At 70.3% G+C, this 228729-nt stretch carries 209 protein-coding genes, 2 tRNA genes and 1 pseudogene (2 of these 212 running past the window's edge); 69 read left to right on the top strand and 143 right to left on the bottom strand.

What is annotated here, in order from left to right; translation table 11 throughout:
- The 4 genes in view from coaD to ACFQW8_RS13920 are tightly spaced (at most 34 nt apart) and all read right to left on the bottom strand, a layout consistent with a single transcriptional unit that may run on beyond the window.
- Positions 1 to 261, bottom strand: the 5' portion of a protein-coding gene (coaD, locus tag ACFQW8_RS13935) for a pantetheine-phosphate adenylyltransferase (protein WP_380088262.1). 243 nt of this gene lie to the left of the window's left edge; only the first 261 of its 504 coding nucleotides appear in the window; its start codon is at positions 259 to 261; its stop codon lies beyond the left edge, outside the window.
- Between the two features lie 34 nt (positions 262 to 295).
- Positions 296 to 1522, bottom strand: coding sequence for a 16S rRNA (guanine(966)-N(2))-methyltransferase RsmD (rsmD, locus tag ACFQW8_RS13930; RefSeq protein ID WP_380088260.1), 1227 nt, complete (start codon positions 1520 to 1522; stop codon positions 296 to 298).
- Positions 1523 to 1529: 7 nt separating this feature from the next.
- On the bottom strand, positions 1530 to 3737 hold the full coding sequence (locus ACFQW8_RS13925; RefSeq protein ID WP_380088259.1) for an ATP-dependent DNA helicase RecG: 2208 nt from the start codon (positions 3735 to 3737) through the stop codon (positions 1530 to 1532).
- A 4-nt stretch (positions 3738 to 3741) separates the two neighbouring features.
- A complete protein-coding gene (locus ACFQW8_RS13920; protein ID WP_380088258.1) occupies positions 3742 to 5454 on the bottom strand; it encodes a DAK2 domain-containing protein in 1713 nt (570 codons plus the stop codon).
- A 165-nt stretch (positions 5455 to 5619) separates the two neighbouring features.
- Between ACFQW8_RS13920 and rpmB the strand changes: the two genes are divergently transcribed.
- A complete protein-coding gene (gene rpmB / locus ACFQW8_RS13915) occupies positions 5620 to 5814 on the top strand; it encodes a 50S ribosomal protein L28 (protein WP_009778186.1) in 195 nt (64 codons plus the stop codon).
- A gap of 83 nt (positions 5815 to 5897) precedes the next feature.
- Here rpmB and thiL read toward each other — a convergent pair whose 3' ends face one another.
- The gene (thiL, locus tag ACFQW8_RS13910; RefSeq protein WP_380088257.1) at positions 5898 to 6938 is read right to left on the bottom strand and encodes a thiamine-phosphate kinase; all 1041 of its coding nucleotides are present in this window, start codon (positions 6936 to 6938) and stop codon (positions 5898 to 5900) included.
- Between the two features lie 149 nt (positions 6939 to 7087).
- Here thiL and ACFQW8_RS13905 point away from each other — a divergent pair, with 149 nt between their 5' ends.
- Positions 7088 to 7321, top strand: coding sequence for an Lrp/AsnC ligand binding domain-containing protein (locus ACFQW8_RS13905; RefSeq protein ID WP_009778184.1), 234 nt, complete (start codon positions 7088 to 7090; stop codon positions 7319 to 7321).
- A gap of 32 nt (positions 7322 to 7353) precedes the next feature.
- Entirely contained in the window at positions 7354 to 7779 is a 426-nt protein-coding gene (locus ACFQW8_RS13900; RefSeq protein WP_380088256.1) for a DUF3515 family protein, read from the top strand.
- Here ACFQW8_RS13900 and ACFQW8_RS13895 read toward each other — a convergent pair whose 3' ends face one another.
- On the bottom strand, positions 7780 to 8955 hold the full coding sequence (locus tag ACFQW8_RS13895; protein WP_380088255.1) for a D-alanine--D-alanine ligase family protein: 1176 nt from the start codon (positions 8953 to 8955) through the stop codon (positions 7780 to 7782).
- Between the two features lie 51 nt (positions 8956 to 9006).
- Between ACFQW8_RS13895 and ACFQW8_RS13890 the strand changes: the two genes are divergently transcribed.
- Positions 9007 to 10083: a trans-sulfuration enzyme family protein gene (locus ACFQW8_RS13890; RefSeq protein ID WP_380088254.1), complete on the top strand. Its 1077-nt coding sequence runs from the start codon at positions 9007 to 9009 to the stop codon at positions 10081 to 10083.
- Here ACFQW8_RS13890 and ACFQW8_RS13885 read toward each other — a convergent pair.
- Together ACFQW8_RS13885 and ACFQW8_RS13880 are read right to left on the bottom strand one after the other, a co-directional pair.
- Positions 10080 to 11078, bottom strand: a complete 999-nt coding sequence (locus ACFQW8_RS13885; protein ID WP_380088253.1) for an NAD(P)H-dependent glycerol-3-phosphate dehydrogenase — start codon at positions 11076 to 11078, stop codon at positions 10080 to 10082. The genes ACFQW8_RS13890 and ACFQW8_RS13885 overlap by 4 nt on opposite strands.
- The gene (locus ACFQW8_RS13880) at positions 11075 to 11914 is read right to left on the bottom strand and encodes a lysophospholipid acyltransferase family protein (RefSeq protein WP_380088251.1); all 840 of its coding nucleotides are present in this window, start codon (positions 11912 to 11914) and stop codon (positions 11075 to 11077) included. The genes ACFQW8_RS13885 and ACFQW8_RS13880 overlap by 4 nt, the downstream gene beginning before the upstream one ends.
- Positions 11915 to 12028: 114 nt before the next feature.
- Here ACFQW8_RS13880 and cofC point away from each other — a divergent pair, with 114 nt between their 5' ends.
- The gene (cofC, locus tag ACFQW8_RS13875) at positions 12029 to 12652 is read left to right on the top strand and encodes a 2-phospho-L-lactate guanylyltransferase (protein ID WP_380088249.1); all 624 of its coding nucleotides are present in this window, start codon (positions 12029 to 12031) and stop codon (positions 12650 to 12652) included.
- Between the two features lie 9 nt (positions 12653 to 12661).
- Entirely contained in the window at positions 12662 to 12871 is a 210-nt protein-coding gene (locus ACFQW8_RS13870) for a hypothetical protein (RefSeq protein ID WP_380088247.1), read from the top strand.
- A gap of 98 nt (positions 12872 to 12969) precedes the next feature.
- Here ACFQW8_RS13870 and ACFQW8_RS13865 read toward each other — a convergent pair whose 3' ends face one another.
- From ACFQW8_RS13865 to leuC, 3 genes are all read right to left on the bottom strand, one after another.
- Entirely contained in the window at positions 12970 to 13659 is a 690-nt protein-coding gene (locus ACFQW8_RS13865) for an HU family DNA-binding protein (protein WP_380088246.1), read from the bottom strand.
- A 389-nt stretch (positions 13660 to 14048) separates the two neighbouring features.
- Positions 14049 to 14636 (bottom strand): 3-isopropylmalate dehydratase small subunit, encoded by a 588-nt coding sequence (gene leuD / locus ACFQW8_RS13860; protein WP_380088245.1) that lies wholly within the window; start codon positions 14634 to 14636, stop codon positions 14049 to 14051.
- Position 14637: 1 nt separating this feature from the next.
- Positions 14638 to 16071 (bottom strand): 3-isopropylmalate dehydratase large subunit, encoded by a 1434-nt coding sequence (gene leuC, locus ACFQW8_RS13855; protein ID WP_380088243.1) that lies wholly within the window; start codon positions 16069 to 16071, stop codon positions 14638 to 14640.
- A gap of 132 nt (positions 16072 to 16203) precedes the next feature.
- Here leuC and ACFQW8_RS13850 point away from each other — a divergent pair, with 132 nt between their 5' ends.
- Positions 16204 to 16947: an IclR family transcriptional regulator gene (locus ACFQW8_RS13850; protein WP_009778172.1), complete on the top strand. Its 744-nt coding sequence runs from the start codon at positions 16204 to 16206 to the stop codon at positions 16945 to 16947.
- Positions 16948 to 17108: 161 nt separating this feature from the next.
- On the opposite strand, the gene ACFQW8_RS13845 is transcribed toward ACFQW8_RS13850, so the two are convergent.
- From ACFQW8_RS13845 to ACFQW8_RS13810, 8 genes are all read right to left on the bottom strand, one after another.
- Positions 17109 to 17184, bottom strand: a tRNA-Glu gene (locus ACFQW8_RS13845).
- 100 nt (positions 17185 to 17284) lie between these two features.
- A tRNA-Gln gene (locus ACFQW8_RS13840) sits at positions 17285 to 17356 on the bottom strand.
- A gap of 140 nt (positions 17357 to 17496) precedes the next feature.
- Positions 17497 to 19029 (bottom strand): glutamate--tRNA ligase, encoded by a 1533-nt coding sequence (gene gltX, locus ACFQW8_RS13835; RefSeq protein WP_380088241.1) that lies wholly within the window; start codon positions 19027 to 19029, stop codon positions 17497 to 17499.
- A 12-nt stretch (positions 19030 to 19041) separates the two neighbouring features.
- Positions 19042 to 20307, bottom strand: coding sequence for an RNA polymerase sigma factor (locus ACFQW8_RS13830; protein WP_380088239.1), 1266 nt, complete (start codon positions 20305 to 20307; stop codon positions 19042 to 19044).
- Between the two features lie 10 nt (positions 20308 to 20317).
- Entirely contained in the window at positions 20318 to 20668 is a 351-nt protein-coding gene (locus tag ACFQW8_RS13825; RefSeq protein ID WP_380088237.1) for a YciI family protein, read from the bottom strand.
- A 110-nt stretch (positions 20669 to 20778) separates the two neighbouring features.
- Positions 20779 to 21000, bottom strand: a complete 222-nt coding sequence (locus ACFQW8_RS13820; protein WP_380088235.1) for a hypothetical protein — start codon at positions 20998 to 21000, stop codon at positions 20779 to 20781.
- A 36-nt stretch (positions 21001 to 21036) separates the two neighbouring features.
- Positions 21037 to 21810: a fumarylacetoacetate hydrolase family protein gene (locus tag ACFQW8_RS13815; protein WP_380088233.1), complete on the bottom strand. Its 774-nt coding sequence runs from the start codon at positions 21808 to 21810 to the stop codon at positions 21037 to 21039.
- A 33-nt stretch (positions 21811 to 21843) separates the two neighbouring features.
- Positions 21844 to 22740 (bottom strand): SGNH/GDSL hydrolase family protein, encoded by an 897-nt coding sequence (locus ACFQW8_RS13810; RefSeq protein ID WP_380088231.1) that lies wholly within the window; start codon positions 22738 to 22740, stop codon positions 21844 to 21846.
- A gap of 58 nt (positions 22741 to 22798) precedes the next feature.
- On the opposite strand from ACFQW8_RS13810, the gene ACFQW8_RS13805 reads away from it, so the two are divergent.
- Positions 22799 to 23707, top strand: coding sequence for a 3-methyladenine DNA glycosylase (locus ACFQW8_RS13805; RefSeq protein WP_380088229.1), 909 nt, complete (start codon positions 22799 to 22801; stop codon positions 23705 to 23707).
- Between the two features lie 13 nt (positions 23708 to 23720).
- Here ACFQW8_RS13805 and arfB read toward each other — a convergent pair whose 3' ends face one another.
- The 3 genes from arfB to cimA all read right to left on the bottom strand — a co-directional run bounded on the left by arfB (position 23721) and on the right by cimA (position 26424).
- The gene (gene arfB / locus ACFQW8_RS13800) at positions 23721 to 24131 is read right to left on the bottom strand and encodes an alternative ribosome rescue aminoacyl-tRNA hydrolase ArfB (protein WP_380088227.1); all 411 of its coding nucleotides are present in this window, start codon (positions 24129 to 24131) and stop codon (positions 23721 to 23723) included.
- 41 nt (positions 24132 to 24172) lie between these two features.
- Positions 24173 to 24703: a GNAT family N-acetyltransferase gene (locus ACFQW8_RS13795; RefSeq protein ID WP_380088225.1), complete on the bottom strand. Its 531-nt coding sequence runs from the start codon at positions 24701 to 24703 to the stop codon at positions 24173 to 24175.
- Positions 24704 to 24795: 92 nt separating this feature from the next.
- The gene (cimA, locus tag ACFQW8_RS13790; RefSeq protein WP_380088224.1) at positions 24796 to 26424 is read right to left on the bottom strand and encodes a citramalate synthase; all 1629 of its coding nucleotides are present in this window, start codon (positions 26422 to 26424) and stop codon (positions 24796 to 24798) included.
- 364 nt (positions 26425 to 26788) lie between these two features.
- Here cimA and ACFQW8_RS13785 point away from each other — a divergent pair, with 364 nt between their 5' ends.
- Complete coding sequence (locus ACFQW8_RS13785) at positions 26789 to 27253, top strand: YdeI/OmpD-associated family protein (protein WP_380088222.1); 465 nt, start codon at positions 26789 to 26791, stop codon at positions 27251 to 27253.
- A gap of 3 nt (positions 27254 to 27256) precedes the next feature.
- Here the strand turns inward: ACFQW8_RS13785 and ACFQW8_RS13780 are convergent, their stop codons facing one another.
- The gene (locus tag ACFQW8_RS13780; RefSeq protein WP_380088220.1) at positions 27257 to 28546 is read right to left on the bottom strand and encodes a DUF2786 domain-containing protein; all 1290 of its coding nucleotides are present in this window, start codon (positions 28544 to 28546) and stop codon (positions 27257 to 27259) included.
- A 165-nt stretch (positions 28547 to 28711) separates the two neighbouring features.
- On the opposite strand from ACFQW8_RS13780, the gene ACFQW8_RS13775 reads away from it, so the two are divergent.
- Positions 28712 to 28984, top strand: coding sequence for a hypothetical protein (locus tag ACFQW8_RS13775; protein WP_380088219.1), 273 nt, complete (start codon positions 28712 to 28714; stop codon positions 28982 to 28984).
- Positions 28971 to 29549, top strand: a complete 579-nt coding sequence (locus ACFQW8_RS13770; protein ID WP_380088217.1) for a hypothetical protein — start codon at positions 28971 to 28973, stop codon at positions 29547 to 29549. The genes ACFQW8_RS13775 and ACFQW8_RS13770 overlap by 14 nt, the downstream gene beginning before the upstream one ends.
- Here ACFQW8_RS13770 and ACFQW8_RS13765 read toward each other — a convergent pair.
- The 12 genes from ACFQW8_RS13765 to serA all read right to left on the bottom strand — a co-directional run bounded on the left by ACFQW8_RS13765 (position 29516) and on the right by serA (position 43093).
- Positions 29516 to 30241 (bottom strand): SAM-dependent methyltransferase, encoded by a 726-nt coding sequence (locus ACFQW8_RS13765; protein WP_380088215.1) that lies wholly within the window; start codon positions 30239 to 30241, stop codon positions 29516 to 29518. The two genes, ACFQW8_RS13770 and ACFQW8_RS13765, sit on opposite strands and share 34 nt — an antisense overlap.
- 82 nt (positions 30242 to 30323) lie before the next feature.
- Entirely contained in the window at positions 30324 to 31433 is a 1110-nt protein-coding gene (locus ACFQW8_RS13760; protein ID WP_380088214.1) for an MBL fold metallo-hydrolase, read from the bottom strand.
- Positions 31434 to 31444: 11 nt separating this feature from the next.
- Positions 31445 to 32173, bottom strand: coding sequence for a gamma-glutamyl-gamma-aminobutyrate hydrolase family protein (locus ACFQW8_RS13755; protein WP_380088212.1), 729 nt, complete (start codon positions 32171 to 32173; stop codon positions 31445 to 31447).
- Between the two features lie 6 nt (positions 32174 to 32179).
- A complete protein-coding gene (locus ACFQW8_RS13750; RefSeq protein ID WP_380088210.1) occupies positions 32180 to 32947 on the bottom strand; it encodes a 3-oxoacyl-ACP reductase in 768 nt (255 codons plus the stop codon).
- A 16-nt stretch (positions 32948 to 32963) separates the two neighbouring features.
- Entirely contained in the window at positions 32964 to 34337 is a 1374-nt protein-coding gene (locus ACFQW8_RS13745; RefSeq protein ID WP_380088208.1) for an aldehyde dehydrogenase family protein, read from the bottom strand.
- Positions 34338 to 34410: 73 nt separating this feature from the next.
- Complete coding sequence (locus tag ACFQW8_RS13740) at positions 34411 to 35796, bottom strand: glutamine synthetase family protein (RefSeq protein WP_380088207.1); 1386 nt, start codon at positions 35794 to 35796, stop codon at positions 34411 to 34413.
- Between the two features lie 22 nt (positions 35797 to 35818).
- A complete protein-coding gene (locus ACFQW8_RS13735) occupies positions 35819 to 36532 on the bottom strand; it encodes a FadR/GntR family transcriptional regulator (protein WP_380088205.1) in 714 nt (237 codons plus the stop codon).
- Positions 36533 to 36626: 94 nt separating this feature from the next.
- Entirely contained in the window at positions 36627 to 38159 is a 1533-nt protein-coding gene (locus ACFQW8_RS13730; RefSeq protein ID WP_380088204.1) for an amino acid permease, read from the bottom strand.
- A 107-nt stretch (positions 38160 to 38266) separates the two neighbouring features.
- Complete coding sequence (locus ACFQW8_RS13725; RefSeq protein ID WP_380088203.1) at positions 38267 to 39364, bottom strand: branched-chain amino acid aminotransferase; 1098 nt, start codon at positions 39362 to 39364, stop codon at positions 38267 to 38269.
- A gap of 51 nt (positions 39365 to 39415) precedes the next feature.
- Entirely contained in the window at positions 39416 to 40495 is a 1080-nt protein-coding gene (locus ACFQW8_RS13720) for a 3-isopropylmalate dehydrogenase (protein ID WP_380088202.1), read from the bottom strand.
- Positions 40496 to 41057: 562 nt separating this feature from the next.
- Complete coding sequence (locus ACFQW8_RS13715) at positions 41058 to 41384, bottom strand: HU family DNA-binding protein (RefSeq protein WP_449274535.1); 327 nt, start codon at positions 41382 to 41384, stop codon at positions 41058 to 41060.
- Between the two features lie 122 nt (positions 41385 to 41506).
- Entirely contained in the window at positions 41507 to 43093 is a 1587-nt protein-coding gene (gene serA, locus ACFQW8_RS13710) for a phosphoglycerate dehydrogenase (RefSeq protein WP_380088201.1), read from the bottom strand.
- A gap of 131 nt (positions 43094 to 43224) precedes the next feature.
- Between serA and ACFQW8_RS13705 the strand changes: the two genes are divergently transcribed.
- Entirely contained in the window at positions 43225 to 44007 is a 783-nt protein-coding gene (locus ACFQW8_RS13705; RefSeq protein ID WP_380088199.1) for an SDR family oxidoreductase, read from the top strand.
- 39 nt (positions 44008 to 44046) lie between these two features.
- Here the strand turns inward: ACFQW8_RS13705 and ACFQW8_RS13700 are convergent, their stop codons facing one another.
- The 6 genes and pseudogenes from ACFQW8_RS13700 to ACFQW8_RS13675 all read right to left on the bottom strand — a co-directional run bounded on the left by ACFQW8_RS13700 (position 44047) and on the right by ACFQW8_RS13675 (position 50735).
- Complete coding sequence (locus tag ACFQW8_RS13700) at positions 44047 to 44523, bottom strand: DedA family protein (protein WP_380088197.1); 477 nt, start codon at positions 44521 to 44523, stop codon at positions 44047 to 44049.
- Positions 44524 to 44628: 105 nt separating this feature from the next.
- Positions 44629 to 45681 (bottom strand): annotated as a pseudogene (ilvC, locus tag ACFQW8_RS13695) (ketol-acid reductoisomerase); the annotation flags it as partial.
- A gap of 27 nt (positions 45682 to 45708) precedes the next feature.
- Positions 45709 to 46221: an acetolactate synthase small subunit gene (gene ilvN, locus ACFQW8_RS13690; protein WP_380088195.1), complete on the bottom strand. Its 513-nt coding sequence runs from the start codon at positions 46219 to 46221 to the stop codon at positions 45709 to 45711.
- Positions 46221 to 48131: an acetolactate synthase large subunit gene (locus ACFQW8_RS13685; protein WP_380088193.1), complete on the bottom strand. Its 1911-nt coding sequence runs from the start codon at positions 48129 to 48131 to the stop codon at positions 46221 to 46223. The genes ilvN and ACFQW8_RS13685 overlap by 1 nt, the downstream gene beginning before the upstream one ends.
- A 274-nt stretch (positions 48132 to 48405) precedes the next feature.
- A complete protein-coding gene (locus ACFQW8_RS13680; RefSeq protein WP_380088192.1) occupies positions 48406 to 49032 on the bottom strand; it encodes a hypothetical protein in 627 nt (208 codons plus the stop codon).
- Entirely contained in the window at positions 49029 to 50735 is a 1707-nt protein-coding gene (locus ACFQW8_RS13675; RefSeq protein ID WP_380088190.1) for a PHP domain-containing protein, read from the bottom strand. Before ACFQW8_RS13675 ends, ACFQW8_RS13680 begins: the two co-directional genes overlap by 4 nt.
- Before the next feature lie 227 nt (positions 50736 to 50962).
- Between ACFQW8_RS13675 and ACFQW8_RS13670 the strand changes: the two genes are divergently transcribed.
- A complete protein-coding gene (locus ACFQW8_RS13670) occupies positions 50963 to 51910 on the top strand; it encodes a family 43 glycosylhydrolase (protein WP_380088188.1) in 948 nt (315 codons plus the stop codon).
- Between the two features lie 91 nt (positions 51911 to 52001).
- On the opposite strand, the gene ilvD is transcribed toward ACFQW8_RS13670, so the two are convergent.
- Complete coding sequence (ilvD, locus tag ACFQW8_RS13665; RefSeq protein WP_380088187.1) at positions 52002 to 53705, bottom strand: dihydroxy-acid dehydratase; 1704 nt, start codon at positions 53703 to 53705, stop codon at positions 52002 to 52004.
- Positions 53702 to 55795 (bottom strand): MMPL family transporter, encoded by a 2094-nt coding sequence (locus tag ACFQW8_RS13660; protein ID WP_380088185.1) that lies wholly within the window; start codon positions 55793 to 55795, stop codon positions 53702 to 53704. Before ACFQW8_RS13660 ends, ilvD begins: the two co-directional genes overlap by 4 nt.
- A gap of 129 nt (positions 55796 to 55924) precedes the next feature.
- On the opposite strand from ACFQW8_RS13660, the gene ACFQW8_RS13655 reads away from it, so the two are divergent.
- Positions 55925 to 56368: a MarR family winged helix-turn-helix transcriptional regulator gene (locus ACFQW8_RS13655; RefSeq protein WP_380088183.1), complete on the top strand. Its 444-nt coding sequence runs from the start codon at positions 55925 to 55927 to the stop codon at positions 56366 to 56368.
- A gap of 60 nt (positions 56369 to 56428) precedes the next feature.
- Here the strand turns inward: ACFQW8_RS13655 and ACFQW8_RS13650 are convergent, their stop codons facing one another.
- Positions 56429 to 56980, bottom strand: coding sequence for a SixA phosphatase family protein (locus ACFQW8_RS13650; protein ID WP_380088181.1), 552 nt, complete (start codon positions 56978 to 56980; stop codon positions 56429 to 56431).
- 31 nt (positions 56981 to 57011) lie between these two features.
- Complete coding sequence (locus ACFQW8_RS13645) at positions 57012 to 57941, bottom strand: 2-hydroxyacid dehydrogenase (RefSeq protein ID WP_380088180.1); 930 nt, start codon at positions 57939 to 57941, stop codon at positions 57012 to 57014.
- 111 nt (positions 57942 to 58052) lie between these two features.
- On the opposite strand from ACFQW8_RS13645, the gene ACFQW8_RS13640 reads away from it, so the two are divergent.
- The gene (locus ACFQW8_RS13640) at positions 58053 to 59231 is read left to right on the top strand and encodes a PQQ-dependent sugar dehydrogenase (protein ID WP_380088178.1); all 1179 of its coding nucleotides are present in this window, start codon (positions 58053 to 58055) and stop codon (positions 59229 to 59231) included.
- A gap of 107 nt (positions 59232 to 59338) precedes the next feature.
- A complete protein-coding gene (locus ACFQW8_RS13635; RefSeq protein WP_380088176.1) occupies positions 59339 to 59950 on the top strand; it encodes a DUF937 domain-containing protein in 612 nt (203 codons plus the stop codon).
- 140 nt (positions 59951 to 60090) lie between these two features.
- Here ACFQW8_RS13635 and gatB read toward each other — a convergent pair whose 3' ends face one another.
- The 7 genes from gatB to ACFQW8_RS13600 all read right to left on the bottom strand — a co-directional run bounded on the left by gatB (position 60091) and on the right by ACFQW8_RS13600 (position 67133).
- Complete coding sequence (gene gatB / locus ACFQW8_RS13630) at positions 60091 to 61623, bottom strand: Asp-tRNA(Asn)/Glu-tRNA(Gln) amidotransferase subunit GatB (RefSeq protein WP_380088174.1); 1533 nt, start codon at positions 61621 to 61623, stop codon at positions 60091 to 60093.
- Between the two features lie 4 nt (positions 61624 to 61627).
- Positions 61628 to 63151 carry an Asp-tRNA(Asn)/Glu-tRNA(Gln) amidotransferase subunit GatA gene (gene gatA, locus ACFQW8_RS13625; RefSeq protein ID WP_380088172.1) on the bottom strand — a complete coding sequence of 508 codons (1524 nt, stop codon included), beginning with the start codon at positions 63149 to 63151 and terminating at the stop codon, positions 61628 to 61630.
- Between the two features lie 87 nt (positions 63152 to 63238).
- The gene (gene gatC, locus ACFQW8_RS13620) at positions 63239 to 63535 is read right to left on the bottom strand and encodes an Asp-tRNA(Asn)/Glu-tRNA(Gln) amidotransferase subunit GatC (protein ID WP_380088170.1); all 297 of its coding nucleotides are present in this window, start codon (positions 63533 to 63535) and stop codon (positions 63239 to 63241) included.
- Positions 63536 to 63664: 129 nt separating this feature from the next.
- Entirely contained in the window at positions 63665 to 64060 is a 396-nt protein-coding gene (locus ACFQW8_RS13615; RefSeq protein ID WP_353950742.1) for a universal stress protein, read from the bottom strand.
- A 1-nt stretch (position 64061) separates the two neighbouring features.
- Entirely contained in the window at positions 64062 to 65615 is a 1554-nt protein-coding gene (locus ACFQW8_RS13610) for a tripartite tricarboxylate transporter permease (RefSeq protein ID WP_380088167.1), read from the bottom strand.
- Between the two features lies 1 nt (position 65616).
- On the bottom strand, positions 65617 to 66120 hold the full coding sequence (locus ACFQW8_RS13605; protein WP_380088165.1) for a tripartite tricarboxylate transporter TctB family protein: 504 nt from the start codon (positions 66118 to 66120) through the stop codon (positions 65617 to 65619).
- Entirely contained in the window at positions 66120 to 67133 is a 1014-nt protein-coding gene (locus ACFQW8_RS13600) for a Bug family tripartite tricarboxylate transporter substrate binding protein (protein ID WP_380088163.1), read from the bottom strand. The genes ACFQW8_RS13605 and ACFQW8_RS13600 overlap by 1 nt, the downstream gene beginning before the upstream one ends.
- Positions 67134 to 67280: 147 nt before the next feature.
- Between ACFQW8_RS13600 and ACFQW8_RS13595 the strand changes: the two genes are divergently transcribed.
- Together ACFQW8_RS13595 and ACFQW8_RS13590 are read left to right on the top strand one after the other, a co-directional pair.
- Entirely contained in the window at positions 67281 to 68948 is a 1668-nt protein-coding gene (locus tag ACFQW8_RS13595) for a sensor histidine kinase (protein WP_380088161.1), read from the top strand.
- A gap of 3 nt (positions 68949 to 68951) precedes the next feature.
- Positions 68952 to 69662, top strand: a complete 711-nt coding sequence (locus ACFQW8_RS13590; protein WP_380088159.1) for a response regulator — start codon at positions 68952 to 68954, stop codon at positions 69660 to 69662.
- Here the strand turns inward: ACFQW8_RS13590 and ACFQW8_RS13585 are convergent.
- Genes ACFQW8_RS13585 through ACFQW8_RS13565 form a run of 5 tightly spaced genes read right to left on the bottom strand, consistent with a single transcriptional unit; the run spans position 69644 to position 73938 of the window.
- Positions 69644 to 71041 (bottom strand): aldehyde dehydrogenase family protein, encoded by a 1398-nt coding sequence (locus ACFQW8_RS13585; protein ID WP_380088158.1) that lies wholly within the window; start codon positions 71039 to 71041, stop codon positions 69644 to 69646. The two genes, ACFQW8_RS13590 and ACFQW8_RS13585, sit on opposite strands and share 19 nt — an antisense overlap.
- Positions 71038 to 71478: a cupin domain-containing protein gene (locus ACFQW8_RS13580; RefSeq protein WP_380088157.1), complete on the bottom strand. Its 441-nt coding sequence runs from the start codon at positions 71476 to 71478 to the stop codon at positions 71038 to 71040. The genes ACFQW8_RS13585 and ACFQW8_RS13580 overlap by 4 nt, the downstream gene beginning before the upstream one ends.
- Positions 71475 to 72542: an isocitrate/isopropylmalate dehydrogenase family protein gene (locus ACFQW8_RS13575; protein ID WP_380088156.1), complete on the bottom strand. Its 1068-nt coding sequence runs from the start codon at positions 72540 to 72542 to the stop codon at positions 71475 to 71477. The genes ACFQW8_RS13580 and ACFQW8_RS13575 overlap by 4 nt, the downstream gene beginning before the upstream one ends.
- Entirely contained in the window at positions 72539 to 72871 is a 333-nt protein-coding gene (locus tag ACFQW8_RS13570; RefSeq protein ID WP_380088154.1) for a putative quinol monooxygenase, read from the bottom strand. Before ACFQW8_RS13570 ends, ACFQW8_RS13575 begins: the two co-directional genes overlap by 4 nt.
- Entirely contained in the window at positions 72868 to 73938 is a 1071-nt protein-coding gene (locus tag ACFQW8_RS13565) for an Ldh family oxidoreductase (RefSeq protein WP_380088153.1), read from the bottom strand. The genes ACFQW8_RS13570 and ACFQW8_RS13565 overlap by 4 nt, the downstream gene beginning before the upstream one ends.
- 64 nt (positions 73939 to 74002) lie before the next feature.
- Between ACFQW8_RS13565 and ACFQW8_RS13560 the strand changes: the two genes are divergently transcribed.
- Complete coding sequence (locus ACFQW8_RS13560; protein WP_380088151.1) at positions 74003 to 74668, top strand: GntR family transcriptional regulator; 666 nt, start codon at positions 74003 to 74005, stop codon at positions 74666 to 74668.
- On the opposite strand, the gene ACFQW8_RS13555 is transcribed toward ACFQW8_RS13560, so the two are convergent.
- Entirely contained in the window at positions 74662 to 75375 is a 714-nt protein-coding gene (locus tag ACFQW8_RS13555; protein ID WP_380088150.1) for a transporter substrate-binding domain-containing protein, read from the bottom strand. The genes ACFQW8_RS13560 and ACFQW8_RS13555 overlap by 7 nt on opposite strands.
- 98 nt (positions 75376 to 75473) lie before the next feature.
- Here ACFQW8_RS13555 and ACFQW8_RS13550 point away from each other — a divergent pair, with 98 nt between their 5' ends.
- Complete coding sequence (locus ACFQW8_RS13550) at positions 75474 to 75914, top strand: hypothetical protein (protein WP_380088148.1); 441 nt, start codon at positions 75474 to 75476, stop codon at positions 75912 to 75914.
- Positions 75911 to 76315, top strand: coding sequence for a hypothetical protein (locus ACFQW8_RS13545; RefSeq protein WP_380088146.1), 405 nt, complete (start codon positions 75911 to 75913; stop codon positions 76313 to 76315). The genes ACFQW8_RS13550 and ACFQW8_RS13545 overlap by 4 nt, the downstream gene beginning before the upstream one ends.
- A 62-nt stretch (positions 76316 to 76377) precedes the next feature.
- Here ACFQW8_RS13545 and ACFQW8_RS13540 read toward each other — a convergent pair whose 3' ends face one another.
- Positions 76378 to 76746 (bottom strand): hypothetical protein, encoded by a 369-nt coding sequence (locus ACFQW8_RS13540; RefSeq protein ID WP_380088144.1) that lies wholly within the window; start codon positions 76744 to 76746, stop codon positions 76378 to 76380.
- A 113-nt stretch (positions 76747 to 76859) separates the two neighbouring features.
- Here ACFQW8_RS13540 and ACFQW8_RS13535 point away from each other — a divergent pair, with 113 nt between their 5' ends.
- Entirely contained in the window at positions 76860 to 77165 is a 306-nt protein-coding gene (locus ACFQW8_RS13535) for a hypothetical protein (RefSeq protein WP_380088142.1), read from the top strand.
- Entirely contained in the window at positions 77162 to 78184 is a 1023-nt protein-coding gene (locus tag ACFQW8_RS13530; protein ID WP_380088140.1) for a hypothetical protein, read from the top strand. Before ACFQW8_RS13535 ends, ACFQW8_RS13530 begins: the two co-directional genes overlap by 4 nt.
- A gap of 48 nt (positions 78185 to 78232) precedes the next feature.
- Here ACFQW8_RS13530 and ACFQW8_RS13525 read toward each other — a convergent pair whose 3' ends face one another.
- Genes ACFQW8_RS13525 through ACFQW8_RS13505 form a run of 5 tightly spaced genes read right to left on the bottom strand, consistent with a single transcriptional unit; the run spans position 78233 to position 84255 of the window.
- Positions 78233 to 78415, bottom strand: coding sequence for a hypothetical protein (locus tag ACFQW8_RS13525; RefSeq protein WP_380088138.1), 183 nt, complete (start codon positions 78413 to 78415; stop codon positions 78233 to 78235).
- A complete protein-coding gene (ligA, locus tag ACFQW8_RS13520) occupies positions 78412 to 80529 on the bottom strand; it encodes an NAD-dependent DNA ligase LigA (RefSeq protein WP_380088674.1) in 2118 nt (705 codons plus the stop codon). Before ligA ends, ACFQW8_RS13525 begins: the two co-directional genes overlap by 4 nt.
- A gap of 54 nt (positions 80530 to 80583) precedes the next feature.
- Positions 80584 to 81048 carry a mycothiol transferase gene (locus ACFQW8_RS13515; protein WP_380088672.1) on the bottom strand — a complete coding sequence of 155 codons (465 nt, stop codon included), beginning with the start codon at positions 81046 to 81048 and terminating at the stop codon, positions 80584 to 80586.
- The gene (locus tag ACFQW8_RS13510; protein WP_380088136.1) at positions 81048 to 82385 is read right to left on the bottom strand and encodes a nucleotide disphospho-sugar-binding domain-containing protein; all 1338 of its coding nucleotides are present in this window, start codon (positions 82383 to 82385) and stop codon (positions 81048 to 81050) included. Before ACFQW8_RS13510 ends, ACFQW8_RS13515 begins: the two co-directional genes overlap by 1 nt.
- Positions 82360 to 84255, bottom strand: coding sequence for a glycosyltransferase (locus ACFQW8_RS13505; RefSeq protein WP_380088135.1), 1896 nt, complete (start codon positions 84253 to 84255; stop codon positions 82360 to 82362). The genes ACFQW8_RS13510 and ACFQW8_RS13505 overlap by 26 nt, the downstream gene beginning before the upstream one ends.
- Positions 84256 to 84452: 197 nt before the next feature.
- Between ACFQW8_RS13505 and ACFQW8_RS13500 the strand changes: the two genes are divergently transcribed.
- Complete coding sequence (locus tag ACFQW8_RS13500; RefSeq protein WP_380088133.1) at positions 84453 to 85964, top strand: long-chain-fatty-acid--CoA ligase; 1512 nt, start codon at positions 84453 to 84455, stop codon at positions 85962 to 85964.
- A 105-nt stretch (positions 85965 to 86069) separates the two neighbouring features.
- On the opposite strand, the gene ACFQW8_RS13495 is transcribed toward ACFQW8_RS13500, so the two are convergent.
- The 3 genes from ACFQW8_RS13495 to ACFQW8_RS13485 are packed head-to-tail and all read right to left on the bottom strand — an operon-like array spanning position 86070 to position 88716.
- The gene (locus ACFQW8_RS13495) at positions 86070 to 87077 is read right to left on the bottom strand and encodes a DMT family transporter (RefSeq protein WP_380088131.1); all 1008 of its coding nucleotides are present in this window, start codon (positions 87075 to 87077) and stop codon (positions 86070 to 86072) included.
- Positions 87077 to 88078, bottom strand: coding sequence for a methionine synthase (locus ACFQW8_RS13490; RefSeq protein ID WP_380088129.1), 1002 nt, complete (start codon positions 88076 to 88078; stop codon positions 87077 to 87079). The genes ACFQW8_RS13495 and ACFQW8_RS13490 overlap by 1 nt, the downstream gene beginning before the upstream one ends.
- Positions 88075 to 88716 (bottom strand): pyridoxamine 5'-phosphate oxidase family protein, encoded by a 642-nt coding sequence (locus ACFQW8_RS13485; protein ID WP_380088128.1) that lies wholly within the window; start codon positions 88714 to 88716, stop codon positions 88075 to 88077. The genes ACFQW8_RS13490 and ACFQW8_RS13485 overlap by 4 nt, the downstream gene beginning before the upstream one ends.
- 77 nt (positions 88717 to 88793) lie before the next feature.
- On the opposite strand from ACFQW8_RS13485, the gene pdxR reads away from it, so the two are divergent.
- Positions 88794 to 90227: a MocR-like pyridoxine biosynthesis transcription factor PdxR gene (pdxR, locus tag ACFQW8_RS13480; protein WP_380088126.1), complete on the top strand. Its 1434-nt coding sequence runs from the start codon at positions 88794 to 88796 to the stop codon at positions 90225 to 90227.
- A gap of 96 nt (positions 90228 to 90323) precedes the next feature.
- Here the strand turns inward: pdxR and mnmA are convergent, their stop codons facing one another.
- Positions 90324 to 91439: a tRNA 2-thiouridine(34) synthase MnmA gene (gene mnmA, locus ACFQW8_RS13475; protein ID WP_380088125.1), complete on the bottom strand. Its 1116-nt coding sequence runs from the start codon at positions 91437 to 91439 to the stop codon at positions 90324 to 90326.
- Entirely contained in the window at positions 91439 to 92599 is a 1161-nt protein-coding gene (locus ACFQW8_RS13470) for a cysteine desulfurase family protein (protein WP_380088670.1), read from the bottom strand. Before ACFQW8_RS13470 ends, mnmA begins: the two co-directional genes overlap by 1 nt.
- 116 nt (positions 92600 to 92715) lie before the next feature.
- Here ACFQW8_RS13470 and ACFQW8_RS13465 point away from each other — a divergent pair, with 116 nt between their 5' ends.
- Positions 92716 to 93129: a group II truncated hemoglobin gene (locus ACFQW8_RS13465; protein ID WP_380088668.1), complete on the top strand. Its 414-nt coding sequence runs from the start codon at positions 92716 to 92718 to the stop codon at positions 93127 to 93129.
- Between the two features lie 110 nt (positions 93130 to 93239).
- On the opposite strand, the gene ACFQW8_RS13460 is transcribed toward ACFQW8_RS13465, so the two are convergent.
- Both ACFQW8_RS13460 and ACFQW8_RS13455 read right to left on the bottom strand, forming a co-directional pair.
- Positions 93240 to 94196 carry an electron transfer flavoprotein subunit alpha/FixB family protein gene (locus tag ACFQW8_RS13460; RefSeq protein ID WP_380088124.1) on the bottom strand — a complete coding sequence of 319 codons (957 nt, stop codon included), beginning with the start codon at positions 94194 to 94196 and terminating at the stop codon, positions 93240 to 93242.
- A gap of 13 nt (positions 94197 to 94209) precedes the next feature.
- Positions 94210 to 95001: an electron transfer flavoprotein subunit beta/FixA family protein gene (locus ACFQW8_RS13455; RefSeq protein ID WP_380088122.1), complete on the bottom strand. Its 792-nt coding sequence runs from the start codon at positions 94999 to 95001 to the stop codon at positions 94210 to 94212.
- A 220-nt stretch (positions 95002 to 95221) separates the two neighbouring features.
- Here ACFQW8_RS13455 and ACFQW8_RS13450 point away from each other — a divergent pair, with 220 nt between their 5' ends.
- Complete coding sequence (locus tag ACFQW8_RS13450; RefSeq protein WP_380088121.1) at positions 95222 to 95824, top strand: HAD family hydrolase; 603 nt, start codon at positions 95222 to 95224, stop codon at positions 95822 to 95824.
- Here ACFQW8_RS13450 and ACFQW8_RS13445 read toward each other — a convergent pair whose 3' ends face one another.
- Positions 95825 to 96619: an enoyl-CoA hydratase/isomerase family protein gene (locus ACFQW8_RS13445; protein ID WP_380088119.1), complete on the bottom strand. Its 795-nt coding sequence runs from the start codon at positions 96617 to 96619 to the stop codon at positions 95825 to 95827.
- A gap of 1 nt (position 96620) precedes the next feature.
- Positions 96621 to 97154, bottom strand: a complete 534-nt coding sequence (locus ACFQW8_RS13440) for a T3SS (YopN, CesT) and YbjN peptide-binding chaperone 1 (protein WP_380088117.1) — start codon at positions 97152 to 97154, stop codon at positions 96621 to 96623.
- Positions 97155 to 97242: 88 nt separating this feature from the next.
- Between ACFQW8_RS13440 and glgX the strand changes: the two genes are divergently transcribed.
- The 3 genes from glgX to ACFQW8_RS13425 all read left to right on the top strand — a co-directional run bounded on the left by glgX (position 97243) and on the right by ACFQW8_RS13425 (position 104228).
- The gene (gene glgX, locus ACFQW8_RS13435) at positions 97243 to 99408 is read left to right on the top strand and encodes a glycogen debranching protein GlgX (protein ID WP_380088115.1); all 2166 of its coding nucleotides are present in this window, start codon (positions 97243 to 97245) and stop codon (positions 99406 to 99408) included.
- Between the two features lie 77 nt (positions 99409 to 99485).
- Entirely contained in the window at positions 99486 to 103724 is a 4239-nt protein-coding gene (locus ACFQW8_RS13430; protein WP_380088113.1) for an FtsK/SpoIIIE domain-containing protein, read from the top strand.
- A gap of 255 nt (positions 103725 to 103979) precedes the next feature.
- Positions 103980 to 104228 carry a WhiB family transcriptional regulator gene (locus ACFQW8_RS13425; RefSeq protein ID WP_035905910.1) on the top strand — a complete coding sequence of 83 codons (249 nt, stop codon included), beginning with the start codon at positions 103980 to 103982 and terminating at the stop codon, positions 104226 to 104228.
- Between the two features lie 197 nt (positions 104229 to 104425).
- Here the strand turns inward: ACFQW8_RS13425 and ACFQW8_RS13420 are convergent, their stop codons facing one another.
- The 3 genes from ACFQW8_RS13420 to ACFQW8_RS13410 all read right to left on the bottom strand — a co-directional run bounded on the left by ACFQW8_RS13420 (position 104426) and on the right by ACFQW8_RS13410 (position 111562).
- Positions 104426 to 104992, bottom strand: a complete 567-nt coding sequence (locus ACFQW8_RS13420) for an AAA family ATPase (protein WP_380088111.1) — start codon at positions 104990 to 104992, stop codon at positions 104426 to 104428.
- A gap of 137 nt (positions 104993 to 105129) precedes the next feature.
- On the bottom strand, positions 105130 to 106614 hold the full coding sequence (locus ACFQW8_RS13415) for a sensor histidine kinase (protein ID WP_380088109.1): 1485 nt from the start codon (positions 106612 to 106614) through the stop codon (positions 105130 to 105132).
- A gap of 25 nt (positions 106615 to 106639) precedes the next feature.
- Entirely contained in the window at positions 106640 to 111562 is a 4923-nt protein-coding gene (locus ACFQW8_RS13410; protein WP_380088108.1) for an NAD-glutamate dehydrogenase, read from the bottom strand.
- Positions 111563 to 111705: 143 nt separating this feature from the next.
- On the opposite strand from ACFQW8_RS13410, the gene ACFQW8_RS13405 reads away from it, so the two are divergent.
- From ACFQW8_RS13405 to ACFQW8_RS13395, 3 genes are read left to right on the top strand one after another with little or no spacing between them, the layout of a single operon-like run.
- Entirely contained in the window at positions 111706 to 111999 is a 294-nt protein-coding gene (locus tag ACFQW8_RS13405; RefSeq protein WP_380088107.1) for a hypothetical protein, read from the top strand.
- 8 nt (positions 112000 to 112007) lie between these two features.
- Positions 112008 to 112520: a hypothetical protein gene (locus ACFQW8_RS13400; RefSeq protein ID WP_380088105.1), complete on the top strand. Its 513-nt coding sequence runs from the start codon at positions 112008 to 112010 to the stop codon at positions 112518 to 112520.
- 47 nt (positions 112521 to 112567) lie between these two features.
- Complete coding sequence (locus ACFQW8_RS13395; RefSeq protein WP_380088103.1) at positions 112568 to 113056, top strand: DUF2505 domain-containing protein; 489 nt, start codon at positions 112568 to 112570, stop codon at positions 113054 to 113056.
- 3 nt (positions 113057 to 113059) lie between these two features.
- On the opposite strand, the gene pruA is transcribed toward ACFQW8_RS13395, so the two are convergent.
- The 5 genes from pruA to ACFQW8_RS13370 form a co-directional block, all read right to left on the bottom strand.
- A complete protein-coding gene (gene pruA, locus ACFQW8_RS13390) occupies positions 113060 to 114688 on the bottom strand; it encodes an L-glutamate gamma-semialdehyde dehydrogenase (RefSeq protein WP_380088102.1) in 1629 nt (542 codons plus the stop codon).
- A gap of 148 nt (positions 114689 to 114836) precedes the next feature.
- Positions 114837 to 115253, bottom strand: a complete 417-nt coding sequence (locus ACFQW8_RS13385) for a DUF6912 family protein (protein ID WP_380088100.1) — start codon at positions 115251 to 115253, stop codon at positions 114837 to 114839.
- Positions 115254 to 115264: 11 nt separating this feature from the next.
- Positions 115265 to 116695, bottom strand: a complete 1431-nt coding sequence (locus ACFQW8_RS13380) for a WS/DGAT/MGAT family O-acyltransferase (protein ID WP_380088098.1) — start codon at positions 116693 to 116695, stop codon at positions 115265 to 115267.
- 43 nt (positions 116696 to 116738) lie between these two features.
- The gene (locus ACFQW8_RS13375) at positions 116739 to 118214 is read right to left on the bottom strand and encodes an AAA family ATPase (protein ID WP_380088096.1); all 1476 of its coding nucleotides are present in this window, start codon (positions 118212 to 118214) and stop codon (positions 116739 to 116741) included.
- Positions 118211 to 118891 carry a hypothetical protein gene (locus ACFQW8_RS13370; protein ID WP_380088095.1) on the bottom strand — a complete coding sequence of 227 codons (681 nt, stop codon included), beginning with the start codon at positions 118889 to 118891 and terminating at the stop codon, positions 118211 to 118213. The genes ACFQW8_RS13375 and ACFQW8_RS13370 overlap by 4 nt, the downstream gene beginning before the upstream one ends.
- Before the next feature lie 220 nt (positions 118892 to 119111).
- Here ACFQW8_RS13370 and ACFQW8_RS13365 point away from each other — a divergent pair, with 220 nt between their 5' ends.
- A complete protein-coding gene (locus tag ACFQW8_RS13365; RefSeq protein WP_380088094.1) occupies positions 119112 to 119324 on the top strand; it encodes a helix-turn-helix domain-containing protein in 213 nt (70 codons plus the stop codon).
- Between the two features lie 10 nt (positions 119325 to 119334).
- On the opposite strand, the gene ACFQW8_RS13360 is transcribed toward ACFQW8_RS13365, so the two are convergent.
- Entirely contained in the window at positions 119335 to 119877 is a 543-nt protein-coding gene (locus ACFQW8_RS13360) for a hypothetical protein (RefSeq protein ID WP_380088093.1), read from the bottom strand.
- A gap of 72 nt (positions 119878 to 119949) precedes the next feature.
- On the opposite strand from ACFQW8_RS13360, the gene ACFQW8_RS13355 reads away from it, so the two are divergent.
- The gene (locus tag ACFQW8_RS13355; RefSeq protein WP_380088092.1) at positions 119950 to 120786 is read left to right on the top strand and encodes a LysM peptidoglycan-binding domain-containing protein; all 837 of its coding nucleotides are present in this window, start codon (positions 119950 to 119952) and stop codon (positions 120784 to 120786) included.
- A gap of 78 nt (positions 120787 to 120864) precedes the next feature.
- Entirely contained in the window at positions 120865 to 121320 is a 456-nt protein-coding gene (locus ACFQW8_RS13350; RefSeq protein WP_380088091.1) for an Rv3235 family protein, read from the top strand.
- Positions 121321 to 121322: 2 nt separating this feature from the next.
- Here the strand turns inward: ACFQW8_RS13350 and secA are convergent, their stop codons facing one another.
- On the bottom strand, positions 121323 to 124208 hold the full coding sequence (secA, locus tag ACFQW8_RS13345; RefSeq protein ID WP_380088089.1) for a preprotein translocase subunit SecA: 2886 nt from the start codon (positions 124206 to 124208) through the stop codon (positions 121323 to 121325).
- 181 nt (positions 124209 to 124389) lie between these two features.
- Between secA and ACFQW8_RS13340 the strand changes: the two genes are divergently transcribed.
- Positions 124390 to 125502, top strand: coding sequence for a GNAT family N-acetyltransferase (locus tag ACFQW8_RS13340; RefSeq protein ID WP_380088088.1), 1113 nt, complete (start codon positions 124390 to 124392; stop codon positions 125500 to 125502).
- Positions 125503 to 125563: 61 nt separating this feature from the next.
- On the opposite strand, the gene ACFQW8_RS13335 is transcribed toward ACFQW8_RS13340, so the two are convergent.
- The 9 genes from ACFQW8_RS13335 to ACFQW8_RS13295 all read right to left on the bottom strand — a co-directional run bounded on the left by ACFQW8_RS13335 (position 125564) and on the right by ACFQW8_RS13295 (position 141458).
- Positions 125564 to 132517, bottom strand: a complete 6954-nt coding sequence (locus ACFQW8_RS13335; protein WP_380088086.1) for an OmpL47-type beta-barrel domain-containing protein — start codon at positions 132515 to 132517, stop codon at positions 125564 to 125566.
- 169 nt (positions 132518 to 132686) lie between these two features.
- Entirely contained in the window at positions 132687 to 133886 is a 1200-nt protein-coding gene (locus tag ACFQW8_RS13330; RefSeq protein ID WP_380088085.1) for a winged helix-turn-helix domain-containing protein, read from the bottom strand.
- Between the two features lie 52 nt (positions 133887 to 133938).
- On the bottom strand, positions 133939 to 134658 hold the full coding sequence (locus ACFQW8_RS13325) for a response regulator (protein ID WP_380088083.1): 720 nt from the start codon (positions 134656 to 134658) through the stop codon (positions 133939 to 133941).
- An 80-nt stretch (positions 134659 to 134738) separates the two neighbouring features.
- A complete protein-coding gene (gene hpf, locus ACFQW8_RS13320) occupies positions 134739 to 135431 on the bottom strand; it encodes a ribosome hibernation-promoting factor, HPF/YfiA family (RefSeq protein WP_380088082.1) in 693 nt (230 codons plus the stop codon).
- A gap of 105 nt (positions 135432 to 135536) precedes the next feature.
- Complete coding sequence (locus ACFQW8_RS13315) at positions 135537 to 136289, bottom strand: ComF family protein (RefSeq protein WP_380088081.1); 753 nt, start codon at positions 136287 to 136289, stop codon at positions 135537 to 135539.
- 90 nt (positions 136290 to 136379) lie between these two features.
- On the bottom strand, positions 136380 to 138185 hold the full coding sequence (locus ACFQW8_RS13310; RefSeq protein ID WP_380088079.1) for a GerMN domain-containing protein: 1806 nt from the start codon (positions 138183 to 138185) through the stop codon (positions 136380 to 136382).
- Positions 138182 to 139861 (bottom strand): MtrAB system histidine kinase MtrB, encoded by a 1680-nt coding sequence (gene mtrB, locus ACFQW8_RS13305; RefSeq protein ID WP_380088078.1) that lies wholly within the window; start codon positions 139859 to 139861, stop codon positions 138182 to 138184. The genes ACFQW8_RS13310 and mtrB overlap by 4 nt, the downstream gene beginning before the upstream one ends.
- 2 nt (positions 139862 to 139863) lie before the next feature.
- Positions 139864 to 140541 carry an MtrAB system response regulator MtrA gene (gene mtrA, locus ACFQW8_RS13300; protein ID WP_380088076.1) on the bottom strand — a complete coding sequence of 226 codons (678 nt, stop codon included), beginning with the start codon at positions 140539 to 140541 and terminating at the stop codon, positions 139864 to 139866.
- A 212-nt stretch (positions 140542 to 140753) separates the two neighbouring features.
- The gene (locus tag ACFQW8_RS13295; RefSeq protein WP_380088075.1) at positions 140754 to 141458 is read right to left on the bottom strand and encodes a spermidine synthase; all 705 of its coding nucleotides are present in this window, start codon (positions 141456 to 141458) and stop codon (positions 140754 to 140756) included.
- Positions 141459 to 141597: 139 nt separating this feature from the next.
- On the opposite strand from ACFQW8_RS13295, the gene ACFQW8_RS13290 reads away from it, so the two are divergent.
- Positions 141598 to 143448: a glycoside hydrolase family 3 protein gene (locus ACFQW8_RS13290; protein ID WP_380088074.1), complete on the top strand. Its 1851-nt coding sequence runs from the start codon at positions 141598 to 141600 to the stop codon at positions 143446 to 143448.
- A gap of 121 nt (positions 143449 to 143569) precedes the next feature.
- Here the strand turns inward: ACFQW8_RS13290 and ACFQW8_RS13285 are convergent, their stop codons facing one another.
- The 9 genes from ACFQW8_RS13285 to ACFQW8_RS13245 form a co-directional block, all read right to left on the bottom strand.
- Positions 143570 to 144475 carry a type II secretion system F family protein gene (locus tag ACFQW8_RS13285; protein ID WP_380088073.1) on the bottom strand — a complete coding sequence of 302 codons (906 nt, stop codon included), beginning with the start codon at positions 144473 to 144475 and terminating at the stop codon, positions 143570 to 143572.
- Between the two features lie 3 nt (positions 144476 to 144478).
- Positions 144479 to 146326, bottom strand: a complete 1848-nt coding sequence (locus ACFQW8_RS13280) for a type II secretion system F family protein (RefSeq protein ID WP_380088072.1) — start codon at positions 146324 to 146326, stop codon at positions 144479 to 144481.
- Positions 146327 to 146448: 122 nt separating this feature from the next.
- Positions 146449 to 147810 (bottom strand): CpaF family protein, encoded by a 1362-nt coding sequence (locus tag ACFQW8_RS13275; RefSeq protein ID WP_380088071.1) that lies wholly within the window; start codon positions 147808 to 147810, stop codon positions 146449 to 146451.
- Positions 147807 to 148973 carry an AAA family ATPase gene (locus ACFQW8_RS13270; RefSeq protein WP_380088068.1) on the bottom strand — a complete coding sequence of 389 codons (1167 nt, stop codon included), beginning with the start codon at positions 148971 to 148973 and terminating at the stop codon, positions 147807 to 147809. Before ACFQW8_RS13270 ends, ACFQW8_RS13275 begins: the two co-directional genes overlap by 4 nt.
- Entirely contained in the window at positions 148970 to 149803 is an 834-nt protein-coding gene (locus tag ACFQW8_RS13265) for an RcpC/CpaB family pilus assembly protein (protein ID WP_380088067.1), read from the bottom strand. Before ACFQW8_RS13265 ends, ACFQW8_RS13270 begins: the two co-directional genes overlap by 4 nt.
- Before the next feature lie 33 nt (positions 149804 to 149836).
- Positions 149837 to 151096 (bottom strand): pilus assembly protein TadG-related protein, encoded by a 1260-nt coding sequence (locus tag ACFQW8_RS13260; protein WP_380088066.1) that lies wholly within the window; start codon positions 151094 to 151096, stop codon positions 149837 to 149839.
- A complete protein-coding gene (locus ACFQW8_RS13255) occupies positions 151093 to 151509 on the bottom strand; it encodes a TadE/TadG family type IV pilus assembly protein (protein WP_380088065.1) in 417 nt (138 codons plus the stop codon). The genes ACFQW8_RS13260 and ACFQW8_RS13255 overlap by 4 nt, the downstream gene beginning before the upstream one ends.
- A 98-nt stretch (positions 151510 to 151607) precedes the next feature.
- On the bottom strand, positions 151608 to 151778 hold the full coding sequence (locus tag ACFQW8_RS13250; RefSeq protein ID WP_380088064.1) for a Flp family type IVb pilin: 171 nt from the start codon (positions 151776 to 151778) through the stop codon (positions 151608 to 151610).
- Positions 151779 to 151804: 26 nt separating this feature from the next.
- The gene (locus tag ACFQW8_RS13245) at positions 151805 to 151972 is read right to left on the bottom strand and encodes a Flp family type IVb pilin (RefSeq protein WP_380088063.1); all 168 of its coding nucleotides are present in this window, start codon (positions 151970 to 151972) and stop codon (positions 151805 to 151807) included.
- A gap of 401 nt (positions 151973 to 152373) precedes the next feature.
- Here ACFQW8_RS13245 and ACFQW8_RS13240 point away from each other — a divergent pair, with 401 nt between their 5' ends.
- Both ACFQW8_RS13240 and ACFQW8_RS13235 read left to right on the top strand, forming a co-directional pair.
- Positions 152374 to 152994: a methyltransferase family protein gene (locus ACFQW8_RS13240; RefSeq protein ID WP_380088062.1), complete on the top strand. Its 621-nt coding sequence runs from the start codon at positions 152374 to 152376 to the stop codon at positions 152992 to 152994.
- A gap of 68 nt (positions 152995 to 153062) precedes the next feature.
- The gene (locus tag ACFQW8_RS13235) at positions 153063 to 154460 is read left to right on the top strand and encodes a hypothetical protein (RefSeq protein ID WP_380088061.1); all 1398 of its coding nucleotides are present in this window, start codon (positions 153063 to 153065) and stop codon (positions 154458 to 154460) included.
- 114 nt (positions 154461 to 154574) lie between these two features.
- Here ACFQW8_RS13235 and ahcY read toward each other — a convergent pair whose 3' ends face one another.
- A complete protein-coding gene (ahcY, locus tag ACFQW8_RS13230) occupies positions 154575 to 156026 on the bottom strand; it encodes an adenosylhomocysteinase (protein ID WP_380088060.1) in 1452 nt (483 codons plus the stop codon).
- Between the two features lie 169 nt (positions 156027 to 156195).
- Between ahcY and ACFQW8_RS13225 the strand changes: the two genes are divergently transcribed.
- The 3 genes from ACFQW8_RS13225 to ACFQW8_RS13215 all read left to right on the top strand — a co-directional run bounded on the left by ACFQW8_RS13225 (position 156196) and on the right by ACFQW8_RS13215 (position 158151).
- Positions 156196 to 156489, top strand: a complete 294-nt coding sequence (locus ACFQW8_RS13225) for a hypothetical protein (RefSeq protein ID WP_380088058.1) — start codon at positions 156196 to 156198, stop codon at positions 156487 to 156489.
- A 67-nt stretch (positions 156490 to 156556) separates the two neighbouring features.
- The gene (locus ACFQW8_RS13220; protein WP_380088056.1) at positions 156557 to 157576 is read left to right on the top strand and encodes a DUF808 domain-containing protein; all 1020 of its coding nucleotides are present in this window, start codon (positions 156557 to 156559) and stop codon (positions 157574 to 157576) included.
- A 5-nt stretch (positions 157577 to 157581) separates the two neighbouring features.
- A complete protein-coding gene (locus ACFQW8_RS13215) occupies positions 157582 to 158151 on the top strand; it encodes a YbaK/EbsC family protein (protein WP_380088054.1) in 570 nt (189 codons plus the stop codon).
- Here ACFQW8_RS13215 and ACFQW8_RS13210 read toward each other — a convergent pair.
- From ACFQW8_RS13210 to ACFQW8_RS13190, 5 genes are all read right to left on the bottom strand, one after another.
- Positions 158142 to 159539, bottom strand: coding sequence for a DUF1731 domain-containing protein (locus ACFQW8_RS13210; protein WP_380088052.1), 1398 nt, complete (start codon positions 159537 to 159539; stop codon positions 158142 to 158144). The two genes, ACFQW8_RS13215 and ACFQW8_RS13210, sit on opposite strands and share 10 nt — an antisense overlap.
- An 8-nt stretch (positions 159540 to 159547) precedes the next feature.
- Positions 159548 to 160249, bottom strand: coding sequence for a TetR/AcrR family transcriptional regulator (locus ACFQW8_RS13205; RefSeq protein WP_380088051.1), 702 nt, complete (start codon positions 160247 to 160249; stop codon positions 159548 to 159550).
- A gap of 70 nt (positions 160250 to 160319) precedes the next feature.
- Positions 160320 to 161498, bottom strand: a complete 1179-nt coding sequence (locus ACFQW8_RS13200; RefSeq protein WP_380088049.1) for an SIS domain-containing protein — start codon at positions 161496 to 161498, stop codon at positions 160320 to 160322.
- 19 nt (positions 161499 to 161517) lie between these two features.
- On the bottom strand, positions 161518 to 161703 hold the full coding sequence (locus ACFQW8_RS13195) for a Trm112 family protein (protein ID WP_380088047.1): 186 nt from the start codon (positions 161701 to 161703) through the stop codon (positions 161518 to 161520).
- The gene (locus ACFQW8_RS13190; RefSeq protein ID WP_380088045.1) at positions 161703 to 163166 is read right to left on the bottom strand and encodes a phosphomannomutase/phosphoglucomutase; all 1464 of its coding nucleotides are present in this window, start codon (positions 163164 to 163166) and stop codon (positions 161703 to 161705) included. The genes ACFQW8_RS13195 and ACFQW8_RS13190 overlap by 1 nt, the downstream gene beginning before the upstream one ends.
- Before the next feature lie 34 nt (positions 163167 to 163200).
- Between ACFQW8_RS13190 and ACFQW8_RS13185 the strand changes: the two genes are divergently transcribed.
- Positions 163201 to 165579 (top strand): ATP-binding cassette domain-containing protein, encoded by a 2379-nt coding sequence (locus tag ACFQW8_RS13185; RefSeq protein WP_380088043.1) that lies wholly within the window; start codon positions 163201 to 163203, stop codon positions 165577 to 165579.
- 32 nt (positions 165580 to 165611) lie between these two features.
- Here the strand turns inward: ACFQW8_RS13185 and ACFQW8_RS13180 are convergent, their stop codons facing one another.
- Positions 165612 to 165989, bottom strand: a complete 378-nt coding sequence (locus ACFQW8_RS13180; protein ID WP_380088041.1) for a DUF3499 domain-containing protein — start codon at positions 165987 to 165989, stop codon at positions 165612 to 165614.
- A gap of 123 nt (positions 165990 to 166112) precedes the next feature.
- Here ACFQW8_RS13180 and ACFQW8_RS13175 point away from each other — a divergent pair, with 123 nt between their 5' ends.
- A complete protein-coding gene (locus ACFQW8_RS13175) occupies positions 166113 to 166475 on the top strand; it encodes a metallopeptidase family protein (protein ID WP_380088039.1) in 363 nt (120 codons plus the stop codon).
- A 21-nt stretch (positions 166476 to 166496) separates the two neighbouring features.
- Here the strand turns inward: ACFQW8_RS13175 and ACFQW8_RS13170 are convergent, their stop codons facing one another.
- From ACFQW8_RS13170 to ACFQW8_RS13160, 3 genes are read right to left on the bottom strand one after another with little or no spacing between them, the layout of a single operon-like run.
- Positions 166497 to 167957, bottom strand: coding sequence for a DUF5719 family protein (locus ACFQW8_RS13170; protein ID WP_380088038.1), 1461 nt, complete (start codon positions 167955 to 167957; stop codon positions 166497 to 166499).
- Positions 167954 to 170989, bottom strand: coding sequence for a glycosyltransferase (locus ACFQW8_RS13165; protein ID WP_380088036.1), 3036 nt, complete (start codon positions 170987 to 170989; stop codon positions 167954 to 167956). The genes ACFQW8_RS13170 and ACFQW8_RS13165 overlap by 4 nt, the downstream gene beginning before the upstream one ends.
- A gap of 40 nt (positions 170990 to 171029) precedes the next feature.
- On the bottom strand, positions 171030 to 171293 hold the full coding sequence (locus tag ACFQW8_RS13160; RefSeq protein ID WP_380088034.1) for a WhiB family transcriptional regulator: 264 nt from the start codon (positions 171291 to 171293) through the stop codon (positions 171030 to 171032).
- A gap of 203 nt (positions 171294 to 171496) precedes the next feature.
- On the opposite strand from ACFQW8_RS13160, the gene cofD reads away from it, so the two are divergent.
- The 4 genes from cofD to ACFQW8_RS13140 all read left to right on the top strand — a co-directional run bounded on the left by cofD (position 171497) and on the right by ACFQW8_RS13140 (position 175945).
- The gene (gene cofD / locus ACFQW8_RS13155) at positions 171497 to 172465 is read left to right on the top strand and encodes a 2-phospho-L-lactate transferase (RefSeq protein ID WP_380088032.1); all 969 of its coding nucleotides are present in this window, start codon (positions 171497 to 171499) and stop codon (positions 172463 to 172465) included.
- Positions 172466 to 172469: 4 nt separating this feature from the next.
- Complete coding sequence (locus tag ACFQW8_RS13150; protein ID WP_380088029.1) at positions 172470 to 173594, top strand: coenzyme F420-0:L-glutamate ligase; 1125 nt, start codon at positions 172470 to 172472, stop codon at positions 173592 to 173594.
- 59 nt (positions 173595 to 173653) lie between these two features.
- Positions 173654 to 174286, top strand: coding sequence for a hypothetical protein (locus ACFQW8_RS13145; RefSeq protein WP_380088027.1), 633 nt, complete (start codon positions 173654 to 173656; stop codon positions 174284 to 174286).
- A 75-nt stretch (positions 174287 to 174361) separates the two neighbouring features.
- A complete protein-coding gene (locus tag ACFQW8_RS13140) occupies positions 174362 to 175945 on the top strand; it encodes a vWA domain-containing protein (protein ID WP_380088026.1) in 1584 nt (527 codons plus the stop codon).
- Between the two features lie 154 nt (positions 175946 to 176099).
- On the opposite strand, the gene ACFQW8_RS13135 is transcribed toward ACFQW8_RS13140, so the two are convergent.
- From ACFQW8_RS13135 to ACFQW8_RS13115, 5 genes are read right to left on the bottom strand one after another with little or no spacing between them, the layout of a single operon-like run.
- Positions 176100 to 177032 carry a DNA-3-methyladenine glycosylase family protein gene (locus tag ACFQW8_RS13135; RefSeq protein WP_380088024.1) on the bottom strand — a complete coding sequence of 311 codons (933 nt, stop codon included), beginning with the start codon at positions 177030 to 177032 and terminating at the stop codon, positions 176100 to 176102.
- Positions 177029 to 177856: a class I SAM-dependent methyltransferase gene (locus ACFQW8_RS13130; RefSeq protein WP_380088023.1), complete on the bottom strand. Its 828-nt coding sequence runs from the start codon at positions 177854 to 177856 to the stop codon at positions 177029 to 177031. Before ACFQW8_RS13130 ends, ACFQW8_RS13135 begins: the two co-directional genes overlap by 4 nt.
- Positions 177853 to 178785 carry a lysylphosphatidylglycerol synthase domain-containing protein gene (locus ACFQW8_RS13125; protein WP_380088021.1) on the bottom strand — a complete coding sequence of 311 codons (933 nt, stop codon included), beginning with the start codon at positions 178783 to 178785 and terminating at the stop codon, positions 177853 to 177855. Before ACFQW8_RS13125 ends, ACFQW8_RS13130 begins: the two co-directional genes overlap by 4 nt.
- Before the next feature lie 12 nt (positions 178786 to 178797).
- On the bottom strand, positions 178798 to 180729 hold the full coding sequence (locus tag ACFQW8_RS13120) for a glycosyltransferase family 4 protein (RefSeq protein ID WP_380088019.1): 1932 nt from the start codon (positions 180727 to 180729) through the stop codon (positions 178798 to 178800).
- On the bottom strand, positions 180722 to 181825 hold the full coding sequence (locus ACFQW8_RS13115; protein WP_380088018.1) for a glycosyltransferase family 2 protein: 1104 nt from the start codon (positions 181823 to 181825) through the stop codon (positions 180722 to 180724). Before ACFQW8_RS13115 ends, ACFQW8_RS13120 begins: the two co-directional genes overlap by 8 nt.
- Positions 181826 to 181959: 134 nt before the next feature.
- Here ACFQW8_RS13115 and ACFQW8_RS13110 point away from each other — a divergent pair, with 134 nt between their 5' ends.
- The 3 genes from ACFQW8_RS13110 (at position 181960) to ACFQW8_RS13100 (ending at position 183898) form a co-directional block, all read left to right on the top strand.
- Positions 181960 to 182595, top strand: a complete 636-nt coding sequence (locus tag ACFQW8_RS13110) for a trimeric intracellular cation channel family protein (protein ID WP_380088016.1) — start codon at positions 181960 to 181962, stop codon at positions 182593 to 182595.
- Positions 182596 to 182939: 344 nt separating this feature from the next.
- Complete coding sequence (locus tag ACFQW8_RS13105; protein ID WP_380088014.1) at positions 182940 to 183410, top strand: hypothetical protein; 471 nt, start codon at positions 182940 to 182942, stop codon at positions 183408 to 183410.
- Positions 183411 to 183526: 116 nt separating this feature from the next.
- Positions 183527 to 183898 (top strand): hypothetical protein, encoded by a 372-nt coding sequence (locus ACFQW8_RS13100; protein WP_380088012.1) that lies wholly within the window; start codon positions 183527 to 183529, stop codon positions 183896 to 183898.
- Positions 183899 to 183974: 76 nt separating this feature from the next.
- Here the strand turns inward: ACFQW8_RS13100 and ACFQW8_RS13095 are convergent, their stop codons facing one another.
- Positions 183975 to 184388 (bottom strand): nitroreductase/quinone reductase family protein, encoded by a 414-nt coding sequence (locus ACFQW8_RS13095; protein WP_380088010.1) that lies wholly within the window; start codon positions 184386 to 184388, stop codon positions 183975 to 183977.
- 386 nt (positions 184389 to 184774) lie between these two features.
- The gene (locus ACFQW8_RS13090; RefSeq protein WP_380088008.1) at positions 184775 to 185965 is read right to left on the bottom strand and encodes a RimK family alpha-L-glutamate ligase; all 1191 of its coding nucleotides are present in this window, start codon (positions 185963 to 185965) and stop codon (positions 184775 to 184777) included.
- Between ACFQW8_RS13090 and ACFQW8_RS13085 the strand changes: the two genes are divergently transcribed.
- The 4 genes from ACFQW8_RS13085 to ACFQW8_RS13070 are packed head-to-tail and all read left to right on the top strand — an operon-like array spanning position 185964 to position 189119.
- On the top strand, positions 185964 to 186467 hold the full coding sequence (locus ACFQW8_RS13085) for an ATP-dependent zinc protease family protein (RefSeq protein ID WP_449274534.1): 504 nt from the start codon (positions 185964 to 185966) through the stop codon (positions 186465 to 186467). The two genes, ACFQW8_RS13090 and ACFQW8_RS13085, sit on opposite strands and share 2 nt — an antisense overlap.
- Positions 186467 to 187516, top strand: coding sequence for a succinylglutamate desuccinylase/aspartoacylase family protein (locus ACFQW8_RS13080; RefSeq protein WP_380088005.1), 1050 nt, complete (start codon positions 186467 to 186469; stop codon positions 187514 to 187516). Before ACFQW8_RS13085 ends, ACFQW8_RS13080 begins: the two co-directional genes overlap by 1 nt.
- Position 187517: 1 nt before the next feature.
- Positions 187518 to 188276: an alpha/beta hydrolase family protein gene (locus ACFQW8_RS13075; RefSeq protein WP_380088003.1), complete on the top strand. Its 759-nt coding sequence runs from the start codon at positions 187518 to 187520 to the stop codon at positions 188274 to 188276.
- 54 nt (positions 188277 to 188330) lie between these two features.
- Positions 188331 to 189119 (top strand): inositol monophosphatase family protein, encoded by a 789-nt coding sequence (locus ACFQW8_RS13070; protein ID WP_380088001.1) that lies wholly within the window; start codon positions 188331 to 188333, stop codon positions 189117 to 189119.
- Between the two features lie 31 nt (positions 189120 to 189150).
- Here the strand turns inward: ACFQW8_RS13070 and ACFQW8_RS13065 are convergent, their stop codons facing one another.
- Positions 189151 to 191244, bottom strand: coding sequence for a hypothetical protein (locus tag ACFQW8_RS13065; RefSeq protein WP_380088000.1), 2094 nt, complete (start codon positions 191242 to 191244; stop codon positions 189151 to 189153).
- 67 nt (positions 191245 to 191311) lie between these two features.
- Positions 191312 to 192289, bottom strand: a complete 978-nt coding sequence (locus ACFQW8_RS13060; protein ID WP_380087999.1) for a pirin family protein — start codon at positions 192287 to 192289, stop codon at positions 191312 to 191314.
- 111 nt (positions 192290 to 192400) lie between these two features.
- Between ACFQW8_RS13060 and ACFQW8_RS13055 the strand changes: the two genes are divergently transcribed.
- Positions 192401 to 193129 carry a TIGR03089 family protein gene (locus tag ACFQW8_RS13055; protein WP_380087997.1) on the top strand — a complete coding sequence of 243 codons (729 nt, stop codon included), beginning with the start codon at positions 192401 to 192403 and terminating at the stop codon, positions 193127 to 193129.
- Between the two features lie 12 nt (positions 193130 to 193141).
- Here the strand turns inward: ACFQW8_RS13055 and ACFQW8_RS13050 are convergent, their stop codons facing one another.
- On the bottom strand, positions 193142 to 194995 hold the full coding sequence (locus ACFQW8_RS13050; protein WP_380087995.1) for a peptidoglycan-binding domain-containing protein: 1854 nt from the start codon (positions 194993 to 194995) through the stop codon (positions 193142 to 193144).
- Positions 194996 to 195290: 295 nt separating this feature from the next.
- On the opposite strand from ACFQW8_RS13050, the gene ACFQW8_RS13045 reads away from it, so the two are divergent.
- Positions 195291 to 196070 carry a CoA transferase subunit A gene (locus ACFQW8_RS13045; RefSeq protein ID WP_380087993.1) on the top strand — a complete coding sequence of 260 codons (780 nt, stop codon included), beginning with the start codon at positions 195291 to 195293 and terminating at the stop codon, positions 196068 to 196070.
- A 2-nt stretch (positions 196071 to 196072) separates the two neighbouring features.
- A complete protein-coding gene (locus ACFQW8_RS13040; protein ID WP_380087991.1) occupies positions 196073 to 196705 on the top strand; it encodes a 3-oxoacid CoA-transferase subunit B in 633 nt (210 codons plus the stop codon).
- Here the strand turns inward: ACFQW8_RS13040 and ACFQW8_RS13035 are convergent, their stop codons facing one another.
- Positions 196706 to 198976, bottom strand: coding sequence for a hypothetical protein (locus tag ACFQW8_RS13035; protein WP_380087990.1), 2271 nt, complete (start codon positions 198974 to 198976; stop codon positions 196706 to 196708).
- Positions 198977 to 199091: 115 nt separating this feature from the next.
- On the opposite strand from ACFQW8_RS13035, the gene ACFQW8_RS13030 reads away from it, so the two are divergent.
- Both ACFQW8_RS13030 and ACFQW8_RS13025 read left to right on the top strand, forming a co-directional pair.
- Entirely contained in the window at positions 199092 to 199772 is a 681-nt protein-coding gene (locus ACFQW8_RS13030; RefSeq protein ID WP_380087988.1) for a class I SAM-dependent methyltransferase, read from the top strand.
- A gap of 2 nt (positions 199773 to 199774) precedes the next feature.
- Positions 199775 to 200539: a glycosyltransferase family 2 protein gene (locus ACFQW8_RS13025; RefSeq protein ID WP_380087986.1), complete on the top strand. Its 765-nt coding sequence runs from the start codon at positions 199775 to 199777 to the stop codon at positions 200537 to 200539.
- A gap of 33 nt (positions 200540 to 200572) precedes the next feature.
- On the opposite strand, the gene ACFQW8_RS13020 is transcribed toward ACFQW8_RS13025, so the two are convergent.
- From ACFQW8_RS13020 to ACFQW8_RS13005, 4 genes are all read right to left on the bottom strand, one after another.
- Positions 200573 to 201079, bottom strand: coding sequence for a GtrA family protein (locus ACFQW8_RS13020; RefSeq protein ID WP_380087984.1), 507 nt, complete (start codon positions 201077 to 201079; stop codon positions 200573 to 200575).
- A 45-nt stretch (positions 201080 to 201124) separates the two neighbouring features.
- Entirely contained in the window at positions 201125 to 203134 is a 2010-nt protein-coding gene (locus ACFQW8_RS13015; protein WP_380087982.1) for an N-acetylmuramoyl-L-alanine amidase, read from the bottom strand.
- A gap of 117 nt (positions 203135 to 203251) precedes the next feature.
- Positions 203252 to 204274 (bottom strand): hypothetical protein, encoded by a 1023-nt coding sequence (locus tag ACFQW8_RS13010; RefSeq protein WP_380087980.1) that lies wholly within the window; start codon positions 204272 to 204274, stop codon positions 203252 to 203254.
- A 14-nt stretch (positions 204275 to 204288) separates the two neighbouring features.
- Positions 204289 to 205116, bottom strand: coding sequence for a glycosyltransferase family 2 protein (locus tag ACFQW8_RS13005; protein WP_380087977.1), 828 nt, complete (start codon positions 205114 to 205116; stop codon positions 204289 to 204291).
- A gap of 189 nt (positions 205117 to 205305) precedes the next feature.
- Between ACFQW8_RS13005 and ACFQW8_RS13000 the strand changes: the two genes are divergently transcribed.
- On the top strand, positions 205306 to 207174 hold the full coding sequence (locus tag ACFQW8_RS13000; protein WP_380087976.1) for a hypothetical protein: 1869 nt from the start codon (positions 205306 to 205308) through the stop codon (positions 207172 to 207174).
- 12 nt (positions 207175 to 207186) lie between these two features.
- On the opposite strand, the gene ACFQW8_RS12995 is transcribed toward ACFQW8_RS13000, so the two are convergent.
- From ACFQW8_RS12995 to ACFQW8_RS12980, 4 genes are read right to left on the bottom strand one after another with little or no spacing between them, the layout of a single operon-like run.
- Positions 207187 to 207615: a hypothetical protein gene (locus ACFQW8_RS12995; RefSeq protein WP_380087975.1), complete on the bottom strand. Its 429-nt coding sequence runs from the start codon at positions 207613 to 207615 to the stop codon at positions 207187 to 207189.
- A 4-nt stretch (positions 207616 to 207619) separates the two neighbouring features.
- Positions 207620 to 208369 (bottom strand): SDR family NAD(P)-dependent oxidoreductase, encoded by a 750-nt coding sequence (locus ACFQW8_RS12990; RefSeq protein WP_380087972.1) that lies wholly within the window; start codon positions 208367 to 208369, stop codon positions 207620 to 207622.
- Positions 208362 to 209582: an AMP-binding protein gene (locus tag ACFQW8_RS12985; protein ID WP_380087969.1), complete on the bottom strand. Its 1221-nt coding sequence runs from the start codon at positions 209580 to 209582 to the stop codon at positions 208362 to 208364. Before ACFQW8_RS12985 ends, ACFQW8_RS12990 begins: the two co-directional genes overlap by 8 nt.
- Positions 209579 to 209830, bottom strand: coding sequence for a phosphopantetheine-binding protein (locus ACFQW8_RS12980; RefSeq protein ID WP_380087967.1), 252 nt, complete (start codon positions 209828 to 209830; stop codon positions 209579 to 209581). The genes ACFQW8_RS12985 and ACFQW8_RS12980 overlap by 4 nt, the downstream gene beginning before the upstream one ends.
- A 100-nt stretch (positions 209831 to 209930) precedes the next feature.
- On the opposite strand from ACFQW8_RS12980, the gene pseH reads away from it, so the two are divergent.
- Both pseH and pseI read left to right on the top strand, forming a co-directional pair.
- Positions 209931 to 210422, top strand: a complete 492-nt coding sequence (gene pseH / locus ACFQW8_RS12975) for a UDP-4-amino-4,6-dideoxy-N-acetyl-beta-L-altrosamine N-acetyltransferase (protein WP_380087966.1) — start codon at positions 209931 to 209933, stop codon at positions 210420 to 210422.
- Positions 210423 to 210451: 29 nt separating this feature from the next.
- A complete protein-coding gene (pseI, locus tag ACFQW8_RS12970; RefSeq protein ID WP_380087963.1) occupies positions 210452 to 211552 on the top strand; it encodes a pseudaminic acid synthase in 1101 nt (366 codons plus the stop codon).
- 84 nt (positions 211553 to 211636) lie between these two features.
- Here the strand turns inward: pseI and ACFQW8_RS12965 are convergent, their stop codons facing one another.
- From ACFQW8_RS12965 to pseB, 3 genes are read right to left on the bottom strand one after another with little or no spacing between them, the layout of a single operon-like run.
- Positions 211637 to 212824: a hypothetical protein gene (locus ACFQW8_RS12965; protein WP_380087961.1), complete on the bottom strand. Its 1188-nt coding sequence runs from the start codon at positions 212822 to 212824 to the stop codon at positions 211637 to 211639.
- A gap of 1 nt (position 212825) precedes the next feature.
- On the bottom strand, positions 212826 to 213953 hold the full coding sequence (locus ACFQW8_RS12960) for a DegT/DnrJ/EryC1/StrS family aminotransferase (protein WP_380087959.1): 1128 nt from the start codon (positions 213951 to 213953) through the stop codon (positions 212826 to 212828).
- A gap of 3 nt (positions 213954 to 213956) precedes the next feature.
- Positions 213957 to 214934 carry a UDP-N-acetylglucosamine 4,6-dehydratase (inverting) gene (pseB, locus tag ACFQW8_RS12955; protein ID WP_449274539.1) on the bottom strand — a complete coding sequence of 326 codons (978 nt, stop codon included), beginning with the start codon at positions 214932 to 214934 and terminating at the stop codon, positions 213957 to 213959.
- A 212-nt stretch (positions 214935 to 215146) separates the two neighbouring features.
- Between pseB and ACFQW8_RS12950 the strand changes: the two genes are divergently transcribed.
- Positions 215147 to 216187, top strand: a complete 1041-nt coding sequence (locus tag ACFQW8_RS12950; RefSeq protein ID WP_380087955.1) for a PseG/SpsG family protein — start codon at positions 215147 to 215149, stop codon at positions 216185 to 216187.
- 26 nt (positions 216188 to 216213) lie between these two features.
- Positions 216214 to 217605, top strand: coding sequence for a cytidylyltransferase domain-containing protein (locus ACFQW8_RS12945; RefSeq protein ID WP_380087953.1), 1392 nt, complete (start codon positions 216214 to 216216; stop codon positions 217603 to 217605).
- Positions 217606 to 217609: 4 nt separating this feature from the next.
- Here the strand turns inward: ACFQW8_RS12945 and ACFQW8_RS12940 are convergent, their stop codons facing one another.
- From ACFQW8_RS12940 to ACFQW8_RS12930, 3 genes are all read right to left on the bottom strand, one after another.
- On the bottom strand, positions 217610 to 218359 hold the full coding sequence (locus ACFQW8_RS12940; protein ID WP_380087951.1) for an ABC transporter ATP-binding protein: 750 nt from the start codon (positions 218357 to 218359) through the stop codon (positions 217610 to 217612).
- The gene (locus tag ACFQW8_RS12935; protein WP_380087949.1) at positions 218359 to 219156 is read right to left on the bottom strand and encodes an ABC transporter permease; all 798 of its coding nucleotides are present in this window, start codon (positions 219154 to 219156) and stop codon (positions 218359 to 218361) included. Before ACFQW8_RS12935 ends, ACFQW8_RS12940 begins: the two co-directional genes overlap by 1 nt.
- A 70-nt stretch (positions 219157 to 219226) precedes the next feature.
- Entirely contained in the window at positions 219227 to 220261 is a 1035-nt protein-coding gene (locus tag ACFQW8_RS12930) for a glycosyltransferase family 2 protein (RefSeq protein WP_380087947.1), read from the bottom strand.
- Between the two features lie 96 nt (positions 220262 to 220357).
- Here ACFQW8_RS12930 and ACFQW8_RS12925 point away from each other — a divergent pair, with 96 nt between their 5' ends.
- Complete coding sequence (locus tag ACFQW8_RS12925; protein WP_380087945.1) at positions 220358 to 221656, top strand: LCP family protein; 1299 nt, start codon at positions 220358 to 220360, stop codon at positions 221654 to 221656.
- Between the two features lie 21 nt (positions 221657 to 221677).
- Here ACFQW8_RS12925 and ACFQW8_RS12920 read toward each other — a convergent pair whose 3' ends face one another.
- Both ACFQW8_RS12920 and ACFQW8_RS12915 read right to left on the bottom strand, forming a co-directional pair.
- The gene (locus ACFQW8_RS12920) at positions 221678 to 222841 is read right to left on the bottom strand and encodes an acyl-CoA dehydrogenase family protein (protein WP_380087943.1); all 1164 of its coding nucleotides are present in this window, start codon (positions 222839 to 222841) and stop codon (positions 221678 to 221680) included.
- Between the two features lie 60 nt (positions 222842 to 222901).
- On the bottom strand, positions 222902 to 223918 hold the full coding sequence (locus tag ACFQW8_RS12915; protein ID WP_380087941.1) for an LLM class F420-dependent oxidoreductase: 1017 nt from the start codon (positions 223916 to 223918) through the stop codon (positions 222902 to 222904).
- Here ACFQW8_RS12915 and ACFQW8_RS12910 point away from each other — a divergent pair.
- Positions 223917 to 224435, top strand: coding sequence for a CoA-binding protein (locus ACFQW8_RS12910; RefSeq protein WP_380087939.1), 519 nt, complete (start codon positions 223917 to 223919; stop codon positions 224433 to 224435). The two genes, ACFQW8_RS12915 and ACFQW8_RS12910, sit on opposite strands and share 2 nt — an antisense overlap.
- A 2-nt stretch (positions 224436 to 224437) precedes the next feature.
- Here ACFQW8_RS12910 and purE read toward each other — a convergent pair whose 3' ends face one another.
- On the bottom strand, positions 224438 to 224989 hold the full coding sequence (gene purE, locus ACFQW8_RS12905) for a 5-(carboxyamino)imidazole ribonucleotide mutase (protein WP_380087937.1): 552 nt from the start codon (positions 224987 to 224989) through the stop codon (positions 224438 to 224440).
- Positions 224986 to 226158, bottom strand: a complete 1173-nt coding sequence (locus tag ACFQW8_RS12900) for a 5-(carboxyamino)imidazole ribonucleotide synthase (RefSeq protein ID WP_380087936.1) — start codon at positions 226156 to 226158, stop codon at positions 224986 to 224988. The genes purE and ACFQW8_RS12900 overlap by 4 nt, the downstream gene beginning before the upstream one ends.
- Before the next feature lie 96 nt (positions 226159 to 226254).
- On the opposite strand from ACFQW8_RS12900, the gene ACFQW8_RS12895 reads away from it, so the two are divergent.
- Complete coding sequence (locus tag ACFQW8_RS12895) at positions 226255 to 226773, top strand: GtrA family protein (RefSeq protein ID WP_380087935.1); 519 nt, start codon at positions 226255 to 226257, stop codon at positions 226771 to 226773.
- Positions 226774 to 226812: 39 nt separating this feature from the next.
- Here the strand turns inward: ACFQW8_RS12895 and ACFQW8_RS12890 are convergent, their stop codons facing one another.
- The 3 genes in view from ACFQW8_RS12890 to ACFQW8_RS12880 are tightly spaced (at most 28 nt apart) and all read right to left on the bottom strand, a layout consistent with a single transcriptional unit that may run on beyond the window.
- Entirely contained in the window at positions 226813 to 227832 is a 1020-nt protein-coding gene (locus tag ACFQW8_RS12890; protein ID WP_380087933.1) for a sensor histidine kinase, read from the bottom strand.
- A 6-nt stretch (positions 227833 to 227838) separates the two neighbouring features.
- Positions 227839 to 228516 (bottom strand): response regulator transcription factor, encoded by a 678-nt coding sequence (locus ACFQW8_RS12885; protein ID WP_380087932.1) that lies wholly within the window; start codon positions 228514 to 228516, stop codon positions 227839 to 227841.
- Positions 228517 to 228544: 28 nt separating this feature from the next.
- Positions 228545 to 228729, bottom strand: the 3' portion of a protein-coding gene (locus ACFQW8_RS12880; RefSeq protein ID WP_380087931.1) for an adenylate/guanylate cyclase domain-containing protein. Its footprint extends 874 nt past the window's final position; 185 of the gene's 1059 nt are visible here — the last part of the coding sequence; the start codon falls outside the window, past its right edge; its stop codon occupies positions 228545 to 228547.

The following is a 228729-nucleotide window of genomic DNA, read 5'->3' as shown; positions in this document are numbered from 1 at the left end:
GTCTCGGCAGACGTCGACGAGAAGGCGACCCGCGAATGCCTCGATCCTCACGCGCGCGGCAACCGCCTCCGGGAGGGCGCGCTCGATGAAGCCGATGCGCTCGTCGATGCCGAAGGTCCCGCTCTTCGACGGGTTGTGCAGCACTGCGACGACGACCTCGTCATAGAGCGCGGCGGCGCGCAAGAGCACGTCGACGTGTCCGAGGGTGATGGGGTCATAGGACCCCGGGCACACGGCTCGCCTGATCTGCTGGTCGCTCACCTGCGCCACCCTACGGTTCCTGGCCGGGACGACCTCAGTCCTTGGCCTTCTCCTTGGAGGCCTCCTCGACCTTCGTCGCCTCCTCCTTGGCCTCGTCCTTGATCTTGTCGGCCTCGTCCCGAGCCTCGGGAGCGGCGATCACGCCTTCCTTCTCGGCGCGGTGCAACAGGGCCTGCACCTGCTCGAGGCTGGCGCAGCCCTGGTCCAGCAGCTCGTTGCGGCGGGTCGCCCAGGCGAGACCGAGCTCCTCGCGGACACTCTCCGCGACCTCTTCACGCGCCGGGTTGAGGATCGTCTGCTCCTCCTCGTTGGCGTGGTGGTTCACCACGGTCGCCAGCTCTTCCAGCGCTGTGTCGTACTTCTCCGTGTCGGTGCCCTTGGCCTCCAGGAAGGCGATGAGGGCCTCGTGGATCTCGGCGTGCTCCTCCTCGCCGTGCTCCTGCTCGTCTGCCGTGATCGCGCGCTTCTTGCGCAGGCTCGGATAGACCTTCTCCTCCTCGGCTTCACCGTGCGCGACGAGGATCTCGGCGAGCGCCTCGCGAGCCGAGCCGCGGTCGGCGTCGTTGCGACGGCACTCCCGGATCAGATCCTCGAAGAGGCGGTGGTCGGCGAGGATGAGGTCGAGGACGTCACCACTGGTCGGACGGGGGATCTCGTAGTCGCTCATGCCAGCATCCTCGCTGACGGGAAGCCCGTTCGTGTCGCTAACGACCCTGCGGATGGCGAACCAGATGACCGTCTCGCCGTACTTCTTGAGCCGCTCCGGCTCGAGACCCTCGGGCCAGGTGGGCTCGCTCGACCGCTTCGACCGTTCCACGACCACGAGCGCTCCGTCGGCCAGCCAGCCGCGTGTCACCAAGGTCGCGAGGTCGGTGGCGAGCGCCTCCTCGGGGAGGTCGTACGGCGGGTCGAGGAAGACGAGGTCGAGCTCGCGCGGAGCTCCCGCGAGCGATGAGGACACGGTCATCGGGAGGACCGTCGCGCGCAGCCCCAGCCCGGTGGCGTTGGCACGGATGACCGATGCCGCGGTCCGGTCGGACTCGACCAGGGTCACCTCGGCAGCCCCACGGCTGGCGGACTCCAGACCCAGGGCTCCGGACCCGGCATACAGGTCCATGACGCGCGCGCCCGAGAGCGCGTCGCGCGCCTCGAGGGAGGAGAAGAGCGCCTCGCGGACCCGGTCGCTCGTGGGGCGGGTGCCGCGACCGGGAGGAGTCTTGAGCGAACGTCCGCCGGCCGTGCCGGCGATGAGTCTGGTCACGGGTGCCTCACCCTCGTTCCAGGTATGCCGCTTGCTCGGCATCGACACGGGCGTGGACGAGCTCGGCCAGCCGGGGGTGGGTCGACAGGTCGGGATCGTCGGCGACGACCTCGAAGGCATCCTCGCGGGCGGACACGATGAGCTCCTCGTCCTCTAGGACGTGGAGGAACTGCAGCTGGGTGCGCCTGCCGTGCTGGGAGGAGCCCAGGATGTCGCCCTCGCGCCGTTGCCGAAGGTCGATGCGGGCCAGCTCGAAGCCGTCCGTCGTCCCGGCGACCGCCTCGAGCCGCTCGTGGGGGGCGTCGCCCTCACCCGAGTGCACCAGCAGGCAGAGACCGGGCAGTCCGCCACGACCGACGCGACCGCGGAGCTGGTGCAGCTGCGAGACCCCGAAGCGGTCCGCGTCCATGACGACCATGACGCTCGCGTTGGGGACGTCGACACCGACCTCGATGACCGTCGTCGAGACGAGGACGTCGATGTCGCCCGAGGCGAAGTCACGCATGATCGCGTCCTTGTCCTCTGCGGGCAACCGCCCGTGGAGGATCTCGATGCGCAGTCCCTCGAGCACCGGGTTGGCCGCGAGGTCGGCGTGCACGCGGTGCACCGAGGCGAGGGGTCGAGGAGGCGGGGCGTCCTCCCCGTTGCCGTCCTCTCCGTCTCCCTCCCCGTCCGGGTCGCTGGAGGCGGCCTCCGGCGCGAAGATCTCGGCGTCCTCGTCCGGCTCGTCGTCGTCGCCGATGCGGGGACAGACGACGTAGGCCTGTCGTCCCTGGGCGACCTCTTCGGCGATGCGCTGCCACGTCCGCTGGAGCCAGCCCGGCTTGGCCTCGGGCACGACATGGGTCGTGATGGGGGCCCGCCCGGCGGGCAGCTCGCTCAGGGTCGAGGTCTCCATGTCGCCGAAGACCGTCATCGCGACGGTGCGCGGGATGGGCGTGGCCGTCATGACGAGGACGTGGGGTGGCTGAGCGGCCTTGCCCCGCAGCGCATCTCGCTGCTCGACGCCGAAGCGGTGCTGCTCGTCGACAACGACGAGCGCGAGGTCCTGGAAGCTGACGTGCTCCTGGATGAGGGCGTGCGTGCCGATGACGATCCCTGCGTCGCCGCTCGCGATGTCGAGCATCGCCTTGCGGCGCGACTGGGTCGACATGCTCCCGGTGAGGAGCGTGACCCGCGTCCCGACCTCGCTGCCACCCAGCATCCCGCCCTCGGCGAGGTCGCCGAGCATGGCGGTGATCGATCGATGGTGCTGCGAGGCGAGGACCTCGGTGGGGGCGAGGAGCGCGGCCTGGCCGCCGGAGTCGACAGCGGCCAGCATGGCGCGGACGGCGATGACCGTCTTGCCCGAGCCGACCTCACCCTGGAGGAGTCGGTGCATGGGGACGTCCCGGGCCATCTCGGCGGCGAGGGTCCGGCCCACCTCGACCTGCCCCGCCGTGAGGGTGAAGGGCAACCGGTCGTCGAAGGAGTCGAGGAGGCCACCGGGGCGGGGCACTCGGGCGAGCGTCGACTCCTGCGCCTGCCGCGCCCGCCGCTGCGCAAGGGCGACCTGGAGGACGAGGGCCTCCTCGTAGGACATGCGCCTGCGTGCCGCGTCGACCTCGGCCTGTGAGTCCGGTGTGTGGATCCCGCGCAGGGCTGACGTCCTGTCCACGAGGTCACGACGGTCGAGGATCTCTTCGGGGATGGCCTCGGGGCTCTCGTCGAGGAGGTCGAGGACCATGCGCACGCACTCGGTCACGGTCCACGTGTGGAGGTTGCCGACGGACTTGTAGATCGGGATGAGGCCCCGTCGCTCTCCCCGGTCGAAGTCGCTGAGCAGCGAGTAGCCGGGGTGGGCCAGCTGGAGGCGGTTGTTGAACGAGGACACCTTGCCCGCGAACAGCGCCCGCGTGCCGGGGACAAGCTTGCCCTCGTGCCCATGGGCCGAGAAGAAGGTGATCTCGAGGTCCTTGGAGCCGTCGGTGATGACGGCCTGGAGCATGCGTCCGCGACGGGCCTTCATCGAGCGCGTGGTCGCCGACTTCACCTCTGCCACAGCGACGATGTAGGAGCCGGGGCGGGCGGCTGCGAGATTGCTCTCGGGCGACTGGTAGCGCCGGGGCCAGTAGGCGAGGAGGTCGCGCACGGTCTCGATCTCGCGCGAGTCCTTGAACTTCTTCGCCTCCCGCTTGTCCAGCACCTTGGTGAGCGGAGTCGACTCGTCGTACACCGGGCTACTCCACCCCCACGAGCAGCGGGTAGACCTGCTGACCGCCGTCGATGCGGACCACCTCGACCTCGGCGTGCTCCTTGGCCAGGCGCTCCTCCACGGCGTCGATGAAGGCCGGGTCGGCGTCCGCGCCCGACACCAGGGTGACGAGCTCGCCACCACCCGAGAGCAGCCGGTCGAGCACCTCGCCGGCCGTGTCCGCGAGGTTGTCGCCGATGAGCGCGACGTCGCCGCTGACGATGCCGAGGATGTCGCCGACCGAGACGGAGCCGGCCCAGGTGAGCACCTCGCGGGAGGCGATCGAGACGGCCCCGTGTCGGGTGGCGACGGCCGCGCTGGTCATGGAGATGGCGTTCTCGCGCAGCCCCTTGTCGAAGTCCACGACGGCGAGGGCGGCGAGGCCCTGGACGGCCGTGCGCGCTGGGACGATCGCCGTGACGACGCCGTCGTCCGTGGCTGCCCGGCAGGCGACCTCGGCCGCCATGAGGGTGTCCCTGTCGTTGGGCAGCACGACGACCGAGGCGGCGCCCGAGCGCCGGATGGCCTCGAGCAGCTGTCCCGCCGAGGCACGCGCCCCGGGTGAGCTGGGCACGACGACGGCGCCGGCCTCGGCCAGGATCGTGGCCATGCCGGGTCCGGCGGCGCACGCGATGACCGCGAACTGCTGGGGCTCGCGAGCGGCGATCTGGGTGGCGAAGTGGGTGACCTTGATCCGGTGCGGCCGGCCGGCCAGGATCCCGGCCTCGAGGGCGGCACCGACGTCGTCGACGTGCACGTGGACGTTCCAGAGGTCGGGTCCGCCGACGACGAGCAGCGAGTCACCCAGGCCGTCGAGGGCGGTGCGCATCATCGCCACCCGGCCGGCATCACTGTCGTCGAGCAGGAACATGACCTCGAAGGCCGGACCACCGGCTGCGGCTGTGGGCGCGTCGAAGGCGAGGGAGGCCGGGTCGCCCCCGGCTGCACCACCGTGCGGTGCCGCAGACGGGTCGCCGCCCGCGACGGGATCGGCCGTCCACGACGCGCGCGGCACCAGGTCGTCGCTGGCGCGGTGGAGCCGGCCGGCATCGCTCCAGTCCCCCGTGAGCACACGGTGCAGGGCCTCGATCATGAGCAGGCAGCCGGCTCCACCCGCGTCGACGACGCCGGCCCGGGCGAGGACGGGGAGCTGCTCCGGGGTTCGGTTGAGAGCCATCTCGGCAGCGGCGGCGGCCGCCCCCGCGACGTCCACCGCCCCGAGCCCGGCTTCGGCCGCCTCGCGCGCCGCCTGGGCGGCCGCGTCGGCGACGCTGAGGATCGTGCCCTCCTGAGGGTGGGCGACGCTTGCCCGGGCGAGCTCGGCGCCGCGGGTCACGGCCCGGGCCAGCGCGCCACCGTCGACCTCCGTGAGCTCCTCCTCGATGACCACGGCGCACATGCCGGCGACCAGCTGGCTCACGATGACGCCGGAGTTGCCCCTCGCGGACATCAGGAGCGCGCGGGACAGGTCCCGGGCCTCGACCACGAGCGACGCCGTCCCCAGCACTCCTTGGCTCGAGTGGAGCCGCTTGAGCTCGTCGATGGCGGTGTCCATCGTGAGATAGAGGTTGGTGCCGGTGTCCCCGTCAGGGACGGGATAGACGTTGAGGGCGTCGATCTCGGTGCGTCGGGCGGCGAAGGCCGCACGGGTCAGCGCTCCCCAGAGACGGGCTCCATCGGCATCGAGAACGGGGGGCACGATGGCAGGCTATCGGGCGCCCCCGACGCGTTTTGGAGCCACACCCGAACTCGGCTACGCTTTGACGGTTCCGCGTGAGCCCCCTCCGGGGCGGGCACCGGAATCCACTGACCTGAGACGACTGATCTGTCGTCTTGTTCGACACCTGACTCAAGGAGACCACCCGTGGCTGCCAACTGCGATGTCTGCGGCAAGGGACCCGGCTTCGGCCACAGCATTTCGCACTCGCACCGCCGCACCAAGCGTCGCTGGAACCCCAACATCCAGCGCGTGAAGGCTCTTGTCGGTGACAAGGGTGTGACCCCGAAGCGTCTCAACGTCTGCACCTCCTGCCTCAAGGCCGGCAAGGTCAAGCGCTGACCCCCTAGTCGTATCCCGAGAGGGCGCCGTCCACCCGGACGGCGCCCTCTCGCATGCTCATCTGCCGTGCTCCGGTATGCCGCTCAGCCGGCGAAGTGATCCCAGCCGGTCACGCTCGGGACGGCTCCACCGACCGTGAGCCGCGGCCCCTCCGGTCCCGCCTGCGCGACCACGCCGATGACGGTCCAAGGGGCACGTGCATCGTCCGGGACGGAGCCTGGGGCGAAGGTCGCGAGCAACGAGTGCTCCTCCCCCCCGGACAGCACCTGACGCCAGCCGGCGTCACCGCCCAGGACCAGCTCGACCGGCCCCGTGAGGAAGTGCTCGCGCATCGCGGACTCGTCGAGGACCAGCTCCACGCCGCTCGCGGTGGCGATCCGTCCACCATCGCGGACGAGCCCGTCGGAGAGGTCGATCATCGACGTCGCGCCGGCCCCGGCGGCGACGGGGCCGGCCTCCCAGGGCGGGCGTGGCGAGCGGTGGAACCACATGAGCAGAGAGGTCGCCAGCTCCAGCGACCCGAGGTGCGCTCCGTCGGCCCCGTGCCCGATCGGGTCCGGGGTCCCCGACTCGTAGAGCGCGAGGCCGGCGCCGGACCAGCCGAGTGATCCCGACACCGCGACGACGTCGCCGGGTCGGGCGCCGGAGCGCAGCACCGGCGCCCGACCCTCGAGGTCGCCGAACGCCGTCACCGCCACGAGGACCGTCCCGGCGGGCGCCGAGGAGAGGTCACCGCCGACGACGGGCGCCGCCGCGTCCTCGGCGGCGTCCGCGATGCCTCGCGTGAGGTCGATGACCCAGTCGAGGTCGGTCTCGGGGTCGGCGGCCACGGACACGAGCAGCCCGGTCGGGACCGCGCCCATGGCGGCGACGTCGGCGACGTTCTGCGCGACGACCTTGACGCCGACGTCGTGCCCGCTGGACCAGTCGTCGCGCCAGTCCCTCCCCCGCACCATCGAGTCGGTGGTGACGACCACGGAGCCCCCGGTGGTGAGCACGGCGGCGTCGTCGCCCGGCGGCACGAGCACCCCCACACTGGCGAAGGGGCTCTCACCGAACATCGGGATGATCCGGGCGAGCAGCTCGGACTCGCTCACCGAACCGATCGTCGTGTGCACGCTCACCAACCCACCTCCTGACCACCCGAGACTTGCGGACGGTCCGCACGGTACCGTGCAGACCACCGTCGCCTCGGCGACGGTCGACCAAGACCCAGCAGGACTCAGACGGAGCCGGCGCACCGAGCCTCTCCCCGACAGTGAGGTGACACCCAGTGGTCCAGGCCTACATCCTGATTCAGACCGAAGTCGGTCGCGCAGCAGCCGTGGCGACCGCGATCGCGGCGATCCCGGGAGTGGCCCTCGCCGAGGACGTCACCGGCCCGTACGACTGCATCGCCCGGGTTGAGGCCGAGACGGTCGACGAGCTCGGCAAGCTCGTCATCGCCAAGATCCAGGAGGTCGAGGGCATCACCCGCACCCTCACCTGCACGGTGGTTCACGTCTGACGGTGCCATCACGGAGACGTTCGAGGACGGCGGTGGCGCTCGGCGCCACCGCCGTCCTCATGCTGTCCGGGTGTTCGTCTGCCGTCGAGATCGAGCCCGCTCCCCTGGCGGACGGTGAGGTATGCCGTGCGGTCGCCTCCGCGTGGCCGGCGGACGTGGGTGACCAGGCACGACGTGACGTGTCGGACGCGAGCGCCGGTGCGGCATACGGGGATCCAGCCATCATCGCCCGGTGCGGTGTCCCGCCGCTGGGACCGACCACGGACGACTGCATCGAGGTCGACGGCATGGGGTGGGTCGCCCAGCAGCTCAGCGACGGGACCCGGTTCACCACCTTCGGGCGGGACCCGGCGATCGAGGTGCTCATCCCGAGCGACTACGCACCGGAGCCGCTGCTCCTGCCGGCCTTCACGGCCGCCGCGGAGAGGCTTCCGAGGAACTCCTTGGCCTGCAGCTGATCAGCGCAGGCCGACGCGGCGCTCCATCGCGAGAGCGATGAGCTCGTCGATGAGCTCCGGATAGGCAAGCCCGGCAGCGGCCCACATCCGCGGATACATCGAGCTCGGCGTGAAGCCGGGCATCGTGTTGATCTCGTTGATGATGACGTCGCCGGTCTCGGTGAGGAAGAAGTCGCAGCGAGCCAGCCCTTCGCACCCCGCTGCCGTGAACGCCCTGACCGCCATCTCGGCGATCTGCTCGGCGACCTCGGGGGAGACGTCAGCCGGTGCCTCCAGCCGGATGTCGTCGGTCGCGAGGTACTTGGCCTCGAAGTCGTAGAAGGCGTGGTTCTGGACGACGATGCACTCCCCCATCGGGCTCGTGCGCGGCTCGTCGGTGCCGTGACCGTCGAGGACGCCGCACTCGATCTCCCGGCCCACGACGCCCTGCTCGACGACGACCTTGGGGTCGTGCTCACGAGCGGCCTCGACGGCGGCGCGCAGCCCCTCGGGTGAGTCGACCTTGCTGATCCCCATGCTCGACCCGGCGCGGGCCGGCTTGACGAAGACGGGGAAGGTGAGAGCCCCGACCGCGTCCAGCGCCGCCTCCGGGTCGCGCAGCCACTCTCGGTCGGTGATCACGGTGTAGGGGCCGACGGGCAGACCGGCCGCCGCGAAGACGACCTTCATCATGTGCTTGTCCATCATCACGGCGGAGGCCGTGACCCCGGACCCGACGTAGCGCACGTCGGCGAGGTCGAGCATCCCCTGGAGGGTGCCGTCCTCGCCGAAGGGGCCGTGGAGCAGCGGGAAGACGACGTCGACCTCGCTGAGCTCGCGCGGGGCCGCGCCGGGCTCGTGGACGATGAGGTGTCGAGCGGTCGCACCCGTGGGCACGAGCACGCTCGGGCCGCTCGCGTCGACCTCGGGGATGTGCGTCGCCGTCAGACGCAACGGCTCGGGGTCGTTGGGCGCCAGCACCCAGCTGCCGTCCTTGGCGATCCCGATCGGGATGACGTCGTAGCGCTCCGGGTCGAGCGCCGACATGACGCTCGCGGCCGTCGCGCAGGACACGGCGTGCTCGGAGGAACGCCCCCCGAAGACCAGCGCGACGCGCAGTCGGCGAGGCGCGTCAGGCGCACCAGCAGGGCTCGGGCTCTCGGACGGCGCCCCGGTCGGCGTGATCTCGGTGTTCATCGCCAGCGACCCTATCCCGGTGGGGTGGGCACACGGCATACGCTCGCCTGCGTGGATCCCGATGAGCTGAGCCCCGCCACCCGAGTCGTCTCGCTGGGACGCGTCCCGCGCGAGCCCGGCGCGCAGGTCGGCGCCCCCCTGACCCTGACCTCCACCTATCACGCGGACGGTGGCACGAGCTATGGGCGAGTGGGCAACCCGACGTGGACGGCCTTCGAGGAGGCGCTCGGGTCGCTCGAGGGCGGCGAGTCGCTCGTCTTCGCCTCGGGGATGGCCGCCGTGGCCGCGGCGCTCTCGCTGGTGCCCCACAGGGGACGCGTCGTCGTGCCGACAGCGGCCTACAACGGCACCCTCGTGACGCTCGCCGACCGCGCCGACGCAGGCGAGGTGGAGGTCACCCACGTCGACATCACCGACACCGGCGCGGTCGTCGCGGCGCTCGACGGCGCCCGGATGCTCTGGATCGAGTCACCCACCAACCCCCTCCTCGAGGTCGCCGAGGTGGCGGCCCTGTCCCGGGCGGCACGCGACCGGGATGTGCTCGTCGTCGTCGACAACACGTTCGCGACACCCCTGCTCCAGCAGCCGCTCGCGGCGGGAGCAGACGTCGTCGTGCACTCGGCGACGAAGTACCTGTCCGGTCACAGCGACCTCCTGCTCGGCGCGACCGTGACGGCTGCCACCGAGCGGGGTCGTGCCCTCCATGAACGCATCCGGCGCCACCGGCAGCTGCACGGCGCCATCGCCGGCCCGATGGAGACCTGGCTCGCGCTGCGCGGGCTGCGGACCCTCTCGGTGAGGCTCGAGCGGGCGTGCGCCAACGCTGCGGTCCTCGCCGAGCGACTCGCGCAGCACCCCGGTGTCGACCGGATGCGCTACCCCGGCTTCGGGGCGATGGTCGCCATCGATGTCTCGGGCGACGCAGAGGCTGCCGAGAGGGTTGCCGCGGCGACCCGGCTCTGGGTCCATGCCACGAGCCTCGGCGGGGTCGAGAGCCAGATCGAGCGTCGCCGACGCCAGCCGGGCGAGCCCGAGGTCGTGCCCGAGAACCTGCTGCGCCTCTCGGTGGGCATCGAGGACGTCGACGACCTGTGGCGGGACCTCGACGCGGCGCTGGGCGCGATCTAGGCGGTCTCGGCCTTGCGCGGTCGCGACAGCAGGGCCCCGACGACGTCCTGGGCCGACTTGCCCTCGGTGATCATCGCGTTGACCTGCTCGATGATCGGCACGTCGACGCCATGGTGGCGGGCGAGGTCGAGGATCGAGGTGCACGACTTCACACCCTCCGCCGTCTGGTTCGTCACCGCGACCACCTCGTCGACGGTCATGCCCTGACCGAGGCGGACGCCGAAGCTGTGGTTGCGCGACAGCGGCGACATGCAGGTCGCGATGAGGTCGCCCACGCCCGCCAGCCCCGCGAAGGTCACCGCCTCGCCACCCAGCGCCAACCCGAGGCGGGTGGTCTCGGCGAGGCCGCGGGTGATGATCGAGGACTTGGAGTTGTCGCCCATGCCGAGGCCCTCGGCCATCCCGACGGCGAGGGCGATGACGTTCTTGGTCGCACCGGCGATCTCGGTGCCGACGACGTCCGTGCCGGTGTATGGGCGGAAGTATGCCGCGGCGCACGCGTCCGCGACCCGCTGCGCCACCCGTTCGTCGGCCGCCGCGACGACGCTGGCCGCCGGTTGCTTCACGGCGATCTCCCGGGCGAGGTTGGGCCCCGAGACCACGACGATCCGACCGGGGTCGACACCGCCCGCGTCGGCGATCACCTCACTCATGCGCTTCGTCGTCCCGAGCTCCACCCCCTTCATCAACGAGACGATGGCCGCGTCACCAGGCAGGGTCGCACCCCAGACCTCGAGGTTGGCCCGCAGCGTCTGCGAGGGCACGGCGAGCACGACGATGTCAGCGCCAGCAGCAGCCTCCTGGGGGTCGTTCGTGGCCGAGACACGTTGCGACAGGCGAAGTTCGGGCAGGTACTCGTCGTTGCAGCCGGCGTTGATCGCGTCGACCACCTCGCCGCGGCGGCCCCACATCCTCACGTCGGTGCCGGCATCCGCGAGGACTGCCGCGAAGGCCGTCCCCCAGCTACCGGTTCCGAACACAGCTGCGGTGCTCACGCGTCGTCCTCCACTTCGTCGGGGTCGTCCGGGTCGTCGTCGGCCCATTGTGGGGGCTGTTCGCGTTCCCGCGGGCCGGAACGCTCGGTCGGGGTGGCTGCGCGAGGGCGTCCGGTGACCGTCAGCCCCTGCTCGCGAGGGTCGAACCGTGCGCCCGGAGCCGGCTCGGCGCGAAGGACTTCGAGCTCGCGGGTGAGGGCGGCCATGACGCGCTCGGTCGCCTCGGCGAGGACCTCGGCGGTCACGGGGAGGTCGTAGAGGTCGGACAGGTCAACCGGTGCGCCCGCCCGCACCTTCATCGTGTGTCGTGGCAGGACACTGGGGCTCCGCCCGTAGGGAGCGAGGATCTCCTGGGCTCCCCACTGCGCGACCGGGATGACCGGGCACCGGGTTGCGAGGGCGATCCTCGCCGCACCGGTCTTGCCGCGCATCGGCCACAGGTCTGGCTGCCTCGTGATCGTCCCTTCGGGATAGATGGCGATGCACTTCCCCTCGCGGACGGCGTCGACCGCCGCTCGGTAGGCGTCCGAGGCCTCCCCCGTCTCTCGGTAGACGGGGATCTGCTCGGCACCACGAACGATGGCTCCGATGACCGGGATCCGGAAGACCTCGACCTTGCCGAGGAAGTGCGGCACGACCCCGGCGTCGTTGAGGAAGTGGGCGAGGACGAAGGGGTCGAGGTGCGAGATGTGGTTCGACACCGCGACGAACCCGCGATCGCGCGGGAGGTTCTCGGCTCCCGACCAGTTCCGTCGGGTGAGCGACATGAGGAGTGGTCGAAGGACGCTGACCGCGAACCGGTATGCCGGTGGGGAGTGGCGTGGTCCGAACCTCATGCAGTCCTTTTCGTCTCGTCCACCGCGACGGGCCTGCGGCACGGGTCTGGGCACATCCTCGTCGGCGCCGGGGGCGATGTCGAGCAGGTTGGGGTCGCGTTGGAGGATCAGGACATGGAGTCGCCGCGTGAGACCGACTGGCACGTCGTCGTCCCCGTCAAGGGGGGGCTGACCGCGAAGTCCCGACTGCGTCGACAGGTCGACGACGAGGCGTTGGTCACCGCCATCATCCACGACACCCTCGACGTGGTCGCACGCGTCGTGACCCCGGCCCGGGTGGTGGTCGTGACGGCCGATCCCGGGGAGGCGGCCCACGCACGGTCAACAGGTCTGGTCGTCGTCAGCGACCCCGGTGGAGGGCTCAACGCCGCCTGCCGGGCCGGCTTCCGTAGCCTGCGCCGCCGCGGCATCGGGCCCGTCGCGATCCTCCTCGGCGACCACCCCGCCCTCACGGACGACGAGCTGTCGACCGCTCTCGCCGCGGGTGCCGACCTCGCAACCTTCTTCGTTCCCGATGCCGATGGTCTGGGCACGGCCCTCGTCGGCTCCACGGTGGCTGCCGAGCTCGATCTCGCCTTCGGACCGGGCAGCGCCGACCGGCACGCGTCCCTTGGTCACGTGCGCCTCGATCTCGACCTTCCCGGGCTGCGCCACGACGTGGATGACGAGGTCTCGCTGCGCCACGCAGCGGACCACCTCACGCTGGGCCCGCGCACACTGCGCGCGCTCGAGCGATAGCGTCAGGGCGTGCAGGCAAGCATCCACACCTTCGCCGAGGACGGCTCGGGCTCAGCGCTGCTCGACGACGGGCAGGTCGTGTCATGGGGCGCTGAGGTCTTCGGCCACACTGCCCTGCGCCACGTGCGGGTGGGCCAACGCGTCAGCGTCGAGGTCGAGGGCGCCGACGTGACCCGCCTGTGGATCGTGGGGATCGGCGAGGGCGAAGTCATCCGCTGAGCAGCACCTCCCGTGCCGCGACACCGGGCACGAGAGACAGGGCCGACGCCCGAGGCGCCGACCCTGTCCGAGTGCATGACGCGCGAACGCGCCAGCGGTCACTTCTTCCTGGCGGGCGCCTTCTTGGCCGGAGCCTTCTTGGCGGGCGCCTTCTTGGCCACGGTCTTCGTCGCGGTCTTCTTGGCAGCGCTCTTGGTGGCCGTGGTCTTCTTGGCCGGAGCAGCCTTGGTCGTCGCCTTCTTCGCAGCCGCCTTGGCCGGAGCGGCCTTGGTCGTGGCCTTCTTGGCCGGAGTGGCCTTGGTCGTCGTCTTCTTCGCAGCCGCCTTGGCCGGAGCGGCCTTGGTGGTGGCCGTGGTCCTCTTGGCCGGAGTGGCCTTGGTCGTCGTCTTCTTCGCGGCAGCCCTGGCAGGAGCGGCCTTGGTCGCGGCCTTCTTGGCGGGGGTCGCCTTGGCCACGACCGATGCCGTGCCGGCGCTGGCCCGCTGGGCGGCCGGGGACGCCTTGGGCAGTGCGGACGGCTTCTTCACGTACGTCTTGAAGGCAGCGCCTGCCCGGAAGCGCGGGGCCTTGGACTTCGGGATGCGGACGCTGGCACCGGAGTGCGGGTTGCGGCCGGTGCGTGCTGCACGCTCCACCCGGTCGAAGGTGCCGAAGCCGGTGATGCCGACCTTGCCACCCTTGGTGACCTCACGAACGATCGTGTCGAGGACCGCATCGAGGGCCTCCGTCGCTGCCTTGCGGCTGCCGAGACGCTTCTCGAGCTCCCGGACGAGTTCTCCCTTGTTCACTGTCTCTCCATCGAGTGTGCCGCCGGGACATCCCGACGAGGTGTGTGGCCAGGCGATCACCTGGCTGGTCACGACGTTAGGCCGCCCACCGCGTAGAGTCCATCACCTCTCGCACGCTTTCCGTTGTCGCACAATGCCTTTCGGGCCCAAGACCCGGAGCGACAGGTCCGGCTCGCCGACACAGCGGACGCTCGCCGCACTCATCAGGCTGGCGTGAGTTCCATTGCGGGACAACGACTTCAGGCTGGGTCGACGACCGTGAGCTCTGACTAGCCCGCGCTACCTCGTCGGGGTGGCAAGTCACACCAGTCACTTCAGCCACACGGTGGACGCGTCGGCCGAGGGTACGAACTGCCCACTCGCACACGGCGTGTCGCGTGGAGAATGCCTCAGATCGTGACCGGCTTCCACGCCGGGCGAGTGCGCTCGTATGCCGTGATGTCGCCTTCGTGCCGAAGCGTCAGCGAGATGTCGTCCAGACCCTCGAGCAGGCGCCAGCGGGTGTACTCGTCGACCTCGAAGGCCGCGACGAGCTCACCGGCAGTGATCGTGCGCGAGACGAGGTCGACGACGACCGCGGTCCCGGGCTCGTTCTCGAGGAGCTTCCAGAGCAGCTCGACGTCGTCCTGGCTGCACTGGGCCGTGAGGAGCCCGGCCTTGCCGCTGTTGCCGCGGAAGATGTCGGCGAAGCGCGAGGAGATGACGACGCGGAAGCCGTAGTTCATGAGCGCCCAGACCGCGTGTTCGCGCGAGCTGCCCGTCCCGAAGTCGGGACCGGCCACGAGAACCGAGCCCGCGGCATACGTCGGGTCGTTGAGGATGAAGGTCTCATCCTTGCGCCAGGCCGAGAACAGCCCGTCCTCGAAGCCGGACTTCGTCACGCGCTTGAGGTACTCGGCAGGGATGATCTGGTCGGTGTCGACGTTGCTGCGGCGCAGCGGGACGCCGGTGCCGGTGTGGGTGGTGAAGGCTTCCATGTCAGGCCTCCTGGGCGGCGGGGCCGGCCGGCGACGTCGCGAGCTGCTCGAGGTCGGACGGGCTGGAGAGGGTGCCCCGCACCGCGGTGGCCGCGGCGACGAGAGGGCTGACGAGGTGGGTGCGTCCGCCCTTGCCCTGGCGGCCCTCGAAGTTGCGGTTGGACGTCGACGCGCTGCGCTCCCCGGGCGCGAGCTTGTCGGGGTTCATGGCCAGACACATGGAGCAGCCGGGGAGGCGCCACTCGGCGCCTGCCTGCGTGAAGATGTCGTCAAGCCCTTCGGCCTCGGCCTGGAGACGCACCCTGGCCGAACCCGGGACGACGAGCATGCGCACACCGTCAGCCACCTGTCGCCCCTGCACGACCGACGCGGCGGCACGCAGGTCCTCGATGCGGCCGTTGGTGCACGAGCCGACGAACACCGTGTCGACGGCGATCCTGCGCAGCGGTGTGCCGGGCACGAGTCCCATGTACTCGAGGGCACGCTCGGCGGACTGCCGCTCCGTGTCGTCCATCATCGACGGGTCCGGGACGCTGTCACCGAGCGGCGCGCCCTGTCCTGGGTTGGTGCCCCAGGTGACGAAGGGGGTGAGAGAAGCGGCGTCGAGGATGACCTCGTTGTCGAACTCGGCGTCGTCGTCGGTCCGCAGCTGCCGCCAGCTCGCGACCGCAGCATCCCAGTCGGCGCCCGTCGGGGCGTGGTCGCGGCCCTCGAGGTAGGCGAACGTGGTCTCGTCCGGCGCGATCATGCCCGCTCGGGCACCGGCCTCGATCGACATGTTGCAGACGGTCATCCGCGCCTCCATGGACAGCGCCCGGACCGCGCTGCCGCGGAACTCGAGGACGTGGCCCTGGCCACCACCGGTGCCGATCTTGGCGATGACGGCGAGGACGATGTCCTTGGCGGTGACTCCGGGCTGGAGCTCACCCTCGACGGTGATCGCCATGGTCCGGAACGGCTTGAGCGGCAGGGTCTGCGTGGCGAGGACGTGCTCGACCTCGGAGGTGCCGATCCCGAAGGCCAGCGCGCCGAACGCGCCGTGCGTCGACGTGTGGCTGTCTCCGCACACGACGGTCATGCCGGGCTGGGTCAGGCCGAGCTGGGGGCCGACGACGTGGACGATGCCCTGCTCGACATCCCCCATGGGATAGAGCCGGATCCCGAACTCCTCGCAGTTGCTGCGGAGGGTCTGGACCTGGGTGAGGCTGATCGGGTCGGTGATGGGCCCGGGCGTCGTGGGGACGTTGTGGTCCTCGGTGGCGAGGGTGAGGTCGGGGCGACGCACGGGCCGCCCGGACAGGCGCAACCCGTCGAAGGCCTGCGGACTGGTGACCTCGTGCAGCAGGTGAAGGTCGATGTAGAGGAGGTCCGGTTCGCCCTCACCACGACGCACGACGTGCGCCTCCCACACCTTCTCTGCCAGGGTCTTCCCCACGGCCAACACCTCCACGAAAACGGGTCTGTGGCGCCGCCCCGCACAGGCCGGCGCCATCGCTCCCACCGAGATTGGCACGCCGTCCGCACCGTGGGACTTGCGTCTCACCGCTTGGGACGGCAGTATCAAGACATGGACAACACCAGCGGGGTGGGCGTTCTCGACAAGGCGGCCATCGTCTTGAGCGCACTCGAAGCAGGCCCCTCGACCCTCGCCCAGCTCGTCACCGCCACTGGGCTCGCGCGCCCGACGGCGCACCGGCTCGCGGTCGCCCTCGAGCACCACCGCCTCGTCGGCCGTGACATGCAGGGTCGCTTCGTGCTCGGCCCGCGGCTCGGCGAGCTCGCGGCCGCTGCCGGCGAGGACCGCCTCCTGGCCGCCGCCGGACCGGTGCTCGGCGCCCTGCGCGACCACACCAACGAGAGCGCGCAGCTGTTCCGTCGGCAGGGTGAGCACCGCATCTGCGTGTCGGCCGCCGAGCGCCCCGTGGGCCTGCGCGACTCGATCCCCATCGGCGCCAGCCTCACGATGCTTGCCGGGTCGGCAGCCCAGATCCTGCTCGCCTGGGAGGAGCCGGACCGGCTGCACCGCGGCCTGCAGGGGGCAGCCTTCAACGCGACCACCCTCTCCGGCGTGCGCCGCCGCGGTTGGGCCCAGAGCGTCGGCGAACGCGAGGCAGGAGTCGCCTCGGTCTCGGCCCCGGTGCGCTCCCCCTCCGGCCGAGTCATCGCCGCCGTCTCGATCTCGGGCCCGATCGAGCGCCTGTCCCGTCAGCCGGGTCGCCTCCACGCGGCGACCGTCATCGCCGGCGCGAACAAGCTGACCGAGGTGCTCGCCCGTCACGCGAAGACGGCGGAGGAGCAGCACTCCGCCTGAGCGCCGGGCTTCACCCGACTTCGTGGCACCTCACCCTGGTTGGCATCCGGGGTCGCGCGGCCCCATGGCGGGTCACCCGATGATGCGGCTGGGCGACGAGAGGCGTCGACCCGGCTGAACGCGGAAGTCCCCGTCACCTGGAGGTGACGGGGACTTCGTGCTGGTAGCCCCGACGGGATTCGAACCCGCGCTAACGCCGTGAGAGGGCGCCGTGCTAGGCCGCTACACAACGGGGCCCTAGCTGTGCTGCCGAGGCAAGCCCCGAACAGCGGGTGAAAGACTACCGCAAAGCGGTCGTTCCTTCGAATTGGCCCTTGCCACAGGGGCATTGGCCTTGCTGGGGTACCAGGACTCGAACCTAGAATGACGGTACCAGAAACCGTAGTGTTGCCGATTACACCATACCCCAAGGGGGTATCACCGTTGCTTTGGCCCGAGGACCTCACTCACCGGTGAACCGAGGAGTGATACTACCGGCCGCCTCCTCCACTCCCAAATCGGCTGGATCCCGCGAGGTCGTCCCCGACTGCAAGCTTCCTCGCGAGCTGGTCAGAGCGAGTCGCGCAGCGCCTGCAGACGGGTCAGGCTCGAGGACTTGCCGAGGATCTCCATCGACTCGAAGAGCGGCGGGCTGATCCGCGCACCCGAGACGGCCGTGCGCAAGGGACCGAACGCGAACTTCGGCTTGATGCCGAGACCCTCGACGATCGACTCACGGAGTGCGGCTTCGATCGCGGCAGCGTTCCAGCCGCTCTGCGTGCCCAGCACCCCGTCGCCGTGGTCGTCGATGTCACCCAGAGCGGCCAGGGCCGCGTCCAGCACCTGTGCGGCGTCGTCCTTGAGCTGCCCTCGGGCGTCCTCGGCGATCTCGAGAGCGTCGTCGGGGACGAAGAAGGGGCGGACGAGGGCAGACGCCTCGGTGAGGTGCGCGATGCGTGTCTGGATCAGCTCGGCCACTGCCTTGAGCCGGCCGAGCTCACCGAGCGACGGGTTGCCCGAGAGCACCTCGTCGCGCTCCAGGAACGGCAGGAGGCGGGACGTGAAGTCGCCCAGCTCGAGCTCACGGATGTGGACACCGTTGAGCCAGTCGAGCTTCTTGAGGTCGAAGATCGGCCCGACGGGGTTGACCTTCCTCCAGTCGAAGCCGTCGCTGAACTCGCTGAACGTGAAGACCTCACGCTCCGTGCCGTCCTCCTCGAGGATCGGCGGATAGGCCAGGAGGGCAAGGAAGTTCACGAGCGCCTCGGGGAGGTAGCCCTCCTCCCGGAACCACGTGAGACGGGCCGCGGGGTTCTTGCGCTTGGAGATCTTGGACTTGTCGGTGTTGCGCAGCAGGGGCATGTGCGCGAACTTCGGCGGCTCCAGTCCGAGCCACTGGTAGAGCAGCACGTGCTTGGGCGTGGAGCTGATCCACTCCTCCCCGCGCACGACGTGGGTGATGCCCATCTCGTGGTCGTCGACGACGACGGCGAGGTGGTAGGTCGGGAAGCCGTCGGCCTTGAGGATGACCTGGTCGTCGGGACGCGGCGCCGACACGGTGCCGCGGATGAGGTCGTCGAAGGTCAGCGGCGCGTCCTCCGGGATGAGCATCCGCACGACCGGGTCCTTCTCGCTGAAGCCGGGCAGCTCGGCGCGCTCCTCGCGGCTCTTGCCGAGGCACAGCCGGTCGTAGCCGGTGGGCTGCTTGGTCTTCTGCTGCACCTCGCGCATCTGCGTGAGCCGCTCCCCCGAGCAGTAGCAGTGGTAGGCCTTGCCGTCGGCGAGCAGCCGCTCGACGTAGGGCCTGTAGGTGTCGAGCCGCTCGCTCTGGCGGTAGGGCGCGAACGGACCGCCGACGTCGGGGCCCTCGTCCCAGGTCAGCCCCAGCCAGTGAAGCGTGTCGTAGACCTGCTGCTCGCTGTCGGCCTGGAAGCGTGCCCGGTCGGTGTCCTCGATGCGGAGGAGGAAGCGCCCACCCTGCTGCCGCGCGAAGGCGAGGTTGAACAGGGACATGTAGGCCGTGCCGACGTGGGGATCGCCCGTCGGTGACGGGGCGACACGGAGTCGGGGGCTGCTGGCTGCTGGGGTGGGCTGTTCGCTCATGATGCCCCGATTCTAGGGACTCCCCTGCGGCGCGCCCTCGAGGCGGTCGCGCCGCGAAGCCAGCCACGCACGTTCGGCGGGGTTCTCCGTGCTCGCGATGGCGGCGGCATACGCGCGGCCTGCGTCGTCCGTCCGTCCCAGGCGGCGCAGCAGGTCTGCACGCGTCGCGTGCCAGGGCGCGTATGCCGTGAGCTCCAGTCCGTCGACGACGGCCAGGGCGACCTGTGGTCCGTCGAGCTCCGCGACGGCAACGGCCCGGTTGAGCGCGACGATCGGTGAGGGGCGCACGTGCATGAGCTGGTCGTAGAGCGCGGCCACCTGGCCCCAGTCGGTGAGAGAGGCGTCGAGCGCGTCCGTGTGGACGGCCTGGATGGCGGCCTGGATCTGGTAGGCGCCGGGAGCGTTGCGGCGCAGGCAGTCGCGAACGAGCGCGTGCCCCTCGTCGATGAGGTCTGCGTCCCAGAGGGTGCGGTCCTGGTCGTCGAGCGTGACCAGACGTCCGTCGGCGGCGATGCGGGCCGGACGTCGTGCCTGGCTGAGCAACATGAGGGCGAGCAATCCGTCGACCTCGGGCGGCGACCCGATGCCCGCGGCGATCGAGCGGACCGCCCGGGTGAGTCGGATGGCCTCCTCGGCGAGGTCCTGGCGGTCGGCGTTGTCGGCGGTCGAGCTGAGGTAGCCCTCGTTGTAGACGAGGTAGAGGACCGCGAGCACCCCGTCGAGGCGCTCGACGAGGTCGTGCTCCTCGGGGAGGCGATAGGGGATGCGGGCCTTGGCGATCTTGGCCTTGGCCCGGGTGATGCGCTGGGCCATGGTCGTCTCGGGGACGAGGAAGGCGTTGGCGATCTCGGCGACGGTGAGGCCACCGAGCAGGCGCAGGGTGAGCGCGACGCGGGCCGGCTCGGCCAGCGCGGGGTGGCAGCACGTGAAGATGAGGCGGAGACGGTCGTCCGAGACCGGACCGGTCGGCTCGGGGAGCGTGTCGTCGGTGATCATGGCGGCCTCTGCGTACTTCTCGTCGCGGACCTTCTCGCGGCGCAGGTGATCCAGCGCCTTGCGGGCGGCCGTCGTCGTGAGCCACCCGGCCGGGTTGGGCGGCACTCCGTCGCGCGGCCACCGCTCGAGCGCGATGACGATGGCTTCACCGAGGGCGTCCTCGGCGAGGTCGATGTCGCCGAAGCGACGGATGAGTCCGGCGACGACCCGGCCGTACTCGGCGCGGACGACGTCGGCGACGGCGTCCGCACCGAGGGCGGCAGCAGGGTCGGGGGCGCTCACTCGCGGACGATCAGGCCTCGCCGGCGAAGGGGCGGACCTCGACGGCTCCCCCACAGGCGGCCGAACCCTCCTTCGCCCACTGCAGCGCCTCGTCGAGGTCGGCTGCCTCGATGACCCAGAAGCCGCCGAGGAACTCCTTGGCCTCGGAGTAGGGCCCGTCGGTGACGGTCGGGCGCTCGCCGGTGGCGTCCACGACGGTGGCCGTCGTGATCGGCTCGAGGCCGCCGGCGAAGACCCACTTGCCGGCGTCACGCACCTTCTGGTTGAACGTCTCGACGTCCGCGAACATCTTCTGCACGACCTCGTCCGGGGGCATCTCGTCGTCGACGGAGCCGGGGACGGAAAGCATGTACTGCGTCATGGTGGTTCTCCTCTGCGAAGCGACCGGCCGCCCTCACTGGCGCCCTGCGGTGTCGTTCATCCTCTCCACGAACGGGTCGTCATGGATACGACACCTCCGCCAAGACTTCTTCAGACGTCGTCGTGAGGCGTGCGCGCCATCCGTTCAGCGGCGTCCAACTGCTCCCTGAGATCGTCCACGATCTGCGAGCAGAAGGCTCCGAGGGCCACGACCACCCCGAGCGTGGCCATGGCCCACGCGAGCGCGTTGGTGGACTTGTTACCGAGGACCAGCGCCGCCAGCACCAGGCCGAACCCCCAGGACATCTGGACGCCGAACGGGAAGATCTTCATGCGCCGAGTCTGTCAGCGCGCGCGACGGGGCGCTCGTCAATCAGCGTCGACGAAGGGGTTGGCCAGGGTGCCGATCTGGTCGATCTCGATCTCGACGCGCTGACCCGCCACGACTTGGCCGACGCCCGCCGGCGTGCCCGTGAGGATGACGTCGCCCGGCAGGAGCGTGAACGCCTGCGAGGCATGGGCGATGAGCTCGGCCACTCCGTGGACCATGTCGGAGGTGGATCCGTCCTGGACGACGTCGCCATCAAGGGTCGTGCGGATCCGGCAGGCCGACGGGTCGAGGCTGGTCTCGATCCACGGCCCGAGCGGGCAGAACGTGTCGAGGCCCTTGGCCCGCGCCCACTGCCCGTCGCCGCGTTGGAGGTCGCGCGCGGTGACGTCGTTGGCGACGGTGTAGCCGAAGACGGTCGCGAGGGCCTGGTCGGCCGGCACGTCCTTGGTGACGCGGCCGATGACCACGGCCAGCTCCCCCTCGTAGCTCACCTCCTGGGTGAACCCGGGGATGACGACGGGGTCACCTGGGCCGACGACGGCGGTGTTGGGGATGAGGAACATCAGCGGCGTGGACGGAGCCTCGCCACCCATCTCCTTGGCGTGGTCGGCGTAGTTCCTGCCGATGCCGATGACCTTGCTGCGCGGGATGACGGGCGCGAGGAGGCGCACGTCGGCGACGAGGTGGGTGGCGCCGGTCAGCTCGATCTTCGTGTAGAGCGGGTCGCCCGTGATCTCGGCGATCTTCTCGCCGGCCCCGTCGACCAAGCCGTAGACCGGGTCCTCACCTGTCGTAAATCTCGCGATGCGCACGCGCTCACTCTAGTTCGGCGCCGCGGGCTCGCCTCACCCGAGGCGCGCGGCCACCGTCTCGGCGAGGACGGCATACCCGGCGTCGTTGGCATGGATGTCGTTCCTCGTGCACATCCAGGTCCAGGCACAGATCGTCGCGACGTTCGTCGGGATCATCCCGTATGCCGTGGCGACCGGAGTGCTGTCCGCGGACCTGAACGCGGTGGCCACGTCCGCGACGTCGGCTCCGACGGTCGCCGACGATCGAGCGACGGCGCCGTTGAGCAGCGTCTGCAGGAAGCCTGAGACTGCGGCGACCTGCTGGCCGGCCGGACCGGTGAGCCACGCGGCGAGGAAGGGGTTGTAGTAGTTGAGGACGATGATCTCGGTGTCTGGACCGGTGGCGGCGCGCAGCTGGCCGAGGGTCTCGGTGAGGTTGCGCTCCACGGTGGCGACAGCGGCCAGGGCACAGGCGACATCGATGCTCGGGCGCGCGCACGGGGTGACGTCGTTGGCGCCGATGTCGATCGTCACGAGGTCGACCTTGCCCTTGTGCGCCTTGAGGAACTCGACCCCCTCGGCGAGCTGGCTGCCCGCTTCATAGGCGCAGCGGTCGGTGCCCATGAGGGACGTGGTCGTCGCACCGGAGCACGAGATGTTGCGGAGCCTGGCCTTGGGTGCGGTGTCCTGCAACGCATCCAGCACTCCTCCGACGTAGCCACCTGCCCGGTCGTCACCCACGCCCGGCTGGTAGCCGGCAGCGAGCGAGTCGCCCAGGGCGAGGTACCAGCTCGTCGCCGTGTCCGCTCCCTGGCCGGGTCCGGCGATGGCCGCCGACGGCGCCACGAGGGCGAAGATCGAAGCAATGACAAGGGTGAGGACTCGACGCACGACATCAGCTCCAAGGAAGTCACGGACCGCGGCGCTGCGGACCTCGTCGGATCGTCGCACAGGGATCTGTCACTCGGGAGGAGGTCGGGCGAACTCGCTCGCCTACGCTGGTCCGGTCATGACTGCTGCCACCCCACCGTCAGAGGTCCCCACGCTCGTGGACCTCCGGACGTGGTCGGCACTCGAGACCGCGCACCAGGAACGGGTCGATGCCGCCACGGTGGGTCATCGCCTGCGCCGAAGTCTCGGCGTGCCCCACCCGATCGAGGACTTCCTCTTCAGCTACTACTCGACGAAGCCGGCCCAGCTGCGGCGCTGGCACCCCGGGGTGGGCGTGCGGCTCGAGGGAGCCGCGTTGCTGGATCGAGCATCGTGGAAGCACTATCGCGTCGTCGGGGACGCGGTGGAGGTCGACGTGGGGTCGTTCGTGGCCGCCCGCGGTCGCGCGGTCGACTTCATCCGTCGGCTCCTCTCCTCCACGGCCAGCCGTCCGGCCCGCCTGGGGTGCTTCGGCCTCCACGAGTGGGCGATGGTCTACCGCGCACGAGAGGGGGACGTGCGGCACGAGCAGGTGCCGTTGAGGCTCACCCAGGGCGAGACCGACGAGGTCGTCGAACGCCACCAGATCACCTGCAGCCACTTCGATGCGTTCCGCTTCTTCACTCCGGATGCCCTGTCCCGCAATGCCATCCAGCCCAGCCGCGAGTCCCAGGTGGAGCTCGAGCAACCGGGCTGTCTGCACGCCGGCATGGACGTGTACAAGTGGGCGACCAAGCTGACCCCCCTGGTGCCGAGCGACCTCACGATGGACTGCTTCGACCTCGCCATGGAGATCCGCCTGCTCGACATGCAGGCCTCGCCCTATGACCTCGCGGCCTACGACGTCGAGCCGGTGAGGATCGAGACGGCGGCTGGCAAGGCGGCATACGTGGGGCGTCAGCGGGCGTTCGCCGAGCGCTCCAACGTCCTTCGTGAGCGGCTGCTCACGGTCCTGGAACCCCTCGCCATCCCGGTCGACCAGGTCTGAGGGCCCCCGGGAGTCACTCCGGCGGGACGCGGCCGCGACCGGACTTCACGTTGCCACGACGCTTCTTGGCGTCGAGGCGGCGGCGTTGCGAGCCGCGCGTGGGTCGGGTGGGGCGACGTGCCGGCGGTGGAGGAGCCAGGGCATCGCGGAGCAGGTTCGCGAGTCGCTCCCGGGCGGCGGCGCGGTTGCGCAGCTGCGACCGGTACTCGGACGCGGCCACGACGAGTCGCCCCTGCACGAGGCTCGGCTGCAGCACCTCGAGGACGCGCTCGATCTGCGTCGGTGTGAGCGAGCTGGACGCGGCTGGGTCGAAGGTGAGCTCGACACGGCTGTCCGTCGTGTTGACGCCCTGACCACCGGGTCCGGACGACCGGCTGAACCTCTCGACGAGCTCGGCGCCGTCGATGACGAGCCCGCTCGGCATTCCCGGCCCCGATCGGACGACGAGGTCCCCCACTCCGGTGCTCACAACAGCGGCGCTGCCCGGACGGCAGTGAGCTCGGCCATGACCTCGTCGTCCACGGGCAGGTCGCTCTCCAGGAAGCCGAGCCCCGCGTACATCGCCTTTGCCGCGACGTTGTCGGGTCGGTAGGACAGGCGCACGGCGTTGGTGTCGGGCCGCCGCAGGAGCCAGCGGACGAGCGTCACCATGGCCGCTCGGCCCACGCCCCTCCCCTGCTCCTGCGCGTCGACGATCAGGCCACCGATCCAGGGCAGCTGGTCGTCGTCGTCCCACCCCCACATGACGTGACCGACGATCGCCCCGTCCGCGTCGACACCCAGCGACTGCCAGACCTCCTCACGCTCCGAGAGGAGGAGGTAGCGCGCTGCAGTCGCGGCCACGTGGTCGCGCTGGTCGTCACGCGGTGCCACGTCGGCGATGTCACGCCAGTTGGCATCGGTGACACCGACCAACGTGACCCGTCGACCAGCACCGTCATCGACGCCCTCGTCGACGACGTGCCCTGCGCCCAGTGCCTCAACGTCGCTCGTCACCACGCCATCATCGGCGCGAGGCAGCGGCGGTGTCGAGCACGTCTGCCTCGTCAGGAGCTGGACGCTCCTTGAGTGGTCGACCGCCGGCATCGTCAGCGAGCAGGCACGCCGGCCCGGAGCAGCCCGTAGGTCACGCTCTCGACGAGGGCCATCCAGCTCGCCTCGAGGATGTTGGGGGCGACGCCGATGGTCTCCCAGGTCGTCTCGCCGTCGCTCGTCTCGATGAGCACCCGCGTCACGGCATCGGTGCCATGGGCGGCGTCGAGGATGCGCACCCGGTAGTCGATGAGCTCGAGGTGCTCGATCTCTGGGTATGCCGTGGCAAGAGCGAGCCGCAGTGCGTGGTCGAGTGCGTTGACCGGACCGTTGCCCTCACCGGTGCGCAGCACCCGCTTGCCTCCCGCGGTGAGCTTGACGGTGGCCTCGGAGAGGGCGTCGCCCACGGTCTGGGAGTCGGTGATGACCCGCCACGACTCGATGTCGAAGAACGTCGGCAGGGCGCCCTCGACCTCACGCCGCAGCAGCAGCTCGAAGCTCGCGTCGGCGGCGTCGAAGGTGTAGCCGCGCATCTCGAGATCCTTGACCTTGGCGAGGACCCTCTTGACGAGAGCGCTGTCTGCCTCGTCCTCGGGGTCGAGCTCGAGCCCGAGCTCACGCGACTTGAGCTCGATCGAGGCACGACCGGCCATGTCGGAGATGAGCATCCGCATGTCGTTGCCGACGTGCTTGGGGTCGAGGTGCTGGTAGAGGTCGGGGTCGACCTTGATCGCGCTGGCGTGCAGTCCCGCCTTGTGCGCGAACGCGCTGGCGCCGGTGTAGGGCTGGCGCGAGTACGCGGGCACGTTGGTGATCTCGCTGATCGCGTGGCTGATCCGGGTGGACTCCTGGAGCAGGTGCGGGTCCATGACCTCACGCCCCTCCTTGAGCTGGAGGTTGGCGACGACCGTGACGAGGTTGGCGTTGCCGGTGCGCTCCCCGTAGCCGTTGATCGTGCCCTGGACGTGGGTCGCTCCGGCATCGACGGCCGCCATGGAGTTGGCGACGGCGCAGCCGGTGTCGTTGTGGCAGTGGATCCCGAGCCGGGCGGCGCCATCGGCGCCGGCCCTCCCCAGCTCACCGAGGCCCAGAGCGGCGGTGACGTCCTTGACGACGTCCCAGACCTGGCCGGGCAGCATGCCGCCGTTGGTGTCACACAGGGCCACCACTTCCGCGCCCGACTCGAGGGCCGCCTGCAGGGCCTCGATCGCGTAGGCACGGTCCACGGCATACCCGTCGAAGAAGTGCTCCGCGTCCAGGAAGACGCGCCGCCCCTCCCCACGCAGGAACGACACGGTGTCGCGGATCATCTCGAGGTTCTCGCCCGGCGTCGTGCGCAGCGCCCGTTCGACATGGCCGACGTGCGACTTCGCGACGAGGGTGACGACCGGCGCCTGGCTGTCGAGCAGGGCGCGCACGAGTGGGTCCGACGCCGCCTTGCCGCCGACTCGGCGCGTCGCACCGAAGGCGGCGAGCGTGGCGTTCTTGAAGGTGAGCTCGGTGGCGGCCCGGGCGAAGAACTCCGTGTCCTTGGGGTTCGCACCGGGCCAGCCACCTTCGATGAAGCCGACACCGAGGTCGTCGAGGTGCGACGCGATCGTGAGCTTGTCCGCCACGGACAGGTTGAGGCCCTCCTGCTGGGCACCATCACGCAGGGTGGTGTCGTAGACGTGCAGGTCACTCATGCGTGTCTCGCCTCGATCGTCTCTCGTGCGTCGGCTTCGTCAAACGTGTGTCCCAAGTGTCGCTGTCGACCTGCGCTGCTGCTCGAGCGGCCGGGGGTGTGGCGGCCGAGCCCTTTGTCCGGCCGACCTGGTGCACCGTCGTCGACCCAACAAAAAGACCCCCCGGGTAGGGAGGTCTGCGCGACGAACTTCTGCGTTCGTCGCGCTAGTCGATAATGACGGTGGCGGTGGCCACGGACTGGAGGGTCACGGGGAGAGACTGACACGAGCGACCAGCATCCGGGAAGGCCTGTCCACATCGCGGTCGCCCGAGCTTCTCTCCTGGTATGCCGTCCCCGGCCCTGCGTCGCTAGGCTCGTCTCCCATGGGAGAGACGTTGCACCTCACCGCCGTCCTCGAGTCGCACGGGGGCCCAGCGGGCGCATTCGAGCTCACCGACGAGCAGGTCGCGGCGCTCGGCGACGGCGCCAGGACCTTCCCGGTCATCGTGACGATCAACGGCACCGCGGTCCCGCTCCGGCTCGCACGCATGGGCGGCAAGAACCTCGTCGGCTTCAGCAAGGCGAGCCGGTCTGCTGCCGGGATCGAGATCGACGACGAGGTGACGTTCGACATCACCGCCGACCTCGCCCCGCGCACCGTCGAGGTGCCTGACGACCTGGCCGCGGCCCTCGCCGCCGACCCTGCCGTGGCGGAGGCCTTTGCTGCGATGGCCTTTTCGCACCGCAAGGAGTACGTCCGCTGGGTGAGCGAGGCCAAACGCGAGAACACGCGAGCCGACCGGATCGCCAAGGCCGTCGAGATGGTGCGCGAGGGCAGGACCCGCTGACCGTCAGCCGGTGCGCCGACGGCCCACGCTCTCGTGTGACGCCGTGCCGTCGAGTCGGGCGCGGTCGGCAGCGGCTCGACCGACGTGCCACCCCTCGGCATCGCGAACGGCCTGGGCTCTCCGGCGGGTGAGCGTGGGGAACCACTCGCTGACGGTGTGCTCGACCCTCTCGGTCCGCGCCGCCATGAGCGGGACGAGCTCCTGCCCTCTCGTACTGGCTTCCGTCACCGCCGACTCCATCTCGGCGGCCGCGACCAGGGCCAGGCGCTCCCCGATCCGGTGGGCGTAGGCCGTGAGGAAGGACGACCGGAAGGCCCTGGTCCTGCTGCGTCCGCGGTGGTCCGCGCGCGAGCCCTCGGCCATCATCGCGGTGTTGGCCTGGACGAGCAGGGAGGTGAAGAGCAGCTCGACGGCGCCGAGGTCGGACTCGAAGCCGACCACGGTGCCGAAGCCCAGTTCTCGCGTCCACACCATGCGGCACCGGTTGGCCGACGCGACCGCGGTGAGCAGGGTGGCCTTCGGACCGTCATAGGGCGTGTCGATCCCGATCCGCCGACCTTGTGGTCCGCCATCGACCGCGCCTCCCTCCTCGCTCTCGGCAACGAGTGCTGCGTCGATGCTGTGCCGAGCCATCAGCGCTTGCGCACCCGCCGTGAAGGTCTCGGCCTCTGCAGCGAAGCCCGTCGACTCGGCCTTGGCGAGGAGCAGGCGAACCCGCTCGAGGATCCGCGAGTCCACGTCGACCGGCTGACCAGAGGCGGACGCCTTGGCGGCGTCAGCCGCGGACGGACGGTACGCACCCGGCGCCGACGTGAGGCGCTCGATGGCCGGGACCCACTGGAGCAGGTGCATGGCCGTCAGTGCCCGCGCGATGAGGCTCAGCCAGTCGGCCCCACGCTGGCGGTGGGCGTCCAGCCATGTCTGCGGTCGCGGCCACCAGACACCGCCTCCGAGCGCGTGGAGCTGGGCCATGAAGACCGGGTCGACCGTCGCCGGGGCATAGCGGTCGAGCTCGTCGGACATCGCGTCGAGGACGAGTGCCTGTTCGTCGGTCGTGAGTCGCCGCACCGCCATCCGATGGAGGTCGGAGGGCTGCCACCCGCGCTGCCAGGCACCGGCCGTCGCATCGCGCAGACCCACGACGAGTGCGCTGACGACCGTGCGCGAACCCTGCGCCGTGGCGCACCGCTGCGCCAGCTCCACCGTGACGTCGTCGAAGGTGCGAGTGCGTTGGAGGTTCAGCGACCGGATGGCCAGGTCGACAAGTTCCGCCTCGGTCGTGGTGCTGCTCATGGACTCCCCCGCTGACGACGTGTGAGCGCCCAGCATGGCATCGGTGACCGACCCGCCAGGTACGCCGGAACGCGGCTGTGGACAACGGCATACGTCGGCCCTCAACTGTGGACGACGTGTCAACGCATCATTGACATCGCATGAGCGTCAACCTAAGGTTGACGCATGGCAAGGACACGGGGACTACGGACCACCAAGGCCACCGACCTGACGACCGGCACGCTCTGCGTGCTGCTGGGCTCGCTCACCGTGATGCTTTCGCGGGGACGGGACGGCTTCGACAAGGGCCTGTTCACCGGAGCCACCGTCGCGCTCATGCTCCTTGGCGCCTACCTCTTGTGCTCGGCCATCCGGGCCCGCCACGACGCCCCTCGCGAGGTCGAAGGTGAGAGCCACGGCGACGACGACCTCTGGTTGCCCAGCCGTGACAAGCACTGAGAGCGTCGGCGACCAGGGGCGCAGCACCGCCCTCGTCGACGCCATCGGTGCCGCCATCCTCGCGTCAGCGCCCGGCGACGACCCGCTCGTGCTGGTCCGCCAGGCGGCATCGGCCGACGTGACGGTCCGAGAGCTCCTCCAGCAGGCGGTCGGAGCCGCCCGTGCGAGTGGCCACAGCTGGGCCGCCATCGGGACCGAGCTCGGCATGAGCCGACAGGCGGTCCAGCAGCGCTTCGGGGGCAGCCCGGCCGGGGACCCGACCTCCGCGGAGCAGCGCTGGCTCGGCCCGGTCACCGCCTTCGACGAGATGGCCGAGCTCGAGATCGCCGGCCGGCGCGGATGGCGCACCGTCCGCGCCGGCATGCTGCGCCACCTCGTGGTCCACACCCCGACGCAGTGGGAGCACAAACGCGTCGTGTGGACCGGGTCGCTCAAGAGGTACGAGAAGGGCGGATGGGTCGTGGGGTGTCGCGCCCTGCCGTGGATCTACCTCGTGCGCGACACCGGCCTCCCCGCTGAAGGCACACCAGGTCAGGAGAGCGCAGGAACGCCGAGCGTGAGGTAGGCGAAGCCGAAGGCGTTGCGGTAGCCGTGCAGCCACCGCCTCCGGTGCTCATCGGCGCGAGATCGCACCGCAGCGTCGTCATGGTGGACGAGCCACTCCTCGAGGTCGGCGAGATAGCCGGACTCGAAGGCGAACAGCTCGTCCTCGTTGGCCGTCTCGATCCACAGAGGTCGCAGGCCCGCCTCGACCGCCACGTCGACGAGCCCGGCGACCGAGGGCAGAGCCACGAGGTCGTCCCACACGAGCTCGGGCTCGACCGGACCCCGCACCTCCCACGTGCCTTCTCCGAGGACGAGCCGACCGCCCGGACGCACCAGCTTCCTCAGCCCGACCAAAGCCTCTGCCGCCGTGTCGCCGAAGGCGTGGGACGAGCCGATGCAGATGACGACATCGGCCGGCTCGGTCAGCTGGTCACCCGGCCTGTTCTCGAACCTCACCCTGTCCGCGACCGCGAGCTCCACCGCCCGGCTCCGGGCCCGCTCGAGGTGGCGCTCCTCCGTGTCCACCCCGAGGGCACTCACCTCCGGACAGGCGGCGCCCACCCGGACGAGGAGCTCACCCCAACCGCAGCCGACGTCGAGGACCGTGGACGGTGCGGCGGCCGCCAGCCGCCCGACGAGGGCGTCGGCCCGCGCTTCGGACAGCGGTGCGTTGAAGGTCAGGTGCTCATAGAAACCGAGGGCGTCAGTCACCCGGCGAGTCAACCAGCGCCGCCCGCACCGCGCGACCGGGTTCCAGCAGAGGCGGACCCATGGCCCACGCTCCGGCCCGAGCTCAGGTGACCGAACGCCACCAGTAGCTCGGCTCGGCAGGCACGGCAGAGACGTCGAAGCGCTCGCCCGGCCTCGGAACGACGACCTTCACCCCACGCCGTTCGGCTTCGGCGAGAACCCGCTCGATGGGGTCGCCCCATGGGTGGAACGCGAGGTTGAACGTGCCCCAGTGCACCGGCACCATCACCCCGGCCTGCACGTCGAGGTGGGCCTCGACGCCATGCTCGGGCGTCATGTGGATCGTCGGCCAGCCGTCGTCATAGGCGCCCACCTGCACGAGCGAGACGTCGAAGGGCCCATAGCGCTCCCCGATCTGCGCGAAGCCCACGAAATAGCCGGTGTCGCCGGAGTAGAAGACCTTGCCGGTCCCACCCTCGATGACCCACGACGCCCAGAGCGTGCCGTCGCGGGACAGGCCACGACCGGAGAAGTGCTGCGCCGGGGTCGCGACGAGGCGCACACCCTCGACCTTGATCTCCTCGTGCCAGTCGAGCTCGTCGATGCGCTCCAGTGGCACGCCCCACCTCTCGAGGTGCGCGCCCACTCCGAGAGGCACGACGAACCGGGTCTGGGGACGCAGGGCCGCGAGCTCCTTGACCGACTCCATGTCGAGGTGGTCGTAGTGGTCGTGCGAGATGACGACGACGTCGACCGGCGGCAGGTCACGCAGCGCCACCGGCACCGGGTGCAGGCGGCGCGGACCGACCTGCTGCGAGGGCGAGCACCGGTCGCTCCAGACCGGGTCGAGGAGCAGGACGGCCCCGTCCACCTGAACGAGCGCGGTCGAGTGGCCCAGCCACGTGACGTGCGTCCCCTCGGCGAGCGGCCCGAGCGGCTCGCGCACGAGCGGCACGTCACCCACGGGGTGGCGCTCCTGGCGGCCGGCGACGAGCTCCTTGACGCTGCCGGCGAGCGAACGTGACGACGGCTCGAAGCGCAGCTGCTGGTTGTGGAACTTCCCGTTCGACCACTCGGGGGAGGACTGCATGCGCGCAGCGCGCGCACCCGTGGCCCGTCCGCCGATGGCCTCGGGGATGGGGCGACCCGCCTTGACGAGCCAGGCAGCGAGCCCGACACCTCCGGCGGCAACGGCAAGTCCAGGAACTCTCACGCCACCCAGTCTCACCCAGGTGGGACCCGATTGCCGCACGAGTTCACGAATGCGTCGAAGAGCCGCCCGTCCGAGCCCGCCTCGGGATGCCACTGGACAGCCACACGGAACGGGTATGCCGTGTCCTCCATCGCTTCCAGCGTCCCGTCCTCGTGCCAGGCCGCAGCCGCGTAGCCGGGGTGCGTGCGCACCGACTGGTGGTGGTAGGTCGGGACGTCGATGGTGTCGGTGCCGAGGATCGAGGCCAGGCGCGTGCCCTCGACCGCAGTCACGTGGTGCGAGGCGTAGACCCCGGGCGCGGGGTTGTGGGCCTCGTGACCCACGCGGTCCGGGACGTGCTGCTCGAGCTCCCCGCCGGCCGCCACGGCCATGACCTGCATCCCGCGGCAGATGCCCAGCAGCGGCTGGCGGGTCCGCGCGGTCACCCGGGCGACCGCGAGCTCGAACGTGTCCCGGTCCGGCCGAGGTGACTGCACCCGGGAGTGGGGCACGGCGGCATACCGGCTGGGTTCGACATCGGCGCCGCCGGCGATGATCACACCGTCAAGGCGCGCGAGCAGGCCTGCGACGAGGGCGTCGTCGGCATCCTCGCGCGGTGGGAGGATCACGGCGACGGCGCCGGCCCGTTGCAGGTGCTCGGCATAGGCGTGCGGCAGGACGGTGCTGTGCTGCCCCGCCCAGTCACCTCGGGTGACGGGTTCGACATAGCTCGTGACGCCGATGACCGGCCGGTCGGTCACGACGCCTCAGAGGGGTGTGACGTAGGCGCCGGAGATCCCGCCGTCGACGAGGAAGGTGCTGGCGGTGATGAAGCTCGACTCGTCCGAGGCGAGGAAGAGGACGGCGTTGGCCATCTCCTCCGGCTCACCGAAGCGACCCATCGGCACGTGGACGAGCCGGCGCGCGGCGCGCTCCTCGTCCGCGGCGAAGAGCTCGCGCAGGAGCGGGGTGTTGACCGGCCCCGGACACAGCGCGTTGACGCGCACGCCCTGGCGAGCGAACTGCACACCGAGCTCGCGCGACATCGAGAGGACTCCACCCTTGGAGGCGCTGTAGGAGATCTGCGACGTCGCCGCGCCCATGACCGCGACGAACGACGCCGTGTTGATGATCGAGCCCTTGCCCTGCTCCAGCATGTAGGGGATCGCCGCCTTGCAGCAGAGATAGACCGAGGTGAGGTTGACCTCCTGCACCCTGCGCCACGCGTCGAGGTCGGTGTCGAGGATGGAGTCGTCCTCGGGCGGGCTGATGCCAGCGTTGTTGAAGGCGATGTCGACGCTTCCGAAGCTCTCCTTCGCGGTGGCGAAGAGCGCGTCGACCTGGTCCTTGTCGGTGACGTCGCAGTGGACGTAGGCACCGCCGACCTCCTGCGCGATGCGCTCACCGTTCGTGTCGTCGAGGTCGCCGATGACGACCTTGGCGCCCTCCTCCGCAAAGCGGCGGACCGTCGCGAGCCCGATGCCGGAGCATCCCCCGGTGACGACGGCGACCAAGCCTTCGAGCCGATCTCCCATGTGTTGCTGGCCTTTCTCAGTTGTCCGTGCTGATGAAGACGTTCTTGACCTCGGTGAACGCGTCGAGGGCGTCCGGTCCGAGCTCGCGCCCGATGCCGCTCGCCTTGTAGCCGCCGAAGGGTGTCGAGTAGCGCACACTGCTGTGGCTGTTGACCGAGAGGTTGCCCGCCTCGACGGCGCGCGAGACCCGGATGGCGCGCCCGACGTCGCGGGTCCAGATCGAACCCGACAGCCCGTATGCCGTGTCGTTGGCGAGGCGGACCGCGTCGGCCTCGTCGTCGAAGGGCAGGACGGCCACCACGGGACCGAAGATCTCCTCCTGCCAGACCGGGTCCGTCGTGGAGCCGGGCAGCACGACTGTGGGCGGATACCAGTAGCCGGCGCCCTCCGGTGCGCTGCCACGGAAGGCGACGTCGACGTCCGCCTCGGAGTCCTCGACGAAGGCGCGCACCCGGTCGCGCTGACCAGCGCTGATGAGCGGACCCATCTGGGTGGTGTCGTCCCCCGGTGCGCCGACCCGCACATCCTTGATGCCGGCCTCGAAACGCTCCATGAAGTCGTCGAAGACGCTGCGCTGCACCAGAATTCGCGTCCTCGCGCAGCAGTCCTGGCCAGCGTTGTCGAGGAAGCTCATGGGAGCGGCAGCGGCTGCCGTGTCGAGGTCGGCGTCGTCGAAGATGATGTTGGCTGACTTGCCGCCGAGCTCGAGGGTGACGCGCTTGAGCTGGTCGGCGGCCTTGCGCATGATGCCCTGACCGACAGCGGTGGACCCGGTGAAGCACACCTTGCGTACGTCCGGGTGGGTGACGAACCGCTCCCCCACGACCGAGCCCTTGCCCGGCAGCACGGTGAAGACGCCTTCAGGCACCCCGGCCTCGAGAGCGAGCTCTCCGAGCCGGATGGCCGTGAGCGGCGTGAGCTCGGCCGGCTTGAGCACGACCGTGTTGCCGGCGGCGAGCGCCGGCGCGAAGCCCCAGCCGGCGATGGGCATCGGGAAGTTCCACGGGACGATGATCGACACGACCCCGAGGGGCTCCTTGAAGGTCAGGTCGATCCCCCCGGCCACGGGGATCTGCTGACCGAAGAGCCGCTCCGGCGCGGCGGAGTAGTAGGCGAGCACGTCGCGGACGTTGCCCGCCTCCCACCGCGCGTTGCCGATGGTGTGGCCGGCGTTCTCCACCTCGAGCAGCGCGAGCTCCTCGAGGTGCTCGTCGACGACCTCGCTGAACCGGCGCAGCAGCCGGCCCCGCTCGGCCGGGGCCATGGAACGCCAGGTCGGACCGACCTCGACGGCGCGGGCGACCGCCTCGTCGGTCTCCTCGACCCCCACGAGGTCGATGGTGCGCACCGACTCCTCGGTCGCCGGGTTGATCACGTCGTGCACGGTCATGTGGCGTTTGTCCTTTCCGGGGTCCTCGCGACGTATCGGAGCGAGGGAGGAGCGTAGAACTTCGTGGGGTGGTCTACAGCCTCTCGAAGCCTCGGATGCGTTCCCAGTCGGTCACTGCGGCGTCGAAGGCCTTGAGCTCGACGTCCGCAGCGTTGACGTAGTGGTCGACGATGTCGTCACCGAAGACCTCACGGGCGATGGCCGACTCTGCCAGCACGTCGCGCGCCTCGCGCAGGGTCCTCGGGACGGTGGGGACGTCGGACAGGTAGGCGTTGCCCTCGAACGCCGGCTCCAGCTCGAGCTCGTGCTCGATGCCGTAGAGCCCACCCGCGAGCATCGCGGCCACGGCGAGATAGGGGTTGACGTCGCCTCCGGGCACCCGGTTCTCCATTCGGAGCCCGCCCCCGTGGCCGACGACGCGCAGCGCGCAGGAGCGGTTGTCGCGGCCCCAGGCGATGGCTGTCGGCGCGAACGAACCTGCCGCGAAACGCTTGTAGGAGTTGATGTTCGGCGCATAGAAGTAGGTGAAGTCGCGCATCGTCGCCAGCACACCGGCGAGGAACTGGTCGTGGAGGACACCCTGACCACCCTCGCGGTCGTCGTCGGCGAAGACGACCTCACCGTCGAGTCCGCGCAGCGACAGGTGGATGTGGCACGAGTTGCCCTCCCGCTCGTCGTACTTCGCCATGAAGGTCAGCGACATCCCGTGCTTGGCCGCGAGCTCCTTGGCCGCCGTCTTGTAGATGACGTGGTTGTCGCACGTGCGGACCACCTCGTCGAAGAGGAAGCCGATCTCGTGCTGTCCGAAGTTGCACTCGCCCTTGGCACCCTCGACGGTGATGCCCGCGGCATACATCTCGTTGCGGATCTCGCGCAGGAGCGGCTCGACCGTCGTCCCACCGGTGATCGAGTAGTCGACGTTATAGCGGTTGGCCCCGGTGAGCCCGACGTAGCGCCGGTCCCACGCCGACGCGTAGGTGTCCTCGAAGACGATGAACTCGAGCTCGGTGCCGGCGATCGCCATCCAGCCCTTCTCCGCGGCCCGCTCGACCTGCGCCTTCAGGATGCCCCGTGGGGACTGCCGCACGGGTCCCGAGCCATCGAGCCAGGCGAGGTCGCACTGGATCGTCACGGAGTGCGGCTGACCGGGGGTGCGTCGCAGGGTGTCGAGGTCGAGGACGAACTCGAAGTCGCCGTAGCCCTTCTCCCACGACGACATCTCGTAGCCGTCGACGGTGTTCATGTCGACGTCCACGGCGAGGAGGTAGTTGCACCCCTCCGCTCCCCCTTCGAGGACGTGGTCGAGGAAGTATGCCGCGTGCAGCCGTTTGCCGGTCAGCCGACCTTGCATGTCGGTGAAGGCGACGATGACCGTGTCGATCGCACCGCTCGCGGACCCTTCCCGGAGGTCGTCGAGCGTGAGCTGCCTGGGACCACTGGCGTGGATCGATCCACTCATGCGTTCTCTCCTTGGTTCGGGCTCATCCGAGAAGTCCCCTCAGCAGGGCGGAGGTGGCGTCGCAGTGCTCCTCCATGGCAGCACGAGCAGCATCGGCGTCGCCGCCGAGGATGGCCTCGACGACCGCGTCGTGCTGCTCGCACGAATGGGTGATGTTGCGTGGCAGGACGGGGATGGCGCCCAGCATCTCACCCAGGGCCGCCTGCGCCCGGGTGACGGACTCGATGAGCATCGGCGAGCCCGAGAGCGTGGCGACCGCGAGGTGGAAGCGGCTGTCCGCGATCCGGTGGGCGCCCGCGTCGGGCGCCGCCCAGACGGCAGCGGCCGACTCGACCAGCCATGAGCGCTGGTCACCCGCAAGGGCTCGACGGGCCGCCAACCAGGCGGCACCCGGCTCGACGATGCGACGGAAGTCGAGCGCATCGGCCAGCGCCGCCCCACGCCGCACCGGCGTGGGTGGGGGCGAGCTCCCTGGCTCCGGGGTGACATAGGTGACCACCGTGCCGCCGCCGCGTCCGCGTCGAGTGGCGACCAGACCGCTCTCTCGCAGGGCGGCGATGGCATCGCGCAGGGTGTTGCGAGCGACCCCGAGCCGCTCGGCGAGCTCGCGCTCCGGAGGCAGCTGCTCGCCGTCGACGAACACTCCCAGGCGGATCGCCGTCGCGAGCTGCTCGACCGTGGTCTCGAAGACGTTGGCGCTCGCCGGACGCAGGACCGCCGCCGAGAGGCGGCCCACGTCGGGAAGGTGAGCCGTCACGGCACACCGCCGCCTCGTGTGCCTGTGGCCGACGTACTCGCCTGCGACGGGCACACAGGGCCGGGCCTCGTCGTCATCGGAAGATCTCGGCCGGCTCGACCGTGTCGTGCCCCTCCGGCACGTCGACCATGAAGTGGTTGCGCCCGCGGACGAACCACGACACCGTCGAGAAGACCAGGACGAAGAGCACCGCGATCGGCGCGTAGTTGAAGCTGGCGTCACCGAAGGTTCCCGGGGCGTAGGCCGGGAGCATGAAGAGCACGACGATGAACGCCACCCACACGATGGCGATCCAGCCGATCGGGGCCGACCACCGGCCGAGGTTCCAGCGGCCTTCGCGGAACGACGGGTTGGTCCGACGCAGGTAGACCGGGACGACGTAGGCGATGTAGAGGCCGATGACGGCGATCGAGGTGACCGCGAAGAAGGCCGTGAGGTTCTGGATCGCAGGCAGGGTGACGACGATGGCCAGCCCGACACAGAGCCAGATCGAGTTCGTTGGGGTGCCGGTGCGGGGGTTGACCTTCGCCCACAGTCGCGAGCCGGGGAGCGCGTTGTCGCGCGAGAAGGCGTATGTCATGCGCGAGTTCGCCGTCACCGAGGCCATGCCGCAGAAGAACTGCGCCACCGCGCAGATGAAGAGCAGGGCGATGCCGAGGTTCCGACCGGCCGCGTCGATGAAGACCTGGGCGACGGGCAGTCCCGTGTCGGAAGCGCGGGTCGCCGCGTAGTCCTGGATCGCCGCCGTGATCGAGATGAGCAGGATCCAGCCGGCGAGGAGCGAGACCCAGACCGACCTCACGATGCCCTTGGGTGCCTCGGTCGATGCGCTCTTGGTCTCCTCGGCGATGTGGGCGGAGGCGTCGTAGCCGGTGAAGGTGTACTGCGCCAGCAGCAGACCGATGAGGAAGACGTAGATGCCGCTGCTCCAGCCGGTCTCGTTGACGAAGCCGGTGAAGGTGAAGTCCATGCTCTGGTGCCGGTCAGGGACGAGCCACAGCACGGCGACGATGATCGCGACACCGGCGAGGTGCCACCAGGCGCTGACGTCGGAGAGCAGCTTGACGAGGTTGACGCCGAAGGTGTTGAGCAACCCGTGGAGCGAGATGATGATGACGAAGGCCACGAAGGTCGACACGAGTGTCACCTCCAGCCCGAAGACGAGGTTGAGCAGCGCCATCCACGTGATCGCCGCGCCGTAGTCGATGGCGGCCGTGACGGCGACCTCGCCGAGGAAGTTGAACCAGCCGACGTACCAGGCCCAGACCCGCTTGTTGCGGCGGGCGAGCTTGCCGGCCCAGTAGTAGAGACCGCCGGCCGTCGGGTAGACCGAGCAGATCTCGGCCATGGCGAGGGCCACGCAGAGCACCATCAGTCCCACGAGGGGCCAGCCGAGGTTGATCGCTGACGGCCCGCCCGCGTCCATCGCGAGGTAGAACGTCGTGACACACCCGGAGAGGATGCTGATGATCGAGAACGACACGGCGAAGTTGCTGAAGCCACTCATCCCGCGATGGAGCTCCTGCTTGTAGCCGAGCTCGGCCAACATCGCCTCGTCGTCGTGGTGCCCGGACGGGGGTGCGCTGCTACCTGCCTCTGTCGCCATGGGGGTCTCCATCAAAGGTCTGTTCCAGAACCCTTTGGCCCCGAAACTCGATGAAGGACAGGGAACACCCAGACGGCATACGCCGTCAATGGTTTGGCACTGAACCTTTAGGCGAGCCGGGTGAGCCAGCCGCGGGTGTCCTCGGCGCGGCCGTACTGGATGTCGAGAAGCCGGGAGCGGATCGCCCGCGTCACCTCGCCACCCTCGGGCCCGCCCACGGCCGGCGCCGTGCCACCCTGCCAGCGGAGCTCGCCGACGGGGGTGATGACGGCAGCGGTGCCGCAGGCGAAGATCTCGACGATGTCGCCGGAGGCCACGCCGTCCTTCCACTCCTGGATCGGCACGGTGCGCTCGACGGGTGTGAGGTCGAGGTCCTTGGCGAGCTCGAGGATCGAGCTGCGGGTGATGCCCTCGAGGATGGAGCCGGTCAGCTCCGGCGTGATGAGCTCACCGTCCTTGGTGAGGATGAACAGGTTCATCCCACCGAGCTCCTCGATGTTCTGCTGGGTGCCGGAGTCGAGGAAGACCGCCTGGTCGCAACCGTTCTCGATGCCCTCGAGCTGGCCGGCGAGCGAGGAGGCGTAGTTGCCACCGCACTTGGCGTTGCCCGTGCCTCCCGCACCCGCGCGGGCGTAGTCCTGCGAGATCCAGAGGGTGACCGGCTTGAGGCCGCCCGGGAAGTAGGGGCCGGCCGGGGAGGCAATGACCGAGTAGGTCACCTCGTTGGCCGGGCGCACTCCGAGGAAGGCCTCGGAGGCATACATGAACGGCCGCAGGTAGAGGCTGGCCTCGCTGCCGTCGGCCGGCGGCACCCATGCGGAGTCGACGGCGAGCAGCGCCTTGAGCGAGCCGATGAAGTCGGCCTCGGAGAGCTCGGGGAGGGCGAGACGACGGGCGCTGCGGGCCATGCGGGCGGCGTTGGCCTCGGGCCGGAACGTCCAGACCGACCCGTCCTCGTGGCGGTAGGCCTTCATGCCCTCGAAGATCTCCTGCGCGTAGTGCAGCACCGCCGCGCTCGGCATGATCTGGATCGGGCCGTACGGCACCACCCGACCGTCGTGCCACCCGCCGTCCTTGGTCCACGTCGCCGAGACCATGTGGTCGGTGAAGTGGACACCGAAGCCCGGATTGCCGTGGATCTCGGCGCGACGCTCGTCGCCCACCGGGTCCTGACGTCGCTCGAGGGTGAACGAGAGGTCGGTCATCGTGAGGTCCTTCCAGACAATGAGGACGGTGTTGCAGGGCCGAGGTTCAGCCTATGACAGGCGCGCGGCGACGGCGTCACCGATGGCGCTCGTCGTGCGTGCCTCGCGGCCTCGCGCAGCGAGATCCGCTGCGACCGCGGCCTCGACCCGCCCAGCCTCGTCGGTGCGGCCCAGGTGCTCGAGCAGCATCGCGACCGAGAGGATCGTCGCCGTCGGGTCGGCCTTGCCCTGGCCGGCGATGTCGGGCGCGGAGCCGTGGACCGGCTCGAACATGCTGGGTGCCGACCCCGTCGGGTTGATGTTGCCGCTCGCCGCGAGGCCGATGCCGCCGGCGATGGCGGCAGCGATGTCGGTGATGATGTCGCCGAAGAGGTTGTCGGTGACGATGACGTCGAAGCGGCCCGGGTCGTTGACCAGGAAGATCGTCGCCGCGTCGACGTGCTGGTAGGCGGTCTCGACGTCTGGGAACTCGGCGCCCACCTCGTCGACCGTGCGACGCCACAGGTGACCGGCGTGGGTGAGGACGTTGTGCTTGTGGACGAGCGTGAGGTGCCGGCGCGGGCGGGCCTGGGCGCGGGCGAACGCGGCGCGGACGACGCGCTCGACACCGAAGCGGGTGTTGACGCTCACCTCGGTCGCGATCTCGTGCGGGGTGCCGGTGCGCAGGGCCCCGCCGTTGCCCACGTAAGGCCCCTCGGTGCCCTCGCGCACGACGACGAAGTCGATGCCCTCGGGCGCGACGCGATCGACGGCAAGAGGGCTCTCGACGCCAGGGAAGAGCTTGGCCGGGCGGAGGTTGACGAAGTGGTCGAGGGCGAACCGCAGGGGAAGCAGGATCCCCCGCTCGAGGACGCCGCTCGGGACGCTCGGGTCACCGATGGCACCCAGCAGGATGACGTCGTGGCCGCGCAGCTCGTCGAGCACGCTGTCCGGCAGAGTCTCACCGGTCGCGTTCCAGCGCTTCGCGCCGAGGTCGTATGCCGTGCTGGTGACCTTGGCGCCCGTGCCGGCGGTGACGGCCTCGAGGATCTTGAGCCCCTCCGCGACCACCTCGGGTCCGATCCCGTCGCCGGCGATGACCGCGAGATCGATGTCCTGCGTGGCGGGGTCCCCTGCGCTGCTGTCCGTCATGCCCACACCCTAGGAAGTGGTCTCGCGATCCGGGATGGCTGGCTCACCATCCGGACCGGAGAAAAGAGATTCCCGCCTGAAGTGGGTTTCTCTCTCTTCGCTTGGTCGAGGCGGTCAAGCGAAGTGAGACGAACCCACTTCAGGCGGGAAAGTTGAGGCGGCTCAGGCGTCGGTGTGGTCCTGGTCGCGCAGGTCCATCGACTCCTGCAGCGCTCGCTGTGCCTGCTTGGCTTCTTCGCTCATGAGGTGTCCGTCCTTTGGTGCAGTGATCGTGGTGTGGGCCAGGTCGGTCGGCTCCAGCCCGTGGTGGGGGCGAACCGGTCAGCGGCGTCGCGGGGTCTCCGCGGCGAGGGAGCTGACTACCGGACCTCGCCGCGGCTGGCAATGAGAAGTCGTACCTGCCGCTGCATGTCGTCGAGGTTATGAGGACGTCCAACTATCCGGAAGGGCCTGCCCACTTCCTGAGACGGTGTCTCAGGTGGGCTCGGCTCCCCCCGGCGAAACGCACGTATGCCGTGCGCTCACCTCGGGTGAGCACACGGCATACGTGATGGAGCGGTGGTCAGCTCTTGGCGAGCTTGCGCTTGAGCTCGGCGGCCGGCTTGAACGCGGCAGCGGTGCTGGCAGCGATCTCGAGGGCCTCACCCGTCTGCGGGTTGCGACCGGTGCGCGCAGCGCGCTCACGCGTCTCGAAGATGCCGAAGCCGGGGAGCGACACCTTGTCACCGGCGACGAGCGCGTCGGTGATGGCGCCGAGGACTGCATCGATGGCGCGGTCGGCGTCAGCAGCGCTGACGTCGGTGCTCTCGGCAACCTTGTTCTTGAGATCCGTACGGTTCACAAACCCTCCTGGGTAAACGTGGTCATTGACGGGCAACGATAAGCACACGCCGGGTCGTTCTCTGGCATCGGCCAGATACGCGTATGCCGTGTCGTCACCTCTGGAGGTGACCTCACGGCATACGCGGGTCGAGTCAATGGCACTGTGCCACAGGCCTGTTCAGCCGGAAGTCACTCCACAAGGTCGACGACGCGGACGTCTGCCTCGACCTCGGAAGCGATGGCGCTCACGACGCCGGCGGGGACCTTGTTGTCGACCGTGAGGGCCACCAGGGCGGTGCCCGCCGCGTCGTCACGGGCGACCTGCATCCCGCCGATGTTGACGTCGGCCTCGCCGAGGAGCCGGCCGATGACACCGACGACACCCGGGCGGTCCTTGTAGGAGAAGAAGGCCATGTGGTCGCTGATCGCGACCTCGAGGTCGAAGCCGTTGATGCCCGTGACCTTCTGGACCATCTTGGGGCCGGTGAGGGTCCCGGCGACGGAGACCGTCGTGCCGTCGGCGAGGGTGCCGCGCAGGATCGTGACGTTGCGGAACTCCTCCGAGACGGCGTCGGTGAGCAGGCGCACCTCGCAGCCGCGCTCCTTGGCGAGCAGGGGCGCGTTGACGTAGGTCACGGCGTCCTCGGTGACGTCCGTGAAGACCCCCTTGAGGGCAGCCAGCTCCCAGACCGACACGTCGTGAGCGGTGATCTCACCACGCACGTCGACGTCGAGCTGGACCGGGACGGAGCCGGCGACACCGGTGAAGATGCGACCGAGCTTCTCGACGAGGTCGATCCCCGGGCGGACCTCCTCGGCGACGACTCCACCGGCGACGTTGACCGCGTCGGGGACGAGGTCACCGCTCAGCGCGAGGCGCACGGACCTGGCGACGGCGACGCCGGCCTTCTCCTGGGCCTCCTCGGTGGAGGCGCCGAGGTGGGGCGTGACGACGACGGACTCGAACTCGAAGAGGGGACTCTCGGTCGTCGGCTCGGTCGCGAAGACGTCGATGCCGGCGCCGGCGACCAGGCCGTCACGCAGCGCATCGGCGAGCGCCTGCTCGTCGACGATGCCACCGCGGGCGGCGTTGATGATGCGCACCGACGGCTTGACCTTGGCGAACGCCTCCTTGCCGAGCAGACCGAGGGTCTCGGGCGACTTGGGCAGGTGGACGGTGATGAAGTCGGACTCGGCCAGGAGCTCGTCGAGGGTGACGAGGCGAGCGCCCAGCTGGCCGGCCTTCTGTGCCGAGACGTAGGGGTCGTAGGCGAGGACCTCCATGCCGAAACCCTTGAGCCGCTCGGCGACGAGCTGACCGATGCGGCCGAAACCGACGACGCCGACCTTCTTGTCGAGGAGCTCGACGCCGCCGTACTTGCTGCGCTTCCACGCGCCCGCCTTGAGGGCCTGGTTGGCCGGCGCGATGTTGCGGGCGGTCGAGAGGAGGAGGCCGACGGCGAGCTCCGCGGCACTGGTGATGTTGGACGTGGGGGCGTTGACGACCATGACGCCGGCCTGGGTCGCGGCCGGGACGTCGACGTTGTCGAGGCCCACTCCGGCGCGCGCGATGACCTTGAGGTTCCTGGCGGCCGCGATGGCCTCGGCGTCCATCTTGGTGGCCGATCGGATGAGCACGGCGTCGACGTCCGCGAGGGCCGGAAGGAGCTGGGACCGGTCGGATCCGTCGATCTGGCGGATCTCGAAGTCGGGTCCGAGCGCGTCGATGGTGGCGGGGCTGAGTTCCTCGGCGATCAGGACGATCGGCTTGCTCACGGCAGTCCTTAGGGTTCACGGGATGGGGGTCCGCACGACGCTGTGCGCAGGGCCGAGTCTAGAGCTGCGTTCAGCATGTGGATGGTCACGCCCGGTATGTGACACGACACAGAGGGGAGCAGGATGGGCCCATGCGCATCGTCGTGACAGGCGGATCAGGTGACCTGGGTGGTCGCGTCGTCCGGCAGATCGAGGCCCGAGGCCATGAGGCAGTGCCGGCGAGTCGACGCACGGGCGTCGATCTGGCGACGGGTGTCGGGCTCGACGCCGTCCTGGCGGGTGCCGACGCCGTCATCCACTCTGCGTCCTCACAGACCAGACCCCAGGACGTCGACGTCGCCGGCGCGCGCAGGATCGGTGAGTCACTCCGGCGCCTCGGCTCCGGAGCACACGTCGTGTCGATCTCGATCGTCGGCTCCGACCGGGTCCCCTACCCGTACTACCGCGCGAAGGTCGACTCGGAACGCGCTCTGGAGGACGCCGCCCTTCCGGCGACGGTGCTGCGTGCCACGCAGTTCCACTCGCTGGCCGCCTTCCTCGCCACGGCCGGGCGGGTGGGTCCGCTGGCCTTCTCGGTCGGCGACATGCGCATTCAGCCGGTCGACATCGACTGGGTCGCGCAGCGCCTCACCGACTACGCCACGGGACCGGCACCCAGCGGCTACCGACGGGCGAGGGACATCGCCGGCCCCGCGGCATACTCCGCCGTCCAGTTGGCTGCGATCCTGGCGGCGCACGACGGGCGCAGGCCGCCACGGGTCGTGCGCATCCCACCGTTGCTGCCCGTGCTGCGTGGTTTCGCCGAGGGCGGGATCCTCCCCGGCCCGGATGCCGAGACCGGTGGGCGCTCCTTCAAGGACTGGCTCGACGACCAGCCGACACCGATGCCGCGCCGCTTCCACTCCCCCACGTGAGCACGGCCGGTCATGTCCGGCAGGCCCGGGGGCGCAGGGTCATGGTCTCGGATCGGAGCGGGACGACGCCACGCGAGTGAGCCAGGTGGTGGTTCCAGCGACGACCGCACCCACGGCCACGACCCCGAGCAGCCACCACCAGGCCCCGGCGGTGACTGCCTCCCAGAGTGCGACACCGACAGAGGTGTAGAGCGTGGCCCACAGCAGAGATCCGAGCAAGGTCGCAGGGACAAACCTCGACAGCGGCATGCGCAGGGCGCCGGCAGCGGCGTTGACGAGCGTCTGCACCCCGACGGTGAGGAAGCTCAGGACCACGACCGGTGCGCCCCACCGGTCGACGAACGACCCCGTGCGGATGACCGCTGGGCGGTCCAGGTGCCGCGCCATCCCGGTGCGGGCTCCCCCGGCCCGTAGCCCACGCCCGGCCCAGTAGGTCGCGTTCGACCGCAGCATCGCGATGACGAAGAACGCGCCGAACACCGCCCACACGGGCCAGCCGTCGACGAGGTCACTCACCCGCCCACCCTAGAGATGCCGTATCAGCCCGGAAGCGGAGCGTTCGGCCCGCAACGGTTCCGGGCCGAACACTCCGCTTCCATGATCAGGCGGAGAAGGGGTGGGTCAGCGGGCGGCGGAGCCCTCGACGTAGTCGCTGTCGGTGTCGGACTTCACCCAGGACATGAGCTTGCGCAGCTCCTTGCCCGTGGACTCGATCGGGTGCTGCGCACCCTTCTCCCGCAGCGCCTTGAACTCGGGGCCACCCTTGTCCTGGTCCTCGATGAAGCGCTGGGCGAACGCGCCGCTCTTGATGTCGGCGAGCACGGCCTGCATGTTCTCCTTGACCGACGGGTCGATGACGCGCGGGCCGGAGACGTAGTCGCCGTACTCCGCGGTGTCGGACACCGACCAGCGCTGCTTGGCGATGCCGCCCTCGACCATGAGGTCGACGATGAGCTTGAGCTCGTGCAGCACCTCGAAGTAGGCGATCTCGGGCTGGTATCCGGCCTCGGTCAGCGTCTCGAAGCCATACATGACGAGCTGCGACGCGCCACCACACAGGACCGCCTGCTCACCGAAGAGGTCGGTCTCGCACTCCTCCGTGAACGTCGTCCCGATGCCCCCGGCGCGCAGGCCACCGATGGCCTTGGCGTAGGACTTCGCGAGGTCCCAGGCCGTGCCGGACGCGTCCTGCTCGACGGCGAGGAGCACGGGGACACCGCGACCGTCGACGTACTCGCGACGCACGAGGTGACCGGGACCCTTGGGCGCGACCATGATGACGTCGGAGCCGGGCTCGGGCTGGATGTAGTCGAAGCGGATGTTGAAGCCGTGGCCGAAGAGGAGCGCTGCGCCCTCCTTGAGGTTGGGCTTGATGTGGTCGGCATAGACCGTGCGCTGCACCTGGTCGGGCGTGAGGATGACGACGAGGTCGGCATCCTTGACCGCGTCGGCGACGCTGGCGACCGGCAGACCCTCGGCCTCGGCCTTGGCGCGGCTCTTCGAGCCCTCGGCGAGCCCGACGCGCACGTCGACCCCGCTGTCGCGCAGGCTCAGCGCGTGGGCGTGGCCCTGGCTGCCGTAGCCGATGACAGCGACCTTGCGCCCCTGGATGATCGACAGGTCGGCGTCGTCGTCGTAGAACATTTCAGCCATGATTTCGCAGTTCTCCTTGTGGGTATGCCGGGTGCAACAGTTCGGTGTTCAGGCTCCGCGCAGCGCGCGGTCGGTGATCGAGCGGGGGCCGCGGCCGATGGCGACGATGCCGGACTGGACGAGCTCTCGCACACCGTAGGGCTCGAGGACCCCGAGCAGCGCGGTGAGCTTCTCACCGTGGCCGGTCGCCTCGATCGTCACGGACTCGGTGGCGACGTCGACGACCTTGGCCCGGAAGAGCTGGACCAGCTCGAGGACCTGGCTGCGCGTCGCTGCGTCGGCCCTGACCTTGATGAGCATCACCTGCCGCTGCACGGCGGAGCCCGCATCGAGCTCGACGACCTTGAGCACCTCGATGAGCTTGTTGAGCTGCTTGGTCACCTGCTCGAGCGGGAGCTCGTCGACGTCCACGACGACGGTGATGCGGGAGATGTCGTTGTGCTCGGTCTCGCCCACGGCCAGGGAGTGGATGTTGAAGCCGCGTCGGGCGAAGAGCCCGGCGATGCGCGCAAGGACACCGGGCTTGTTCTCGACGAGCACCGAGAGGGTGTGCTGGGACATCACTTCTCCTCACCTTCGGTCGGAGCGCCATCGTTCTCGGCAGACGCGGCGTCGTCGCCACTGTGGTCGGCGTCAAGGGACTGCGGAACCGCTTCGGACTCCTCGCGGTCCCACTGTGGCGCAGTGTCCTTCGCGACCTGGATCGCGTCGTTGCTCACGCCGGCCGGGACCATCGGCCACACCATCGCGTCGCGGTGGACGACGAAGTCGACGACGACGGGACGGTCGTTGATCGCCATGGCCTCACGGATCGTGGCGTCGACGTCCTCGGGCCGCTCGCACCGCAGACCGACGCAGCCGTAGGCGTCGGCGAGCTTGACGAAGTCGGGGATGCGTTGGCCGCCCGCCGAGGTGTGGAGGTCGGTGTTGGAGTAGCGCTTGTCGTAGAAGAGCGACTGCCACTGGCGCACCATGCCGAGACTGCTGTTGTTGATGACGGCGACCTTGATCGGGATGTCGTTGATGACGCAGGTCGCGAGCTCCTGGTTGGTCATCTGGAAGCAGCCGTCACCGTCGATGGCCCACACGGTGCGGTCGGGTTCACCGACCTGGGCACCCATGGCGGCGGGCACGGCATACCCCATCGTCCCGAGCCCACCGGAGTTGAGCCACGCCCGCGGTCGTTCGTACTGCACGAACTGTGCGGCCCACATCTGGTGCTGGCCCACTCCCGCGACGTAGACCGCCTCGGGACCGGCGATGGCGCTGAGCCGCTCGATGACGTACTGCGGGGCGAGGGTGCTGCCCTCGGGTTCGGTGTAGCCCAGCGGGAAGTCGCGCTTCCACCCCTGGGTGCGTTCGCGCCAGGCGGCGTAGTTCCCACCGCGACCTGCATCGATGTCGGCGTCGACCGCCCCGATGAGGTCGATGAGGACGTCCTTGCACGAGCCGACGATCGGGACGTCGGCCTGCCGGTTCTTGGAGATCTCGGCCGGGTCGATGTCGGCGTGGATGACCTTGGCCTCGGGGGCGAACGACGAGAGCTGGCCGGTGACCCGGTCGTCGAAGCGGGCGCCGAGGGTGATGAGCAGGTCGGACTTCTGCAGGGCCGTCACGGCAGCCACCGAGCCGTGCATCCCCGGCATGCCGAGGTGCAGCTCGTGGCTGTCGGGCAGGGCGCCGCGAGCCATGAGGGTCGTGACCACGGGGATCCGGGTCAGCTCGACGAACTGGCCGAGCTCGGCGCAGGCGTCGGCGCGCACGACACCACCACCGACATAGAGCACCGGACGCTCGGCTGCGGCGATGAGCTTGGCCGCCTCCCGGATCTGCTTCGCGTGCGGACGCGTCACGGGGTGGTATCCCGGCAGGTCGATCCGTGGTGGCCAGGTGAAGGTCGTCCTCGCCTGGAGGGCGTCCTTGCTGATGTCGACGAGGACCGGGCCCGGGCGACCGGTCAGGGCGATGTGGAACGCCTCGGCGAGCACACGAGGGATCTGGGAGGCGTCGGTGACGAGGTAGTTGTGCTTCGTGATCGGCATCGTGATGCCGCGGATGTCGGCTTCCTGGAACGCATCCGTGCCGATCGCCGCGCTCGCGACCTGGCCCGTGACGGCCACGATCGGGACGGAGTCCATGTGGGCGTCGGCGAGGGCGGTGACGAGGTTGGTCGCGCCCGGCCCGGACGTCGCCATGCAGACGCCGACCTTGCCGGTGGCCGACGCGTAGCCCTCGGCCGCGTGGCCCGCACCCTGCTCGTGGCGGACGAGGATGTGGCGCACCTTCACCGAGTCGAGCAGCGGGTCGTAGGCCGGGAGGATCGCTCCCCCGGGGATGCCGAAGACGGTGTCGACGTCGAGGGCCTCGAGAGCGAGTACGAGGCTCTGGGCTCCGGTCACCTCGAGGGGCGCCTTGGCTCGGGCCTGTTCGGCGAGCCGCGCCGGGGTGGGCGCTGCCTTGGTCTCGCTCACGTCGTCACCATCTCTTGAGTCGGAGTTGTCCTGCTGCTGGTCGTGCTGCTCGTCCTGCTGCGTGTGGCCACAAAAAAACCCTCCCGTCCCGCGTGCTGTGGGGACGATGGAGGGAGGCGCCTGGCCGGACCTGTCAGGAGGGGCCGGGCGCCGAGGGAAGTACGAGGAGGTGGGTCACGGGACGACTCTCCCGCGCCCTGTATGCCGTGTCAACGTGTGAGACAGCACATCCCACGATCCGGACCGTGTCGTCGGCGCCTCGCGCCGAGGTCGCTCACTTGTCCTGGCAGCAACGGGTGGGCGTGGGTGTCTCGAAAGGGACGTAGGACCCGTCGGCGGCGGCCTGGACGTGGATCACCCAGTCCCCCATGACCAGACGCGGCCGGACGAAGTCACGGGTCACCACGACCGCCGACGGGCAGGGCGGCTCGACACCCCCGATGACGACGACCGGCGCGACGAGCGACAGCTGCGCGATGGTGACCTCTCCCACGAGCTGTGACCGGCCGGCATACCGGACCGATCGTCCCTGCAGGCCCTCGCGCAGGGCGCGGCACGCGGCCCGGGCACCCTCGACGAGTGCTTCGGGGCCGGCGGTGCCCCCTCGCTCGGACCACACCCCGGGACCCCGCGCACCGTGCAGATGGTCAGCCGTGGCGAACGGCTGGGCCAGGGCCCTGACGAGCTCGCTCATCTGCACCTGCGACGTCACTGCCTGCTGGAGCGACACCGTCACCGCACCGCGCGTCCCGGTCGTCGTCGTGACGGCGTGTGTCGTGATGCGGACCCCATGACCCGCTCCCACCTCGTCGAGGCGGGTCGCGATGACGTCGACGACCGGCTCGAGGTCGAGCTCGTCGCCGATCCCGACATCGACCCCGACGAGGTGGGTGGCGCTCACGCGCGGGGCAGCACGAAGATCGGGTTGGTGTAGAACCAGAGGTCCTTCCACGGGTCGGCATCCCCGACGACGTCCATGGCCGGACCGGCCGGGTCGACGGCCGCACCGTGGTAGCCGGCTTGGGTTCGGTTGCCGTCCGAGCCGCGCAGTCGGACATAGAAGCCGGTCTCGTCGATCCGGCCGAGGGGGACGACGAGCTCGACGGTCTCGTCGTCCTTGACCTCCCAGGTCCGCACCACCGACGTGTGCGGCGTGTGGAAGACGTCCCGGTCCTCCGCGGGTCCGGTTACGCGCCCCTTGACGAGGTCGAGCTTCTTGAGCTGCGGCAGGAACTGCGCCCAGTTGGAGCGCTGTGCCGGCGTGATGCGAATGCGCAGCTCGGCAGCCTCCCCGCGACGGCCGGTGACAGCTCCACCGAGACCGACCTCGCGACCGCCGACGCGCACCGCGACATCGACCTCCTCGAGAAGTCGCCCGTGGTCGACCCACACGTTGCCCGCGCGCAGACCGGCCATGAGACCGGCATACGAGTCGTGCGTCACCCCGACATGGGTGCGGCTGTAGAAGCCGGGGAAGTAGTCGCCCGCCGAGAAGTTCGGTGCACCGGAGTACTCCGGGTCGTCGTAGCGGCCGTTGGCGTCGAAGCTGCTTCCGGCCCCGCGCACGGCGGTGTCGAGGTAGTTGCTGTGGCTGTCGGAGTTCGCCGTGATCCACCAGGGCTTGCCCTCGGCGAGCAGTGAGTCCCAGAGGCCGCCGACCGTGGCCGTGTAGAAGTCGAACCCGCCCCATGTCCGGTAGGACTCGAGTGGGTAGGGCAGGAACGACCGGCCGGCGCTGGGAGCGTTGCCGTAGTAGCCACGCGCGCTGCCGGGCCCCGGTGTCGTGGCCCTGAGTCCGGCGGCCTGGTGCCCGGGGGCGCCCTCCCAGCCGACCGCGATGCCCTTGGCTGCGTCACGCCACGCACGCACCTCGTGCGGGCTGTCGACGCCGTTGCGCGCCGGGTGGTTGGCCAGCATGAGCGCGTCCTGGACCTTGCGGTCCGAGATGGCGGACTTGAGGAACTGCAGTCCCTTGACCGCCTGGAGCTCGTTGGCCGGGGTGTTGCCGCTCGTGCCGTTGACCGACCCGTCGTATGCCGTCTCGAAGGCCTTGAGGACCGCCACCTCGTTCGCTCCGGGATGGACGAAGACGGTGCCGTGCTCAGCGGCCGGGATGTTCCACTCCAGACCTTGGAAGACGAGCATCTCGGGGTGCTGGTCGCGCGAGCGCCGGATGTCGGGGTTGACCTTGTCGACCCCGATCTTGGAGTGGGTAGTGCCGCCGTGGTCGGTGATGACGACCCAGTCGAGCCCGAAGGCGTCGGCGTGCTTGACCTGGTCCTCGACGGTGTAGAGGCCGTCGGAGGAGTACTGCGTGTGGATGTGGTGGTCGCCGGCGAGCCACGTGCGCGGCTTGCGGGAGCCCCGGTGCGCGGTGTCGGAGCCCTCGGCCGCCGCCGCCACGCCGGTTGCCGTGACGAGGCTGGTCGTCGCTGCGCCGGCCCCGAGCACACCGGCAGCACGCAGGAAGTTGCGCCGACCCAGATCCCCCTGCGGCAGGTCCGCGTCGGGGATCGAGAGATCGACGGCGGGACCGACAGCGCTCTCGTGCGTGTGACCGTGTCCGTGGTCGTGACCGTGCGTGTGGTCGTGCGTGTGGCTCATCGACAAGTCCTCTCGGGGGTGGCGTCTCGCCCCCACCCAACAGAGCCGGGGTGGCCACCAGCGAGGACTTCGAAGACGTTCCGGTGAACGTTGAGGGGCGGGGAGTGCTCCCCATGTCCAAACCCACCGGACGTCCCTACCTTTCATCTCATCGGCGCAGGGCCGACGGCGCCTCCGGCAAGGTGGCGCCTGCAGGGCGAGGAGCCCGTGACGGAGGGGACAAGAACATGAGGATTCGACAGCTGCTGGTCAGTGCGGCCACCGCCGTGGGCCTGATCGCAGTGACAGCAGGGTCGGCGAGCGCGTCAACCATCGCGAGCCCGCTGGGGGCGGCCGACCCGGGCTTCACCCGGATCGGCTCGAGCTACTACCTGGCAGCGACCGGCAGCGGCGAGACCGGCACCATGCCCGTCTTCCGGCGCAGCTCGCCGACCGGCGCCTACGCCAAGATCGGCAACATCAACGCCGCCCGATCGGGCTACTCGAAGTTCTGGGCACCGCACCTCGTCAAGCGCGGCAGCTACTACTTCGCCTTCTTCAGCGCGAGCTACAACGGCGCGAAGCCGTGCGTCTACTACGCCTCCTCGACGACCGTCGTGGGTGGGTACTCCGCCCCCCGCCTGCTCACCTGCGGCGGTGGCAGCGGTCGCGAGGCGATCGACGCCACGACCTACGTCACCACGGAGGGCAACACCTACCTGACCTGGCGCAGCGGCGTGCACCGCCTGGGCTTCCCGCGCGGCGACTACGACATCATCGCCCGCATGCTGGCCTTCGGCGGCAGCACCGTGAAGTTCGCGACCGGCTCCGCCAACAACAACCTGCTCCACCGGACCTCGGACGACGTCTACGAGGCGCCGAGCATCGTGCGTCGCGGTGGCAAGGTGTGGCTGTTCGTCTCACGCAACCGCTACGACACCAATGCCTACTACACGGCCGTCTACTCCGCCGACTCCATCCACGGCACCTTCACCTTCCGCAAGAACCTCATGAAGACCGGCCAGGGCTACGGCTACGGCCCCGGTGGGGCCGAGGTCGAGACGGCAGCCGACGGGTCGACCTGGATCGCGTACCACGTCTGGAAGGAGAGCAAGCCCTACCCGAGCACCCCGGGCAAGCGCATCCTCAGGACGGCCAAGCTGGACTGGGTGAACGGCCTCCCCGTCGTCCGCTAAGCGACCACGAACGGCCAGCGCGCGGCATACCGAAGAGCCTTTGGGTATGCCGCGCGCTTGCGTTCGTCGAGCCCCATCCGGACGCGTGGGCTCAGTCGCAGACGGCGCCGTTGCTCGCCGAGCCGACGAGCCTGCGGTACTTCGCGAGGACGCCGCGGGTGTACTTCGGCTCCGGGTGGGTGACTCCCTGCGCGCGCCGACGCTCGAGCTCGGCGTCGTCGACGAGGAGGTCGAGGGTGCCGCCGGCGACGTCGAGGCGGATGCCGTCACCGTCACGCACGAAGGCGATCGGGCCCTCGTCGACGGCCTCGGGTGCGACGTGTCCGACGCAGAGACCGGTGGTGCCACCGGAGAAGCGACCGTCGGTGAGCAGCAGGACGTCCTTGCCCAGACCGGCGCCCTTGATGGCCCCGGTGACGGCGAGCATCTCGCGCATGCCCGGGCCGCCCTTGGGACCCTCGTAGCGGATGACGACGACGTCCTTGGGCTTGAGCGAGCCCTGCTCGACGGCGTCCATGGCAGCGCGCTCGCCGTCGAAGACGCGGGCGGTGCCCTCGAAGACGGACTCGTCGAAGCCGGCCGACTTCACGACGGCGCCTTCGGGGGCCAGTGATCCGGTGAGGATCGTCAGGCCACCGGTCTTGTGGATCGGCTTGGTGAACTCGCGGATGACCCTGCCGTCGATGTGTGGTGGCTTGATCTCGTCGAGGTTCTCGGCGACCGTCCTGCCGGTCACGGTCAGGCAGTCGCCGTCGAGCAGGCCGGCCTCCAGCAGCGTCTTCATGACGACAGGAATGCCGCCGATGTGGTCGATGTCCTTCATGACGAAGGCGCCGAACGGCTTGACGTCGGCGAGGTGCGGGACCTGCTTGCCGATGCGCTGGAAGTCGCCAATCGTGAGGTCGACCTCGGCCTCGTGGGCCATGGCCAGCAGGTGCAGCACGGCGTTGGTCGAGCCACCGAAGGCCATGACCACGGCGATGGCGTTCTCGAAGGCGGGCTTGGTCATGATCTGGCGGGCGGTGATGCCGCGACGGAGGAGCTCGACGACCGCCTCGCCGGACCTGCGGGCGTGGACGTCGCGGCGGCGGTCCGTCGCTGGCGGAGCCGCCGACCCGGGGATCGACATGCCGATCGACTCGGCGACCGCGGCCATGGTGTTGGCGGTGTAGAAGCCGCCACAGGCACCCTCACCAGGACAGATCGCGCGCTCGATGGCGTCGACGTCCTCGAGCGACATGAGTCCGGCGTTGCACGCTCCGACGGCCTCGAAGGCGTCGATGATCGTGACCTCCTTCTCGGTGCCGTCCGAGAGCTTCGCGATCCCCGGAAGGATCGACCCGGCATACAGGAAGACCGAGGCGAGGTCGAGGCGCGCGGCAGCCATGAGCATGCCAGGCAGGGACTTGTCGCAACCTGCGAGGAGGACCGAGCCGTCGAGGCGCTCGGCGCTCATGACGGTCTCGACCGAGTCGGCGATGATCTCGCGCGACACGAGCGAGAAGTGCATGCCCTCGTGACCCATCGAGATGCCGTCCGACACCGAGATGGTGCCGAACTCGAGGGGGTAGCCGCCGGCCGCGTGGACGCCGTCCTTGACCGCCTTGGCGAGCCGATCGAGGGAGAGGTTGCAGGGGGTGATCTCGTTCCAGGAGCTCGCGACACCGATCTGCGGTTTGACCCAGTCGTCATCGCCCATGCCCACGGCGCGGAGCATCCCCCGGGCGGCGGTCTTCTCCAGACCGTCGGTGACGTCGCGACTGCGGGGCTTGATGTCGATGTCGGGCTTGCTCATGGGGCAACTCTAGGGTGAGGTCTACGACGTGGGACGCGGATCTCACTCCCCGACCCGGCCTGTTCGGACGGGCCGTCAGCCAGGCGACGCGGCCACCAGAACCGGTCGCCGAGGACGAGCGCGATGGCCGGGACGAGCACGGTGCGCACGACGAGGGTGTCGAGCAGCACGCCCACACAGATGACCACCCCGAGCTGGGCGAGCACGACGAGCGGGAGGACACCGAGGACCGCGAACACTGCGGCAAGCAGGATTCCGGCGCTGGTGATGACCCCACCCGTGGCCGAGAGTGCCCGCAACATGCCCTCGCGGGCGCCGTGACCACGCGCCTCCTCGGCCGCCCGGGTGACGAGAAAGATGTTGTAGTCCACGCCGAGCGCCACGAGGAAGACGAACGCCAGTAGGGGCACCCCGTCATCGAGGCGCTCGAAGCCAAGGACCTGGGTGAAGAGAACCCACGAGATCCCCAGGCTCGCCAGGTAGGTCGCGACGACGGTCGAGACGAGGATGACCGGCGCGACGACCGAGCGCAGGAGCAGGCCCAGCGCGACGAGGACGAGACCGAGGATGAGCGGGAAGATGAGCAGGCGGTCTCGGCTCGACGCCTCGGCGGTGTCGAGGGCCTCGGCCTCGGTTCCGCCGACGTGCGACCCGGGCGCGCCGTCGAGTGCCGCCCGGATGCCGGTCACTGCCTCTGCCGCCTCGTCCGAGCCCGGTGATGGCTCGAGAACCGCCTGGATCTCACTCACGCCTCCGGCGCTGGCGACGTCACGTGTTGATGAGACACCGTCGACCGCGGACACGGTCGCAGTCAGCTCGGCGGAGCTCGCGCCCCGGGAGACGATGACGACGGGGTCGGCGGAGCCCGCAGGGAAGGACTGCGACAGGCGCTCACCCGCCGCGATCGCCTCGGGCTTCTGGAGGAACTGGTCCGCCCCGTCGAGACCGGCCCGGATCTGGGTCAGCCCGGTCCCGGCCAGGGCCAGCAGCACGACGGTGACGGTCGCGAACAGGGCGGGGCGACGCGCGACCGAGTTCCCGATGCGACGCCAGAACGACCTCGAGTCGGCCAGGCTGGCCTGACCCTCTCGCGGCACCTTGGGCCAGAAGATCCATCGGCCGAACACGACGAGGGTCGCCGGCAGCACGACGAGCACGAAGGCCGCGGCGACGACGACGCCAACGGCACAGGCGAGACCCAGCCCTCGGGTGGTGGGGAAGGCCGACAGGAGCAGGGTGAGCAGACCGACGACGACGGTCGACGCGCTCGACAGCACGGCCTCGGCCGTGCGGGCGAGCGCCCGGGCCATCGCGTCGCGACGGTCCGCGTGGACCCGCAGCTCGTCGCGATATCGCGAGATGAGGAGCAGCGCGTAGTCCGTGCCCGCCCCGAAGACGAGCACGGAGAGGATGCCGATCGTCGACTCGTCCCACTGCACGTCGAACGTCGCCAACGTGTGCGTAGCCAGGACCGCCGCCAGCTGGTCGGCTGCGGCGACCACGGTGAGCGGCACGAGCCACAGCACCGGGCTGCGGTAGGTGATGATCAGGAGGATGGCGACCACGCCCGCGGTGGCCCCGAGGAGGCGGAAGTTCGCTCCGTCGAAGACTGCCGCGAGGTCGGCCTGGATCGCGGCGGGCCCGGTGACCTGCGCGAGCAGTCCGTCGGGCAGGCCGGCCTTGGCTGCAGCGCGCAGCTCGGTGACGACCTCGGCGGTCTGGGTCGCGTCGTTGGCCAGGACGGGGACGAAGACCGTTGCGGCAGTGCGATCCTGCGAGATGACGGGTGGTGCGCCGGAGGCCCCGGGCAGGGATCGCGCCCTCTCCTGCACGAGCGCGAGAGCATCCGGGGCGAGCGGTCGGTCGATGCTGAAGAGCACGACGGCTGCGGAGCCCTCGGCCTCCGGCAGGGTCGCGCTCAGGTCCGCCGCTGCCCGGCTGTCGGACCCGATCGGGAGGGCGGCGGTGGCCGTCGGCCCACGCTCGGCCTGCCCCAGCACGCCGATGACGGCCCCTGCGCCGACGAGGGCGACCAGCGCGAGCAGACCTGCGACCCACTTGCGGGTGATGAGGCGAGCGAGACCGGCCATGGTCACGGGCTCCTTGATAGTGTTGGTTGATGGGTGATTCACCAAGTTACTAAGTAGGTGAGTGATATTACGGAACCACAGCAAGGCGATGCAAGCCCAGACGGCACGGCTGAGGACCCGGCCACGACCGTGACGTCGTTCGTCCCGGGCTATCGACCCTCGGCGTCGCTCGACGCACTACAGGAGCTCGTCGACCTCGCTGCGCAGGTGCCTCACGACGTCGCTCGCAAGGCGGGACTCTCCGTGTCCGAGCTGCACTCACTGCGTCACCTCATGGCAGCGCCCATGGGACCGGTCGAGCTCGCCAAGGCCCTCGGCGTCACCTCCGCGGCCTCGTCCGGAGTGGTGGATCGTCTCGTCGCCCGGGGGCACGCGAAGCGCCTCCCCCATGGCCAGGACGGCCGACGCACCGAGGTGCGCGTCACGGACTCGGGCCGTCGTGAGGTCTTCGCCCTGTTGGCACCGATGTTCGCGAAGCTGGCCGAGGTCGACTCCTCACTCGACGACGACGAGCGAGTCGTGGTCGAGCGCTACCTGCGCGGGGCCATCGCGGCGATGCAGGCGGTCACCTGAGTCGTCCGGACGCTGACTGGGCGTGCCGCAAGCACCCCCGCAGAGCGGCTCGAGCGAGGCTCAGTGGCTGCCGGCGGGCGCGGTGCTTGCCGCACGGGCGACGTGGAAACGGTCGAGCCGCGCCACCCCGGCAGCGAGGTCGCTCCAGTGACCGGAGAAGCGCAGGATCGCCACGCCCGTCGTGGGGAATCCCTCGCTGAGCAGCTCGTGGGCCCGCTCGCTGCCCTCCCCGTCGGCCAGGAGCGAGGCCAGCATCGGGATCCCCGGCGCGTGACCGACCATCATGACGACGTTGGCGTCCGCGTCGGCCTCACGCACGACCTCGAGGAGCCGGTCGACGGAGGCGTTGTAGATGCGGTGCTCATGATGGATGTCGGCCTCTGAGCAGCCCGCGCTCCACACACCCTCACAGGTCTGCTGGGCGCGGGTGGCCGTCGAGCAGAGCACCTCGTCGACGCCGATGCCCTGTTCGTGGAGCCACCGTCCGGCTGCGGCAGCGTCGCGATGCCCGCGGGGGGTGAGCTCGCGCTCGTGGTCGGCGTCGTAGCCGCTCTGCTGCGCCTTGGCATGGCGCACGAGCACGAGCGTCCGGTCCTCAGCTGCAGCGGTCATGTCCTGATCTTGCCCCTGTCGGGCGGGGTTGTCAGGTCTTGACAACCGGTCGAACGAGGTGGCGGGGCGCCGCGCCTGCAGCCACCCCCGTCAGCTGCTCACGCAGGAGCTCGGCCATCCGCCCCAGCAGGTCGGTCGTGTTGCCTCCGGCGTGCGGAGTGATGAGCACCTGGGGCGCGGTCCACAGGGGGTGCCCGTCCGGCAGGGGTTCGGGGTCGGTGACGTCGAGGGCGATCCGCAGGCGTCCGGCGTGCCTCACCAACGCGTCGGTGTCGGCGACCGGTCCCCGGGCCACGTTGACGAGCAGCGAGCCGTCGGGCATGGCTGCGAGGAAGTCCTCGTCGACGAGGTGGTGGGTCGAGTCGTTGAGCGGGACGATGACCACCACGACGTCCTGGTCTGGCAGCAGTCGAGGCAGCTCGTCGATGCCGTGCACCGCGTCGACGAGGTCATCTCCTGCGCGGGCGCGGGAGGCAACAGCCGCGAGGGTCACGTCGAAAGCGTTGAAACGACGAGCGATTGCCGTCCCCACGGAGCCGTAGCCCACGACGAGCACGCGACGGCCCACCAGCGAGGGACGTTGTCCGAGCGGGGTCCATCGCGCGTCGTCGCCGGAACGCACGGCCTCGGGGAGGCCGCGCAACGAGGCGATGGTGAGGCCGAGGGCCAGCTCGGCGGTGGGCGCGTCATAGACACCTGCCGCGTTCGCGACGGCGATCGACTCGGGGACGACCTCGAGCACGCCGTCGTAGCCGGCCGACTGGAGCTGCACCAGACGGCAGTCCGGGAGGTCGACCACATGACCGAGAGCCCCGGCCGCCCCGAGGTAGGGGGCGATGACGACCTCGATCCGCGCGTCGGTGGCCGGCCCGGCGGCCGGGTCCCACAGGACCGGCTGCACACCGGGGATCTCGCCCACGGCGTCTCGCAGCAGCGGGTCCGGGAAGGAGACGACAACCATGCTCCGACCCTAGGCGACCTCAGATCCGGATGAGCTCGGTGACCGACCCTGCCTCGCGGCCTTTTCACGGACTAGGCCGCCTTTTCACAGACTTTGCGGCAACGATGGAGTATGCCGTCCGCTCGCCTCTGGAACCGACCTCTCGTCCTGGGTGCCGTCGTGGCACTCAGCCTGACCGGCTGCGCCGGCAGCGGTGACGACCCGGAGCCCTCGAGCACGAGCTCGTCGTCGCCGAGCTCGTCGGTGACAGCGACCCCGACGGCGTCCGGAACGGCAACCCCGGCTCCGTCCCCGAGCGACTCGTCGAGCAGGACCGTCCCGGCAGGGTCCCCCTCCGACGTGACGACCGGGCTCGACGTGCCGTGGTCGATCGCCTTCCTCCCCGACGGTGACGCACTCGTGACCCTGCGGGACCAGGCAGAGGTCCTGCGTGTCACACCGACAGGTCGACGGTCCAGCCTGGGAACCGTCGACGGCGTGGACGCCAGCGGTGAGGGCGGCCTGCTGGGCGTCGCGGTGTCCCCCCGGTTCGGGTCGGACCGCACGGTTCACCTCTATCTCACCGCCGACGAGGACAACCGGGTCGTCAGGACGACCCTCGGGGCGGACGGGTTCGGCCCCATGACAGCGGTGCTCACCGGCATACCCAAGGCAGGCAACCACAACGGTGGCCGCATCGCGTGGGGTCCGGACGGCTTCCTCTATGTCGCGACGGGTGATGCGGCGGAGAGTGGACGCTCCCAGGACCGCGACAACCTCGGCGGCAAGATCCTGCGGGTCACCGGCGACGGGAAGGCTGCACCCGGCAACCCGTTCGGCGGCAGCCCCGTCTGGACCCTCGGGCACCGCAACGTGCAGGGACTCGCGTGGGGCGAGGACGGGACGATGTTTGCCAGCGAGTTTGGCCAGAACGCCTGGGACGAGCTCAACGTCATCGTGCCGGGCCGCAACTACGGCTGGCCCGAGGTCGAGGGCATCGAGGACGGCGACGGGGACTTCACCGTGCCGATCGCTCAGTGGGAGACCTCGGACTCGTCGCCGAGCGGCATCACGGTCGGGGCAGACGGCGCGGTCTACATGGCGGCGCTGCGAGGTGAGTCCCTGTGGAAGATCGCCGTCGCCGGGAGCCGCCGGCAGGGCGAGCCGGTTCGCCTGTTCGAGGGCCGGTTCGGCCGGATCCGCGATGTCGTCAGTGCACCGGACGGGACCCTGTGGATGCTGACCAACAACACCTCGCGCGGCGACCCGCGTGACGGCGACGACCGCCTCGTGCGGGTGCCGATCGGCTGAACCCCTGCCCGTCCGGGGTGGAAACCCTTCTGGTACCGGACGGTGGGTACGTTGGGGCAAGCGGTGGACGACGACGCCCACCGGACCCGTGAGAGGTGGCACCCACGATGGCTGCAGTTGACGACATCCTCCAGAACCTGCCGATCGAGCAGCTGGCCCAACAGGTCGGCGCGGAGCCGCAGGAGGTCCAGCAGGCCGCGCAAGCCGCACTGCCAGCACTCCTCGGCGGGCTCCAGGCCAACGCCCAGGGTGGTGGAGGCGGTTCGATCGTCGAGGCGCTCGGCCAGCACACCGACGAGGTCGATCCGGGCCAGGTCGACCGGGCCGACGGCGAGAAGATCGCCTCCCACATCTTCGGACCCAACGAGGACCAGGTCTACTCCGCCCTCGGCGGCACCGGTGCCAGCAGCAGCCTGGTCAAGAAGCTCATCCCCATCCTCGCACCGATGGTTTTGTCCTACCTCGCCAAGAAGGTGCTCAAGGGAGGTGCCGGCACCGCCGGGGGCACCGCCGGGACGCCGACGGCACCAGCCGACGAGAGCGCACAGGGCGGGCCGGGCTCGCTCGACTCGATGCTCCAGGACGTGCTAGGCGGAGCGCTCGGCGGGACGACCCAGCACGTGCCACCCCCGCAGCAGCAGACACAGCAGTCGGACCAGTCACCCGGTGGCGGCATCCTCGACGTCCTTGGCGGTCTCCTCGGCGGCGGCCGCCGCTGAGGGCCCGGCCCACTGGCCGTTCGTGCGGCGACGGCTCGTCGCTCGACCCGACAAAGGCCCGCTCCACCCGATCTGGCAACTCGGGTGGAGCGGTCCTTTATCGGGTCACCCGATAATGCGGCGAGAGGAGGGGGGCGGGGTCAGGGGGCGAGCTTGGCGAGGATGATCTCGCGCGCCTTGCCGGCGTCGGCCTGGCCCTTCATCTCCTTCATGACCTGGCCGATGAGCGCACCGGCGGCCTGGACCTTGCCGTCACGAACCTTCTGTGCGACGTCGAGGTTGGCCTCGATGACCTTGTCGACGGCCACCTCAAGGACTGAGTCGTCAATAACGACTGCCTGCAAGCCGTTGGCATCAACGACTTCCTTCGGAGATCCCTCGCCGCCCAAGACGCGCGGGACAACCTTCTTAAGCCCATTGGAGTCGATGTACGTGTGGGCGAGCATGGTGTCGAGCTCCGCTACCCAAGCCGGGGTCATCAAGCCCTTGTCTGCAAGTTCAGGGACGGATATCCCTAGCTGCTTTGCATGACGAGCCACTTCCCCCAGCCAGACCTTTCGCGCCGTCTCTGGAGTCGAACCGGCAGCAACGGTCTCACCGATGAGGTCCACGAGACCCGCGTTGAGCACGTCGCGCATCTCGAGGTCGCTGAAGCCCCATTCGGACTGGAGCCGCTTGCGACGCTCCGCGGGGGGCTCGGGCAACGTGGCCCGGAGCTCCTCGACGGTCTCGCGGGACGGAGCGACCGGCACGAGGTCGGGCTCGGGGAAGTAGCGGTAGTCGTCGGCGTCGGACTTCACGCGACCGGAGGTCGTGACGCCGGTGTCCTCGTGCCAGTGACGGGTCTCCTGGAGGATGGTGCCGCCCTGCTGGAGAATCGCGCCGTGACGGCACATCTCGTAGCGGACCGCGCGCTCGACCGATCGCAGGGAGTTGACGTTCTTGGTCTCGGTGCGGGTGCCCAGGGTCGTCTCACCCTTGGGCATGAGTGAGAGGTTGACGTCGCAGCGCATCGAGCCCTGCTCCATCTTGACGTCGGAGACGTCGAGCGCCTTGAGCAGGTCGCGCAGGGTGGCGACGTAGGCCCGGGCGATCTCGCCGGCCCGCTCCCCCGCACCTCGCAGCGGCTTGGTGACGATCTCGATGAGCGGGATGCCGGCGCGGTTGTAGTCGACGAGCGAGTGCGTCGCGCCGTGGATGCGACCGGTCGAGCCGCCGACGTGCAGCGACTTGCCCGTGTCCTCCTCCATGTGCGCCCGCTCGATCTCCACCCGGTAGGTCGAACCATCATCGAGCGGCACGTCGAGGTAGCCCTCGAACGCGATGGGCTCGTCGTACTGCGACGTCTGGAAGTTCTTGGGCATGTCCGGGTAGAAGTAGTTCTTCCGGGCGAACCGGCACCACTGCGCGATCTCGCAGTTGAGGGCCAGGCCGATCCGGATCGCCGACTCGACCGCTTTCTCGTTGACGACCGGCAGGGCCCCGGGCAGGCCGAGGCAGACGGGGCAGACCTGGGTGTTGGGCTCGGCGCCGAACTCGGTCGCGCAGCCACAGAACATCTTGGTGTTGGTGCCCAGCTCGACGTGGACCTCGAGGCCCATGACGGGGTCGAACGACGCCATGACCTCGTCGAAGGAGATCGTCGCTTCGGTGTCGACATGAGTCGATGTCATGCGTTCACGCACCCTTCGTCGAGGTGGAGAGGTCGGGAGCCTTGTCCAACAGGGGACCGCCCCACGCGGCCAGGAGGCGCTGCTCGAGGGCTGCACCCACGGCATACAGGCGCTCGTCGGCAGCGGCCGGCGCGAGGATCTGGAAGCCGGCCGGCAGCCCGTCCTCGTCGGCGAGGCCGCTGGGCAGCGACATGCCGGGGACACCCGCGAGGTTGGCCGGGATGGTCGCGACGTCGTTGAGATACATGGCCATCGGGTCGTCGAGCTTGTCGCCGAACCTGAACGCCGTCGTCGGCGCGGTCGGGCTGACGAGCACGTCAGCGCTCTCGAAGGCCTTGGTGAAGTCGTCGGCGATGAGGCGGCGAACCTTCTGCGCCGAGCCGTAGTAGGCGTCGTAGTAGCCCGACGACAGCGCATAGGTGCCCAGGATGATGCGGCGCTTCACCTCGTCACCGAAGCCCGCATCGCGCGTCGCTGCCATGACCTGCTCGGCGCTCGGGTCGTCGACGCCCTCGGGCAGGACCCGCAGGCCGAAGCGCATGGCGTCGAACTTGGCGAGGTTCGAGGACGCCTCGCTGGGGAGGATGAGGTAGTAGGCCGCGAGCGCCGCCGTGAAGCTCGGGCACGAGACCTCGACGACCTCGGCGCCGGCGTCGACGAGGTGCTGGACCGACTCGTCGAAGCGCGCCTGCACTCCGGCCTGGAAGCCCTCACCCGTGAGCTCGCGGACGATGCCGATCTTCATGCCCTTGACGTCGGCGCGGCGAGCGGCCTCGACGACGCCCGGCACGGGTGCGTCGATCGAGGTGGAGTCCATGGGGTCGTGGCCCCCGATGACCTCGTGCAGCAGGGCCGCGTCGAGGACGGTGCGGGTGCAGGGCCCGGCCTGGTCGAGCGAGGACGCGAGCGCGACGAGGCCGTAGCGCGACACCCCGCCATAGGTCGGCTTGGTCCCGACGGTGCCGGTGACGGCGGCCGGCTGGCGGATCGAGCCACCCGTGTCGGTGCCGATCGCGAGCGGCGCCTGGAACGACGCGACCACCGCGCTCGAGCCACCACCGGAGCCACCGGGGATGCGGTCGAGGTCCCACGGGTTGCGCGTCGGACCGTAGGCCGAGTGCTCCGTCGACGAGCCCATCGCGAACTCGTCCATGTTGGTCTTGCCGAGGATCGGCATGCCGGCCTCGCGCAGCCGCCTCACGACGGTCGCGTCGTAGGGCGGGATCCAGCCCTCGAGGATCTTGCTGCCGCACGTCGTCGGCAGGCCCTTGGTCGCCATGACGTCCTTGACGGCGATCGGCACACCGGCGAGCCGGTGCAGCTCCTCGCCCCGGCCGCGTCGCTGGTCGATGTGGCGAGCACTCGCGAGGGCACTTTCCCGGGCGACGTGGAGATAGGCGTGGACGTCGCCGTCGACGGCGTCGGTGCGGGCCAGGAGAGCCTCGGTCACCTCGACCGACGACGTCTCACCGCTGGTGAGGAGGTCGGCGAGCTCGGCGGCGCTGGCGCGGGTCAGGTCGGTGGTCACATCGGTCCTTGCGGTCTTGGTGTGCGAGGTGCGGGAGAACTACGGCGGGGTATGCCGGGTGCTCACCACCCGGCATACGTGCGTCTTTCAGTCCTCGTCGAGGATGCGCGGCACGGAGAAGCGCTGCTGGTCGGCCTCCGGGGCTCCCGCCAGCACGGCGTCGGCACCGAGGCTCGGTCGGATCACGTCGGGGCGGGTGACGTTGACGATCGGCATCGGGTGGCTCATCGGCTCGACGCCGTCGATCGGGGACTGCTGCACGGTCGCCACCGACTCGAGGATGACGCCCAGCTCACCGACCATCTTGTCCAGCTCGGCGTCGGAGAGGTCGATGCGGGCGAGACCGGCGAGGTGGGCCACGTCATCGCGGGTGAGTTCAGCCATGGGCGCCAGTCTAGGTCTCCGCACCGCGTGCCGTGTCAGGGCTCCGACGGGCGCGGCCGCTGCTCCCCTGACGTGACGGAGCCGCCCACGGATCTCCCGCGGACGGCTCCGGCCTGTCGTGCGTGCGGCTCAACGAGGGGCCTTGACGGCGAGCACCGGGCACTCGGCGTCGAGCAGGACCTTCTGGGCCTGGCTCCCGAGGAGGAGCTTCCCGACCGGTGTGCGTCGCCGCACACCGATGACGATGAGCTCGGCGTTGGTCTCCTCGGCCAGGTCGACGAGGATCTCGGCAGGGTCCTTCTTGTGGACCGCGTGCGACACCTCGTAGTCCAGGCCGGACGCGTCGAGCTCGGCCCGCAGCGCCGTGAGCTGGTCGTCGTCGACGTAGCGGTTGTCGGCCGAGGCCGCACCGGTGCTGGCGTTGACGACGATCAGCCGGCTGTTGCGGCTCCGTGCCTCGACCACAGCGGCGTCGAGGGCGGCACGCCCTTCCTTGGTGGGTACGAACCCCACGATGACCGGCATGTCAGGCTCCTTCGTTGCTGTTGGCGGGTGCGCGGACGTCGTCGGCACCTGTGGTCGTGTCGTCGGGGGTGGTGCCGCGACCGCGGACCCTCGACCAGATCAGGGGGACGATGACGACGAGCAGGATGAGGGCGTAGACGACCTTCGAGAACGTCGTGTTGACCAGGCCCGACAGGTGGCCGTCGCTGATCTGCAGGGCGCGGCGCATGAAGACCTCGGCCCGCGGGGCGAGGATCAGGCCGACGATGAGCGGAACGACCGGGAGTCCGTAGCGGCGCATCGCAAACCCGAGTCCGCCGACGAGGAGCAGCAGCCAGAGGTCGAACGGCGAGCCGTTGGCCGCGTAGCCGCCGAGCGAGGCGAACATGAGGATGCCGGCATACAGGTAGGGCCTGGGGATGAGCAGGAGCTTGGCCCACAGGCCGGCCATCGGCAGGTTGAGCGCCAGAAGCATCGCGTTGCCGATGAGCAGGCTCGCGATGAGCGTCCACACGAGCGGACCCTGCTCGTCGAACAGGCGCGGGCCGACCTGGATGCCGTAGGTCTGGAAGGCGAGGATCATGACGGCCGCGGTCGCGGTCGTCGGGATCCCGAGGGTGAGCAGCGGGACGAGGCTGCCCGCCGCGGAGGCGTTGTTGGTCGCCTCGGGTCCGGCGACGCCCTCGATGGCACCGTGCCCGAACTCCTCGGGCTTCTTGGCCAGCCTGCGCTCGGTGACGTAGGACAGGAAGGTCGGGATCTCGGCGCCTCCGGCCGGGATCGCACCGAAGGGGAAGCCGATCGCCGTGCCGCGCAGCCAGGGCTTCCACGACCGGGAGAGGTCATCCTTGGTCATGAACCGGCCCTTGATGGGGGTGATCCTGGCAGGGGCCCGCCGCAGGTGCGCCGCGATCCACAGGGCCTCACCCATCGCGAACACGGCGACCGCCACGACGACGACGTCGATGCCGTCCGAGAGCTGGTCGATGCCGAAGGTCAGCCGCTGCTGTCCGGACGTCTGGTCGATGCCGACGAGGCCGATCCACACGCCGAGCCCGAGGCTGGCGAAACCACGGATCTTCGAGGCGCCGAGGACCGTGGTCACCGCGACGAACGCGAAGAGCATGACGGCGAGGTAGTCCGGGTCACCGAGCTGGATCGCGAACTTCACGACCTGGGGCGCGAGGAGCGCGAGGAGCAGCGTGGCGATGGTGCCGGCGACGAACGACCCGATGGCCGCGGTCGACAGGGCCGCCGCGCCGCGACCCGCCTTGGCCATCTTGTTGCCCTCGATGGCTGTCATCACCGAGGCGCTCTCGCCGGGTGTGTTGAGCAGGATCGAGGTCGTGGACCCGCCGTACATCCCGCCGTAGTAGAGCCCGGCGAACATGATGATCGCCTGCTCGACGGGGAGGGTGAAGGTGAGTGGCAGGAGCAGGGCGATGGCCATGGCCGGGCCGATGCCGGGCAGGACGCCGATGGCGGTGCCGAGGAGCACACCGAAGAAGGCGTAGAGGAGGTTCATGGGCGTCAGGGCCGCCGACATCCCCTCGAGCAGGGCGTTGATGCCGTCCATGTCAGAGGATCCCGTCCAGGAGGCCGGCCGGGAGCTTGACGTCCAGGCCGAGGAAGAAGCCGTACCAGGTGGTGAGCGAGAGTGCGACCGAGATGATCGCGAGCCTCACGTAGTGACGGTTGCCGAGGGCGTAGGCGGATCCGAAGAACAGGACGGCGCCGGTGATCGGCCAGCCGAGGCGGTCGATGAAGGCGGCGTTGAAGGCGAACGCCGCGGCGAGCAGGCCCACGGTCCTCCAGTCGGAGCCGTGGCTGAGGTCGACGTCCTCGCCCTCCTCCTGCTCCCCACGTCCACCGCGAGCGACGTCGACCGCGAGGAGCACGGCGCAGAGGATGAGCAGGCCGCCGACGAACATCGGGACGGTCCGCGCGGTCATGAAGCCGCGCGCGCCCCGCTCGATGAGGCCGAGGGCGTCGACGATCGCGACGATGCCCAGGGCCAGCAGGAGGAGGGACACCCCGTACTCGGAGCGCCCCTCCCCCCGCGACTGCACGTCGTCGCTCATCAGACGAGTCCCAGCTCCTTGAGCACACCGGCGACGCGGTCGCTCTCGGAGGTGAGGAAGGTCTTGAACTCGTCGCCCTCGATGAAGGCGTCGGTCCAGCCCTTGTCCGCCAGCGTCTTCTTCCACTCCTCCGTGCCGTGCAGGGCGGTCACGGCGGCGACGAGCTTCTGCTTGTCGGCGTCGGTGATGCCCGGAGCGGCGACCAGGCCACGCCAGTTGGTGAAGACCATGTCGACGCCCTGGTCCTTGAGCGGCTTGGCGTCCAGGCCCTCGACCGGCTTGTCGCTCGTCACGGCGAGGACGCGCACGTCACCGGACTCGGCCTGCTTGATGACCTCGCTGACGCCGGTGGCTGCGAAGCCGAGCTTCTTGCCGAGGACGGCCGTCATGAGCTCGCCACCGCCGTCGTAGGCGACGTAGTTGACCTTCTTGGCCTCGAGGCCCACGGTCTTGGCGAGGAGCATCGGGGTGAGGTGGTCGGGGCCACCGACGTTGGACGCGCCACCGACGGGGACGGCGCCCGGGTTGGCCTTCCAGGCGTTGATGAGGTCGTCGAGGGTCTTGTAGGGCGAGTCCTTCGCCACGACGATGGCCTCCGACTCCTCGATGAGCTTGGCGATGGGGGTCGTGTCGGTGAGCTTGGCCTCCGACTTGTTGCTGTAGGACGCGCCGACGACGCCGAGCCCCATCTGCATGAGGAGGTCGCCCTTGCCCTTCTCGTTGATGAGACGCGCGAGGCCGACGGTGCCGCCGGCACCGGCCTGGTTGAAGACCTCGACGGAGCCGCTGAGTCCGGCCGACTGGAGGTCGGCAGAGACCGCGCGGGCCGTCTGGTCGTAGCCCGAGCCGGGCGAGTTGGGGACCATGATGCGCAGGCCGGAGAGCTTCTCGGCGGTGGCGCTGCCACTGGAGCCGGAGGCGGGTTCGTCGGTCTTGCTCACGCCACAGGCGGTGAGGGCGAGGGCTGCGGCGGCGGTGACTGCGGCGCCGCGAACCAGAGAGGTCATTCGCACGGGGGACTCCTTTGTCGGGTGGGTGCGTCGATGACCACCGTTCCGCCTCCCGGCCCCGCTGTCACGGTTGCGGCCACAGACTCTGTTGAGTTCTTTGTGCTCACGGTCCCGGCACCTCTGCGAGGGACCGACCGGCACAATCAGGGGGTGGAGCAAGGAGTGGGCCAACGGGTGCGGACGCTGCTGCGTCGCATCTGGCCCCAGACCCTGGCCGGCCGCATGCTCGCCACCCAGCTGCTTATCGTGAGCATCGTGTTCGTCGGCGTGGGCGCCCTCTCCGTCGCCCAGCAGGGCGCCGGCGTCACCGACCGCGAGGTCCGCCGCGCTCGCCAGGTCGCCGAGCAGGTGACCCAGGAGCCCGGGGTCCGACAGGTGCTCGGGCCGCAGGGCGAGTCCTGGATGTCGCAGGCCCAGGCAGCGCTCGAGTCGGCGCGCACGCTCTCGGACTCCGAGGGCGTCTACCTCGCGCGCACGAGCGACGGCTCCGTCGTCGCGGCGGCCGCTGAGGACCCGCTGCGTCGCCTGCCCCGGACCGACGCCTTCGAGGGCAGCTCGTGGCTCGGCGGCGAGGGGGACGACGACGACCCCGAGACCATCATGGCGATGGCGCCGGTGATCGTCCCCGGAGAGTTCGAGCCGGTCGGTGTCGTCGCCGTGACGAGGCCCTCGCCCTCGGTCTGGGACGACCTCGCGACCATCACCCCGAACCTCCTGACCTACCTCGGCCTGGCCGGGTTCATCGGCGTCGTCGGCTCACTGCTCCTTGCCCGGCGGGTGAAGCGACAGACGCTGGGGCTCGAGCCACGGGAGATCGCGGGCCTCGTGGAGCAGCGCGAGGCGGTGCTGCACGGCATCAAGGAGGGACTTCTCGCCGTCGACCTCGCCGGACGGGTGACCCTCATCAACGACGAGGCCGCGAGCCTGCTGTCCATCCCCCAGGCAGGAGCCGTGGGGCACTCACTGTCCGAGCTGGGCGCCGACCGGCCGCTTCTCGGGCTGTTCCCGTCACGACGCGTCCGCAGTGGGCCCACGGTCACTGTCGCCGACGAGCCCGAGGTGCAGTCGGTCGACCGGGTCCTGCTCGCCCGGGGACGACTCGTCACCGCGAACGTCAGGCCCGTGCGCCAGCAGGGGCGGCTCGTGGGGCACGTCGCCACGCTCCGCGACCGCACCGAGCTCCTCGAGCTGCAGCGCGACCTCGACGTCACCCGGGCGACGACCGACTCGCTGCGAGCCCAGGCCCACGAGTTCAGCAACCGGATGCACGTCGTCGCCGGGCTGATCGCGCTCGAGGAGTACGCCGACGTGCAGGACTACATCCGGCACATCACCGCCGACGAGGCCGAGCTGACAGCACGCGTGGGGACTGCCGTCGAGGACCCTGCCGTCGCGGCGATGCTCATGGCCAAGAGCCGCCAGGCCGCGGAGCGCGGGATCACGCTGGACCTGGACGACGACACCCGGCTGGCCCGGCTCGACGGTGACCTGTCGACGGACCTCAACACCATCCTCGGGAACCTCGTCGACAACGCCCTCGATGCCGTCCCGGAGCTCAGCGGCCGCGTCCGCGTGGCACTCACGGGACCGGACGAGGGCTCGGTCCGACTCGTGGTGCGCGACAACGGTCCCGGCGTGCCCACGGGCGACATGGGCACCCTCTTCGTGCGTGGGTGGTCGACCAAGGACGCAGAGCCCGGGTCCTCGCGCGGCATCGGTCTGGCGCTCGTGCGTATGGTCTGCAGCAAACGAGGAGGAGAGGTGAGCGTGAGCAACGACGACGGTGCCGTCTTCACGGTCAGCCTCCCGACGGTCTGAGCCATGGCGACGATCGACTCCTCCCCCATCCGCACCGTCGTCGTCGACGACGACTTCATGGTCGCGCGCCTGCACTCGAGCACCGTGGCCCGACTCGAAGGGTTCGAGGTCGTCGGGGTCGCGAGCACCGGCGCGCAGGCCCTCGCGATGGTCAAGGACAAGCGGCCCGACCTCGTGCTCCTGGATGTCTACCTGCCCGACCTCACCGGGCTCGAGGTGCTGCGTCGGCTACGCGGCCTGGGCGCCGACTGCGACGTCATCGTCATCAGCGCAGCCCGTGACCTCGACTCACTGCGGCAGGCGATGCAGTCGGGGGTCTACCAGTACCTCGTCAAGCCGTTCGAGCTCGAGGAGCTGCGACGACGGCTCGACGAGTACGCCCTGCACCGCGCCCGGATCCGCGGTCAGGACCCGGACACCGCGGTGGAGCAGGACGAGGCCGACCGCCTCTTCCGCGCCGGGCCCGCCGGCCGGAGCCGCACCTCGCTCCCCAAGGGCATCAGCGCCGAGACGGTCCAGCTCGTGAGCCAGGCCCTCGCCGGCGCCGGCGACGAGGGCCTGTCCGCGACCGAGTGCGGAGAAGCCGTGGGCATCGCGCGGAGCAGCGCCCGCCGCTACCTCGAGCATCTCGTCGACACGGGGGCGGCCGCCGTCCGTCACCGCTACGGGTCGGCCGGTCGCCCGGAGCGTCGCTATCAGATCGCTGCCCAGTAGGTCCGCTGGTTCATGAAGGCATACATCCCCTCGGCCGACAGCTCGCGCCCGTAGCCCGACTGCTTCGTCCCGCCGAACGGCACGCGCACGTCGGATGCGACGACCGAGTTGATGAAGACCGCGCCCGTCGTGACGCGCGCGGCGAGCTCGACGGCCCGCTCGGTCGACGCGCTCCAGACCGAAAGACCCAGCCCGTATGCCGTGGCACCGGCCAGCCGTGCCGCGTCGTCGTCGTCCTTCGCCACCACGACCGCGGCCAGGGGACCGAACGTCTCCTCGTCGAAGGCGGGGACGCCCGGTCCGTCGACGGTGAGGACGGTCGGCTCGAAGAACCAGCCGTCACCCTCGATCGTCGAGCCACCGGCCACGAGCCGCGCCCCCGCAGCCACGGACTCGTCCACCTGCCGCTGGATGGCCGTGCGCAGGTCGTCGCGCGCCATCGGCCCGACGTCGACCGACTCGTCCGTCGGGTCGCCCACCTGCAGGGCCGAGACCCCCAGGAGGAACCGTTCGAGGAAGGCGTCGGCGACGTCGGCTGCGACGACGAACCGCTTCGCACACACGCAGGACTGGCCGGCGTTGTGGAACCGGGCACGCACGGCGGCGTCGGCCGCAGCTGCCACGTCGGCGTCCGACAGCACGACGAACGCGTCGGAGCCACCGAGCTCGAGGACGGAGGGCTTCACCGCACGACCCGCCGCCGCCCCGACCGCCGCGCCGGCGCGGTTGCTGCCGGTCAGGGTCACGCCGGCCACGCGCGGGTCGGCGATCAACCGCTGGCTCACCCCGGCGACCCGAGCCTCGTCGACGACGAGGACGCGCAGGACGCCCTGTGGCACACCGGCATCGAGCAGCAGCGACTCGATGGCGAGCGCCGATCCGGTGACGTTCGGCGAGTGCTTGAGCAGGACGGTGTTGCCCGCACCCACGGCGGGGAGCACGAAGCGCATGACCTGCCACAGGGGGAAGTTCCACGGCATGATCGCCAGGACGGGGCCGATGGGCTCGCGGGTCACCCACGCGTTCGCGGTGTCCCCCACGTCGACGGGCTTGGGTGCGAGCAGCCGTTGGAGGTTCTCGGCGTACCAGCGAGCCGTGCTCGCGGACTTGTCCACCTCACCGCGCGCCTCGCGCAGGGGCTTGCCCATCTCGGACGTGATCAGTGCGGCCACCGAGTCACGCTGCGCGTCGAGGGTGTCGGCGACCCGGGCCAGGAGGGCTGACCGGTCGGCGACCCCGACCGCAGCCCATGTCCGCCCTGCCTCGGTCACCTCGGTGAGGACGTCCTCGATCGCAGCGTCGTCCATGACGGGATACGACGCAAGCGCCTCCCCTGTGGCCGGGTTGACGGTCTCGATGACGGTCTCGTCAATGCTCACGGAGCGCTCAGCCCGCCTCGGTCGGCCTCCGAGAGGTGCTCGAAGGTCTCTCCGGTCGCAGTGATCGTCCGCGTCACGTCGCGGCCGCCATAGACCCAGTAGATCCGCATGACGCCCGTGCCGCGGTTGTAGAAACGGTGCGGCACACCCGCCGGCACCCACGTCGCCTCACCGGCGACGAGCTCGTGCTCCTGCCCGTCGATCTCGGCGACGGCCTCGCCTTCCAGGATGAGCACGGACTCCTCGACGTTGTGGCTGTGCAGCGGCAGGCCCGTCCCCTCCTGGAACTGCGTCTGCCCAGTCGTCACCCGGTTGGTCTCGCAGTTCCACCTGCCGACGTAGGGGATGGTGCGGACGCCGTTGCCACGGTCGAACGGCTCGACCTCGTCGGGTCGGATGAGCAGGTTCGGCAGGTCGGGTCGGGGGTGGTCGGTCATCGGTGGGACTCCAGCTTCGTGAGGAGGGCGGTGGTGAACTGGTCGGTGTCCAGGGTTCCGCGCAGGTCGCGGGTGCGGGTGGCGGGATCGCCGATGCACGCCCCCACGGCTGCGTCGACGGCGTCGGCAGCGCGGGAGAACCTCTCGGACGCGGTCCGCTCCGACCACCAGCGCAGCAGCATGGCGGTGGAGAGGATGAGCGACGTCGGGTTCGCGATCCCCTGACCGGCGATGTCCGGTGCCGAGCCGTGCTGGGCCTGGGCCACGGCCACTCCGTCGCCGACGTTGAGCGAGCCTCCGAGGCCGAGGCTTCCCGAGAGGGCACAGGCCAGGTCGGACAGGATGTCCCCGAACATGTTGGTCGTGACGACGACGTCGAACTCCTGGGGTGAGCGCACGAGGTGGGCGGTCGCTGCGTCGACGAGAAGCTCACGCAGCTCGATGCCCGGGTGTCGGGAAGCGACAGCGCGCACCTCATCGAGGAAGAGACCGTCGGACAGCCTGAGGACGTTCGCCTTGTGCACCGCCGTGACCTGCTGGCGTCGTCCGGCGGCCAGCCGGAATGCCTCCTCGGCGACGGCGTTGCAGGCCCGGCGCGAGACCTTGCGCACCGAGAGTGCGAGGTCGGGATCGGGCATGAGCTCGCCACTGCCGGCAAACATGTTGCGGTCGCTGTAGAAGCCCTCGGTGTTCTCCCGGACGATGACAAGGTCGAGCGGCTCGGGCAGCACGGTGAGGTCGGGGATGCTGCGGGCCGGTCGGATGTTCGAGTACAGCTGGTAGGTCGTCCGGATCGCCGCTGACGGGTTCCATCCGCCCTCGGCCCGTGAGGGATAGTCCAGGTGCGAGACGGGTCCCAGGATGGTGCCGTCGACCTCTCCCACGCGCTCGAGCACGTCCTGCGGCATCGTCTCGCCGACCGCCTCGTGCGCAGCCCAACCGATGTCCCGCCGCTCGATCTCGAGGTCGAGACCGAACGCGTCGTCGGCCGCGCCGAGCACGCGCTCGGTGGCTGCGGCGATCTCGGGTCCGATGGCGTCCCCCGGGAGCAGGAGAAGCCTCATGCCGACCCTCCGTGCTGCTTGTCGGTCTCGCGATGGGCGATCACCAGGTCGGTGATGGCGTTGACCTGGCTGCCAGGGACGACGGTGCGAGCCACCGCCTCGCGCCACCGTGCGAAGTGCGGTGCGGCACGGTGGGCCTCGAGCGCCGCCTCGTCCCGGTAGATCTCGTAGAAGACGAAGTGATGCGGGTCGTACCGGTCCTGGCAGACGTCGAACCGCAGGCAGCCGGGCTCGTCACCGAACGTCGAGGCCGCGTTGCTCGTGATGGCCTCCAGGAACTCCTCTCGACGATCCGGGACGACGTCCAGTCGGACGATGAGCGAGATCATGCGGTCTCCTTCGGTGTGCGGGTCTGCGGTAGTGCCACGCCCGTGACGTCGGCGAGCTTCGCGAGCTCGGCCCAGGTCTGGTCGGAGACGGGTATGCCGTCCGCTTCCGCGCGTCGTCGGTTGCGGTCCTCCAGCTCGCCCGGGGTGAGCACGCCGTCGGACCAGGCGGCCGGCTCGCTGGAGCGGACCTGGTCGGCCAGTGCCGACACCCGGGCGTCGTAGTCGTCGCGGTCGGCGAAGGCGTCGACGTCCAGGGTGATGAGCAGATGACCGGCGCCGCTGGCTCCCTCCGGGCGGTAGGGCCCGACGACATCGGCGCCGAACGCGCTGCCGGTGAGCACCCCGGCGAGCACGTCGAACATGAACGCCATGACATATCCCTTGGCCCCGCCGACCGGCAGGATCAGCCCCTCGATCGCCTCGCGCGGATCCGTGGTCGGTGTCCCGTCGGACGTTGCGCCCCACCCCGGCGGGATGGACACGCCCCGGTCGGCGGCGACATAGACCTTGCCGCGGGCCACCGCGGTGTTGGCCATGTCCATGACGAGGACGTCGCCGTCGGGGCCCGGAGCCGCGATCGACCACGGGTTGGTGCCGATGAGCTTCGCGCGACCGCCCCAGGGCGCCATGGCCGGCGAGGCGTTCGTCGCGAGCAGGGCGATGCAGCCGCGCTCCGCGGCATACCTCGTGAAGTAGGCGGCCGTCCCGAAGTGACCCGACCCCCGCACTGCGACGGCGCTGATGCCGTGCGTCCGGGCGCGCTCCACACCGAGCTCGACGGCGCGCTGCGTGACGACCTGCCCGAGGCCGTCATGGCCGTCGAGGACGACGACGCTGCCCGAGTCGCGCACCGTCTCGACCTCGGTGACGGCCCGCATCGCACCGCTCCTGATACGGGTGAGGTACCAGGGAAGCCGGATCGCCCCGTGCGACGGGTGCCCCCACAGCTCGGCGACGAGCAGGCTGTCGGCCAGGAGGTCGGCGTCGTCGGTCGGCACCCCGTGGGCCCGGGCCACGTCGGCCATGAACATGGCCAGGGGCTGCGCCTTGAGGGTGCGATCGGTCATGACAGCATCGTTGCATACTTGTACACAAGTAGACAACATGACCGTCCCGCGACAGGATGCACTCATGTCCACGAGCGTCAGCCCTCGTCGCCGCAGCGGCGCCCAGTTCGTCTACGAGGAGCTGCTCGCCCAGATCCAGGACATGCGGCTCGAGCCAGGACGACGCCTCAACGAGACCGAGCTCGCGAGCTCCCTCGGGGTGAGCCGCACTCCCCTGCGCGAGGCCCTGAGACTGCTGCTCGCCGAGGACCTCCTCGAGCAGCTCCCGACCGGTGGCATGGTCGTCCGTCGCCTCTCGACGCGCGACGCGGCGGAGCTGTATGCCGTCCGCGCCAGTCTCGAGGCCCTCGTCGCCGCTGCTGCGGCGCAGCGGGCCGGACCCGCTGACGTGGGCCGGCTCAACGCCCTGCTGGACCGCAACGAGGCCCTTGCCGGTCTCGCAGAGGGAGCCATGGAGTCGGGCCACGCCATCCACGTCGAGATCGAGCGGATCGCCGACCACGCCTGGGCCTCACGGGTGCTTGCGCAGATCGAGGGCCAGCTTGCGCGCTACCGCCGCTTCAGCAACTCCTCGCCCGACCGTCGCGCGGCAGCCCTCGCGGAGCACCGCGGGATCGTCGAGTCGATCGCAGCGGCCGACGCGACCACGGCCGGCCAGCGTGCCGAGCAGCACGTGCTCGCGGCCCGCGGGGCGACCGTGGCACAGCTCGAGGTCACTCTCGGTCAGTGAGCCCCGGCCGGGGCCGCGAGGGCGGGGTCGTGGCCGTGCCGTGCCAGGGCCTTCGCCACCCAGCCGGTCGCGATGAGCTCGTCGATGACCGAACGCACCCAGGAGATCGTCACGGCGTCGTGCCGGCGCGACACGGCAACGGCCTGCGGAATCTGCATGAACGCCCCCTCGAGCACGCGCAGTCCCGGGTTCGCCGCGACGTATGCCTCGATCGGTTGCGCGATCCCGGCCGCGACCTCCAGACCCTGCTCGGCGAACACCTCCACCCCGTCAGAGCCCCGCACCAGCTCGGCCGCGTCGAGCGACCGGGTGAGGTGGAGGTCGTAGGCCGACCCGAGCTTCACGCCGATGCGTATGCCGTCCCGGTCCACGTCGCCGGCCGAGCGGAGGGGAGAAGTCTCCCGGACGGCATACGCGCCCTCGATGAGGACGTAGGGCGCCGTGAAGGCGAGCTCCTCGGCGCGGATCGGGTCCACCGCGAGGAAGCAGACGTCAGCAGCTCCGTCACGGACCGCGTCGACCGACTTGCGCGCGGCGTCCCAGAGGACGAGCTCGACCGGCACGCCCAGGCGTTCACCGAGCTCGTGGGCGATGTCGATGGTGATGCCCGCCGGGGCGTCCGAGGATCCGTTGGTCAGGACCGCGTTGCCGAGGTTGATCGAGGCGCGCAGCACCCCGGTGGGCGCAAGGTCAGAGATGCTCGTCACGCCCCGATGCTCTCATCCGCCAGCGCTCGGCACAGGGCTCGCGCGACGCCCGGACGTCCCGACGGCGGCTCGCCATGCCCGTGGCTAGGCTGGCGCCCATGACATTCGAGGGGCAGCGTGGGGGCAGGGACGCCGACGACCGGCGGTATGACGAGCAGGTAGAAGCCGCCGCGCGGCGGGCCGAGACCAGCGCCGCGTGGAGCGCGCAGGTCATGAGCCTGACCGGGTCGGGATCCGCGCAGAACGGTCAGGTGCGGGCCACGGTCGACCTCGACGGTCTCGTCACCGGGCTCTCGGTCTCCGACGTCGTCGCGGCCAAGGGGGGACGAGTGGTCGAGCTCGCCGTGCAGAGCGCGGTCCATGCTGCGCAGGAGCACGTGGCCGAGCAGACCAAGGAGCTCACCACGGCGCAGTGGGGTGCGGACTCGCCGACGACCCACGCTGTGACCGGCGAGATCCGGGCCAACGTCAGGACGCCCGACCCCGATGAGCCCACGACGGGCACGCGGGGCACGACAAACCCGGGGGGTCGGTGGTGAGCGCGTTCGACGCCTTCGGTGGCGGGCTGAACGGTGACGTCCCCGCCCAGGGCGACCTCGACCGGGCTGTGGCCAGAGCCAGGGCCGCCTTCGCCTGGCGCGCGCACGTCGACACCCTGACGGCGCAGGGTCGTGCGGAGGGCGTGGTCGCAACGGTCTCCGGCAACGGCGCGCTGACCGACCTGCGCGTGCCGACGAGCGCCTGCTCCGAGGGTGGCGACGCCGTGACGGGGCGCATCCTCCAGGCCATCGCCGCCGCGCAGGCGGAGCTCGCGACGCTGATCAGGCAGAGCAGCCACGACGCCTTCGGTGAGGACTCCGACCAGGCCAAGCTGGTCAGCGACTCGCTGGGGACGAGGTTTCGGCCGGCTGAGGTCCTCGGCCCCGACGAGACTCGCTGAGCCAAGTCGAACGAGGCCGGTCGGACGAGGCGGGTCGGACGAGGCGGGTCGGACGAGGCCGGTCAGACCCAGACGCGGGCCACTCCGCGACCCCAGGCCCAGAGTGCCGCGACGCTGCCGACGGTCAGACCGACCGAGGTGAGGACCCACGCCCCCCAGCGCCACGCGAGGTCGCCCGCGGAGCCGCGTGAGGTCGCCCGGAAGACGCTCCACCAGCGGTTCGCGGCGAGCGGACCGTAGTTTCCCTGCTCGTCCGGGAGGAACGGGAGCCACAGGTCTCCCGCGGTCCGAGCCCGGAAGAACTCCGTGACGACCGGTCGCACGAGAACCCAGAAGACGAAGAAGAACATCGCGAAGATCGCGAGAGCCACCACGACGAGGAACAGACGAACGCCCCACACGAGGCCGGTCATGTCAGTCTCGCGAACCATGGCCCGACCCTAACGCGTCGTATGGGGAGTGCTCCCCATGGCGTCGCCGCGTCACGGCTCGTTAGCCTTGCGTCGGTTCAGACGTGCAGTGACTACGACGGGGGAGGCACAGGGTGACTCAGTACGACGTCCGCCCGGACGACATCGGGGGCCACAGCAAGAAGGTCGGGTCGTTCACGGATCGGCTCTCCACCGCGAGCAGTGCCGCGCAGACCACCCTCACCACGGACGCCTTCGGCATCATCAACCAGCCGCTCGCCCTGCTCGCGGTGGGCATCGCCGGGGTCGCCAAGACCACCGTCTCCAACCTGTCCATGGACATGGAGGAGACGATGATCGGCCTCAACAACACGGTGACCCAGTACACCTCCGACGACGACAACGCCAAGCAGAGCGTCGAGAACGTGGGCATGCAGTGAGCGACAACCCACTGGTCGTCCAACCGGGCGAGCGGTCCTGGCACTCGGGTGCCGGCCTGATCGACTCGGGCGCGAGCTACTGCGAGGCCATCCAGAGCAACAACTGGATCGACATGGCCCTCTCGAGCGTCGCCGTCGGGTTCGACGTCTATGCCACGATCTCCGACCCGCTCGGCAGCCTCTTCGCCGCAGGCATCGGCTGGATCATCGACCACCTCGACCCGATCAAGACCTGGTTCGACGAGCTCACCGGCAACCCGGAGGCCGTCAGCGCCTTCGCCGCCACCTGGCAGAACGTCTCGACTGAGGTCGGTTCGGTGCGTGACGACTTCCGGGAGGACGCCGACAGCCGGCTCGAGGGGATGACCGGTCCCAACGTCGAGGCCTACCGCCAGCACGTCACCAAGCAGGTGCAGAAGCTCGACCTCATGTCCAAGGGCGCGCGGGCGATGTCCTTCGGCTTCGACGGCTGTGCCGTCCTCGTCGGGTTCGTCCACGGCCTCATCCGCGACGCCCTGGCCCAGATCGCCGGCGCCATCTGCAGCTATGTCGCCGAGCTGGTCCTCACTCTCGGGGCGGCGACGCCCCTCGTGATCCACCAGGCCACCACCCGTGTCTCGGCTCTCTGTGCCGAGGTGCTGCCCAAGATCAAGGGCCTCAAGAACTCGGTGCGTGACCTCGACACCCTGATCAGCCAGCTCAAGGACATCCTCAACGACATCCCGCGCTTCCTGGGTGACCGCTACAGCGTCCCCAACCACCCGAACCTCAAGTGGCGCAACGTCCTTCACGACGACCTCCCCCACTTCCCGGGGACGAGCGTCAACGACTGGATCCGTGAGATCAACCTCAAGCCGCAGTACGCGCACATCCTGGCGAAGGACCCGAACCTGTGGTCCAAGGTGATCTCGGACGCGTTCCAGAACGGCACGCCCAACAACCTCAACGACGCCGCGAAGGCGATCCACGCCGCCGTCGACCGTCAGATGGAGTCCAGGGACCACGCCGGTCATCGGTGACCTCTGCGCCCGCGCGAGGGACCGCGTTCAGTCTCGTCGGTTTCGGTGTCAGTCGGCGAGGAGCAGCTGGACCAGCCTCACCGCGAGGGTGGCCGGCCAGTAGCCGAGGCCCACGAGGACGACTGTCCAGAAGAGCCATCGCCTAGCCAGACCTCGGCCCGTGCGCTGGTCCGGATGGGGCGCTCTGTGCGAGAGCGCGATCCCTCGCTCGGGATGCAGGCTTGCGATCATGCGTCGGGAGCGCTCTGCGCAGACCCGGACTCGAGCAGGGTGACGAAGCCGGCCTCGTCGAGGATGGTCAGTCCGAGCTCGCGCGCCTTGGCCTCCTTGGAGCCGGCGCCGGGTCCGACGACGACGTAGTCGGTCTTCTTGGAGACCGACCCCGACGCCTTGCCACCGCGCGCGAGGATGGCCTCCTTGGCCTCGTCGCGGCTGAAGCCCTCCATCGACCCGGTGACGACCACGGTGAGCCCCTCGAGAGTCTGCTCGACCGAGGCATCGCGCTCGTCCTCCATCCGCACGCCGTCGGCAGCCCACTGGTCGACGATGGCGACGTGCCACTCGTTGCCGTCGCGGTCGAACCAGTCACGCACCGACTCGGCGATGATGCCGCCGACACCCTCGACACCGGAGAGCTCGTCGACGCTGGCCGCGCGGATGGCGTCCATCGACCCGAAGTGCTGGGCCAGGGCCCTGGCCGCCGTCGGCCCCACGTGGCGGATCGACAGCCCGACGAGCACGCGCCACAGTGGCTTTGCCTTGGCGGACTCGAGGTTGGCGACGAGCTTGGCTCCGTTGGCCGACAGCACCCGGCCCCCGATGACCGACTCCGGCGGGTCGGTCTTCTTGGCCGCACGGGTGTAGAGCGGGACCTTGGCGATGTCGGCGTCGGTGAGACCGAACAGCGTGGACTCGTCGGTCAGCACCCCCGACTCGAGCAGCGCGACCGAGCCCTCCCACCCCAGCGCCTCGATGTCGAACGCACCACGACCTGCGAGCCCCGACAGCCGCTCGCGCAGCTGCGACGGGCAGGAGCGTGCGTTGGGGCAACGGATGTCCTTGTCTCCCTCCCTGGCCGCCGCGAGGGGCGTGTCGCAGGACGGGCACCGCGTCGGCATGACGAACGCCCGCTCGCTGCCGTCGCGCAGGTCGACGACGGGTCCGAGGATCTCGGGGATGACGTCACCGGCCTTGCGCAGGACGACCGTGTCGCCGATGAGGATGCCCTTGCGGACGACCTCGGTGGCGTTGTGCAGCGTGGCCCGCTCCACCGTCGAGCCGGCGACGACGACGGGCTCCATGACACCGAACGGCGTCACCCGGCCCGTGCGACCGACGTTGACCTGGATGTCGAGGAGGACGGTGTTGACCTCCTCGGGCGGGTACTTGTAGGCGATCGCCCACCGTGGCGCCCTGGACGTGGACCCGAGCTGTCGCTGCACCGAGATCTCGTCGACCTTGACGACGACACCGTCGATCTCGTGCTCGACGTCGTGGCGGTGCTCGCCCGTGGAGACGATGAACTCGTTGACCTCCTCGATGGTGTCGACGACGCGGTAGTGGCTCGAGACGGGCAGACCCCAGGCCTCCAACGCGGCATACGCCTCGCTCTGCGTCGTGAGCGCGAAGCCCTCGCGCTTGCCGAGGCCGTGGACGAGCATCCGCAGCTCCCGGCTGGCCGTGACGCGAGGGTCCTTCTGCCGCAACGACCCTGCCGCGGTGTTGCGCGGGTTGGCATAGGGCGGCTTGCCCGCCTCCACGAGCTGCGCGTTGAGCTCGCCGAACGCCTCGATCGGGAAGTAGACCTCCCCGCGCACCTCGACGAGGTCGGGCACCGGATGCTCCGTGGTCCCCTTGAGCCTGGTCGGTATGCCCTTCACCGTCCGCACGTTGAGCGTCACGTCCTCGCCGGTGCGGCCGTCGCCACGGGTCAGGGCGCGGACCAGCCTGCCCTTCTCGTAGAGGAGGTTGATCGCGAGCCCGTCGATCTTGAGCTCGCACAGGTAGTGGAAGCCGGCACCTGCGTCGCGCGTGACCCGGGCCGACCACTCGAGCATCTCGTCGGGCGAGAAGGCGTTGTCGAGGCTGAGCATGCGCTCGAGGTGGTCGACGGAGTCGAAGTCGGTCGAGAAGATCGCTCCACCGACGCTCTGGGTGGGGCTCTCCGGCGTGCGCAGCGACGGGTGCTCGTCCTCGAGCGCGTTGAGGCGCCTCATCAACGTGTCGTACTCACCGTCGCTGATGGTCGGCGTGTCCCTGACGTGGTAGGCGAACTGGTGGGCGGCCGCCTGCTCGGCGAGGTCGGTCCACTCGTGCCGGACCTCATCGGGGACCTCGACCACCATGTCGTTCTCGCTCACGGAGTCATCCTGCCGCACGGGACCGACACGCCGCCGGACTCATCCGGTCGCGTCGGCGCCGAGAAGGACGTCGCGGGTGACTTCGAGCTGACCGAGGTGCTGCGCGAGCTCCTCGTAGACGTGCGCGAGGACGGCTCCCTGGGTCGCGTATGCCGTCCGGTCCCGGTCCGCGGGCGGGTTCCGCGGCGCTGCGGCCGGCTCTGCGGCGTGTGCGTCCTCGTGCAACCGCGCACGTCCGAGGTCGAGCAGGGCCAGGGCCTCGTCGACGGTCCCCGTGGCCGTGAACTCCGCGTCCCGGTCCCGAGGCACGACGATCCCGCGGTTCACCGTGCGACCCCATCGGCCCATGACACCGACGACGTGCGCCACGAGGACGAAGGCGGAGTTGGACCCCTCGATGCCGGTGAGCGAGCTGTTGACGTGGACATCGCCCAGCTCACGCACGCACGCGGCATACCCGTCCAGGGCCCGGTCGCAGAAGGTGAGGTACTCGTCGATGCTCATCACGCACGGGAGTGTATGAGCACCGCCGCATCGTCGTCATCGGCGAGCAGTGCCGTCCGGGCACGCTGCGCGCCCGGAGTGCGGGTGAGGTCCCCGGACAGCCGGGCGAGAAGGGCTGCCGTGTCGGGGTCGGGTGAGAGCAGTCGCTCCGCTGAGGCTCGCAGCTCCGCGGGAGTGGCCGAGTTCGGGTCGAGCGCCTCGCCCAGCCCTGCCCTCTCGAGCGCTGCCGCGCCGGCGAACTGGTCGGTGGACATGGGCACGAGCAGGAGCGGGACGCCCGCGGTCAACGCCTCGGTGACGCTGTTGTTGCCTCCGTGCGACACGGCCAGGGCGGCGTGCCGGAGCAGCGTCGGCTGTGGGAGCTCCGCGCGGACCAGCCACGACGACGGGACCGGGCCCAGAGCGCCACGCGGCGTGGACCCGCCGGCCAGCGCGACGCGGACGTCCATGCCTCGCAGGGCTTCGGCGATGCGCCCCAGCACGTCGGAGCGCACCGACAGGAAGCTGCCGAGGCTGACATAGACGATCGGACGGTTGTCGCGTGCCAGCCAGGCGTCCACCTCCGCATCTGGCTCGTCGCTGCGGACAGCGGAACCGAGGAAGGCGTGCCGGCCCAGCAGCGCCGTCCGCTCGGGCGGGTGGAGCTCGCCGGGGTAGTTGAGGAGCAGGACGTCCCCCGTCTCGGCGAAGGCGTCGTCGCTCGCCGGAGCGGACGGGTCGAGGACGGCGAGCGCCGCGTTCCACTCCTGCGTGAACACGTTGCGCACTCCCTCGCACTGGCGCCGCAGGTCCACGAGGGAGGAGCGAGTCGGCTGGAGGCGCCGGGGCCAGGCCGGTGGGTACCCGTAGACCTCGTCGCCCACGGTCAGCGCGGACGGGTGGCCCAGGACGACGTCGGCGTGCCGCACCCCCGCGCCGATCAGGCCCAGGCGGGCGCTGAAGGCGAGGTGGTCGACGATGACGTGATCGGGTCGCACGCGCTCCACGAGGCGCTGCACCTCGCAGGCGACGCGCAGCGGCTCCCAGAGCAGGTCGGCCCCACGGGCCGATGCCTGGAACGCGAGCGTCGGGACCGCACCGAGGCGGGTGGCGTCGAAGAAGCCGCGCAGCGCGTCTTCCTCCCCGCGCGGCTGGTCCTCGGCACGGATGACACCGGGGTTGGACCCGCGACCGAGCTGCAGGTGCTCGCGCTCGAAGCCGAACCAGCGCACGATCTCGTCTGTCGCAGCGCCGGTGGCGACGACGACTCGCTCGCCGGCATCGGCCCAGGCCGTGGCCAGCGTGGCGAGGGGCAGCAGGTGGGAGGCGTAGTCAGGACTGATGACGAGCAGCGTCATGGGAGACCTCCGTATAGATCGCGGCGAGGGACGCAGCCATGGTGCCGACACCGAACTCCTGCGCCACCCGGGCCCGGACGTGGTCGGCGCGCGCTCCGGCGTCGGGTGCGTCGGCCAGATCGAGCGCGGAGACCACGGCGGCTGCCAGGGCTGTCGGTGAGGTGGTGTCGACGAGCAGGCCGGTCACCCCGTGCTCGACGTACGTCGCCGGCCCGCCCTCCCGAGGGGTGACGACGACGAGGCCCGAGGCCATCGCCTCGAGGATGGCGATGCCGAACTCTTCCTTGAGGCTGGCGGAGACGTAGATCCCACCCGGTGCACTGAGCCCGGGGCGCCCCAGCCGGATCGCCGACAGCCACGTGGCGACCACCCCGTTCGGACGGTGACCGGCCAGCAGCAGGCCCCGGTCCGCGGCGTCGGGGCGGGCGACCGACGCGCAGATGCGGGTCAGCTGTTCCGCCTCGTCGGCGTTCGGGTCGTCGAGGTCGCCGCCGACGACGAGCAGGTTGCAGCTGTCGCCGGACACGGGATCCGACGCCCACGCCTCCACCAGCGTGGCCATGCCCTTCACCCGGTGCAGCCGCCCGACGCTGATGACCAGGGGCAGGTGCCGACGCCTCGGTGGGAGGGTCGCGAGCAGCGTGTCCAGCTCGGCGAGAGCGTCCGCCGTGGCGACCGGGACGGCGACGCCACGGGTGGCGTCCGCCACCTCCTGGGCCGCACGTTCGAGTGGGGCGAGATCGATGCCCTCAGGGACCACCGTGAGCGATCGGTCACCCGCGTCCGGGTCGAGGTGCAGGAGCTCTCGCAGGTCGCGGTCCAGCCGTGGTCGCGGGAAGGCGACGAGGTGGGCCGCCTGGTCCGCGAGGTCGCGCAGGAGCCGCACCCTGAAGACGAGGTGCTCCGCCTGGTCCGCCGCTCCGAAGGTGGCCCGGGTGAGGGTGCCGGAGGCCTCACGCGCAGCGATGAGCGCGTGCGGGTCGGGAGCCAGGGTGAGCACCGTGGGGATGCCCAGCTCCCTCGCCACCTCGGACGCCGCCCACGACCCCACGTCCGCCATGCGCAGGTGGAGGACGTCGACCGGGGCCGCCGCGACGAGCGCTCGCCGGAGCCCGCGCCGGATGCCGACCCGCAGCGGCCACGTGTCGGCAGACGGCCGTGCCGGGCCCGGAAGGGGGACGCCGAGGTAGTGGTGGCCGGGGGCCGGGGACTGGTCGGGGCTCCGTTCCCCCTCGTGGTGGCTGCGCGAGAAGGTCAGCACTCGCGAGACCCCCGGCTCGGCGACGAGCGCATCCCCGAGGTGGACGAGCAGGGTCGCGATCCCGCCGGTGTCTCCCTTGCCCGCGTTGCGCAGGCTCCCGTCGACGTCGGCGTGGAGGAACAGCTGGGCGACCGTCAGGCCGTCACGGCCGGACTCGGAAGGACGCATCGGACGAGGCGGTGCCTCGTCGTCGGCCTCGGGCTCGACGACGCCCCAGGCCTCGAGGGTCGCCTCGGCGAGCATCCCGACGAAGCCGCCCTCCTCCATCGCTGCGTGCAACGGCGACACCGCCTCGGCAACCGGAGCGGACGTGCGCAGCGCCCACGCAGCGTGCTCCTTGAGGAAGGGCACCCGTGAGGTCAGCAGCGGCACCACGAGCGCCCGCACCATGGCCGGTCCCCCGGCAGCGGCGGCGTGCACCGCCGCGATCGCCGTGAGCTGGTCGGTGTCGTCGTCGATGGCAGCACGCAAGCTGCCTCTCGCCGCGTCGCCGTCCTCGCGCACGGACTCCACGAGGGGGTCGATGAACTCGATCGCCGCGAGGAGGGAGGGCGCGGTACGGACCGCGTCGAGCATCCCCACGTTCGGCGTGGCCAGGGTATCCGTCACCCTCGTATACTAGGCCACACCTTGCACAAACCTTCTACAAACACTCAGGTCTGTCTCGTCGACCGATCTCCCGGCCGGTCGGGTGGACGTCCCGACGGGGGCGTGAGCAGCACGGATGGGTCTCGTGCGTGCCGCCCCACGGGCCCGCTCCAGCAGACAGAATGGCGGCGACCCCGTCTCGGCAAAGGAGCCACACCATGGGTAGCGCAGACGCCAACCTCGCATCACCGCTCGTCCGCACGGCGAGGGAGATGCCGGAACGGCCGGCCCTGAAGATCAACGGGCAGGACATCAGCTACCAGCAGCTCCACGGCATGGCCGCCAAGCTCGCAGGAGCGTTGCGCGCCAACGGCATCGAGCCGGGTGACCGCGTCGCGCTGATCCTGCCCAACGTCCCGGCGTTCCCGGTGGCCTTCTTCGCCACGCTCCTCGCCGGCGGCGTCGTCGTCCCGATGAACCCGCTGCTCAAGTCGGGCGAGATCGACTTCTTCTTCACGAACTCCGGCGCCAAGATCGCCTTCGTGTGGCCGGACTTCGTCGACGAGGCCACCAAGGGGGCGGCGAGCTCGGGCACGAGAGTCATCGAGTGCGGACCGATGGGACCGGTCGACGGAGCGCTCGAGGGTGGAGAGGCCGTCGCCGAGCCGACGGAGCGCGAGGGCGACGACACGGCGATCATCCTCTACACCTCGGGCACGACCGGCCGCCCCAAGGGGGCCGAGCTCACCCACGACAACGTGAGCCTCAACGCGATGCGCTGCGCCGAGGTCATCCAGGAGCTCAACGAGAACGACGTGATCATGGGCTGCCTGCCCCTCTTCCACGTCTTCGGTCTCGTCGTCGGCCTCAACGCGGCGGTTCGCGTCGGGGCCTCCCTCGCGCTCATCCCCCGCTTCGACCCGGCTGCCGCGATCAAGGTCATCGGTGACGAGAGGGTCACCGTCATGCAGGGCGTGCCCACGATGTATGCCGCGATCCTCAACCACCCCGACGCCGACAGCCTCGACGCGTCGTCGCTGCGGACCTGCGCCTCGGGTGGGTCGGCGATGCCGCTCGAGGTGATGAAGGCGTTCGAGGAGAAGTTCGGCTGCGTCATCCTCGAGGGCTACGGCCTGTCCGAGACCTCTCCGGTGGCCTCGTTCAACCTGCCCGGACGCGAGCGCAAGCCCGGCACCATCGGCCTCGCCATCCCCGGCTGCGAGATGCGGGTCATCGACCTCGACGGCCAAGAGGTCGAGCACGGCGAGGTGGGCGAGATCGCCATCCGGGGCGACAACGTCATGAAGGGCTACTGGGACAACCCCGACGCGACGGCCGAGGCGATCCCCGACGGCTGGTTCCGCACCGGCGACCTGGCCACCCAGGACGACGAGGGCTACTTCACCATCGTCGACCGCAAGAAGGACATGATCCTGCGCGGTGGGATGAACGTCTACCCGCGCGAGGTCGAGGAGGTCATCTACCAGCACCCCGACGTCCTCGAGGTCGCCGTCGTCGCGGTCCCAGACGAGCTGCTCGGCGAGCAGGTCGGCGCCGGGGTGACGCTCCGCGAGGGGTCGAGCGCCACGGCGGAGGACATCATCGAGTTCACCAAGGAGCGCATCGCGGCCTACAAGTACCCGCGGCAGGTGTGGTTTCTCGACGAGCTGCCCAAGGGGCCGACGGGCAAGATCCTGCGGCGCGAGGTCAAGGCACCGACCACGGGCTGACGCCGGTCCCCGGTGCGCTGCTGCGCCAAGCCCGGTGTCGGGGATCCGGGGTCACCGTCAGCTGGATGGGCCCGGATCCCCGACACCCGGTCGCGGCAGGCACGCTCAGGTGCGGAGGGCCTCCGGCGCGGCCGCGGTCTCCTCGGCGGCGGGCGCCCGCTCCGGGGCGTTGATCACCCCGGCTGCGGCAAGGACGATGACGAACCCGGCCAGCTCCCAGATCCCGAGGGACTCCCCGAGCAGGGCGACCCCGAGGAGCACGGACACGACCGGGATGAGGTAGGTGATCGTCGAGCCCACGACGGCGCCCGCGGCGCGGACGACGTCGAACAGCAGGATGTATGCCGCGCCGGTCCCGACCGCGCCCAGGACCAGGACGCACACCAGGGGCAGCCACGCCCAGCCTCCCCCGGTGTGCCCGGCGTCGAGAGCTGAGGTCCCGAGCCGCGCCGTGTCGTAGGCCCACAGCGAGGACACGCCGACGTCCTGGGCGAGCCCCCAGACCACCGCGAGCGGAAGCATCACGACGGTCCCCATGAGCAGGGTCGCCGCCGGCTGGCTCAGCCCGCCCAGGTCGGCCCCGGCGAGGAAACGGCGGTTGTAGGTCCAACCGACGCCATAGCTGGCACCACCGGCGAGCGCCATCGCGAAGCCCACGAGGTCGGGGCGGGCATCGTTCCATGGCTGCATGATCGTGATGACCCCGAGGAACCCGACGAGGACGGCGGCGAGCTTGGGTCGGCTCGTGCGGGTCCCCGGCATCATGAGCATCGTCATGAGCACGGTGGCGATGGGCGTGGACGCGTTGCCGATGCCGGCCAGCGCCGAGCTGATCCTGGTCTCGGACAGGGCGAAGAGCGTGAACGGCAGCGCGCCGAGGAACACCCCGGTGACGACGAGGTGGGCCCAGGTGCGACGCTCGGTCGGCAGCGAGCCGCCGCGCCCCCAGAGCAGGACGAGGATGGTGGCGGTGCCGGCCACCAGGCGCAGGGTGGCGATCTGCACCGGGTGCAGCGACTCCAGCCCGATCTTCATGAGCAGGAAGCTGGACCCCCAGATCAGCGCCAGGGCGAGGTACTTCGCCTGCCAAGGGACCCTGGGTGCGGGTGACATCAGTCGTGCTCCTTCTCGGTCAGCTCACCGGCGACAGCGACCGCCACCCGTTGAACGTCCACGGCCCCCCGAGGTGTGAGTGACGGCAGACCACACGTCGGGGTCACCGTGACGTCCGCGAGCGATGCCAGCGGGAGTCCGACCCGGCCGAACCCCTCGACGACGTGCGCCACAGCCGTCCGGACCGCGTCAGCCGAAGAGGTGACGGCGCTCGTCGGCACCACACCGGCCCAGAGCCGGGTGCCGGCCTCGACGGCTGCCGCGACGGCCTCCCACCGCTGCGCCGAGGACTCGGTGAGATCGAGCGCCAGGGCGGTGACGCCGGTGGCGGCGAGGAGCTCCACCGGAGCGTCCGGGTGGCACGAGTGCAGGACGACGTCACCGTCGTGCGCGTCACGAACCTCCTGTATGCCGCGTGCCACCTCCACGCGGTCGACCGCACGGACGCGTCCGTAGCCCGACGCCGTCGGCAGCTCGCCGCGCAGGACCGACAGCACGGAGGGTTCGTCGAGCTGGACCGTGATGACTGCTCCGGGGACGAGCCGCTGCACGTCCGCGACGTGCTGGCGCACCCCCTCGGTGAGCGAGGCGACGAGGTCACGGCGGGCGCCCTCGTCGGTGACCGAGCGCTCCCCGCGGTTCAGCTCGATGGACGCGCCGAGCGTCCACGGTCCGGCGACCTGGATCTTGAGCGGCCCGGCATACCCGTCGTAGGCCTCGGCGAGCTCGTCGAGGTCCTGGCGCAGGAACGCGCGGGCGCGTGCGCTGTCCCGGCCGGGGCGGTCGGTGAACCGCCAACCGGAGGGCTGGAGGTCCACCGAGAGGTCCGCAAGCAGGGCGGCGGATCGCCCGATGAGGTCGGATCCCGGCCCACGAGAGGGCAGCTCGGGCAGGTAGGGCAGGCCGTGGCCATCAACATCGGCGAGGAGATCGCGGACCGTGACGACGGCCTCCCGCGACGACTCGCCGGGCCAGGAGCCGACTCCGGAGACGTGGGTCACGCGAGAACCCTCGCACTCGCGAAGTCACGCACCGACCGCGGGACCTCGGAGGTGGTGGAGGTCGGGGCCGCCACGGGCTCCAGCGCCACCGTGCGCAGCTCCACGACACCGTGCCACGCGTCGGTCTCCTCGCCCGGTGCGCTGGCCGTCCCGGTCCGGACCTTGGTCATGAAGCGCCCCTGTTCGATCGGCAGTGCCATGACCGAGGTCTTCGCCACCTCCTGACGCGTCATGGGCCGGACCTCGCCGGTCCGCCCCGGGATGAGTCGCTCCGAGACCGCGTCGAGGGCGGTCGTGCGGTCGCCGTCGCTGAGCGGGGTGAGGTTGCCGTAGACGACGGCGGAGCGGTAGTTCGCCGAGGAGTCGAACGTGGTGTGGCCGACGACGAGCGCGTCGACGGCGATGACGGCGAGTGCGGCCGGCGCGCCCGCGGCGACGTGGCGCAGGGCGCCGGCGCCGGTGGAGCCGTGCAGGAGGATGCGGTCGCCCTGACGCGCGAAGAGCATCGGCACGACCCACGGCTCGCCGTCGACGACGGTGCTGAGGGTGCCGGCGAGGACGTCGTCGAGGATCGCGTCGAGCGCGACCCGCTCGGTGCTGCCGCGTTCGCGGTGCCGGTGCAGGGTGAGGTGGGACATGACTCCATGCTCAGCCACAACTGGACCCCCCTCCAGAACCAGTATCGCCGGAAGCGCAGGACCAGTATTCTGGCAGGATGCCCCGGTCCGCCCGCACCACCAGCCTTCCTCTCCGGCTCGAGACGTCCGACCGGCCGCTGCGTCACCGGATCGCCGATGCGGTCGTCGCCGCGCTGCGCGAAGGGCGGCTGCGGCCGGGCGACCCACTCCCCTCGACTCGGGTGCTGGCAGCGGAGCTCGAGATCTCCCGGGGACCGGTGGTCGCGGCATACGACGAGCTCGCGGCGGCCGGCTTCATCGAGACCCGCCCCGGATCGGGTGCTGCCGTCGCGCCCCGTGCGGACCGGGCCGCCCGAGCCGGCGCCACCTCGTCGGTCGAGCCCATGGCGCCATGCCCGACCGACCCCGTCCCCACCACACCGTCGTGGCCGGTGCGTCGCGAGACGCGTTTCGACCTACGGCCGGGTCGCCCGGACGTGGGCTTCCTCGACCAGGCCGCATGGCGACGGGCCTGGCGACAGGCCGCGTCCCAGGCGCCCACGACCGACATCAGCCACGGCCCCCGCCACACCCGGCTGCGCGAGGTGCTCGCCGACCACATCCGGCGCAGCCGGGGCATCGCCGTCGCCGCCGACGACCTCCTCATCACGCCGGGAGTCAGCGCCACCCTCCAAGCCCTTCCCGCCGCCCTGGGCCTCGTCGGGCGCACCGTCGCCGTCGAGGACCCCGGATACGCCGAGGCGTGGACAGCCTTCTCCGACACCGGATCCCGCATCCGGCCGCTGCCGGTCGATGACGACGGTCTCGACCCGTCGATGCTCAGACGTGGTGACGCGGCCGTCTACGTCACCCCGTCGCACCAGTACCCGCTGGGTGCCCGCATGCCGGTCGCCCGGCGCACTGCCCTCCTCGAGTGGGCCAGGGCCTCGAACGGGCTCGTGCTCGAGGACGACTACGACGGCGAGTTCCGCTACGACGTCTCGCCGCTTCCGGCGCTGCGCTCGCTCGAGGGAGCCGACGACCACGTCCTCTACATCGGCACGGCCTCCAAGATCCTCGTGCCCACGCTGCGGGTGTCGTGGCTGGCACCACCGACGCACCTGCGCGAGGCCATCCGGGTCGAGCTGGAGCGGCGCAGCCTGTTCGTCAACGAGATGACCGGTGAGGCCGTCGCGGAGTTCATCGCCAACGGCTCGCTCGCAGCGCACCACGCGCGCGCTTCGCGGACGTATGCCGCTCGCCGTGCGCGACTCGTCGCCGCCCTGGCCCGGCAGCTGCCCGGTCACCGCCTGAGCGGGGTCGACGCCGGCCTGCACCTCGTCCTGCTCCTGCCGGACGACGTCGACGACCACGAGGTCTCGATGACGCTGCTGCACCACGGTGTGGCGGTCAACCCGCTCTCGGCCTACTGCGTGGAGTCGGTGCGCCGCGGACTCGTGATCGGGTATGCCGGCCTGCCGGAGTCCCAGGCCGACGCGGCGGTGCGTGCCCTGGCTCGCGGCCTCGCCTGACGGCCTCGAGACGACCACGTCCTCGCGAGCCGACCAGGAAGACCTGGTCGCCCCATCAAGAAATGGTCGTGCCGAGAACGGGGAGGAGGTCCGGGCTCACCTCGCGGCCTGGGCACGTGAGGTCGAGGCGATCGTGGCCGAGCCGACGACGCGGGTGCCCTCATAGAGCACGACCGACTGGCCTGGAGCGACCCCACGGATGCGCTCGTCGAGCCGCACGTGCACCACCTCCGGGTGGGCGGCGTCGACACGGGCCCACGCCGGCGCCTCGTCCCCGTGCGCTCTCACCTGGGCCCCCAACCGGACCTCACCGACCGGAGCGCCCCCGCACCAGCGAGCGTGGTCGGCCGTGATGAGGTCGACCCCCAGCAGGTCCTGGGTCCCGATGAGCACCCGGTTGGTCGGAGCGTCGACGCCCACGACATAGCGTGGCTCGGCGTCCAGCGAGGAGCGCTCCAGACCGAGCCCGCGACGCTGTCCGACGGTGAAACCGTAGGCACCACGATGGGCGCCCACCACCTCGCCGCTGGACGCGTCGACCAACTCGCCGGGCTGCTCCCCGAGCCGCTTGGTCAGCCAGCCCCGGGTGTCGCCGTCGGGGATGAAGCAGATGTCGTAGGAGTCCGGCTTCCTGGCGACCGAGAAGCCGCGAGCCGCCGCCTCCTCACGGATCTGCGGCTTGGCCGTGTCACCGAGCGGGAAGAAGGCGCGCGCCAGCTGCTCGTCGTCGAGCACTCCCAGGACGTAGGACTGATCCTTGGCAGGGTCGACCGCACGGTGGAGCTCGCGCCGCACGACGCCGTCCGCGCCCGGCCGCTCGACGATCTGCGCGTAGTGCCCCGTCGCCACGGCATCGAACCCCAGCGCCACCGCACGGTCCAGCAGCGCGGCGAACTTGATCGACTCGTTGCAGCGCAGGCACGGGTTGGGAGTGCGGCCCGCTTGGTACTCGGCCACGAAGTCGTCCATGACATCGCGCTGGAACCGCTCGGCCATGTCCCAGACGTAGAAGGGGATGCCTAGCCGGTCGGCGACGCGCCGGGCGTCGCCGGCGTCCTCGATGGTGCAGCAGCCACGCGCGGACTCTCGCAGCGTCGCAGCCGAACGCGACAGCGCGAGGTGCACACCGACCACCTCGTGCCCGGCGTCGAGCATCCGCGCGGCGGCTACGGCCGAGTCCACTCCCCCGCTCATCGCGGCGACGACGCGCATCAGGCCGCCCCGCTGGCACGACGGGCCCGCTCGACCACAGCCGGCAGCGCCGCGAGGAAGGCGTCGACGTCGGCGTCGGTCGACGTGTGCCCGAGCGAGAGGCGCAGCGCCCCGCGGGCCTCCGCCTCCGGGTAGCCCATGGCAAGCAGCACGTGGCTCGGCTGCGGCACACCGGCCTGGCACGCCGAGCCGGTCGAGCACTCCACCCCGGCAGCGTCGAGGAGGTAGAGCAGCGAGTCGCCCTCGCAGCCCGGGATGAGCAGGTGGGCGTTGCCGGGAAGCCGGTCGGTGGCATCACCCTCGGTCCAGCAGCCGCTCACGCTGATGCCGAGCCCGAGCCCGATCGCGCCGCCGATGAGGCGGTCCCGCAGCTCGGTGAGGCGCTTGGCCTCGACGTCACGTCCGGCGACCGCCTCGGTGAGGGCGACCGCGAACGCGCGTATGCCGGCCGCGTCGAGAGTGCCCGACCGCACCTGCCGCTCCTGGCCACCTCCATGGACGAGCGGCACGAGCCGGGCATCGCGCCGGGCCAGCAACGCCCCGACACCGACGGGTCCCCCGACCTTGTGGGCAGAGACGGTCATGAGGTCGGCGCCACTCGCGGCGAAGTCGACCGGGAGCTGCCCGACGGCCTGCACGGCGTCGGTGTGGAACGGCACGCCGGCCTCGCGCGCCACGGCGGCCAGCTCGGCCACGGGCTGCACCGTCCCCACCTCGTTGTTGGCCCACATGACGCTGGCGATCGCCACGTCGAGCGCATCGGTCGCTCCAGCAGGGGCCGTGAGGGCACCGCGCAGGTCATCGACCGAGATGTGCCCGCAGCGGTCCGGCTCCAGCCAGGTGACCTCTGCGTCGTGGCGCTTGACGAGGTGCTCCACCGGGTCGAGGACGGCGTGGTGCTCGATCCCGCCCACGACGAGCCGGCGCGCGCCGACGGACCGCAGGCGGGCGGCATACGTGCCCTTGATGGCCAGGTTGTCCGCCTCGGTGCCACCGGACGTGAAGACGACCTCCGACGGTCGAGCGCCGAGGGCACCGGCGATCTCCTCGCGCGACTCCTCGACGACGGCACGGGAGGCGCGACCGGAGGTGTGCAGCGACGACGGGTTGCCACCGCGCTCGCTCTGCTCGACCCACGCAGCGCGAGCCGACGCCCGCATGGGGGTCGTCGCCGCATGGTCCAGATAGGCGCTCACCAGCCGATTCTACGTTCGCCACGTGAGAGCCACCGCCGCAGGAGCGACGACCTCACTCGGGCGAGCGCGGTCACGCCGCTCTGCTGCGGCTCACCGAGGTGTTCTACGACCGGGTGCTCGCCGACCCGGTCCTCGAGACGGTGTTCCGGCACATGAGCCCCGACCACCGAGAGCACGTGGCGCGCTGGCTCGGTGAGGTCTTCGGTGGACCGCCGGACTACACCGACCACCTCGGCGGCTACCCCGCGATGCTGCGCCACCACGTCGGCCTGGGCATCACCGAGGAGCAACGTGCCCGGTGGGCCGGCCTCATCGCGGCGAGCGCCGACGAGGCCGGCCTGCCCGAGGACCCGGAGTTCCGGTCGGCCTTCATGGCCTACGTCGAGTGGGGAACCCGGATCGCGCTGGCCAACTCCGCTGCCGGTGCCGACCCTCCCGAGAACCTGCCGGCACCACGCTGGGGCTGGGGTGAGGCTCCGCCCTACCGCGGTTGACCTGAAGTGGCGGCGCTCGATCAGCCTCGGTCAAGAGCTCACCCCGCGAACCAGAGGTCCGCGGGGTGAGCTCGTGGCGCGGCTGATGCGCGCAGGAGGCGTGCGGTGCGTCAGGCCTTGGCCTTCTTGACGGCCTCGGTCGCCTGCGGCAGGACGGTGAACAGGTCACCGACGACACCGAAGTCCACGAGCTCGAAGATCGGCGCCTCCTCGTCCTTGTTGATCGCGATGATCGTCTTGGACGTCTGCATGCCGGCCCGGTGCTGGATCGCACCCGAGATGCCCGCGGCGACATAGAGCTGCGGCGAGACGGCCTTGCCGGTCTGGCCGACCTGGTTGCTGTGCGGGTACCAGCCGGCGTCGACGGCGGCGCGCGAGGCACCGACGGCAGCACCGAGGGAGTCGGCGAACTCCTCGACCGGACCGAAGTCGCCCGCGGTGCCGCGACCGCCGGAGACGACGATCTTGGCCTCGGTGAGCTCCGGGCGACCCGTCGACTCCTTGGGCTTGGACTCCGTGATCTTCGCGGCCTTGGCGGCGTCGGAGAGGGTGACCTCGACCTTCTCCAGGGTGCCCGCGGCCGGGGCCGGCTCGATGGCGACGGAGTTGGGCTTGACCGCGACGATGGCGGTGCCCTTGGTGATGGTCGACTTCACCGTGTAGGACCCGGCGAAGACCGACTGGGTCGTCTCGACGCCCTCGCCACCGGCGGTGACGTCGACGGCGTCGGTGATGACGCCCGACTCGGTGCGGATCGCGAGGCGGGCCGCGATCTCCTTGCCGGAGGCGTTGCTCGGGATGAGCACGGCGAGCGGAGAGGTCTTCTCGACGACCGCCGCGAGGATCTCGGCCTGGGGTGCGACGAGGTACTCGAGGGCGTCGGGGGCGTCGTAGACGTAGACCTTGGCGGCGCCGTACTTGGCGAGGGTGACCTGGGCGGTCTCGGCACCGGGGCCGATGTAGACGGCGGACGGCTCACCGAGACGGCGGGCGATGGTCAGCAGCTCGGCGGTCGCCTTGCGGATCTTGCCGCCGACGTGGTCGACGAGGACGAGAACTTCAGCCATGTCTGGTATCTCCTCAGAGGAACTTCTGGGCGGACAGGAACTCGGCGAGCTTGGTGCCACCGTCGCCCTCGTCGGTGACGAGCTGGCCCTGCTCACGCGGCGGGCGCTTGGCGAAGGAGGTCACCCTGGTCCACGCGGCGTCCAGGCCGACCTGACCGGCGTCGACCCCGAGGTCGGCGAGGGTCCACGTGTCGACCGGCTTCTTCTTGGCGGCCATGATCCCCTTGAAGGACGGGTAGCGAGGCTCGTTGATCTGGTCGGTGACCGACACCAGGGCCGGGAGCGTCGACTCGATCGTCTCGGACGCGGCGTCCCCGTCGCGACGGATCGTCAGCGACTGGCCGTCGACGGTCAGCTCCGAGGCGTAGGTGACCTGCGGCAGTCCGAGCCGCTCGGCGAGCATCGCGGGCACGACGCCCATGACGCCGTCCGTCGACGACATGCCCGTGAGGACGAGGTCGGGGTTGCCGCCCCCGGAGGCCTTCTTGATCGCCTCGGCCAGGATGAGCGATGTGGCAGCGGCGTCGGAGCCGTGGATCGCCTCGTCGCTGACGTGGACGCCCTTGTGGGCCCCCATCTGCAACGCCTTCTTGATCGCGTTGACGGCCTGCTCGGGTCCGACCGTGAGGACGGTGACCTCACCCTCACCGGACTCGGCGAGCTTGAGCGCCTCCTCGACGGCGTACTCGTCGAGCTCCGACAGGAGCCCCTCGACGCCGTCGCGGTCGGTGGTGCTGTCGGCCTCGTGGAAGGTGCGCTCGGACTGTGCGTCAGGCACGTACTTGACGCAGACGACGATGTTCATGCGTGCCTCGTCCTCATCTCTGGGTGACTCCGGGTGGGGTGAAACGTTCACGACCGAGCGTATGCCGCGTGCTCGCCCTCCGGAGAATCCCCCGGGCGTGATCGTGGGCACAGAAAAGGTTGCCGACCTCTCCGCCCCACTCCCGGCGACGGGTGAGAGACCATCGAAGGACCGCGCGTTGGACCGAGCGAGAGCTGCGACCACGAGGAGGGAGTGCCAGGTGTTCAAGGTGCTGCTGCTCGACCTCGACGGGGTGCTCCGGCTCTGGGACCCCGACTTCACCGGCGCGGTCGAGCAGGCCCACGGGCTCCCCGCCGGCACCCTGGCGGTGGCGGCGTTCGCCCCGGACCGGCTGCAACCGGCCCTCACCGGTGTCGTCGACGACCGCGCCTGGCGTGCATCGGTGGCCGACGCCATCGCCGTCGAGCACGGCGAGGCGGCCCATGCCGCGGTGCACGACTGGATGGCGCCGGCTGGCACGGTCGACCACGGCGTCCTCGAGATCGTGCGCCGCGCCCGCTCCGGGCTGCGGGTCGTGCTCTTCACCAACGCCACCAGCCGACTCGATGACGACCTCGTCCAGCTGGGTCTCGGGGACGAGGTCGACGCGGTGATGAGCAGCGCGGACATCGGGATGGCCAAGCCGGATCCGGACGTCTTCAGCCGGGTCGCCCTTGCGAACGGGATGATGTTCAGCGAGATCGCCTTCGTCGACCACTCGCCGGAGAACGTCGCGACCGCGGAGATCCTCGGGATTCGGTCACACCTCTACACCGGCGTCGACGGACTGCGGACCTTCGTCGACGGGCTCCTCAGTTCGTGATCAGGCGCCTTCGAAGGTCGCCTTGCCCGGTCCGTTCTCGATGAAGGACGCCATGCCGGTCGTGCGGTCCTTCGTGGCGAAGAGTGACGCGAAGAGCATCCGCTCGATCTCGAGCCCGCTCTGCAGGTCGGTCTCGAGGCCGGAGTCGATGGCCTCCTTCGCGGCACGGATCGCGTAGGCCGGCCCGCCGGCATACCGGCTCATCATCTCCTTGGCTGCGACCAGCACCGCCTCCGAACCGCGTTCACCCGGGTCGACGACCTCGTCCACGAGCCCGATCGCGAGCGCCTCGTCGGCGTCGACGAACCGGCCCGTGAAGATGAGGTCCTTGGCCCTGGCCGGGCCGACGAGGCGGGCCAGTCGCTGGCTGCCGCCGGCTCCGGGGATGAGTCCGAGGAGGACCTCGGGCTGACCGAGCTTGGCGCCCCTGGCCGCGATGCGGAAGTCGCAGGCCAGGGTCACCTCGCAGCCCCCACCGAGGGCGTAGCCGGTGATGGCAGCGACGGTGGGCTTGGGAATTCGCGCGAGGGCGCGGGTGAAGTCCTGGAACAGGTGCGAGTGGTCGACCATGTCGGTGTAGGACCAGTTCGCCATCTGCTTGATGTCGACTCCGGCAGCGAAGACCTTCTCGCCGCCGTAGACGATGACCCCGAAGACGTCCTTGCGCTCGGTCGCCTTGGCGGACGCGGCGATGATGCCGCGCTGCACCTCGGCGTCGAGGGCGTTCATCGGCGGCCGGTCGAGCCGGATGATGCCGATGCCGTCCTCGACCTCGAGGCGCACGACGTCGCTCATGTCAGCTGTCCTGGCCCGGCGCCGAGCCGTTGGCCTCGGGGCCGGGCTCATCGGAACCCTCGGGGGCATCGCCCGGGACCTCGCCCTGCGTCTGCCCGGGCTCGAGGCCGAGGGCCCGCTCGTGCCACAGCTGAACGCCCGAGAGGATGATCGAGGTGCTCACCTGGACGAGCGTGCCGACGTCCGCACCCTCGACGACGATGTGCTCGCTCGTCACGACGAGCGTGTTGTTGGCGACGCCGGTCTTGACGCAGTTGAGCGACAGGTTGACCTCGTTGCACGTGGCCATGACCTTGTCCCGGTCGGCCGCGACCTCCTCGGGCAGGGTCCACTGGCCGAAGATGCGCATGACGGGCAGCTCGCCCTCGGTGACGCGGACGAAGATCGTCTGCTCGTTGGCCTGGTAGGCGACGTCGCCGTCGGTGTCGAGGTTGGGCTGGGCGCCTGCGTCGACGAGCACGTCGAGGACTCGGCCACGGAGCGGGTGCTCGTTCGCCGGCGGCGGGAAGTTCGGGAGAGAAGTCGGATCGCTCATGAGTCCACCTTGTCATGTGTGGTGTGCGACGCGCGCGGGCGGCGCCTGCTCGCGCCCAGTCCCTCGGGGCGTCAATAGGCTGCACGCCATGACGCCACTGACGTCCGCCGCCACCGCCTCCTCGTTCCGGGTCCCCCGCGACCTGCCGCCCGCACCGGGCGTGACCCTCGTCGACGGCGGCATGGAGGTGAGCGTCTATGCCGGACACGCGGACTCGGTCGACCTGTGCCTCTTCGAGGTGGGCGACAGCGAGGGCCTGACCGAGCGTCGGGTGCCCCTGGTCGACCATGCCTTCGGCTGGTGGTTCGGCTTCGTCCCCGACGTGGGTGTCGGACAGCGTTACGGCTTCCGCGTCGGCGGCGCCTGGGACCCGGAGCAGGGCCTGCGCCACAACCCGGCCCAGCTGCTCATGGACCCCTATGCCCGCGCCATCGAGGGTGAGGTCCGTTGGGGGCCCAGCGTCTACGGTCACGTCGTCGACGACCACTCCTGGCGCGGCGACGGGTCCGCGCCCTCGGACTCGGACTCCGCCCCCGACATGCCCCGGTGCGTCGTCGTCGACGAGTCCTTCGACTGGGGTGATGACGCGCCACCAGCGGTGACACGCAGCGAGACCGTGATCTACGAGACGCACGTCCGCAACCTCACGATGCAGCTCCCGGGGGTGCCCGAGGACCTCCGAGGGACGTATGCCGGGATGGCCCACCCGGCGACGATCGACCACCTCACCGGGCTCGGGATCACCGCGGTCGAGCTGCTGCCCGTGCACTCCTTCGCCTCCGAGCCGGCCCTGGTGCAGAAGGGGCTGGCCAACCACTGGGGCTACAACACGCTGGGCTTCTTCGCTCCTCACGCTCCGTATGCGGCGGCCCCGGACCCGCAGGGAGCCGTCGACGAGTTCAAGGGGATGGTCAAGCTCCTCCATGCCGCCGGGCTCGAGGTGCTGCTCGACGTGGTCTACAACCACACGGCCGAGCAGGACGGCACCGGCGCCACCCTCTCGTTCCGCGGCCTCGACAACCGCGCCTACTACCGGCTCGACGAACGCGGTCGCGACATCGACGTCACCGGGACCGGCAACACGCTCGACCTGCGTCACCCGGTGATGTGCCGCCTGGCCCTGGACTCGTTGCGCTACTGGGTTCAGGAGTGCCACGTCGACGGCTTCCGGTTCGACCTGGCGGTCGCCCTCGGACGTGGGCGCACCGACGAGTTCGACCCCGACCACCCCTTCCTCGTCGGCCTGCGCACCGACCCGGTGCTGTCGCGCACCAAGCTCATCGTCGAGCCGTGGGACGTCGGGATGCACGGCTGGCGCACCGGCCAGTTCCCACCGCCGTTCTCGGAGTGGAACGACCGCTTCCGTGACTCGGTGCGTGACTTCTGGCTGGCCGACCACCGGCCCGCCGTTCCGGGTCAGGTGCCGCACGGCGTGCAGGACCTCGCGACCCGCCTCGCCGGGTCGCGAGACCTCTTCGGCACGCGGGACCGAGGACCGACCGCGTCGGTGAACTTCGTGACGGCTCACGACGGGTTCACCCTCGCCGACCTCACGGCATACGACGAGAAGCACAACGAGGACAACGGCGAGGACAACAACGACGGCTCCAACGGCAACCACTCGTGGAACCACGGGGTCGAGGGGCCGACCGACGACGAACAGGTGCAGACGCTGCGTCGGCGCTCGATGCGCAACCTCCTCGGGACCCTCCTGCTGTCCTCGGGCATCCCGATGATCAACGCCGGTGACGAGCTCGGTCGCAGCCAGAACGGCAACAACAACCCCTACAACCAGGACAACGCGACGACGTGGTTCGACTGGGACCTCGCGCCGTGGCAGGACGACCTCCTGGCGACCACCCGGCACCTCCTCGCCATCCGCAGCGAGCACCCGGCGCTGCGTCAGCGCACGTGGGCCGTCGGGCGCGAGGTGCACGAGGACGGCTCCATCGACCTCGCCTGGTATGCCGCCGACGGTGAGCCCATGCACGACTGGTCCTCCCCCGACAACAGGACGCTGCAGATGCTCGTCAACGGTGCCTGGCTCGGTCATGAGTCGGTCCTCGTCGTGCTCCACGGCGGGCAGCAGGAGCAGCAGGTGAGGCTGCCGACGGCGCCGGGACTCGCCCACTTCCGTCTCCTCTGGGACAGCCAGTGGGAGCGGCCGGAGGACGGTGCGCGGTCGACCGCGGGTGACGAGGTCACGCTCGCGCCGCTCAGCATGCGCGCGTATGCCGTGACCGACCCGACCTGAGTCGTCGGCCGGCGGCGTTCCGGCGCCCTGTGGACAACTCTCCGGCCGTTTCGGGCGATGTCCCTAGCGTTCGGGGTATGCCGTCCTCGATCGACCTCGACGTCACCGTGCGGTGGCCCAGGCGCCGCCAGAGCGGGATCGACGTCCGCATCTCGGCGCCCGACGGGTCGACCCTGGCCGACGTCCTGCCGCTGCTCAGCGACCTCCTCGACTGCACCCCGACCACGGTCTCGTGCGGCGGGATCGGCGTCGAGCCCACCGCGCGACTCGGAAGGCCACCCCTGGTCCACGGCGCCACGTTGGTCCTCGACGAGCCCGAGCGCGCTCCTGGTGGCGGGTCGGCGCCCATGGACCTCGCGGTCGTCGCCGGTCCCGATGCCGGTCGTCGTGTCCCTCTGAGCCCGGACGGGGTGCTCGTCGGGCGGTCCGCGGGCCTGGGCCTCCATCTCGCGGACGATCGACTCAGTCGCCGACATGCTCGCATCAGCCTGTCCGACAACGGTTTCCGGGTCACCGACCTGTCCTCCACCAACGGCACCCGATGCGGGGCCCTGATCCTTGACGACGGAGGCTCCGCCGACGTCGATGGTTCGGAGCTCATCGGCATCGGCAGCTCGTTGCTGCGTCTCGTGCGCGCCGGAGGCACCACGGCGTCGACGCTTCCACGCGGCGACGGACGCGTCCTCGTCAACCGCTCGCCCCGGACCCGCCCGCCCGAGCTCGCGATGACGATCACGGCACCTGCGGCGCCGATCCCGCCGCGTCGAGGGCGCATCCCCTGGGTCGCGGCCGTGCTGCCCGTCCCCTTCGCCGGGCTGCTCGCGGTCTTCTTCGGCCCACAGATGCTGGCGTTCGCCCTGCTGTCACCGCTCATGCTCGTCGGCAGCGTCGTCGGCGACCGGTGGGGAGGCCGGCGGGACCACGCCCGCGAGGTCGCCGCCCACGAGACCGAGCTGGCCGAGCGCCGCAGTGAGTTCGACGCCCTGCGGCGGCTCGAGCGCGAGCAGCGGTGGCGTGACCTGCCCGATGCGTCAACGGTGCTCGACATCGCGGTCGCTCCCCGCACCCGCCTCTGGGAACGACGACGTGGGGCGCCCGACTTCGGCCGGGTGCGGCTCGGTGTCGGCGAGCTCCCGACGAGGACCGGCTGGGCAACGGACAGCGGCAGCCCCGCTGAGCATCCCACGTTGGCGGACCTCCCGGTCGAGCTCGACCTCGACGAGGTGGGAGGACTCGGCATCGCCGGGCCGCCCGCCGAGGTCGAGGCGATGATCCGCCATGTCCTGGGTCAGGTCGCGGCCCTGCACTCACCTCGGGACCTCCGGATCCTCGTGTGCTCCGAGGACGGCACCGGCGACTGCTCGCTGTCGTGGACACGCTGGCTCCCGCACACCACGGCATACGGGGATCTGTCCACCTGCCTCGAGACGCTGCGAGAGCTCGTCGGTCGCCGAGAGGACGACCAGCAGGGCGAGCGCCGATGGCCGCGGGTGCTGCTCGTCCTCCCCCGGTGTGAGAGCGATCTCGCCATGGGCGAGCTGGTCGATCTCCTCGAGCGCGGTCGCGACCTTGGCGTGTGGTGCCTCGTGGGAGCACGCACCGCCGGAGCCCTGCCGTCGTCGTCGCGCGCGGTCGTCGGCATCGGTGCCAGCGGTGGCGCCGGCGCCGGTGGGCTCGCGGCGAGACTGGACGTCGACGGAGCCGAGCCGGTGGCCGCCTTCACCCCGGACCTCGTCGGATGGTGGTGGGGTGAGCGCCTTGCGCGCGCCCTCGCGCCGCTGGTGGACGCCGCCGGCGAGGGCGATGTCCTGCCCAGCTCGGTGGACCTGCTCGACGTGCTCCCGTGGCTCGACGGCGCTCCGACCCTCACCGCCACGGCACTGGCCGAGCACTGGGCCCTGGGTGACGGGCGGCCATCGGCCCGGGTGGGGCGGCTCGCGGGGAGCGAGTGGACGATCGACCTGGCCGCCGACGGCCCCCACGTGCTCGTCGGGGGGACGACCGGCTCCGGCAAGTCCGAGCTGCTCCGCACCCTGGTCACGTCCCTGGCACTGGAGTGCTCACCCGAGGACCTGACGTTCGTGCTCGTCGACTACAAGGGCGGATCCGCCTTCGGCGAGTGTGCCGACCTGCCGCACACGGTGGGTCTCGTGACCAACCTCGACGAGGGTCTCGCGCACCGCGCGCTCGTCAGCCTCGGCGCCGAGATCACCCGTCGCGAGGCGTTGCTCGCGGCCTCGGGTGCCCGCGACTTCGACGACCACCGACACCGGGCCGGGGACCTCCCGCGGCTCGTCATCGTCATCGACGAGTTCCGGCTGCTCGCGGACGAGCTGCCCGACTTCGTCGCCGGGGTGGTGTCGCTCGCCGCCGTCGGACGATCGCTCGGCGTCCACCTCGTCCTCGCCACGCAGCGTCCTGCGGGCGCCATCACGGCGGACATCCAGGCCAACGTCAACCTGCGGATCGCCATGCGCATGCGCGATGTCGCCGACTCCACCGATGTCGTCGGCGGACCGGACGCTGCCCACCTCAGCCCTCACCTGCCGGGGCGCGGCTTCGCCCGTGGCGGGGACGGCGAGCTCGTCGAGTTCCAGGCAGCTCGCGTCGGCAACGGCACGTCCACCCCGACCATCCGGGTGGGCGTGCTCAGTGCATCCGGTCTGCCGATCGGGCGGGACGTCACGTCGGTGGACCTTGGGGTCGCCACGTCGGCAGGTCGGGACCCCTCGGCGAGCACGCATGCTGAAGCGGGCAGCCCCGGCCTGGCGACTCTCGCGGCGACGGCACGACAGGCCGCGGCGCAGGCCGGGTCCTGCCGACCGCACCGCCCGTGGTTGCCGCCGCTGCCCGAGGTCCTCAGCCCTGAGGGCATGGGGGTGCGCGCGGTCGGGTTGCTGGACTCGCCTGCGCACCAACGTCAGGACGAGTTCGAGCATTCGGGCCAGCACGGCCACTGGCTCGTCGTCGGAGGGCCACGGTCGGGACGGACGGCGACCCTGCGGACGGTCCTCGCCTCCCACGTCGCACAGACCTTCAGCCCCACCCACGCCTATTTCATCGACACCAGCGGCGAGCTGGCCGACCTCGAGAGCGTTCCGCACGTCGGCGCCGTCGTGCGCGCCGACGACGTCTCGCGCGTGCGGCGGCTCGTGGACAGGCTGCGTTCAATGACGGACGGACCATCGACCCAGCACGGGGAGGTGCCCTCCGTGCTGTTGCTCGTCGACGGCTGGGAGCGGCTCGACTCCGACGAGACGCTCGCCATCGGTGGGCTGCGTGACGACCTGCAGGACCTCCTGCGCGCGGGTGGCAGCGCTCTGCGGGCGGTCGTCACCGGGGATCGGTCCGTCCTGTCGAGCCGGCTGGGCGCGGTGGTCTCGGAGACCTTCCTCCTGCCGTTCGCAGATCCTTCCGAGGCTGCGTATGCCGGTCTCTCGCGCCGGGATCTCCCGTCCAGTCGAGCACCGGGTCGAGGGCTGCGGCTTCGCGATCGGGTCGAGGTGCAGTTCGCGCTGCGAGATCCGCTGGTGGAGGCGGCCCCGCGTGACACGAGCGCGGCGCCACCCTTCGCGCTGCCGCAGCTCCCCGCCGTCGTCGATCACTCCCTCGTGCTGGCCGGACTGCTGGCTGGCTCCTCGAGCGACGAGAGCGGCGGGAGGGTCGGCGACGGTGGCAGGTGCAGCTCCGACCGCAGGTCGTCGGCGCTGCCCGTGGGGCTGTCCGCCGAGACCGGCGGGGTGGCCACCCTGGACCCTGACGTCCACGGTCGGAGGATCCTGGTGGCAGGGCATGGCCGGTCGGGTCGCTCCACCACGCTCGTGGCGATCGGCCGCTCTGCGGTGGTCTCGGGTCGGCCGGTCGCGGTCGTCGAGGGGCGTGGGGGCGAGGTCGGCCGCATCGTCGCCGCCCAGATCACCATCGACCCTTGGGATGACCGGGCCCTGGTCGAGGCCAAGCGTCGCCACCCGGACCTCGTCGTCCTCGTCGACGACGCCGAACGCCTTGACGGGAGCCCCGTGGAGCCCGTGCTCACTGAGATCCTCGCGCTCGTGGATCGCGACGGCGGTCTCGTCGTCTGCGCGACGACCCCGCCAGCAGTCGCGACGGCGTTCCGAGGGATCGTCCATGCGGTGGCTCGGGAGCAGTCCGGCATCCTCCTCTGTCCCCGCACGCCCAGCGACGGCGAGGCGTTCGCGATCCGGGCGCCGAGGGGGCTCTCCTCGACACCCGGTCGAGCACTCCTGATCAGTGGGAGGCAGCACGAGGAGATCCAGGTGGCCCAGGCGCTACCCTCGGACCGCGTGCCGGCGTGAGGTGCTTTGACGGAACGCAATCGCCGCCCAGGTCGTTGCGCGAGGTGGACGCCAGAGCCGGCGCAGAGCGTGGGCGCAGAGGTCCATTCCCCCGGAATCGCTGCAGAATTGGGATGCAGGGTCTAGACTGAAGGTTCGGACGTCTGTGTGTGTCTACGCCCGATTGGTTTGCAAGGACGCAACCCCCGGTTGGCCCTTGCTCACCCCTGCAAGCGGCCAGCACCACCTGAACTCCACGGACAAGGAGCACCACCCATGGATTGGCGCGACCGCGCTGCCTGCCTCGATGAGGATCCCGAGCTGTTCTTCCCCATTGGGAACACCGGCCCGGCGATCATGCAGATCGAGGAGGCCAAGGCTGTCTGCCGCCGTTGTGAAGTCGTTGACACCTGCCTCAAGTGGGCGTTGGAGTCCGGACAGGACGCTGGCGTCTGGGGCGGACTCTCCGAGGACGAACGGCGCGCACTCAAGCGCCGCAATGCCCGCGCACGCCGCGCAGGCTGACTCACAGCACGACACTCGACGGCCTCGCCATTGCGGCGAGGCCGTTCTTGTCCCTGCAGCATCCCCGGCTCTTCCGGCGTCGACAACTGTGCTCCTCATGCTGCGCGTCGCATCAGCCCCGGAGCGATCGCCTCACGGGAGAGGTGATCGCGACCGCGCCCGACCCGGATCCCGGTCAGCTCGGGATGGTCGATCGATCAGGCGTGATCCTGCGTCGTGATCACTGGCAGAGTCGGCCAGCGCCAGCTGGCCCAGTCGGGCCAGGTGGTGTGACCCTGAGGCGGCGCCGGGAGCGGGCCGTTCTCCAGTTCGTTGCGGCTAGGGAGCTCCATGGACGCCAGGAAGCGATCGTGGTCGGCGTCGGTCATCTCGAAGGTGGTGTCCGGTGCCACCGCCCACCGCGTGGTAGCGCGACGACGGCGCTCCTCCTCGCTGGTGTGGACGTACTCGAGAACGAAGTCAGCACCGGCCGTCTCGACTATGACGCGGATGGCATACCGCTCAACGGCGGACCAACAGCCGAAGTCCAAGACCACACCCGATCCGCTGGCGAGCACCTGGTGCGCCACCCAGATCATCCGGCCTTCGATGATGTCGCGACGACCATCGGCATCGCTCTGCCCGAACAGCGGTGCCATCCACTCGTCCGGTGTCAGGCGCAGGATCCGATGGTTCGATGCCAGCTCCTTCGCACGCGTGGTCTTTCCCGCGCCGGGCAGCCCGACGGTGAGGAACAAGGTCGGGCGTGAGTCCACATCGCTCATCCTGCAGAAGCGCCTGGCGATGCAGCAAGCGAGATGCATCCTGGTCCTCGCCTGCGAGGCCGCTCACGGCAGGACTCGGGAACGAACCGGAGAAGGGTGACAGAGGTGAGCGGACGGCATACGCCGGCATTGGTGTCCTAGTGACGGGTCAGCGGGCGCAAGCGGGCCGTGAACTCGACCCGGGTCCCCTGGGGAGACGCCGTCTCCCAGCGGATCTTACCCTGCAGGTCCTGGACCAGCGACGTGACGATGCGCGTGCCCAGCCCGGCCAGGCCCGGACGGAACCCGGCCGGCAGCCCCGTGCCGTCGTCCGTGATCGTGACGGTCAGGCCTTCGACCCCGGGCTCCACCTCGACCCGTTCCACCTCGATCGAGATCGACCCACCCCGCGAGGCCAGCCCGTGCTCCACGGCGTTCTGGACCAGCTCGGAGACGATCATCGCCAGTGAGGTCGCGTCCTCGGCGCGCATCCTCCCGAAGGAGCCCCGCACCGTCGATTCCACCCGATGCTCGGTCACCGCGATGTCGACGACGGCCCGCAGGCCCCGCACCGCGATCTCGTCGAAGTCGACCGTCTCGTCGATTCCCTGGCTGAGCGTCTCGTGGACGAGGGCGATGGTCCCGACCCGCCGCACGGCCTCGTCGAGGGCGTTGCGCGCGCCCAGGTCGGGGACCCGCCGGGACTGCAGACGCAGCAGGGCGGCCACGGTCTGGAGGTTGTTCTTGACCCGGTGGTGGATCTCGCGGATCGTCGCGTCCTTGGTGATGAGCTCCTGCTCCCGCCTGCGCAGCTCCGAGACGTCACGCAGGAGCAGCATCGCCCCGTCACGGCTGCCGCCCGCCGTCAGCGGAATGGCGCGCAGCGTGACACTGGCCGACTGGGTCGAGACCTCCGTCCACCAGGGGGCCCGGCCGGTGATGACGACAGCCAGGGACTCGTCGACCCCCGAACCGGAGGCCTGCAGCAGCTCCGTGACCACCGTGGCCAGGACCTCGCCCATGACGTCACCCCGGTGACCGAGCCGGTGGATGGCGCTGATGGCGTTGGGGCTGGCATAGAGCACGGACCCGTCGACGTCGAGGTGGACCACGCCGTCTCCCACCCGTGGCGCCCCACGACGGGCACCGGTGGGCGCCGCGGTGCTCGGGAACTCCCCCGTCGCGATCATCCGCGTCAAGGCGTCCGCGAGCAGCCGGTAGGTCAGCTCCAGCCGGCTGGGGGTGCGTCCCGACACGACGTTGGTGTGCCGGGTGATGACCGCGAGCGACCGGCCCTGGGTGACGACGGGGATCGCCTGCTCGCGCACGGCCATCTCCCCCTGACGTTCGGGTTCGCGGGCATCGACGATCCGCCGGTATCGGTAGGCCTCGTCGAGGATGGGGTCGCGCCCGCGCCCCGAGGTCCGGCCGACGACGTCGTCGTAGAAGACCATCGGCCCGGTGTTGGGTCGCACGTGCGCGACGGCCCGCCACCCCTCCAGCCCCGACGGAACCCAGAGGACGAGATCGGCGAAGGAGAGGTCGGCGATGAGCTGCCAGTCGCCGACCACGAGGTGGACCCACTCGATCTCGTGGTCCTCCATGGTCGTCGAGGCCCGCAGCGATTCGGCGAGGGTGCTCACGAGCCGAGCCTAGGTCCTGCCGTGGTCACGTCCCCGAGCGGACCATGGACCGCAGTGCTCGCAGGGCGACCGACAGAGCAGCGATGTTGGGCTTCTCGAGCGAACGTATGCCGGTCAGCTGGCTCGCTCCGCGGGCCACCCCGTCCGCGTTGGCCCGGCTCCACGCCTCGATGCGTTCCTCTGCGGTGACGACGCCGTCCCCGTCGAGGTCCTCCTCGAACTCGAACGCGCTGCGGGTGAACGCCTCCAGCACGCCATAGAGGTCGTCACGCAGCGCCCCACGGGCCAGGGCGTCCCACCGGTCGTCACGCGGCAGGCCCGCCACACGGGTGAGCATGCCGTCGATGCCGAACCGCTCGGACATGCGGAAGTAGACCTCCGCCACGTCACGGCTCGTGTGACCGAGGTCGGTCGCGATGTCGACGACGTCCAGGAGCGAGTAGCAGTCGAGCAGCGTGGCCGCCCGCCTGGCGAGCCCGGTGGGCACCCCAGCCTCCTCCCACCGCGCCGACTGGGCGACGACCCGCTCACGCTCGGTCCCCTGCAGCAGCTCCGGGATCCGTGGGGCCAGCTCGGCGACGACCGGCGCGAAGCGCTCGACCTCGGTGGTGATGTCCAGCCGAGAGGGCCGGGCCGCGAGGAGCCAACGCACCGCACGGTCGAGGAGCCGCCGGAACTCGAGATAGAGCTCGGTCTGGACGGCCGTCGGCAGGACGTTGTCGAGTGCCTCGACGGCCTCGACATGACCGCGCAGGTCAAAGACCTCACGGCAGACGATGAAGGCGCGAGCCACCTGCTCCGGGCTGCCCGCGGCCTCCTCCTGCGCGCGGAACGCGAAGGTGATGCCGCCACGGTTGACCATCGAGTTCACGACCGAGTTCGTGATGATCTCACGCCGCAGCGGATGCTCGCCAAGCTCCGCGGCATACGTCTCCCGCAGTGCTGCCGGGAAGTACTCGGCGAGGGTCGCCGCGAAGTAGGGGTCGTCGGGCAGCTCGCTCTCGAGGATGTCCTTCTTGAGGGCGAGCTTGGCGTAGGCGACGAGCACCGCGAACTCGGGCGACTTCAGCCCGATGCGCTCGGAGGCGCGCTTCGCGATCTCGGCGTCCGTCGGCAGGAACTCCAGCGCACGGTCGAGCTCGCCGCGGCCCTCGAGCCACCCCATGAGCCGCATGTGCACCGGGACCATGGACAGCTCCTGCGCCCGGGCGTTGCCGAGGAGGACGTTCTGCTCGTAGTTGTCGCGCAGCACGTGGTCGGCCACGTCGTCGGTCATCGACGCGAGCAGGACGTTGCGCTCCTGCGTCGTGAGGTCCCCGCGTCGGACGACGTCGCCCAGGAGGATCTTGATGTTGACCTCGTGGTCGGAGGTGTCGACGCCGGCGCTGTTGTCGATCGCGTCGGTGTTGACACGCACGCCCGCGAGGGCCGCCTCGATGCGCCCGAGCTGCGAGAGCCCGAGGTTGCCACCCTCGCCGACGACCTTGACCCGCAGCTCGTTCCCGTTGACGCGAATGGCGTCGTTGGCCCGGTCGCCGATCTCGAGGTGGGTCTCGCTCGACGCCTTGACGTAGGTGCCGATGCCGCCGTTCCAGAAGAGGTCGACCGGAGCGAGCACGATCGCGTGGATGAGCTCGGTCGGCGTCATCGTCGTGGTGTCGTCGGGCAGACCCAGTGCCTCGCGGATCTCCGTCGTGATCACGATCGACTTGAGGGAGCGCGGGAACACACCACCGCCCGCCGAGATGAGGGAGCGGTCGTAGTCGTCCCAGGACGAGCGAGGCAGCTCGAACAGGCGCTTACGCTCCTGGAACGAGTGTGCCGCAACCGGGTTGGGGTCGATGAAGACGTGACGGTGGTCGAAGGCCGCGACGAGCCGGATGTGCTCGGAGAGCAGCATGCCGTTGCCGAAGACATCGCCGCTCATGTCACCGACGCCGACGACGGTGAAGTCCTCGGACTGGCTGTCGACACCCATCTCGCGGAAGTGCCTCTTGACCGACTCCCACGCGCCGCGAGCGGTGATGCCCATGGCCTTGTGGTCGTAGCCGGCGGAGCCACCAGACGCGAAGGCGTCATCGAGCCAGAAGCCGTAGGACTGGGCGACACCGTTGGCGATGTCGGAGAAGGTGGCCGTGCCCTTGTCCGCGGCGACGACGAGGTAGGGGTCGTCGCCGTCGTGCCGCACGACTCGCTCGGGCGCCTCGATCGCGGTGCCCGCCCGGTTGTCGGTGAGGTCGAGCAGGCCGGAGATGAAGGTGCGATAGGCCGACTGCCCCTCCTCGAGCCACTTCTCGCGCGAGAGGGCCGGGTCCGGGAGCTGCTTGGCATAGAAGCCACCCTTGGAGCCGGTGGGCACGATGACGGCGTTCTTGACCATCTGCGCCTTGACCAGTCCGAGGATCTCGGTGCGGAAGTCCTCTCGCCGGTCGCTCCACCGCAGCCCACCCCGAGCCACGGAGCCGAACCGGAGGTGCACCCCCTCGACCTGGGGGCTGTAGACCCAGATCTCGTATGCCGGCCGCGGAGCAGGGAGGTCGGGTATCGCTTGGGGATTGAGCTTGAGCGAGACATAGGACTTGGCCCCGGCCTCGCCGTCGCCGGCGTCGTCAGCATCCCCGACGGTCTGGAAGAAGTTGGTGCGCAGCGTCGCCTGCATCACCGCGAGGAAGGAGCGGATGATGCGGTCCTCGTCGAGCGAGCTCACCTCGTCGAGGGCGGTGATGATGCGCTCGGCGATCTCCTGCTCGGCCTTCGCCCGCTCCGGAGTCGCGCCACCCCCGAAGCGGTCCGGGTCGAACCGCGCCTCGAAGAACTCCACGAGGTCGGTGGCGATGGCCGGGTTGGAGACGAGCGCGTCCTCGAAGTAGGACTGGCTGAACGTCGCCTGCGTCTGGCGGAGGTACTTGGCGACCGTGCGCAGGATGACGACCTGGCGCCAGGTCAGCCGGGCGGCCAGGACGAGCTGGTTGAACCCGTCGGACTCGGCGCGCCCGTCCCACACGGCAAGCACCGCGCTCTCGAAGAGGTCGCGCAGGTCCTCGTGGGTGACGCCGCCCCAGATCCGGGGGTCGCTCACCCGGAGCCCGAAGTCGTAGACGTGCAGGGGCGCGCGATCGGAGCGAGTGACCTCGTAGGGCTGCTCGTCGACGACCTCGACCCCCATGTCGGTGAAGATCGGGAGGATGTCGGTGAGGGAGAGCGGGTCGATGCGGAACAGCTTGAAGCGGCGCAGGTTCTCGGTCGAGTCCGACGGGCGGTAGAGCGCGACACTCGTGCCCTGGCCGTCGCCGAGCCGGTCGAGGTGGTGGAGGTCGGCCACCCCCTGGACGATCGAGAACGTCTCCTCGTAGGCGGTGGGGAACCCGCGGCCGAACTTGTCGAGGAGGCGGTCGCCCTCGACCTCGCCGAGCCGGTCGCGCAGGCTGTCACCGAGGCGGTCCGCCCAGTTGCGACTGACCTCGACGAGCCGACGCTCGAGGTCGGCGCGCTGCGCCTCGTCGAGGGACTGGATGCGCTCACCGACGGGAACCCGGACGACGAACTGCAGTCTGGAGAGGGCGCGTTCACTCACCCTGGCCGTGAACTCGACGCTCTCACCGCCGAAGGCCTCCTTGAGGATCGCGGCCATGCGCGTGCGCACACCGGTGTTGTAGCGGTCGCGCGGAATGTAGACCTGGCACGACACGAACCGACCGAAGTCGTCCTCGCGCAGGAAGAGCTTGGTCCGACGTCGTTCCTGGAGCTGGGTGACGGCCATGGCCGTCTCGAAGAGCTGGTCCGGCGTGGCCTGGATGAGCTCGTCCCGTGGATAGGTCTCGAGGACCTCCACGAGGTCCTTGCCGGTGTGCGAGTCGGCGGCCAGGCCGGATCGGTCGAGCACTGCCGCGACCTTCTCGGCGACGACGGGCAGCCGGAGCACCGACTCGGTGTAGGCCGTGGAGGCATAGAGCCCGAGGAAGCGCTTCTCGCCGAGCGTCTGCCCGTCCGCGGAGTAGGTGCGCACTCCGACGTAGTCGAGGTATGCCGGACGGTGCACCGTCGAGCGCGAGTTCGCCTTGGTCAGGACGAGGACCCCCCGCTCACGAGCCTTGGCGCTGGACTGGGGCGACAGCGGGATGAGCCGCTTGTCAGCGGGCGGGTCCTGCTGGAGCATGCCCAGCCCGGTGCCGCCCAGCGGGCGGATCACGTCACCCTCGTCGGTGGCCTCGAGGGCGTACTCCCGGTAGCCGAGGAAGGTGAAGTGGTTGTCGGCCATCCACCGCAGGAACGCCACGGCCTGCGAGACCTCGCCCGGGTCGACTCCCCTGGGCGGCGCCCCCTCCAGCTCGGCGGCGATGACGAGGCACCGGGTGCGCATCGCGGGCCAGTCCTCGACTGCCTCGCGCACGTCGCCGAGCACGTTCTCGAGGATCGCCTGGAGCTGCTCGCGTCCGGCCTGGTCGCTCTGGCGGTCGACGGTGAGCAGGATCCACGACTCCGACAGGACGTCGGGATCGCCCTCCCCGGCCGTGGCGCAGTCCTCGTCGCAGGTCTCGAGCAGCCGCCCGGACCCGTCGCGCCGGACCCGCAGCTGCGGGTGGACCACGAGGTGGATGTCGATGTCGCGCTGGACCAGGGCCGAGGTGACGGAGTCGACGAGGAAGGGCATGTCATCCGTGACGACCTGGATGACCGTGCGCGCGCTCGACCAGCCGTCGGTGTCGGTCGTGGGGTTGAAGACCCGCACCGCCGCCCTCCCGGGGACGCGGGTCTGCCCGATCTCGAGGTGGGACTTGACCGCCCCGGCCAGCGTCTGCGCAGGTCGCGCGCTGAGCTCCTCATCGGGCACGTGACGGTAGTAGCGACTGACGACGACGGGCCCGTCCGGGCGGTCGTCGAGGTCGGCGAACGCCGCGATGATGGTGTCGAGCGTGGTCGATCGGGGCTGGACCGATGACTCCGTCATGGTGCGCTGCAGATCCTTTGGTTGCGGCCTCGCCGATGGCCTCCGGCGGGACACGTCTCTGTGTCCGAGACCGAGACTACCCACCCCGGTGAGGCTGTGGATGAAGGGCTGGGAGAGTGGCTCCTGAGCACTAGAGTGACGTGGTGCGCAGGCCTGTCGACTCCCCAGCACTCACTGAGGTGAGCGGCGTCCTCGAGGGACTGTCGGACACCGCGGCTGACGTCGAGGAGCGCCTCCTGTCCTGCCTCGTCGTCATGGGTGAGCCCGATGCGCAGCACACCGTCGACGCGTGGGTCGACCAGCTCGTGGATCTCCTCCGGGCGGTCGACGACATCACCGGCCAGCATCGGTCGACGCTGTCCCGGGTCACGACTCGGCTCGCCGACCGGGAGTCCGCCGAGTCCCGGGCCCCCTCGCTCCCCGTGGAGCCGAGATGAGGAGCTCGGTGCCCGGCGACCCGGGGTCCCTGGCAGCGGCCGGCACGGCCGCCCGTCAGTCAGCACGCGACCTGGACCGGGCGAGCGCAGGTGGCACGACGGCATACCTGTCCCTCAAGGACGTCTGGGGCACGTCGACGTCTGTGCGCGCGCGCAAGGAGGGGCAACGGTCCATGGCGGCCCTCGCCGAGGCCGGCCGTCAGGCCGACGTGGTGGGCACTGCACTGCAGGGGTATGCCGCGGAGCTGAGTGCGTTGCAGGCTCGCGCTCGCCGTGTGGTCGAGACCGCAGACCTGGCCGGGCTCGTCATCGAGAACGGACAGGTGCGTCTGGGGTGGGGTGTGACGGGCGAGGCCGACCTGGAGGCGACCAACGACCGCTCGGCCCTGGCGAGCACGCTCCAGGCGGAGCTCGACGGGCTGGGCGCTCAGCACCGGCGTCGCCGCGACCGGCTGCTGGCGGAGCTGGCCACCTCGACCCGTGAGCTCGACGAGATCGCGACCGACCTCCGCCTTCGGTGAGGGACGGCCGGTGAGAGGATCGGGATCCGCCACATGAGGAGGTCCAGGTGAAGTTCACCCATCGAGCCGAGTACCCCGCCACCGTCGACGAGGTCTGGGGAGTCATGAGCTCCGAGGACTTCCAGAACGCCAAGTGCGAGGCGACGACGACCGGCGACTGGACGTCACACGTGTCCACGACGGCCGACACGACGAGGATCACGAGCGAGCGCGTCCTCCCGACCGATGACCTCCCCGACATCGCCAAGACCTTCGTAGGACCGACACTCACGATCGCCGAGCTGCAGGAGTGGGGACCCCGCGCCGCTGACGGCAGTCGGACCGCCGATCTCCAGGTGCAGATCAAGGGTGCCCCGATGACCCTCAGGGGGACGGTTCGCTTGTCCCCCACCGCTTCTGGCAGCGTCCAGGTGATCGATGGCGACCTTCGGGTGAGCGTGCCACTCATCGGCGGCAAGCTCGAGAGAGCGGCCTCGGACCCGCTGGCGCTGGCGGCGAGGACCGAGACCGACCTCCTCCGCCAGCGCGTCAGCTGAGCCTCAGCCCATGTGCGGGTAGGGGTGTGCCTTCGGCGGCACGAACGTCTCCTTGATGGAGCGCGGGCTCGTCCAGCGCAGCAGGTTCTGCGCCGAGCCGGCCTTGTCGTTGGTGCCGGACGCGCGCCCACCACCGAACGGCTGCTGACCGACGACCGCGCCCGTGGGCTTGTCGTTGACATAGAAGTTGCCGGCGGCGAACCGCAGGCGGTGAGACGCCTTGGCCACGGCCGCGCGGTCCTGGGCGATGACCGAGCCGGTCAGGGCGTAGGCCGAGGCGCTGTCGATGATGTCCATGACCTTGTCGAACTGGCGGTCCGGGTAGACGTGGACCGAGAGCAGCGGACCGAAGTACTCGGTCGTGAAGATCTCGTCGTGCGGGTCCTCGCCGACCATGATCGTCGGACGCACGAACCAGCCTGAAGAGTCGTCGTAGGTGCCACCGGCGACGATGTCGATGCCGCTCGTCGCCTTGGCCCGGTCGATCGCAGCCTTGTGCTTGGCGAACGCCCGGTCGTCGATGACGGCGCCCATGAAGTTGGACAGGTCGGTCACGTTGCCGACGGTCAGGCCCTCCGTCAGGGTGACCAGGTCGTCCTTGATGACCTTCCAGACGCTGCGCGGGATGAACGCGCGCGAGGCCGCCGAGCACTTCTGCCCCTGGTACTCGAATGCGCCGCGGATCATCGCCGTGCGGACGACGTCGGGGTCGGCGCTGGGGTGGGCGAGGATGAAGTCCTTGCCGCCGGTCTCACCGACGATGCGGGGGTAGTGGCGGTAGGTCGTGAGGTTGGACCCGATCTCCTGCCACAGCTGCTGGAAGACGCGGGTCGAGCCGGTGAAGTGCAGCCCGGCGAACTCGGGGTGCTTGAGGACGACGTCCGAGACCTCGGTGCCGTGACCGGTCACGAGGTTGATGACGCCCGGCGGCATACCGGCCTCTTCGAGGACCTCGAGGACGAACTGGGCCGCGAGCGCCTGGGTGTGCGAGGCCTTCCAGACGACGGTGTTGCCCATCAGGGCCGGTGCGGTCGGGAGGTTGCCGGCGATGGCGGTGAAGTTGAACGGCGTGATCGCATAGACGAAGCCCTCGAGCGAGCGGTAGTCCGTGCGGTTCCAGATGCCGGGCGCGTTGGCCGGGGGCTGCTCCTCCAGGATCTGGCGGGCGAAGTGCACGTTGTAGCGCCAGAAGTCGATGAGCTCGCAGGCCGCGTCGATCTCCGCCTGGTATGCCGTCTTGCTCTGTCCCAGCATCGTCGCGGCGTTGACCTTGGCACGCCAGGGGCCGGCCAGGAGGTCGGCGGCCTTGAGCAGGATCGAGGCGCGGTCGTCGAAGGACATGTCGCGCCACTGCGGGGCAGCGGCCTGGGCGGCGTCGACGGCGGCGCGCGCGTCGGCCTTGGTGGCGTCGCGGATCGTGCCGAGTACCCGGGCGTGGGCGTGCGGCTGGACGACCTTGATCTTCTTGCCGTTGCCCTCGACCCGCTTGCCGCCGATGGTGTGCGGCAGGTCCCACGTGGTGCTGCCGACCTCGGTGAGCGCGATCTCCAGAGCAGCGCGCTCCGGGCTGCCGGGGGCGTAGTCGCGGACCGGCTCGTTGGTCGGGGCAGGGACCTGGGTCACAGCGTCCATCGGTGATTTCCTCGATTCCATGGGTGTCTGGTGCCTTCCCATGGTCGCACGCTGCACCACGCGCGACGTGCCCCCTCCCAGCCGCTCGCGTCTGCGCCGATGGCTGCTCCAGCGGCCTCCTGCGCAGATGCCGCGAAGGTCGGGCCGGTCAGCTGCCGAGGAGGGCGATGACGTCGTCGAGCTCGGTGACGTCGTACCAGAGAAGGTCCGACACGTCGCCGCCCGGCTCCTCGTCGATGTGGAACGAGGCGATCCGCGGGAGGGCGATCACCGTGTCGAGCTCGACGACGGTGTCATCGCTCGCTCCGTGATGAACCACGGCGGCGTCGACGTCGGCCGAGGCGATGACCCGGCGACCACCGTCGGGCGCACGATCGGCGGCGTCCGCAGCGGCGGCCGACCACGCGGCATACTCACGCTCCTCGTCGTCGTTGCCGAGGCCGGGGCGGGCCGTGGGCGTGAGGGCTGCGTGGGCTGCGACGGGTGCGGGTCCGACCTCACCGCTCCTTCGCAGGGCCGCGAGCGAGGCCGGGTCGAGCGGGACGTAGACGCGGACGAGGGGCACGACGGTTCCTTTCAGCGAGCCCTGGAGCGAGGGGCCTCGAGCAGCTCCTGGAGGGCGTCGACGATCGACTGGCCGAGCACGTCGACGTCGGGGAGGGCATCTCGGTCGGCGTAGAGCCCGTAGTAGACGCCGCCGTCGTAGGACGTGACCCCGATCGACAACGCCTTGGACTGCCCGAGCGGCATGACCGGGTAGGTCGAGGCCATCTGGGCCCCCGCCACGTAGAGGGGGTGTTGCGGGCCGGGCACGTTGGTCACGGCGACGTTGTAGAGGCGGCGCGACATGGCGCCACCGAGACGGGCGGCGAGGGTGTGCATCGTCGGCGGCGCGAAGCCCCCCAGGCCTGAGAGGGTGTCGGCGTCGACCGCCCGACCGGCCTCCATCTGCTGGCGCATCGCGAAGGCGATCTGGTGCAGCCTCATGGAGGCGCCGGGCTCACCCACGGGCAGGTCGACGAAGCAGGCGGCGAGCTGGCGACCGGGCGACAGCTCGCTGTCGTCGCCGTGCACGCTCACGGGAACCATCGCGCGCACGGTCGTCCCGCCGTGCACGCTCTCGCCGCGCGTCATGAGCCAGGTGCGGAAGGCGCCCGTGACGGCGGCGAGCACGACGTCGTTGATCGTGACGTCGTCGGCGAAGGCACCCTTGGTGAGGCGGGACCGGATCTTCTTGTGGTCGTCGAGGTCGGTGCCGACCATGACGAAACGACGGGAGCGCCCCACGGTGACGTTGAGCGGCGACGTGGGCGCGGGGCTCGCCGAGGCGCGGGCCAGGGTCGACACCATAGCCCCTGCGGCGCCGAGGAGTCGACCGGTCGTGGCCTTGACGTCGGTGATGCCGGACTGGACGGTGTCGACCACTTGGCTCGGAGTGCGCACGGAGTCGGCGAGCGCACTCACGACGAGCTCGGTCAGGGAAGGCTCGCGGCTGGGACGCCACGTGTCGTCGATGCTCTCGGAGCTGGGCGTCTGCGAGTCCTCGAGGATGAGGTGGGCGATGTCGACGGCGTGGACACCGTCGACCAGCGCCTGGTGGGTCTTGGTGATGATGGCGAAACGGTCGTCGGCCAGGCCCTCGACGAGGTAGACCTCCCACAGCGGACGGCTGCGGTCGAGCGGGCGCGGCTGGATGCGCGCGATGAGCTCCTCGAGCTGCTCGTCACCGCCGGGTCGGGGCAGGGCGGAGCGCCGCACGTGGTAGGTGACGTCGAAGCGCTCGTCGTCGACCCACACCGGGTTGGCGATGCGGCCGGGCACGAAGCGCACGCGCTGGCGGTATCGCGGGACGTAGGCGATGCGCCGCTCGATGATGCCGACGAGCCGGTCGTGGTCGAAGCCCTCCGCGGGCGCATCGAAGACCATCACCGAACCGGTGTGCATCGGGGTGGCCGCTTCCTCGAGCGCGAGGAAGCTGCTGTCGAGGGGGCTCAGGCGGTCGGACACGGCCCCATGCTCGCAGATCGCATCGCGTGACCCAGCCGAACTCTCACCCGGACCGACGGGTTGGTCGCCCGAACCGGGTGCGTGCCCTGGCCCGCCCCACCCTGGTCTCGGCCGCCGGGGCGAGGTCGGGACGCACGACGTCGACGATGCGCGCCACTGCCCGGGTCACGGGCGCGGCCGGCGCGGACTCGACGAGGCTGCGGCCGGCGAGCAGGGCTGCGTCGCACTCGTCGGGGGCCCACGGCACGAAGATCGGCTCCTCGAGTCCGGCGAACCGGCCGAGGACGTCGCTGATCGCCCTCTCGGGCCGCGCTCCGGCAGCGGAGGCCCGCACCTTGTTGACGACGATGGCCGGCGGGGGTGAGGGCACGACGCCGACGTCCTGCACTGCCCGGACGAGCCGTTGCAGACCGATCGGGTCGGCGCCACCGACGACGACGAGGCTGTCGCTGGTCTCCAGCGCGGTGAGTGTCGTCGCATTGCGGCGCGGAGCGGCTGTGTCATAGCTCAGCTCCTCGTCGTCCTCGATGGAGAAGCCACAGTCGACCACGACGTGGTCGACGAGGCTGCGCGACTTCTCGAGGACGTCCTCGACCGCCGCGGCTCGCAGCTCGGGCCACCTCTCGGGTTTGGGTATGCCGGTGAGCACCCTGAGCCCGGGGCTCACCTCGGGTGCGACGCGCGAGAGGGAGGCCCGGTCGAGGGTCCCCTGCTCGGAGGCCCGAGCGGCGGCGGCGACCCCGGGCGCCTCGTCGATCAGGGCCAGCGCCTGGGCGACGCTGGCCCCCCACGTGTCGAGGTCGACCAGCAGGGTGCTGACGCCACGGGAGGCGAGGTCGGCGGCGAGGGTGACGGCGATGGTCGTGCGGCCGGGCGCACCTGCCGGGCCCCAGACGGCGGTGACGCGGGCCCTTCGGGGCTCACTGAGGTCGGCCAACCGTGCGTCGGCAGATTCGAATGGGGACGAGCCGGCCGCGGCGGCCGGATCGCCACTGTCTCGTGAGGTGGTCGTGCCACCAGCCGTACCGGGTCCGGGGTCCGAGTCGGGGTCCCGGCCGAGGCCGGGCGCACTCGTCGGATCCTCGAGCCAGCGGGCGAGGTCGGCGTCACTGACGCTCGTCGCACTGCTCGGTCCGGGTCCCCCGCCCCGTGCCGACCGGTCGACGCCCTCGGCCAGCTCGATGACGGTGCGGGCCAGCTCCTCAGGGTCGGCGCCGGGTCGGACCAGGGTGGTGACGCCGAGCTGACGAAGCCGGGCCTCGCCCGCGTCATCGCCCGAGGTGACAAAGCCCGCGACCCGGACTCCGTGGCCGGCGAGATGACGCAGGGCGTCACGGTCGAGCCCTCGGAAGTCGGCCGACACGATGGCGACGTCGGCGATGCCCGAGGCGCCGGTGGACATGAGCTCGGCCACGTCTGCGCACCGACGCACGACGCTCACCCCGGAGGCGTCCTCGATGTTCGTGACGAGCTCCTGCTCGTGATGGTGCGAGACCCCGGTGATGACAGCGGTCGTCATGACGTCTTGGGCGCCACGGCGCCCGGAACCGCCACGAGGGTGATCTTGGCGCCGAGGTCGACGTCACCGACAAGCTGCTGCACCTCGTCCTTGGGCACCATGACCTGGACGGGCCGGGTGTCGCCCGCCCCTCCCCCCATGACGCTGTCCTCGCTCGAGAGTCCGACGACGGTCACACCCTCGAGGGCGAGGTCGGGTCCGGCGAAGGTGGCCGAGCCCACGGTGCCCTTGGCGGAAGCAGCCGGGCGGTTGACGTAGACGTCGACGACGGATCCGGCCTGGAGCGTGGCAGCCGACGTGGCGTCCACCTGGAGGGCGACCGGCTGGGCCGTGGCCCGGTCACGGGGGCCGACGGCGCTCTGCGGGATGAGCTCGCCGGCGCGGACCTCGCGCAGGACGAAGAACGTCGGCGGCAGGCCGCCCTCTGCGCTCAGGTAGTCGGTGCCCGCCTCGCCGAGCTGCACGTCCACCCGGGTGACGTCCTCGGCGGTGAGCGGCTGACCGGCCATGAGACCTGCCTTTGCGGCATACATCGGCACTCGGTCGTCAGCCCGGCTCAGGGCGAACGCCCCGATGGCGGTCGAGGCGAGGACGAGCAGGAGCCCGATGAGGAGGCGGCTGTCGCGCCACGACGGCTTGCGCAGTCGTTGGGCGGTGGGCGTGGGCAGGTCACTCATCGCGTGCTCCGTGTCGTGTGAACTCGGCGGCCGGACATCATCGGGGGTCGCCGCGCTCACCCCCCGCAGAGATTCTGACGCAGATCCGTGCAGGCCGCGCGGGGAGGGCGGCTCCCTGTGGACAACCGCGCCGTCCGGGTGTGGGCTGTGGACAAGTGCCCCGGTGTGGCCTGCTGCGCGTGGCAGACTGTCCGTCGCAGACGACGAGAGGAGCCAGCCCGTGGCCAAGCGGTTCATCCCGCTCACCGAGGTGTCCGAGATCCTCGACATCTCCTCGGCGCAGGCCTACGCGCTGGTGCGCTCCGGCGACCTTCCCGCGATCAAGGTCGGGGGCCGCGGTCAGTGGCGCGTGGAGACCACCGCCCTCGAGGACTACATCCAGAGGATGTACTCCCAGACCCGCGACTTCGTCCGCACCCAGAGCGACGACTGAGCCCTCGAGCTCAGCGCGCCTCGACGAGCACCAGGGCCCAGAAGGGGATCGTCTGGCGGCCCCTGAGGTTCTCGGCGCGTCGGCTGTCCCCGATCTCGTGCTCCGCCAGGTCGAGCGAGTCCGCCCCGACGACGTCGATGGTCCCGGTGAGCACGTGCCCACTCGTGTCGGTGACGGCCACTGCAGCACGGTCGCGCGACAACCCGCGCAGCGCATAGCCAAGCGCGAAGCGCCGCGCCGTGCGCGCCGCCGAGGCACGCGCGGGTAGGCCGACCACACCCGTGACCGAGGCGAGGGGGACAACGGCCTGGCGACCGTTCTGGACCTGCACGAGGAGCCAGTCCTCACCGAGGTCGAGCAGCTCACCCTGCAACTGCAGCCCCGAGAGCAGTCGCAGCCGGAGCACGGCGCCGACCGCTGCCGCCAGACGAGCGCCGAGCTCGACGCTGGCCCGCTCACGCCGGGTCCGGTCAGCCACCTCTGAGTCGCGCTCTCGCCGTTCCTCCGCCCCGAGCTGCGCCTCCAGGTCATCGAAGAGCTGGTCCCACCTCATGCCCGGAGCGTAGAGCCCGCCACTCCTCTCTTCCTGTTGCGTCATCACACGCGATGAAATACCGTCAAACACATGCAAAGCGCATCAAACAACGTCAAACGGCCTCAGAGGACGCCTCTCGCCCATCTCATGGCCCGCGTGGTGCTGGCGATGGGATCCCTCGTCGTCGGTGGTGCCGCGGGGTGGATCCTCACCCGGGCCTGGCTCTCGGCCCACGGCAGCGTGACCGCCCCCGGCCCGGCCGCGAGCGACGAGCTGCTCGCGCTGGCAGCCGCCTCCATCGCCCTCGCCATCGTGGCCTGGCTCGGCCTCAGCACCGTGCTCGAGGTCCTGGCGCGCCTGCCGGGGCGCGTCGGGCGCCTCGCGCAGGGGTGGTCCGATCGGCTGACCCCCGTCCTCGCGCGTCGGGTCGCGGCGTTCGTGCTGGGCGTGGGAGTGGGCGTCGCGGGAGGCCCCACCCAGGCCGTGGCCCACCCGCGGCCCTCGAGCACCGTCGCCTCCGTCGCCGATCCGGGCTTCGTGCCCAGCCTTCCCGTGCCGGATCCCGGGTTCGGTCCCACCGCGGCCGCACCCGGTCTCACGCCGGCCACCCGACCCGCGCCCACGCTCCCGGCGCCGGGGTTCACGCCCGCCGCTCCTCGGGTGCGCCCGCAGCCCGACCCCGGCCTCGTCGGCGGGCGACCGAGCCCAGCGACCGGCGACGAGGTCGTCGTCCACCGGGGCGACACCCTGTGGTCGATCGCCGCGCGTCACCTCGGCCCGCAGGCCTCAGACGCCGAGATCGCCGCGGCCTGGCCCAGGTGGTTCGCCCAGAACCGTGGCCTCATCGGGGACGACCCCGACCTCATCCTTCCCGGCCAGATCCTGCGTGCCCCCGACACCGACGAGACAGTGAGTGTGCACCGATGAGCCAGACGACGTCCCACCTGCGGTCCGTGAAGGTCCTCTCCCCCGCTACGCAGCGCCCACCCGCCATCGGCCGAGGCGATGCGGCGGTCGGTCGATGAGCTGGGGCACCCGGCATACGTCCAGGACTCTCTCGCCGTCGACCTCGCGCACGCGAGCGACGAGCAGATCTTCGGCCCGCAGAGCACCTCACGCGTCGACCTGCCCGACCCGGGCCCATGGGCCGGCCAGATCGCGCAGGCGATCGTCGAGGTCATGTCAGGCCTGCGGCCAGCCCCCCAGGTCGTCCGGTGGACGACCCCGCAGGTGTATGCCGTGATCGCCCGTCGCGGAGCCCTCGCCGCCCGTCGGCGGGCCTCCCGGTCGCGCGCCGTCGCCCAGCGCGCGATCGTCAGGTCCGTGCACGTCTGCGAGCCGGACGACGGCGTCGCCGAGTGCAGCGTCGTCGTCAGCGAGGGCGAGCGGGTGCGCGCGATGGCGCTGCGCCTCACCGGGCAGGACGGTCGCTGGCGCGTCGAGGCCCTCCAGATCGGCTGAGCTCAGACCGTCTGCCCGTGGCACATCTTGAACTTCTTGCCCGAGCCACAGGGGCAGGACGCGTTCTTGGGCGTGTTCGCCAGCTGGTCTGCCGTGAGACCGTCGCGCCCACCCTCAGCCGAACCACCGTTGCTTCCCGCGCGTAACGCCACGTCCCGCTCCTCGACCTCGCCGGTCTCGGACGGAGCCGTGTAGTGCAGCTGGGCGGGCCGGCGCGGACGCTCGATGCCGACACCGGCCACCTCGACGTGCGGCTGCTCGGACGCCGGCGCCGCCGCTGAGTCCTCGTCAGTCGCGAGTCCACCGAACATGTCCGACACGTGCTGCGGCGCCGCGGCGACCTCGGGTGCCGGCTGGTCGACCTGCACGTCGACGTGGAACAGCAGCCCGACGGCCTCCTCCTTGACCGACTCGTTCATGGCCTCCCAGAGCTGGAAGCCCTCGCGCTGGTACTCGACGAGCGGGTCGCGCTGGGCCATCGCCCGCAGGCCGATGCCCTCCTGGAGGTAGTCCATCTCGTAGAGGTGCTCGCGCCACTTGCGGTCGAGGACCGAGAGCATGACGCGGCGCTCGACCTCACGCATGACCTCGCTGCCGAGGAGCTCCTCGCGCTGGTCGTAGGCGTGGTGGGCGTCGGAGAGCAGCTCTTCCTTGAGGCTCTCGCTTCGCAGGCCCGACACGCCGCCCGCGGCCTCGACGACCTGCTCCTGGCTGAGCGAGATCGGGTAGAGCGCCCTGATGGCGGTCCACAGGCGGTCGAGGTCCCAGTCCTCCGGGAAGCCCGCCGCGGTCTCGGCGTCGACGTAGCCACCGACGACGTCGTTGACGAAGAAGCGCATCTGCTCGTGCAGGTCCTCGCCCTCGAGGACACGCCGGCGCTCGTCATAGATGACGGTCCGCTGGCGGTTGAGGACGTCGTCGTACTTGAGCACGTTCTTGCGGATCTCGAAGTTCTGCGCCTCGACCTGGCTCTGGGCCGAGGCGATGGAGCGCGAGACCATCTTGGACTCGATGGGAGTGTCGTCCTCCATGCCGGCGGTGCTCATGACCCGCTCGACCATGCCGGCGTTGAACAGCCTCATGAGGTGGTCCTGGAGGGACAGGTAGAAGCGGGACTCGCCCGGGTCGCCCTGGCGTCCGGAACGACCACGCAGCTGGTTGTCGATGCGGCGCGACTCGTGGCGCTCGGTGCCGAGGACGTAGAGGCCACCGGTCTCGGCGACCTCGTCGTGCTCGGCCTTGACCTTGGCCTCGGCGGCTTCGAAGGCAGCCTCCCACGCCTCTTCGTACTCGTCCGGGGTCTCGACCGGGTCCAGACCGCGGTCCTTGAGGGCGGCGACGGCCATGAACTCGGGGTTGCCGCCGAGCATGATGTCGGTGCCTCGACCAGCCATGTTGGTCGCGACGGTGACGGCGCCCTTGCGTCCCGCGTCCGCGACGATCGCGGCCTCACGCTCGTGGTGCTTGGCGTTGAGCACCTCGTGCCTGATCCCACGGCGACGCAGCTGCTCGGAGAGCAGCTCGCTCTTCTCGACGCTCACGGTGCCGACGAGGACGGGCTGACCCTGCTCGTGACGCTCGGCGATGTCGTCGACGACCGCGGCGTACTTCGCCTCCTCGGTGCGGTAGACGAGGTCGGCCTGGTCCTTGCGAACCATGGGGCGGTTCGTGCGGATCGGGACGACGCCGAGCTTGTAGATCGAGTTGAGCTCGGCGGCCTCAGTCATGGCCGTACCCGTCATGCCCGAGAGCTTGTCGTACATGCGGAAGTAGTTCTGGAGGGTGATCGTGGCGAGCGTCTGGTTCTCGTTCTGGATCGTCACGCCCTCCTTGGCCTCGATGGCCTGGTGCATCCCCTCGTTGTAGCGGCGGCCCTTGAGGATGCGACCGGTGTGCTCGTCGACGATGAGGACCTCGCCGTCCATGACGACGTAGTCCTTGTCTCGGGTGAACAGCTCCTTGGCCTTGATCGCGTTGTTGAGGTAGCCGATGAGGGGCGTGTTCGAGGACTCGTAGAGGTTGTCGATGCCGAGGTAGTCCTCGATCTTCTCGATGCCCGGCTCGAGGACACCGACGGTCTTCTTCTTCTCGTCGACCTCGTAGTCGCCGCGCGCCTCGATGCCACGCAGCTGGTCGGCGCCCTCACCCCGCTCGAGGTGCATGACGGCCTTGGCGAACTCGCCGTACCACTTCGTCGGCTGGTCGGCCGGCCCCGAGATGATGAGCGGCGTGCGGGCCTCGTCGATGAGGATCGAGTCGACCTCGTCGACGATGGCGAAGTTGTGGCCACGCTGCACGAGCTCGTCGGTCGACCAGGCCATGTTGTCGCGCAGGTAGTCGAAGCCGAACTCATTGTTGGTGCCGTAGGTGATGTCCTTGGCGTACTCCGCGCGGCGCTGGTCCGGCGTCATGTTGGCCAGGATGCAGCCGGTCTCGAGGCCCAGGGCGCGGTGGACGCGGCCCATGAGCTCGGCCTGGTACTCGGCCAGGTAGTCGTTCACGGTGATGACGTGGACGCCCTTGCCCTCGATGGCGTTGAGGTAGGACGGCAGGGTGGCGACGAGGGTCTTGCCCTCACCGGTCTTCATCTCGGCGACGTTGCCCATGTGCAGGGCAGCGCCTCCCATGAGCTGGACGTCGAAGTGGCGCTTGCCGAGGGTGCGCCTGCCCGCTTCGCGGACGGCTGCGAACGCCTCGGGGAGGATGTCGTCGAGTGTCTCATCCTCGGCGAGGCGGGCGCGGAACTCGTCGGTCATGCCGCGCAGCTCGTCGTCGCTCATGGCGACGAAGTCGTCCTCGATCGCGTTGATCTGGTCGGCGACGTTCTCGAGCTTCTTGACGATCCGGCCTTCACCGGCGCGCAGCAGCTTTTCCATGATCTTCACCACGGGTGGGACTCCTCGTTGCACATAGTCTCGCTCGGCATGCCCCGCTGACACTCGACGAGACCTGCCAAGGGTAGTCGAGCCCTGCGTGACGGGCTGCACCTGATGCAGCACTCCACGGTCCCCAACGAGGGGGTCGGGTAATTCGGTTCCGGCCGCGCGAGCACTGTGATGACATTCGGGTATGCCGTTCCCGGACTCCGTCCCGATCCTCACCGATGGTGTCGTGCGCCTTCGCGCCCACACCGAGCACGACGTCGACCGCATCGTCGAGCAGTGCATCGACCCCGACAGCGTGCGGTGGACCCAGGTGCCGCGCGGCTACACCGCGGACATGGGGCGCGAGTGGATCCAGGAGATCGCGAAGGGCTGGGACGGAGGTGGCGACCAGGTCTGGGCCATCGACGAGGTCGCCGATCCCCACGGCCGCTTCCTCGGCTCGATCGACCTGCGCCCCCGCGCGGCCGGTCGCGCGGAGCTCGGCTTCGGGCTCCACCCCGAAGGCCGGGGGCGCGGCCTCATGGCACGTGCCGTCAAGCTGGTCAACCAGTACTGGTTCGATGCCGAGGGCACGCGCGTCGACTGGTATGCCGAGCGCGGCAACTTCGCGTCGTGGGCGGTGGCGCGTGCCGCTGGCTTCGAGTTCCTCGCGACCCTGCCCGAGCACGTCGCCCACGGCGACGGGGGCCTCGTCGACGCGTGGTTCGCCACCATTGGACGCAACGACACCATGGAGCCGCGCACGGCGTGGATCGATCCTCCGCCTCTCGAGGCCGACGGAATCCGGCTGCGCCAGTGGCGCGACGACGACGTCGAGACCGTCGAGGCACCGAGCCCTCCCGCGCACTTCATCCCCCCGCGGGCCGTCCCGACCGCGGACACGTGGGACGACTGGCTCATCCGTCGGCGCCTCAACATGGCCCGAGGTGTGGGCTCCAACTGGTGCATCGCCGACGTGGATACCGATGTCGCGCTCGGCGAGGTGCTCGTCTTCGTCCACGACGGCGCCCTTGCCGGCAGCCACACGGCCGAGCTCGGCTACTTCCTCTACCCCCGAGCCCGTGGCCGGGGCGCGGCCCGCACGGCAGCGCGTCTTGCCGTCGGGCACGCCTTCGCGTCGACGGACGACGGCGGGCTGGGTCTGCGCCGACTCGTCGCCGAGACCGCTGCCGACAACGCGGCGAGCAACGCGATCCTGGCGTCGGTCGGGTTCACCAGGTGGGGCCACGAGGCCGCAGCCGAGGCGCCGGACGGCTCGGTCGGCCCGGCAGACCACTGGGAGCTGCTCGCGCGCTGAGCGCAGACGTCAGCGGCCCCGCACCACCAGGTGCGGGGCCGTTGACGTCAGGTCGGTTCGGTCAGCGCAGGGCGATGTTGACGTAGTACGTCTTGCCGTCGTCGAGCGCGACGCCGACCCGCCAGTAGAACCCGGACTGCGACTTCTCGGTCTTCCAGTTGTAGTGGTACTGCGTGCCACTCAGGGCGTAGGTGCCGCCGACCGTCGGGGTGGTGGCGTATGCCGCCTCGTTGACTGCCGCCGTCGTGGCACTTCCCTTAAGGGGGGTGAGCCACCTCGGCGCGGTGGCAGCCAGGATGACCTGACCTGACGCGTTTCTCAGCTCGAACTTCATCGGGATGGTCTGGCCTGCGTTGAAGACGCTGGTCGCAACGCCCGTCTGGTGGGCGGTGTCGTTGACCGGCTGGAGGAACAGTGTCGTTCCGAACCCGTAGACCACCGTGTAGGTCGCCGTGGCGGCGCCGGTGTTGCCGGCCTTGTCCGTCGCGGTGGCCGTGTAGGTGAAGGTCCCGACCCCGTTGGCCCCACCGGCCGTGGTCCCCGTCGCCGGTCCGGCGAGGCCGCTGGTGGCGTCCGTGGCCGAGGCGGTGGCGGTGGGAACCGCGCCGATGGTGTAGGTCGCGCCGTCCTTAACGCCGCCGATGGTGACGGCGGGTGCGACGGTGTCGACGTTGATCCCGCTCACCGTGGTGGTGCCCTCGTTGCCGGCGTTGTCCACTGCGGTGCCCGTGACGCTGTTGGCGCCCTGGGCGGACAGGGTGGCGTCCGGCTGGCAGCTGGCGATGCCACTGACGGTGTCAGCGCAGGTGAAGGCGACGGTGACGGGAGCCTTGTACCAGCTGGCTCCGTTCGGGCTGGTCGTGGCCCTACCGGTGATGGTCGGCGCCGACTTGTCCACGAGCACCGTGACGGTGCCAGCGGTCTCGGTGTTGCCGGCTTTGTCGACGCTCCAGTAGGTCACCTGGTGGGTGCCCTCGCTCTTCACGGTGACCTCGGTGCCGGCCTGGGCAGTGCCTCCGTCGACGGCGTAGTGCGTGCTGGCCACACCCGACAGGTTGTCGGTGGCGCTCAGCTTCACCGTGACGTCGGCGTTCAGCCAGCCGCTGGGTGCGGTGGCCCAGGTGCTCGGGTCGTGGCGGTCGATCTTGATACCTCCGACGGTGGTGCCCGTCGTGTTGCCAGCCTTGTCACCCACCGAGGTGCCGATCGAGAGGTCGTCACCTTCGCCAGTGATGGTGCTGTCGGCCGGGGTGTCGCCGTCGATGCCAGACAGGGCGTCGGCGGCAGTCCACTTCACGGTGACGTCGCCCTTGTGCCAACCGTTGCCGTTGGCCGCCGCCATCACGGCGCCGCTCAGGGTTGGGTCGGTCTTGTCGACGTTGACGCCGGTGATGCCGAAGACGTCGCTGACGTTGTCCGCGGCATCGGTGGCCGTGCCGCCGGCGCTCTGGTTGGCTCCTTCACCGAACGTCCTCTTGGCGGGGCAGGAGAGGACTCCGGAGAGTCCGTCCTGGTCGGCGCAGGTGAAGGTCGCAGTGACGTCGGCGTTGAACCAGCTGTTGCCGTTGGGGTCGGCAGACAGGCTGCCGGTGACGGTGGGCTTGGTCTTGTCGACACTGACGGAGGCCGCGTCGATGGCACTGTTACCGGCGTTGTCGACCGCCTCACCCTCGACGGGCTGGTCCTGACCCTCAGTGGTGACCTCCTGCGGGGAGGTGCAGGAGGCGATGTCCGAGCCGCCGCTGTCAGTGCAGGTGAAGGTCACCGTCACGTCGGTGTTGTTCCAGCCCTTCAGGTTGGCGGCCGGCGCCTGCGTGTGGCTGATGCCGGGAGCGGTCCGGTCGATCTTCACCGTGACGTTCTTCTGCGCCTCGACGTTGCCGGCGACGTCGACGCTCCACACCTGGAGCGTGTGGACGCCCTCCGTGTCGATCACGACGCTGGTGCCCTCGGCCACCGGGTCCTTGTCCAGCTGGTAGTGCGTGGCGGCGACTCCGGAGAGGTTGTCACCGGCGATCAGCTCGACGGTGACCGCGCTGTTGCTCCAGTCCGAGACGTCGGAGACCTTCGTCGTCGGTGCGGTCCGGTCGATCTTCACCGGGGCGCTCGTGGCCGAGGTCTGGTTGCCGGCGCGGTCACGAACCGAGGTGCCGACCGTGAGGCCCGTCCCCTCGCCGGTGACCGTGCTGTCGCCGGGTGCTGGGCCGTCGATGCCCGAAAGAGCGTCGCGTGCGGTCCAGTTCACTGTGACGTTGCCCTTGTACCAACCCTCCGTGTTCGGCTCGGTGCTGGTGGCACCGCTCAGGGTCGGGGCCGTCTTGTCGACGTTGATCGGTCCGACGGTGACCTCGTCGCTGTTGCCGGCGGTGTCGGTGGCAGTGCCTTCGGTCGTTTGCGCCGAGCCTTCGCCGAGCTTCGTCGGTGAGCTGCAGTCGGCGATCCCGGAGAGCGCGTCGTCGCAGCTGTAGCTGACGGTGACGTCACCGGCATACCAGTCGTTGCCGTTTGCGTCGCGGTCGGGAGCGCCGGTGATGGTCGGCTTGACCGTGTCGATGCTGACCTTGGCGTTGTCGGACTGGCTGTTGCCCGCGTTGTCGACGGCCGTGCCTGGCACGACCTGGCCCGCACCATCGGTGCTCACCTCGACCGGGCTCGAGCAGCTGGCGACACCGGACAGGTCGTCATCGCACTGGTAGGCGACGGTGACCGCCGACGTGTTCCAGCCCTTGCCGTTGGGCGCAGGGGTGACGGTGTGGCCGATGGTCGGCTTGGTGAGGTCGATGCTCACCGTGGCGGTCTGGAGCGCCTCGGCGTTGCCAGCCCGGTCGACACTCCAGAACGTCAGCTTGTGGACGCCCTGGGTGCTGATGGTGAGGGAAGTGCCCTTGACCGCGTCAGCGGCGCCGACCCTGTAGTAGGTCGCGGCCAACCCGGAGAGACCATCGGTGGCTTCGAGGCTGATCGTGACCGGGCTGTTGTTCCAGCCGGCCGGCGCATCGGCACCCGTGGTGGGAGCCGTCCGGTCGATGTTGACCGCAGCACTGGCGGACGTCGTGCTGTTACCGGCCCGGTCCGCCACCGTTGCGGTGTCCGTGAGGGCGCGGCCCTCGGATGCAATGGTGCTGTTGGCGGGGGTGGAAGGCACTCCGGAGCGGTCGTCGCCAGCGGTCCAGCCGATGATGACGTCGCCCTTGTACCAGCCGTTGCCGTTCGCCGCCGTGGTGGGAGCGCCGCTCAGCGTCGGCGGAGTCTGGTCGACGTTGATGCCGCCCACCGTCGTGCTGGCGGAGTTACCGGCCGCGTCCACGGCGGTGCCTTCGAGAGACTGGTCCGTACCCTCGCCGAAGGTCTTGTCGGGCGTGACCGAGTCGATCCCGGAGAGCGTGTCCTTGCCCTCGAAGTGGACGGTGACGTCGGTGTTGTTCCAGCCGTAGCTGTTCCCGGCCGGGTTGCGGCTGCCGGTGATGGTGGGCTTGGTCTTGTCCAGGCTGACCGTGGCCGGGTCGGTCGCGGTGTTGCCGGCCTTGTCCGTGGCCGTGCCCGTGACCGCTTGGTCCTCTCCCTCGGTCGTGACCGTCTGCGTGGCGGTGCAACTCGCGATGCCCGACAGGGTGTCCTGGTCCTCGCAGGTGAAGGTGACGGTGACGTCGGCGTTGTTCCAGCCGTTGCGGTTCGCCGCAGGCTCGAGTGCGTGCGAGATCGTCGGGTTGCTCTTGTCGATCTTGATGGTGACGGTCTGAGCCACCTCGACGTTGCCTGCCTTGTCGCCGGACCAGTAGCTGAGGCTGTGGGTGCCCTCGCTGGTCAGCTGTACCGACGTACCGATCATGTCGGCGCCGCCGTCGAGCTGGTAGTGGGTCGAGCTGACGCCGGAGAGGGCGTCGAAGGCATCGAACTCGACGGTCGCGCTCTCGTTGACCCAGCCGCTGGGAGCGGAGACGTCGGTGCGAGGAGCAGTCTTGTCGATCCGCACCGGGGCACTGGTGGCGTTCGTCGTGTTGCCCGCTTTGTCCGTGACAGAGGCTGAGGCGGTCTGGCCCTCACCCTCGCTAGTCAGGACCGAGATGGCGGGCACGTCTCCCGCGAGACCCGAGAGCACGTCGTCCGCGGACCACTGGAGCGTGACGTCCGTGTTGAACCAGTCGTTCTCGTTGTCGGGAGTCGTCGGGGCGGCGCTGAGGTTCGGCGGGGTCTTGTCGACGTTGATGCCGCTGACGGAGGTGCTGGCGCTGTTGCCGGCGTTGTCGACCGCGGTGCCGTCGACATTCTGGTCGGCACCCTCAGCCAGGTGCTGGGGACCGGTCACCGTGTCGATGCCCGACAGGCTGTCCTTGCCCTCGAAGGAGACGGTGACGTCGTCGTTGTACCAGCCGGCGGCGTTGGCCGCCCGGTCGGGAGCGCCGGTGATGGTCGGAGCGGCCGTGTCGCGGTTGACCGTGGCGGTCCCGGTGACGCTGTTGCCGGCGTTGTCGGTCGCGGTGCCGGTCACCTTCTGCGCCTTGCCGTCGGTGTTCACGGTGACAGGGGACGAGCAGTCCTTCAGGCCCGACAGAGCCGTCTGGTCGGCGCAGGAAAAGCTGACCGAGACGTCGGTGTTGTTCCAGCCCCTGGCGTTTTGCTCAGGCGACTGGCTCGGCGTGATGCTGGGCGAGGACAGGTCGACCTGGACCGAGAAGGACTTGGCGCTCTCGGTGTTGCCGGCGTTGTCCACGGACCAGTAGCTGACGGTGTGGACGCCTTCGGCACCCACCGTGACGGTGTTGCCCTTCGTCGCGGTGCTGGCGCCGTCGATGGCGTAGTACGTGCTGTCGATGTCCGACAGGTTGTCACTGGCCGACAGCCCCACGGTGACTGGGGCGTTGACCCAACCGCCGGGGACACCGGTGGCTGAGGTGGTGGGTGCGGTCCGGTCGATCCGGATGCCGTCGACCGTGGCGGAGGTGGTGTGGCCCGCCTTGTCAGTGACGCTGGCGGAGGCGGACCGGTCGCTGCCCTCGCCCGTGACGACCGAGTCAGCCGGACAGACGACAACGCCGGACAGGTTGTCGTTGCAGGTCCACTGCACCGTGACGTCCCCGGAGAACCAGCCGTTGGAGTTCGGCGTGCTGACAACCTTGCCCGTGATGGTGGGGGCGGTCTTGTCGACGTTGACCTGAAGGGTGGTCACCGAGGCGCTGTTGCCGGCGGCGTCGGTCGCAGTGCCCGTCGCCGTCTGGTTGGCACCCTCGCCGAAGGTGTGGGCCTTGTCCTGGGTCTTGATGCCCGACAGGGCGTCGGAGGCCGTGTAGGTGGCGGTGACGTCGTCGCCGTACCAGCCGTTGGCGTTCGGGGCCGGGAGGGCGTCGACGGTGATGACCGGCTTGGTCTTGTCGATGCTGACAGCCGCGGGGTCCGTGGCGGTGTTGCCGGCGTTGTCCGTCACGGTGCCGGTAACGGCCTGCGCCTTGCCCTCGGTGGTGACGGTCTGGGGGCCGGTGCAGCTCGCCACGCCGGAAACCTCGTCGGAGCAGCTGAAGGTGACGGTGACGTCGGTCCTGTTCCAGCCGTCCGCGTTCTTCGCTGGTGCCTGGGTGTGCCCGATGGTGGGTGAGGACTTGTCGATGCCGAAGGAGACCGTGCTCACCGCCTCGGTGTTGCCCGCGGCGTCCACGCTCCAGAACTTCAGGGTGTGGCTGCCCTCGGCCGTCACCGGCACGCTGGTGCCGGCTGTCCGGGCGCCACCGTCGAGCTCGTAGAAGGTCTGCGCCACGCCGGACAAGCCGTCATTCGGCACGAGGGTGAGCGTGAGGTCGGTCTTGTTCCAGGCCGGCGGCGCCGTGACCGTGGTCGTCGGGGCGGTGCGGTCGATCCTGACCGCAGCGGACTGCGCGTTGGTGCTGTTGCCGGCCTTGTCCGTGGCGGTGGCGCTCGCGGTGAGCGCGGTGCCCTCACCGGTGATCGTGCTGTTGGCCGGGTTCGTCGTGCCGGAGAGCGCGTCGGCCGCGGTCCACGCGACGGCGACGTCGCCTGTGTACCAGCCGGCGGCGTTGGGGTTCGTGGTCGGCGTGCCGGACAGCGTCGGTGCCACCTTGTCGATGCTGATTCCGCTCACCGTCGTGCTGGCGGTGTTGTCGGCATTGTCGACCGCGGTGCCGGTCACGGACTGGTTCGCCGCGCTAGTGCTCAGCGTGGTGGGAGCGGTGGAGGTCTTGATGCCTGACGTCGCGTCGCTGCTAGTGAACGACACCGTGACGTCGGTGTTGCTCCAGCCGTTTGCGTTGGCCGCGGGGGTGCGCGAACCGGTGATGCTGGGAGCCGTCTTGTCGAGCTTGACCGTCACGGGGGCGCTGGTCCCGGTATTGCCGACGTTGTCGGTGACCGTCGCCGTCTTCGTGACGGTGCCATCGGCGGTCACCGTGTCGGTCGCAGGGGTGACGCTTTTGACGCCCGAGCCGCCGCTGTCCGCACCGGTCCAGGTGACCGTGACGTCGCCCTTGTTCCACCCTGCCCCGTTCGGCGCGGGGCTCAGCGCCCCGGTCGCGGTCGGAGCGGTGTTGTCGAGGGTGTAGGCGGCCGACTGGACCCCGAAGTTCTCGTTCTGGTTCGCGACGCACTTGCCCTGCCCGTTGACGTTGCGCCAGGCCTTGGTCGTGTACTGCACGACGCCGCTGCCGGTGCCGGCCGTCAGCCACGGGTAGGCCGAGCCGCTGAACGTCCAGCTGCTCTGGCCCTTCGTGGCGCTCTGGGTTGCGATCGTGTTGCTGTTGCCGTCAATGACGTCGACGCACTGGGTGTTGCCGTCGGTCACCAAGGTCAGCGTCAGCGCACCGCCCTGCTTGGCATACACCGTCCCGTTCGCGCCTGTGAACGTGCCTGCTCCTCCCGAGAAGGCGGCGCTGGTCACCGACGCCGCATGAGCCGCCGGTGCGACCACGCCTACGCCGGCGACGACCATCGCCGACGCGACGAACGCGGCAGGGAGACGTCGCCCCTTACTGGAGGTGTGACGGGGGATGGCGCGCAGCGGTGACGACATGTTGATTCTCCTGGCAGGGGATCTTCACTGATCAAGAGCAAAGAGACCAGACTCGGGACCTGCGCGTACGGGAACGGAGAAACCCGTGGTGAATCGCGGCCACCCATTCGATATTCAGTCCGAACGGGCTATCCGCCGCCTAGTCACAGGGGTGACGGATGGTGATTCTTCAGGCGCCGGACCGGACAACCTCGGCGTCGGCGAGACCGAGCCACTGCGCCATGAGGGCCAGCTCCTCGTGCAGCTCATGCAGGTCGTCACCCGCGCCGCGACCGGGCTCCCACGTCACCTTGCGCGCGAGGAGCCGCCCGCGCGCACGGTCGGCCTTGAGGTCGACACGGCCGACGAGGTCCTCGCCGAGCAGGAAGGGCAGCACGTAGTAGCCGTGGACCCGCCTCTCCTGCGGCACGTAGATCTCGAGCCGGTAGTCGAAGCCGAAGAGGGCTGACGTACGGTCCCGCTGCCACACGAGCGAGTCGAACGGGGACAGCAGTGCCCGGGCCGAGATGCGCCGTGGTCGGCGTGCGTCCCGGTGCAGGTATGCCGGCCGCTTCCATCCCTCGATCGCCACCGGTTCCAGCTCCCCCGCCGACACCAGGGCCTCGATCGCCGGGCGAGCCTGCTCGGGCTTGAGCCGGAAGTAGTCGCGCAGGCACTGCTCGGTGCCGACCCCGTGGGCCCGGGCGGCGATGCGGACGAGCTCCACGAACGCCTCGTCGTCCGGCGGGCGGGCAGCCGGGGACTCAGCCAGCTCGCGCAGGTGAGGTGGCAACACCCGGGAGGGGACGGCATACCGGCGTTCGAACTGGCTCGTGCGTCCGGCGGAGCTGATCTCGCCGGCCCAGAACAGCTGCTCCAGGGCGCTCTTGACGACGGACCAGTTCCACCCCCATTGGTCGCGCTCGCGGGGCAGGTCGTGGGCGAGCGCTGCTTCGAGCTGCCGGCTCGTCAGCGGACCGCGCGCTCGGACCTCGGCCAGGACCGCCTCGACGAGCTCGGGATGGTCGCGCTTGACGCTCTGCATGCCGCCCCAGGACTCGTCGTGCGCGCGGCGCATGCGGAAGTCGAGCAGCGGCCACGTGGCCGGCGGGATGAGGGAGGCCTCGTGAGCCCAGTACTCGACGAGCCGGCGCGGCGCCCGGTCGCGCGCCCGGTCGACGAGTCCGCTGTCGTGCGGCCCGAGCCGTGAGAAGAACGGCAGGTAGTGGCTGCGTGAGACGACGTTGACGCTGTCGATCTGGATGATGCCGAGCGTGTCGATGACGCGCTGCACCTGGCGAGAGGTCGCGGTCCACGGCGCGGGCCGCGACCCACCGAAACCCTGCGCGGCAAGGGCGATCCGCCGGGCGGCGACAGTGCTCAGGCGCATGGGGCCATCATGGCCGCCATGCCCGACACCCGCCCCCTGGGGCGCGGCCTGCTCAGGTGTCGGGCTCGATGAGGTTGCGCCGCATGGCGTAGAGCGCCGCCTCGACCCGGGAGTGGAGCTGGAGCTTCTCGAGGATGTTGCGCACGTGGTTCTTGACCGTGTTCTCGCTGATGAACAGCTGGGACGCGATCTCCTTGTTGGCCTTGCCCCGGGCCACGAGCCCGAGGACCTCGAGCTCGCGCTCGGTGAGTCGAGGGCCCGGTGCGGCGTCCTTGGGCGGCTCGTTGCTCAGCCGGGAGAACTCGGCGATGAGCTGGCTGGCCATGTGCGGCGGGATCATCGACTGACCGTCGTGGGCCATGCGGACCGACTGCGCGATCTGCTCGGTCGGCAGGTCCTTGAGGAGGTAGCCACTCGCGCCGGCCTTGATGGCGGCGAAGAGGTCGGACTCGTCGTCGGACGCCGTGAGGATCAGGATCTTGGTGCGGGGCGCCTTCTCCTTGATCGCCGTGCATGCCTCGATCCCGCTGTTGCCCGGCATGCGCACATCGAGGAGGACGACGTCGGGGTCGAACTCGAAACACTTCTCGACGGCCTCGATGCCGGACGCTGCCTCGGCAACGATCTCCAGGTCGGGCTCCAGGCCGATGACGGCCTGCATGCCACGACGATAGAGATCGTGGTCATCGGCGATGACGATGCGGATGCGGTAGTCACGGGCCTCCCCCGGGGACGGGGCCCGTGATCCCTGCTCAGTTGGGGGCGGACTCACCACGCAATCGTGACACGGTGTGTCCGCCCCCGTCTGACGATTGGACAACCTCGTCCGGGACAGCGACGGAGGTCACGCCCTCAGGAGGCCTCAGCGCGCTCGGCGACAGGGGCGGGCACGGGAGGACCGGGATCCACGAGGATCGCATCGGGGTCCTCGGCGCTGTGGGGGGCCGACTCGTCGAGGTCGAGGTGGATCACACCGTAGGACCATCCGCGGCGCCGGTAGACGACGCTCGCCTTGTCGGTCTCGGTGTCGTGGAAGAGGTAGAAGTCGTGCCCGACGAGCTCCATCTCGCGCAGCGCCTGCTCGAGGTTCATCGGGGCGGAGGTGTGGACCTTCTCGCGGACCTCGATGGGCGAGTCGACGAAGGGTCCGGCGTCGTCCTCGGGTGCTGCGGCGTCGTCGGGACCGGTCTCGTCGGGGACGTAGGCGGTGGCGCTCGCCACCGACTCCTGCGTGTGACGTCCGCGTCGCACGGTGCGGTCGTGCTTGCGACGGAGCCGCTCGAGGAGCTTCTCGAGAGCGACATCGAGCGCGGCGTACTTGTCCTCCTGGCAGGCTTCGGCACGCACGACGGGTCCCTTGATGTGGCACGTGATCTCCACGCGGTCACAGGCCTTGGACTGTCGACGGTTCGCTTCGTGGCTGATGACGACCTCGATCCGGCGGGTGCGCGGCGCGAGCTGCTGGACCTTGTCGAGCTTCTCCGCGATGTGCTCCCGAAATCGGTCCGAGACGGTTGTGTGACGTCCGGTGACGACGATGTCCACTAGTCCTCCTGAGGATCGGTGTGCCTGGCTCTACCAGTAGGCGCCTGTCGAGGGCTAAGGGCGGCGGCACCACCTCCACGGGAGGATGCGTCTCATGCACCGACGTTAGACCTGTCGCCAGACCCTTTCAAGTGGAGGCCCATCTGTTTGTCCATCGACCGCCAAACGCCGCCTCGTAGCACCGATGGCGGCGGCCAGGACCTCGGCGGCGCCGGCGTCGCGCAGGGCCCGCGACGCCTCGGCGAGGGTCGCTCCCGTCGTGATGAGGTCGTCGACGACCACGCACACCGCGCCCTCGACGACGCGTCGGTGACGCTCGCGCACGACCATGGCGCCAGCCAGGTTGAGGGCACGCTCCGCGGCGTCGAGGGCGGACTGGTCGCGGGTGATCCGCGTCGGCGCGAGCACGTCGGCGACGAGCGCCCGACCGGCAAGACCCTCGGCAGCCGAGGTCACGAGCGGACGGAGAGGCACGTCGCCTCGCCGCCGGCGGGCCCGTGGCGAGCCGGGCACGGGGACGACCACGAGCCCCCGTCCACGCAGTGCCCTGCGCGCGCCTGCGTTGCTGCCGGTCGCGGCGCCCAGGGCCGGAGCCAGCCAGGCGGAGAGCGGTCGCGCCAGGTCGCGCCGCTGTTCGTCCTTGTATGCCGTGACGACGGCACGCAGCGCACCGCTGGCCTCCCCCGACACCCAGCACTGCGGCATACCGGGTGGGCACGGTGACGGCAGGGCAACCCGCGGCGACGGGTGCAGGCACTCCTCGACCGCCGCGCGACACCCGGGGCACAGCGGCCCGTCGGGGCGGTGGCAGAGCGCGCACGAAGCGGGCAGCACGAGGTCGAGCAGGTCGGAGAACATCGAACGACCCTGTCGCACATAGGGATCGCGCGCCAGGAGCTCGAGAGACGCTGTGGACGGGGCCGGCCCGTCCACGGACCTGTGGACGAGTCAGCGGGCGGGGATGACGACGTCGGTGCCGGGGCCGAGCGAGATCCACTGCTGACCTGCTCGACTCAGCACGACGCCGTCAGACGTCGTCACGAGGATGTCGCGCTCGCCCCCGCCGGACGTGATCGCCAGGCCCCTCGACACCTCGGCCAGGGACTGCTCCTGCCCGTCGACCGAGATGACGTAGGGGCGCCGTTTCTCGGTCGATCCGGCGCGACGGGCCAGGGTCGCCACCGTGAGGTCGGAGAGCCACACGAGACCGGCGAGCTCGACGAGCTTGGCGCCGAGGCGTTGGGGTGCCGCCAGCTGGGTCGGCTCCCCTCCCGGACCACGGACGACCCCAGCCAGGTCGAGCTGCGGCTTGGACCCGTCCTCGGCCGTGTGGAGGATGGCGACCCGGGAGCCGTCGGGAGAGGGCTTGGACTCGATGACGCGGCGCTCCTTGAGCCAGTCCGCGGCGACCGCCTTGGCCGCCGGCTGCCGCTGGGTCGCAGGGTCACCGGCCATGTTGAAGGCCCAGAGCCTGAGGTCGGACTCCTCGTCGAGCCCGATGCCACCGGCCCACAGGAACCCGCGGGTGTCGTATGCCGGATGGCCGACCTTGGTGCCGAAGAACGGCATCTCGTAGCGGGTAGTCCCGTGGAAGCGCGAGAGCCCCTGTCCGTCGGGGTCGACGGCGGTCATCTCGGTGGAGTCGGCGGACATGGCCAGGGAGCGGAACGTGCGGGTGAGGTCGACATGGCCCGACTTCTCGGGCTGGCGGCCGGCCGCACTCGAGCTGGGGAGGAGGAAGAGGGAGTCCCCACGGCGCACGACGGGCCGTCCCGTGCTCGAGGCCGGGGGGTCCGGGAAGCCGACCTGCTGGAGGGTGCGCACGGGAAGGTCGACGCCCGGCAGCTCCAGCGTGACGTCGCCGACACGCACGGTGACTGCCTGCACGCGCGAGTCCTGGAGCAGGGTGGAGACCAGCTGGGCCCAGACGTTCTCCCGTTGCACCCTGTCGGTGGGGACGCTCCCCGTGATCTCGACACGGGCGATGCCGTCGTTGACCGACACCGAGTCGGCCGTGAGCCGCGACCCGCGCGGGATGTCGTTGCGCACCGAACCGGCAAGGTATGCCGGTGGGTCGGCGAGCTGGGCTCGAGCCAGTCGCGTGGCGAGGTGGTCCCGCGGGAACCAGCGCCGGTCGGGGACGAGTGCGCGACGGTCCTTGGCGAGGTAGTGCAGGGTGTAGGGCTTGAGCAGGTTGCCGAGGTCGGAGGTGGTGATCCACCGACCGAAGTCCTTGGGAACCTTGCTGATCCGCCACTCGCCCTTGACGCGAGCGAACTCGAAGACCACGTTGCGACTCGTGGACGGCGCCGCGTTGACGTAGCGACCGTTGATGTCGATGGTGCCCTCCACGCCACCGGAGAGGACGGCGACGTTGGGTGGCTGCGGCTTGACCGTGAGCGGCGTGCTCGTCGAGTAGAGCAGCACCTCGCCCTCGGGCACCCAGGCCTTGGCCGCCTCCGGGGTGAGGAAGCTGCGAGCGGTCTCGTAGTCGCCGTCGCTGGCGGCACCGGCTCGGACGAAGCCGGCGGCGATCTGCTGCTGCGTCGCCTGCTCCGCCGGTCCGGGGAAGAACGCGCGCACCGGCTGGGCCTCACCGCCGCGCACCTCGAGGCCCGGCTCGACGGCCCTGCCTGCGCCCACGCTGCCGCTGCACCCGGCCAGGACCGCGGCGACCAGGGTCAGCACGAGGGCCAGAGAAGCGCCCGAACGAGGTGGCCGGCGCCGGTCCCCCGGTCGCACGACGTCGCTCACCTCCGCTCCCCCGGCGAGAGGGCCAGGGGCGACGACGTCAGGGACTCGCCCGACCGCTGCGGCAGGGTGAGACGGAAGCGCGACCCGACACCCGACTCGCCCCAGGCCTGGAGCCACCCGTTGTGCAGGCGGGCGTCCTCGAGGGCGATGGCGAGCCCGAGGCCGGTGCCGCCGGTGGTGCGGGCGCGGGCGGGGTCGGCACGCCAGAAGCGGGTGAAGACCATCGAGGCCTCGCCCTGGCGCAGGCCGACACCATGGTCCTCGACGACGACGGCGACCGCGCCGTCCCCCTCGCGCAGGCGCACGGTGATGGGCTTGCCGTTGCCGTGCTCGATGGCGTTGACGACGAGGTTGCGCAGGATCCGCTCGACCCGGCGCTCGTCGACGTCGGCCTCGACCGGCCCGGAGGCGACGACGGTGATCGTCGAGCCGCGCCGGTCGGCGAGCGGCTGGGCTGCGGCGACGACCGCCGCCACGGTGCCGCGCAGGTCGACCGAAGCCAGGTCGAGCGCGGCCGCGCCCGCGTCGAAGCGGCTGATCTCGAGCAGGTCGGACAGGAGCGACTCGAAGCGGTCGATCTCACCCTGGAGGAGCTCCGCCGAGCGCCCGACGACGGGTGAGAAGTCGGCGCGGGCGTCGTAGAGGAGGTCGCCGGCCATCCGGATGGTCGTCAGCGGCGTGCGGAGCTCATGGGAGACGTCGGAGACGAAGCGCTGCTGCACCCTGCTCAGCCCCTCGAGCTGGCGGATCTGCGCCTGGAGGCTGTCGGCCATCGCGTTGAACGACGTGCCGAGCAGAGCGAGGTCGTCCTCGCCGCGCGCCGGCATACGTTCGTTCAGCTTGCCCGACGCGAGGCGCTCGGAGACCTCGGCGGCCCGACGCACCGGCGAGACGACCTGTCTGGTGACCACCCAGGCGACGGCACCGACGAGGACCGTGAGGATGAGGCCGGCGATGCCGAACGCGGTGGAGATCAGGCTCATCGTCCTGAGCTCCTGCGTCATCGGGTAGATGTAGTAGAGGTCGTAGCGACCGGCGCCGGGCACCTCGACCCCGCTGCCGACGAAGACCGCCGGCACCTGCTGCCCGTCGATGACGACGTCACTGACCATCTTCTGCTGATGCGTCGGGTCGGCCGCGACGCGCTCGCGGATCTCGTCGGTGATGGAGGCCAGGCCGAGACCACCGGACTCGAGGGAGTTGAGCGCGATCGGGCTGTTGTTCCTCAGGCCGCGCAGCATGACGACGTAGCGCGACGGCTCGGGCCCGGGTGGGGTGAGCACGGACCCCATGATGTCCTTCGCCGCGATGTTGAGGTCCTCCGCGGTGGTCGCTGCGTTGCTGTCCCACTGCTGTTGCGCGGCGGTCGTGAGGGCCCGGGCTTCGTACTCACTCGTGAGGATCTTGTCGTCCTGCAACCCGGTGGCGATCTCGTTGTAGAGGTAGGAGCCGAGCAGGGAGACGACGACGAGGCCCAGCAGGACGGTGGTCGTGACGACCCGGAACTGGAGGGAGCGACGCCACGTGCGCAGGAGCGCCGAGACGGCCGTGACGATCGCCCGGGCCAGCCGGTGCAGGGCGCGCAGTGAGGTGCCCCCGAGCTGTTGGAGCTGTCGCGACAGCGTGGGGGACGGTGACGGTCCGGCGCCAGCAGCGGCGGTCGGCGTCTCCGCCATGGTCAGGCCGGTCCCGCCCGGTAGCCCACGCCACGCACGGTGACCACGATCTCGGGTCGCTCGGGGTCCTTCTCGATCTTGGAGCGCAGCCTCTGGACGTGGACGTTGACGAGGCGCGTGTCGCCGGCGTGCCGGTAGCCCCAGACCTGCTCGAGCAGCACCTCGCGGGTGAAGACCTGCCACGGCTTGCGCGCGAGCGCGACGAGGAGGTCGAACTCGAGCGGGGTGAGACTGAGGGACTCGCTGTCGCGCTTGACGGAGTGGCCCGCGACGTCGATCGTCAGGTCGCCGATGGTGAGGCGCTCCGGCTCGGCGTCGTTGTCGCGCCGCAGTCGGGCGCGGACGCGGGCGATGAGCTCCTGCGGCTTGAACGGCTTGACGACGTAGTCGTCGGCGCCGGACTCGAGCCCGACGACGACGTCGATCGTGTCGGTGCGGGCGGTGAGCATGACGATCGGCACGCCGGACTCGGCGCGGATGCGACGGCACACCTCGAGCCCGTCGATGCCGGGAAGCATGACGTCGAGCAGCACGACATCAGGGCGGGTCTCGCGGAAGGCCGCGAGCGCCCCCGAGCCGTCGGCCACATGGTCGACGTCCAGGCCCTCGTTGCGCAGCACGATGCCGAGCATCTCCGCAAGAGCGAGGTCGTCGTCGACGACGAGCACGCGACCCTTCACGCTCACTCCTTCAGGTGGCAGAGCTGATCCGGCGCTGTCCCCGCGCCGATTCCTCATGATCCCACAGCCCCGCCCGTGCCCGGTTCATCCCGTCTCGACGGGCGTCCTGCGTCACCTTCGGATCGGGTGACCGAACGACAAGCCCAGGTATGCCGGAACGCGAGTGTGCGGCATACCCCTGCGTAGTGCCGTCGCCAGGACGAGCCGCGTGCTCAGCGACGCGGGCGGACCGCCAGGTAGACCGTGTTCGTCGACTCCCCGCCGGTGATCGGGTTGGGGAACGGGACCACGTGCGCGTCGGCGTGCTCGAAGGCCACGCCCATCCTCCGCACGACCTCGGGCTCGGGGGGCTCGTCGGACCACAGCGCGAAGGCTCCGTCGTCGGTGAGCATCGCGCCGACGCGCGCGAAGCCCTCGACGGTGTAGAGGTCGCCGTGGTCGTCGCGCAGCAGCCAGTCGGGTGCGTGGTCGATGTCGAGCAGCACCGCGTCATAGGTCCGGTCGGCGCGACCCGCGCGCACCATGTCGAAGAAGTCGTCGCGCACGAGGCGCACCCGCGGGTCAGCCGCCAGCCCCTCGGTGTCGGGCAGCAGGTCGCGCTCGTGCCACGAGATGACCAGCTCGAGAGCCTCGACGACGGTGAGCTCAGCGACCCGGTCGTCCTCGAGGGCGGTCAGTGCCGTGTAGCCCAGTCCGAGCCCACCCACCATGACCGTCAGGGACGTGCGGTCCGCGCCCAGTGCCGCGAGACCGATCCGCGCCAGCTCGCGCTCCCCCGTGGTGAACTGGCTCGACATGAGGAAGTCGTCGCCGAGCTTGACCTCGTAGACGTCGCGCTCGGTGATGCGGTCCCAACGCTGGCGGAGGCTGACCGCACCCCATGGGGTGTTGCCCCAGTCGAGCTCCTGAATCCTCATCCACGGAGACTAGTGGCGCCCCAGTGTGAATGTTTTTTCCACAAAGTTGGCCCACCCTGGGTCTTCCCAACGCGCGGTGTCGGGCCTAGTGTCGAGGAAGTCCTCTTCCCCGGAGGCACGTGAGCCCGGAGGCACCCACATGACTGTTCGGTCAGCAACCACCACCCGCCGCACCATGATCCGACTGCCCGCAGTCGGCCTCGCCGTGGCCCTGACCGCGGCGTTCGGTCCACCTGCGAACAGCGATCCGGGAAACTCCGGCGACGCGCCCCACCGCGGCAAGATCATCAGCCTGATGAACCACATGACGCTGGAGCAGAAGGTCGGCCAGCTCTTCGTCATCGAGGTGGCAGGTCGTGACGCCAACACGGTGAGCACCACGGCCAAGGCCACGAACCAGCGCCTCTACGGCGTCGACACTCCCGCCCAGGCGATCGCGAAGTACCAGCCCGGCGGCGTCATCTACTTCACGACCCGCAACAACGACGACAACATCGGCGACCCCGCCCAAGTGGCCACCTTGTCCAACGGCCTGCAGGCCGCGGCCCTGGCCCAGCCCAGGAAGATCCCGCTGCAGATCTCGGTGGACCAGGAGGGCGGCGCCCTCGTCGCCCGCTTCGGTGCACCCGCGGTGCAGATGCCTGGCAACATGGCGCTCGGCGCCGGCCGCTCGGAGGCGGATGCCTTCCGCTCGGCCGAGGTCATCGGCAAGGAGCTGGCCGCCGTCGGTGTGACGCAGGACTACGCGCCGGACGCCGACGTCAACATCAACCCGAACAACCCGGTCATCGGTATCCGCTCCATCGGGAGTGACCCCGGCCTGGTCTCCGACCTCGCTGCGGCCCAGGTGAGGGGCTTCCGCGCAGGCGGTGTCTCCGCGGTCGCGAAGCACTTCCCGGGCCACGGCGACACCGGCGTCGACAGCCACTACGGCCTCCCCGCGGTGACCCACACGTTGGAGCAGATCCACGAGATCGACCTCCCGCCCTTCCGGGCAGCGATTGCCGCCGGAGTGGACTCGATCATGACCGCGCACGTCGTGATGCCCGCGATCGAGCCGGACGTCCCGGCCACGATGTCGCACAAGGTCCTCACCGGCCTGCTGCGTGAGGAGCTCGGCTACGAGGGGCTCATCGTCACCGACGCGCTCGACATGGCGGGTGCCGCGGCGACCTACCCGGCCGACGTCGCCCCCGTTCAGGCCCTGCTCGCCGGCGCCGACCAGCTGCTCGTCCCGCCGCAGATGGACACGGCCTACAACGCTGTGCTCAACGCCGTCAACAGCGGTGCGCTCAGCGAGAAGCGCATCGACGAGTCGGTCTACCGGATCCTGCTCCACAAGCACCAGCGCGGGATCTTCCAGGACCCGATGGTCGACGTGGCTGCGGCGCCGCAGATCATGGGCGCACCGCAGCACACTGCTGACGCACAGGCGATCACCGACCGCACGACGACCCTCGTCAAGAACGACGCCGACCTGCTGCCGCTGGCGGCTGGTCCCCGCAGGGTCCTCGTCGCCGGTTGGGGCGTCGGAACCACGCAGACCATGGCGACTGCACTCACGGCCCGCGGAGCCACCACCCAGATCCGCGAGTCCGGGACGACACCGTCGCAGACGGCGATCAACAGCGCCGTTGCGGCGGCACAGACCTCCGACCTCGTGGTGGTCTCGACCAACAACGCCTACGCCGTCAGCGCGGCCACCGGACAACCGACTGCGGCCGCGGCGGCGCAGACCAAGCTGGTGAAGGCCTTGCTCGCGACCGGGAAGCCCGTCGTGGTCGCGGCCATGCGCAACCCGTACGACGTCGCATCGTTCCCGGAGGCGCCGACCGTGGTCGACACCTTCGGCTACACCGCCCACCAGGTCGAGTCGCTGGTGCGCGTCATGTTCGGCGAGGTGAACCCGGTCGGCAAGCTGCCCGTCTCCATCCCCAAGGCGGATGGCTCCGGCGTGCTCTTCCCGTTCGGCCACGGCCTGGGTCTCTGAGGCGACAGAACAGACCCACGACGAAGGCCGGGTATGCCGGGAGCTCACGTTCCCGGCATACCCGGCCTTTGTCTGTGGTCGGGAGGCTACCGAGCGCGCGGATGCCTCTGGGTCGAGCGGGTCACTGGTTGCTGAACAGGTCCGAGATGTTGATCGCAGCCGGACCGAGGATGACAACGAAGATCACCGGGAAGATGCAGAGCAGCACGGGGAAGACGACCTTGACCGTCACCTTCTGTGCCTTCTCCTCGGCAAGCTGCCGACGGATGACGCGCATCTCCCGCGTCTGCTCCCGCAGGACACCCGCGATAGGCACACCCAACCGGTCGGCCTGAACCAGGGCCGACACGAAGTTCTTGACCTCAGGTGAGGTGTTGCGCTGGGCCATCGCCTGGAATGCCTCCCCCCGCGTCTTGCCGATGTGGAACTCGGACAGCACTCTCGCGAACTCTCCGCCGATCGGCCCCGTGACGTTGCGCGCCACCTGCCCCAGCGCAGCGTCGAAGCCCTGCCCCGACTCGACGCAGACCGTGAGCATGTCGAGGGCGTCGGCGAAGCCCTTCCTGAGCTGCTCCTGGCGTCTGATCCCGGTGTTGTAGACGAGGAGGTCGGGAAGGAAGAACAGGGCCGTACCACCGATGACCGCATAGAGGAGGCCGGTCAGCCCGAGCCCCCCGAGGAGGAGGCCGACGACGGCACCGACGACCAGTCCGATGCCCTTGGCGCCGAAGATCCGCTCGACCGGCCAGGCCGGAGGGTTTCCTGCCTTGTTGAGACTGGATGCCAGCCGCTCGGCGGTGCCCGAGGGGGAGATCCGGCGGGCCGCGCCCTTGAGCCCCTCCTCAAAGGGGACGAGAAGGCGGTCCTTGGCAGCGAGCTCGGACTTGGCCACGCTCCTGCTGTCGGGCCGGTAGTTGACCAGCTCGAGCGAGCGCGCCACCCCCGTGGTGCCCGCACCCATGGTCCCGAGCAGCACGACGACGACGCAGAGGGCCACTGCGACGAGCACGAGTGCGACGATGAGCATGTCTCACACCTCAATCTGGACGATCTTGCGCATCCACAGGTAGCCGATGACCATGCTGATCCCGCTGCCCACCAGCATGACGATGCCCACGGACCGCGTCCAGAGCAACGACGTGTATTCCGGGTTGCTCCAGGCCATGTAGAGGAAGAGCAGGATGGGGAGGGCGATGAGGATGTAGGCGGACAACCGGCCCTCGGCCGAGAGCGCGTTCACCTGACGCTTGAGCGACTCACGCTCGCGCAGGGTGTGTGCCGTGGTGCGCAGCGTGTCGGCGAGGTTGCCGCCGACATCACGTTGGATCCTGATGGCCATCGTCGTCCAGCGCATGCTCTCGCTGTCCATCCGCAGCGACATGTTGTCGAGGGCGTCGGAGACGTCGGCACCGATGCGGGTCTCGGCCAGCGCACGCGAGAACTCCTTGCCGGCAGGCTCCGCGGCGTCGCGGGCGATGGCGTCGAGCGCCTGGTTGAGGCTGAATCCGCTGGCCAGCGTGGTGGCCACGAGCATGAGGACGTCGGGGAGCATCCCTTCGAACTTCTTCGCCCGGCGAGCGGCGAGGAAGCGCAGGACCATTGCCGGGAGGGCGTAGCCCAGGACGAGCCCGAGCGGGAAGGTCAGCCACCATGGCATGGGCAGGAGGAACGGGAGCATGAGGCTCGTGACGATCACGGCGACCACCCGCAGGACGAACCACTCACCGGCCCTCAACGGGAGGTCTGCACGCTGGATGAGCCTCATCGTGTGGCTCGTCGACTCACGCTGGGCCATCACTCTGTCACCGAGCCGGACCGCCGACTGAGCGACGGCAGACGGCGCTGCCTCCTCGTGGCGGGAGATCCGCGTGGCGCCTGCCATCGTGTAGAGCTCAACCTCGGCCACGCGGTCGTGGCGCCGGGACCGGAACGGGTTGAGCACGGCGAGGGTGAGGACGAGCACCCCGACGAAGAGTGTGACGAGAGCCGCGATGAGGAACGTGCTCGTCCCCGCGCTGGCCCGGGTCAGAGCGGTCGGCGCGGCACCCGAGTCAAGAGTGACGACGGGGGTGGGGCGGGGCGATGGCAGCGCCACGCCACCGGAGCCGAAGTTGATGCTCGACTTCACGAGGAACGGGCGGCCGGTGGCCGTCCCCTTCAGGGTGAAGGGGACGATGCCGGTCAGACCGGGTGGACGGGTGATGTCGAGCTGGACCTGCGAGTCGAGGACCTTCGCCGCTGTCTGGAACGCGGTTCGGACCGCAGCCGTGTCGGTGGCCTGCACCACCGAGCCTCCCCCTGCCCTGGCGAAAGCCGCCAGAGCCGCTGGGTCGTTCTCTCCGGTGGTGAACCGGACCACCTCGACGCGGACCTGGGACGAGGTCAGCGCCTTGACCGACGCCGCGAGCCCGGGGGCCCGGTCGCCGACGGTGTTCTTGCCGTCGCTCAGCAGGACGATGCTCCGGTCCCCGTCCGGGCCCAGCATCTTCACGGCCTCGGTCACCCCGCTGAAGAGGGCAGTGTTCCCGTCAGCCCGCAGCGCATCCACCGCCCGCTGAACGGCAGCCCGGTCGTTCGTCGGAGCAACTTCGGGACCTGCCGTGTTGCCGAAGGACACGACACCCACCTTGACGTCCGCGGGAGCGGATGCGAGGAAGTCCTTGACCGCTCCTCGCACGGTCGTCATGCCACTCGTGCCCATCGACCCGCTCGTGTCGATGAGCAGGACCGTGGTTCGTTGCGCGCGCGCGGCAGGCGTCGCGGAGACCGGGGCAAGCGTGTCGCCCAGCATCGCTGTCATCCCGGGGTCGACCGTGGCCCCCTGGCCACCCGGACGCAGGGTGAGCACCCCGGTCACGTTGTCGCGTCCGATCGTCACCGAGCCAATCGTCGCCGGCACGGGGACGGGTTCGGCGACCGACGCGGGAACCGGCGCCCCCAGGGTCGCCGCGGCCGCTACGGCGGTCAGCAGGACTGCTCGCCAGCCCCGGAGCCTGACCATCAGTACCGCGGGGCGAAGAGCTGGATGGGCAGCTCGACGCCGAGGTCTTGGAGGTCCTGGGTGAACTTCGGGCGGATCCCGGTGCTGCGCAGCTCACCGAGGAAACGACCGTTGGCATCCCGGCCCGCGGCATAGTCGAAGGTGAAAAGGTCCTGGAGGGTGATGATGTCGCCCTCCATGCCCACCACCTCGGTGATCTGGGTGATGCGACGAGTCCCGTCCTTGAGGCGGGACTGCTGGATGATGAGGTCCACGGCTCCGGACACCTGCTCGCGGATCGCCCGGATGGGCAGCTCGATCCCCGCCATGAGCACCATCGTCTCGAGTCGGGAGAGCGAGTCGCGGGCGCTGTTGGCGTGGACGGTGGTGATCGAGCCGTCGTGGCCGGTGTTCATCGCCTGGAGCATGTCGAGGGCGGCTCCGTCTCGGACCTCACCGACCACGATCCGGTCGGGCCGCATGCGCAGGGCGTTGCGCACCAGGTCGCGGATGGTCACCAGGCCGGAGCCTTCGATGTTGGCCGGACGCGACTCCATCCGCAGCACGTGCTGCTGGTGCAGCTGGAGCTCCGCCGCGTCCTCGATGGTGACGATGCGCTCCTCCTCGGGGAGGAAGGACGAGATGACGTTGAGGGTCGTCGTCTTCCCCGAGCCGGTACCACCCGAGATGATGATGTTGCGCCGGCCAAGGACGCAGGCGTGGAGGAAGTCGCGCACCGGGGGGGTGAACGTCCCGAAGGAGAGGAGGTCCTTGTCGGTGAACGGGTCCGCCGCGAACTTGCGGATCGTCAGGATGGCGCCGTCGAGCGCGATCGGCGCCACGACCGCGTTGACGCGCGACCCGTCCGGAAGGCGCGCGTCGACCAACGGACTGGCTTCGTCGACGCGGCGGCCGACGCGGCCCACGATCTTGTCGATGATCCGTCGGAGGTGGGTCTCGTCGGTGAACCGGGCCGAGGTCGGGTAGATCTTGCCGGCTCGCTCGATGAAGATGCTGCTGGCGCTGTTGACCATGATCTCGGTGACCTCCGGGTCACGCAGCAACGGCTCCAGTGGGCCGTGACCGAGGATCTCGTCCGAGACCTCCTGCGCGATGCGGGTGCGGTCCGAGAGGGTGAGCGGCTTCTGCTCCGCGTCGATGACCTCCTGGAGCGTCTGACGCACCTGGTTGGCGAGGTCGCTCTCCTTGAGGTGCGGGTCGTACAGTCGCGGTCCGAGTGAGTCGATGAGTCCCTGGTGGACCCGCTCCTTGACCTCTACGATGGGGTCGACCCTGTGGGACTGCGTCGACACGCTGCCGTGGACGGGGACCGTCTCCTGCGAGCGGCGGGCGGTGTCGAGACGATCGGCAAGACTGCTCATCGACTTCTCCTGCTGAAGAGGCTGCGGCGCTGGGGTTCCTCCACCGGGCCGCCGAAGCGTGCCCGGATGTGCGTGTCTGCGATCTCCCTGATGGCCACGCTCACCGGGTCACGCGGGGACTCGAGGACCAGGGGGACACCGCGGTTGACCGAGGCTGGGACGGTGTTGCTCGCCGGCACGCTCACCGCGATCGGCGCTCCGATGGCCTGCACGACGTCCTCCGGGCGCAGGCCCACCTTGACGTCGGCACGGTTGAGGACGATGACCCGCGAGTCGCGCGGGCTCCCGATGGCATCGAGCGTCTCGAGAGCGAGCTTGAGGTTCTTCACCGCGGGGATGTCCAACGTGGCGATGAGCACCAGGAGGCTGCTCACGTCGCAGGCGGCCAGCACGTGCTCGGTGAACGAGGGTGGGGTGTCGACGATGACGAAGTCGTAGGACGCCGCGGCCACCCGGAGCAGCTCGGTGACCACATGAGCGCTGATCCGGTCGGCCAGGGACGGGTCGGTGGGGGCGGCGATGATGTCGAGGCCACTGGGCTCATGGTGCGTCACGAGCTGCGCCAGCCCCTCGCTGTCGAGGTGGCCGTGCATCCCGACCGCGTCGTGCACCGAGCTCGTGGGGAGGAGCTGGAGGCTGATGCTGACGTCACCGAAGGACAGGTCGAGGTCGACAAGCACGGTCCGCAGACCGCTGAGAGCGAGGTGGGTGGCGAGGTTGGTGGACAGGGTCGTCTTGCCCACACCGCCCTTGGCCGAGAAGACCGTGACGATGCGCCCCTGAGGGGTGGCGACGGCTCCGTGGTGACCGGCGAGCTTGGCCGTGAGGTCGCGGCTGCGCCGCACCGCGTCCGAGAGCGCGGGCGCGTCGTCGGAGGCGATGACCTCGCGGAACCCGCTGCGCAGGGCCTGCCCCATCGTGGTGACGTCAAGGCGGTGGCGCAGGAGGATGAACCCCACCTCCGGGCGCGACGCCCGGACCGACTCCACGAGCATCGACGCCTCGTCGATGTGCACCAGCGGACCGATGACGACGAGGTCAGCGTGCTGGTCGTCGTCGAGGGCGCGGTGCACGAGCGGGGCCGAGCCGAGGAGGAGGACATCGCCCAGCGCGAAGTGGTAGCGCTCGCTGGCGCCGGGCTCGTTGTCCCACAGGATCGTCATCGAGGTGTCCCGTGATAGCTGAAGTCGTCCGTGCCCAGGTTCGGTGGCACGGTCGTGTCCGGTCCCTCGAGGCCGAAGTAGATGTGCTTGGCCGGGTTGTTCTGCAGGTTCTGGGTGTGTTGGATGGCGTGCACGAGCTTCAGCGAGTCCGCTGGTGTGAGCTCGACCGTGACCAGATAGGTCTGCACCGGCGTGGCGGCGGTGGGCGCCTGCTCTTCCGTGTCGTCCTTGTCGTCCTTCCGGGGCTCGGAGGCGCCTGTCAGGCTCGTCGTGCCGATGCCGATGACCGGGACCTTGGTGAGCAGCACGCTCGTCCCCTTGACGCCCAGCTCGTTGTACTGCGCCGTTGCGTCGTCGGTGCCGAGCTTCTTGAGGTCGTAGGTGTCGTAGATCGTGATGATGCTCCCCGGGGTCACGAACGCCCCGACGCGGTTGGGATCCTCGAGGCTGACGGAGATCGCGACCTTGCCCGACGCCACCCCGATCGCCTTTTGTCCCAGGCGCTCCGTCCCGAAGGCCGCCTCGAGGACGACCTGCCCGGGTGCGATGTCCGCCAGGGCGAGGAGACCGCTGTTCTCGGCGTTGATCGCGGCGAGGGCACCAGCAGGCTTGGCCTTGGCGGCGACCTGCGTCCGCTTGATGAGCCCACCGCGTTCGGCGTCCTTGAGCGTGGTGCCCGACGGCACGACCTCCGCGGTGACGTAGACCGTCTGCGGTTGCTGCCCCTCGAGCGCACGCTTGTCCGCGCCGTTGGCATAGAGCAGCACGAGGACGGCGCCGACGAGCGCGAGCAGGACGGCAGCGATGAGGGCGATGATGCGACGGCCCATGGGGTGGAAGCCTTTCGACAGGGCGTGTGTGGTTCAACCGGCGGCGACGACAGCCGAAAGACCGAAACCGGTGGTGGAGGACGGAGGGACGATCGTTGTGGCAGGCACGTTGAGCACGCCCTGGACGAACCAGCCCGAGATGCACCGACGGGGGTTGCCGCAGGGGATAGCGCCTGAGACGTGGCTGGCCTTCGTCACCCCGCCGCCGATGCGGTAGCCGCTGAGGTAGAACTTCGCGATGCCGGCGACGTGGTAGTAGGTGTTGGCGCCGCCGGCGTCGGACGGGTCACAGTCCGCAGGGGGTGCGCCGGCAGGGGTGCCCGTGGTGGACTTCACCATGCAGTCGAACACCGGCAGGTCGATCACCGGACCACTGGTCCAGATGTTCGACAGCGCGGTCTGGCAGCCGCCGGTGGTCGAGGAGCCCGTGTCGATGTTGGCCCAGATGTTCACACCGTTCGTCGTGGTGAGGGTCGTGCTGCACGAACCAGTGGTGTCGAGGTAGCCGAAGCCTCCCGCGGTGTCCTTGCCCTTGTACGAGCACCCGGGCTTGGCCGGGTCGTGCAGGTCGATGATGACCTCGCGACCGGGGCTGTTCGGAGTCGTCGCCGCAAGCGGGTACGCAGGCTGCCCGGCGCCGCCGTATCCGGGCCAGGGCGCGGCGGGCGGCTGGGCGACGTACGTGGTTCCGCCGCTGGTGTAGGTCTGCCACTCACACGTCGAGATGGTGATCGGCGACGTGAAAGCGCCAGACGTCGGTGACCCCCAGGCGGCCCGTGCGCACGAGACGACGTTGCTCGTGTCCGGACCGGTGCTGTTGACCTGTGTGAAGAGGTTGGGGATGAGGCCCGGACCGGTGTCGTTGGCGCGGACGCGCACCTCGACGTAGGGGAACCCGGAGGACAGCGAGGACGGCAGGGGTGGGCACTCGCGCAGCTCCGTGACGCTGGGCGACGAACTGCACACGGGCAGCGAGCCCGGGATCGATGCCGCGGACTTGCACTGCCGCTCGATGGTGTGGGTTCGGGTGCCGATGTTGATCGTGTTGGCGTTGACCAGGGCTGGCAGGCCGTCGGCATCGAGGTTGCAGTTCGTCTTGGCGCAGCTCTGCGCCAGGGCCAGAGCCGCGGCGTCGGCAGCGTTCTGGGTCTGTCGCCGCTCGAGGATGATCTGCCCGGCATCCACGGACCACGCCAGGAGGCCGGTGACCACGAAGAAGCCGAAGAGCATCGCCACGAGCACACCGACGGCTCCTCGTTCGTCGCGTCGACGACGGCAGGTCGGCCGTGTCACCCGAAGCACCTCATCGACGAGGTCGCTGTGGGGGTCGGCGCGGCGATCGCGCCTCCCGGGAAGAGGCCGCTGATGGCCCCGAGGGCGACCCAGCTGAATCCGTTCACCGTCACGCGCACCCGGGCCGCCTGGGCCGCGGTCGGGGCAGCCGGGCACGCGTCGAGGATCTGGACCGTGGTGGTACCCCCGGACACCCCGTTGATGCCAGGCATCGAGGCGTTGGCGCGGGTCGGCACATCCGCGTCGAGGCGGAAGGCCGCCATGCGCGCGCCCTCACGGGCCGCATTGGTGACCATCGCCTGGGTGAGGAACATCCGGCCCATGTCGATGAGACCGAAGAGGACGAGGAGGAGGAGCGGCAGGAGGAGGGCGAACTCGACCATGGTTGCACCGCGCTCACGGTGGTGAGGCATGGGTCGACCCCCTTCGCTGCCAAGTTGATGCGAGAAATCGTGGAGAGAAACACTGCGGGCCGACGGCCGCCAGGCTGTCGACCCGCAGTGCCAACCGCTCAGATCGCGGCGGCGACACCGGCAAACATCGTCGAGATCGCCGCGCCAAGGGCGCTGGCGGCCACCCCTACGACGACGGCGACGAGCGCGACCATGAGGCCGTACTCCACCATCGTCGCGCCCTGCTCGGACCCCCAGTTCCACCGCAGCCGCTTGACGCGCTCAGACATGTGAAGCCCTTCGGTCCGGGACGAGATCAGGGGAAAGCGAGGCCGGCGAACATCGTGCTGATGTTGGTGCCGAGGACGGCGGCAGCGACGGCGACGACGACGGCGACGAGCGCGACCATGAGGCCGTACTCCACCATCGTGGCGCCCTTCTCTGCGGTGAGGCGCTGGTGAAACTTGATGAGGGCCTTGGACATTTGGTTCTCCTTGATGATCTGAGTGTTGAGGGTTGTGCTGCTACCGGACTACCGGTCAAGGGACCGGATGACCGATCCGGGTCCAGCGTGGAGGTTCCGACTTTCGGTAGCCATGACGTGATTAGGCTGTTATGGACTGGTCATTAGTGACTAGTTTACTCCTAGCCACCTCCACGACCCGGCACCGTGACCATCTCACGAGCCAAACCTTGGCGTCCAGAGAATCGTCGCTTCCGTGCTCGGGTGACAACGGCAGGGCCGAGAACCTACCTCGTGTCCATGGTTCATTGATGCCCGCTTATGACCCCTTCCGGAATGGTCATAGGGAACTAGGTGCTTTTATGCAGTCGAGATTCACCAAAATGGGGGCGGCGGTGGCCCGGATGCCCGATACTTCCGCCATGCCCCCGACCACCCAGCTCGACCTCGGCCGCATCGTGCTCGTGCCCGTCTTCGCCTGCTTCGTGCTCCTCAACGTCATGAAGCTCATTGACAACGACGACCGCACCGTGGTGGCCACGCTCGGGACCATCGCGGCCCTGTCCTTCAACGCGGCCCTGGCGGTGATGTACCTCCGTCGTGGGGTGGCCTCCCACACGGACAGACGGCCGAAGGTGTGGCTCGTCGCGGGCGCAGCGACGTTCTCTCCCTTTGCGATTCCCGTCGTGGCCTCCCACGAGGCTGGACCCGTCGCCTCCTTCGCCGGAGCCCTTCTGGTCGTGCTCGGCATCGGCCTGGCGATCTGGGCGCTGCTCAGCCTGAACACCAACATCAGCGTCGTGCCGCAGGCGCGCGAGCTGGCCACCACGGGTCCGTACCGATTCTTCCGGCATCCGCTCTATGTCTTCGAGTACGTCGCGGCCATCGGTCTCGTGCTCGTCTCCGGTGGCGGGTGGGGTTGGCTCGTCGTCGCCGCCCTCGGCGTCCTTCAGGTCCTTCGCGCTCGTTGGGAGGAGCGTCTCCTGCGCGAGGAGGTCGCCGGCTACGCGGCATACGCCTCCCGCACCCCCGGCTTTTCGTGAGGGCACGCTGGGACTGGATGGTCCTGGGTGGCTGGGTCGCCGCCCTCGTGGTTCTTCGATCCGCACGGATGACCGAGCGCGACCCCTACTGGCAGGCTCGCGACGGCTTGGAACGCTGGTCCGGCGCACCGCTCGCACGAGCGGACACGTGGAGCTGGGCGCAGCCCGACGGCATCTTCCGTCCGACGTCTCCGGCGTGGAACACCGCACTTGGTCTCGGTCATGACGGGTTCGGCGTGGCGGGCATCGCTCTCATCGGGGCGCTCGGGATGGCGGCCTACTTCGTCGTCGCCATCCTCGTATCACGCCGCCTCGGCGCGCGCGCCCTGCCCACCTTGGCGACGACGGCGCTCGTGGCCCTGCTGGCGCTCCCGATGGTCTCGCCGCGGGCAACGATCGTCATCGAAGCCATGCTGCTCCTGACGCTTCTCCTCGGCCATGCCCTCATCACCAGACCTCTTCCCCGACAGTGGTGGGCGTTCGCCGGTGCTGCCGCTGCGGGTGCGGCCCTCGGCTGGGCGGGCGCGTGGTTGCACGTGTCCTGGTCGGTCACCGCGCTCGGGCTTGCCGCCGGCCTGCCCCTTCTCGCGGTGCTCGCCGGCGCCAGCCGGTGGCGCGTCGGCCTCGCGGCCACGCTGGGGTCTGGCCTGGCTGTCGGCAGCCTCCTCGGACCCTTCCGTTGGTCCGTGTGGCAGCTGCTCGCCGACATCGGTTCGGCGTCCGGCGGCCAGGTCGTCGAGTGGCTCTCGCCGTTCACAGGAGGGCTGCGCCTTCGATGGCTCCCTGTCGCCAGCCTCTGCCTCGTCCTGGTCGCCGTGTGTGCGGTGCGGCTGCTGCGACACCGGACCGGGGCGCGCGGCTCGGCCGAACGCGCCCGCTGGGCTCTCGAGGTCCTCCTCGTCGTCATCGCTCTGCTGGCCACGCTCGCAGGGCTGATCGCCATCCGGTTCCTCGGTGTCGCGGCACTCACCCTCCTGCCCGTCCTCGCGGCTGAGCTCTCGGAGGCAACCGTCCGATGGCGCGCCCGCCCGAGCATGCCCGCAACCGTGCGCACCCGGCTCACCGCTGGCTACTGGCGACCGATCCTCACCGGCGTGGCCGTCCTCCTGCTGCCGCTCGCCGTGGTGGCGTCCAACGCCCCGGGCCGACCGTCACCGGCGGCGGAGGTCGTCGACGGGCTCCCCCCGAGCTGCAGGCTCTTCACCGATCCCGACACGGCCGGGGTGGCGCTGCTCCTCCGCCCGGACGTCAAGGTCTGGATCGACATGCGCACCGAGGTCTACGGTGCGGCGGCCTACTCACAGGTCCGTGAGCGGCTCCTATCGTCGACCGCCGTGTCACTCCCCGAGGGAGCGACCTGCGCCGTCGTGCCCACCACAGCGTCGACCGTGCATGTCGATGCGAGTCCCGACGCGCCGTGGACGAGGTCGACCACGCGAGAGGGACTCAGCGTCTGGCTCCCCTGAGGCGCAGCACTGTCCGCCGTCTGTCCCTCGTCGAAGCACACAAAGGCCGGGTATGCCGGGAACTCGCGTTCCCGGCATACCCGGCCTTTGTTCGTTCTGGGTGGACCCGCTGGCTCAGTAGCGGTAGTGGTCGGACTTGTAGGGGCCGGCCACGTCGACACCGATGTACTCGGCCTGCTCCTTGGTGAGCTCGGTGAGCTCGACCCCGATGGCGGCGAGGTGGAGGCGCGCGACCTTCTCGTCGAGGTGCTTGGGGAGGACGTAGACCTGCTTGTCGTAGTCGTCGTTCTTGGTGAACAGCTCGATCTGGGCGATCGTCTGGTTCGCGAACGAGTTCGACATGACGAAGCTCGGGTGACCCGTGGCGTTGCCGAGGTTGAACAGGCGACCCTCGGACAGCACGATGATGCTGTTGCCACCGGCGAAGGTCCACTCGTGGACCTGGGGCTTGATCTCGGTCTTGACGATGCCGGGGACCTTGGCCAGTCCGGCGATGTCGATCTCGTTGTCGAAGTGACCGATGTTGGCCACGATCGCCTTGTTCTTCATCCCCTGCATGTGCTCGGCAGTGATGATGTTGAAGTTGCCCGTCGTCGTGACGAAGATGTCGGCGCTCTCGAGGACGCTCTCGAGCTTGGCGACCTGGTAGCCCTCCATCGCGGCCTGCAGCGCGCAGATCGGGTCGATCTCGGTGACGATGACGCGGGCGCCCTGGCCACGGAGCGCCTCGGCGCAACCCTTGCCCACGTCGCCGTAGCCGCAGATGACCGCGACCTTGCCGGCGATGAGGACGTCGGTGGCGCGGTTGAGGCCGTCGATGACGGAGTGGCGGCAGCCGTACTTGTTGTCGAACTTGGACTTGGTGACCGAGTCGTTGACGTTGATCGCCGGGAAGAGCAGGTCACCGGCGCGGGCGAGCTCGTAGAGCCGGAGGACACCGGTCGTGGTCTCCTCGGTGACGCCCTTGATCTCGGCGGCCACGGTGGTCCACTTCTGCGGGTCGGCGGCGAGCGTCTTGCGCACGAGCTCCTTGAAGACACCGACCTCCTCGGAGTCCTTCTCGTCGGTGGGGGGCACCTGACCGGCGGCCTCCCACTCGCGACCCTTGTGGACGAGCATCGTGGCGTCGCCACCGTCGTCGAGGATCATGTTGGCGCCGGAACCACCGGGCCAGGTGAGGATCTGCTCCGTGCACTCCCAGTACTCGGTCAGGTTCTCGCCCTTCCAGGCGAACACGGGGACGCCCTGCAGGTCCTGCGCCGAGCCCTCGGGCCCGACGACGACGGCCGCAGCGGCCTCGTCCTGCGTGGAGTAGATGTTGCAGGAGGCCCAGCGGACCTCGGCACCGAGCGCGGTGAGCGTCTCGATGAGGACGGCGGTCTGCACGGTCATGTGCAGCGAGCCGGCGATGCGGGCGCCCTTGAGGGGCTGGCTCGCGCCGAACTCCTCACGCAGGCTCATGAGGCCCGGCATCTCGTGCTCGGCAAGACGGATCTGGTGACGGCCGGCCTCGGCGAGGCTCAGGTCGGCAACCCGGTAGTCAAAAGTCGTGGTGTCAGTGGACATGCGACATCTCTTCCGTTGAAAGTGTGGTTTGCGACCCGGCGCAGCCCATCTGGGCATTCACGTGAGAGCGGGGTATCACCCGCGCCGGCAGCCCCCATCGTACCGACTCCACGCGGTAGACATGGACGCGTGCGGGACCGGCCCGCGCGATGCACGAACGGAGAACCCGATGAGTGAGACCTTCGGCAGTGGCGGCGCCAGCGGCGCCAGCGGCGACGAGGTGCGGGACGAGGTGCGCCTCGACCTCGACGAGGAGAAGCTCGACGCGTGGGAGGACGTGCGCGCCGACTATGCCGTCGACCCCGACTCCGAAGTGGCCCGCCCCGGGATCAGCGACAGCGACGAGAGCCAGCCCGCCTACCCGGACGGAAGCGGGCACGGTGACGACCGGGTTCTCGTCGAGGGCGAGCGCCACGACGACCTCGAGATGTCCCCGGACGGCACGAGCGCCGAGGAGGAGTGAGGGTTCGCCGTGGGTACGCTGGGCGGGTGCCTCACCACTTCCCCCTCCCAGACCCGCAGGTGACCTGATGGCCGGCGGCCTCTTTGCCCTGCTCGACGACATCGCGGTGCTGGCCAAGGCCGCTGCCGCCTCGGTCGACGACGTCGCCGCCGCGGCCGGGCGCGCGAGCGTCAAGGCCAGCGGGGTCATCGTCGACGACACCGCGGTCACGCCGCAGTACGTCCAGGGCATCGACCCCAAGCGCGAGCTCCCGATCATCAGGAAGATCGCGATCGGCTCGCTGCGCAACAAGCTCCTCTTCATCCTCCCTGCGGCCCTGCTGCTGAGCCAGTTCCTCCCTGTGGCACTCACGCCACTCCTCATGATCGGCGGCACCTACCTCTGCTTCGAGGGCGTCGAGAAGATCTGGGAGCGAGTCAGCGGCCACGCCGAGGACGAGGCCACCAAGGCGCACGAGGCCGGCGAGGTCGCCGACGAGGACACCATCACCAGTGGTGCGATCCGCACCGACTTCATCCTCTCGGCCGAGATCATGGTCATCTCGCTCAACGAGGTGAAGGACGAGGGCTTCGCCCTCCGCGCCGCGATCCTCGCGGTCGTCGCGGTCGCCATCACCGCGCTCGTCTACGGCGTCGTCGCCCTCATCGTCAAGATGGACGACGTCGGCCTCCACCTCGCGAAGAAGTCCGGCGCCCAGGCCACGATCGGCCGCGGCCTCGTCGCTGCGATGCCCAGGCTCCTCAGCACCCTGTCGGTCGTCGGGATCGCCGCCATGATCTGGGTCGGGGGCCACATCATCCTTGTCGGGCTCGACGAGCTCAGCGAGTACTGGTCGCCGCTGCACTACCCCTACCAGTGGGTGCACGGCGTCGAGGAGTGGGTGCACGACGCCACCGGGCCACTGGGCGGCGTCCTCGGCTGGGTCACCAACACGATCGGCTCGGCCATCCTCGGCCTCATCGTGGGTGCCATCGTCGTCGCGGTCATGCACGTCATCCCCCGCAAGGGCGGCCATGGCGCGCACGAGGCGAGCGAGCCTGCGGCCGCTGCGCCCGTTGCAGACGTCCCCCACAACGACAAGCACTGACCCGTATGCCGTCCGCTCGCGGAACGCTCGACTGGTCGCCTGGCGCTTCGCACCCAGAGCTCGTCGCGCCCTCTGTGGCCGCGGCCCTGGCCGAGGCTGCGATCCCGACGCCGGAGGCAGCCGGGGACAGCGGAGTCGCGGCAGCGGAGGTGGCCTCCATCGACGAGACGCTCGCCGACACGGAAGCCTTCTGTGCGGCATACGACGTGGCACCGGGGGCGAGTGCCAACTGCGTCATCGTCGCCGGGAAGCGCGCCGGTGAGACGACGTATGCCGCGGTCATGGTCCTCGCGTCCGACCGCGCCGACGTCAACGGCGTCGTCCGCAGGCACCTGGGTGTCCGCAAGATCTCGTTCGCGCCACACGACGATGCCGTGTCGCTCACCGAGATGGAGTTCGGTGGCATCACGCCGATCGGCCTGCCAGCCGCCTGGCCGGTCCTCGTCGACGCCGCCGTCGTGGCCGCGGGTGCAGTCGTCATCGGTAGCGGGTTGCGCCGCAGCAAGCTCCTCGTGGAGGGCGCTGCCCTGGCCAAGCTCCCGAACGCGACGGTGCTCGAGCTCCGTCAGCCCTGATCGGCGCCGAGCAGGTCGTCCAGTGCGCCGTCAAGACGCGGGTGGGCGAACTCGAACCCGCTCGCCGGCAGGACCGACGAGGTGGCCCGCCGGCCGGTGAGACCGAGCGCCGCATCGGTCCGCAGGAGCACCGCGCCGAGCCGCATGAGCGGAACCGGCGTCGGCGGTGACCACGGACGATGCAGCCGAGAGCGCAGCTGGGCCATGAGCTCTGAGTTGCGCACGGGGAAGGGCGCGGACGCGATGACCACTCCGTCGGGCAGCCGCACACCCGGCTCGATGCCCAGGGCCGCGCGCGCGACGGCAAGCCAGTCGTCGATGTGGATCCAGCTGATCCACTGGCGTCCGGTGCCGATCGAACCGCCCAGTCCGGCCCGGGTCAGGGCCACGAGTCGGTCGACGACGGGAGCTCCCCGATCGAGCACGAGCGACGTGCGCAGGATGTGCAGGTGCTCGGCTGCCGCGCCCTGCACCGAGTCCTCCCACGGCTGCGCCACCCCGGTCATCTGCGGCAGTCCCACGGGCACCGGGCTGGACTCGTCGATCTCGGTCTCGCCCGCGTCGCTGTAGATCGCCGTGGTGCTCGCCTGCACCCAGGCGGCCAAGGGAGCCGTGAGGCCACTGCTGGCACGGACGAGAGCGCGAGTGGAGTCCACCCTGCTGGATCGCAGGGAGGCGATGTTGGCAGCCGTCGGACGGACGTCCACGAGACGACCGGCAAGGTTGACCACCGCGGTGCGCGAGGCGGGCTCCAGCTCAGCGGCCCAGCCCTCCACCGTGACGCCGTCCCACAGGGCCTGGCGCACCGGCAGGTGGGGCTGAGGGCTGCGAGTGAGGACGACGACGTCGTGCCCACGAGCCGCGAGATCACCCACGAGGCGGCGCCCGAGGGTGCCGGAGCCACCCGCGACGACGACCCGGACCAGGTTGGGGTCGACGACTCCGCCGGCCAGACGCCACAGACGCAAGGCGTCCATGGCGAAGTCCGAGGCCAGGGCGTGACGAGCCACCGGGCCCATGCCGAACGACAGCGGACCCCGTCCGGCAAGGCGTTGGGTGAACAGGGTGTGGCCCGGTTCTCGCGAGTCCGCCGTCACGGTCCACTCGATCGTCAGGCTTCCCCCGGGCTGCGGTTGCTCCAGCACGATCCTGGTTCCGTGCTCGAGCGCTCGCACCCTGACCGGAGGGGCGGTTGCACGGTGGACGTGGCGAACGACAGGGATGTCGAGCGCCATCCCGGCGGTCTGACCGACCCTCACCGGACCGTCGAGGCCGGCTTCGGAGACCCCACCGCACCACCGACCCCACTGGTCCAGGTCGGCGAGGACGGCGAAGACGGCGTCGGGAGCGGCGGCGAGCACCGCACGGTTGGTCTGGTTCCAGGACATGAAACTCCTCAGGTCCGTACTGATCGGATGGTCTTGGTGAGGTCGCCGACGACCCCGCGCATGCCCGGGAGGCGGCTCAGCCGCACCAGCCGGTCCACGAGCGGCACCGCAGTGCGGATGAGGGTGCGGGTGCGCCGTTGGCCGGGGCTCTGGTCGTGGACCCAGAAGAGCACCACACCCATCTGGGCCAGCCAGAGCAGCTCGGGGAGCTCCTCGCGCAGCGCCCGCGCCACGGTGACGTCGGACTCCTCGACGACGCGCTGGTGGAGGGCGATGGCGGCCTCGCGCGCTGGGCGCGACTCCGGACTGAACGGCGACAACGGGCTGGTGGGCTCTGCCGCCGCCTTGAAGAAGGCGCCGGCGAACTCGTGGAAGGGCTCAGCCACGTCGACCCAGGCCAGCAGGACCGCCTCGTAGCGGCTCGCGAAGGTCCGTCGACGACCGAGCGCCGTCGCGCTCGACGCCGCGTGCTCGACCTGGATCCGGTCGTAGAACGCCTGGACCAGGTGCTCCTTGGACGCGAACCAGTAGTAGGCGTTGCCCACGCTCACCCCTGCGCGTTCGGCGACCGCCCGCATCGTCGTGCGGTCGTAGCCCCGCTCCAGGAACAGCTCCTGTGCAGCGGCAGCGATGGCATCACGCGTGGCCTCGCCCCGTGGTGGGCGCGAAGGGCCGGAGCTCGACCCATTCTGAACGTGTTCAACAGCCATGGGCACACACTAGCCCAACCAACCTGAACACGTTCAGGAAGGAGTGGATCGAGCGAAGCCGGTCCTGCGGCTAGCTCGTGCGGTCGCGCAGCTCGGTGACGTGGCGCGAGACCGCGGGATCGAGTCCGAGCCCGAGGGCGAGGTAGGTCGCCACGTAGTCGGTCATCGCGATGAGGGAGGCCAGCCGCTCGATCGGGTGACCGCCGAGGGCCTCGACCTCCCAGACCCGCACTCCTGCGTCTCGCGCCGACCCGACGACGGCATCGGCGAGTCGGCCCGCCTCGAGGGCGTCGAGGTGGTCGGGCGCGCCCGGCGCCACCGGATGGTCACGCAGCACGAGCAACCCGAGCTGGGGTGCCGGCGGACCGTCCAGGAACGGGTCGGCGAAGAGATCGCTTCCGCCGTCGGGCGCCGCTCCCCCGGCGCCGCTGAACGGCCCGTCGAAGCAGGCGACCACCTGGGACGCTGCATCGGGGAGGGAGCCGTGGGTCGTGGGGATGCGAGCCGTGCGCGCGAACATCGCGGCGGCGCGGCCGGCTGCGACGCCGGTGAGGGCACCATCGCCCAGCACGACAGGGACCGTCTCGGCGAGTCCGAGGGCGAGGACCTTGGCGGGGTTGACGAAGGACTCCGAGGACGGACGACACTCCTCGGCGCGCTCGTCGAGCAGGTCGGCCACACGCTCCAGCTCCGCCTCGGAGCAGTCGACCAGCCCGAGCCCGTCGGCAGCGAGCAGCACCGGCGTGAGCATCGACCACAGGGCCGATCGCGACGTGGGCGCCGGAGAGGCGACATCGACATGGATCCCGCGGCCTCGAGCGCAGACGTCGGCGAGCGGCGAGTCGGACGCTCCGACCGTGAGCAGCGAAGCCCCCCGGCGGGCGGCCTCGGCCGCGAGCGCCAGTGGGCCCTGCGCACGACCGGAGAGGGAGACGGCGATGACGAGGTCGAGCGGGCCGATCCAGCCCGGCAGCGGCGCCTCACGGCGCGTGGTCACGGGGACGGGCGAACCGGGCTCGGCGAGGACGTCGAGGACGTCACAGACGACGGAGGAGCCGCCGAGCGAGGCCACGAGGACCGAGCGCGGGCGGTCGCCACCGGCGACCCGGTCGATGCCAGCCTCTCGCGCCGCGACGATCGCGCGCCGCACCTGGGCGCCCGAGGTCGCAAGCGCACGGAGCGAGCCCCGGCTGTCGAGAGCCTCGAGGGACTCGGCCGAGTCGAGGAACGCCTCGTCCAGGTGTGGCACGGTCGTGCTGCGCAGCCGGTCAGGCCGGCGTGCGCGCCTCGTCGACGAGCAGCACCGGGACGCCGTCGTCGATCCGGTAGATGAGGCCGCACGTGTCGGAGGTGCAGGCCAGCTCGGGGCCGGACTCGCCCGTCTCGTCACGCAGCTCGGCTCGGCACTTCGGGCAGCGCAGGATCTCGCGCAGCCAGGGCTCCATCGTCGACATCAGCTGACTCCTCTCGCAGTGCCTCGGACGAGGCTCAGGACATCGTCGCGTATCGCGGCCATCGTGTCCGCATCGGCTGCCTCGACATTGAGCCGGAGCAGGGGCTCGGTGTTGGACGCGCGCAGGTTGAGCCACCACATCGGGTCGTCCGCGCCGTCGCCGGCGTGCGTCAGGGTGAGGCCGTCAAGCTCGTCGACCTCGACGCCCCGGCCGGCAGCCCAGTGACGGACCTCGGCGGTCCTCGCGGCCTGGTCCTCGACCGTCGAGTTGATCTCGCCACTTGCCGCGTATGCCGTGTAGTCGCCCATCAGGTCGCTGAGCGACCCGCTCTGCTCACCGAGGGCAGCGAGGACGTGCATCGCCGCGAGCATGCCGGTGTCGGCGAACCAGAAGTCGCGGAAGTAGTAGTGCGCGCTGTGCTCGCCGCCGAAGACCGCGTCGGCCCGGGCCATCTCGTCCTTGATGAACGAGTGCCCGACCCGCGTCCGGACGGCCCTGGCGCCGAGCTCGGCGATGATCTCGGGGACCTGCGCGGACGTGATGACGTTGTGGACGATGGACACCTCGTCCACCGGGGTGCCGGCGGCGACCTCACGAGCGACCTCGCGGGTGGCGATGAGCGCGGTGATGGCGCTCGGGCTGACGGCCTCGCCTCGCTCGTCGACGACGAAGCAACGGTCGGCGTCACCGTCGAAGGCCAGCCCGAGGTCGGCGGCGTGAGTCAGGACCGCTGCCTGGAGGTCGAGCAGGTTCTTGGGCTCGAGCGGGTTCGCCTCGTGGTTGGGAAAGGTGCCGTCGAGCTCGAAGTAGAGCGGGACCACCTCCAGCGGCAGGGGTGGCAGGCCGGCGGCCGTCTCGAGGACGGCAGGCACGGTGTAGCCCCCCATCCCGTTGCCCGCGTCGACGACGACCCGCAGCGGCCGGATGGCGGAGAGGTCGACGAGCCCGCGCAGGAAGCCTGCGTAGTCGGCGAGGACGTCCCGCTCCCCCGTGCTCCCGACGCGCGCGTCACGCTGCTCGACCGTGCCGTCGAGGAGCTCCTGGGCGAGGTCGCGCACGTCGGTGAGGCCGGAGTCCTGGCCGACCGGGCGGGCACCCGGGCGGCACAGCTTGATGCCGTTGTATGCCGCGGGGTTGTGGCTCGCGGTGAACATCGCACCGGCGAGGCCCAGGTGACCGCTGGCGAAGTAGAGACCGTCGGTGCTGGCCAGCCCGATGTGCGTGACGTCGACCCCACGGCTCGTCACACCGGCGCCGAACGCGCGGGAGAGCTCGGGTGACGTGGCTCGCATGTCGTGGCCGATGACGCAGCCAGATGGTCCGGCCCCGCGACCTTCACGGAGGATGACCACCTCGGCGAACGCGGCGCCGAGAGCCCACGCCACATCGACGTCGAGCTGCTCCGGCACGAGGCCGCGGACGTCGTAGGCCTTGACGAAGTCTGCAAGGTTTCGGGGAGGCACGCAGTGACCTTACTAGCGCACTAGGTTTGGGCTCGTGACCGCCGAACCCCACGTTGCCGACAACCACGACCTCATCCGCGTCCAGGGCGCCCGCGAGAACAACCTCAAGGACGTCAGCCTCGAGATCCCCAAGCGCCGACTGACCGTCTTCACGGGGGTGTCGGGGTCGGGCAAGAGCTCGCTCGTCTTCGGCACCATCGCCGCCGAGTCGCAGCGCATGATCAACGAGACCTACAGCGCGTTCGTCCAGGGCTTCATGCCCTCACTCGCCCGGCCCGAGGTCGACCACCTCGAGGGCCTCACGACGGCGATCATCGTCGACCAGGAGCGCATGGGAGCCAACCCGCGCTCGACGGTGGGCACCGCCACCGATGCCAACGCGATGCTCCGCATCCTTTTCAGCCGCCTCGGCAAGCCGTACGTCGGTCCGCCGACGGCATACAGCTTCAACGTGCCCACGCGGAAGGCCAGCGGGGTCATGTCGACCGACAAGGAGGGTCGCACCGAGAGGGCCGTCGTCAAGGACGCCGTCTACCTGGGTGGCATGTGCCCGCGCTGCGAGGGCATGGGCAACGTCAGCGACATCGACAAGACCGCCCTCTACGACGAGACGAAGACCCTCGCCGAGGGTGCGCTGACGGTGCCGGGCTACTCGATGGATGGCTGGTACGGCCGACTGTTCGAGGGGATGGGCCTGCCGATGGACAAGCCCATCTCGGCGTTCTCCAAGAAGCAGCTCGAGACGATGCTCTACGCGCCGCCCACCAAGATCAAGGTCGAGGGCATCAACCTGACGTTCGAGGGGATCATCCCCAAGATCCAGAAGTCGATGCTGTCGAAGGACCCCGAGGCGATGCAGCCGCACGTGCGGCGTTTCGTCGAGCGGGCCGTGACGTTCCAGCAGTGCCCCGAGTGCGCCGGGACGCGTCTGACGGCCGAGGTGCTGAAGTCCAAGATCGGTGGCAAGTCGATCGCGGACCTGGCCGTCATGCAGATCAGCGACCTGGCTGACTGGGTGCGTGAGCTCAAGGAGCCTTCTGTCGCGCCGCTGCTCGCGGGACTGCAGCATCTGCTCGACTCGTTCACCGAGATCGGTCTGGGCTACCTCTCGCTCGACCGGCCCGCAGGGACGCTGTCCGGTGGTGAGGCCCAGCGGACCAAGATGATCCGCCACCTCGGTTCGTCGCTCACCGACGTCACCTACGTCTTCGACGAGCCGACCATCGGGCTGCACCCGCACGACATCGCGCAGATGAACGGGCTGCTGATCCGCCTGCGCGACAAGGGCAACACGGTCCTTGTCGTCGAGCACAAGCCCGAGACGATCGCCATCGCCGACCACGTCGTCGACCTCGGCCCCAAGGCAGGGACCGGCGGCGGCGAGATCGTCTTCGAGGGTTCCATCGCGGACCTCCGCAAGAGCGACACCATCACGGGTCGCCACCTCGACGACCGCGCCTCCCTCAAGGACGAGGTGCGCACGCCGAAGGGCAGCCTCGAGATCCGCGGCGCCTCGACCCACAACCTCAAGGACGTGGACGTCGACATCCCGCTCGGGGTGCTGGTGGCCGTCACCGGGGTCGCCGGATCCGGCAAGAGCTCTCTCATCCACGGGTCGGTCGACGGACGCGACGGTGTCGTCGTCATCGACCAGGCCGCCATCAAGGGCTCGCGTCGCAGCAACCCCGCGACCTACACGGGGCTGCTCGAGCCGATCCGCAAGGCGTTCGCGAAGGCCAACGGGGTCAAGCCGGCCCTCTTCAGCTCCAACTCCGAGGGTGCCTGCCCGACGTGCAACGGGGCCGGCGTCATCTTCACCGAGCTGGGGGTCATGGCCACCGTCGAGTCGCCGTGCGAGGAGTGCGAGGGCCGTCGGTTCCAGGCCTCGGTCCTGGAGTACAGGCTCGGTGGCAAGAACATCTCCGAGGTGCTGACGATGTCGATGGAGGAGGCCGAGCTCTTCTTCAGCTCGGACGAGGCCAGCATCCCAGCGGCGCACAAGATCCTCGACCGCCTCGTCGACGTGGGCCTGGGCTACCTCACCCTGGGCCAGCCGCTCACGACCCTGTCCGGCGGCGAGCGCCAACGCATCAAGCTCGCCAGCCAGATGGCCGAGAAGGGCGAGGTCTACGTCCTCGACGAGCCGACCACGGGGCTCCACCTCGCCGACGTCGAGAACCTCCTCGGACTGCTCGACCGGCTCGTCGACTCCGGCCGGTCCGTCATCGTCATCGAGCACCATCAGGCCGTGATGGCCCACGCCGACTGGATCATCGACCTCGGCCCGGGCGCCGGCCACGACGGCGGCAAGGTCGTCTTCGAAGGCACGCCGAGCGAGCTCGTGGCCCAGGCGAGCGCGAAGCCGAAGGCGGCCACCCTCACCGGCAAGCACCTGGCGGCCTACGTCAGCTGAGCAGGGCCGAGCGACACGCGAAATGGTGTGCGTCAGTCCTCGCCGCTGCCGGGGAGCATGCGGAGGTGGCCGCGGCGGTGCTCACCGGCGACGGGTGCAGGCATCGCGCTGACCACGGCTCGCGCCACGGTGGGCTGCGGCGCCGCGTGCTCGCGGACGGCCTCGACCACGGCGACGAGGTCGTCGATCTCGGGTGCCGGGGTGTAGCCGTCGGTGTCGAGGCGCACGACCTCCCAGCCCTGGGGGACGGTGAGTCGGGTGGCGTGATCGGCGCACAGGTCGTAGCTGTGGGGCTCGGCATAGGTGGCCAGCGGCCCCAGGACGACGGCCCGGTCGGCATACGCGTAGGTCAGGGTGGCCACTGCGTGCCGGGAGCACGCGGTCTTGGTGCACTTCCTCGACGCGTTCACGCCATGGACTCTAGGTCACCGCTCCGAGCGCCGTGAGGTGGCGCGCCGTAGTCTCCCCATGTGGCCCCCAACGACCCCCGCACCCCGGCTCGCGCCCCCCGCCGCGACCGACGAGGCCGAGGCGTGCGCGGTCCTCTGGCCTGGCCCGCGGTGCCTGCGATGCGCACCCGGCGAGAGACCTTCGACGACGTCGTCATCGACGTCGCGGAGCGGGCCCGGGCCTATCTCGGGACGCGCCACGCTGATGTCGAGTTCGCCGTCGAGGAGGTGCCGCCGGTCGACCCCGCGCCGTGGGAGGAGCAGGCTGCTGCGGTCGGGCGGCTCCTGCCGGTCGGCGGAACGGCGGGGCACCGGATCGTGGTCTATCGGCGCCCGGTCGAGACCCGCGCCCGCGACGTCGGCGAGGTGGCCGCCATCGTGCGCGAGGTCGTCGCCGAGCAGGTTGCGGCGCTGCTCAACGTCCCGCCGTCCGAGATCGAGCTCTGAGGCTTCGGGCCGACCAGGCCCTCAGGACACCGGATGTGCGCGGCCCACTGTCGACGTGACGGGGCTCTCGACGAGCGGAGCCACCGACACCAGGCGCGCAGCATTGGTGCCGGTCAACGAGCCGACACCGGCCCGCACCTCGCCGGTGCCCGACACCCGACGGACCCAGACCGCCTCGGGATCCCTGAGGATGACGAGCTTCGACGTGTCCTGGGTGAGGTCGTGGGTCGTGGTCGACCACACACCGCCCACGCGGGACGTCACGGACACCGCCGCCGGGCCACCGCTGGCCGCGATGTTGACGATGCGGGTGAGTCGCTCCGGGCGTGAGGGATAGACGGCGCCGAGCAGGCCCGCGGCGGGGGTCGTCGAGGGAGCCCAGATGAAGTCTCCCGCGGATGTCCCCACCCGCCAGGAGGCGAACAACGACGCGACGATGGGCACATCCGCCGTGACCTCGATCGTGTAGGTGCCCTGGGCCAGCCCGGTGAGCGCGAGCTCTCCGGTGCTCCGCCCGGGCACGCGGATCACTCCACCGCCCGGCACGGGCACGGGCCCGTCCGCACCGATGACGCGGGCGCTTACGACGGCCTGCTGGCGGTCAGGGACGGCGATGCGGATGGAGCCGCCGGAGCGCAGGATGGCGGCCGGGATCACCAGCCGCTTCGACGGGGCGGCCGTCGGCACGGTGGTCTCAGCGCCCACCGGCACCGACCCGTCGAGCCAGATGTCGCTCATGACGGCCCGCACCGTGCCCCCGTTGGCGCGCACGCGCAGGGCCGGTGACTCCTCGGCGCCACTGATGGCGTCGACGAGCAGGGTGACGCGACCGCGTGCCGGCACGACCGTGGTGCCCGTGGGCGACGGGACGAGACCCTTGCGACCGAGCACCTGCAGGTCCACCGTGACCTCGTTGGCGCCGGGGTTGCTGAGGACCAGCCGCTCCTGGCGCCCGGCCGCTCCCCCGCCGGCGACGAGCCAGAGGTCGGACCCCGGCCCGGCACACGGCACCGTGGCCAGCCCGTTGATCTCGTCGCGGCCGACGACCCATTCCTGGGTGGCTGCCAGCCCGGGCGCCATCGCACCCGTGGCGAGCACGTCGCTGGGGGCGGCCTGACGACTCTCACTGCTGCTTGTCACACCACGTTCGGTGATCGGCGCGCTGACGTCCTGACCACTCCGGAACGTCAGCGTGCCCTGACCGGAGACCGTCAACGGCGCGAGGACGGAGTCCGGTGCGGTCCCGGCGGCCACCCTGGCCGGCACCTCGATGTCCTCGACGCCGGAGATCCCGCTGAGCTCGGGACCGGGGCACGACAGCGCCGCCGAGGCCACCAGCTCGAGCGTGGATGCCGTGCCCTGGCGGTCGGCGGACGGGACGGCGCGGGAGGGTGGCGTCACGACCGCCAGCGTCACGAGACTGCCTGCGGCCACCGCGGTGAGGGCGAGCCGCGCGGGTCCGACCCAGCGTGAGCGCCTCATCGTCGCCTCCTCGAGGCCCGGGTGCCGAAGGGGATGGCGAGGAAGCCGACGACGAGGACCGCGAGGCCCTGCAGCAGTCGCCACCACCCGTGTTCGGCCCTCACGTCGATGGTGAGCTCGTGAGTGCCCGTGGGCAAGGCGTAGGTCGGCCGGTCAGCGCCCGGGGTGGCGACCAGCTGTCGGCCGCCGATCTCGACGGTCGCGTGGCGGGCCCACTGCGCGGGTTCGGCGACGGTGAGCAGGTCGCCCTGTCGAGCGGTGACTGTCGTCTCAGTGGCGCCGTGCTCGCCCGTCGTCGCCACCGGCGTGGGGTCACCGCCGGTGACGATCGACAGTCGGGTCGGCGCGACGGCTCGGTTGGTGGCGTTGCCGAGAGCAGCGATCCGCCACACGTCGAAGCCGTCACGGCTGGCGAGGCGGGAGAGCCCTTGGGCCGAGTCGAGCCGCCGCGAGACGTCGTCTCCAGCACCCTGGGCGACGGCCAGGAAGCCGACGGCCTGCTCCGCCAGGCGCGGGCCCGCGTCGGCGCGGGTGCCGTCGAGGAGGCGACTGACGTCGCTGGCGATGACGGCGTCACCGGCCACGCTCTGCGGGAGGGATCGGGCCAGCGAGCCGGTCTCACGACCGACGATCCGGTATGCCGCACCGCTGGGTCCCGGGGTGACGAAGACCGTGCGGTTGGCCAGCTCGCCGGCGGCCTGTTCGACGGCCACCGCCGGCCGGGGGTCGGACCACGTGCGCAGGGTGTCGCCGAAGCCGAACCAGCCGAGGGCGCCGGCGCCCGTCAGGGCGAGAAGCCCGAGGGCCCCGACGGCGACGCCACGGCCTCGGCGACGGAGCACGTCGACGCCGAGCACCGCCGACGCGAGGAGCGCCAGGGTCAGCGGCAGCATGAACGTGCCGGCCCACGGGGTGACGACGCCGACCGCACCGGTGTCCACCGTGGACTGCCTCGTGAGGTCGAGGTGCGGTGACGCGAGCACCGCAGCGAGCGAGGCCAGCCCGACGAGGGCGGCCGCCGTGGCCGTCGACCGGATCGGCCTCGGGGTCAGCAGCCCGACGAGGCCCGCAGCGATGACGAGGCCGCCGACCCACACCGGCAGGCTGCCCGCCCCGCCGGGATGCAGGAGGGCGAGGTGGAGGGCGCCCGAGCCGGAGGCCCCCCACTGGCTGAGGCCGGGCCCGGTCGCGGCGAGCGCCCAGTCGACGGCCACATCAGCCAGCCAGGGCCCGAGCAGGAGGGGCGCGACCACGGCCGGCACGAGAGCGAGGCGGCGTGAGACCGACGTGCCGGCGACGGCGACCCCCAGGCACACGATCACGACGAGGAGGAGCAGCGGTGGGGCGAACGCGCCCAGCACGGCCGCTCCCAGAGTCGTGGCGAAGGCCCCAGTGGCCGTCGCGGCGGGACGGGCCAGCAGGACGACACCGGCGAGGACCGCTGGGAGCAGGACGAGGGCGACGAGCGCACCGAGCCGGCCCTGGGCGACGGCCGCGCCGGCGGCTCCGGTCGTGGCCCAGGCCAGGCCGGCGGCGGCGCGCACGACCCTCGACGTGGTGAGCACCCGCGCCGACGCATAGGCCGAGAGGGCAGCCAGGGGAAGGGCGAGGACGAGGAGGCCGCCGACGACGGCGCCTGCCGGGGAGGCGAGGTCGCCACTGCCGGGCAGGTGCTCGACGATCCACGTGGGGATCGCCAGCAGGGCCAGGGACGGGCTGGCGGGGCCGTCGCCGCCGAGCCCCGTGCCGTGCCAACCGTCGAAGGCGGCGTGCCACAGGCTGCTCGACGTGGCCCTGGTCGTGATCAGCTCGCCGCCCGTGACACCGGACCCGAAGCGGTTGAGCAGCCCCCCACCGATCTCGCGCCCCGCGGCTGCGACGACTGCGATGGTGGCGAGAACCGTGAGGACCCCGGGATGCAGGATCCCTTGGGAGACCAGTGACCGCTCCTGCGCCTCGGTGGTGTCCTCACCGGGCAGGCGCGGTGGGGCGACGAGCGCCTCGTGGGCTCGATCGAGAGCGGACCGCACGACGTCGGAGCCGGGGACGAAGAGCGTGGCGATGTCGCCGGGACGGACCTGCCGACGGCCACGGGTTCGCAGGCGGCCGAGGAGGCCACGGACCGGGTCGAGGCCACCGAGATCGCCGAAGGCCTCGGCAGCGGCCCTGGGACGTTTGAGCAGGAGCAGGCCGATGGCGGCGGCGAGGGCGCTGACCAGGATCCACAGCGCGACGAAGGGTGCGGCCCACCACGAGGACCGCGCCAGGGCCACCCGCCGAGCAGCCCGGCGCCGCGCGCCCGTGGTGGCGGTCGCCAACCCCACCGACGCCACGGACCGCATCCGGGCGTCGGGGGCGACGACCACGCGACGTCCGGCGAGCTGCGCCCGCCAGCCCAGGTCGAGGTCTCCCCCGAGGTCACCGAACGAGGACTCCCACCCACCGAGCTCGCGGAGCAGCGCGGCCGTGGCAAGCATGCCGGCGAGCGGGATGGCGAGGACGTCGCGGCGCAGGTCGTACTGCCCCTGGTCCGGCTCACCCAGGGGCGGGTCCTCGACGACCCGGCCGCTGCGGGTGGTGTTGATCCCGACGGAGCGCAGGGTGTGGGGGTCGGCGGCGGCGACGTGCTTCGGGCCGACGAGCCCCACGGACGGGCTCCGTCGGTGGGCGGCCAGCAGCCGCGCCAGGGTCCTCGGCTCCGGGATGGAGCCGACCGGGAGCAGCCAGACGAGGTCGTCGTCGTCGAGGTCGGCGGACGGGACCCAGTGCGTGACCGCCGCGCGATCCGGCATACCCGGATCGAGACGAACGTGCGAGATGGCGAACGAGTGCGACTGCGCCGCGGCGACCACGTCGGCGACGTCCGTGGCCGAACCTGAGGTGGTCGTGTCGAGGACGACGACCCGGTCCGGGCGGGTCGAGGACGCGGCGACAGCGTCGAGGAGGGCCCGCAGGCCGGCGACGCCGCCCGAGGTGAGGACGACCGCGTGGACCACCGCCCCGGTGGCCGGGGTGGAGGCAGGGGGCAGCACGGCGGCAGTCGTCAGGGTCATCGGGTGGGCGCGCGCCCGGTCAGACTGCGCGCTTCTTCAGCTTGCGACGCTCACGCTCGGACAGCCCGCCCCAGATGCCGAAGCGCTCGTCGTTGGCCAGTGCGTACTCGAGGCACTCGGACCGGACGTCACACCCGACGCAGACCTTCTTGGCCTCGCGAGTGGATCCGCCCTTCTCCGGGAAGAACGCCTCCGGGTCCGTCTGTGCGCACAGACTGCGCTCCTGCCAGGAGAGCTGTGTCTCCTCTTCGACCATGGCGTCGATCAACATCAACTCGTGCATCGCTGCCTCCTCGACCCTTCCGCGACCCAACTGCGTGTTCCGACCCCTTCCCTCGAGCTGAGGGAACGCTTGTGCTGGAACACAATGATGAAATTACACGCGTGTCATCCCCATCCGTCAAGCGGAGATCTGCTATCGGGGCAACTTTCTTTGGGAAGACCGGCGTGTCGGCGTGACTCGCGGGGTGAGCCAGAATGTCCCCCATGCGAATCACAGCCCTCGCGGGCGGCGTCGGCGGAGCCCGGTTCCTCAGGGGCCTGCGAGCCCAGCTCGACCTCGTGGCACCGGAATCCGAGCTCACCGTCATCGCCAACACCGGCGACGACATCAGCCTCTTCGGGCTCAGGGTGTGCCCGGACATCGACACGTTGCTCTACACCCTCGGCGGCGGGGTCGACGAGGGTCAGGGCTGGGGTCGGGCCGACGAGTCGACCCGGGTGCAGGGTGAGCTGGCGGCCTACGGTGCGGTGCCGCAGTGGTTCACGCTGGGTGATCTTGATCTCGGAACCCACATCGTGCGCTCGCAGTGGCTGGCCCAGGGGCAGACGGCGTCGGCCGTGACGGCGCGGCTGGCGCAGCGGTGGGGACTGCCCGAGCAGCGCATCCGGCTGCTGCCGATGACGGACACGCCCGTCGAGACCCACGTCGTGCTCGACGAGGGCGAGACGCAGCGAGCCGTGCACTTCCAGGAGTGGTGGGTGCGCCTGCGGGCCGAGGTGCCCGCGTCGCGCTTCGTCGTCGCCGGCCTGGACCGGGCGGCGGCCGCTCCCGGCGTCCTCGACGCTCTGCGTGACGCCGACGTCATCGTGCTGCCACCGTCGAACCCGGTCGTGTCGATCGGCATCATCCTCGGCGTGCCCGGTGTGCGCGACGCACTGCGAGGCTCGACGGCCCCGGTCGTGGGTGTGTCGCCGCTCATCTCCGGGCGACCGGTGCGGGGGCACGCCGACGCCTGCCTGTCGGCGATCGGCGTGGAGTCGACGTCCGCCGCCGTGGCCGGGCTGTATGCCGACTTCCTCGACGGCTGGCTCGTCGACCCGGCGGACGCGTCGGTGAGGGTGCGCGGCGTCCAGACGGCGGTCCACGACGGCCCCCTGCTCATGACCGACGTGCCGGCCACCGCGCGCATCGCCGAGAGCCTCCTCGCGCTCGCTGAGCGAGTCCGCACGTGACCCGATGACCCGGCCGCTCACGATCGTCCCTGTCCTCGGCATGCCCGAGGTGCACGAGGGTGACGACGTCGCCGGTCTGGTGCTCGCCGCCCTCGGTGAGACCTCGCTCGCTCCCGGCGACGTCGTCGTCGTGTCGAGCAAGGTCGTCTCGAAGGCGTTGGGGCTCACCGGCGTCGGGTCCGACAAGTCCGTGCTCGTGCAGGGCGAGTCCGTCCGCGTCGTGGCGGAGCGGACCTCCGGCGATCGCATCACCCGTGTCGTCGAGGCCCTTGCCGGACCCGTCATGGCGGCTGCGGGGATCGACGGGTCCAACACCGGCCCGTCCGGTTCTCTCCTTCTCCTGCCCCACGACCCCGACGCGTGTGCGCGTGCGTTGCGCGCGGCCCTCCTCTCCCTCTCCGGTATGCCGCCCAGCGCACCTCTCGCCGTCGTCCTCAGCGACACGGCTGGTCGTCCCTGGCGGGCCGGGCTCACGGACTTCGCCCTCGGTGCGGCCGGGCTGCGCGTGCTCCTCGACCACCGCGGTGAGACGGACGCGGACGGGCGGGTGATGTCCGTGACCGCGCGGGCCGTGGCCGACGAGATCGCTGCCGCGGCCGACCTCGTCAAGGGCAAGGCCGACGGCGTGGCCGCCGCCCTCGTCCGCGGACTTCCCGAGTCGTGGTTCGAGGACGGCTCGGAGCATGAGCTCGCCTCTGGCGCACGGCAGCTCGTGCGCACCGGCACCGGCGACTGGTTCGCGCTCGGCCACGTGGAGGCGCTCCGTCAGGCGCTGGGGGTCGCCCCGGGCTCCCCCGAGTCCGAGGCCGTGGGGATCCGCTCGGTCGCACCCGAGGCCTTCGCCGCGCGGGTGGCACGCGTCGTGGCGCTGACGCTCTTCGCCGACGAGGACGCGAGCGCCGACCTCGAGGTTGCCACGACGGGAGGTGACCCCGCGAGCGACACCGAGGGCATGGCCACGGTGACCCTGGGAGCAGCCGACGACTACGCCCTCGGACGACTCACCCAGCGACTGGAGATCGCGGCCGCCTCCGAGGACCTGCACGCCGCCCTGACGGGCGAACCCACCGCTGAGCACTCCGTCACGGTCAGCCTCAGCACCTCCGTCTCTCCCTCTCCCATGGCGTGACCCGGGGATCCCACGCAACTGCGTGGCGGTGCGGCGCCGGATGAGCGACGCTCGTAGCCATGGCTCCTGCGTCCGACTCCGCGCCGACCTGGGTCCTGCTCGAGGGCACCAGCGACGTCGCCGCCGTGCGCTCCCTCCGTGCTGCACGAGGTGTCCAGCCGGACGACGAGCCCTGTCGGCTCGTGGACATGGGCGGCGCGACCAACGTCCGGCGCCACCTCGCCGCCGCCGCCGAGAGCGACCCGCTGCCGAGGGTTCTCGGCCTGTGTGACGAGCAGGAGGCGCCGTACTTCGTGCGGGCGCTCACGGCATACAGGACGGTCGTCCGGGTCCCGTCCGGTCCCGGGCCGACGGCCCAGCCGTCGGTGGCGACGTTGCCGGACTTCGGGTTCCAGGTGTGCCGACGCGATCTCGAGGACGAGCTGATGCGCGCCCTCGGCGTGGACGGGACCCTGGCGGTGCTCGCGGACCTGGACCTCGACGCGACGTTCGCCGCGTTCACCCGGCAGCTGGCCTGGCAGGGCAGGCCCATCATGGACCAACTACGGCGCTTCGTCGGCACTACCTCCGGACGCAAGGAGCTGCTCGCGGGGGCCATGGCGGCGGCACTCGCCGAGGATGACTGCCCTCCCCCGCTCACGGCCCTCCTCGACTCGATGGAGAGGGTGTCGGTGCGAGGGCAGACGACCTAGCAGCCGCGCACTCCCGGAAGTGTTGCGCTTCGGTCACGGACGGAACCTCACGCAGCTCGACACGGTCCAAGCCGCATGAACTCCCTCCCCGCCGCACTGATGGCCGCAGTCGTCGTCCTCGTCTCCGGATGCACTGCCACGAGTGAAGGCGACGCATCCGCGGACGCCAACGAGTACTACGAGAGCTACACACCCCACCAGAACGACTCGGCCAGCGGGAACTCCTCGTCCGCCGTCAGCGGACGGTCGAGTTCGGGTCTGGCACAGCCCTCCCCGGCGGGTCCGCCGGTGCCCGGCCCGCTCGAGGACAACACCTTCGTCGACGCCGGCACCAGTGGGTTCGTGGACCCGCGCGACAAGCCCCGGTCGACCTTTGCCGTCGACGTGGACGGCGGTTCGTTCCGCGTGGCACGCGCGCTGCTCCACGACGGGCACCTGCCTCCGCCCGAGTCGGTGCGGGTCGAGGAGTGGGTGAACTCGTTCGACAGCGGCTTTCCCTCACCTGTGAAGGACGACCTGGAGCTGCGGTCCGACCAGGCGCAGGCCCCGTCGGCGAGCGATGGCACCCGACTGGTCCGGATCGGCCTCCAGGGCCGTGAGGTCGCAGGGAAGGACTGGCGACCCGTGGCCCTGACGATGGTGGTGGACACGTCCGGATCGATGGACATCCGTGAACGCCTCGGCCTGGTGAAGTCCTCGCTCGCACTCCTGGCAGAGAACCTTCGCCCGAGCGACACGATCGCGATCGTGACCTACGAGACCAACGCGACGCCCCTGCTCGAACCCACACCTGTGCGCGACTCCGACAAGATCCTGAGGGCGATCGATCGCCTGCGGGCCGGCGGCAGCACGAATCTCGAGGCCGGACTCCTGCTGGGATATGACCGGGCTCGCGCGGCGTACCAGGAGGGCGCCACCAACGTCGTCCTGCTCGCCTCCGACGGAGTGGCCAACGTCGGTGCGACAGAGGGCGGAAGGCTCGCGTCGGCGATCCGGGACAACGGGCGCCGCGGTATCCACCTGGTCACCGTTGGCTATGGGATGGGCAACTACAACGACCACCTGATGGAGCAGCTCGCCGATCAGGGCGACGGCTTCTACGAGTACGTGGACACCTTCGCGGAGGCGAAGAGGCTCTTCGTCGAGGACCTCCGGGCCACGCTGACGCCAGTCGCGCAGGATGCCAAGATCCAGGTCGAGTTCGACCCCCGGACCGTCTCGACATACCGGCTCATCGGGTACGAGAACCGCGGCCTGGCCGACAAGGCCTTCGATGACATGACCGTCGATGCCGGCGAGGTCGGGGCTGGGCACAGGGTCACCGCTCTCTACGAAGTGCTGCCGACGGCCGGCGCCGAGGAAGGCGATGTGCTGGGGACGGTCCGGGTTCGGTGGCTCTCCGTCGACGATCGCGATCAACGCGAGGACACGCTGGCGCTGAAACTCGAGGACGCGAAGACATCGGCGGGGACTCTCGGAGTTGCTGCGGCCGTCGCCGATCTCGCACAGCTCGTCAAGGGCGGCGACGTGAGCCGCAGCGACGCGACGACCGGCCTCGAGGACCTTCGGCATCGTCTCTCGGCACTCGTCGAGCAGGACGCGCCTGGCGCGCGAGACCTGGACCGCATGCTTGCCGACGTGTCGACGCTCGTGCGCTGAGCTCGCTGACTTGTCCCCGGTGGTGGAAGAGTCCTTTGCCTGACCGGCTTCAGAAGGTGGAGATGGGTATGCCGTCAGCGCGAGCTCGCCTGCAGAGCGTCCGGAACGCGGGAAGTCCACCACGCCAAGGTGACCACCGTTCTGACCGGTCGACTCAGGAGCGGCCGGGCAGGTGGGTCGGCAGGGTGAACCGAGGGCCCCGCCGGGGCCTCATGGCACCGGAGAGCTCGAGCAGGCGCTGCACACGATAGCGATGGCCGGCATAGGGCTCGAGCAGCTCCGCGAGCCCGTCGTCGTCGACCGGCGACCCCGTGAGGGCCCACCCGATGTTCTTGGCGACGTGGTAGTCCCCGAAGCTCACGGCATCGGCGTCACCGAGAGCCCGGTGCGCGACCTCGTTGGCCGTCCATCGGCCCACACCGGGCACCGACTCGAGACGACGTCGGGCCTCGATCGGCGGCATACCCACCACGCCCTCGAGCCGGCCGGCACGAGAGGCGGCCGTCACCACGGGACGGGACCGGGCGCCGTCGACGCCCGCGCGGAGCCACTCCCACGAAGGGATCAGTGCCCAGGTCCTCGGGTCGGGCGGAGCGACGAGGTGCAGTGCCGCACCGACGCCTGGTGCGGGAGTTCCGTTGCGGCGCACCAGAGTCCGGTATGCCGCGAACGCCTCCTTGCCCGTCACCCGCTGTTCGATGATGGTCGGGATGAGTGCCTGCACGACGAGCCCCGATGCGGGCACCCGCCAGCCGTCGAAGCGGCGATATGCCTGCGCGACGACGTCGTGGTGAGGCTCGAAGCCGGAGTCGTCGTCGTGCTCGCCGAGCAGGTGCGGGAGCCGGTCGAGGACCCATTCGGCACCCTCGCCCCAGGCCTCGGCGGCGACCTCACCCAGCCCCGGGTGGTCGACGAGCCGCAGGGTGACCAGCCCGGTGGGCACCCGCCACGCGAACACCCAGGTGCGGCCCCGGTCGGTCCATGACGTCGGGTCCCCACCCCCGCGCCGGAAGGTCGACACCACGGCGCCGAGCTGCAGCGGCCTCGCAGGTCTCACCGTCCGCGTCAGCGGCGCAACCTCGCTCATCCGAGGTGGCGGGGCGCGACTCGCAGCTCGGGACCAGCGGGCACAGCGGGCTCCTTGAACGCGAGCCAGACATAGGTCGGAACGAGCGGAAGGGCTGCGGCCAGGGCCTTCTCGGGCAGCCGACCCACCCACTCGGGCACGACGTCACCGCCGGAGAACGCGGTGGGATCGGCGAGCACCGGAAGGGTGTAGTCCCACACGTCGAACGCCGAGAACATGCGCCGCAGCCCGGCCGGTGTCGAGTACCTCTCGTAGTAATGCTCCCCCTTGCCGGCGAGTCGCAGGTAGCGGTCGGCGGCGCGCTGCGGCAGCCACGACAGGAACGGCAGCCGGTGGTGTGGCTCGATCACCTGCCAGCGGTGTCCGATGCCGAGGTAGAGGACCCCACCCGGCGCCAGCACCCGGTGGATGTCGGCGACGACGGCATCGGGGTCGACGACGTGCTCATAGATGTGGTTGAGGACAGCGACATCGACCGAACCGTCGTCGAAGGGCAGGTCCTCGCCGCGCGCCAGACGGAAGTCGACGCGGTCGCCGAAGCGCTCCCGTGCCTTGGCCAGGCCGGGCTCGTCGATGTCGACGCCGGTGGTCGCTGCGCCCGCGAGGGCGAGCTCGTCGGCGATGAACCCCGCCGAGCAGCCGACGTCGACCGCCCGCAGCCCTGCGAGGGCGCCCCCCTCGTCCGAGGACGAGCGCCCCAGTCCGTGGGCGATGACGGCGATGAGCTTGTCGGCCTTCTGGCGCCGTGCCTGCTCGTCGAGCATCTTGCCCATCTGCTCCGAGTAGGCGAGCTGCTCCTCACGTGGCCTGTCGTTGCCGCTCATGACCGTGATCCTAGGAGGTGGTGCGAACGTGCCCACGACCAGCCGACCGCGGCGACGACGACGTCGGCGACGACCGAGAAGAAGCGTGAGATGACGACGATGGCGAACGCCGCCGGCAGCGGCATGAGCGCCCCGAGCAGCAGCGCGAGCACACCGTCGCGCACGCCGACACCCGCCGGCACGATGATCGAGAACATCCCGATCGCCGAGGCGAGGGCGAAGCCGCAGATCGACGTCACGACGAGGTCGCGCACCGGGGTGTCCGGCGACAGCGAGTGCGCGAGCACGAGCACCGAGAGCCCGGCGCTCAGCCAGGCGAGGACGAACCACAGCGTCGTCAGGGCGATCGCCGGTGCCGTCAGCTCGTGCTCGAGCGGCTCGCGACGCAGGATGCGCAGGGTGTGGGCGATGCCCCGGTTGAGCAGCCGCGGCCAGAGGAGCAGGAGCAGCACCAGGGCGGGCGCGAACCACCACACGGACGGCAGCTCCCCCGAGCGCGCCAGCAGCAACGGCAGGGCGGGCACGCCGACGATGGCGCCGGTGAGCACCGAGAGCAGGATCGAGAGCAACCCGACGATGCCCATGCGTCGGCGGGGCACCCCGAGCCGCGAGCCCAGGTCGGCCTGCGCCACGACACTCCACACCGAGCCGGGGAGGTACTTGCCGAGCTGCCCGACGAAGAAGACGCTCGCCCCAGCGGGCAACGCCAGCCTGGTGCCGAGGTCGGCCAGCAGGACGCGCCAGCCCAGCAGGCTGAAGATGGGCGCGAGCAGCCCGACGACGAAGGCGCCGACGAGCGTCGTCATCGGGACGTCGCGCAAGTGGGCCGACACCTCGCCCCAGTTGCGCCACACCGCGACGACGACGCCCGCGAGCACCAGGACGGCGACCACGATCCGGACGGCGTCGAGCAGGCGCCCCCGCGTCATGAGCTCACGGCGTCACCGGCGCCGGAAGGTGAGCCGCAGGATCCCGTATGCCGGGACCGCACCGGATCGACGCGCCCCCGGTTGCGCTGCGCGCACCTCACGGGCGGAGGCCGACGCGACCCGGATGCGCTCGGTGATGTCGCCGTCGACGTCTCCGACGAGGACGAGACCGAGGTCGTCGGCGCGCGCCACGATCCCGCGGATGTCGGCAGGACTGATGGCCCACTCCGGGTCGTCCTCACCCACGGGCACCGTGATGATCAGGAGGCCACCCGAGCGCAGGGCCCAGGAGGCCTGTCCCACGGCGTGGTCGACGTCGTCGGCGCCACAGCCACCGGGGTGCAGGCGGGCCATGACGTCGAGGCTCGCGGTGTCGACGTCGAGGACCTCGACCGAGGTGCGCCGACCGGTGAGCTCGAGCTCGACCGGCTCGAACCCCAGCGCCCGGGACCAGCGTGAGAACGGGCTGCGGGTGCCCGACTCGTCGACGATGAGCGCGCCCCGGCGCCCGTCGTCCCGGATCCGCAGGATCGCGGCGAGGGCACCGAGCGCCGCCCACGCCGAGACGGCGTCGGAGCAGCGCGGGAGGCCCAGCTGGCGGGCGAGGTGCTGCGCGTCGAGGGCGTCCTCGTCCACGGCGAGCAGGTCGGACGCCCGCACCCACTCGGGGAAGTCGGCGGGACGCAGAGTCAGCTGTCTGCGACGGCGCATCCGGACAGCCGTGACGAGGTCCTTGGCGCGCTGCACCGGGGTGTCCGGCGGAACGACGTCGCGCTCGGCCTCGTCGACCAGCGCCTCGGACTCGGTGCTGGCGAGTGCTTCGATGCCGCCCACGTAGTGCGCCCACGGTCCGCTGAGATCAGGTGGGCGGACCGCGGAACGCAGCCGGGCGGCATACCCACGGTCGGAGAGGCGACGCAACGCCTCGACGAGGGACGCCCGGTCACCGGGCGGCACGAGAAGTCCGTCGACACCGTCGCGGACCTGGCCGCCGAACGTGCCGACGTGCGAGGCGAGGACGGGGAGTCCGTGGAGGCCGGCCAGCAGCACGTTCTGGGACGCGGTGGCGTGGCGGTAGGTCAGGGTCAGGATGTCGTGGCGAGCCAGGAGCGCGGCGATGCGGTCGGCCGGGACGTAGCCGCTGTGCACCTCGACGCGACCGGCCAGCCGCGGGTCGGCGGCGAGCTCCTTGACCCGACGACCGCTGTCGCCCCACATCTCACCCGCGATGGTGAGGGTGAGCTCGGGGACGTCGAGCATGGCGTCGAGGAGCAGATCGACACCCTTGTAGTCGCGCACGATCCCCAGCGCGAGGAGGCGGGTGGGACCGGTGGACTCGACGTGCTTCTCGGGCGGACCGCCGGGCAGGTGAGGCGGGAGGTCGAGCTCACGGACGTGCGCGGCGCCGAGCTCGGTGGCGAGCTTGGCCTGCGAGTCGGAGTGCACGACGACGGAGTCCACCCGCCCGAACAGGGCGCCCATGAGCTGCCGGTCGCCCGGGCGGGTCTCGTGCGGCAGCACGTTGTGGGCGATGACGATGGAGCGCGGACCGAGCCCGCTGCTCGAGGTGCGCCCGGCTCCGGCGGCACGCAGGACGGCCAGGTTGGACGGGACCCCCTGCGGGATGACGTGGACGACGATGATCGCGTCCATGCCCCGCAGCCGCCGCCCGGTGCGCACCCACGTGTCGGGGCGCGCCCACGAGAGCGAGCGGATGGTCCGCGGGAACGGCTCGACGTCGGGCGCCCCTCCGGGGACGGCCTGCTCGCCCGGGTAGAGGAACGAGGGGTAGAGGTGGCTCCACGAGACGAGCGTGACGTCGTGCCCCGCCTCGGCGAGCTCGTGGCAGAGCTCGGTCGTGTGCGAGGCGACGCCACCCTTGTAGGGGTGGGTCGGCCCGACGACTGCGAGGCGGAGGGAGGCCGAGTTGTCCCGGTCAGACACCGTCTCTCGACCTCACGACGAGGTCGGAGAGCAGGGCGAGCGAGGCGATCATCATGCCGCTGACGATGAGCAGGACGGTCGATGCCGGGAAGTAGAACGGGTGTCGCACCATGTCGACGACTCCCTTGCCGAGGCCCAGGAGGATCATCCAGAGGGCCGGCGGCATGAGGACCTTGAGCGGGTCGAAGTACATGACCATGCGCAGGACCTGGAGGATGTAGCGGTAGGCGTCGCCCACGAAGTGGAACTTGCTCACGCCGGCGCGCTTGGCATAAGCCGTCTCGACGTACTTGATGTCGTGCTGGTTGCTGAGGAACGCGATCGTGATCGTCGTGACGCACGAGAACCCCGCCGGAAGCAGCCGCAGGTAGGGCAGCGACACCTCGCGACGGAACGCCCGCAGCCCGCTGTTGAGGTCGGGGATCCTGGTCTTGGTCAGCCACTGCGCGACGTTGCGGATGAACCACTTCGCCGGGACGCGCGCCCACTTGTGGGTGCCCTCCTCCGTGGTGCGCGCGCCGACGACCTGGTCGTAGCTCGCGTCGTCACGCAGGATCCGGACGAGCTCGGGGATGCGCTCGTTCTCGTAGGTCATGTCGGCGTCGGTCCACACGACGATCTCGCCGTGGGCCTGCTGGGTCCCGATGCGGCGCGCCGTGCCCGATCCCCCGTTGCGGCGGAACGGCATGATCCGCAGGTTCGCGAAGTCGCGCGCCGCCTGCTCCAGCACCTCGAGGGTGTTGTCGGTCGACGCGTCGTCGATGCACAGCAGCTCGTAGGTGAACTCGCTGCTGTTCATGGCCGCCGTGATGCGGTCGATCTCCTTGAGGACGTGGGCACCCTCGTTGAAGCAGGGCAGGACGATCGTCACGTAGGGCCGTGGCGTGCCGTCCTCGAGCAGGGCCGAGCGGGTGGCGGGGTCGACAGGCGTCTCGTATGCCGTCCGCTCACCGTGCGGTGCGCTCTCACCGACCTCACCGGGGTCGTCGCTCCCGCCCGCGAGCTCACCCGTGCGCACGGTGATGCGCTCGGTCGGTGGGGCCGTGGGCGCCGGCGGTGTGGTCGCGATGACCTCGGTCTCAGGGTGCTCGTTCATCGCTGCCGAGACTACCGGTCGGTGACGCCTTCTCCGGCGATCGGCGGGGCGCCCGCACGCGGGTGAGGGCGGGGCGAGGGGCGGGTGAGGGCGGGGTGAGCGGCACCGGACCTGCTGCCCACTAGCCTGCTGGCGTGAACTCGCTCGCCATCCCCCTCTGGATCGACGCCGTCGCGGTGGGGTTCGGCGGGCTGGCCGGTGCGTTGGCCGCGCGGCGTCAGGGGTTCGACATCGTCGGCGTGCTCTTCCTCGCCGTCATCGGCGGGCTGGGTGGGGCGCTGCTGCGTGACCTCCTCCTGCAGGTGCCGGTGCGCGCCCTCACGTCGCCGTGGCTGCTGCCGTCGGCGTTCGTCGGGGGCGTGCTCGTCGCGCCGCTGCTCAGGGTGGTCGGGCCGTTGCGGTTCCGCCGGGACGTCGCGTTCACGCTGCTCGACGCGATGTCGCTCGCGATGTACTCGATCCTCGGGACGGATCGCGCGATGACGGTCGGGCTGCCGCCGATCTCGTGCGTCTTCGTCGGCACGATCGCCGGGGTCGGCGGGGCGCTCATCCGCGACGTGCTCATCAACACCACCCCGGAGCACTTCCGGCCCGGGTCGTTCTACGTGCTCGCGGCCATCCCCGGCTGTGTCACCTATTTCGTGCTGCGCTCCCTCGAGCTGCCGGTCCTGGTCTCCGCCCTCGTGTCCATCGGGGTCGTCATCGCCGTGCGCATGTCCTCGTGGTCGCTTGACTGGCAGACCGGCCGGCGCCCGAGGTCCGCGCCCTGACACGGACGAGCACACGGCATACGAGCGTCAGATCGCCTCCAGCACGAAGAAGAGGAAGCAGATGAACGGCTCACTCTCACAACCCGGGGGTCGCAGCTGCGTCGATCCAGCCGGCGCCCCCTGGTTACTTCGGGGGCCCATTCCTTCCGCGTGTTCCCGCGTGAACTAGGCACGGAGGAGATTTCACCGAATCGGGGACGAGCGGCTCATCGGTCGATAGTGTCTCCACACGGTTTGGCCACTTGTCATCCTTGGCCTACCGGGTCGGTGGCAAGAGGTAGACGCCTGCGCTCCGCAACCACCGATGAGGCCTGTGCTCAGTCGGACCGAGTTGAGGAGGCGCCGTGCCCCTTGTACCGCGGATGTTGTTGCTCTCTGTGCTCGCGGCGGTCGTGTCCGTCGCCGCGCCCACATCCACCCATGCTGCCGCCGGTGCAGGGGTGAACCCGGCACGCTACTGCGACACGCACTTCTTCGAGTGGACGACCTTCGACGGTCGCGTGATCGAGGCGTACTGGGTCCCGATGCGATCGACAGCAAGCGCAGGTAGCGCGGTGATCGGCTTCTCGATCGAGTCCCGAGCCGGCTGCGTGAGCACCGTGGCATCGGGGCTGCGCGACGGAGTCGTGACGTCCGATGCCTTCACTATTCCGGCGACGACTGCACAGTGCGCGTACCTGGAGGAGTCGTTCGGCCTGACGTACCCGGCCCTGCTGTACGGACGCTTCGAGGTCCGCAACAGGGCTGCCTGCGGACAGGTGCTTCAAGACCTCCTTGCAGTGCTTCCGCCGCCGACCAACGGACCACCGCTGTAGGGGCCTGCGGCACAGGCTGCTGAGCCTCGTCGACCGGGACCGGCCTCAGGTACGCACGGACAGACACACACCCGAATCACCGCAAAGGAACGGAGAGAGCAATGAAGGTTTCCCGAGTGGCAGCGGCGCTCGCCATCGCGGCGGGCACCGTCGGCATGACCGCGACGACCGCCGCAGCAGACCCGGCGGCCCCCAATGCCGCCCAGCTCTGCAAGATGTCCAACAATGCAGACGGCTACCTCGGTAGCCATGGCGGCTGCGTGAGCAGTGTGGCCTCTATCGGCATGGACGCGTTGATGGAGGGAGCATTCCCGACCCGTGCTGCCGCGATCGCGAACTGCAAGGGAATCGAGGAGATGGTCGGTGGATTCCCGTACTACTTCTATGGACGAGAAGGTGACAGCCGCTATCTGGCCACCAACTACGCGAGCTGCGTGGGGATCCTCTACCAGCTCCACACTGGGCAGCTGCAGCCTGGCCCAGCCTGATTCCTCCTCGGTGGGCGGTGAGGCTGAGCCGGCCTGGGACAGTGCTCCACCCATCGCGCGTCTGCGGCTTCGTGGGTCACTGCGGAGTCAGTAGCAGGACTGACAGCCCGGAACGCTGCACCATCTCCTTGAGCTCTGCACGGGATGGTGCGTGGCGGGTATTGATCCGAATTCCCAGGTGGCGATCTGCCCACTTGACGCCGTGCTTGTCGATGAGCCGCCAGTAGGTGTCTGCCACGGTGTCCGGGTCTTCGACCAGTTCAGCGCGCATCTGTCGGCGCTGGCCGTGGGTCGTCACCTCGATGACCTGGCTCATCTTGAAGTTGTGTCGCCACCCGCTCGAGGTGAACACCGACAGAGAACCGTCGATCGCACGGTAGCCAGTCGGCACGTCGTACCGCCGACCGCTCCTGCGACCGGTGAAGTGGAGAATGACCAGCTGGTCCCCTGCTGCTCCCCGGCCGACCATGCGGCGGGCGACAGGGTTCACGAGTCGCATCAAGGCTTTCGGCGGGTGTCGACGTTCGACTGCTGGGCGAGGTCGTTTCATGGGCCCGACCGGCGCCTGTGCCACGCGCATCTCCGTTGCCGCAGAGACATGGGACGACTATAGGGGTGAGGTGCTGGTTGGGCCCTTTGGCGCGAACAGGATTGCGAAGGACAGAACCAGTCCGTGACCACCCGCTTTGACACATCGGATGTGATGCACTTGCGTGCGGAGCCCCACCTCCTGCTCGCGCGGCGGGTTGACCGGCCTGCCGACGAGCTGCCCTGTGGAACGTCCGCTCATGCCGCTGATGGTTCGATGGGCAGACGGCATACCGGCGTGTCCTGACCTGAACGATAGGTCGGGGAAGGTCTGCACCCCGAGGGCGGTCACGCCTCGTGGATGGGGTCCTTGGGGAGCTTGCGGACCTTGGCGCGGCGACGACGGCGCTCGGGGATCATCGAGCGCATCTCCTCGAGCTTGCCGAAGCAGAGCAGTCGGTCCTCCGGCTCGAGCGCGGTGCGCCGACGCGGGTTGGGGATGACGGTGGTGCCGCGGTGCAGGGTCAGCACCGTGATGTCGCGGTCCTCGAGCCCGGACTCCGCGATCGTCCTGCCGACGAGGTCGGCGCCGCCATGGACGACGAGCTCGGCGACGCCGTATCCCGTTGAGACGGTGAGGCGTTGGCGCACGTCGATCTCGGGGAAGGCCACCTGGTTGCCGATGTAGTCGATGATCGCACCGGCCACGTCGAGCTTGGTCGCCGTCTCGATGCCCTCGAGTCCCGGCGAGGAGTTGACCTCCATCACGAGTGGGCCGTCGGCGCCCTCGAGCATGTCGACTCCCGCGACGCGCAACCCCATGATCTGGGCGGAACGCACCGCTGCTTCCTCGAACGCCGGGTCGAGCGTGACCCCCTGGACCGTGCCGCCACGGTGGACGTTGGAGCGGAACTCGTCCCCCTGCGCGGTCCGGCGCATCGCGGCCACGACCCGGTCGCCGACGACGAGGGCCCGGATGTCGCGCCCCTTGCTCTCCTTGACGAAGCTCTGGATGAGGACGTTCTGGCTCGTGCTGTGCAACGTCTCGATGATCGCCTCGGCGACCTTGGTGTCCGGGGCGAGGATGACCCCGATGCCCTGCGTGCCCTCGAGCAGCTTGATGACGACGGGCGCGCCACCGACCCGCTCGATCGCGGGCAGGACGTCAGCCCGGTTGCGCACGAAGGTCGTGGCCGGCATACCGATCTGGTGCCGCGACAGGATCTGGGTCGCGCGCAGCTTGTCGCGCGAGTTCGAGATCCCGTTCGCGGTGTTCGGGGTGTAGACGTCCATCTGCTCGAACTGCCGCACCACGGCCGTGCCGAAGTAGGTCACCGACGCCCCGACGCGCGGCAGGATCGCGTCGTAGTCCGAGAGCGTCCGGCCGCGGAACTGGAGGTCGGGCTCGGGCCCCGACAGGTCGATGGCGAAGCGCAGCGTGTTGAGCACCTTGACGTCGTGCCCCCGGTCGAGTCCGGCGGTGCGCAGTCGTTGTGTCGAATAGGCCTTGGGCGCGCGCGAGAGAATCGCAAGCTTCATGTGGGGTACCTGCAAGGATGGTCGGGTGCCGGTCGAATCCCATCCAACCATCCGTGTCGGATGGCGTGAGTGGGTGCGTATGCCGTCCGCCGGCCTTCCGTGGATCAAGGCCAAGATCGACACCGGGGCCCGGTCCTCCGCGGTGCACGCCTTCGACCTCGAGCGCTTCGAGCGGGACGGGGATCCGTGGGTGCGCTTCTCGATCCACCCCTGGCAGGGCAGCGACGAGGACGCCGTCACCCTCGAGCGTCCCGTCGTCGACGAGCGGGTCGTGCGCTCGTCCTCGGGACACTCCGAGCAACGCCTCGTCGTCGAGCTCGAGCTTGTCCTCGCCCGCCGCCGCCGCACGACCGAGGTCACCCTGAGCCGGCGCGACGAGATGGGGTTCCGCATGCTCGTCGGCCGCGAGACCCTGCTCCACGGCTATCTCGTCGACCCGGCCGTGTCCTATCTCGGGCCTCGCCCCAAGCTGCATCTTCGGCGCCGCAACAGGGGCCGGTGATGGCAGCCACGAGGCCCGCTGCTCGCGCGTCGTTCGGCATCGGGACCGTCAAGGTGCGGCCCGGGCACACCCGCGAGATCGGGCTACCCATCACCAAGCTCGTCACCGGGTCGGAGCTCAGCCTCCCCGTGCGTGTCGTCCATGGCCGTCACGACGGGCCGGTCGTGTGGGTCAACGCCGCGATCCACGGCGACGAGGTCGTCGGTGTCGAGGTCATCCGTCGCGTCCTGGCGACCCTGTCCCCCAAGACCTTCCGGGGCACGCTGCTCGCCGTCCCGATCGTCAACGTCCACGGCTTCATGGCCGGTGACCGCTACCTCCCCGACCGGCGTGACCTCAACCGCTCGTTCCCCGGGTCGTCCCGCGGGTCGCTGGCGGGGCGCATCGCGAACCTGATGATGCGCGAGGTCGTCGCCAAGTGCGAGGTCGGCATCGACCTGCACACCGGCTCCGACCGGCGCACCAACCTGCCGCAGATCCGCGCCGACCTCGACGACCCCCGCACCCGTGCCCTCGCCGAGGCCTTCGGCGCGCCGGTGATGCTGCACGCCAAGCTGCGCGACGGGTCGCTCCGAGCAGCCGCCCGCGAGACCGGGGCCACGGTGCTCCTCTACGAGGCCGGTGAGGCGATGCGCTTCGACCAGTGGGCCATCGAGGCCGGCGTGGCCGGTGTGCTGCGGGTCCTCGAGGCCCTCGACATGGTTGACCCCGTGGTCGGCGCCCCTCCGGTGGCCGGCCTGGTGAGCCGGCGCAGCGGCTGGCTGAGGGCCGGACGCACCGGGATCGTCCACCTCGACGCCACCCTGGGCCAGAGGGTCGAGGTGGACGACCGGCTCGGCGGCCTGAGCAACTCGTTCGGCCGGACCCTGCGCCTCGTCAGGGCCGACCGTGCCGGCGTCGTCATCGGCCGCACCACCGCCCCGCTCGTCAACCGGGGTGACGCCCTCGTCCACATCGCCGAGATCGAGGGCGCCCAGCCCCCCGGCACCCCGGACAGCCCGGCCGCCAGCGACGGGTTCGACGCCCTTGGCGAGATCCAGGTGCTCTGACATGGCAGAGCGGGTGCGCTTCCCCAGCTCCTCCGGCGAGCTGCTCGCCGGGCTCGTCGACCTGCCCGAGGGCAAGCCCCGGGGCTGGGGGGTCTTCTCCCACGGGTTCACCCTCGGCAAGGACTGCGCAGCCGCCTCGCGGATCTGCAAGCAGCTGGCCGCCGAAGGCGTCGGCATGCTCCGCTTCGACAACCTCGGGCTCGGCGACTCCGCAGGCGAGTGGGGCAACGGGTCCTTCTCGCACAAGGTGGCCGACACGGTGGAGGCGGCCCGGTTCATGGCCGCGAGTGACCGCCCCGTCGAGCTGCTCGTCGGGCACTCGTTCGGTGGCGCGGCGGTGCTCGCCGCGGCCGCGGGCATCCCCGAGGCCCGCGCGGTGGCGACGGTGGGCGCTCCGTTCGACCCCTCGCACGTGGAGCACCAGTACGACGCGGTCGTCGAGCGGGTCATCGCCGAGGGTGAGGCCGTCGCGACGTTCGGCAACAAGGCGCTCACGCTGCGTCGGGACTTCGTCGAGGACGTGCGCCGCGCGGACCTGCGCGAGTGCATCACCAGCCTGCGTCGACCCCTGCTCGTGCTGCACTCCCCCACGGACAACACCGTTGGCATCGCGAACGCCAGCGAGATCTTCCGCACGGCAAGGCACCCGCGCAGCTTCGTGTCGCTCGAGGGTTCGGACCACCTGCTCACCGCACCAGGCCAGGCCAAGCGCGCCGCCCGCATCATCAGCGCCTGGGCCGACCAGTACCTCGTCGACTGAGCACCCCTGGACCCGCCGTGTCCCGCGACACCGTGCTGTGGAAGCGTGGAGCACGTGGACACAGGCGCAGTACTCGACCTCATGAAGCAGGTGGCCGCCGAGGTCATCACCCCCCGGTTCCGGGCCCTGGCCGATGGTGAGGTGATCGAGAAGAACCCCGGCGACCTCGTCACCGTCGCCGACCGCGAGGCCGAGGTGCTCATCACGCAGGCGCTGGGCGCGGCATACCCCGATGCCGTCGTCCTCGGCGAGGAGGCGCACAGCGCCGACGGGAGCATCCTCACGCGCTACACCGCGGCCGAGCACGCCTTCACCGTCGACCCGGTCGACGGCACCAAGAACTTCGTCCACGGCAGCCCCGACCACGCCGTGATGATCGCCGAGACCGTCGCGGGCCAGACCGTGCGCGGCTGGATCTGGCAGCCCGAGCACGAGGTGGCCTGGGTCACCGAGCGCGGTGCCGGAGTCGAGCGCAACGGCGAGCGCGTCACCCGTCGACCCGTCGGACCCGACGACGCCCCCCGCGGCGCCACGTCCATCTGGTCGCTGCGCGGCCACGCCCTGGCGGACCTCCCTGCGCTCCAACCGTCCTGGGTCTGCTGCGGCGTCGACTACCCCAAGCTCATCGAGGGCGAGGTCGACTACATCCTCTACAGCCGCTCCAACGCGTGGGACCACGCCCCCGGCTCACTCATGGTCACCGAGGCCGGCGGCCACGTCGGACACCTCGACGGCGTCGAGTACGCTCCGCGATCGACGCAGCCGGGCCTCGTCGTCGCGTCGGACAGGACGACGTATGCCGCCGTCGCCCGCCGCCTGCCGGACGACCTCACCCCTCGCTGAGGTCTCGTCCCCAACCGTCCAGCTGGGGAAGTCAGGAACGAGCGGGAGCGGCGGTCCACACCTCGAGCGAGAGGGGCACGAGACCGTCCGGCCGCTGCTCGAGGAGCCGGTCGTCCTCGGCCACGAACACGTCGCTGACCTGACGGATGTCGTTGGCACGCAACGCCTCCAGCTGCGTGGTGCCCTCTGCGGCGAGCAGCACGAGGCGGCCGCCACGGGCCGTGACGGCCCGGTCGATCGCCGCGACGGTCGTCGCAAGCCTCGGCGGATCCTGACGCAGCGTCTGCGTTGTCGACAGCGCCGCCCGGCCACACTGCCCGCGGACGACCTGCGGCCACTCGTTGGCCGCACGTGAGTCGATGGCGAGGACGACGTCACCGTCCCTGAACGAGGCACACACACCCTCGACCGAGGCGAGAGCACCCAGCTCCACCCGTTCGGCACGGTGCGGCCAGGTGGCGGACGCGGTCGGGATGATGGTCGCGGCGACGACGGCCACTCCCGCACCGACCGCCACGGCGACTGGAGCGCGCCGCGAGAGGTGGCGGACGGCATACGCCGCAGCCGCCACGCACAACAGGATGACGAACGGCAGCACGATGACCAGGCGCCGCTCGGCCCACGGGTGGTCCGGCGTGATGCCCGGGCGCCAGAGCGTCATCGCCGTCGAACCGGCACCGACGAGCAGCGGTCCGGTCCAGGCCGGCAACGGCTCCCGCGCGACCCAGTGCGAGGCGACCAGACGGAAGGCCCACGCGAGAGCGGCCAGGGCGATGACGAGCGCCGGGACGCCGACCCACCACGACAGCCAGGCCACGGTCTGCTCGGCATAGGTGCGACCACCGTCGACCGTCAGACCCTGACGCAGCTGGAGCCCGGCGACGACGCGCGATCCGGGATCGTCGGGAGACTGGCGCACCGTCTGCCACAGCGGCCGACTCGCGAGGAGGAGGCCGAGGCCGAGGACAGCGACACCCAGGGCGGCGGGCAGGAAGCGTGAGACCGCCTGTGGCACAGCGCCTCCACGTCGCTGCCACCAGAGCATCGCGGTCGCGAGGAGGCCCATGAGGACGCCGAGTCCGACGAGTGGGACGAGGCTGGCGGCGATGGTGCCGAGGTACTGGTTCGAGAGCCAGAGCGCTGCCAGACCGGCGAGCAGGGTCGAGGCACCCGCCCCGAGCAGGGTCAGGCGCGGCCACCGCTGGCCCTGCGCGAGCGCGAGGGCCGCGACCGGGATGAGCAGGATCGTCTCGCGCAACCCGTCGATGCGGACGAACGCCGTGCCGCCGACGAGGACGCCGGCGAGGAGGGCAGCGCGTCCGACCTCGCCGCGAGCGCCCTGACGGGCGGCGATGACGAGAGCGAGCAGCCCACCGCCGAGCGTGACCATGGCGAGCGGCTCGGAGTAGGTCGCCCGGGCCGTGTGGAGGACCGGGAAGAGCAGGGCGACCCCGGCCGCGGCCAGGGGTGACCAACGCGGCGCGCCGATGCGGGTGGTGAGCAGACCCATCCCGAGGATGCCGAGCGCCGACATCAGCGCCGGGAGCAACAGGGCCCCGATCGGGCCGCCGAGCCACACCCCCATCGACCAGATCCCGCCGGGTCCCACGACGAACTGGGGCTGGACCGCCGGGTCCGCGTCACCGCCGACCTCGTAGAACGCTGGGCTCGAGAGCGTGATGCCGTCGAGGGCAAGCACCTCAGGACCGCCGACCGAGGCCGGGTCGACGGGCACGACCCGGCGGTGGGTCTCCGCCATCGAGATCGCCGTCTGGAGGTAGCTCGCGGAGTCGCGCCGCGGCAGCACCTGCTCGGAATGCGTTGTGCCAGTCCAGATCCCGGCACCGACGCTGATGCCAACCAGCAGCGCTGCGGTCCAGACGGGCAACGACCGAGCGGGTATGCCCTGTGCCCACCACCCGCTCCCGGCGGCCGCGACGGCCGCGAGTGGAAGGACGAGCCAGGGGAACCACCAGCCGATCCCGGCGAGGACGACCGCGACCAGGGACATGACGACAACCCAGGTCGCGGCCCCGAGGACGATCGTCTGGAGCCACCGACCTGCCGCTCGCTCGAGCGATGATGCGGGCAGGTCCTCCTCAGCGGTCGGCAGGGAGCGGCTCATGGGCGCCAACGCTATCCGCTGGGGTTCGAGCCCCTCGGGCGCCGGGCCGGCGGTGGGCCCGGCTCGGCTACCGGAGCCCCACGTGGCCCGGGTGCGGCTCGGACGGGATGACCCCGAGGCGCCCGGCCTGGAAGTCCTCGAAGGCCTGGACCAGCTCGGCGCGCGTGTTCATGACGAACGGCCCGTAGGCGGCCACTGGCTCACGGATCGGCAGCCCGCCCAGGATCATCACCTCGAGCTGGGGGCTGCGTGCCTCCTGGCGTCGGGTGGCACCGACCCGGATCGAGTCGCCCGCGCCCAGCACCGCGAGCTGTCCCTTCCGGACGGGTCGCCGCTCAGCACCGACCTGACCGTCTCCCGCCAGCACGTAGACGAGCGCGTTGAAGTCCTGGCGCCACGGGACGTCCACCTCGGCACCTGGCTCAAGGGTGGCGTGGACGAGCGCGATCGGGGTGTGCGTGATCCCGGGCCCGGCGTGCCCGCCGACCTCACCGGCGATGACGCGCAGCAGCGCTCCGCCGTCAGGTGAGCTGAGCAGCCGGACCTCACCGCCGCGGATGTCCTGGTACCTCGGGTCGGCCATCTTCTGCCGGCTCGGCAGGTTGACCCACAGCTGGGTCCCGTGGAACAGCCCACCGTTCACGACGACCTCCTCGGGCGGAGCCTCGATGTGCAGCAGGCCGGAACCGGCGGTCATCCACTGGGTGTCACCGTCGGATATGACGCCACCTCCACCGTGGGAGTCCTTGTGCTCGAAGGTCCCGTCGAGCATGTAGGTCACCGTCTCGAACCCACGGTGCGGGTGCCACGGCGTGCCCTTGGGCTCGCCCGGCGCGTACTCGACCTCGCCCATCTGGTCCATGTGGATGAACGGGTCGAGGTCGGCCAGGTCGACACCGGCGAAGGCGCGACGCACAGGGAACCCCTCGCCCTCGAAGCCACTCGGCGCCGTGGTGATGCTCTGGACGGGCCGGCCGTGGGCGGTCACGTCAAGGGCGGCGAGCCTCGGCAGGGCAAGCACGTCGTCAACCGTCACTGCAGGCATGACTACCTCCGTTGAGAGATTGAAACTTCAATTAGTGTGTGCAGCGTGGTCCGGGTCCGGTCTATTCCGCACCGTGGCTACCATCCTCGCCCTGTCCGTAGGGTGACCGATGTGACCCGACCCGCCGACGTCCTGCAGCAGATGCTCCGCTCCGACTCCGCGAAGCCGCGGATCACCACCTACGACGACACCGACGGCCCGACCAGGGGCGAACGCATCGAGCTGTCTGCGCGCGTCCTGTCCAACTGGGTCAACAAGGCGGCCAACGCGCTCCAGGACGAGTTCGACGTCGCGCCGGGATCGGTCGTCCGGCTCGACCTGCCGCCGCACTGGCGCACCGCCTACTGGGCCCTCGCGGTCTGGTCCGTCGGCGCCACCGTCAGCCTCGACGCAACCGACGCCACGTCTCCGCCGGACGTCCTCATCACCACCGACCACGACACGGCGGCTGCCGCGACCGAGCACTCCCCGTCGGTCCTCGTCACGCTCGCCGGTCTCGCACGCGCTGCCACTCCGCCGGCGCCGGGCGGTGTCATGGACGAGGCCAAGGAGCTCAGCACCCACGGCGACCAGTTCGCCGCCTGGGAGCATCCGGACGACAGCGACACCGCCCTGGTCGCCGGAGGCGAGCGGACGGCATACGCAGATCTGGTGAACTTGGCTGTGCCGCAGGCGAGCCCAGCAGAACGCCGGCACCTCACGACGACTGGCACGGCCGACTTCCTCCGCGCCTGCCTGGCCCTGTGGGCGGCAGACGGCTCGGTCGTGCTCAGTCGCGGCGAGGCGCCGGCGGACGTCCTGGCGAAGCGCTCCGGGATCGAAGGGGCCACTGGCCCCTGATCCCGGAGGGCGTCACATCTGCTTCTCGATGGCCTTCCAGGTCAGCGTCGCGACGACGCCGGTGGAGGCGAGCTTGGCGCGGGTCTGCGCGGCCTTGACCGCCGTCTCGGTGGCCGGGCCGAAGGAGCCGTCGGCGCCGATCCGGAGGGCCCGCTGGACCGCGAGGACGTGAGCGCCCTTGGAGCCGCGCTTGGCGACGCTGTTCCAGAAGGGCAGCAACGGGTGCACCTTGAGCTCGACCTTGGCCCACGTGGCGGCGTCGGTGACGCCGGTGGCCGGGAGACCGACGGACTTCTGGAACGCGATGACGCGTGCCGCCGTGGCCTGGCCGTAGGAGCCGTCCACCGCGAGCCCTCCCAGGCCGGCCTGGAGCACCTTGACGGCCGTGCCCTTGGAACCGGTGCGCAGGACGGTCGACTTGTATGCCGTGAACTCGGTCGTGAGGGCGGCGCTCGTCGGCGGTGTGACGGGCGGAGGCGTCACCGTCGTGGGGGTGCCCATGAGGGCGGCCCAGGTCGACGAGGCGACGATGCCGGTGGGCGAGATCCGCTTCGAGGTCTGGTAGGCCTTGACCTTGGTCTCGGTGCCCGGGCCGAAGGAGCCATCGGCAGTGACCCCGAGTGCCTTCTGCAGGGCGACGACGGCAGGACCCTTCGACCCGCGCTGGAGGACGAGCTTGGCGTAGGCGGCCAGCGGCGACGTCGTGGGCGGTGGGGTCGTGGTGACCGGCGGGGGCGGGGTCGTCGCCACGCCCATGAGCGCCTTCCACGTCGACGAGGCGACGACGCCGGTCGGGGCGATGCTCTTCGAGGTCTGGTAGGCCTTGACCTTGGTCTCGGTGCCCGGCCCGAAGGAGCCGTCAGCCGTGATCCTGAGGGCCTTCTGCAGGGTGACGACCGCCGGGCCCTTGGAGCCGCGCTGGATGACCGTGTTGACGTAGGGCGCGAGCGGGCTGGGCGCCGCCGCGACGCGTGACGGCACGAGTCCCCGCAGGACGAGTCGGGTCCACGTCGCGTTGTCGAGCTGCTTGGTGACGGCGATGGCCTGGCGGGACTGCCAGGACGCGACGGCCGACTCGGTGCCCGGACCGAACACGCCGTCCTTGGCCAGGCCGAGGGCACCCTGGGCCAGGAGCAGGTCCTTGTGCGTGTCACCGCGCTTGAGCAGCGGGTATCCGCTGGCGGTGAGGGGAGGAGCGGTGTTGGGGATCGGCGTAGCCGGACCGGAGACGGGACCCGTGAGCTGGACCGAGGTGAGTGCCTGGCCCGTCCACCACGAGGTGCGCTTGTAGGCGCCGTCCCAGGTGAACGAGATGTGGATGTGGTCGGTGTGCGGGGAGACCCCCGAGTAGGGCGCCCAGCCGCGAGCCGGGTCGTAGGCGCGCCACATCTGGCGGTTCCAGATGATGTAGTTGATGCCGAACCTGCGGGCCATCGCGCCGGGACGGCCCTGCGCGTCGGGCGCCGACAGCCAACGGGTGATGGCGTTGCCGAGGGCGAGCCCGTCGGCGCTGTAGGCGTTGACCATCCAGTCGAGGGCGCGGCCTTCTCCGTGCTCGGCGGCACAGGTCCGGTTGATCCCGTAGACGTGCCTGCCGTAGTGGCCGTTGAGCAGCTGCGCGAACGCCGTCGGACCCGGCAGGTCACCGCTGAGGCAGCGGTAACCCTCCTGGTACTTCGGGGCGATGTCGAGCTCGACGGGAAGCGGCTTCGTCGGGGGTGTGGGGACACCCGCCATCCGCGCTGCCGTGGCGGTCCCGCCGGCGAACGAGAGGCCGAGCGGGATCGACAGGAGGGAGACGGAGACGGCACCGAGGGCGCGAACCGGTCCTCGGGTCGACGTGGCAGGCGAAGTGGCGCGCGTCAACGAAAGCTCCTCAGGGGGCGGAACAGGCAGGAGATGGGAGCCGGGAGGGCCGTCACAGACGTCCCACCAGACACTTTGGCTCGACAGTTGTCCCATCAGTCACACTGGTTGCGCAAGCGGAACGGAGGAATTACACGGATGTACTTCGTTTCACCCCCCTTGTTACAGGACGATTTGCGGGATACCTGGCGAATGTCAGGAAGATCCACGGAGCGTGTCGTCACCCCATGGCCCACTCGGACCACTGGACCCACACCACATCGGAGCCGTCCATCCGGCGAACTAGAGTTCCCCCATGGACAAGGTCGTCACCTCCGCAGCCGCAGCCCTCGAGGACGTCCGCGACGGCGCCAGCCTGGCCGTCGGCGGGTTCGGGCTCTGCGGCATACCCAGCGTTCTCATCCACGAGCTGCACGCCAGGGGGGTGCGCGACCTCGAGGTCTTCTCGAACAACTGCGGCGTGGACGACTGGGGACTGGGCATCCTGCTCGGTGCCAAGCAGATCCGGCGCATGGTCTCGTCCTACGTCGGCGAGAACAAGGAGTTCGCCCGCCAGTACCTCGAGGGTGAGCTCGAGGTCGAGCTCACCCCACAGGGCACCCTGGCCGAGCGCCTGCGTGCCGGCGGCGCCGGCATCGCGGCCTTCTTCACCCCGACGGGCGTCGGGAGCCAGGTCGCCGACGGTGGACTGCCGTGGAGGTATGCCGCGGACGGGACTGTCGCTCTCGCCTCGCCTCCCAAGGAGACGCGGACCTTCGGGCTCGGCGGCGAGGAGCGGACCTTCGTGCTCGAGGAGGGCATCGTCGCCGACTTCGGGCTCGTGCGCGCCTGGAAGGGTGACCGCCACGGCAACCTGGTCTTCAACAAGTCCTCCCGCAACTTCAACCCGCTGTGCGCGATGTCGGGTCGCACGACGATCGCCGAGGTCGAGGAGCTGGTCGAGCCCGGGCAGCTCGACCCCGACGAGGTCCACCTGCCCGGGATCTATGTCCAGCGCGTTGTTCCGCTGACGCCAGAACAGGCTCAGGACAAGCGAATTGAGAAGCGCACCGTGACGACACCGAAGGACGCCTGACGATGGCACTCACCCGCGACGAGATGGCAGCGCGCGCCGCCAGCGAGCTGACCGACGGCTCCTACGTCAACCTCGGCATAGGGCTCCCGACGCTCGTCCCCAACTTCGTCCCCGACGACGTCGAGCTCGTGCTCCAGTCCGAGAACGGCATCCTCGGGGTCGGCGCCTACCCCGCCGAGGACGCGGTCGACCCCGACCTCATCAACGCGGGCAAGGAGACGGTGACGGCCCGACGTGGCGCGAGCTACTTCGACAGCGCCACGAGCTTCGGGATGATCCGCGGCGGCAAGGTCGACGCGGCCATCCTCGGTGCCATGCAGGTGTCACGCACCGGCGACATCGCCAACTGGATGATCCCCGGCAAGATGGTCAAGGGCATGGGCGGCGCGATGGACCTCGTCCACGGCGCGAAGAAGGTCATCGTCCTCATGGAGCACGTCGCCAAGGACGGCACGCACAAGATCGTCGACGAGTGCGACCTCCCCATCACCGGACTCGGTGTCGTGCAGCGCATCATCACCGACCTCGCGGTCATCGACGTGACCGCGGACGGGCTCGTCGTGCGCGAGCTCGCTCCCGGTGTCACGCAGGACGAGCTGCGCGAGAAGACCGGGCCCGAGCTGACGTTCGACTGATCAGCCGGTGGCGCCGGGCGCGACGAGCTGCCAGGCCGAGGCGTCCGGCGAGTCGAACCGGGGTGCGGCGAAGGGAGCCAGGCTGTCGGCGTGGGGCAGCAGCTTGTCGACGTAGACCCAGCGGACGCCGAGGTCCCACAGCCGCTGACGGGAGGCCTCGGTGGGCGCGGCGATGAACTCGTCGTTCAGCCGCAGGATGTCGGGCTTCCAGTAGTCGACCGTGATCGAGTCTCGGCCGTCGGGCGCCTCTCGCGACGCCCGGGGCGTGGCGGTCCACCCCTCCACGAGCGACTGGCGCTCGCTGAACGCCGTGACCAGCCATCGTCGGCTGTCGCAGCCACCGAACGGCGCTCGGATCGCGGTGCAGTGGCGGTTGGTCATGACGACGTCCCGAGGTCCTGAGTGGTCCCGGATGTAGCGAGCGGCATCGAGCTGGTCCTGGGAGACGGCCAAGGGCTGCCTGAGGGACTCGGTCGCGGGAATCGGTGGGAAGAGCGGCGCCCTGACCGTGTCGAACCCCGCGATGACCCCCGTGGTGAGTGCGGCGACCGCCAGGGTGGCCAGGCTGGCACGCAGGCGAGCCCCCGGCCGACCGAGCAGCCAGCCCGCGCCCGCGCCCAGGACCACGACGGCCACGGCAACCGCCAGGGCGTTCCAGAACAGCCCGACGTTCTCCTCGCCCAGCCTGCCCACGAGTCGCGTGGGAGCGAGGTAGACCAGGGCGCCGATCCCCACTCCCAGCGCCAGCAGCGGGCCGACGACGTGACGCCCGAGGGCCTGTGCCAGCGCACGGGCACCCATGGCCGAGCCGATGGCCGCCAACGGGATCGCCGTCAGCAGGAAGTAGTACTGACTGCGGCCCGGGTGTGAGAAGAGTCCGACCGCCGCAGCTCCCGCAAACGACCCACCCGCGAGGAGCCACGGCAGGGGGTCACGACGGGTTGCGCGTCCGAACAGGGGGGCGAAGGAGAGCGCTGCCGCGGTGAGCCCTCCCAGGACGGCCAGAACCGCCGCGGCGCGCACGAACCGCACGTCCGGCAGTGAGCCCAGCATCGAGAAGACGTAGCTCTGCTCGGCGGAGTTCTCCACGCCCAGTGCCAGTCCGGCACTGGACCCGTGGAAGACGACGATGATGGCGAAGACGAGGCCTGCAGCGACGACCAGCAGGTCGACGACGACCTTGACGCACAGGGACCGGTTCCACAGGAGCATCGCGACGACGGCCAGGCCCAGGCCGGCGACCACGAGCGGCGACGTCCCGCCCTTGGTCCCGGCCGCGATGACCGACAGCAGCGGCACCAGGAGGTAGGCGGCCCGGGGCAGCTCTCCGCGCCAACGCTGGTTGAGGAGCACGACCAGCGCGAGGAGGGTCGGCACGCCCAGGGCGAGGGTCGGCGAGTCGGGGGTGAGCGGGAGGCTCAGCCCCGGGATCGCGAACGGGTTGCCGCGCGAGGCGAACATCGCGATCACGCTCGCGAGCAGGGCCACCTTGGCGCTGCCCGACAACCGCAGGGCGGCGACCATGACGCAGACGGCCACCGTGAGGGGCATGAGGGCCGGCATGAACCGGAGGAGGACGAGGTCGAGCCCCGCCCCCGACGTCGCCGTGACGTGAGCCAGCCAGGCGTGCGTGAACCAGTGGTATCCGAGGTCCTCGCCCATCACCGTGGGCCAGCTGGTCGGACCGCGGTGCAGCAGCTGCGACGCCAGCGCCTGGTGGAGGTAGGCGTCGATGTGCGGTCGGCCGAGACCCTCCCACGTGACCTGGTTGGTCCGGAAGTAGGCGACGAGCTGCCGGAGCGCCCAGAAGGAGCTCAGCGCGGTGAGCGGTGCGAGCCACCACGGGATGGGCGTCCAGCGCGCTGACCGGATCCGGGTGCGAGTCGCCCGGACCGCGAGCAGGAGCACCGCGATCACGAGCGGGATCACCGTCGCGAGCCAGAGCTGCCCCGTGAGCCCCGCGATCACCTGCGTCGGCACGGCGATGGCGATGCCCAGTGCGAAGCCCATGGCGAGGTCCTCGAGCAGCCAGCCACTGCGCGGGCGCACGGCTCGCCACAGCAGGGCGCCGGGCAGGATCTGAGTCACCCCGACGGCGGCGCTCGCACGCAGGGCAGCGCCGATGGGCAGGTCGGTGCGCACGGCATACACGAGATAGACCCCGGCCGCCCCCGCGACGAACGCCACGGACAGCAGGTTGCTCCACGTCGCCAGATCGAGACTCCCCCGCAGACGTTTCGCTCGGCCGACGGGACCTGACTTCGTGTTCACGTGGCTCCTGGGTGCGGGGGTTCGATGGACGGATCTCGCTCTCCGAGTGGGCCGGGGCGGCTGTTAGAGTCCGTGCGTCATCTTTACATCCAGACCTCAGGAGCACGAAACACCCATGTCGACGGAGTCCGGAACGCCTGAGAACTCTCCCGGCGTCTACACCCCGGGGTATTTCGAGACTCGCCTCAAGCAGGATGCGAGCCGCGCCAAGGTGTGGGAGCACCTGTGCGACTACCTCCAGAGGTTCGTGCCCGCGAACGCGGACGTCCTCGAGCTCGGCGCCGGCTGGTGCGACTTCTCCAACCAGGTCAAGGCCCGCCGCGTGGTGGCCATGGATCTCGACGCTACGGTGCACTCCGCTGCCGCCGACCACGTCGAGTCGGTCGTGGGTGACTCGACGGACCTGTCCCAGTTCGACGACCACTCGTTCGACGTCGTCTTCGCGAGCAACCTCCTCGAGCACCTGCACCGTGAGCAGTCCGACTCGCTGCTGTCGCACGCGCAGCGCGTCCTGCGTCCCGGTGGACGGCTCATGCTCATGCAGCCCAACTTCCGGCTCAACCCCGGGCGCTACTTCGACGACTTCACCCACGTCGCCATCTACACCGACCAGTCACTGTCCGACTACCTCGTGTCGCAGGGCTGGTCGATCGAGCAGGCGATGGCGCGCTTCATGCCGTTGACCCTGAAGTCCAAGGGATCCAAGCTCACGTTCGTCGTCCCCTGGTATCTCCGATCCCCCATCAAGCCCCTCGCCGGGCAGATGCTCATCGTCGCCAACCCCGGAAGGGCCTGACCATGTGGCAGGGCAAGTCACTCGCCGTCGTTCTCCCGACCTACAACGAGAAGGACAGCATCGCGGAGTGCATCGCTCGCTTCGAGGCGCTGCCCGAGATCGACAAGGTCATCGTCGTCAACAACAACGCGGCGCAGGGCACCTCCGAGGAGGTCGCCAAGACCGGCGCGATCGAGATCATCGAGACGACCCAGGGCTACGGCGCGGCCATCAAGCGGGGCCTGACCGATGCGGGGACCGACCTCATCGCGATCTGCGAGCCCGACGGCACGTTCGCGCCCGAGGACCTCACCAAGCTCCTGGCCTTCCTGCCCGAGTGCGACGTGGTCATCGGCTCGCGCACCGTCTCGAACTTCATCTGGAAGGGCGCCAACATGGGTTGGTTCCTCCAGTGGGGCAACTGGGCCGTCGCCAAGCTCATCGAGGTCCTCTACAACACGACCTACCTCAGCGACGTCGGCTGCACGTTCCGGGTCATGACGCGGGAGCACGCCCAGGTCATCCTCGAGCGCTCGCGACTCGACGGCTCTGCCTATGGGCTGGAGATGCTGCTCATCTCGGTCATCACCAAGGCCCGGATGGTCCAGATCCCGGTCAACTACCTCCCCAGGGTGGGCGTCTCGTCCGTGACCGGGGAGCTCGGCAAGACCATCTCCCTGGGAACCGAGATGATCCTCCTGACCTTCAAGATGCGCCTGCGCGCCAGGAGCATTCGTCGTGGCTTGAGCACCCCCAAGGGACCCCACCGCCAGGTCCGCGCCTCCTGACCGCGGGCTGAGGCAGCGCCTCGGGCCCCTGCCTCAGATGCGCGGGCTGGTCCTCTCGTCGGACAGGTGCCCCTCGGCGAGCTCGCTCATCCCACTGTGGTCCCCGTGCTGGCTGAAGACGTGCCGTCGGTAGGCCCAGAAGCGGAAGGTCGTCCCGAGCACCAGGCCGACGCCGTTGGCCGAGACGTTGTCGGCCAGGGCTGACTGGAACCCGAGCCCGTAGTGCGAGACCCACAGGCACGCCATGGAGATGAGCGTGCCGAGGGTCGCGACGACGGCGAAGAGCAGGAACTCGTGGTGCGCCTTGTCGCGTCGGGTGTTCCTGAAGGTCCAGAACCGGTTGCCGAGCCAGGCCACGATCGTCGCGAGGGTGCCCGAGACGACCTTGGCCGTCAGCGGGTAGTCGTGGAGCGGACCCTCACCACCGGCGAAGCGCAGGAGGTTGAACCCTCCGACGTCGGTGATGAACCCCAACGCGCCGACCACGCCGAACCGCCCGAGCTGACCGAACATGGCGGACGAGGGCAAGCGAGGTGCCACCAGCACCCTTTCGGTCGAGGAAGGAGGCAACACCATAGCAACGCGTCACTCGTCGGTGACCGTCACCGCCCCGGTGGCACGGTGCCAGCGCATCACGCCGCCCTGGAAGTCCTGCTCGTAGCCGCCGGACCAGAGTCGGTTCTCCGCCACCGGGAACCCGAGCGAGGACGCCGGCCCACCCAGCTCGACGTAGCGCTCGTTCATCGAGCCGAAGATCCCGTGCGCCCCCGTGGTCGGGTGCCAGGCGAGGCCACCGAGCTGGAAGACCTGGAACGCCCCACTCTTCGGGGTGGACTTCTCCGTGGCGGGGTAACCGAGCCGTCCCGAGCTGGCACCGAACTGGAGGAACCGCGCAAGGATCTCGCCGGACACGAACCTCGCACCCGTCGTGCCGCTGTGATGGATCTGTCCGTTCTGGAAGCTCTGCGCCCACCCGGTCGGCGTGGGTTGCCACATGTGCGATGCGGGCATCCCGGGCGGTGAGGACGGTCCACCGCGCGCGTCCCAGGAGGTGCGGATCGCGCCGTGGACGGCATACGCCTGGCCGCGGTCGAACCGCAGCACGGCGGAGACGCCCTTGGCGAAGTCCGTCCGCATCCCGCCGGTGATCGACCTCTCGCCGCCCACCGGCGGCCCCCACGCTGCCTCTCCACCCTGGAGCTCGTACAGCCGGGTCGCCTCCGGCCCGATGTGGAAGACGTTCGACGCCGTGGACCAGAGCGAGGTGCCGCTGCCGAAGATGGTCCGCGTCCCGAAGGGGGTCGCCCTCTCGCCCTGCTCGACCGGGCCGAGCCACCGCTCCCCGCCGCGGACGACCCACGAGCGGTAGATGCGGCTGGTGGTGTGGTCGGCGAGCGCGTCGACCGCGGATCGCAGTGCCGGCAGGCGGGCGTAGAGGTTGCTGCCCGGGCATTCGGTCGTGTTGGTGTCGCGGTGTGCACTGATGAAGGGCAGTGCCACCTTCGTCCCCTTCGGGAAGCGAGAACCCGAGTCAGCGCTCGTGAGGGTGGTCGTCCCGGTGGGCGAACGGTAGAAGGTGCTCGACCGCCAGGCGATGACCCGGGCCAGTGCGGACATCGTCGCCGAGGTCGGTGTCGCGGTCGAGTAGTTGCCGAGGACGGAGACTCCCCACGTGCCGCTGTTGAACCCCAGGGCGTGGGCCCCGGTCACCACTCGCTCCAGCCCACCGGCACGGCCCTCGAACGTCTGGCCGTACTTGTCGACGAGGACGTTGTAGCCGACGTCGCACCACCCGAGACTCTTGGTGTGATAGGCGTAGATGCCCCTCACGATGCCGGCGGACTGCGATGCCGTGTAGCTGTTCGAGCCAGCGGTGTGGTGGACGAAGACGCCCTTGAGGGTCCTGCCGTAGCTCGGTCCGCAGGTGCGCAACGACTCGTCGGCGCCCCACCCTGCCCGCGAGACGATGCTCGGACGGGCCGTGACGGCCTGGACCGAGGCCATGGAGGCCGCGGCGGAGCCGTCTGGGTCGGACCGTCCGGGATCGATGAGCTCGACCTGGCCGTGGTTCGCCGTGGATCGGGCACTGCTCGCGGCGGACACTCCCTTGCCCACCTTCGGGAGGCGGATCTGCACGGCCGACCCGCCGGGTCCGACCCACACGGGGTCGGTGCCGACCCGCTGGGCGTGCGGGCTGCTCGGGTCCGTGGTGTCGTCGACCGACGTCGCCAACCACGGTCCCCATCCTCCCCGCTGGGCCCTGACCCGCACGAGGATCGTGGCCTCGGCCGGAGGTGCCTCGCCCGCCTTCCAGGTCAGCGCGACGATCGGAGCCGACTGCGGCACCTCGACGGTGTCCGGCGCCACGGTGCGCAGGTCGGCCACGGCCCGTTTCGTCAGCGTGGGCGTGACCGGTGTCGGTGCGACTGCGGCTGCGGCTGCAGTGGACGCCGCGCCCTCGGTTGCGGGAGGCGCTGCGCCCGCCCCCGCCATCGGGAGGGCGGTCAGGCCGATCGATCCGAGCAGGACGAGGACGGGCACTCGAGCGGCACGGGCGGCCACGGGACGGCGGGTCGTTCGCGGGGCGAGTGACATGGCGGCTTCCAAATCGTCTGGGGCCACCCATTGAACCGTGTGACTAGTGTGAATGGAGTAAACAGTTGGTAAAGATGTTCCCCATTGTGACTAGACATTCATGGTCATGTCCCTGCGTCAACGGCCTCGAGCGGCCTCGAGTGCCCGGGTGAGCCCTCCCCGGTGCCGAGCGTCGATCGGCGGGGGGAGGAAGGCCGCGAGCAGGCTGCGTTGCTCCGACCCCAGCCCACGCTCGAGGCGGTGCAGCTCGGGAAGGGTCACCCGAAGCGCGGGCCTGCGCTGCACGGCTGCGAGGTTGAGCAGCGCCGTGCTGTCGGTCCCGAGCACGACCTGCGCCCCCACCACGGCAGGGTCGAGCTCGGCCGGGAGATCGCGCGCGAGCTCGGGCCACGCGGCATACCGGCCTCCCGCCTCCGCTGGGTGCGGACGCACCGCGAAGGCGAGTCCGACGTCGGCGCACGCCGCCGCGACCTGCCCGAGGTGACCCCGGAACGCGTCCTCGGTGACGAGACCCAGCTCGACCCACGGCTGGGTGAGGTAGACCGCGCGAGCCTCACCGGCCGCGGACGTAGGGGCGACTGGCGCGTCGGCAAAGCCCGCCGCGACCTCCGGCACGACGCGCCACGTCCCGCCCACCTGTTCGTACAGCGCCCATCGGAGGTCAGTCAGGACGTGCCCGGCACAGGTCACCGCCCACGAGCGGACGGTCGGCCACGGCTCGCGACCGCCCTGTCGGCGCCACGCGTCCCGGCGGGTCCGCCAGTCGCCGTAGGTCCCGATCCCCTCGTCCACGACGACGACCTCGGGCCGAGTCCGCGACTCGGCGATGAGCCGCAGGTAGGGCTTGATGCCCGGGGCGCCCACCGACAGCAGGACGTGATGCCCACCCTGACGGGTCCGGCCCGCGCCGGGCCCGCTGGCGTCACCGGCCCGGTCCGAGCTCCGGACGGTGAGCCTCGGGTCCTCAGGCAGGAAGGCGGTGACATGTTCAGGCCGGACGTTGTCGCGCCCGAGGAAGGACCCGGACCCCAGGTAGTCCACGACGACCTCCCCCGAGGTGCGGCGCAGGAGGTGGCGCAGGTAGCTGCCGGCGTGGACGAGGTGGGTCGCGCTGCGCACGCCCGCGAGGGTGACGCGCACGACAGGCTGCGTGCTCACACCACCGGTGGCCGGCCGGCCCGGGTCAACCGCCAGACGGTCCGCCACCGCATGGGATGGCGCTCCCCCGGGTTCACGCGCCACCCCTCGGCGAAGCCCTTGAACCACAGGCGAAGCGGCTCGGCCTCGTGGACGCGAGCCAGTGTTGCCGCCGTCCAGACACCGAGGTAGACGGGCACGAGTGGCGCGGGGAGGTTGCGCCGGGCGACCCAGACGCGGTTGCGGGCATTCATCCGATAGAAGACGGTATGCCGTGCCGCCTGCGTCGCAGGGTGGTGGACGACGACGTCCGGGCAGTACTCCAGCGACCAGCCGGCATCGACCAGCCGGAAGGCGAGGTCGATGCCCTCGTGCCCGTACCAGAAGTGGCCGGGCCAGCCGCCCACCGCGTCGAAGGCGGCGCGACGGATCATGCAGACGCCCTCCCAGAAGACGACGACGTCACCGGGGGCGCCACCACCCTCGGTCCGCAGCCGCGGGACCCATCGCCTTGGCGACGGCTTGCCGTCGGGGTCGGCGCCCCGAGGCTGGGCCACCGCGCGTCGAGGGTCGTCGAACTGGACCGCGAGCCTGGCGAGGACGTCGGTGCTGGGGAGGTGCGCGTCGTCGTCGTAGAAGAAGAGGAGGTCACCACGCACGGCCCGGGCGCCGACGTTGCGACCCTCGGGGATGCCGACGTTCTCGGGCAGGTGCACCGTGCGCACCCCTGCTGGAAGGCCCGACGGCTCCCAGCCGTTGCCCACGAGAACGACATCGAGATCGACGCCCTGTTGCGCGAGAAGGGTGTCGAGGGCCGTGGCGAGCTCCGTCGGACGATTGCCCATGCTGAGGACGACAGCACCAACGCTGGGTCGTCCTGGCATGCACCACACTCCTGGAATCGCTGTCCGACCCCGACTCAGGTCGCCGTGACGTCGCCGTGACGCGGCCTCGATCGTCGCGCCGCTAGTGTAGGTGACACCCTTGCCCGGCACCCACCGGGCGAAGTCGATCGAACACTGAGAGGCCCCACGTTGGCAGCCAACCCCCAGTCGACGCGTTCACGCGATGGCGTCACCGGAGCCGAAGTCCTCACCGGTGAGATGCTCGTGTGGTCCGACCTCGGCTGGATCGCCGCACCTCTGGCGGTGGAGGTGGTCGTCGCCGACATCGTGCGTTCCCGTTCCCCCCAGCGCGTGCTCCTTGCCGGTCCGCGCGCCGCAACACTCGTCAAGACCCTGCCGGAGAGCGCTCGGGTCGAGATCCTGTTGCGGTCCATCCCGGACTCTCGAGTGGCGAGCGACGCAGCCGGCCTCCACGATCGCGCTTCGCTCCACATCGGCGGCCTGGACGCCTACTCCGACGACAAGGGCTTCGACCTCGTCGTCGGCCTCGGTGGCCCGACGCGACTGCTCGGCCCCGACTCGACCGGCATGGGCGAGACCGACGTGCTGAGCAAGCTCTCGGCCCTCGTGGCCGACGGCGGCACGCTCGTCGCGGACGTCGGCAACGAGCTGGGGCTCCACGAGCTGCTCGCGGCGCAGCCACTCCTCGACATCGACTCCAACGACGCCTGGCACGTGGGCGCGGACGGGTTCAACCACCGACGTCTGCACCTCGCCGAGCTCGAGGCCTGGCGGCAGGACCAGGGACTCACCACCGACGTCCTCTTCGGCGCCTACCCCTCACCGGACCAGCACCACCTCCTCATCGACGGTGCGGCGCTCTCGGCCGGCCACCCCGATCTCCTCGGCGCCGCTCGCGTCCGCAGCTGCCGCGCAGTCGAGCGCCACTTCCAGGACTTCCCGGTCCTGCGCGACCCGCGGAGCACGGTGGAGCGGCTCGTCGACGGCGGTCTGGTCACCCAGCTGGCCCCCTCCTGGCTGCTCGTCGCGCACCGCGGAGACGTCGCGTCCGACCTCACGCTGCCGGCCGTCATCGACGCCGAGACCTGGGTCGACCCGGCCTGGGCGCGCGTCGACACCGTCGACCACGCCGGCGGATCGACGGCGGTGTGGGCGAGCGGCAACCCCGATGCCGAGGTCAACATCGGGTCGATCACCCGGGACCTGTCGCTTCAGTCCGTGGCCAACGGGCGCCTCCTCGAGATGGAGCTGCGCGATGCGTGCGCCCGCCGCTCGCACCGCGACATCCGGGCCCTGATCCGTCAGTACAACAGCTGGCTCCATGACTCGAGCGTGTGGAGCTCCGCGATGGCCGAACGTCGCAGCTTCGCCACGATCGACAATGTCGTGATCGGGGGCGACGCCGGCCTGGGCATCATGGACGGGTCCTGGCGGCGAGCGGGAGTCGTCGCGGCCGACGACATGCTCGTTCTCGCCCTGCGGCAGTTCGCGACCAGGCTCCTGGCGTCTGCTGCGAGCCACCCGTGGAAGACGAGCACCACCCCCGACGACCTCACCGCCTCACTCGCCGCCATGGTCGGCGTCGTGGTCACCGAGGACGTCGTGCGGCGCGTGGTGCGCGTGCAGAGCGAGATCGCTTCCGTCATCGCCCCGGGTGACCTCACTGTCGCCGAGATGGTCGAGGCCGACCTCGAGCAGGGCGAGCTCCCTCGCAACCTCCCGTCAGCCACCGCCACCGGCTTCCGGGAGCTCCTCGCCCTGGACCGGGCCCGCTCTCGGCGCATGCGTGAGCACGACGGCCAGGTGGCGTGGCTCGAAGGGACGCTGCGACACCGCGACCGCTACATCCGCGACCTCGAGCGCATCATCGAACGCTACGAGGACACGCTCACCTGGAAGACGGTGCAGGCGATGAGGGCGCCACGTCGCATCGCCACGGACAAGGCCGTCGCCACGGCCAAGTCGACTGCCAACCAGGTCCTGCCCCCCGACTTCATGAGCAAGGCCCGTCGGCTGGCACGCCGGGCCGTCAAGTAGTCGTCCGGTCGCTCAGGACGTCGTGGTCGAGACTCCGTAGGCCACCACGAGGTCGCCTTCCTGCCTGACGGCATACGTCACTTCTCTGCCGTCGATGGTCACCGGGCTTGCGCCCACCGGTCCCCGGGCAGCGAGCACGATGATCGGCACCTCGCCGAGCTTGGCGCAGATTTCGGTGGCGCACCAGGCGCTCCAGAAGCTGTCGTGGGCGTCCCAGAGGCCGCGCCATCGTCGCCGCAGGTGGGTCGGCACAGGCTGCGCCGCGATCTCGGCGTCCACGGCACGGGTCTGACCTTCGTGCGCCGGCGGTGACCAGCACACGATCCGGCCGTCCGCGAGACGTGAGTGCGCGCCACCGGTGCACGTGTGCGACGCGGCGGGCTCGACGACCAGCGGCGAGCGCATCGCCTCCAGCAGGCGCGCGTCCGCCAGGTCGGTCACGTCCTCAGATGCTGCCGCCACCGTCGACCGTGATGACCTGGCCGTTGATGTTGGTGTCATCGAAGAGGAGCGAGTGCACGACGGGCACGATGTTGGTCGGCTCGACGAGCCGTCCTGACGGTGTGCGGCGGGTGATCGTGTCGAGCTGGGTCTGGCCCAGCACCGACGACATCTCGGAGGCGAAGAACCCCGGCGCGACGCTGTTGACGAGCGCCCGGCCATGCATCTCACGCGCCAGGGTGCGCATGGCACTGTCCAGCCCACCCTTGGTGGCCGAGTAGGCCACGAGACCGGAGTACCCGCGCTGGGCGCAGACCGACGTCACCATGACGATGCGACCACGGTTGCCCTTGGCCATGATTCGGCGAAGGACCGCACGGGTGAGCAGGAGCGGAGCGGTGAGGTTGGTGTCGATGATCCGTGCGATGTTCTCGGGTGAGGTGTGCACGTGCAGGCTGTCCTGGCCCGCCGCCGCGTTGTTGACGAGTGCGTCGATGGGTCCGAGCGTCGCCTCGACCTGCTTCAGGAAGGCAGCGACAGCCTTGTTGTCGGTGATGTCGACTGCCGCAGCCACGACGGAGTCAGGATGGTCGGTGGCGAGCTGCTCGAGCTCTGGAGTCACCGTCCGGGCGAAGGCCGCGACCTTGGCGCCCTGGGCGAGGATGTCCTCCACGATCGCGAGGCCGAGGCCGCGAGAGCCCCCGGAGACGACGACGACCGAGGCGGGTCCGATGGGAGGAAGGGTGTCAGACATCGCTCTTCAGAGTCTCCTTGATGGGGATGGCGTCCAGGAACCGGATGCGCCGGGGGACGGAGTATTCGGGGAGGCGCTCGGCGCACCACCGGGTGAGCTCGGTGTCGGTGGCCGGGGCCTCGAGGACCACGTCGGCGGTGACGATGTTGCCCACGATGGGAGCCTTGCGTCCTCGCACGGACGCCCACGCCACGGACGGATGGGCCTGGAGGGCATCGCGCACCGAGGATGCCGAGACCTTGGCTCCACCCACGTTGATCTCGTCGCTCGCGATGCGCCCCGTGATGACGACGCGGTCCTCGACGATCTCGACCCGGTCGCCCGTGCGCAGTCGAGCATCGATGCCCTCGGCACGTTTCGGGGAGTCGATGACGAGCTCGCCGTCCTCGACGCTGAGGGTCGCCCGGCCAGGCGCCTCGCGGTCCAGCCATGCCTGTGGGAAGCCCGCGCGTCCGTCGTGCACGGCGATGGTGGCACCGGCCTCCGAGGAGGCGTAGATCCACGAGACCCGGGCCCCGGGAAACATCTCGGCGAGCCTGGTGAGGATCGCCTGGTCGACCGGCTCGCCGCCGAGGGTGACCTGCTCCAGCGGCAGTGCCGCCACGCTCTCGGGGTCGCGATACAGGGCCTGGCGCCAGAAGGTCGGGGTGCCCGACGCTGCGGTGACACCGGCGTCCAACGCGCGCGCCGGCCACGTGTCGAGCTCACTCGGCTCGACGAAGACGATGTGCTGCTCGGGCTGGGTCAGCCCCAGGGTGACGAGCTGCCACCAGGCGTAGGCCCCGTGGGCATAGGGGCACAGCCAGGTGCGAGGGGGCTGTTGTCCGCCCACCGTGGTGAGCGAGTCCAGGGTGTGGGCGACGCGCTTGGGTCGGCCGGTGCTCCCACTGGTGAGCAGCCAGATGCGGCCCGCGCTGAGGGGGCGCTCCGCCGTGGCCGGCAGCACCTCGTCACCGTCGACCACCGTCAGGCCCGAGGCGCGCAGCTCCTCGACCAGCTCGGGAGTCTTGCGGCTGCGCGAGGCGATGAGCAGCTCTCCGTCGCCCCGCCCCAGGTGCGCCGAGATGGCGCGAGCGGCTTCGAGGTTGTCCCCGACCAGGACCGCGGCAGCGGCAGGAAGGGCGAGGGGCTCGAGCTCGCCCCACGTCCACGTCCTGGCAGCTGTGACGATCCGGTTGGCAGCGCCAACCGGATTCGAGCCACCGGACGTCACGCTGCTTGCAGCTGCTCGAGGAAGTCGAGCACGTCGGAGATGGTGCGGATCTGGCGCAGCTCGGGAGCGTCGAAGTTGAGCTCCTCCCCGATCTCGTCCTCGACCCGGAGCGCCAGCTCGGAGAAGTCGAGCGACCGGAAGCCGATCTGCTCCAGAACGGCGGAGTCCTCTGCGGGAATGGACTTGCCCTGCGCAGCCAGGACGTCAGCCATGATGCCCCGAAGTTCGTTCCGGCTCAGTGCACCCATGAATCCACCTCAAAGTCGGGAAGTTGGTTTCGGATAGTCTACCCGTCACGAGGGCGCGCCCAGATCGGCGTGCCGCACCGCCAGACCCGCAAGGAGCACGATGCTGCGTCCTGCCACGGATGCCGACAGCGCCCAGATCCTTCAGTGGCGCAACCACCCCGAGGTTCGCGCGGTCTCCCTGACCCAGCACGAGATCTCGGCCGAGGAGCACACGCGGTGGTGGGAGGCGACCAACAGCACGGACACCCGTGAGGTCTACATCTTCGAGCGGCACGACGTGCCGTCCGGTGTGGTCACGTTCTTCGACATCGACCGGGACAGCCGGACCGCCTGGTGGGGCTACTACCTCGACAACGCCGGGCTGAGCGAGCGCGGTGAGCTGCTCCCTGCCTGGATCGAAATACAGCGGCAGGCCAAACGGTTTGCCTTCGAGCAGCTCGACCTGGACACGCTCGAGGGCGAGGTCCTCGAGGCCAACGACGCGGTGCGGCGGTTCAACAAGCGCAACGGCTTCGCTGAGATCGGCGCCTCGGTCCGGGACGTCGACGGCACTGCGACGAACGTGATCCGCGTGCGCGCGACGCGCCACTGACACATCCACACTTCTGAGACGAGAACGCCATGACCGACTCCACCACTGCCCCCGTCGACCCCGGCGCCTCGCGCCCCGCCACGGCATCGCTCACGATCGGATCCCACGAGGTAGGGCCGGACGCCGCGCCGTTCATCATCGCCGAGATGTCGGGCAACCACGACGGTTCCCTCGACAAGGCGCTCGACATCGTCCGGATGGCTGCTGACTCGGGCGCCCACGCCGTGAAGCTCCAGACCTACACCGCCGACACGATCACCATCGATGTCGACGCACCGGCCTTCCGCCTCTCCTCGGGTCACGAGCTGTGGGGATCGCGCCGGCTCTACGAGCTCTACCAGGAGGCGCACACGCCGTGGGAGTGGCATGAGCCGATCTTCGAGCTCGCCCGCGAGCTCGGCATCCTGGCCTTCTCCTCACCGTTCGACCCGACAGCGGTGGAGTTCCTCCACGATCTGGACGTGCCGGCATACAAGATCGCGTCCTCCGAGATCGTCGACCTGCCCCTGATCCGGCACGCCGCGTCCAAGGGCAAGCCCCTCATCATCTCGACCGGCATGGCGTCGGTCGGCGAGATCGCGGCCGCCCTGACCGCCGCGCACAGCACCGGCAACGACCAGGTGATGCTGCTCAGCTGCACCGTGAGCTACCCCGCCGATCCCGCCGCGTCCAACCTGCGCGGAATCCCGGTGATGCGCGAGGCCTTCGGGGTGCCGGTGGGTCTGTCCGACCACACGGCCGGCATCGGCGCCGCCGTGGCCTCCATCGCCTTCGGGTCCTGCCTCGTCGAGAAGCACGTCACGATGTCGCGCGAGGGTGGGGGCGTCGACTCGGCCTTCTCCCTCGAGCCGGTCGAGCTCGCCGCCCTCCGCCGCGAGACCGAGGTCGCGTGGCAGGCCCTGGGCCAGCCACGGATCGGGGCTCGTGCCGCCGAGCGTGAAGGACTGCGCTTCCGGCGCTCCCTCTTCGTCGTCGAGGACGTGCGCGCGGGCGACCCGGTCACCCCGGCCAACGTCCGATCCATTCGCCCCGCAGGCGGCCTGGCACCTGATGACTTCAGTCGCGTGGAAGGTCGCCTCTTCCGCAAGGACACCGCCAAGGGCACGCCCATGGACTGGGACCTCGTCTGAGCGCTTCCCGGCTGGTTGCTCTCCGGCGGGTCACGTTCACTGCTCGGTGACTCGCGCCTCTCGGCGCAGCCATGGCCGCTCAGCTCAGCGGGCGGTCCCCTCCGGGGTGGGCGGGGGTGCCGGGTGCGTTGCGTCGGGCGGTGAGGCATCGCCCGACGCCGCTGTGCTGGAAGAGGCATCGGCCGCAGTGGTCGTGTCCGAGTCCAGCTCGCGATCGCCGGAGGCGGAGCCCTTGGTGTCAGGGCGGTCGGTCGGGTCGTCGCTGTCGACCTGGTCAGCATCGCCGTCCGCGAGCCAGATCGTCTCGACCATGGCCTGCTCGGCCCCGGCCGGCCCTGTGTGGCTGTTCGCCCTGGACCTGCGACTGAGGGCGAAGAAGCCTGCAGGAAACTCCCGTGACGGAGCCGGGGGCGGCGCCGAAGGGTGCGGACCCATGGTCTTGGTCCAGCCGAAGGCGTCGATGACCTCCTCGGGGTGCAGCACGTCCTGGGCGCCGAGCTCCTCGTCGGCGACCGACCTGGCATAGTCCATCGGGATGGACACCTGGTGCATCTCGGGCCACATGCGACGCGGCTTGCCGACGCCGCCGAGGATCGCGTGGTCGGACTCCAGGGCCATGGGGTCGCCATAGATCCCCGCCTCGACGCCTGCGGCAGCGGCATAGAGGATGGCGCTGCTCATGCGGTTGGAGACGACCCTCTTGTGGCGTCGCATCTCGTCGAGCTGGCGGTAGAGGAAGGCCACGTCCGTGTCCTTCCAGAGGAAGCCCCGCTGCCCGTGCGTGATGACCCGGACCCCGGCGTCCTCGTACTCGCTGCGCACCTTGGGGTTGTCGAACTCGTTCCAGTGCAGGCAGACAGTGATCGGGACATCGCCCTCAGTGCTCTTGATCTCGTCGATGTATGCCGCGTGGTTGCCGACCACCTGCTGTCCCTCCCATCCGTGGAAGGGGTAGACGATGGTTCCCTCACGCTCCTGCGCGGTGTTGCCCGCCTGCGTGAGCCAGCGCTCCTGCTGCTCCATCCGCAGGAGGTAGAGCCACGGCGCGGCCACGAGCCGGTAGTCGCGCAGCCCTGCGGCCCAGCCCCGGCGGGCGCACGCCTGCGACCAGACCAGCTTGGGGTAGCCCGGCGCGAAGACGGTTCCGACGGCGAAGCCGTCATGCATGTTCCACCCGTGCTGCAGGTAGCCCCAGATGCGCAGGGGCTCCTCGAGCCCGACGTAGCGCGCCATGATGTGGGCATGGCCGTAGAAGTGGTTCGCGTGGTGCATGTCAGCCTCGGACTGCGCGGTGCACGGCGTCGATGACGTGGTCGATGTCGCTGTCGCGCAGCCCCACGAACATCGGCAACGAGATCTCCTCGCCGTAGAACTTCTCCGCGACCGGGAACTGTCCGCGCCGGTAGCCCAGGTCCTCGAAGACCGGGTGCCAGTGGGCGGGCATGTAGTTGACCTGGACGCCCACCCCGTCGTTGCGCAGGGCGTCGAAGACCTCCCGTCGCCGACCCTCGAGCACACGCAGCGGGTAGAGGTGCCAGATCGGGTCGACGTGTTCCCGCTGCGTCGGCAGGCGCACTCCCTCGAGTCCGGCCAGACCCTCTTGGTAGCGCGCGAAGATCTCTGCGCGCCGCGTCTTGAACGCGGTTAGCCGACGCAGCTGTGAGAGGCCGAGGGCGCACAGCACGTCGGGAAGCCGATAGTTCAGTCCGACCTCGTGGACCTCCTGGTGCCACGGCCCCTCGTCGGGGTGACGCATGCGCTCGGGGTCACGCACCAGCCCGATGAAGTGGAACTCGTGAGCGCGCTGACCCAGCTCGCGGTCGAGGGTGGCGACGGCGCCGCCCTCGGCACTGGTCAGGTTCTTGGTCGGGAAGAAGGAGAAGGTCGTGATGTCCGACAGGGACCCCACGGGGCGACCCTTGTAGGTCGAGCCGATCGAGTGAGCCGCGTCCTCGAGGAGGAGCGTGCCCGTGCGTTCCGTGATGGGGCGCAGCTCGTCGATCTCGATGGGGTGCCCGGCGTAGTCGACGCCGGCCACGACCTTGGTGCGCTCGGTGATGGCGTCCTCGACAAGAGCCGGGTCGATGTTGAGCGTGTCGTCCTCGACGTCGACGAACCGCACCTTCGCGCCGAGGGCCATGGCGGAGGTGGCCGTGGCCACGAACGTCATCGGAGTCGTGACGACCTCGTCGCCAGCGCCCACACCTGCTGCGGCGTAGCCGATGTGCAGCGCAGCCGTCCCGCTCGTGCAGCTGACGCAGCGCGTGGCTCCGGAGAGGTCCTCGAGCGCCTTCTCGAAAGCCGTCACCGTGGGACCGGTGGTCAGCCAGTCACCCCGCAGCACCTCGACGACAGCCTCGATGTCGGACTCGTCGACGGACTGCCGACCATAGGGGATCACGCGTCAGACCTCGGTCTTGAGGATGGAGATCATCTCCTCGCCAGAGAACCAGCGGTCGTTGTTGTCGGAGGTGTAGTGGAAGCCGTCGGCCACCGCCTCGCCACCCTGGGGAGCGGTGTAGCCCCACGACGCGAGGTCCGGCTGCAGGACGTAGCGATCGCCGATGAGCAGGGCGCGGCGGCCCTCCTCCGCCGAGATCATCTCTTCGTGCAGCTTCTCGCCGGGGCGCAGGCCGATCTCGTGCATCTTGGCCCCGGGCGCAACGGCCTGGGCGAGGTCGACGATCTTCATCGAGGGGATCCGCGGGACGTAGAGCTCGCCGCCCTGCATCTGCTCGAACGAGTCGGTCACGAACCTCACGGCCTGGGGCAGCGTGATGAAGAACCGGGTCATGCGCAGGTCGGTGATGGGCAAGGACTCCCCCGCCTCGGCGAGACCGCGGAAGAACGGGATGACGGAGCCGCGGCTACCCATGACGTTGCCGTAGCGGACGACGCAGAACCTCGTGGGGTATGCCGCGGCGTAGTGGTTGCCGGTGATGAAGAGCTTGTCGGCAGTCAGCTTGGTCGCGCCGTAGAGGTTGATCGGCGAGGACGCCTTGTCGGTCGAGAGCGCGACGACCTTCTTGACCCCGGCGTCGATGCAGGCCTCGATGACGTTCTGCGAACCGACGACGTTGGTCTGGACGAACTCCCACGGGTTGTACTCGGCCGTGTCGACCTGCTTGAGGGCCGCAGCGTGGACGACGTAGTCGACACCGTGCATGGCCCGGTTGAGGCGGTGCTGGTCACGGATGTCACCGATGAACCAGCGAAGACGGGGGTCGTCACCGAACTTCTGGCGCACCTCGTACTGCTTCAGCTCGTCACGGCTGAAGATGACCACGCGCTTGGGGTCGTGCTTGGCCAGGACCTCGGCGATGAAGGCCTTCCCGAAGGAGCCCGTCCCGCCAGTCACCAGAATCGACGAACCCTCGAGCATGCTCACGAACAGACCTCCACAGCTTGATGACCACGACATCCACCATGGCGGGTTCGCCGGCGGCCAGCTCCTCGTCACGGCGGCCGCCGATGCGACCGGCCCGATCGCCTGACGGAGGCGACGCGAGCGAGGCTCAGGCTAACATCCACGTGATGCCCATCCCCTCCCCAACACCCCCAGGCCACCGGCTGCGTCACCTCCCCGATGTGCACGTGGGACTGCGGTGTGACGCGTCACCCGCCACGGGCGTCGGCCATCTGGCCCGCTGCCTGGCGTTGGCCGACGAGCTGGGCACTCGCGCTGTCACCGTCACCCTCCTCGGACGCATCGACGGCGCGCCCTGGCTCGTCCGCGCGGTCGCGGACCGCGGACTGGACGTCGTCCCGGCTCCCGACGACCCGGTCGAGCTCGCCTCGCTCTGCGCTGACCTCGGCCTCGACGGCCTGGTGCTCGACGGCTACACCTTGGACCCCGGTTCCGGCCGGGCAGCGCGCGATGCCGGTCTGACCGTTCTCGCACTGAGGGACGGGCCCTTCGGTGCCGCGCAGTCCGCCGACATCCACCTCGAGCAGAACCTCGGGGCCACTCCGGTGGAGACCCTCACCACGGGTGAGCTGTCCCTCGCGGGGGTGGAGTTCGCCCTCCTGCGCGACGACGTCCTGCGGCACCGCCGAGATCTTGCCGCGCCTTCCGAGCCGTACTCACCGCCCTCGCCGCCCAAGGTCCTGGCCTTCTTCGGCGGGACCGATGCAGCCGGCGCGGCTCCGACCGTGGCCTCGCTCGTGCTCGCCACCGCGCTCCCCCTCGAGCTCACGGTGGTCGCGGCGACGCCGGAGATCGCCGACGAGCTCACCGCTCTCGAACTGCCGGCCCACCAGCGGCTCGTCGTCATCGCACCGACACCCGAGATCGCGGCTCTTGCAGCCGGCGCAGACCTCGTCGTCACGGCCTCTGGCTCCTCCGTGGGCGAGCTGCTCGCGATCGGTTCGCCCACGGCCGTCCTCACCGTCGCCGACAACCAGCTGGTCGGCTACACGACGCTCGTCGAGCACGGTGTCGTGGCACCGCTGGGAAGTCTGGATGCCCTTCGGCACGACGCCGACGCGGCCACGACCCAGCTCCGGGAGCTCCTGAGCAGCCCCGAGGCCCGCCTCGGGCTGGCCCGGCGCGGTCGCGCCCTCGTCGATGGCCGTGGACGCGAGCGGGTGGCCGACGCACTGCTGGCCGCCATCGAGGCCCGTCCTGCCCCATGAACCGAACCGAACCCGCAGGAGACACCGTGCGCCGCACCCGAGTCGTCATCCAGTCCCGTCTCAACTCGTCGCGACTGCCCGGCAAGGCGATGCTGACCGTCGGCGGTTTGCCGCTCATCGAGCTGGTCGCCCGTCGCGCCTCCCGCGGTGGTCACGAGGTCGTCGTCGCCACGAGCGTCGAGGACTACGACGGCCTGATCGCCGAGCACCTGGAGTCCGTGGGGATCTCCGTCGTGCGCGGTTCACTGGACGACGTGCTGGGCCGCTTCGTCGTGGCCTGCGAGGGTCTGACCGACGACGACTTCGTCGTGCGCCTGACCGGCGACAACCCGGTGGCCGATGCCGACCTCGTCGATGAGCTGATCGAGTCCACTGTCGCGTCGGGTCACGGCTATGGCCGGGTCGACATGGAGGCGGTCCCGGAGGGTCTGGGCGCCGAGGTCTTCACGGCAGGCGCGTTGCGCGAGGCCGCCGCGAAGGCAGTCGACGCCTATGACCGCGAGCACGTCACCCCGTGGCTCATCCGGACCTTTGGCCAGCACAGCTTCGCTCCGGTGGACGCACCCACCGACATCCATGCTTTCAGGGCCACGGTCGACTCCCTGAGTGACTACGTCCGGGTCTCGCGACTGTTCGACCGCACGCAGGATGCCGTCTCCGTGCCATGGCGCACCGTCATGGAAGCCCTCCGGCGCGACGTCGAGTCCCGGGGCGCGCTCGTGCCACGCAAGGACGCCTCGCTCGGCGGCCAGTCCTGCCTCGTCCTCAGTGCCCGCACCTTCGCGACCGGTGGGGCCGACGGCCAGAGCCGGAGCCAGCGGGCCGCCGACCTGCGCTCCCTCCTTGCCCGTGCCGTCGAGCTCGGCGTCAGCCATGTCGACGTGGCCTCATCGGACACCGGCGCGGCCGAGGCCCTCGTCGGCGCCACCGAACCCGCGTTGACCCGTCGACTCAGGACGATCCTGCACGTCGACGCCGAGGCGGGTCAGTTCCCGTATGCCGTGGAGCGCGCCTTCGCTGCGCTCGGCCGACGATCCGTCGCCTGCCTGGTCGTGCCCTCCTCGGGCGCCCTGGCGGACGTCTGGCAGGTCGCGCGCGAGTACGCCGCGGCCGGAACCGTCCATCGGATCGGACTCGTCGTCACCACCCCCGGCGAGCTGGCGGCGGCTGTCGAGCTGCCCGACCTCGGCTACCTGGAGGTGCGCGGGGGCGGCGGGGCTGCCTGGGCGCGCGAGCACGACGACGCACTCACTCGACTCGCCGAGACCGGTGTGGTGGTCAGCGTCGCCCTCGGCGACGCCGCCGAGGCGACCGCTCTCGACCTCAAGGCAGTGCTGAGGCCCCCGTGGGCGACCTCCCTCGTCATCGCCTGCGACGACCAGGAGCAGCTGGTCTCCGTCATCGCCGCTCTCACGTGACCGGCTAGGACGCGTTGTCGGCCTTGTAGGACTTGAGGATCGTGTCCATGGGACCGTCGTCGACCAGCTCGCCCGAACGCAGGTAGATGCCGCGGGTGCAGAACCGACGAAGGTCGGGCTCGGAGTGCGAGACGAGGAAGAGGGTCTTGTCCTGCGCGAGCAGCTCCTCCATGCGCTTGTAGCACTTCTCCTTGAAGTTGGCGTCGCCGACGGCGAGCACCTCGTCCACGAGGATGATCGGCTCGTCGAGGGTGGTGATGACGGCGAACCCGAGGCGGACCTGCATCCCGGAGGAGAAGTGACGGAAGGGCATCTCCAGTCCCTCGCGAACCTGGGGCCCCGCGAACTCGACGATCTCGTCGAACCGCTCGTCGACCTGGTCCTTGCTGAGCCCGTGCAGTCCGGCCGTGAGGTAGATGTTCTCGCGGGCGGAGAGCTCGCCGAGGAAGCCGCCGGTCAGCTCGATGAGCGGAGCCACCCCGCCATGGATCCGGGCGTGACCCTCGTCCGGGATGAGCACTCCTGCGATCGTCTTGAGCAGGGTGCTCTTGCCCGTGCCGTTGGACCCCACCAGGCCGACGGCCTCGCCGTGGCCGACCGTGAAGTTGATGTTGTGCAGCGCCCAGAACGTCTCCGACGGCGCGCTGTTGCGTCCGAGGAAGACCATCTCCCGCAGGGAGAGGTTGCGACGCCGCGAACGATAGAACTCGATACCGAGGTTCTCCACCTCGATCATCACGTCGTTGTCCTGCATCAGATCTCCTTGAGGACGGAGCGCTCAAGGCGCTTGAAGACGGTCAGGCCGACCACGAGGGAGACCAGCGTGAGGACGACGCTCGTGATGATCGGCTGGGGCACGAGGGGTTCGTCGAACAGGCCCGCGCGATAGATCTCGAGGACCCCGCTCATCGGGTTGATCCAGAGCACCATGCGCAGGGACTCCGGCACGGTGTCGAGGCTGTAGATGACGGGGGTGCAGTAGAAGGCCATGCGCATGATGATGCGCACGACGCGCTGCGTGTCCTCGACGAGAACCGTCAGCGGCGCGAGCAGCAGACCGATCCCGATCTGCACGAGGAACTGCAGGGCGAAGCCGATCGGGAGCAGGACGAGGCGCCAGTTCAGCGAGGCCTCACCGGTGACGAGGTAGAAGATCGCGAAGGCGACGAGGATCGGCAGCGAGAGGAGGTACTCGACGCCCTTGGCGATGACGACCCGGATGACCCACAGCTCCCGCGGGAGGCTGGTCGACCTCACCAGCTTCGCCTCGGAGAGCAGGGCGCGGGAGGTCTCGGTGACCGAGGAGCTGAACCACTGCCAGGCGAGCAGGCCCACGAGCAGGAAGAGGAAGTAGGGGTGATGGCCGGCGTCGGGGCGCTTGAAGATCACCGCGAAGATCATGAAGTAGATGAACGCCATGGCCAGCGGGTCGATGATGGTCCACAGGTAGCCGAGAACGCTTCGCGCATACCTCACCCGCAGGTCTCGTCGCACGAGGGTCTGGAGAATTTCTCGACGCGCCCACAGGGCCTTCAGGCGGCCAGTATCCACCGATTGCACACTCCTCGATCCCGGAAACCACAAGGCCGCTCAGTCTGGCACACGGCTTGGGGCGGCACGTTCAGCCGCCCGCTCGACGCCCGAGGTGCCGAGGGCTCGTGACGAAGCCGAGCCCCCACGACCAGTGCATCGTCGCGAGGACGACCGGGGTGAGGAGTCGGGTCCGCACGGGTTCGCCGCCGCTGATCGCGACTCCACCGAGGCCGACACCCACGACGTATGCCGTAGGCACCAGAAGCGCTGCCGGCCAGACCAGTGCCGCGAGGGTGGCGGCCGTCGTGCCGACGACCATGACCGGGGGCGCGAGGTAGCGGGGGTTGAGCGTCTCGGGGTGCTCGCGCGCGACGACCCGGCGCCACCGGCCGTACTGGAAGTACTGGCGGGCCAGGGCTGCCACCGTCGACCGCGGCCGGTAGGTGACCTCCATGTCGGGGGTGAACCAGACGGTGCCACCGGTCTGCCGCAGCCTGAGGTTGAGGTGCCAGTCCTGCGTCCGGGTGTATCGCTCGTCGTAGCCACCGACGCGCTCGAGGGCGCTGCGGCGGAAGGCGCCCAGATAGACCGTATCGACCGGACCCGCTCCCCCGCCGACGTGGAACGTGCCGCCACCGACCCCGATCCGGCTGCGCATCGCGCAGGCCACGGCCCTCTCGAAGGCGCTCCGTCCCACCGCCTTCATGAGACCACCCACGTTGTCGGCGCCGGTCTCCTCGAGCGTTCGGACGGCGGCCGCGACGTAGTCGGCGGGGATCTCGGCGTGACCGTCCACTCGCACGATGAGGTCGTGCCGGGCCGCGCCGATGGCGGCGTTGAGGGCCGACGGGGTGCGCCCGGTGGGGTTGGCGACGGTCCGCACCCGGGTGTCGGAGGCCACGAGGTCCGCAGCCACCGCGTCGGTGTCGTCGGTCGACGGACCGAGGGCGAGGACGACCTCGAGGTCACCGGCATACGACTGCCTGAGCACCTGGCCGACGGCGTCGCGGAGGTGTCGACCCTCGTTGAGGACGGGGATGACGACGCTCACGGCCGGCAGCCGCGGGGCGCCGTCCCGACGGCCCCTGTCGGCCTCGCCCACAGGGCCGGAGTGCTCACTCATTGGGTCGATCATCCCCCAGCGGCGGTCGGTGAATGGCGAGGAGGGGGTCGGCGCGCCGTTTTGCTTCTCCGGCAAGGGTGAGCGGAGGATGAGCCCGTGTCCGAACGCCCGCCTCGCGGAGACGACGTCCGACCGATCCGCCCACCGGACCGGCCGCGTCGTCCCCCTCGCGACGCCGAGGACGACGACGAGGTCTACACCGTCGACACCCGTGGGCGGCGTCCGCCGCCCCGGACCGCGCGGTCGGCGGGCGGTGCCCGCCGGCAGGCACCTCGGCGGGCACCGCTGGACGCTGAGCGCGGCGCGCCCGGTCAGGACCGTGGCACGCGACCCGTCGCCGTGGCGGACCCGCGTCGCCAGGGTCCCTCGCGCGGCGGCCGCCCGGTGGCCGAGCCGCTCGACGAGGGCCGGCCGCGTCGCCGTCGACGGTGGTGGCGGCTCGTCCCGCTGCTCGTCGCCCTCTGGCTGGCCTTCCTCGTCCTCACCCCGTTCCACGCGTGGAGCTCGGTCTCGCGTGTCGACGACGCCCCCGGTGGCGACCGGCCGGCCGAGACGCCGGGCAACACCTATCTGCTCGTCGGCTCGGATGCACGCGACGACCTCACGGCCGCCGAGCGCAGGGAGCTCGGCACCGGCAACGCCGAGGGTCGGCGCACCGACTCGATCATGCTCGTGCACGTGCCGTCCGGCGGTGGCAAGTCGGCCATCATCTCGATCCCACGCGACAGCTTCATGCCCATCCCGGGCCACGGGAGCAACAAGGTCAACGCCGCCTTCTCCATCGGCGGGCCCCAGCTGCTCGTCCAGACCCTCGAGCAGGTCACCGACCTGCGCATCGACGGCTACCTCGAGATCGGCTTCGGCGGGTTCAACGCGGTCGTCAACAGCCTCGGCGGCGTCGACATCTGCGTCCCGTTCGACATGGACGACCCCAAGGCCCACATCAACCTCAAGAAGGGCTGCCAGACGCTGGACGGCAAGAACGCCCTCGGCTTCGTGCGCGCCCGCTACTCCGACCCCCGGGGCGACATCGGCCGTGCCGACCGCCAGCGACAGTTCCTCGCGGCGATCATGAAGGGCGCGGCGACTCCGTCGACCGTCCTCAACCCGTTCCGCTACTGGTCGTTCACCCACACGGCCGCCGGTGCGGTGGGCGTCGGCGAGGACACTTCGTTGAGGGACGCTGCCAACATCCTGCTCGCCATGCGGGGTGCCGGCAACGACTCCACGCTCAGCCTGACCGTGCCGATCGAGAGCGCGAACTACCAGACGTCGGCGGGCTCCTCGGTCAAGTGGGACACCGAGCGCGCCCAGGCCCTGTTCACCATGCTGCGCGAGGACCAGCCGCTCGAGGCTCCCCCGGCCGGCACCGACGGCAAGCCCTCGCGGGGCTGACCGACGGTTCCGGCCTGAGGGCTACTTGAGGACCTGGCGCGCCATGACGATGCGCTGCACCTGGTTGGTGCCCTCGTAGATCTGGGTGATCTTGGCGTCGCGCATCATCCGCTCGAGCGGGAAGTCACGGGTGTAGCCCGCCCCACCGAGGAGCTGGACGGCGTCGGTCGTCACCTTCATGGCGACGTCGGAGGCGAAGCACTTGGCCGCCGCGCCGAAGAAGGGCAGGTCGGCGTCGCCACGCTCGGACTTCGCGGCGGCCACGTAGACCATCTGGCGCGCGGCCTCGAGCTCCATCGCCATGTCGGCGAGCATGAACTGGATGCCCTGGAACTCGGCGATGCTCTTGCCGAACTGCTTGCGCTCCTTGACGTAGGCCAGGGCGTGGTCGAGCGCCCCCTGCGCGATGCCGACGGCCTGGGCGCCGATGGTCACGCGGGTGTGGTCGAGGGTGCGCAGGGCGATCTTGAGGCCCTCGCCGGGCCGGCCGACGATGCGGTCGCCGGGGAGGCGCACGTCGTCGAAGATCAGCTCACGCGTGGGGCTGCCCTTGATGCCGAGCTTGCCCTCCTTCTCACCGAAGGTGAAGCCCTCGTCGGACTTCTCGACGACGAACGCGCTGATGTTGCTGCCGCGAGGGCCGTCGGGGTCGGTCACTGCGAGGACGGTGTAGTAGTCGGAGACACCGGCATTGGTGATCCACGACTTCTGGCCGTTGAGGATCCAGTCGTCCCCGTCAGCCCTGGCGCGGCACTTCATCGCAGCGGTGTCGGAGCCCGCCTCGCGCTCGGACAACCCGTAGGAGAAGGAGGACCTGCCCTCGGCCAGCGGCGTGAGGTAGGTGCGCTTGAGCTCCTCTGAGCCGGCGAGGATCACGGGCATCGAGCCGAGCTTGTTGACGGCCGGGATGAGCGAGGAGGACGCGCAGGCGCGAGCGACCTCCTCGATGACGATGCACGTGGCGAGGGCGTCGGCGCCGACGCCGCCGTACTCCTCGCCGACGTGCGGGGCGAAGAAGTCGGAGGCGACGAGCGCGTCGTGCGCCTCCTGCGGGTAGCGCGACTCCTCGTCGACCGCCGCCGCGAAGGGAGCGATCTTGGCCGCCGCCAGGTCACGGACCGCTTCGCGGATCGCTTCGTGGTCCTCGTTGACCTGGAACAGGGGGAAGTCGCTCGATGCACTCACGGCGTGATCCTACCGACGCGTATGCCGCCCGCCCGCCGGATCCGGTGTGGCACCGCCCACTCAGCGCAGGGCGGGGATGACCTCGCGCTCGAACAGCTCGACGCCGGAGAGGTCGTAGGCGGACTCGATGAAGTTCGTGATCGCGTAGGTCATCCCGAGGTCCTGCAGGTCGGCGAGCGCGCCGGCCACCTGGTCGGGCGTGCCGACGGCCGGGCCCTCGCGGTTGGCCTTCATCGTCCGCGCGACCGCCTCCTCGGGCACCCCCCCACTGCGGAGGTGGTTCTCGATCCAGCGCAGGCGCTCCTCCACCTCCCTCTCGTCGCGCCCGATGATGACGTTGAAGTCCGCTGACCGCGTGATCGAGTCGAAGTCGCGGCCCACGTCGGCGCAGTGCTGCTTGAGGACCTCGCTCTTGTGCCTGAAGACCTCGGGCGTCCCGTCGAAGTTCGTGTAGTCGGCGTACTCGGCCGCGATCCGCAGCGTCTTGCGCTCACCTCCGCCAGCGATCCACATCGGGATGCCGTTCAGCGCCGAACCCTCGAACGCGGTGCCCTGCAACGGCCTCGGGAAGCACATGGCTCCGTCGACCTGGTAGTGCTCGCCTGCATACGTCGCCGTTCCGGTCGTCCACATCTGACGGAAGATCTCGACCCCCTCGCGCAGGCGCGCGAGCCGCTCCCCCGCGCCGGGGAAGCCGTAGCCGTAGGCGCGCCACTCGTGCTCGTACCACCCGGCGCCGATGCCCATCTCGAGCCGGCCCTCCGAGATGACGTCGACGGTCGCGGCGACCTTGGCCAGGTAGGCCGGGTTGCGATAGCTCATGCACGTGCACATCTGGCCGATGCGGACCCGGCCCGTCACGGCCGCGAAGGCCGCCATGAGCGACCACGCCTCGTGCACGGCCTCCTGCGTGGGGTGCGGCACCGGGTGGAAGTGGTCGAAGACCCAGATCGACTCCCAGTCGCGGATGCCGTCGGCCCGCCTCGCCAGTCCTGCCATCACGCCCCAGTGCTGGGCCGGCTCGATGCCGACGAGGTCATGGCGCCAGCCCTGGGGGATGAAGAGTCCGAATCGCATGGCCTCAACTCAACCTGCCAGCCCTCTCGGCCGCAAGCCCCCGCGCTGGGTGCATGATGCCAAGGTGACCTTCAAACACCGCAACGACCCCGATCTCATCCGCGAGCTCCTCAACGACCCCGGCACCTGGGTCGTCGTGGGCCTGAGCAACCACGTCGAGCGACCGGCATACGGCGTCTCGCAGTGGCTCAAGCACGAGCTGCACAAGGGCATCATCCCGGTGCACCCCAAGGCCGAGACCGTCCACGGGCAGCAGGGCTACGCCAGCCTCGCGGACATCCCCGACCAGGACGTCAAGGTCGTCGACTGCTTCGTCAACTCCACCCACGTCGGCGCGGTCGTCGACCAGGCCATCGAGCACAAGGACCGGCTGCAGATCGACGCCATCTGGATGCAGCAGGGCGTCGTCGACGAGGCCGCAGCCGGTCGGGCCCGCGAGGCCGGGCTCGACGTCGTCATGGACACGTGCCCCAAGATCGAGTGGCCCCGGGTCAAGGGCGAGGGCTCGGCGCGCTGACCTCAGTCGTCCTGTTCGGCCCGGCGCCGGCGCAGCGCCTCACCCTTGGCGTGCGCCTGGTTGCGCAGCCCCTTGCGGAACTCCCCCATCTCGGCACGCAGTCGAGCGGCCTCCTCGCCCTCACCGGCGCCGAGGATGCGGGCCGCGAGCAGTCCGGCGTTGCGGGCACCGCCCACTGACACGGTCGCGACCGGCACGCCGCTCGGCATCTGCACGATCGAGAGCAGCGAGTCCATGCCGTTGAGGTGCTCCAGGGGCACGGGCACCCCGATGACCGGCAGCGAGCTCACCGACGCGAGCATCCCCGGCAGGTGGGCCGCACCCCCTGCGCCGGCGATGATGACCCGCAGCCCGCGCTCCTCGGCGTCCAGCCCGTAGGCGATCATCTCGTCGGGCATCCGGTGGGCCGACACGACCTCGACCTCGTGGGCGATGCCGAAGTCGGCGAGCACCTTGGTGGCGAGCTGCATCACCGGCCAGTCGCTGTCGCTGCCCATGACGACGCCGACGACGGGCGTGGCCTCGGCGGACCCAGAGCTGTTCGTGCCTGTCATTCCAGGATCACTCCCTCGATGTAGTCGGCGGCGTGGCGCGCGCGCTCGCGCAGGTCGGCGAGGTCCTCGCCGCTGACGTTGACGTGCCCGATCTTGCGACCGGGACGCACACCCTTGCCATAGAGGTGCGCCTTGATCTCCGGGTCCCGAGCCATGACGTGACGGTATGCCGGAAAGAGGTCGTGGTGCTCACCGCCGAGGATGTTGCCCATCACCGTCCAGCGGTGCCGGGGCCTCGGTGAACCGAGCGGCAGGTCGAGGACGGCCCGCAGGTGCTGCTCGAACTGGCCGGTGACGGCGCCGTCCATCGACCAGTGGCCACTGTTGTGCGGGCGCATCGCGAGCTCGTTGACGACGAACTCGCCGCCGGGCAGCTCGAAGAGCTCGACGGCGAGGACACCGGTGACGCCGAGCTCACCGGCGATGCGCAGCCCGGCCTCGGTGACACGCGCCGCGAGGTCGGGGTCGAGGTCGGCGGCGGGCGCGATGACCTCGGTGCAGATGCTGTCGGTCTGCACGGTCTCGACCACGGGCCACGCGGCGGCCTGCCCGGACGGGCTCCGGGCCAGGAGCACGGCGAGCTCACGGGTGAACGGCACCTTCTCCTCGAGCAGCAACGGCGAGTCCTCGGCCGCCGCGCGCTTGAGCCAGTCGGCGAGCTCAGCCGACGAGCCGACGACCCTCACCCCCTTGCCGTCGTAGCCACCGCGTGGGGTCTTCGCGACGACGGGCCAGCCCACGTCCTCACCGAACGCGTCGACGTCAGCGGGCGTTCGGGCCGACACCCAGCGCGGGCACGGGATGGCGAGCGCCGTGAGCCGCTTCCGCATGGCCAGCTTGTCCTGGGCGAAGACGAGGGCCTCGGGCGTCGGGTGCATGGCGACCCCTGCCTGCGCCAGCGCGGCCAGCACGTCGGCCGGGACCTGCTCGTGGTCGAACGTCACGACGTCGCACTCGCGGGCGAACGCCAGGACCGCCTCGACGTCGCTGTGGGCACCCACCGGAGCCGATGGGATCACCAGCGCGGCGCTGGCGTCGGACGCCTCGGCGAGCACGCTGAGGGTGAGCCCCAGCTCGGCCGCCGGCCCGGCGCACATCCGGGCAAGCTGGCCCGCGCCGACGATGCCGACGACGGGGAATCCTCCGGGGGCGCGCTGGGGGACAGTCACCCCGGGAGGATAGCGGCGCGAGGGGCGCACACGGCATACCGGGATGGTGTCGGCCGGAGACGCACCGCGACGTCTGCCGCCGGTTAGGCTCGCTCGGTGACGTCCACGCCGCCCGCAGGGGGCCCGATCGACCGGCTCCGGGGAGCGATCGACGTGCTCTATCGCGAGGTCATCAAGTTCGGGGTCATCGGGCTGCTCGCGTTCGTCATCGACATGGGCAGCTTCAACCTGCTGCGCCACACCGTCCTCGAGGACAGGCCGACGGCGGCGGTCATCATCTCGGCCTCGCTCGCCACCGCGTTCGCGTGGGTCGGCAACCGCACCTGGACGTTCCGCCACCGGCGCAACCGCCCCGCCCACCACGAGGCGGCGCTCTTCGCCGGGACCAACGGGGTCGCGCTGCTCATCCAGGCCGCGGCCGTCGCGTTCTCCAACTACGTCCTCGGCTTCGACTCGCTCGCGGCCGACAACGTCGCCAAGGTCGTCGCCATCGGGCTCGGGACGCTCTTCCGCTTCTGGGCCTACCGCCGGTTCGTCTTCGCCGGCGAGCCGATCGAGGTCGACCAGTCCCCGCTGGCCGACCTCAGGCACCACCCCGAGGACACGCACTCCTGAGCGCAGGCCCGCCGACGACGGACGCTGCGGGTGCCTCGGTCAGTCGTCGGCTTCGGAGAGGAAGACGGCAAAGACGGCGGGCTGGGTGCTGACCAGCTCGAGCCGCCCTCCGTTGTCCTCGGCGAGGTCTCGCGCCAGCGTCAGCCCCAACCCGGAGCCCGAGGACGACACCGACCGCTCGAAGATGTGCGGCGCGATGGTGGGTCCCACCCCCTCGCCCTCGTCACCGAGCTCGATGACGACCGACGGCCCCGCGCGGCGGGCGGCGATGTCGACCGTGCCCCGGCCGTGGGCGAGGGCGTTCTCGATGAGGGTCGAGACGATCTGGGCCAGGGCCATCGGCGTGGCACGGACCCGCAGGCCGCGCTCGCCGTGGATGCGCATGCTCCGCTTGGACGCGGCGAAGGCCGGCTGCCACTCCCGCTGGAGCGAGGCGAGCACGGCGTCGAGCGAGACACTGGGTCGCGTCGGGTCGCTGACCCGCGTGCGCCCCATGAGGTCGTCGACGACCTTGCTGAGCCGCTCCACCTGACCGATGGCGACCTGCGCCTCCTCCTGCACGACCGCGAGGTCGTCGGTCGAGGCGATCTCGTCGAGGCGCATGAGCAGCGCGGTCAGGGGGGTGCGGAGCTGGTGGGAGGCGTCCGCCGCGAAGTCGCGCTCGGCAGCGAGGTTGCGGGTGACCTGGTTGGCGCTGCGCGAGAGGACGTCGCTGATCCGGTCGAGCTCGCCGATGCCGGAGTCGAGGGGCAGGAAGCGCGACTCACCGGCGCCGAGCCGCTCGGCGCGGGTCGCCAGCTCGGTGAGGGGGTCCCCCAGGATGCGGGCCTGACGCTGGGCCACGAGGAAGCCGGCACCGAGCCCGAGCAGACACAACCCGATGACCCCCGCGCTCAGCACCGCCGCGGAGCCGAGACCCGACAACGAGCCGATGAGGTCCTGCCGAGTGGGGTCCGAGAGAGCCGCGACCCACCAGGCGAGTCCGAGGAGCGGGACCGCGAGCAGCGCGAGCGTGGCACCGACTGCAGCAAGCGTGGACCTCAGCAGGAGCCGACGCATGGGCCGTCACTCCCCCGCAGGGTCGAACCGGAAACCGACACCACGGATCGTCGTGATGTAGCGCGGCTGCATGGCGTCGTCGCCGAGCTTCTTGCGCAGCACCGAGATGTGCATGTCGAGGGTCTTGGTCGAGCCGTACCAAGCGGTCTCCCACACCTCACGCATGAGCTGCTCGCGCGAGATGACCTTGCCCTGGTTGCGTGCCAGCACCCGGAGCAGCTCGTACTCCTTGGCCGTCAGCTGGATCTCCTCCTCGTGGAGGAAGACGCGCCGCGACTCGGCGTCGACCCGGATGTCGACCTGCCCCGTCGGGACCGCCTCGGGGATGCCCCGCCGGAGCAGGGCGCGGGCGCGGGCGAGGAGCTCGGCCAACCGGAAGGGCTTGGTGACGTAGTCGTCGGCTCCCGCGTCGAGACCGACCACCGTGTCGACCTCGTCGGCGCGGGCCGTGAGGACGAGGACGGGCACGGTGTGCCCCTCGCCGCGCAGCCGGCGACAGACCTCGAGCCCGTCCATGGTGGGCAGGCCCAGGTCGAGGACGAGGAGGTCCGGGTTCTCGCGGGCCGCCTCCAGCGCCTCGCGTCCGTCGGCGCGGACGATCACCTCGTAGCCCTCCCGCCTCAGCGCCCGGGCCAGGGGCTCCGAGATCGCCGGGTCGTCTTCGGCGAGCAGCACACGAGTCATGCCGGTGATGCTAGTGGGCGGGGGTCGTTCACGCGTGCTGATCCCACGGCCGGTCGCGCCGCGCACCGCTCGACCGGGCCAGCTCGAAGGGGGTGATCGAGCCGATCCCCCGCAGGTGGCGACGGCGCTGCTCGATCATCGAGAAGCCCGACAGCGCACCGAGTGCGCGCGCGACCTCGTCGTCGACGAAGACCCGTCCGGGCGGGGTGACGG

The organism is Knoellia altitudinis, from assembly GCF_042666355.1.
Taxonomy (GTDB): Bacteria; Actinomycetota; Actinomycetes; order Actinomycetales; family Dermatophilaceae; genus Knoellia; species Knoellia altitudinis.
This window is presented reverse-complemented; position numbering and strand designations above follow the sequence as displayed.

Bases quoted from the DNA above. Each gene is read 5' to 3' on its own strand.
- ACFQW8_RS13895 (WP_380088255.1), bottom strand. From the start codon at position 8,955: ATGAACACCGAGATCACGCCGACCGGGGCGCCGTCCGAGAGCCCGAGC.
- ACFQW8_RS13880 (WP_380088251.1), bottom strand. From the start codon at position 11,914: ATGAGGTTCGGACCACGCCACTCCCCACCGGCATACCGGTTCGCGGTC.
- cofC (WP_380088249.1), top strand. From the start codon at position 12,029: ATGGAGTCGCCGCGTGAGACCGACTGGCACGTCGTCGTCCCCGTCAAG.
- leuD (WP_380088245.1), bottom strand. From the start codon at position 14,636: ATGGAAGCCTTCACCACCCACACCGGCACCGGCGTCCCGCTGCGCCGC.
- ACFQW8_RS13850 (WP_009778172.1), top strand. From the start codon at position 16,204: ATGGACAACACCAGCGGGGTGGGCGTTCTCGACAAGGCGGCCATCGTC.
- gltX (WP_380088241.1), bottom strand. From the start codon at position 19,029: ATGAGCGAACAGCCCACCCCAGCAGCCAGCAGCCCCCGACTCCGTGTC.
- ACFQW8_RS13825 (WP_380088237.1), bottom strand. From the start codon at position 20,668: ATGACGCAGTACATGCTTTCCGTCCCCGGCTCCGTCGACGACGAGATG.
- ACFQW8_RS13820 (WP_380088235.1), bottom strand. From the start codon at position 21,000: ATGAAGATCTTCCCGTTCGGCGTCCAGATGTCCTGGGGGTTCGGCCTG.
- ACFQW8_RS13805 (WP_380088229.1), top strand. From the start codon at position 22,799: ATGACTGCTGCCACCCCACCGTCAGAGGTCCCCACGCTCGTGGACCTC.
- arfB (WP_380088227.1), bottom strand. From the start codon at position 24,131: ATGCCGAGCGGGCTCGTCATCGACGGCGCCGAGCTCGTCGAGAGGTTC.
- cimA (WP_380088224.1), bottom strand. From the start codon at position 26,424: ATGAGTGACCTGCACGTCTACGACACCACCCTGCGTGATGGTGCCCAG.
- ACFQW8_RS13785 (WP_380088222.1), top strand. From the start codon at position 26,789: ATGGGAGAGACGTTGCACCTCACCGCCGTCCTCGAGTCGCACGGGGGC.
- ACFQW8_RS13780 (WP_380088220.1), bottom strand. From the start codon at position 28,546: ATGAGCAGCACCACGACCGAGGCGGAACTTGTCGACCTGGCCATCCGG.
- ACFQW8_RS13775 (WP_380088219.1), top strand. From the start codon at position 28,712: ATGGCAAGGACACGGGGACTACGGACCACCAAGGCCACCGACCTGACG.
- ACFQW8_RS13750 (WP_380088210.1), bottom strand. From the start codon at position 32,947: ATGGGAGATCGGCTCGAAGGCTTGGTCGCCGTCGTCACCGGGGGATGC.
- ACFQW8_RS13745 (WP_380088208.1), bottom strand. From the start codon at position 34,337: ATGACCGTGCACGACGTGATCAACCCGGCGACCGAGGAGTCGGTGCGC.
- ACFQW8_RS13740 (WP_380088207.1), bottom strand. From the start codon at position 35,796: ATGAGTGGATCGATCCACGCCAGTGGTCCCAGGCAGCTCACGCTCGAC.
- ACFQW8_RS13730 (WP_380088204.1), bottom strand. From the start codon at position 38,159: ATGGCGACAGAGGCAGGTAGCAGCGCACCCCCGTCCGGGCACCACGAC.
- ACFQW8_RS13725 (WP_380088203.1), bottom strand. From the start codon at position 39,364: ATGACCGACCTCTCGTTCACCCTCGAGCGACGTCAGGACCCGGTGGGC.
- ACFQW8_RS13720 (WP_380088202.1), bottom strand. From the start codon at position 40,495: ATGACGGACAGCAGCGCAGGGGACCCCGCCACGCAGGACATCGATCTC.
- ACFQW8_RS13705 (WP_380088199.1), top strand. From the start codon at position 43,225: ATGCGCATCGTCGTGACAGGCGGATCAGGTGACCTGGGTGGTCGCGTC.
- ilvN (WP_380088195.1), bottom strand. From the start codon at position 46,221: ATGTCCCAGCACACCCTCTCGGTGCTCGTCGAGAACAAGCCCGGTGTC.
- ACFQW8_RS13675 (WP_380088190.1), bottom strand. From the start codon at position 50,735: ATGAGCCACACGCACGACCACACGCACGGTCACGACCACGGACACGGT.
- ACFQW8_RS13670 (WP_380088188.1), top strand. From the start codon at position 50,963: ATGAGGATTCGACAGCTGCTGGTCAGTGCGGCCACCGCCGTGGGCCTG.
- ilvD (WP_380088187.1), bottom strand. From the start codon at position 53,705: ATGAGCAAGCCCGACATCGACATCAAGCCCCGCAGTCGCGACGTCACC.
- ACFQW8_RS13660 (WP_380088185.1), bottom strand. From the start codon at position 55,795: ATGGCCGGTCTCGCTCGCCTCATCACCCGCAAGTGGGTCGCAGGTCTG.
- ACFQW8_RS13650 (WP_380088181.1), bottom strand. From the start codon at position 56,980: ATGACCGCTGCAGCTGAGGACCGGACGCTCGTGCTCGTGCGCCATGCC.
- ACFQW8_RS13645 (WP_380088180.1), bottom strand. From the start codon at position 57,941: ATGGTTGTCGTCTCCTTCCCGGACCCGCTGCTGCGAGACGCCGTGGGC.
- ACFQW8_RS13640 (WP_380088178.1), top strand. From the start codon at position 58,053: ATGCCGTCCGCTCGCCTCTGGAACCGACCTCTCGTCCTGGGTGCCGTC.
- ACFQW8_RS13635 (WP_380088176.1), top strand. From the start codon at position 59,339: ATGGCTGCAGTTGACGACATCCTCCAGAACCTGCCGATCGAGCAGCTG.
- gatB (WP_380088174.1), bottom strand. From the start codon at position 61,623: ATGACATCGACTCATGTCGACACCGAAGCGACGATCTCCTTCGACGAG.
- gatC (WP_380088170.1), bottom strand. From the start codon at position 63,535: ATGGCTGAACTCACCCGCGATGACGTGGCCCACCTCGCCGGTCTCGCC.
- ACFQW8_RS13615 (WP_353950742.1), bottom strand. From the start codon at position 64,060: ATGCCGGTCATCGTGGGGTTCGTACCCACCAAGGAAGGGCGTGCCGCC.
- ACFQW8_RS13610 (WP_380088167.1), bottom strand. From the start codon at position 65,615: ATGGACGGCATCAACGCCCTGCTCGAGGGGATGTCGGCGGCCCTGACG.
- ACFQW8_RS13605 (WP_380088165.1), bottom strand. From the start codon at position 66,120: ATGAGCGACGACGTGCAGTCGCGGGGGGAGGGGCGCTCCGAGTACGGG.
- ACFQW8_RS13590 (WP_380088159.1), top strand. From the start codon at position 68,952: ATGGCGACGATCGACTCCTCCCCCATCCGCACCGTCGTCGTCGACGAC.
- ACFQW8_RS13580 (WP_380088157.1), bottom strand. From the start codon at position 71,478: ATGACCGACCACCCCCGACCCGACCTGCCGAACCTGCTCATCCGACCC.
- ACFQW8_RS13575 (WP_380088156.1), bottom strand. From the start codon at position 72,542: ATGAGGCTTCTCCTGCTCCCGGGGGACGCCATCGGACCCGAGATCGCC.
- ACFQW8_RS13570 (WP_380088154.1), bottom strand. From the start codon at position 72,871: ATGATCTCGCTCATCGTCCGACTGGACGTCGTCCCGGATCGTCGAGAG.
- ACFQW8_RS13565 (WP_380088153.1), bottom strand. From the start codon at position 73,938: ATGACCGATCGCACCCTCAAGGCGCAGCCCCTGGCCATGTTCATGGCC.
- ACFQW8_RS13560 (WP_380088151.1), top strand. From the start codon at position 74,003: ATGTCCACGAGCGTCAGCCCTCGTCGCCGCAGCGGCGCCCAGTTCGTC.
- ACFQW8_RS13550 (WP_380088148.1), top strand. From the start codon at position 75,474: ATGACATTCGAGGGGCAGCGTGGGGGCAGGGACGCCGACGACCGGCGG.
- ACFQW8_RS13540 (WP_380088144.1), bottom strand. From the start codon at position 76,746: ATGGTTCGCGAGACTGACATGACCGGCCTCGTGTGGGGCGTTCGTCTG.
- ACFQW8_RS13525 (WP_380088138.1), bottom strand. From the start codon at position 78,415: ATGATCGCAAGCCTGCATCCCGAGCGAGGGATCGCGCTCTCGCACAGA.
- ligA (WP_380088674.1), bottom strand. From the start codon at position 80,529: ATGGTGGTCGAGGTCCCCGATGAGGTCCGGCACGAGTGGACCGACCTC.
- ACFQW8_RS13515 (WP_380088672.1), bottom strand. From the start codon at position 81,048: ATGAGCATCGACGAGTACCTCACCTTCTGCGACCGGGCCCTGGACGGG.
- ACFQW8_RS13510 (WP_380088136.1), bottom strand. From the start codon at position 82,385: ATGACGCTGCTCGTCATCAGTCCTGACTACGCCTCCCACCTGCTGCCC.
- ACFQW8_RS13500 (WP_380088133.1), top strand. From the start codon at position 84,453: ATGGGTAGCGCAGACGCCAACCTCGCATCACCGCTCGTCCGCACGGCG.
- ACFQW8_RS13495 (WP_380088131.1), bottom strand. From the start codon at position 87,077: ATGTCACCCGCACCCAGGGTCCCTTGGCAGGCGAAGTACCTCGCCCTG.
- ACFQW8_RS13485 (WP_380088128.1), bottom strand. From the start codon at position 88,716: ATGTCCCACCTCACCCTGCACCGGCACCGCGAACGCGGCAGCACCGAG.
- pdxR (WP_380088126.1), top strand. From the start codon at position 88,794: ATGCCCCGGTCCGCCCGCACCACCAGCCTTCCTCTCCGGCTCGAGACG.
- mnmA (WP_380088125.1), bottom strand. From the start codon at position 91,439: ATGCGCGTCGTCGCCGCGATGAGCGGGGGAGTGGACTCGGCCGTAGCC.
- ACFQW8_RS13470 (WP_380088670.1), bottom strand. From the start codon at position 92,599: ATGCGGGCGTCGGCTCGCGCTGCGTGGGTCGAGCAGAGCGAGCGCGGT.
- ACFQW8_RS13460 (WP_380088124.1), bottom strand. From the start codon at position 94,196: ATGGCTGAAGTTCTCGTCCTCGTCGACCACGTCGGCGGCAAGATCCGC.
- ACFQW8_RS13455 (WP_380088122.1), bottom strand. From the start codon at position 95,001: ATGAACATCGTCGTCTGCGTCAAGTACGTGCCTGACGCACAGTCCGAG.
- ACFQW8_RS13445 (WP_380088119.1), bottom strand. From the start codon at position 96,619: ATGAGCGACGTCGTGCGCCTCGAGGTCGAGGACGGCATCGGCATCATC.
- ACFQW8_RS13440 (WP_380088117.1), bottom strand. From the start codon at position 97,154: ATGAGCGATCCGACTTCTCTCCCGAACTTCCCGCCGCCGGCGAACGAG.
- glgX (WP_380088115.1), top strand. From the start codon at position 97,243: ATGACGCCACTGACGTCCGCCGCCACCGCCTCCTCGTTCCGGGTCCCC.
- ACFQW8_RS13430 (WP_380088113.1), top strand. From the start codon at position 99,486: ATGCCGTCCTCGATCGACCTCGACGTCACCGTGCGGTGGCCCAGGCGC.
- ACFQW8_RS13425 (WP_035905910.1), top strand. From the start codon at position 103,980: ATGGATTGGCGCGACCGCGCTGCCTGCCTCGATGAGGATCCCGAGCTG.
- ACFQW8_RS13420 (WP_380088111.1), bottom strand. From the start codon at position 104,992: ATGAGCGATGTGGACTCACGCCCGACCTTGTTCCTCACCGTCGGGCTG.
- ACFQW8_RS13410 (WP_380088108.1), bottom strand. From the start codon at position 111,562: ATGACGGAGTCATCGGTCCAGCCCCGATCGACCACGCTCGACACCATC.
- pruA (WP_380088102.1), bottom strand. From the start codon at position 114,688: ATGGACGCTGTGACCCAGGTCCCTGCCCCGACCAACGAGCCGGTCCGC.
- ACFQW8_RS13375 (WP_380088096.1), bottom strand. From the start codon at position 118,214: ATGACGACCGCTGTCATCACCGGGGTCTCGCACCATCACGAGCAGGAG.
- ACFQW8_RS13370 (WP_380088095.1), bottom strand. From the start codon at position 118,891: ATGAGTGACCTGCCCACGCCCACCGCCCAACGACTGCGCAAGCCGTCG.
- ACFQW8_RS13360 (WP_380088093.1), bottom strand. From the start codon at position 119,877: ATGAGGTGGGACCAGCTCTTCGATGACCTGGAGGCGCAGCTCGGGGCG.
- ACFQW8_RS13355 (WP_380088092.1), top strand. From the start codon at position 119,950: ATGCAAAGCGCATCAAACAACGTCAAACGGCCTCAGAGGACGCCTCTC.
- ACFQW8_RS13350 (WP_380088091.1), top strand. From the start codon at position 120,865: ATGCGGCGGTCGGTCGATGAGCTGGGGCACCCGGCATACGTCCAGGAC.
- ACFQW8_RS13340 (WP_380088088.1), top strand. From the start codon at position 124,390: ATGCCGTTCCCGGACTCCGTCCCGATCCTCACCGATGGTGTCGTGCGC.
- ACFQW8_RS13335 (WP_380088086.1), bottom strand. From the start codon at position 132,517: ATGTCGTCACCGCTGCGCGCCATCCCCCGTCACACCTCCAGTAAGGGG.
- ACFQW8_RS13330 (WP_380088085.1), bottom strand. From the start codon at position 133,886: ATGCGCCTGAGCACTGTCGCCGCCCGGCGGATCGCCCTTGCCGCGCAG.
- ACFQW8_RS13315 (WP_380088081.1), bottom strand. From the start codon at position 136,289: ATGTTCTCCGACCTGCTCGACCTCGTGCTGCCCGCTTCGTGCGCGCTC.
- mtrB (WP_380088078.1), bottom strand. From the start codon at position 139,861: ATGGCGGAGACGCCGACCGCCGCTGCTGGCGCCGGACCGTCACCGTCC.
- ACFQW8_RS13295 (WP_380088075.1), bottom strand. From the start codon at position 141,458: ATGAGGATTCAGGAGCTCGACTGGGGCAACACCCCATGGGGTGCGGTC.
- ACFQW8_RS13290 (WP_380088074.1), top strand. From the start codon at position 141,598: ATGACTGTTCGGTCAGCAACCACCACCCGCCGCACCATGATCCGACTG.
- ACFQW8_RS13285 (WP_380088073.1), bottom strand. From the start codon at position 144,475: ATGCTCATCGTCGCACTCGTGCTCGTCGCAGTGGCCCTCTGCGTCGTC.
- ACFQW8_RS13275 (WP_380088071.1), bottom strand. From the start codon at position 147,810: ATGAGCAGTCTTGCCGATCGTCTCGACACCGCCCGCCGCTCGCAGGAG.
- ACFQW8_RS13270 (WP_380088068.1), bottom strand. From the start codon at position 148,973: ATGACGATCCTGTGGGACAACGAGCCCGGCGCCAGCGAGCGCTACCAC.
- ACFQW8_RS13265 (WP_380088067.1), bottom strand. From the start codon at position 149,803: ATGGGCCGTCGCATCATCGCCCTCATCGCTGCCGTCCTGCTCGCGCTC.
- ACFQW8_RS13255 (WP_380088065.1), bottom strand. From the start codon at position 151,509: ATGCCTCACCACCGTGAGCGCGGTGCAACCATGGTCGAGTTCGCCCTC.
- ACFQW8_RS13250 (WP_380088064.1), bottom strand. From the start codon at position 151,778: ATGTCTGAGCGCGTCAAGCGGCTGCGGTGGAACTGGGGGTCCGAGCAG.
- ACFQW8_RS13245 (WP_380088063.1), bottom strand. From the start codon at position 151,972: ATGTCCAAGGCCCTCATCAAGTTTCACCAGCGCCTCACCGCAGAGAAG.
- ACFQW8_RS13240 (WP_380088062.1), top strand. From the start codon at position 152,374: ATGCCCCCGACCACCCAGCTCGACCTCGGCCGCATCGTGCTCGTGCCC.
- ACFQW8_RS13235 (WP_380088061.1), top strand. From the start codon at position 153,063: ATGACCGAGCGCGACCCCTACTGGCAGGCTCGCGACGGCTTGGAACGC.
- ahcY (WP_380088060.1), bottom strand. From the start codon at position 156,026: ATGTCCACTGACACCACGACTTTTGACTACCGGGTTGCCGACCTGAGC.
- ACFQW8_RS13225 (WP_380088058.1), top strand. From the start codon at position 156,196: ATGAGTGAGACCTTCGGCAGTGGCGGCGCCAGCGGCGCCAGCGGCGAC.
- ACFQW8_RS13220 (WP_380088056.1), top strand. From the start codon at position 156,557: ATGGCCGGCGGCCTCTTTGCCCTGCTCGACGACATCGCGGTGCTGGCC.
- ACFQW8_RS13215 (WP_380088054.1), top strand. From the start codon at position 157,582: ATGCCGTCCGCTCGCGGAACGCTCGACTGGTCGCCTGGCGCTTCGCAC.
- ACFQW8_RS13210 (WP_380088052.1), bottom strand. From the start codon at position 159,539: ATGTCCTGGAACCAGACCAACCGTGCGGTGCTCGCCGCCGCTCCCGAC.
- ACFQW8_RS13205 (WP_380088051.1), bottom strand. From the start codon at position 160,249: ATGGCTGTTGAACACGTTCAGAATGGGTCGAGCTCCGGCCCTTCGCGC.
- ACFQW8_RS13195 (WP_380088047.1), bottom strand. From the start codon at position 161,703: ATGTCGACGATGGAGCCCTGGCTGCGCGAGATCCTGCGCTGCCCGAAG.
- ACFQW8_RS13170 (WP_380088038.1), bottom strand. From the start codon at position 167,957: ATGAGGCGCTCACGCTGGGTCGGACCCGCGCGGCTCGCCCTCACCGCG.
- ACFQW8_RS13160 (WP_380088034.1), bottom strand. From the start codon at position 171,293: ATGCACGAGTTGATGTTGATCGACGCCATGGTCGAAGAGGAGACACAG.
- cofD (WP_380088032.1), top strand. From the start codon at position 171,497: ATGCGAATCACAGCCCTCGCGGGCGGCGTCGGCGGAGCCCGGTTCCTC.
- ACFQW8_RS13150 (WP_380088029.1), top strand. From the start codon at position 172,470: ATGACCCGGCCGCTCACGATCGTCCCTGTCCTCGGCATGCCCGAGGTG.
- ACFQW8_RS13145 (WP_380088027.1), top strand. From the start codon at position 173,654: ATGGCTCCTGCGTCCGACTCCGCGCCGACCTGGGTCCTGCTCGAGGGC.
- ACFQW8_RS13140 (WP_380088026.1), top strand. From the start codon at position 174,362: ATGAACTCCCTCCCCGCCGCACTGATGGCCGCAGTCGTCGTCCTCGTC.
- ACFQW8_RS13135 (WP_380088024.1), bottom strand. From the start codon at position 177,032: ATGAGCGAGGTTGCGCCGCTGACGCGGACGGTGAGACCTGCGAGGCCG.
- ACFQW8_RS13130 (WP_380088023.1), bottom strand. From the start codon at position 177,856: ATGAGCGGCAACGACAGGCCACGTGAGGAGCAGCTCGCCTACTCGGAG.
- ACFQW8_RS13125 (WP_380088021.1), bottom strand. From the start codon at position 178,785: ATGACGCGGGGGCGCCTGCTCGACGCCGTCCGGATCGTGGTCGCCGTC.
- ACFQW8_RS13115 (WP_380088018.1), bottom strand. From the start codon at position 181,825: ATGAACGAGCACCCTGAGACCGAGGTCATCGCGACCACACCGCCGGCG.
- ACFQW8_RS13085 (WP_449274534.1), top strand. From the start codon at position 185,964: ATGTGGGGTACCTGCAAGGATGGTCGGGTGCCGGTCGAATCCCATCCA.
- ACFQW8_RS13090 (WP_380088008.1), bottom strand. From the start codon at position 185,965: ATGAAGCTTGCGATTCTCTCGCGCGCGCCCAAGGCCTATTCGACACAA.
- ACFQW8_RS13080 (WP_380088005.1), top strand. From the start codon at position 186,467: ATGGCAGCCACGAGGCCCGCTGCTCGCGCGTCGTTCGGCATCGGGACC.
- ACFQW8_RS13075 (WP_380088003.1), top strand. From the start codon at position 187,518: ATGGCAGAGCGGGTGCGCTTCCCCAGCTCCTCCGGCGAGCTGCTCGCC.
- ACFQW8_RS13065 (WP_380088000.1), bottom strand. From the start codon at position 191,244: ATGAGCCGCTCCCTGCCGACCGCTGAGGAGGACCTGCCCGCATCATCG.
- ACFQW8_RS13060 (WP_380087999.1), bottom strand. From the start codon at position 192,289: ATGCCTGCAGTGACGGTTGACGACGTGCTTGCCCTGCCGAGGCTCGCC.
- ACFQW8_RS13045 (WP_380087993.1), top strand. From the start codon at position 195,291: ATGGACAAGGTCGTCACCTCCGCAGCCGCAGCCCTCGAGGACGTCCGC.
- ACFQW8_RS13040 (WP_380087991.1), top strand. From the start codon at position 196,073: ATGGCACTCACCCGCGACGAGATGGCAGCGCGCGCCGCCAGCGAGCTG.
- ACFQW8_RS13030 (WP_380087988.1), top strand. From the start codon at position 199,092: ATGTCGACGGAGTCCGGAACGCCTGAGAACTCTCCCGGCGTCTACACC.
- ACFQW8_RS13025 (WP_380087986.1), top strand. From the start codon at position 199,775: ATGTGGCAGGGCAAGTCACTCGCCGTCGTTCTCCCGACCTACAACGAG.
- ACFQW8_RS13015 (WP_380087982.1), bottom strand. From the start codon at position 203,134: ATGTCACTCGCCCCGCGAACGACCCGCCGTCCCGTGGCCGCCCGTGCC.
- ACFQW8_RS13005 (WP_380087977.1), bottom strand. From the start codon at position 205,116: ATGGGCAATCGTCCGACGGAGCTCGCCACGGCCCTCGACACCCTTCTC.
- ACFQW8_RS12990 (WP_380087972.1), bottom strand. From the start codon at position 208,369: ATGTCTGACACCCTTCCTCCCATCGGACCCGCCTCGGTCGTCGTCGTC.
- ACFQW8_RS12980 (WP_380087967.1), bottom strand. From the start codon at position 209,830: ATGGGTGCACTGAGCCGGAACGAACTTCGGGGCATCATGGCTGACGTC.
- pseH (WP_380087966.1), top strand. From the start codon at position 209,931: ATGCTGCGTCCTGCCACGGATGCCGACAGCGCCCAGATCCTTCAGTGG.
- pseI (WP_380087963.1), top strand. From the start codon at position 210,452: ATGACCGACTCCACCACTGCCCCCGTCGACCCCGGCGCCTCGCGCCCC.
- ACFQW8_RS12965 (WP_380087961.1), bottom strand. From the start codon at position 212,824: ATGCACCACGCGAACCACTTCTACGGCCATGCCCACATCATGGCGCGC.
- pseB (WP_449274539.1), bottom strand. From the start codon at position 214,934: ATGCTCGAGGGTTCGTCGATTCTGGTGACTGGCGGGACGGGCTCCTTC.
- ACFQW8_RS12940 (WP_380087951.1), bottom strand. From the start codon at position 218,359: ATGCAGGACAACGACGTGATGATCGAGGTGGAGAACCTCGGTATCGAG.
- ACFQW8_RS12930 (WP_380087947.1), bottom strand. From the start codon at position 220,261: ATGAGTGAGCACTCCGGCCCTGTGGGCGAGGCCGACAGGGGCCGTCGG.
- ACFQW8_RS12910 (WP_380087939.1), top strand. From the start codon at position 223,917: ATGGCCTCAACTCAACCTGCCAGCCCTCTCGGCCGCAAGCCCCCGCGC.
- ACFQW8_RS12915 (WP_380087941.1), bottom strand. From the start codon at position 223,918: ATGCGATTCGGACTCTTCATCCCCCAGGGCTGGCGCCATGACCTCGTC.
- purE (WP_380087937.1), bottom strand. From the start codon at position 224,989: ATGACAGGCACGAACAGCTCTGGGTCCGCCGAGGCCACGCCCGTCGTC.
- ACFQW8_RS12890 (WP_380087933.1), bottom strand. From the start codon at position 227,832: ATGCGTCGGCTCCTGCTGAGGTCCACGCTTGCTGCAGTCGGTGCCACG.
- ACFQW8_RS12885 (WP_380087932.1), bottom strand. From the start codon at position 228,516: ATGACTCGTGTGCTGCTCGCCGAAGACGACCCGGCGATCTCGGAGCCC.